The following is a 221,613-nucleotide window of genomic DNA, read 5'->3' on the forward strand; positions in this document are numbered from 1 at the left end:
TTACGCGATGATCGTTGCGACGACGCCGGCGCCGACGGTACGGCCGCCTTCACGGATGGCGAAGCGGAGCTTCTCTTCCATCGCGATCGGGACGATCAGGTGCACTTCCATGGCGATGTTGTCGCCAGGCATCACCATCTCCGTGCCCTCGGGCAGGTGCACCACGCCGGTCACGTCCGTCGTGCGGAAGTAGAACTGCGGGCGGTAGTTGGTGAAGAACGGGGTGTGGCGACCGCCCTCCTCCTTCGTCAGGATGTACGCCTCGGCCTTGAACTTCGTGTGCGGCTTCACCGAACCCGGCTTGCACAGGATCTGGCCGCGCTCGACGTCCTCGCGCTTCGTGCCGCGCAGCAGCGCGCCGATGTTGTCGCCGGCCTGGCCCTGGTCGAGCAGCTTGCGGAACATCTCGACGCCCGTGACGGTCGTCTTCACGGTGTCCTTCAGGCCGACGATCTCGATTTCCTCGCCGACCTTGACGATGCCGCGCTCGACGCGACCCGTCACCACCGTGCCGCGACCCGAGATCGAGAACACGTCCTCGACCGGCATCAGGAAGGGCTGGTCGATCGGGCGCTCGGGCTGCGGGATGTAGTCGTCCACCGTCTGCATCAGCGCGACCACCGCGTCATGGCCGATGGCCTTGTCGCCGTTGTCCAGCGCGACCTTGGCCGAGCCCTTGGTGATCGGGATGTCGTCGCCCGGGAAGTCGTACTTCGACAGGAGCTCACGGATCTCCATCTCGACCAGCTCGAGCAGCTCGGCGTCGTCGACGAGATCGACCTTGTTCATGAACACCACCAGCGCCGGGACGCCGACCTGGCGCGCCAGCAGGATGTGCTCGCGGGTCTGCGGCATCGGGCCGTCGGCAGCCGACACCACCAGGATCGCGCCGTCCATCTGCGCGGCGCCCGTGATCATGTTCTTCACATAGTCGGCGTGGCCGGGGCAGTCGACGTGGGCGTAGTGACGCGCAGCCGTCTCGTACTCGACGTGAGCCGTCGAGATCGTGATGCCGCGGGCCTTCTCCTCGGGAGCCTTGTCGATCTGGTCATACGCCGTGAACGAAGCCCCGCCCGTCTCGGCCAGGACCTTCGTGATCGCAGCCGTCAGCGACGTCTTGCCATGGTCGACGTGACCAATCGTACCAATGTTGCAATGCGGCTTCGTGCGAGCAAATTTCTCTTTGGCCATNCGTGATCGCAGCCGTCAGCGACGTCTTGCCATGGTCGACGTGACCAATCGTACCAATGTTGCAATGCGGCTTCGTGCGAGCAAATTTCTCTTTGGCCATGACACCCTTGTCCTCGAAGGCGGCCCTTCGGGCCCTTGAACGCGGGTCGCATAGGGGTTTTCCGCGGGAAGTGCAAGGGAAGCGACATGGCAGGCGCCGGCCGCCTCCGGGCGCATTGCCCGGGCCACATGATCGAACTGTCCGAAAGCGGTTTCGCGCGGCGCGGCATGCGATTAGGTTGCGCGCGCCTTAGAACATTTCCACCCAGGGAAGAAACGAATGCCTCGCCTGAGATCCGCCACCTCCACCCACGGCCGCAACATGGCCGGCGCCCGCGGCCTCTGGCGCGCCACCGGCATGAAGGATGGCGATTTCGGCAAGCCGATCGTCGCCGTGGTGAACTCCTTCACCCAGTTCGTGCCCGGCCATGTCCATCTGCAGGACCTCGGCCAGCTCGTCGCGCGCGAGATCGAGAAGGCCGGCGGCGTCGCCAAGGAGTTCAACACCATCGCGGTCGATGACGGCATCGCCATGGGCCATGACGGCATGCTCTACAGCCTGCCCTCACGTGAGCTCATCGCCGACAGCGTCGAATACATGGTCAACGCCCATTGCGCTGACGCGATGGTCTGCATCTCGAACTGCGACAAGATCACGCCCGGCATGCTGATGGCCGCGATGCGCCTCAACATCCCGACCGTCTTCGTCTCGGGCGGGCCGATGGAGGCCGGCAAGTACATCGCCGATGGCGTGCTGAAGAAGGTCGACCTCGTCGACGCCATGGTTGCGGCCGCCGACGACAAGCTTTCCGACAGCGAGGTCGACGCGATCGAGCGTTCCGCCTGCCCGACCTGCGGCTCCTGCTCGGGCATGTTCACCGCCAACTCGATGAACTGCCTGACCGAGGCGCTGGGCCTCGCCCTCCCCGGCAACGGCTCGACTCTCGCGACCCATGCCGACCGCAAGCGCCTCTTCGTCGAGGCCGGCCACCTGATCGTCGACATCGCCCGCCGCTATTACGACCAGAACGACGAAAGCGTGCTGCCGCGCAATGTCGGCTCGTTCAAGGCCTTCGAGAACGCGATGACGCTCGACATCGCCATGGGCGGCTCGACCAACACCGTGCTGCATCTGCTGGCGGCGGCGCATGAGGCCGAGATCGACTTCACCATGGCCGACATCGACCGGCTGTCGCGCGGCGTGCCGGTGCTGTGCAAGGTCGCGCCTGCCGTCGCCAACGTTCATATGGAGGATATCCATCGCGCCGGCGGCATCATGGCGATCCTCGGCGAGCTCGATCGCGCCGGGCTGATCGACACCTCCCTGCCGACGGTCCACAGTGCCACGATGGCCGATGCGCTTGCGCGCTGGGACATCAAGCAGACGTCCAGCGAATCCGTGCGAACCTTCTACAGCGCGGCCCCCGGCGGCGTGTCGACGCAGACTGCGTTCAGCCAGAGCCGGCGCTATGAGGAACTCGACCTCGACCGCGAGGCCGGCGTGGTCCGCAGCGCCGAACATGCCTATTCGAAGGATGGCGGGCTCGCCGTGCTCTTCGGCAACATCGCGCTCGACGGCTGCATCGTGAAGACCGCCGGCGTCGACGCCTCGATCCTGACCTTCTCGGGCAAGGCCGTGATCTTCGAGAGCCAGGACGCCGCCGTCGAGGGCATCCTCAACAACAAGGTCAAGCCCGGCGAGATCGTGCTGATCCGCTATGAGGGCCCGCGCGGTGGTCCCGGCATGCAGGAGATGCTCTATCCGACGAGCTATCTGAAGTCCAAGGGCCTCGGCAAGGCCTGCGCCCTGATTACGGACGGGCGCTTCTCGGGCGGCTCGTCGGGCCTCTCGATCGGCCATGTCTCGCCGGAAGCAGCCGAGGGCGGCGCGATTGGCCTCGTCGAGAGCGGCGACGTCATCACCATCGACATCCCGAACCGGGGCATCACCCTCGAAGTCTCGGACGAGGAGCTGGCGCGCCGCCGCACCGCGATGGAGGCGAAGGGCAAGGACGCCTGGAAGCCGGCCGCGCCGCGCAAGCGCAAGGTCTCGACCGCCCTCAAGGCCTATGCCGCGATGGCGACCAGCGCCGCGAAGGGCGCCGTCCGCCAGGTCGACTGACAAATCGCAGCAAATATCAATATCTTGGCGCGAGCTTCGGATTCAGTTTCCGAGCTCTCGCCGAGCTTGCTGGATCAGTGCAGCGAAACCGCGACCGCTCTCTCCTCCCGCAGGAAAAGTCCTCGCGGAGGCGGCACGACGCCGAGGGCGAAGAAGAGGCCGATCAGGAGCAGCCGCCGGCGCCATGTCGGACGCTGCTCCTCATAGGGCATGGCTGCGAGGATGGCGCGTGCCTCCTCCGCCAGGCTGGACGGCACTGACAGCGAGACGCCTTGCAGCGCATGCCCGTATTGCAGCGCGACCGACATCATCTGCCGCGTCTGTGCGGTCACGACGATATCCGCAGCCTCCAGCGCCGCGACCGCGAGCGCGGTTTCCGGCACGCCATATCCCCAGCCGACGACCGTCGAGTCCGACGGCCTCATCGTGCCGCCCCGCCGGCCCCGCCGAACACCCTGCGATAGCGTTCGACCGTCTCGGCATCGCCCGAGACCTTCTCCGGATTGTCCGACAGCTTCACCGCCGGGCGCCCGTTTGCCTTGGTGACCTTGCAGACCAGCGACATCGGGTCGAGCGCGCGCGAGCCGTCCGGGGAGCAGCCGACGAGATCGTTGGTCAAATCTGTGCCCCAGCCGAAGGCCATCCGGACCTTGCCGTCGAAATGGCGGTAGACGCGCTCGATCGCATCGACGTCGAGCCCGTCCGAAAAGACCAGCAGCTTCTCCCGCGGATCGCGCCCGCGCTCGCGCCACCACGCCATGATCTCCTCGCCGGCGGGGACGGGCGGCGCCGAATCGGGCCGGAACCCCGTCCAGTCCGCGACCCAGTCCGGCGCGTTGCGCAGGAAGCCGGTGGTGCCGAAGGCATCCGGCAGCGCGATCAGGAGGTTGCCGCCATAGACCTGGCGCCACTCGTCGAGCACACGATAGGGCGCGCGCTGCAGTTCCGCGTCGCTCTCGGCCAGCGCTGCCAGCACCATCGGCAGCTCATGGGCGTTGGTGCCGATCGCCTCGACGTCGTTGTCCATCGCCAGCAGCACGTTGGACGAGCCGCTGAAGGCCGGGCCGAGCCCCTCCTTCAGCGCCTCGACGCACCAGCGCTGCCAGAGATGGCCGTGGCGCCGGCGCGTGCCGAAATCCGACAGGCGCAGATTGGGCAGCTTCTGCAGTCGCTCGACCTTGTTCCACATCTTGGCCTTGGCGCGGGCATAAAGCACATCGAGCGAGAAGCGCTTCTGGCCGACCATGACACGGCGCGCGCGCAGCTCGTTGATGATCGCGAGGGCCGGCACCTCCCACATGGTGGTGTGGGTCCAGGGCCCCTCGAAATGCAGCTCGTACTGCCCGTCGACCCGGCGTAGGTCGTATTCCGGCAGCTGGAAATCGGCGAGCCAGGCGATGAAATCCGGCGAGAACATCTGCGTCTTGCCGTAGAACGAGTTGCCCGCTAGCCAGATCAGCTCCTTCTTCGAGAAGCGCACGGAGCGGGCATGGTCGAGCTGCGCCCGCAGCTCCGCCTCGTCGACGATATCGGCGAGCCGGATATGCTTCGAACGGTTGATCAGCGAGAAGGTGACCTCGACCTGCGGGTGGAAGGCCCGGATCATCTGCAGCATCAGCAGCTTGTAGAAATCCGTATCGAGCAGGCTGCGAATGATCGGGTCGAGCCGCCAGCCGTGATTATAGGTCCGCGTCGCGATATCGGTGACGGTCATGCTGGCGTCCTGTCGGCCGGTCCTGTCTCAACGGCGCGCATCAGAACAGCGCCTTGAGCGCAAGAGCAAGCGATGACGAGGCAAGCGACGGCCAGGCAGCAGCCCCCAGCGAAAGCACGGCGAGCGCTGCGAGCAGGACGCCGAGCAGCGGCAGCACGGCCCGGAACACGGCGCCGGGCGGGACGCGGGTGATGCCGCTGACGACATAGACCAGAATGCCCAGCGGCGGCGTCAGCCCGTGGATCATCAGATTGACCACCAGGATGACGCCAAACTGGATCGGATCGAGCCCGGCCGCGACCGCGACCGGCAGCAGCAGCGGCGCCAGCAGCAGGATCGCGGCGCCGATGTCGAGGAAAAGCCCGGCGACCAGCAGCACGCAGTTCGCCAGCAGCATCACGGCATAGGGCCCGCCCCCCAGCGCCGTCACCAGCCCGGCCATCCGGTCCGAGACGCCGTCCAGCGCCAGCAGGAAGGCGAAGGGCGCCGAGGCGCCGATCAGCAACCCGATGGCCGCCGTTTCCGTCGCCGTGCTGCGCAACGCGGCGAGGACGCCACGACCGTTCAGGCTGCGCAGCAGCAGGCAGGTCACGAGCGCATAGGCCACCGCGAGCGCCGACGCCTCCGTCACCGTGACCACGCCGAACCGGATGCCGGCGACCACGACGATGCCGAGCCCTATCGCGGGCAGCGCGCCGACGAAGCTCGCAGCGCGCTCGCGGCCGCTCGCCTTCGGCGCCGCATCGACGACATGCCTCACTGTCAGGTGGATGCCGATCGCGAGCGCGATCGCCAGGACGCCGCCCGCCACGAAGCCGCCGACGAGCAGCGAACCGACCGAGAGATTGGTCGCCGTCGCCAGCAGCAGGAAGGCGATCGAGGGCGGGATGATGTTGTCGAGCATCGAGACGCCGGCGACGATCCCCGCCGCATGGGCCGGCGGATAGCCGCGCGCCACCAGCGTCGGCGCCATCACCTTCGCGCCGAAGGCGGCATTCGCGACCGACGAGCCCGACGCCCCCGAAAACAACACGCTCGACACCAGCGACGTCTGGGCGAGCCCCGCGCGCCAGTGCCCGACGAGAGAAGCGGCGAAGCGCACCAGTCGCTCGGCGAGACCGCCCGAGGTCAGGAGCTCGCCGGCGAGAAGGAAGAACGGGATCGCCAGCAGCAGGAATTTCGAGACGCCCGCAACCGTGTTCTGGACGATCGCCGGCTCCGGCATCAGGCCACCGAAAGCGCCCGCAATCGAGGCGCCCGCCAACAAGGCGAGTGGCAGCGGCACGCCAAGCAGCAAGCCGGTTGCCGCGAGCAGCGCAGCGCCGAGGCTCGGCGTCGTGAGGATCAGGCCCGAGGGAAGCTGCGCCAGCTCGTAGAAGGCAAGGCCGAGCGTGAGCGACGCCAGCGCACCGCCCCAGCCCCGGTCGAGCGCCGTGCGCAGCGTCAGGACGAGCACCATCAGCCCGCCGCCCAGCGCGAAGGCGGCGAAGCGCAAGGATTCCGGCAACCCAAGCACCGTCGACGTGCCGCCCACCAGCATCGCGACGCCGGTGCCGCCGAAGGCGAGCAGCAGCGCTCCCTGGACCGCAATGCCTCCGGCGAGCACATCCGCTACCCGGCGCCATGCAGGCGGAAGCAGGCGCACCAGAACGTCGAGCCGCATCGACAGGACGCCCGTCATGGCGAGCGGCGCGCCGACCGCGATCAGCGCGACATGAAGCCAGATCGCCAGCTCGTCCGACCAGACGAAACCGCCGCCGAACACATAGCGCCGGACGACCGCAGCCATCACCACCAGGAACAGAGTCGCCAGGATCGCGGCCCCGAGCCAGCCGAGCGTGGCTTCCAGCGCGGCCAGCAGGCGCGCCGCCGGGGCGCGGCTCGAGGCCGGGGCGGGCCCGCGATCATCCATCCTGCCCTGCCCGGCCAATGCTCGGTTCCCGCCTCTGCCAGCCCCGCCGCGGCGAAGCGCGATTCCCGGCGACGCCGGGGATATACCAGCATGTTTCGCACCCGGCGCAACTCGGTCCAGGCGGAGCTGCGCCGCGTTGACAGGTCGCCCGGACTCGGCGAGGACCACGGCCGCCCGCTCGCCGGGCTTGCCTCCGCGACCGTCTTCAAGGCCTGATGGCGACATGAGCGAAACTGAGCCGACTTACGACCTCGCCGTCATCGGCGGCGGCATCAATGGCTGCGGCATTGCCCGCGATGCGGCCGGCCGCGGCGCCTCCGTCGTCCTGTTCGAGAAGGACGATCTCGCCAGCGCCACCTCCTCCGCCTCGACCAAGCTGATCCATGGCGGGCTGCGCTATCTCGAGCATTACGAGTTCCGGCTGGTGCGCGAGGCGCTGATGGAGCGCGAGCGGCTCTGGGCGATCGCGCCTCACATCATCTGGCCGCTGCGCTTCGTGCTGCCGCACCACAAGGGCCTGCGCCCGGCCTGGCTGCTGCGGCTCGGCCTGTTCCTCTACGACCATATCGGCGGCCGCAGGAAGTTGCCTGCGACGCGCGCGCTCGACCTGGCGCAGGACCCCGCCGGCCGGCCGCTCAAGGACGACCGCGCCAAAGCCTTCGAATATTCCGATTGCTGGGTCGAGGATTCGCGGCTCGTCGTGCTGAACGCCATGGATGCAGCGGCGCGAGGCGCTTCGATCCACACCCGCACGCGCGTCGTCGCGGCCGACCGCGAGAACGGCTTCTGGCGGATCACCGCCGAGAGCGACGGCAAGCGGACAAGCGTGCGGGCGAAGGCTCTGGTCAATGCCGCCGGCCCCTGGGTCGGCGAGGTGCTGGGCGGCGTCGTCCGTTCCAACACCAGGGCGGCCGTCCGCATGGTCCAGGGCAGCCATATCGTCGTGCCGAAGCTCTATGAGCACGACCGCTGCTACATCTTCCAGAACGCCGATGGCCGCATCGTCTTCGCCATCCCCTATGAGCGCGACTTCACCCTGATCGGCACGACCGACAGCGACTTCCGGGGCGACCCGACCGGCGTCGCGGCGACGCCTCGGGACATCGACTATCTCTGCGCCGCGGCGAGCGAGTATTTCCGTTCGCCCGTGACGCCGCAATCCGTGGTCTGGACCTATTCCGGCGTGCGCCCGCTCTATGATGACGGCGCCTCGAAGGCGCAGGAGGCGACGCGCGACTATGTCCTGACGCTCGACGCTCCGCAGGGTGAAGCGCCGCTGCTCTCGGTCTTCGGCGGCAAGATCACGACCTATCGCCGGCTGGCCGAATCGGCCCTGGCGAAGCTCGCGCCACATGCCGGCTGGGCTGGGCGCGCCACCTGGACCGTGAGCGGCACCCTGCCCGGCGGCGACTTCGCAACCGATGGCTTCGAGGCGCAGGTGGATGGCATCGCCGCGATCCATCCCTGGCTCGCCCGCACCACTGCGACGCGGCTGGTGCGCGCCTACGGCACGAAGGCCCGCGACATCCTCGACCGCGCCGACAGCATGGCCGATCTCGGCCGGCATTTCGGCGCCGACCTCTACGAGCGCGAGGTCCGCTATCTGATGCGGACGGAATGGGCGAGGCACGCCGCCGACGTGCTCTGGCGGCGTAGCAAGCTCGGCCTTCGGTTGACCGAGGCCGAGCGGGACGCGCTCGAACGCTTCATGGTGGAGCAGGCGGCGCCAGGCTGAAGCGCTTCACCGTCATCGCTGGATCGGCTGAGCGATAAAGCGCGTCAGGCCATCCTTTTCGCCGCGACGGCGGTGATCTCGATGTCGTGGCCGGGCGAGGCGAGCTTGGCCTCCACGGTGGCGCGGGCCGGTGCCGTTCCGGTGGGAACCCAGGCATCCCAGACCTTGTTCATCTCGGCGATCTTCGAGATGTCGGTGAGGAATATCTGTACGCTGAGGATGCGCGTCTTGTCGCTGCCGGCAGCCTCCAGCGTCTCCTCCAGCAGCGCCAGAACCTCTTCGGTCTGCTCGCCCAGCGGCCGGCCCTCGGTCTTCTCGGCGACATGACCGGCGAGGAAGACGATGCCGTTGAAGATCGCGGCGTCGCACCAGCGCTGCGTCACTCCGATGCGTTCGATATCCATGGTCGATCTCCTTCGGTCGTTGGTCGTCGGGCTCCTGCTCAGGGGCCTGCGCAGGGAAGCGCGAAAGAGCCGCGCCACCCCCAACTAACCGAGGAGGCCGGCGCCGTCAGCCACCGATGATCACCTTCGGCAGGCCGTCACGGCAGCGACACGGCAGCGACACGGAGAAGATTTGCGCCGAGAACGGCACGCTGCCGCCTGTGGCAGCAGAAAATGACAGGGAGGGATTGGAGCGGGTACCGGGAATCGAACCCGGGTATTCAGCTTGGAAGGCTGCTGCTCTACCATTGAGCTACACCCGCGCTTCCCCCGAAATTCCCCAGCGGCGGCCGGAAGTCAAGCCACCGCGCGCAACCGGCCGCGGGTTTCTGGCCGGGCGCGGGCGGCTAGCAGAGAAGACGCGCCTTCCCCAGCCGGAATTTCACGCCGCAACGGCGCGCGCCTGCCCGGCCCGATGGGCATGGGCCGCGAGCGGCGGGCGGAAGCGCTTCAGCCGCAACGCGTTGGCGACGACGCTGACGCTGGAGAGCGCCATGGCGAGCCCAGCGAACATCGGCGACATCAGGATCCCGTAGGCGGGATAGAGCACGCCCGCCGCCACCGGGATCAGCACCGCATTGTAGCCGAACGCCCAGAACAGGTTCTCGGCGATGTTGCGGAGCGTCGCGCGCGACAGCGCCACCGCGTTCGGCACATTGCGCAGATCGCCCGACATCAGCACGACATCGGCGCTTTCGATCGCGATGTCGGTGCCGGTGCCGATGGCGAGGCCGACATCGGCCTGGGCGAGCGCCGGTGCATCGTTGATGCCGTCGCCGACGAAGGCGACCTTCGCGCCGCCCTCCTGCAGGCGCCGGATCACCTCGACCTTGCCGGCGGGCAGGACCTCGGCCGCGACCTCGTCGATGGGCAGGCCGCGCGCGACGGCCTCGGCCGTGCGGCGGTTGTCGCCGGTGATCATGACGATCCGCAGGCCGAGCGCCCGCAGCGCCTCAAGCGCCTCGAGGCTCGTATCCTTGAGCGTATCGGCCACGGCGAACACGGCCGCGAGCTTGCCGTCGATCGCGGCATAGAGCGGCGATCTGCCCTGTTCGCCGAGCCGCGTCGCGACCGCCGCGAAGGGCGACACGTCGAGACCGCGCGCCGCCATCAGTCTGTCGGCCCCGACCAGCAGCGCCCGCCCCTCGACGATCGCGGAGACGCCGAAACCGGGCTCGGCCGCAAATCCGTTCGCTTCCGGAACGGCAAGGCCGCGCCGCCGCGACGCCGCGACGATGGCCTCCGCAATCGGATGCTCGGATGCTGCCTCCGCCGCGGCGGCGAGGCGCAGGACCTCATCCTCTTCAAAGCCCTCGGCCATCACGATGTCGGAGAGCTCCGGATGGCCCTTGGTGATGGTGCCGGTCTTGTCGAGCGCGACCACGCTCACGTCCCGCAGCACCTGCAGCGCTTCGCCGCGCCGGAACAGCACGCCCATCTCGGCTGCCTTGCCGGTGCCGACCATGATCGATGTCGGCGTCGCCAGCCCCATGGCGCAGGGGCAGGCGATGATCAGGACCGCGACCGCATTCACGATCGCCAGCGACAGCGCCGGGCTCGGCCCGAAGATCATCCAGATGGCGAAGGTGAGCGCCGCCGCGGCGATCACCGCCGGCACGAACCACATCGTCACCTTGTCGACGACCGCCTGGATAGGCAGCTTGGAGCCCTGCGCCGCCTCCATCGTCCGCACGATCTGGGCGAGCAGCGTATCCGCGCCGACCTTGGTCGCGCGGAAGCGGAACGAGCCCGTCTTGTTGACGGTGGCGCCGACGACCTCCGCGCCGCGCTCCTTCTGCACGGGAATCGGCTCGCCGGTGATCATCGACTCGTCGACGAAGGACGAGCCTTCGACCACCTCGCCATCGACCGGAAGGCGCTCGCCCGGCCGCACCACCACGATGTCGCCGGTCCTGACCGACGCCACGGACACGTCCTGCTCGCGCCCCTCGCGCAGCACCCTGGCGGTCTTGGCCTGGAGCGTCAGAAGCTTGCGGATCGCATCGCCGGTGCGCCCCTTGGCGCGGGTCTCGGCATAACGGCCGAACAGCACCAGCGTGACGATGACGGCGCCCGCCTCGAAATAGGTGTAGTCGAGCCCGGCCGGAAGCAGCGCGGGCAGGAAGGTCGAGACGACAGAATAGAGATAGGCCGTCGTCGTCCCCAGCATGACCAGCGAGTTCATGTCGGGCGCGCCGCGCAGCAGGGCGGGCCCGCCCTTGCGGTAGAACTGCAGGCCCGGGCCGAACTGGACGATGCTCGCCAGCAGGAAAGCCATGTAGCGGACATTCTCGGCCCCGACAGAACCGGCGAGCCAATGATGCAGGTCGTCGAACAGATGCCCCCCCATCTCGACCACGACGATCGGGACGGTCGCCAGCGCGGCGATGATCAAATTGCGGCGCAGCCCGGCGAGCTCCGCCTCGCGCGCCTCGCTATCGCGGTCGGTCTGCGCAGCTGCATCCGTGACGGGCTCGGCCGGGTAGCCGGCTTTCGCCAACGCAGCGGCCATGGCAGAAACGGTGTCGGCACCGCCGACATAGCGGGCACGCGCCCGGCCGGTCGCGAGGTTGACCGTACCGTCGAGCACGCCGGGCACGTCCTTCAGAGCCTTCTCGACGCGGCCGACGCAGGAGGCGCAGCTCATGCCCTCGACCGCGAGTTCGAGCGTTTCTTCGCGCGGCTCGTAGCCGGCCACCCGGATCGCATCCAGCACCGGCGCGACCGCCCCGTTTTCGCCGAGCGAGATGGTCGCGCGGTTGGTTGCGAGATTGACCGTGGCAGCCTCGACGCCCGGCACCGCCAGGACAGCCTTTTCGACACGCCCGACACAGGAGGCGCAGCTCATCCCGTCCACGGGGATGGCGATCCTGTTCGTCTGTGGGCTCCGCCGGACGATGTCGTCCGCTCTCGTCTCGCTGATGGTCATCTCGCCTTCCAAACCGGTTCTCGGCAGTTGGCGGCAAGATGGAGCTTCCCATCATGGGAAGGTCAAGGGGTAATCGGGGCGGTTCGTCAGAGGCTCGCCGAAAGCTCCCAGCCCTCATCCTTCGAGACGCACCTGCGGCGCTCCTCAGGATGAGGCTCGAATGATGGGGCTCTCGGAACTGGACGCGGAGCGCTCAGGTGATACGCCGCACGCTGGCGGCGATTTCCTCGGGCTCGAACAGGCGTTTCCAATCCGGCTTCAGGATCGTGTCCTTGCCGAAGACGATCGCCTTGTTGCAGGCGTCGGAGAAGACGCCCTGCACCTCCTCGAAGATGACGGCCGCCAGGATGTTCATGTGCCCGAGCAGGAAGTCGCGGGCCGCCTCGCGCGGCACGCCGCGTGCGACCGCCTCCTCCATCGCCTCGCGCATCGCGTCGAGCAGCGTGGCGCAGACGGTCTCCGACAGGCCCGGTTCGAGGATCGCCATCTGCTCGACCGTAACCCGGTGCGAGCGCATCACCGGCGCCCAGATCGCGCGTGCGACCTCCTCGCCCAGCGCATAATGCGCCTCCGGCCCCTGCATCAGCGCATTGACGATGTGCTGCTTCGCCGCGATGCCGCCGAAATGATCGGCCTTCGCCGCCGGCTCGGTCTCGTCGTTGAAGATCGGCGGATGGCAGGGATGCGTCACGAAATAGGTGATGTCGGCCCGCTCCGGCAGGTGGCCGGCATGGGGCGCAGCGGCATCGAGGATCACGACGATCGTGCCGGTGGCAAGCTTCGGCAGCAGCGTGCTAGCAACCGCGCCGACGGCCGTGTCCGGCACGGCCAGCACGACCACATCCGCGCCGTCGATCGCGACATCGGCATCGACGCAATCGACACCGAAAGCCTCCCGCACGCGCTCCTGGCCGGCCGGGCTGACCTCGACATGGCGGGCGGTGAAGCGCGATCTGGCGAGGTTGCGCCCAAGGCGCATCCCCATCTTTCCACCGGCTCCGAACAGCGCGACCACCGTCATGCTTCATCTCCCCGCCAGGCGGCGATTTGTGCGAAAGTTCCGGCCTGATGCCCTCGTCAGCGCAGCGGCGGAGCGTAGAGAACGCCACCCATGTTCCAGAGTTGGTTCAGGCCCCGCGGAATGCCGAGCTTGGAGCCCGCGCCGAGATTGCGCTCATAGATCTCGGCGTAGCTGCCGGTCGCCTTGACCGCCTTCACCGCCCAGTCGGCATCGAGGCCGAGCCCCTTGCCGAAGCCGCCCTCGGCGCCGGTGAAGCGGCGCACATCCGGCTTCTGCGACTTCAGCGCGTCATCGATCGTGCTCGAGGAAATGCCGAGCTCCTCGGCGTTGATCAGGGCGAAATTGACCCACTTCACCACGGTGAACCAGGGAAAATCATCGCTGCGCACCACCGGCCCCAGCGGCTCCTTGGAGATCACGTCCGGCAGCACGATCGCCTCCGAGGGCTTCGCCAGCCGCAGCCGCTCGCCATGCAGCGCCGACTGGTCGCGGGTCAGCACATCGCACTGGCCCGACTGGAAGGCCGCGAACGCTTCGGCGGCGCTGGGGAAGGTCTTCTCCTCATAGGTCATCGAATTCGCGCGGAAGAAGTCGGCGAGGTTGAACTGGGTGGTGGTGCCGGCTTCGACGCAGACCTTCGCCTTGTCGAGTTTGAGCGCATCCTCGACGCCGAGCGCGCGCTTGGCCAGGAAACCCTGCCCGTCGTGATAGGTGATGCCGGCGAAGGCGAGACCCAGCTCCGCCTCCCGCCCGAGCGTCCAGCTCGAATTGCGCGAGAGCAGATCGACCTTGCCCGCTTTCAGCACCTCGAAGCGCTGACCCGCCGAAAGCGGCGTGAAGCTCACCTTCTGCGGATCGCCAAGCACGGCGGCAGCGACCGCGCGGCAGAAATCGACGTCAAATCCGACCCAGTTGCCCTGTGGATCCTTGTCGGAGAAGCCGTTCAGCCCTTCGCTCACGCCGCAGTTCAGCGTACCGCGCTGCTTGACGGCCTCGAGCGTTCCGGCTCCGGCCGGTGCCGACAGGCCGATAGCCATTGCAGCAGCCGCGACGAGTCCGGCATAGCGCCGGTGGATCCTTGATGCCTTCGACATGCCTGTATCCCCCGATCCTGGCGAGCCGTCCTGACGGCGCCGGTTACAGCGTGGCCTTGTGGCGGATGATCACCTTGGTCCCGACCGGCACCCGCTCGTAAAGATCGGCGACATCGCCGTTGGCGAGACGGAAGCAGCCCGACGAGATCGCCTGGCCGATCGTCTCGGGCTGGTTGGTGCCGTGGATGCGGAAGACCGTCGAGCCGAGATAGAGGGCCCTTGCCCCCATCGGGTTGCCGGGGCCGCCGGCCATGAAGCGCGGCAGATAGGGCTGGCGCTGCAGCATATCCGGCGGCGGGCGCCAATCGGGCCATTCCGCCTTGCGGCTGATCTGCACCTGCCCGGACCACTGGAAGCCCTCGCGGCCGACGCCGATGCCGTAGCGCAACGCCTTGCCGTTGCCCTGCACGACATAGAGGAATCGCTCGGCCGACTGGATGACGACGGTTCCCGGCGCCTCGTTGGAGCGGAACAGCACCATCTGGCGGGCATAAGGCCCTTCCGTGATGGAGACCTCCTCCGTCGAGACCCGGCCCGGCTCATCGCCGATATCCATGGTCTCCTGGATCGCCGCCGGCGGTCGCTGCTGGGCGAGGGTGGGCTGCGCCAGCGCAAGGCTCGCGACCAGTGCGGCTCCGACCAGGCCGGCCGAGGCCGGAAGCGTTGTCGATCTTGTCATGTTCCCTCCTCCCGCTCAGCGGCAGCGCACATAGATGAAGGTACCGTAGCGGCGATGGGCGTCCGGATCGACGAAGCGCATCACCAGCATCGAATCCGTCGCGGACAGAATCTCGCGATCCTGCGGATCGCCGGCCGGTGCCTCGAAGCCGAGGAAGGTCCGGCCGCCCGCGCCACCCTTGAGCCTGAGCTCGTAGAGCTTGGCATCGTCGGCGACGTGCATCATCACGCCGTCGTCGGGCCCCTTCTTGATGACATAGGGCTGGTTGCAGCCGGCCTTCGCCTGCGCCTCGGTGCGCTTGCGGTCCTTCTCGGTGTGGAAGGAGGCGATGCCCCAGCTGCCTATAAGTTTGTCCAGCGCGATATTGGCCGGCATGACGGCCGCGACCTGCGTCGCGCGAGGCTCGTCGCCCCCGGAAAGACAGCCGCCGAGCGTGAGCGCCACGCCGAGGACGAGGAACGGCACGATGGCCGGCCTCCGAGCATCATGCTTGTTTCCGCTGACCACCATCCACCCCCTTACGCGCTTACGTCATGCGAGCTCGATCGACAGACGGCGAAATAGGGCATGGTTTCGGCGAGAGGGCAATCGCCGCCTGCGACGCCGGCAGGGCTGTCGCATTTAGACCCTCAGCCCTCATCCTGAGGAGCGATCCGTCAGGATCGCGTCTCGAAGGATGGTTCAGATGGCGCTGACGGCGAAAACGGGAGCATCCTTCGAGACGCAGGCTGACGCCTGCTCCTCAGGATGAGGGCTCAAAAAACCAAATGCGACTTCCCTGGCCACTCCGTAGTGCCGAGCGCGGCCCGGTGTGGGATCGGGGTCGAATTTCGACGATAAATCAGGCGCCTGGAAAAGGATGGTGGGGGAAGCAGATGACCCATTCGTTCTCTACTGCAACGTTTTAGCGCAGGGTGCGGGCAAATCGGCTCCCGTTGACTTGAAAGGGAAATTTCACTCCCTCCCCGCACCGCTAGTTACGTGCTCGCCGCGATCCGCTTTCGCCTTCTTGGTTGGAGGCCCGGCCGGAGAGAGATAGTTCAGTGATTGCGATGCGTTTGCCAAATAGCTAACGCCCAGTTGTTCCCCACCCATTCCCATTTTGCCACCCAACGTCAGCCTAAGGAGGCGGTACTAAGGTGCCGTCGCGCTTGTCTCGCGTTCCCCTTAGATTTCCCCTGCAGGCGAGAGCAAAACCGGATCACATTCGGCTTGGCACTCGGATCGGGTCCACGTGCTAGCCACCCGAAACTGCAGCCTTCGACAAAGACACATTTCCGGAGAGCGCGCTCGGTCCGCCATAAGACCCGCAGTTGGAGGCTGGCTTTGCCCAAATAATGGCAATCCCATTTTAATGAGTACGCTCCTCTTCATCAACCTCCAAAAAGTCGTCGGGTAAATCAAGATCGGTGATATCCCACTCCGCAAACAATTCCTTTAGCTGAGCGCCGACAGACTCAACAAGGTTGCGCTCAATAATGCGAACTACGCGCGCATCCGCGACTGTAAAGCGATACACCGGCTTTCCACCAGCCTCGCTTTGCGAAGTTCCACTTTGAATAACAAGACCTGCATCTTGCCAAACTTTGATTTTATTACGAGCCCCCTGCCCCCCAATCTTGAATGCAAACTGAACATCGCTGTTAACAAAATTCACCTGCCCAAGGCGAAGAACTTGCTGCAAGTATTTTGGATTGAACCACTTCCCGATTGTTTCGACCGAATACTTATCAAGACCGGCATCCAAGGATGCTCTGTCAATTAGGTCACTGGCATCATCCCCTCGGGCATCATGCTCACGAATGATGGTATCAAGAAGCTTAATAAGTTCACGAGGCGAATTAAGGGAGATCTTACATATTTCTGAGAAAGTCGCCTCCGTATCGAGATCGTTAGCGAGGAAATCCTTGAATTCAAGTTTTCGCTCCGAAAAGAATCTAATTCGCGCATCAATCATTTCGCGCAGGCTTTGAACCTTCCAACTGATAGTGGCATGCGCAATCTTATCTAGGCGAACTGGATGCTTTGCTTCGAAATGGTCCTTAACTTTTACCCACAGAAAAAAGATAAATGAGAAATTAGCCACCTCTAGCAACTGAATCTGCGCGAGAAGCGGATGTATCAGCGAAGCGGTCGCCTCAGATGAATTTGCGGTAGACTGGATTTCGTCGATTTTATCTACGAGAACCACTACTCCAGTGAACCCAAATGCGCCTACGAACTCGACGAGCTTCGATAGGATGGCCCGAGGCGCATTTGGCGAGTCACCCACTAATGACTTTAGCAACGCTTCCGCAGGCGCCGTGATATCGACATCGATTCCGAGCTGCCTCTTGGACAAGCTGCTAACCACAGCAGCCACGACCTTCGCCGCCGCCGCCCATCGCTGCGACGCCCACACCCGCCCTTTGGTTGTCCAAGCGCTGTCTAGAATCCGCAGCGCTTCGGCCGTAGACAGTTCACGATCTGCCTCGTTTACAGATAAATAGAAGCCTTTTAGCAGTGCTAGTATAAGGGTCCGCTCAGAGTCATCTAGACCCTCGGTAAAAACTTCACGATCCTCGGGCGTCAGCGACGACAACCATACCAGAACCTGCTCAACAACACAGTACCCGACGAGTGAAACTATATCCCGGTCGGTGAGGCGACCTTTCTTAAATTGCGCCTCAATTCGTGAATAATCTGTTAAATTAACAACAAATGGCAAGCGTTTACTGTCTTTATTGTCAACATATACTTTCCATATCTCGTTAAATACAGTAATTCTAGTGGCGCTCTTGCCTGCCCCTCTGTCGCCGAACAATATGAATGTCGAAAGACCGTGCGCTCTTTCTGAGATGGCCTGCAGATAGGGCGGACGGATCGCGTAATCAGCAATATGGGGCTCGGTCTCGGCCGTATAATGCTCGAATGGATTGCCTACCAGGCCTAGTCTAGAAACGAAACTATTCATCCTGTCGATCGCCCGTTTGCGGTTGGTGGCGGCTAATAGAATCGTCGATAGTCACTTATGCGTACCGAATCCGAGCCGAGCAAGCTCCAGACGCCTCGTTGACACACACTGGCGGACAGGGCGGGATTAGCACCAGTTCGTTTATGCCCATTTCATTGAGGTTTCATGCCGTATCGTTAGACGAATTGTTGCACGTTCTGTTGTACGAAAACGGACCTCACCCCGGCCGCCAGTCACGCGCCAGGAGAGGATGAAGACGAAGCCGGCGAGCATGCCGATGGCAGTGACAAGCAGGCTGTCCGATTTCAGCCGTCGCTCGAACGGGCCCGGCTCGTCCATGGCGAACGCCGCTCAGAACCGGGCTTCACGCGTCCGGCCGCGAGCCTCGAATTCCTTGCGGAGCTTACGGGTGTAGGGCACGGTCCTGTCGCCACAGGTCGGGCAGCGGTAGCTTTTCATCGACGCGATCAGCGTCAGCACGATCCAGACGATCAGCCAGACGCCAAGGGTCACCAGCGTCAGCAGCAGATGCAGCACATGCGCCGGCTTCTGCTTCGTCGCCAGCACCGGCGCCTCGCATGTCCGGCAATAGGCCCGTTCGGTCTTCTCGCCCATGATTCCCCCGCCTATTTGTCCGAGTCACCGCCGACGCGTTTTCGCTTTTCTCGGCGTGAGGGCTCGGCCGGCAGCATGTCCTCCTTGCCGCCATCGATCAAGGTGAGGCCGGACATACTGGGCGGCAGGTCGGGCGGGCCGGGCCGATACAGGTCCGGACAATAGCCGCCGCACTTCATCCCGTACTTTTGCGGCTTGCGAGCCGGGTTGCTTGCCGACCACCAGCAGCCGGCGATGAACTGGCTTTCGAGCCAACCCAGTGAAGCGTTCGGGCCGTGAGCCGCGGCGAGCACCGCTAGCCGGACATTGGCGGCGCGCCTGCACACCATGCAGGCGAAGCGGACAACCACATAGGGATATGCGCGCAGCAGCGTGTCTCGATCCGGCGTTTCACGGCCGCTCACGGTTCTTCGTCGGGTGCCGGCGGCCGCGCACCATATGAGAACAGCCCGCGCAGGAAGCCGCGCGACACCGAGCGATCGGCATCTGCCAGCAGGACCGTCATGTCATGCAGCAGCGCACGGATCGCAGCGCGCTCCGAGCCATGCTCGGCGATCAGATCGTCGATCTCGCACTCGATTTCCGTCTGCGGATCGGTGTCCTCCAGGCGTTCGGCCGTCATCGCTTGCGTCCTCGAAATTGAGAACGTAATGAGAACAAACCAACTCGGAGAGTCAAGCCATGGCGAGCGTCGACACCTTCTTCCTTCAGCCCTTCAAGACGCATCGGAAGCGTCTGGTTCCAGGCCAGCGCGTGCCCGCCAAGACGAAGCAACACGCCCTCAATGAAGGCGAGCGGCTGGGCCGCACGGCCGAGGGTGTCGCGGTGATCCACGTCACCGCCGACGATGAAACCGGCGAGGTCAGCGCGCTCGACGTGCTGGCGCGTCATGGCGCGATCCCGGAGGAGTTCGAGGAGCAGATCCGGGCGCTATAACGCCGAACGCGCGCAAGTCGGGGGCGTGGGCTAGTTGGGAGCGAATGGCGATGCTATGCGGACGCCCTCGCTCCTATGACCGAAAGGGACGTCGGTGGATCAAGATAGCCTTGCGACGCTGGACCGTTATCTGACCGAACAGTATGTCAATGTAGAGGGATGGTGCTGGGAATATAACTGGCAACCCATTCAGTTCCTAGCACAACGACAATCTGAGCTTTCTCAGCACATAGGGCCGGTTGCAGAGATCGGCGTTTTTCACGGCAAATTCTTCATCGGCCTAAACCTCCTCAAGGCGAAGAGTCGATTTACGCACACTGTAATCGATGTGTTTGACATGCAACAATTCTCCATGTCTGGAGAAGGAAAACGAATTCGTGTTCCTAAAAATATAAGCGATCAGCAACTCGATAAATTTAAGTTTAATGCTGTTTCCGCCGGCATAGATGTTGATGCTTTATGCATTATCAAGTCCGATAGCACAAATCTACTTAGTCGCGAGATTGAAGCTGCCATAAATAATTACTCTAAATTCTCTTTTTTCAGCGTCGATGGGTGCCACGAATTTACGCACGCATACAGCGACTTAAATCTTGCGATGGAGATGACGGACCATAACGGCATCATATTTATGGACGATTATTTGCACGCTCGATGGCCAGGTGTTCATGAGGCCGTCGCCAAGATGATGTTCTGCGGCGCGCCCCGCTTCGTACCCCTGTACTACGTGCACAACAAGCTGGCGATGTGCCACGTCAACCTTCACAATGACTATCTGGAAGGCCTATTCAGGTTCCTTACAGAGAGGCACCCGGCGACAACAGTCCGAAGGGTGACGCGATATGGCTGGCCCACTCTCACAATCGAGCCAAAATCCGGATCGCCCGTCCTGGCCCTATAGGCCGTCTGCATTTGGCGATCGAAGTCGTCGATCAGCAAGAGATTACGGACGCCGCGTATGAGACGCTAGCCAAGGCGCAGCAGCGCCAGATTTCGGGCAAAAGAGACAGCCTCTCAGGTCGGCTTGGCACTCCGCTAGCAGCATGTTAGCGCAGAGTTCACACTGCCTGAGGGGGAATAGATGCGCATCCAGATACCTTCGCGTCCGGGACGCGAAATGCCTGCACTCTCGACGCTCGATCTGAGAGAGGCCAATTGGAGCGCAATCGTCAGAATGATGAGAGACACAGGCCTTTCCGGTTATGAGCCGGAAACGATGGCCGCGGCCTGCGCAGTGATCGATCGCCTGGGCGCTCGCGACATCTTGGACATCGGCGCCAACATTGGCATCTTTTCGCTGGTCCTGAAGGCAATCTATGGCGATAAAATCGCGGTCACCGCGTTTGAGCCGACACCGGAGATTGCGCTCAAGGCGGAGAGAATCGCTGCGAGCAACAACCTGAATATCGGTTTGCATAAGGCTGCTGTGGGAGCCGAGGAAGGCACCGCGACGCTCTACCTTTCCAACGCCTCCGACGCTTCTAACTCACTGAATTCGGAGTTCAGGAAGCCAATTGGCACGGTTGACGTGCCCCTGACGACGATTGACGCAATCACTTCGTCAATTCCGGCACCGCAGCTGATCAAGATCGACACGGAGACGACGGAGCCTGACGTTCTTGCCGGCGGCCTGACCTTCATCAGGAACACGCGCCCCTGGATAATCTGCGAGGTGCTTTACAGCGTGACTGAGGAGCAAATCCGATCGGTGATCGAATCGATCGGATACTATCCCTACGCGTTGCGCGGAGTTGCACTGCAGGAACCTGACGCGATCCTAGGCGACAAGGAGAACAGGTTCCGGGATTACCTATTTGCTCCCGAGAAGCCAGACGCTGCTTTCAACGAAGCCTATCTCGACTGGGTAGCCGCTTTCAGCAAGGCTGGTCTGGCTCCGGCGACCTAGCTTCAAGCTTCTGCTAGGGCCGCAGCTTCAGATCATCTTTACCAAGCACGAAGAAATTGTGGCTTGAGATGCCGCGCCATGCGAGTTCGGGGATGCCCAGATCCCGGAGCTCGTCGGCGGTGGCGAGTTGATCAAGATCCGTCACCGCAAGCGGAAAGAGCATACCGATCGTCCGCTCAATGTCCTCGCGCCCGAACCGGCGGACGTGATCGTTCTGGAAGAACCGCTTCTCACGCTCCGTCGGCGTAAGACGGCCTAGATCCGACTCGTAGTATCCATGATGGATCGGGACGCAAAACACATGGAAGCCGGTCGGCTTAATGGCGCGATGCAGATGGTACAGTACCGCCGTCTCATTACACGGCAGGTGCTCCATCACATGTGAATGCAGAACCAGATCATAGGCTTCGCCCGGCAAGCCCTCGACATCTGTCACCAGGTCCATGCGGCGGACGTCAAGATCCGCTGCATACCGCGACGGATCGATATCATAGCTCTCGTAACCGTCGCCCACCGTAGCCTTGAGATAGCGCCCGATTCCCGTCTCAGGCGCGAGGTGCATGACGCGCATACCCGCTCGAACCAAACCCTTGGCGTCGAGGATCAACTTCAGAGCTCGCGTTCGCTCCACTGAGCCGCAATCCACACACATGGCGAGAGCACGGCCGTTGAAGTCCTTAAAGCTGTGCGAGCCGCAGAGATTGCAAATGCTCATAAAGACAAATTCCCAAGTAAAGACAGCCGGCTCGGCGACCGTTTAAGGACGTACATTAGTGCGATGACTCAATCCAAATGACGCGCTACAAGGCGCTCAATCTCGGCCCGATGTCCAGTATCGGTGATCGATGCGATCTCGTTAGCCAAACGATCGGTAAAATCGGCAGGGCCGAATTTAGCAGCCAAGGCCCGGCATCTCCACATATCGTCCCATCGCTTGTTCGAATGGTAGAAATTGGAGATTTCCCAGTAACGCCTCGGCACATACTCGTCGAAAATGCCCCGCGACTGCATTTCGTGCCCGTACGTGTTGCGCATAAAGTCAAAGCTTTCCTCGACTTTTTTACCGTCACGTTGTGTTGAGAAGTGATATTGCACCGCCGGCTCATCTGCATCCGTTGAAACCAGCATGCGCTCGCTGGAAAGAAGATACCGGAGCAGCCAGTCGGTATCCTCCGAGCGGTGCAGAGCCTCATTAAACGGGCCGACTTCTCGATAGGAGGCCGTCGCTGTCATTGACGCCCATAGGTACGCCCGGAATTCGCCAGTCAGGATATGCTTGATCGGATCCTTGAAATATTTCGAGAAATCATAGCGCTTCCTATCGATCCACACGGGCGCGAAGGTCATCAGATAGGTGTCGCCGGGGTAAGTCTTATTGATCATGTGCCAGACCAATAGGTACTGGTATTGTCTGTCCAGCTTGTCTGGTCGATAGTAATCGTCGGCATCCAGCCAAGTCAGGTGATCAAATCGAGCATTTGCGACGATGACATTGCGCGCCGCCGCAACACCACCGTTGGGGACCCGGATAAGGCGAACGATATCGGGATGCATCAACTGGTAGCTGAGAGCGATGTTTGCGGTTGTATCGTCACTGCCGTCATCGACCACTATGATCTCGAACGGCAGCTTGATCGTCTGCGAGAGAGCGCTGTCAATGGCGCGCTCAAGGGTCCTGCGCGCATTGAATGCAGGCAAGCCAATTGTGACGCCGTTCAGCATGCGAGCCCCTCAGATCGAGCGCGAGCAATTTCTTTCGCCCATTGATCATAAACATGGCGTGGAGCGAAACGCTCGACGGACTGGCGCCCGGCTTCTCCGAGTTTTTGGCGTAGAGCGGGATCAGACGCAAGCTGGTCAATGGCGACGGCCAGAGCATTGACGCTGCGCTCGACCAGAGTGCCGTTCTCGCCAGAGGTGAGCAGCCAGTTGACCCCCGGACAATCCTCGAAGCCAATTGCGGGAAGACCGGCAGCCATCGCCTCGGTCAGCGCCAATCCCCAGCCCTCATAGAATGAAGGAATCACGAAGACGTCTGCATCCTCTAACTCAATGTCCGGATTATCCGTTTGGCCACGCAGAAACACCTGCCGTTGGGCCATCAAGCGTCGCACCAATCGAAGCAGCGCCTCCTCTTCCGGGCCAGATCCAAAGATGTGTAGATCCCAGCCTTCCTTGTAAGCCTGCGACGCGCAGAAGGCTTCGATCAACAGCGAGAAGCCTTTCTGTGGAACCAAGCGGCCCAGGCCGATGATCTTCCTGCGGCAGCTCCGCGGGCGCGAGGGCGTCTTGAGTGGTACGGCATTCGGAATGACCACGGATTTCTGACGGACGAATTCAGGCATCCTTTCAGGGAAAGCCGGCATCAGGAAATGGACAGTCCTTGCCCGCCTCAGGAGTTCGATCCTGAGATGTCGATCGACCTCGTCGCTGCCGTGCTTCCCAGAGTAATAATCGATCTCCGGGTCGTTCTGATTCGTGACAATGATGGGATACTCATATCCCAGCTCGTAGAGCAAAAACGTCGCCGTGTGCGGCATGAAGGTGAGGATGACGTCCGGATTGATCGCTCGGATGCTATGGCCCCACTTCTTTCGCAGCGAACGATTCGCTTTCGCCCAGGCGCGAATGCCAGGGTCGGGCTCGATCTCGCCGAGAAGGTCCGCGCCGACGTTGGTGCCGTCGACGGGACACACGATCTTGACCGACTGGCTGACCGGGAATGCCGGTGTCTCGCCGTGCTTTGTCTCCGAGAGAATATATACCTGATGGCCCGCGGTAATGAGCCAATTGGCCATATCGCTCATATTTCGCTCGGCGCCGCCGGAGAGCCCGAGAAAATGCTTGTTCGCGAGAACAACCCTCACGATGCGAAATCCTCTTTGAAGCTGTCGATATACCCCTGAACGGACACCCTGACCGCGTCCGGATCGACGCCGGCCTCCGTGTAGGCCTCGAGGTGCTTGTCGATCACGGCCATCATGCAGGAGCGAACGACGTCTGCATCCCGCCCACCCCGGGCGAAGTTGAAAATGGCCAATGGCGGGCTTGGCAGAAATTCGATCCACCCGCCCAACCGGAAGAAACGGATCAAATAATCCCAATCCTGCGCCCTCTTTAGCGCTGGATCGAAATCACCGATCTGTCGCTTGAAGGCCGTTTGCATGATGGCGAGCTGCGAAATCGGTGTGTTATCGCCCTTGAGCACGCGCGCAAGCCCATAGCCGGCCTCGCCGTAGCCGACGTAGAAATTCTTGACTCGTTCCGTGCCCTTGTCGAGATCGACGTGGTGGATGTTTCCACAAACCATCAGCTTTGAGACATCGCGTCCGGCTTCGCGCAGGGAGGTGATGCGATCGAACTGACGCTGAAGCTTGTCCGGATACCACTCGTCGTCGGCATCGAGCATCGCATACCATTCGCCTCGGGCGTTTGCCGACAGGGTGCTCCGAGCAGCGGGCCGGCCCAGATTTCTTTCATGCTGGATCAGCCGGACTTGCGGATAGCGCTCAGTCAGCCTCCGCACGGCATCCGGCGTCCCGTCTGTGGAGCCATCGTCCACGACCAGAATCTCATACGGTCCTGACCATGACTGGTTGAGAACAGAGGCGATGGCCCGGTGGATTGCGGAACGTTCGTTGTAAACAGGAATACCAATCGTCAGCTCGAGCATTCGCACCTCGCCTCCCGCGCGGGACGCGGTATACCGGGTTTGATGAAAATTGGAACAGCTACGACATCCCAAAGACGTGCGCAGATTTCAGCCCGCCAGATTCAGACGGAAATTACGGATCGTGGAACAGAAAGGTCCGGGTTGGGGCGAGGGCTCGCCATAGATTCCTAGTTTAAGAAAAGGCGGAGACTCGTCATTGAAGGCGTTCGGCCCGCTGCGGCGACCAACAAGCTTGCCGTCTTTGAAAGCCTCGGCCTCACCTGACCCATCGAGCGCGAGCCGATATCGAAGGTGGAACGCAATCCATTTTGACGCCTCGGCCCCTTGCCCGCGGAAGACGCGATATCCCTGAATTGAGGAGCCCGGTCCGATGCAGCCATTGGCAGCTGGCTTTGAAATGCTGTTAGGATCAAAGGCGCCGCCAAGATCCATCGCATCTCCGGGGAGCGAGCGCAGCGCTGCCATTGGACAGCGCCACTGCTCTCCGGCATCCGGTCGCGAATGGATCTGGAACAGGATAACAGCCGCCGTTGGATTGGCGGCCGCCTCGTTCAGCTTCAATTCGAAGCGCAAGTCGAGAAACCTCTGCCTGATGTCAGGGCCGGTGAGATAGACTTCGCAGCGCCTGACTTCCTTGGTCATCTCTCGTACGCAGAGCGTAACCGAGTTGTCCGATGCGTTTCGTTGAATCGTGCCGCGATCACAGTCTGTCTTGACGGTCCAACCAGGGAGCAATTCTCCGCCGGGCAAGGGACTCTCAGCACGGGGAGCCAACGGCCAGAGCAGCATCGCAAGCAGAACACCGACGATCAACATCACCCCAGCCCTCGCCGAACAAAAAATGCCCGCCACCCCAACTGGAGCGGCGGGCACAGCATAGAATATCAACGGCCTGAAGACAGCAGCCCGCCAGGAGTTATCAGGACTGCGAAGCGTCCGATCGCGGCGGATAGAAGGGCGGCGGCGGCCCGTCGCGCCAGCGCCGCGCCCATCGGATCAGCGCGTCGCAGATCGTCATGCCGACCAGCCCCAGCGAGAAGCCGAGCGAGCCCTCGATGTCGCCATAGGGATAGCTCCACAAGTCGAGCCATTTGCGGGCGATCGGCGCCGCCAGCGGCGTCCCGTAGCCGGCAACGGCGGCGCCGACGACGGCGGAGCTGATGCGCTGCGTCCAGGAGAAGCCATGCGATACGAGGCCCCGGACGAGGCCGCCGAAGACGCCGGCGACGGCATGGGCCGACTTCACTCCGATCAGGGCATGCAGCCAGTCGGCAGGGGGAGGCAGGTCGGCCATCAGCGGGCACTCCATCCGCAGGCGCCGACGCCTCGCGCGTTGTGCTGGTCGATCTGCGTCCGCGTCTCGGCCGTGTCGCCGCTCGAGCCGTGGATCGCACGGAAGATCCGGCAGCCGTCAGTCGCGGTCGAACTGACGCACCCGGCTGCGATCAGCGCCACCGCGCAGGCGATCGACTTCCCTCTGAGCCGCATTGGCGGCCTCCTTCTGCTGGTGTTCGAATTCGAGGCGCACAGCCGCCTCGCCCTGGCGGCGCTGGTCGCAGCCATAGAGCCCGATGCCGAGGGCGAGCGCCGCCACGGCCCAGGCCTGCCAGGGCAAGGAGCGAACGGCAGTTAGAAGCGCGAGAACCGTGCTCACGCCGGCACCGCGACGTCGAGCGCGTCGGCCAGCGCCGCCGCCTTCCGCTGCGCCAGCAGGCGCCAGACGATGCCGCCGATCGTGACGATCGCGCCGGTGACGACCAGCGCCGCGACGACGTTCGCGATGACGGGGCTGCCGCCGGCGAGCGGCGCCAGCGCGTCCTGCGCCTGCTGCAGCGCGCCGCCGAGGCCGCCCGTCGCGAGACCGCCTCCGATCGCCGCATCGCCGCCAGCCGGCGAGGCCGGAAGCTTCGCCTGGTCGAGCGTCGCCTTGGCGTTGCCGCCCTGGCAGAAGACCGGCTCCGGGCCGACGCTGCCGCAGGCCCAGGCCTGCCCGGTCGCCTCGACGCCGGCGACCCGACGCGACCAGCCACGGCCGAAGTCGGTCCAGGTCCGCAGCGCCCGTAGGAAGGTCATGCGGCGGGCGCAGATCGCAGCGATCAGCGCATCATGGTCGGGATAGGCTGCCACGGCCGCCAGCGTCGCCTCGCCGATCTGGCCATCGACACGCACGGTCCCGAGCGCCCGCTGCAGCCACTTGACGCTTTGCGCCGGCCCGGAATTGACCGCGCCGTCGAAGACGACATAGTCGACGCCGGCCGGCAGATCATCGCCGCGGATCACGTCCCAGTACTGCACGCGGTAGATCTCGTCGCGCTCGGCCGGCTCCATCAGGAACACGTCGCGCCGCGGCCGGCCCTTGCGGCTGCGATAGCCGTCATAGACGCGCTGGATAACCCCCTGGTTGGTGCGCCCGCCGGGGTCGCGGGGATGATCGACCTTGCCGCCCTCATGGACGAGGACATGCTTCAGCGCCTTCGCGTAGAGATGCGACGTCATGGATTACTCCGGGCATGAAAAAGCCCGCGCTAGGCGGGCGGGGTACGGCGTAACGGCAGGCTATGCTCACCCAGCCGTAAGCAACCGGGCATCGAGCCGGAACCGCGCCAAATGGCCGGCATCGCCGAGATGCAAATCGTCGCTTGCCAGAGGATCGGTGCCGGCAAGATCGCCAGCCTTCAGTTCCGCGTTAAAATCCACAAAGGCAAAGCCCTTTCGGGCACACATCGCGCCAAGAGCGCGCGAAACCTCGGAGGCGGTGAAGTAGTATGTGGCCGAACCACCCTGCTCGCTGTTGGCTCGCGCAATAGGCGGCGAGTAGACGACAGGCTGGATGCCTTCTCGATTGGCCAACAGCCAGGTCACGATCGATTCGACATTATCGGCAACCTTGCTTGGCTGACGCGGCGAGCTCGTCGCACTCCGGTCGTTCGTCCCGAGCATGATCATCGCGTGGGTGGCGCCCGCCGGGACGGCGCCAGACAGCAACGCGCCGCCCGAGAGCCACTGGCCTGACGCCGTACCGATGAGGCCCTGATTGAGGACCTCGACGGATCGATAATGCTCGATCGCCTCCAGCCGCAGCGCGATCGACGTCGAATTATTGATGATCCGGACATCGTGGCGGCCAAAGTCAACCTCCACAAGCTCGGAAAACCCAAAGGCTGCGGGCGATTGATAATGCGAGATATCTTCAGACACTGGGACACCATCGACGACGACATCGAAAGTGCCCGCCGGATCAACGTTGAGCTTGGCGAAGCGGATGGCGAACTTGTCGCCCACGAAGGAAAAGCGCAGCTCCTGGCTCGGCTGGATGTTGATCTCCTTCGCCAACGCAGACCCGCTATTTCCCGGGTCAGAAGCGGACGGCGAGGTGACCTTTACACCGCTCGCAGTGAGATAGACGCCGAAGGCAGGATGGCGGATCGGATCGACCAGCACCGGATCGACATAGCGGCCTGAGCCGGCCTGCGGCTCAGTAAGGCCGTTACCTGTAACCCAGCCACTTGCGCAGCAGGTTGGCCCAGCTTGCGCTRCTGAGATTGTCCCTCACGTCGGAYAGAGCATGGCCGCGCGGCTCGGTCGTGCTGTTGCCAGTCGCTGACATGCCCCAGGTATTCGAATCCCCGATGAGGACGAGAAGGATACTGCGAAGATCGTCCTGCAGAGCGCTACGGAGATCGTCGATAGCGTTGTTGTTGGCGACGACCTGAAGCATGTCGACGTCGCCACGCAACTCGTCGACCATCTGGGCGAGTTGAAACGAGCGCCGTGGACGAACGCAATGACGCCAGTTCGGATAGCCCGTGCGCTCGACCGTAATCGCGCTGCGGCTCCACGAGGCCCAGAAGCCGGTGAGATAGAAATTGCTGGTGCGGGCGCCGGCATCGTTGATGCCGAAGTCGATGCGCACGATTTGCTTGCCGGCGGTTACGGGGGCGGCGGCATGATATCGGCGGACATTGGTCGCGACGACCTCAAAGGCGCCAGGGGCCGCACTGAGCTGCACCTGCTGGCTGGTGCCGTCGAGGAATCGAAGAAAGGCGTGCAGGGCGCCCGCACTCGTACCGAACGTCCAGCCACCATCGGATGATTTCACCAGCACCGAGAGAAAGACATAGCCGCCGGCCGCAAGTGGCGAGACCTCGGCCACGACAAGGTTGCCCGACCCGCCATCCGCCGCAAGGACAGAGAGCGCCGTCGCGCAGCCAAGCGCGTTGAGATAGGCGTCCACGATCTGCGTGAACCGCGCTCGATAGCTCGCCGTCGAGGCATAATCCGGGACGAAAAGCTTGACGTCCTTGGCGCCCTCTGCGAGCGAGCCGTTCTCGTATAGATTGGCCAGCGTCGAGCCGACCGCCGTGTTGTTCGCCTCGGCGATCGCACTATTCAACTTGCCGCGCGACAGCGGCCCCTCCTCGGTGGCACCGAGTGGATCAATAGCCATGGCGATGTCCTGTGGTTGGGAAGTCTAGAAGCTCTCGACGAGCGTCAGGCTCGGATTGCCGAACCTGCCGAGATCGAGGGAGAGGTCACCGTCGCCGAGATCCTGAAGGACGCAGCGCAGGCGGAGGTTCTTGAAATCGGCGATAGCRCCGCCCGAAACGGCCGAACGCAACGGTGGCATGATCTTGACCTGCCATGATCCCGCCSGGCGGCTGGTCATCGTCCATGGCGACTGGCCCGCGCTCAAGGCGAGGTCGGGTCGGGCAGCCAGGGCGAACCGACATCGTCATCACCCGGCTCGTCCACCACCTCCGTGATGAGATGCAGCCGGTCGCCGCCGAGCGAGAAATGATATCCCGGCGCGATGGTGACGCCGCCGGCGAAGAGGTTGATCGTGGTCGCCCGCAGCGCCGTGGCATCGGCGATCGTGACGGAGGAGCCGACAGCCAGAGCACCTGGCGCCCGGTACATGTCACACAGAGCGAAGATCATCTCCTCGCCCTGGCGCAGCCGGGCGAGCATCGCACGATAGGCCGCKGCCTTCTCGCGCGTGTTGACGACGAGACCGGTCAGCGGAACATGCCAGAACCCGGCATCACCGATGACACGCTGCTCACGGCCGGTCGGCGAGCGCCCTCCCGTACCTCCGTGATGAGATGCAGCCGGTCGCCGCCGAGCGAGAAATGATATCCCGGCGCGATGGTGACGCCGCCGGCGAAGAGGTTGATCGTGGTCGCCCGCGGCGCCGTGGCATCGGCGATCGTGACGGAGGAGCCGACAGCCAGAGCACCTGGCGCCCGGTACATGTCGCACAGAGCGAAGATCATCTCCTCGCCCTGGCGCAGCCGGGCGAGCATCGCACGATAGGCCGCGGCCTTCTCGCGCGTGTTGACGACGAGACCGGTCAGCGGAACATGCCAGAACCCGGCATCACCGATGACACGCTGCTCACGGCCGGTCGGCGAGCGCCCTCCCGTKGCAGCCAGATTGCGCAGCACCGGCTCACCCGCGCGGGCGCGCAGGGCTGAATTCCATGTGATCGTCATGCCGAGGTCAGCTCACCGTCGCGGAGATCGGGCCCGTCGTGCTCGATGCGTCACCCAGCCCGGAGCGATTCAGGGCGCGGGCCCAATAGTCGTATGTTCCAGCAGAGAGGCCGCTATCGACCATGTCATAGGCTTGGTTCGGCGACAGGTTCACCGTTGCCACAATGGAGGCCGAGCCAAAGCCGGCGCCTGAAGTCGCGCGGTAGAGCCGAACAGCGCCGAGGTTGGGGCTGCCCGGGGCCGTCCAGGCCAGCAAGACCTGGCCGGTGCCGCCATTGGCGACGAAGCCCAGAGGCTGCCCGGTCAGAAGATCATCGGCAACAGCCGTGAGCGGTCCGGCCGGCGTCCAGTCCGAGACGGCGCCCCCCACCGCAAAGCGCACCTGGAACTCATATGACGCGCCGTCGCTGAGCAGCGGCGTCCAGGCTTTGAGGCCATCTGCGTCGAGCGCCATCGGCGCCCAGTCGCCAAGCCCCGCGCGGGCATACTGAGCCTCGGCCACGACATCGGCACGCGACGACGCATCCCAAGACAGCCCGAGGCGAACACCGACCTGGCCCGCGATATTCGGGCGGTCGAAATGCGTGATGAGGCCAGTCGGGGCGGCGATAGCTTGGATCTGGCCGATCGGCGCCGGCGCAATCGGCTTCGGCGGCTCCTCAACCGCCGCGTTCCAGCTCCATGCGCTCTGTGGCATCGCGCGGAAGCCGAGATCGCAGCCGGAGACATCGCCGCGCAGGGTGAAGGCCTCAATCTCGCAAGGCGCGTTCATCAGCGGGTTGAGCCCATCGCCCAGCGGATCATAGGTGATGTCGACCGCCTTCTCGCCCAGGACGTCGAGCGGCATCAGGTCGGTGGCGATCGAGCCCTTCCAGAGCGGGTTGTCGCGCGCCATCATGATCTTGGCGAGCCGAGCAGCCTGGGTATATTCCGGCACCATCACCAGATCGCGGACTTCCTCGATCACGCCGATTGCTGCCTGGGAAGGGAGATCGTCGCGCGGCGCCAGTTCGGTCGGCTGGTAGTAGTTGTTCGGCTCGGTGTAGCTGACCTTCAGCCGGTTGTAGCTGTCGAGCTTGTCATTACCCTGCGTCAGTGCCGCGCCGGTGATGTGCTGCGACGGGATGTTGATCAGCGGACCCGTCCATGCGCCGTCGCGGATGCCGATCTTGCCGGATGGCCCCTGATAGAGCGTCGCGTCGCAGGTCGAACACAGCCGCGCCAGCGCAGCCTGCGGCTCCTCGTCGAAGCCGATCGTGCCCCAGGTGCGATATCGCGCGACCGGCGTGCCGTCCTTACGCGGCACGTTCTCCGAGCAGCGCAGATGAAACGCCTGGAAGCTCGGCACATCGATCTGACTGAGATGGCGGCGATAGCCGTCCGGGCTGCGCAGATAATCGAGGATGACGGCGCCCGAGTTGTCGTTCCAGAGCCATGTTCCGGGGTTCTCGGGATCCTGACCCGGCGCGGTCACGTCCCAGATTTTCTTCCCGCGGACAGTGAAACGCAGATTGGTGTAGGCGCCCTGCGGATAGACCAGCTGGCGGTCCTTCTCCTTAACGCCCTTGAAGACGACGCAGACATGGGCGATGCCACGCAGCCGATGATCGGCCGTCCATGTCTCGGGGAAATTGGTGGTCAGCAGCAGCGCCGCCGTCTGGCCGGGCGTGCCGAGGTGGCGCTCGAAGAAGACGGTATAGAGCGGATAGTCGATGACGTTGCCGCCGGCCTCGCCGAGGTCCGTGGTCACCTTGCGGTCGCCGATCCAGTATTCGGCGATGCCGTCGATCTCATGCGAGCAGAGCATGAGAGACTGAAACAGCGCTCCATAGCGGGCATCCCAGAAAGCCCGCGTGCCGCCGACCATGGCCTGCCCATAGATGAAGCGCCGCGGCCCCATCGCTTCGTTCAGCGTGGCCTGCTGGCGCTCGCGCAACGGCTTCTGGGCCGACAGCGTCTGCATCGCATAGCTCGCGCCGACCAGCGCGCCGGTGATGACGATCGAACCGACGACATAAGCAGCTGTGGCAGAAGCCGCGAGCGTAGTGGCCCCGACCGTGGTCAGGACAGCCGCCCCAACAGCAACTGGCATTAGATTCTCCAGGCTAGCAGGGGCGTAGCGGGAATAATCGCTAGACCCTCAAGTGATTTCAGCGCCCACTTGTCGCCGAGACAGAGCGCCCCCATCGTTCCGGCGGCCGTATCGATCAGGCCAACATCGCCGAGAACAGGAACCCCGGTTTCCTCCAGCCCAGCGGCGGACATCACCCGTCGAGCCAGAGCCAGAAGCCCGCCTTCGCCCCGTAGAAGGCGGGCACAGGAGAGCTCGTCGCGATAGCGTGCACTCACTCCGACCAAAGGGCTGATCCCGCGTTCGGCCGCGACCCAGGCACAGGGCCAGGCGCAGCAATCCCGCGTGCGCCATACGAAGGGCAAGCGGACGCCGTCCGCCATGAACGCGGCGAGCCGCTCGGACCGTGTCGACATGGTCAGGAGGGCCAGCTGATCGTCTTGCCAGGCAGGCTCGCCACGAACTGGCAGCCGAGATCGCCCGGGTAACGTGCTTGCTGGTCGGCGTCCGTATAATAGCCGTGGGGAGGCTTGCGCCGCCCAGCCCAGATGTTCTCGGCGGTGAGTTCGACCGTGTAGACGCCGTCGGCACCGGCCTTGTAGGTCATCACGTCGAGCGTGCCGCTCCAGGCATGGCGCCGCGGCCCGCGCAGCGTCCAATCCTCATTGAAGAGTTGCACGAAGACCGCGCAGTCACGCCCCTTCACCCGGTCCGACTGCTGCTGCGCAAGCGTCATGATCCGCGGATCGACGCCGGAGAGCGAGAAGCTGACCTGCTGCGACGCCGTGCCCAGCGGCATCGCCAGCCCCGAAATCCCGGTGACGCCGGAAGTGCCTTCCCAGAACTGCCCGTCGGACGTCTGGAGCGGACCAAAGCCGGTCCAGTAGAAGCGCGGGTCGCCGACGAAGTCGAACCAGGCTAGCAGCGCCAGCCGCGCGACCGGGCCCGTGACGGCCGCGGCATCGGCCCCGAGGAAGCTCACGAGCCGGACCGCTGATGCTGCTTGCTGAGCAGGCCCGGCATCTCGGCCTTCAGCATCGCATTGTTCTGCGCCAGAATGGCGCGGAACTGCCCTTCCGACATCTGCGAGCCGCGCGCGTCGATCTGATAGGTCGGGGCCAGGGTGAGGGAGCCGGACGAACGGCCGCCGGCGGCCGAGGGGATACGCGGCAGGATCCTGCCGGCCGTGTTCGGAACGAAGACCTCCGGGCGTTTCTCGCCGACAACATAGGCCTTGCCGGCCGAGACGGGACCGCCCTTTTCGCGGAAGCCGCTGATCAGACCGCCGATAAGGCCGCCGACATTACCGTTGCTTCCCGCCGTCCCGAAGATGCCGGCGAGCGGGCCGGAACCCATCAGCGCTGCCTGCAGCGCCGCCTTGGCGAGCTGCTTGATCAGATTCTTCAGGACGTCCTCTGCCTTCTCGCCGTTCAGGATCAGATCGCTGAGCGAATCCGTGATGGCGTCTCCGAAGAAGCGCTGCGCCTCCTGCGCAGCCTCGAGCGACCTGGTGACCTCCTCGACCCGGACCTTCGCGTTGGCGTAGCCCGTGGCCGCCTGCTCGATCTTCAGACGCATTTCGTCGGTGATCGGGATGTTCGCCTTTTTCGCCGCCGTTTCGAGCTCCAGCGCAGCACGCGCCTTCTCGCGCTCGAAAGTGCTCTTGCCGACCATGTCGGCCTCGAGATGCAGCGCCTTGGTGCGCTTCTCGATCTGGATCAGCTCTTTCTCATAGGCGTCGAGCTTCGCCCTTGAGGAGCCGCCGCCGGCGCCGCCCGTGTCGCCGGGAACCTTGTAATCGGCTAGGCTGATCGGCGGGCGTTTGCGGACCGAGACGGCGAGCGGGGCCGAGCTCGTGCCGCGGCGGGATTCCCGCTCGAGCTCACTCAGCTGGTCGAGACGTGTGATCGCCGCCGCCATAGGAGACAGGCACGGGCTGGCGAACGACGGGCAAGAAGTCCGAGGCCGAGAGCGGGATTCCGTTCTCCTGAGCGTAAGCGAGGAGGATCAGGTGATGCTTTTGGGGGATCAGCCCACCGGTACCGCCCTTGTCGCGGGGATGCTGCCACCGATAGGGTGCCGTGTAGGCTGCCCCGGTGATGGTGCTGACGACCTTCGGGCCGCCGAGACGCTCGATGATTGCTGCCGCCGGTTCCATGGCGGCAATACTTCTGTTTTTCCGAAATCCCTGTCAAGCGAGATTCAGGTTTTTCCCGATAGCAATAGCGTTCTGGAAAACAGAAACTCCGGCTCGATGAACCACGAGCTGATCGCCTGGATAAAGCGCGGACTGATGAACCCCGCGAAGTCGAAGGGAGGCATTGCCGCCGCCCTCGGTCGCTCCGCGTCGACCGTGACCGACATTCTCAAGGGCGAGCGCGCGATCAAGCTCGATGAGATCGGGCGGATAGCCGCTTACCTTGAACTCCCTCCGCCGGCCTTGCCGGGGGTGAGTTTGAGCGTCCCGCCAGAGGTTCAAGCTGCAACGGAAGGCAATCTGTTTCCGGTGACCGTTGCTGGCCCGGTGCAGGCTGGCGCGTTTCTGCCTATCGACGAGTATGATCAGTCGACCCCGGAGACCTTCTTTGAGCCGGTCGATCCTGAATTTCCGCGAGCGCGCCGAACGGCTTTTGATGTCATCGGCGACTCGATGAACCAGCTAGCGCCAATTCCAATCCTGCCCGGCTCGCGCCTGATCGCAGTCAACTATGAGGATATCGGGATTCCATTGCGGGACCGCATGGTTGTCGTCGTGCAGCAGGAGCGCGAAGCCGGTTTCCTGCGAGAGTGGTCGGTGAAGCAGGTCGAGCTGCTCGATGACGAGATCATTTTCCATCCGCGATCGAGCAATCCGCGTCATAAGCCGATCATAGTCAGGCGCGACCTGCAGGCTGATGACGGCAAGACGGTTACCGTCCTGGCTCTGGTGCGCGAGATCAAGAACAGAGTTCCTGTGTTCTGATCAAAGCGCCATTACAGAGATCCTTCACGCCGGTGACGGTCGCGATCGAACTCTCGCAGTCGCTGCATTTGAAGCGCTGGCTGCTCAGGAAATTGCTTTCCAGAAGCTCGTCGATATCCCCGGGGGCGTCATCTGCCTCTGGCGGGCACAGTGTCGTGCCGTAATCCTTCTGGCAGTTTAGGCAACGGACATAGACCTTAAACGCGATACTCACCGGTCACCTCCCAGCGGACTTCTGTTCTCATTGTGTTCACGGCTGGAGGAGAGTCAATTCGCCCCGTCTGACGCCTCCGCGCCTCCTGACAGAATCTGTCACTTCGACTTTACCCTTGACAGATTTCTGAATTCCCGAAATCAATACTCCATCGCAACCCGATGGAGGCCGCGCCTTGCTCTCCGCTCCCAACATCTACGTCCCGCGCCAGACGCACCCGGCCGTCGAGCTCGCCCGCCGCTACCGCCTTCGCCGCACGCTGCAGAGCTGCGCCGAGCTGGTCGCGGTCGGCCTGTTCTGCGGCGGCGTCCTGTCCTGGTCGTGGGTGGCCGAGCAGCATGTCCTGGCTTCCGCCCAGCCGGAGCCTGTCATGCTTGCCCACGCTACGCCCACCGCCCGCCCCGCCCGCAGCTCGGTCGCGGCCGACATGGCGGATTTCATCACCCGCCACACCGCATCGAATGGCGCGGTCACCCGCGACGACCTGCTGCTCGATTTCACTGACAGCCAGATCGACGAGCATCTCGAATCCGCCAAGCGCATCGCCCGCAACGCCGGCAAGGCCCGGCGATGAGCGGCGCCTTCATTGTCCCGGCGAAGCAGGTCCAGCCCGGCACCCAGCTTGTCTGCGATGGCGGCTTCACCTGTCTGGCAGATGGCCAACAGGTCACCGTTCAGGCCAGCCGCGGCGGCTCGCTCTACGTTCCGTGCGACTGCGGTCAGCATGACCTCGAGGGCCAACTCGATATGGCCGGCGAGAATTATATCGGCTTCATGCTGGCAGGTGACGCATGAGCGGCGCCGCGCCGGCCATCTCTGCGGCGCGTCCGGCGCGGGTTCTTCCGCCGGAGCGCCGCCTCACCATGTCGAAGCGCATCGCGCTCGGCTTCCTGCACACCGGCGCGCTCTTCCGCGAGCCGGGCGGCGTCTGGCGCTGCCGCGCCTTCCCGGCCGAGCGCGTGCTCGACAGCACGGCCCGGGCCCTGGAGCAGGACGGCCTCGCCCAGATGCAGGAATACGAGGGGCATCACGGCCAGCGCCGCGCCTGCCTCTCGCTCACTCTGGACGGCATCGCGCTCTATGCCCGCGCCGGCGGGCATCTCGCCGGCCGACGCCCGCCGCCCGTCCAGGCCGAGGGCGTGCTGCGCGAGACCGAACTCGCCCTCGGCGAGATGGCCGAGCAGGAAGCCCGCCTCGCCAAGGCGCTCGCCGCCATCGACTGCGAGGCCCGCGAAACCCGCGCCGCCTCGCAGCGGCTGGACGAGCGCATGGCCGCGATCGAGGCTGCCGCGAAGCGCATCGACCATGAGCGCGCCAGCCTCGCCACCAGCCGGCAGACGCTCGGCGCCTTCACCGTCCAGGCCGCCGAGCGGATTGGGGCGGCGGTATCAGAGGCGCAATCATGCTGACGCGCCGCTTCCTCCTCGCAGCCGCAGCTGTGACCTCTGTCGCCGCCGCGATCCCGAAGCCCGTTGCCGCGGCCATCTCGGGAGAAGCCCCGGCACGACTGCCCGCATGGGTCGTCGGGACACCCGGCGAATACAACTGGGAGATCATCCGAGCACGAACGGAAAGCAGGGCCATAAAGCTCTGGACCGCCGACAACTGCCAGCACGACTACGAGGAAGACGAAGACGGCAATCCCGAGAGCCCGTGCGAGTGCATGGCCTGCGCGTGGGAAGTTGGCGCCAGCCGCGTGCCCGAGTTCGACGAGATCACCCGCCCGACGCCGGGCGACTGGATGCGCGCCGGCCTTGGTCACACATGCAGCCGCTGCGGCGATGAAACTGACCCGCAGAATTCTGGTCACGCCATCGGCGACGAGGCCGTTTGCGATGACTGCCTGACGCCGGAGGAACGCGACTCGATCAGGGAGGCACTGGCGTGACCTATCCCAGCAATTCCGGAGGCGAGATGGACGATCCCGTTGCGGGCGACCAGCTGAAGTCCATCGTCGAGCGCATCGAGCGCCTCGAGGAGGAGAAGAAGACGATCGCGGACGACATCAAGGAGGTCTACGCCGAGGCCAAGGGCAACGGTTACGACACCAAGATCCTCCGCAAGGTCATCGCCATCCGCAAGCGCGACGCCAACGAGCGCGCCGAAGAGGAGGCGATCCTCGATCTCTACCTGCAGGCCGTGGGGGATCGGGCATGACGCGCCCCCTCCACATCCCTCTCACCCCCGGCCTGCCGGATGCCGGCGCCTCCGGCCAGTATCTCGGCCGGGACGCGAATGGCGCGGTCTACATCCTGCGCTGGCACGAGCGCGAGCAGTGCTGGGGCGCGCTCGGCTTCGCCAGCGACTGCGTCAGGCCCTGGGCCCATCTCATCCTGCTGCGCGGCCGCCGCGCCGGCTTCATCGTCGGCCATGCCGAGGGCCCGCCGCTCTCGGCCACGCGCCGCCTGGCCGAACGCTCCGCCATCAGCACGGCCGAGGACGAGCTGGTCAAGCCGCAGGACGCCGCCCCGCTCTGGCAGGGCCTGCTCTGGCCGGTCGGCCCGGCGCTCGGCGCCTTCGCCCTCGCCCTCCTCGCAAGCTGGAGCCTGTCATGACAGCACAGTCCGTCACGCACTCGATCACCGATCTCGCCGAGAGCTTCGGCACGACGCTCCGCGCGCTGCGCTTCTACGAGCAGCGCGGCCTGCTCCAGCCGGCGCGCGATGGCGCCAACCAGCGCATCTATTCCGAGGCCGACCGCGAGCGCGTCGCCGAGATCATGCTGATGCGCAAGCTCGGCTTCACCGTGCGCGAGATCAAGTCCGGCCGCTTCCCGCGCGAGAAATTCGCTGAGCAGCTCGCCCTCGCCCGCCGCCAGCGCGACGAGCTCGACCAGGTCATCGCCGAGCTCGAGCAGAGGGCCGCGGCATGAGCGACCGACCCGCTCTTCTCCAGAAGGAGCTGGATAAGCTCTTGTCGGAGTGCTTCACGCGGACGCAGCTGCACACCATGGCGATAAAGCAGCACATCGAGATGCGCCGCTTCTTCTTCGCCGGCGCCAAGGCGTTCTCCAGCCTCTTGCTGGAGAACGTGTCGGAAGGCGACGACCCCGCCGCCTCCGACATGGCGCTGCTGCAGGCGCTTCAGACCGAACTCGCCAACTTCGGCAAGGATGTCACGGAAGGGCGCGCCTGATGCTCGCGTGCCGCCCGATCAATGAGGCTGTCGGCTGATGCCCCGCACAGCCGCCAAGGTAACGCAGGCAGACATCGCCCGCACCGTCCGTGCGGTGGCGCAGGCGCGCGTACAGGCTGTGATCGAGGTGGCACCAGACGGCACCATCCGCGTCCTCATGGGCTCCTCTGCGCCGGTTGTGGCCGGTCCGGCGAAACAATTTGAGGCCGAGGAAGAGATCGTGATGTGATGGGGGACATGCCCCGCCCTCGCCCGCCCCATCTGCATACGGAGCTGACCCGGCACGGCCGGCGCGTCTGGTATTTTCGGCGCGGCAAGGGCGCGCGCATCCGAATCGACCATGACTATGGCTCTCCGGAGTTCATGGCGGCCTATGAAGCGGCCCTGGCCGGCGAGGCGCCGGCGAAGCCGGGCCGTGCTGCCGCCGGCACGCTGCGCTGGCTCTGGGATCGCTATCGCGAGAGCGCGGCCTGGGCCGAGCTCTCGCTCGCGACCCGCCGCCAGCGAGAGAACATCATGCGCGGCGTGCTTGATACGGCCGGCGACAAGCCCTTTGCCAAGATCACCCGCAAGACGATCGTCGCCGGGAAGGACCGCCGCAAGGCGACGCCGGCCATGGCCCGGCATTTCGTCGAAACGCAACGCGGATTGTTCCGCTGGGCGGTCGAGGCCGACTATGTGACCGAAGATCCGACGCGTGATGTGAAAATCGGCAAGGCGAAGACCGAGGGGCACCATACCTGGACGGATGATGAGTGCGACAGGTTCGAGGCGCGCTGGCCGCTCGGCACGCGTGAACGCCTCGCCTTCGACATCCTGCTCTATACCGGCTTCCGGCGCGGCGATGCCGCAATTTTTGGCAAGCAGCATGTCCGCAACGGCGTCATCTCGCTGCGCACCGAGAAGAGCCAGGGCGCCGTGCAGGTCGTCCTGCCCCTCCTCCCGCCCTTGGCCGAATCGATCGCCGCCACGAAGACCGGCGACCTGACCTTCATCGCCGATAAGAAGGGCCGCGGCCTTTCCAAGGAAGGCTTCGGAAACTGGTTCGCAGAGGCCTGTGTGGCAGCAGAGGTGCCTGGCCGTGCTCACGGCCTGCGCAAGGCCGGCGCGACGCGCGCCGCGAACAACGGCGCCAGCGAGTCGGAGCTGGAAGCGATCTTCGGTTGGCGCGGCGGCGGTATGGCCTCGCTCTACACGCGAAAAGCCAACCGGGAAAAGCTCGCCCGCAAGGCGGCGAATCTGCTGATGCCGGAACCAAAATCGAACGTCTATTCCCGCACCTCATCATCCGGTGCGGGAACCAAGCCGAATTCTGATGATAATTCAGGCGCCTAGAAAAAGGATGGTGGGGGAAGCAGGACTCGAACCTGCGAAGGCATAGCCAGCGGATTTACAGTCCGCCCCCTTTGCCGCTCGGGACATTCCCCCGCCTGCTCCAAACCGGCGCCAGGGCCGGGATCGACCGGTATGTCACTTTCGCGACGACCGGCAGGCGCGGCCGGACTTATGGTGACCGGGCCGCGCCATGTCAACGGCAAAAAGGCCGGGCTTGCTCATTCTCCCCGCTGCATTGGCGGGGCCAGCCCGAGATGCCCCATCACGAACGCGACCCGCGCCTCGACGCTGGCGCACGGCAGCTCGACGAGCTCATAGCCCTGCTCGGCGTAGGCGTTAGCGACCATTCGGCACGTCCGCTCCGCCTCGTCGAAATCCTGCCGCCGTTCCGCATCCTGGCCGAAGATGGCCTGCCATGGCGGTGCAAGCAGGACTTTGCGCGCATAGCGGCACCGCCCCATGGCCCGGCAGAGACGTTCGGGCACCGGCAGGCCGCAGAGCCCGAGATAGCCTGCAATGTCGGGAATGCCGCGGTCGAAGATCACCGGGCCTTGTCGTTCCTGCGCGTCGCGATGGGATTTGAGGTCGGCGGTCAACATCAGTTCCGCAAACAGCGCGCGATCCGCCCATGGCAGGCCGTTGCCTCCGGCCGCGCTTTGCGCCTGGATGACGGCGCGCCCGGCCTCGGGCATCGTCGCGAGGCCGCGCCCGGCCAAGGCTGCGATCAGCGTGGTCTTGCCGGCCCCCGGCCCGCCCGTCACGACGATGAATGCGTCGGAGCATGCGCTCATCTGGTTATTCTCCCCGTGATTGGTGAAAGCGAGGCGCGTGCGGGCTGGTCAAGACGGCGCCGTCATGGCACGGCAGGCGCCTGTCGCCGCAGGAGAAGCAGATGCCCGCGCCGTTCCGCCCCAAGCCGGCCCGAGCCGGCGCGCATTTCGCTGGCCGCGCCCGCCGCCCGGACGGGCCGCCGCCGCATCGTCCCGGCGACATCGACGAGGCCGTGCTCTATGGCGTGCACCCCGTCATCGAGGCGTTGCGCAATCCCAGGCGCCGCCATCGCCGGCTGCTTGCCACCGAGAACGGCCTGAAGCGCCTGCAGGACGAGATCGGCGAGCTGCCGCTCCAGCCCGAGATCGTGCGTCCGTCCGAGATCGACCGGCTGCTGACGCCCGATTCGGTCCACCAGGGACTCTATCTGGTCTGCGACCCGCTGCCTTCGCCCAGCCTCGACAGCCTGCCGGACGATGCCGTGGTGCTGGCGCTCGACCAGATCACCGATCCGCACAATGTCGGCGCGATCCTGCGCTCCGCCGCGGCCTTCGCCGCCGCGGCCGTGATCGTCACCATCCGCCACTCCCCGGCCGCGACGGGCGTCCTTGCGAAATCGGCATCCGGTGCGCTCGAGCATGTGCCGCTGATCGCGGTGCGCAATCTCGGCGACGCGCTGCAGGAACTGGGCAAGCGCGGCTTCCAGCGAATCGGTTTCGATTCCGACGGTGAGGTCGCCTTCGACGACGTCGTGCTCACCCGTCCGCTCGTGATGGTGATGGGCGCCGAGGGCAAGGGGCTGCGCCAGCGCTCCCGCGAGCTCTGCGACCACGTCGCGCGACTGGAGGTGCCGGGCACCATCACCAGCCTCAACGTCTCGAACGCGACCGCAATCGCCCTCTACGCCGCCAGCCGGCGGCGCTGACGGCCTCAGCGACCGGGCACCACCAGCAACAGCGCGCCGGTCTCGGCATGGGCGAAGCGGCTGCGCTTGCCCTGCTGCGAATCCGCTCCCGCGATCCGGATGACGCGCGTCACCGGCCGGTCGGGCCTGCCTTCGAGCCGATAGGTCGTCGGCTCCGGCGTCGGCTCGCGCACGATTCCCGCCCGTACCGGCATATTCTCGAACGAGTTGCGATCGATCCAGCGGGGCGAGGTTTCGATCTCGACCGATGGCGATGACGCCGGCATTGCGCCCGCCGGCCAGCCCCAGGGGTAACCAAAGGAGGTGAACAACGCTCTCCCCCGCCCCCGCCGGTCATGCAGGCCATGATCGCCGCGCAGCCGCGCCTGCTGCCGGATGGCGCCATAGCGCGATCCGGCAGGCAAGGCTCGCGGGAACTGGGTGGAGACGACTGCCCTCCCGGGCGTGGCGAGGAAGCCCCCGCCCCGGCCCTCGGCGGCACCGGTCTCGACAGCGGAAAGACCCAGCGCCGCAAGCAGCAGGCCACAGCGAACCGTCGTGATGCGCGACATCTGCAGCCCCCTCCCGATCCGTCTTCGGCCCTTCCGGGAGCTGATTATAAACGGATCGTTAACCTTGAGAAGCCGGCGCGCCACCGCTGCGACCGTCTCCGAAGGATAGGGCCGACTGTGATGCCGCAGACGCCGTCGGCGCCGGCAATTCGACGACATACTCGCTCCTTCCCTTAGACGAAGTGCTTGATTGCACAGTCATCCCCTCGCGCGCATTGCTTTGCGTCAGACCGGTTTCGCTGGGCCTGCGGGCTCGGAAACCGGCATGGAGGCATCGCGTCGACAGAAGGCGAGCCACGCCAACACGGGCAGCGCGGATCGTCCCGCTGCCGGGGAAACTTCAGGGGAGACAACGCCATGAGCATGGCAGCAAATGCAGCGGGGGCGAAGACGACGCCGCGCCCCATGACCAAGGAAGAAAAGCGCGTCATCCTGGCATCGTCGCTCGGCACGGTGTTCGAGTGGTACGACTTCTACCTCTACGGCTCGCTCGCCGTGATGATCGGCGCGCACTTCTTCTCGGCCTTCGACCCGAACACCCGCGCCATCTTCGCCCTGCTCGCCTTCGCCGCCGGCTTCCTTGTCCGTCCGTTCGGCGCGCTGTTCTTCGGCCGCCTGGGTGACCTGATCGGCCGCAAATACACCTTCCTCGTCACCATCGTGATCATGGGCGCCTCGACCTTCCTGGTCGGCCTCTTGCCCAGCTACAACACCATCGGCTGGATTGCCCCGGTCATCCTCATCATCCTGCGCATGCTCCAGGGCCTGGCCCTAGGCGGCGAGTACGGCGGCGCGGCGGTCTATGTCGCTGAGCACGCTCCCGTCGGCCGTCGCGGCTTCTACACCTCCTGGATCCAGACGACCGCGACGCTCGGCCTGCTGCTCTCGCTGATCGTCATCCTGGTCATCCGCGTCAACATGGGCGAGGCCGACTTCGCCGCATGGGGCTGGCGCATTCCCTTCCTGCTCTCGATCTTCCTCCTCGCGATCTCGGTCTGGATTCGTCTCCAGATGCAGGAATCGCCGGCCTTCAAGAAGATGAAGGAAGAGGGCACGGGCTCCAAGGCGCCGCTTTCCGAGGCCTTCGGCCAGTGGAAGAACGCCAAGATCGCGCTGATCGCGCTGTTCGGCCTCACCATGGGCCAGGCCGTCGTCTGGTACACCGGGCAGTTCTACGCGCTGTTCTTCATCCAGAGCATCCTGAAGGTGGACCTCTATTCGGCCAACGTGTTGATCGCCTGGGCGCTCATCATCGGCACCGGCGGCTTCATCTTCTTCGGCTCGCTGTCGGACCGGATCGGCCGCAAGCCGATCATCCTGGCCGGCTGCCTGATCGCTGCGCTGACCTACTTCCCGCTGTTCGGTGCGCTGACGAAGGCGGCCAATCCGGGCCTCGCCGCGGCGCATGAGAACGTCAAGGTCGCCGTCGTCGCCGATCCCGCGACCTGCGGTTCGGTGTTCGATCCGGTCGGCGTGCGCACCTTCACCGCACCCTGCGACGTCGCCCGCCGTACGCTCGCCACGCAGGCCATCGTCTATACGATGCAGCCCGCCCCGGCCGGCACCGCCGCCAAGGTCACCGTCAACGGCAAGGACGTCGCCATCGACGCGGGCTTCGCCAAGGCGATCGCGACCGAGGCGACCGCCGCCGGCTATCCCGCACCGGGCGATGCCCGCATCGTCAAGACCGGGTTCTTCGGCGCGCTCTTCGGCGGCCAGTCACTGACCGTGATCGGCATCCTGACCATTCTGATCATCTACGTCACGATGGTCTACGGGCCGATCGCGGCGGCGCTGGTCGAACTGTTCCCGACGCGCATCCGCTACACCGGCATGTCGCTGCCCTACCACATTGGCAACGGCTGGTTCGGCGGCCTTCTCCCGGCGACCTCGTTCGCCATGGTGGCCGGCACCGGCGACATCTTCTACGGCCTCTGGTACCCGATCATCTTCGCTCTCGCGACATTCGTCATCGGCCTGCTCTTCGTGCCGGAGACCAAGGATCGCGACATCATGACCTACGACAACTGAGCACAAGCCCGGTTCAGTTCTGACCGACGATACCGGACCCCGCCTTCTCGAAGGCGGGGTTCTTTCGTTCCGATCGTCCGTATTGTCCCGGCACAAGCTCCCGACCAGCCGCCGGCAGGGCCGAGGCTCGTTCTCCATCTTGCTCTGGCGGTGTCCGACTGGTAACGGCTGCAGGCGGACGCCGGGTCGAACCCGGCGCCTGCCGATACCAAGCTAGCCTCGCCCGCAGGGAGAGGCCTATCGGCGCCGGCGTAGCACAGCGGTAGTGCAGCGGTTTTGTAAACCGAAGGTCGGGAGTTCAATCCTCTCCGCCGGCACCATTTTTAAGATGGCTTCGACAACGAGCGAAGCGTTCGATCGGTCGGATCGTCAACCGCTGCCGATAATCTTGCCCATTTTTTGCAAAACGGGCTTTGACGGAGCAGTCGTTGCCGTCAGGCCATTCCCGATGATCTTGCCATCGTCAACTTGAGGCAGCGCGCCGACATCGGTTCCCTGGATGCCGACATCGGTCCCCTGGATAGAGAGGGAAGCAGCAACATTCGCCGAGAGCAGGGGCGAAAGCGTGGGCGAGGCGTAGGGCTTGGTCATGACGCCCTCCTTGAGAACCCCAGCGGCATAACCTACCAGAACCTCCAGGCCGCAAAAAGACCCGGCCCCGCGCGAACGAGGCCAGGCCCATTTTCGTCCGACAATCCCATGCCGCGCTGGGCATCTCGTCGGTAATGTCGGGTAACGCGACAAGCCGGGAAAGGTTTCATGGCCGGCGCGCAAAAATCGCCCGGCCCATCGAGGCGCCGACGATGACGGACTCAGCCACCGTCTTGCCTGTCAGGCGGCGAAGTGGTTCAGCTCTCCGCGCCGCAATGCGAAGCGATCATGGACAGACCCGAAAACCTCCTTGCCCTGGCCGATCGCTGCGAGGGCACAGCCAAGCCGGACCGAGCCCTCGATGCCGACATCTACGAGGCCCTGGGCTACAACGTCCGGCGCAAGCCGAAGCATCTCGTCAGCCGGAACGCGCCGATGGGCGGGATCTATCAGCAGGGCGAGCTGTGGAAGGCGCTCGGCGCCGTCAGCGCCAATATCGACGTCGCGGCGAGGTTGCTGCGCCAGAAGGCGCCCGGCTGGAGTTGGAGCTTGCAATGCGTCGCGGGCGATGAGGAGGCCGGCTTCCAGGCGCTGGTCGCCGAATGCTCCGGCAATGGCGCGATCGGCTCGCTGGCGCTCTGCGCGGCGATGCTGCGCGCCTTCGCCCGCAGCGACCTCGCATGCCGCGCCGGTGCCCTGCTGAAGCAGAAGTGACGTTCGCGCCCGCAACCTCACGAAAACTTGACTGTTTTCCGTGCAGCCGGTGAAGCTGCGGCGATTGAACCGGCTGCGCCGCCGGCTAGGGTCTCGCCCGGGCTCCGCCCGAGCCCTGGGGAGAGCAACATGACTCAATTCGACCTGACGCGCCGAGGCGCGCTCGCAGGCGCCGGTGCTCTGGCCGTTGCCGCCACACTCGATCTGCCCGGGCTCGGCCCGGCCCATGCGCAAGGAGTTCCCGTGAACCAGGCCCCCGGCTTCTACCGTTACAAGATCGGCGACATCACGATCACCGCCATCAATGACGGCTTCGGTCGGCGCCCGCTCGAGGGCTTCGTCCGCAATGCCGAACTCGCCGACGTGAAGAAGGCCATGGAGCAGGCCTTCCTGCCGCAGGACGCGCTGAACATCACCTTCACCACGCTGGCGATCCAGCACGGCGGCAAGCTCACGCTGATCGATACCGGCAACGGCGATTCGGGTGCGCCGACCTCCGGTGCCTGGGCTGGCAACTTCAAGGCGGCCGGCTTCGACCCCAAGGACGTCTCCACCGTCGTCTTCAGCCATTTCCATGGCGACCACATCAACGGCTTCCGCCTCAAGGACGGCACCGCGGTGTTTCCCAATGCCGAGGTCATGGTGCCTTCGGCCGAATGGGCCTTCTGGATGGACGATGCCAAGGCGAGCGCGGCGCCCGAGGCCATGAAGGGTGCTTTCGCCGGCGTCCGCCGCGTTTTTGGCCCTGTCGCCAAGGATGTGAAGCAGTTCGAGGCGGGCAAGGAGATCCTGCCGGGCATCACCGCCGTCGCCGCACCGGGCCATACGCCGGGCCACACCGTCTTCGCCGTGGCCTCGGGCTCCGGCAAGCTGATGGTGATGTCGGACACGACGAACCACCCTGCCCTGTTCGTCCGCAATCCCGACTGGTCGGCGGTGTTCGACATGGACGGCCCGCAGGCTGCCGCAACCCGGCGCAAGCTGCTCGACATGGTCGCGGCTGAGCGCATGCAGGTCGCCTTCTACCACGCCCCCTTCCCGGCCACCGGCCATATCGCCAAGGCCGGCAACGGCTTCGAGCTCGTGCCGGTGCAGTGGAGCACCGCACTCTGACACGCCGCCGGCGAAGCTGACGAAAGCGAGGCCGGGGGCAACCCCGGCTTTTTCATGCCCTCTCGCCATCCGGCCCTTTTTCTGGTCCCCTGCTCGCGATCCTTCCCGAGCCCGTGCTAAGGCACGCCTGCGCCAGGACCGCGCCCCGCTTCAGGACTGCCGATGACCGATCGCTTCCAGGCCATCTCCTTCGTCGCCAGCGAGACGCAGGAGGCGCAGGCCGCATTGGCCAAGTTGACCGAGCGCTACGGCCAGGCGGAACCCGATACCGCCGACGTCATCGTCGCGCTCGGCGGCGACGGGTTGATGCTGCAGACGCTGCATCGCTTCATCGGCACCGGCAAGCCGATCTACGGCATGAATCGCGGCTCGGTCGGTTTCCTGATGAACGAGTTCCGCGAGCGCGGCCTGCGCAAGAAGCTCACTGATGCGGAACGCAGCGTCGTCCACCCGCTGTCGATGACCGCCTTCGACATGGACGGTACGGTGGTGCGGGCCGAGGCGATCAATGAGGTATCGCTGCTCAGGCGCTCCTACCAGGCGGCCAAGCTGCAGATCTCGGTCGACGGACAGGTGCGGCTCAGCGAACTCGTCGCCGACGGCGTGCTTCTGGCGACCCCGGCCGGCTCCACCGCCTACAACCTCTCCGCCAACGGCCCGATCCTGCCGCTCGACGCGCCGCTGCTGGCGCTGACGCCGATCTCGGCCTTCCGTCCGCGGCGCTGGCGCGGCGCGCTCCTGCCCGACCATGCGCGGGTGACGATCGACGTGCTCGAGGCAGAGAAGCGCCCGGTCAGCGCCGTCGCCGACCATACCCAGATCGACAACGTCGTGCGGGTGGAGATCGAGATCGACCATTCGATCGATCTCGTCATGCTGCACGACCCCGGTCACAGCCTGGACGAGCGCATCCTGCGCGAGCAGTTCGGCTACTGAAGTCTCGACCGCGACCCCGTCACCACCGGCTCGCCGGAGCGACTCAGGCGGCCTGCCGCAGATCCCCGATCTCGAGCTCGACCAGCAGCGCCGGGTCGGTTTCGACGAGATAGGCCAGCGCCGCATCATCCGCGAGCGAATCGGCCAGGGCCCTGGCCTCCTCGCGGGCGGCCTCCGCATCCATGCGGCGCAGCAACCCCATCAATGCGCTGCCTTCCGCATTGCCTTGCGTCTCGCAGGCGATCAGCACCTCGCGCAGTAACGCGCGATCGATCCCTCGCCCCGATCCGCCGGCATCGAAGCCGCGTACATTCAGGGCGGCAATCGTCGCCGTGAAGGCGGGCTGGAGAGCATCGGGGAGCCCGGCCTTGCGGTAGAGCGCCTTCAGGCCGGCTCCGCGCCGGTCCCGCAGCAGCGCAGCGACACGCCTCTCCGGCAGATCGGACAGCACAACGAAGGCGGCCTCGGCCAGCGCCGGCTCGCCGCTGAGCAGGGAGCGCAGCATCAGCCCCGGCGTCAGGCGCCCGGTGTCCCGCAGCACCTCGACGATGGCCGGCGCATCGCTCGCCTGGCCGCCGGCGGCAAGCGCGACCGCGACGCGCTCGGTCGCCTCGCGTGCGAGCCTGGCGCTGCGCTCCGGCGTCAGCCAGCCGCAGCCCGAGACGAAGCTCGCAAGCGCATCGGAAACCCGCGCCGCGATGGCCTGCCGCAAACCGGCGGGAAGGTCGTCGCGTGACAGCAGCGCCTCGCGCAGCGCACCGCATTCGCCCTCGCGCTCGATCATGCGCTCCAGCGAGAAATCGGGAATGTCGGCGGTACGGTTGCCCGCCAGCGTCACCAGCGCCTCCTCGCAGCCGACCTCGGCCAGCGCCGCGCAGACGCCCACCGGCAGATGCGGCCGCTGCGCGATCGCGCGCTGGGCCAGCCTGTCGCCGACCGCGGCGGCATCGACCAGATCGGCCTCCGTCAGCACGGGCGAATGCGCCAGCACAAGCGCCGTCACCTCGCTCTGATCCGCGATCAGCCCGAGGACGAGGTTGCGCGGCGCGCGCGCCGACGAGGCGACCTCCTCGGCGATGGCACGGCGCACCCGCGGCGAGGGATCGTCGATCAGCGCGATTAGCGCGGTCTCGGCCTCGACGCGATCCTCCTCCGCCATCCCTGAGCGCAGATAGGCTCCCGCCAGCGCGGCAGCGCCATTGGCACGTTCTTCGGCAGTGGCGGTGCGGGCCCAGAGCAGGAAGCGGCGGACGATCATGAGCCGTTCCGCTGGACCATGAAGGAAGAGAGATCGAGCGGAGCCCGGCGGGTTCGGCCCGCGGCGCGCTCCTGCACGGCGACGGTCGGCTGGGTAAGCTCGACGGGCCGCGACGGCGGCAGCGGCGCAGTGACCGGGCTTGCCGCGGCGACGTTTGCGGCATTGGCAGCGGCGGCATCCGCAGCGGTCGGGGCTGTCATGGTCGCATCGCTCGTCGTGCGGCGCGGGAAATAGCGGTCAGCGGCATCGAGCGCGGCCGTCCGCGTGCCATCGGCGCGCGGGGTGGCCCAGAGATTGGCGACGGCCCTGGAAACCGGCTGGCGCGAGCCTTCGGTCGAGAAAAGGCCGATCAGCCCCTTGGCACGCTCCGGGGACAGCGCGGCTGCGATTTCGGCCGGCTTGTCGGCGCCCTGCCCGGCAGCAGCTTGGGCGGGCGCGGTCGTGGCGGCGAGCTGCGTGTTGGCGTGGCTTGCGGCAAGCACGCCATAGACCTCCTGCACGCTGCGCGCCCGGCCGCCCTTGTCGAAGAAGATGCCGCGATTGGCGGCGGCGGCTTCCGGAAAATCCTTCGCGGCGCTGCGCGCCGGATCGCTCGTCGCCGCGCGGATCAGGTCGGATGCACCGCGCGCACCCAGCACATGCGCCATGTAGAGCTCGCCCGCATGCGGCTGGCGGCCGAGCGAACCGGCGAGCTGCTCGCGGTTCTTCTGGGTCAGCGCCCCGGCCATCACGGCCGCGACCTGCGGATCCTTGCGAAGCTCGAGAATCCTTTCACGGGCTGCGGGATCGGCGACCGTCAGGCGCCCGCCCGTCTCGCTGATCGCATCGGCATAGCTGGAGAGCCCCTGCTTCGGCCCTTCCTGCTTGACCATGGCAAGCCAGGTCTGCTCGATGAACTGGAACAGGCCGGTCGCGCTCGATGTCCGGGCCTTGGCATCCGGCTCCAGGGAGGATTCCCGCTGCGCCGTCTTCAACAGGTAGTCGAAACCGGCGCCGGTCTTCGCCGCACCATCGCGGATGGCGCTGACGACGGGGTTGGCCGGCTGGGTTTCGCGCGTCTGCGGCGTGGTGAACAGGAACATCGAAGATCTCGGGCGCGAACCTGCCGCCGGTGCCTGCCACATGTCGCGGCATGCGATGTGGAGACTGCCCCAATTATGGTAAGCGAACGGTTAATCGGCCTGAATCGCTGGGGTTCCCGGCGGCCGGGCCCGCGACATGGAGGATGTCGATGCCAGAACTGAAGCGCCACAAGCGTGGCGGGATCTATTTCGAGGATTTCGCCATCGGCGCCGTCATCGAGCATGGGCTGACCCGAACGGTCACGCAGATGGACAACATGCTCTTCTCGAACCTGACCCTCAACCCGCAACCCCTTCATATCGATGCGCATTTTTGCGCGACCGAAACCGAATGGGGCAAGCCGCTGATGAACTCCCTGTTCACGCTCGGGCTGATGATCGGCATCTCGGTCAACGACACAACGCTCGGCACGACGATCGGCAATCTCGGCATGACCGACGTCACCTTCCCGGCCCCGCTCTTCGAGGGGGACACCGTCAACGTCACCACCGAAATCGTCGCGAAGCGCGAATCGCGCTCGCGGCCGGATGCCGGCATCGTCGAATTTCAGCACCGCGCCTACAAGCAGGACGGCACGCTGGTCGCGCAATGCCGCCGCCAGGCCTTCATGCGCAAGCACCCCGCCCCAACCACCACCGTCGCGGTCTGACCGGCATGCGCTCGCTCCTCTTCGTTCCCGGCGACAGCACCCGCAAGCAGCAGAAGGGCCTTACCAGCGGCGCCGATGCGCTAATCCTCGACCTCGAGGATTCGGTCGCGCTCGACGCCAAGTCGCAGGCCCGCGAAATCACCCGCGCCTTCCTGGAGGAAACCCGCACGCTTCCGCGCCGCCCGCGCCTGATCGTTCGCGTCAACGCGCTCTCGACGGGGCTGACCGAGGCCGATCTCGACGTGGTGATGCCGGGCGCCCCGGATGCGATCATGCTGCCGAAATCGGAAGGCGGCGTCGATGTCAGCCATCTCGCCGCCAAGATCGCCGTGCGCGAGGCCGAAAGCGACCTCCCCGACGGCGGGACCCGGATCATCCCGATCGCCACCGAAACCGGCAAGGGCATCTTCGGCCTCGGCAGCTATGCCGGCGCGACGCATCGCCTCGCAGGCCTGACCTGGGGGGCGGAGGACCTTTCCGCCGATCTCGGCGCCGAGACCAACCGGCTCACCGACGGCTCCTATGCCGATCCCTATCGGCTCGCCCGCGCACTGACGCTCTTCGCGGCTTCCGCCGCGCAGGTTGATGCGATCGACACCGTCTTCACGGCGTTCCGTGACACGGACGCCTTCCGCACCGAATGCCTCGCAGCCCGGCGCGACGGCTTCACCGGCAAGATGGCGATCCACCCGGACCAGGTCGCGCCGATCAACGAGATCTTCGCGCCCTCGCCGGAAGCACTGGCGCGAGCGGAGGCGATCATCGCGCTGTTCGAGGCAAATCCCGGCGTCGGCGTGATCGGGCTCGATGGCGAAATGCTCGATCGTCCCCATTTGATCAGGGCGCAGCGCATCAAGGCGCGCGCTGACAAACTGGCTGAATGAACCGCTGGAGGCGATTCGAATGACTCAGGTTTTCGAGGTTTCGGGCATGCATTGCGGCGGCTGCCTGTCGCGCGTCCAGCAGGCCGCGAGCAAGCTCGCGCCGGGCACGACCGTCACGCTCGATCCGCCGCGGCTGACGCTTCCGGAAGGCGCGGCGCTCGACGCGGGCGCCATCAATGCAGCGCTCGCCCCTCTCGGCGATTACCGTGTGAAACCTGCGCAGGCCGGCTGAGCCGGCGCCCCGGCCTCAGCCGCCCGGCGGGCGCTGGAGCGAGAACAGGTGGTCGACCTCGGCATAATCGGCATAGCCGCAGCGCGCGACCGGATGCGCCGCGACCGTGTCGAAGCGGCCATCGCGGATGAAAGCCTCGTCCATGAAGATGCCGACGACCTGCCCCAGCACCAGCCAGCGCTCGACCTGGTTGCCGTCGAGATCGGTGAGCTGCTGCACGGACAGCGTCTTGCACTCCAGCGCGGCCGGGCTCCCCGCCACGCGCGGTGGCCTGACGAATTTCGAGTCCGCCATCTCCAGCCCGGCATGACCGTATTCGCTCGTGCCCCGCGGCAGCGGCGCAGAGGTCTGGTTCATCTGCTGGACCAGCGCCTTCGTCACCAGCGAGCAGGTGAACTCGCCGGTCTCCTCGACGAAGGCGATCGCATCCTTCTTGCCCTCGGAAGAGAACATCACGATGTGCGGCCGCGTCGAGACGGCGTTGAAGAAGCTGTAGGGCGAGAGATTGACCTCGCCCTGCGCGCTCATCGCCGTGATCCAGCCGATCGGCCGCGGCGTGACGATCGCCTTGAACGGGTCGTGCGAGAGGCCGTGATCCTGAAGCGCCGGCGAATAGATCATGAATCCGCCCCGTAGTGGCTGACGATCTGCGAGAGGGCGGGCCTGTCGCGGTCGGACGGCACCGACCCCGGCGTGCCGAGATGGATGAAGCCGGCCATGCGCTCGGTTTCCGAAAGGCCGAAGGTCGTGAGCACGCTGCGGTCGAAGGAGAACCAGTTCGTCAGCCAGGATGCGCCGAAGCCCATCGCCTGGGCTGCAACGAGCATGTTCATGCAGACCGCGCCGGCGGAAAGCTCCTGCTCCCACTCCGGGATCTTCACATGCGGCGCGGCGCGCGAGACCACGCCGACGATCACCGGGGCGTGCAGCAGCCTCGCGCGCTCGAACTCGACCTGCTCGGGCTTCGCCTCGGGATTACGATTGCGGAACGCCTGCGCCACCACCTCGGCGGCCTTGATGCGGCCCTCCCCCGAGAACACGATGAAGCGCCAGGGCACCAGCTTGCCGTGGTCCGGCACGCGCGCCGCGATGGTCAGGAGCTCTTCGAGCTGGCCGGCATCTGGGCCTGGCGCAGAGAGGAACTGCGGCGGCACGGACCGGCGCAGCTTGAGCAGGGAAAGCGTATCGGTCATGAAGCATCCGGTTGCGAAATCTCGCTCCAGACCTAGTGGCTCGCCATGATCAGGACAAGCGAAGCTGCTCAGACATGGACGCAAGGGTATCAAGGGTTGTGAGCATGTTTGAACTGGACGGCTTCGAGAGAGGCGGCCTTGGCGTCGTCGCGCTGCTCGCGGCCATGCTCGCTTTCGCATCAGCGCCGGCCTCGGCTCAGGCCCAGCCCGCCGTTACGGCACCGAATCCCGGCGACACGATGTCCGCGCCGGTCGAGCCCGTACAGGCTCCGCCCGGGGTAACCGCGCCACTCAGCCTGTCCGCGCAGTTCGCCGGCGAGCGCAAGCCGATCCGCTCCGGCCTGGTCTGGCGCGTGCTGAGCGAGACCGCCGACGGCTCGCCGCCGCGCATCGTCGCCCGCTCCGCCGAGGCCGAACCCGTCTTCGCGCTCGAGCCCGGCACCTATCTGCTGCACGCCGCCTATGGTTTTGCCAGCGGCACCAAGCGGCTTTCGCTTGGCCCGCAAGGCCTGCGCGACCAGATCTCGATCAGCGCCGGCGCCCTATCCCTCGCGGGCTCGATCGGCGACGCTCCGATCGCGCCCGCCCAGCTCAGCTTCCAGGTCTTCGTGCCGCTGCAGGGCAACTCCGAAGGCCGCCTGGTGGTCGGCAATGCCAAGGGCGGCGAACTCATCCGCCTGCCCGAGGGCACCTATCATGTCGTCTCGACCTATGGCGATTCGAACGCCATCCAGCGCGCCGACGTGAAGGTCGAATCCGGGAAGGTCACGGATGCGACGCTGCATCACCGCGCCGCCCGGGTGACCTTGAAGCTCGTCGCCGCCGCCGGCGGCGAAGCCTTCGCCGGCACTGCCTTCAGCGTGCTGACGCCCGGCGGCGACGTCATCCGCGAGGCGATCGGCGCCTTTCCGCAGGTCATCCTGGCCGAAGGCGACTATGTCCTGATCGCCCGCCAGGAGGGCCAGGTGCATTCGCGGGATTTCAAGGTGGAATCGGGGCTCGACCGCGACATCGAGGTGTTGGCGCAGTAAGTCCTGGCTCAGTAGCGCTGCCGGCGCTCAGTCGGTCCGCCGTGGGAAGACCGCGATCTCCGGCTTCGGGCCGGTCACGGCTGCGACGATGCCATCGGCGATGCGGATGCCGAGGCAGCGATAGCCGGCATCGACCACATGCATCCCGTCCATGCCGACCAGTTCCTCGGCGCTGAAGCGCTTCGTGCGGGCCCAGTCCCGCATGATGCCGTAGCGCGGAAACACCGAAACGCCATTGCCGTCGGCCGTCTTCTTCAGCACGGCACGGTAGTCGTCATATTGCGGGTACCGGCTCTCGCGCTGCAGCCAGGGCAGGTCCATCATCACCATGTCGATGCCGGCGGCCTGGACCTTGCGGATGCCCTTGCGCAGGATCTTGGCAAACTTCTCCTCGCCGGCATTGCCGATCGCCTCGGTGACGCCTGTCTGCCAGATCACCAGCGAGGGCTTGAGCTCGATCACGTCGCTGTCCATGCGCATCAGCATGTCGAAAGCCGACTGCCCGCCGACGCCCTTGTTGACGACGCTCACCTCGATATTCGGCAGGCGCCGGCGGAGCTCCGCCTGGACCACGGCGGGGTAGCTCATATCCTCGGCGCTGGCGCCGGCGCCGGCCGTGGTCGAGGAGCCGATCGCGACGATGGTGAGCTTTCCGGTTTCGCGCAGCGCCGCACGGGCATTCGGCAGGACCGGCTGGAAGGGCGTCTGGGCGGCTCCGGCGCGGCAGCGCAGATCGTTTGCCGCTGCGGACGGCATCGGGCCGACAAAAGCGGCCACCATCCCCGCGAGAAGGGTCAGTGCAGTTGCGCCGAGGCTCGCCGCGAGGGCGCCGGGGCGTCTTTCGCTCCGGGTAGCGTGATCGACTGGTACCACGTCAAAAACATCCCTAGCCCGATCAGCAATGTAACGCCGGTCAGGCAAACCAGCAACTGAGGCACCAAGGCGAAGCCGGTCTCGGCCATGACGATCTGGCCGATGATCGCCAAAACTGTGCCCGCGCAGAACACGTCGAGCGAGTGACGGCCGACGACGGCCAAGGTCCTGCCGGCAGCGTGGCTCAACAGCCCCGCCCCCGCCGGCAGCCAGCGGATCGCGAGCCACGCCAGCGCCACGACATGGAAGACGCGGCTCCAGGCGAGATTGGTCTTGTCGGAGCCGAGCTGGACCAGATCGAGCCAGTCGCTGAGGAACCAGACGCCGAATGGGTTGCCGGTCGATGTCTTTGCGATGACGCCAAAGGCGATGAAGGCGAAGGCGAGCGCGTCGAGCCAGAGCAGGCGCGGCGCCGTGATTCCGTTGCGCGCGGCCTGGCCGATGATCACGCCGAGTACGAAGACGACCTGCCAGGCGAAGGGATTGAAGAACCAGCCGGCGGCATGGACATTGGTCAGGTTCAGGCCGAACCAGACGGCCGTCTGCCAGATCGTCAGCGAGATCAGCAGCGCTCCAGCGGGACTGATGCGGACGGCGAGGTAGACCAGCGGAAAGGCGGCGAGCAGGACGATGTAGAGCGGCAGGATGTCGAGATAGGACGGCTGGTAGCGCAGCATGAGCGCATCGACCAGCGCCTCGAACGTATCCGAGAAGAACGGCTGGATGTTGATCGCCTCGACATAGAGCGGGTTCTGCGTCCGCGTCACCGCGGCCGCCACGACGCCGCAGACGATGATGAACACCGCGAGATGGGCGATGTAGAGCGTCCAGACGCGCGCTCCGATCTTCAGCGCGCCGACACCGAGGCCACGGCGCTCGATCAGCCCGCCATAAGCCAGCGTGGCCGAGACGCCTGCGAGCAGGACGAAGATGTCGGCCGCATCGGAGAAGCCGAAATTATGCGGCATATAGGCCGAGACGACGTTTCCCGGCATGTGGTTGATGAAGATGATCAGCAGCGCCAGCCCGCGGATGACGTCGATCCGCGCATCCCGCTCCACGCTCGACGGCGCGCTGCCCGGGCGACGACCCAGGAAAAAGAAGCGGGAAAGGGAAGCGGTCTGCGTCACCAGCGGCGTCCGGCTAGGAAGAGCGTGTCACGAGGAACGCGCCAGGCGGCGCTGCGTTCCCCAACATGAACGTCCGCCAACGGATTCGTTCATCTGGCGTTCATAAAACTCGGACGTGCCCGCGTCACCCGGTAATGCTTCACAAGCCTGTGTAGATGGCGTCGCACCCGCGCAGACGGAGAAGCAATGACCGGGAAAGACGGCGAGATTCCGTCGCAATGCGGCCGCGCCCGAGAATGCTTATTTTGGATGCCACCGCTCCGCCTTTCCGGGGCTTCGCGTCAGCGAAGAGCCCGAAACCCAGACCGATGCCGTTTCCGCAAGGAGCCTGCGCTCTCCACGAGCTTAGCGATGAAGCGCATCGGCTCTGGGTTCCGGGCTCAGGCCTGCAGCCTGTCCCGGAATGACCGAGCCCAGCACGCACTAATAAGGCGGCTCGGCATAGACCAGCTTGCCGTCGATCAGCAGCCGCTTGATCGCCGCCTCGCCGGAAGCGGAGATGGCCGCGACCACCTCGATCCGGGCGCGCTCGGTCGTCTCGATTGCGCGCCCCTTCCCCTGCGGCACGAAATAGCTCTCCAGCCCATAGGCTATGCGCAGACGCCGTCGCCCGGAAGCGCAGTCGGAACGCCCGTCCTCGTTGAGGGCGCAGGCGCCGGTTGACTGCACCCGGCCCGCGATCACGAGTTCGCCCGCCGCCACGGACGGGCGCATCTTCGCCACGCCGCGGGCTGTCGCGAAACCGTCCGCATCCCGCGCGAGCGTGACGAAGACGGCATCGCCGCGCCGGAAGCCGTCTTCGCCGCCGGCCGGGCCTTCGACGGTGCTGATCGGATAGGCTAGGATGACATAGTCGCCGCGGAACAGGTCGCGCGGATCGACCGGAACCGTCCTGAGCCTGACCTCCGTGCCGCTGCGCAGGATGCCGGCGCGGCTCTCGACCAGCGCGAGCAGGCCGCCGCACAGCAGCAGCATCGCCGCCAACGTGCGCCAGAGCAGCGGGACACGGCCGATCAGGGCCTGGGCAGAGGGCAGCCGCATCACAGTGCCTTCTCCGCCGGGCGTACCAGCCGCGCGAACAGGCGCCGCGCCGCGCCGGCCAGGACCAGCAGGATCATCCCCGCCGCGAGGAAGAACAGCGACTGGTCGAGCAGCGTCCCGATCGTCTGCCAGAGCAGGATTAGGATCGCCACGCCGAACAGCGCCGAGCCTGCGAGCGTAAGGCGCCGCACCCCGCCCGTGACGCCGGCCACGACCAGCGCGATCGCGATTGCCAGGACGAGCCCCGCGACGAAGGCCTTGCCCGGCAGCCCAACCACGCCGCCGCTCCAGAACACCGCCGGCACCAGCAGGGCCAGCACAAGGCCAGCCGCCAGCGGCCAGGCGAAACGCCGCTCGCGCGCCAACGCGGCGAAGCCTGCGATCAGCACGAGCGCCACCGCATAGGAGGCATAATTCAGCCAGATCGCGGTGCCGGCCTTCGATTCATCGGCATCGAGAATGCGGATCAATTCGACATTGAGCACCAGCACCAGCCCAAGTAGTCCCCAGGGCAGGCAGCAGGTCAGGAGCGAAGGCCCGCCGCGATCCAGCGCCCAGCCTCCAAGTACGACATAGGCCGAGGACACGGCGAGCGCATAGGCGAGCAGCCCGTAGTCGAAGCGCAGCTCGATCCAGTTGCCCGGCAGTTGTGCCAGCCAGAAGCCGAGCGCCAATACGGCGAGATGATGAACCAGCCGGTTGCGCGCCGAAAGGGCGAGCCACAGCGCCGGCAGGTAGAGCAGGAGGAAGGCGGCATGGAACTGGCCCCCGCCCTCCTCCCAACGCCCGCCGCTCCAGGCGCAGAGCGCGACGAAGACAACGGCGAGGGCGCCGTTCGAGCGCAGCAGCAGCGCCACTGCCAGTGCGCCCAGCGCAACCAGCAACGCGCCCGCAGGCCAGTCCGCCGGCAGGTGGTACATCTGGCCGATCAGGGCGATCCCGGCCCCGAAGAGCAACACGGCGCAGGTCGCAGCCGCATCGCCGCCGGCAGGCGAGCCCTTGCCTTCCAGCCGCGCCGCGACGCCGAGCGCCGCGACCACCGCACCGAGGATCATGGCGAGCTTGACGAGCCGCGGTATCTCCTCCCAGTTCGCGGCGACGAAGGCGGCGACGCTGGAAGCGATAAGCAGGCCGCCGAACAGCCCGAGCAGCGCCGGCAGGCGAAAGCCGCCCTCCGCCGCGACCTGGTGGCGGATCGCGCCGGCGGAATCTGCGCTGAGCAGCCCCTCACCGACCCAGCGTGTCAGATCGGCATCGAGCCGCTTGCGATAGGACCCCGTCAGCATGGCGCGCAATCTGGCATGGCGAGCACGGACTTTGCTAGGGCGCCACCGTCATGCTCACCCTCGTGGCGAGCATCCACGTCTCGAACCCGGCCCTTCATGAAGGAAGGCGTGGATGGTCGGGACAAGCCCGACCATGACGCGAGAGACGATTAGCGCGCCGCACGCACCGCCTTGACCCGCTTGAGATCCGGCGGCGTCGCCTCGCCGACCATCGCCTCCAGCATCGCGTCGAGCGACATCACCGTCTGCGCCTGGCTGCCGAGGCGGCGCACCGTGACTGTCCGCTCCTCCGCCTCGCGCTTGCCGACAGCGAGAATGACCGGGACCTTGGCCAGCGAATGCTCGCGGACCTTGTACGAGATCTTCTCGTTGCGCAGGTCGGCCCGTGCCCGCAGGCCGGCCGAAAGGCAGGCCATGGTGACGTCCTCGGCATAGGCGTCGGCGTCCGAGGTGATCGGGCAGACCAGGATCTGCTCCGGCGCGAGCCAGAGCGGGAAATGCCCGGCATGATGCTCGATCAGGATGCCGGTGAAACGCTCGAGCGAGCCGCAGATCGCGCGATGGACCATCACCGGCTGCTTCTTCTCGCCGTCCGAGCCGATATAGAAGGCGCCGAAGCGCTCCGGCAGGTTGAAATCGACCTGCGTCGTGCCGCACTGCCAGTCGCGACCGATGGCGTCGCGCAGCACATATTCGAACTTCGGCCCGTAGAAGGCGCCCTCGCCCGGGTTGATCTCGGTCTTGATCCGGTTGCCGGACTGCACCGCGATCGTCTCGAGCACCTTGGTCATCACCTCCTCGGCATGGTCCCAGACCTCGTCGGAACCGACGCGCTTCTCCGGCCGCGTCGAGAGCTTGATGACGAGTTCCTCGGTGAAGCCGAAATCCTCGTAGACCGAGAGGATGAGCTCGTTGATCTTCAGGCACTCGGCCGCGAGCTGGTCCTCCGTACAGAAGATATGCGCGTCGTCCTGCGTGAAGCCGCGCACGCGCATCAGCCCGTGCAGGGCGCCGGACGGCTCGTAGCGGTGGACATTGCCGAACTCGGCCAGCCGGATCGGCAGGTCGCGATAGCTCTTCAGACCGTGCTTGAAGATCTGCACATGGCCGGGGCAGTTCATGGGTTTAAGCGCGAAGACCTTCTGGTCCTTGGTCGCGTCGTTCGGATTCTCGAAGGCCGAAGCGGACTTCACCGCGAACATGTTGTCCTGGTACCAGCCCCAATGGCCCGAGGTCTCCCAGAGCGACTTGTCGAGGATCTGCGGCGCGTTGACCTCCTCGTAATCGGCGGCGAGGCGCCGGCGCATATAGGTCAGGATTTCCTGGAACAGCCGCCAGCCCTTGGAGTGCCAGAACACGACGCCCGGCCCCTCCTCCTGGAAGTGGAACAGGTCCATCTCGCGGCCGAGCTTGCGGTGGTCGCGCTTCTCGGCCTCCTCGATCTGCGTCAGATGCGCGTCGAGTTCCTCCTGCTTCGCGAAGGCGGTGCCGTAGATGCGCGAGAGCATCGCGTTGTTGCTGTCACCGCGCCAATAGGCGCCGGCTACCTTCATCAGCTTGAAGGCGCTGCCGACCTTGCCCACCGAGGTCATGTGCGGGCCGCGGCAGAGATCGATCCAGTCGCCTTGCGCATACATCTTCAGCGACTGGTCGGCCGGGATCGCATCGACCAGCTCGACCTTGTAGCCCTCGCCCTTGGCGGCAAAGAATTCCTTGGCCTTGTCGCGACTCCAGACCTCCTTGGTGAAGGGCTTGTCGCGCGCGATGATCTCCCGCATCTTCTTCTCGATGGCGGGGAAATCCTCCGGCGTGAACGGCTCGTTGCGCGCGAAGTCGTAATAGAATCCGCCCTCGATCACGGGGCCGATCGTCACCTGGGTACCCGGGAAGAGCTCCTGGACCGCTTCGGCGAGGACGTGGGCGCAGTCATGCCGGATCAGTTCCAGCGCGCGCGGGTCCTCGCGGTTGAGCAGTTCGATCTTCGCATCGGCGGTGATCGGATCGGCCAGGTCGACGACGGTGCCGTCGAGAGCCATGGCGACGGTGCGCTTGAGCAGCGAGGGCGAGATGCCCTTGGCGATCTCGGCACCGGTGATGCCGGAGGGGAATTCGCGCTTCGCGCCGTCGGGAAATGTCAGGGAGATCGTCATCGATCGGATGTCCTGCTCACTCGGGGATACGAGCCCCGTAAGACAAGGCCGGATACATGGCTGGGCAAGTACTCGGCTGAGCTTGCGCGAGGATGCCCGTATCCGGGTGAAGGCACCACCGAGTCGCCCCGCCTATACGAGCCGCGCCGCCGAGGCAATGGCGGCGCTCCATCCCGTCCTGGAGGAGTTTCGCCGATGATCCGCCTTCTCGCCGCCGGCCTGCTGATCGTCCTTCCCGCCGCGCCTCTTCTCGCCCAGCCGGCCGCCCTGCAGGCGGTCTGCGCGAAGGATGCCACCGCGCTCTGCCCCGGGGTGAAGCCGGGCGGCGGGCGCATCCTGGCGTGCTTCAAGCAGAAGAGCGACCAGCTCTCCGCAGGCTGCCGCTCCGCCCTGCTTCAGGCGCGCGCCCTGCGCTAAAGCTCAGTCGAGTTCGATCTTCGGCGTGTTGGTGCCGCGCCAAAGGCCATAGGCCCAGGGCCGGTACCAGCGTGCATCGGGCGGAAGTTCCTCGCAGACGAGATCGATCCCGCTCGTGCCGAACGGCGTGCAGCGGCAGATCCGGGCTGCGCCGACCCAGCCGCCACGCCAGAGGCCATAACGCTGGATCGCCTCGTCGGTATAGCTCGAACAGCTCGGCCAATGGCGGCATTGGCGGCCGATCAGCATCGACAGGCTGAGCTGGTAGCCGCGAATGACGACATGGGCGGCACGCCGCGGCAGCAGTCTCAGATGCCGCACCTGTGCGAAAAGGCGTGACAAGCCGCGCTGCGATGCCATTTCATCGCCCTCGTCATCAGTGTCGAGATTCGCCATGCACCGTTCCGTACCGACCCCGCTTCGCCATGGCGCCGCTGCACTGTGCCTGGCGGCGGGGCTCCTGCTCCTGCCAGGCGCCGCGACCGCCCAGCATCGCACCAACCTGCTCTGGCTCGAGCCCGGCAAGATCGAGATCGCCAAGATCGTCGGCCTGCCGCCCGCGATGAACTCGCCGGAGCAGAGGGCAGAGTTCGAGGAGGTGTTGCAGATCACGCTCAACCGCACGCCGGAGCGCGAGAAGGCGGCCATCGCCGACCAGTACCAGACGCTCGCCCGCTTCCTCGAAGGCGCCGGCATCCCTTTCGCCGGTAACGAGCATCGCGAGGTCCGCCTGCTGTTCCGCGAGGCCCAGGTCGAGCTCGGCCTCGTGCTGCTCAGCGTCCGCCGCATGACCAACCGGACGCGGCCCTTCGGCGTCTGGAACAAGGTCCGGGTCAAGCCCTGCCCCGGCGCACGGCCCGACGGCACCTCCTTCCCGGCCGGCCATGCCGCGACCGCGGCACTCTACGCCGAATTGCTCGACGAGGCCGCGCCCGAACTCGCCGCCAAGTTCGAAGAACGGGTCAAGGACTATCAGGAGAGCCGGCTGGTCTGCGGATTCCATTATCGCAGCGATCTCGCCGCCGGCGACAGGGCCGGCCGTGCGGTGGCCAAGGCGCTGCTCGCCGACCGCGCCTTCCGCGCCCGCTTCGACGAGACGAAGCCGGAGATGCGGCTGGCGCTCGGGCTGAAATAGCCTCCGCGAAATCCTCACGCGACCGCTTGCCGGCCGCGCTTCTGCTCGATCTGCCCGATCGCGTCGAGCACGGCATCGAAGGTCAGCATCGTCGAGGCGTGGCGCGCCTTGTAGTCGCGCACAGGCACCAACACGGCGAGATCCGCCCATTTGCCTTCGGGCGGTTCGGCGTTGTCCTTGAGGATCGCGCGGGCCTGCTCGCGCACCTCGCGCAATTCCTCGGCCGTCGAGCCGACGACATGGCGCGCCATGATCGAGGACGAGGCTTGGCCGAGCGCGCAGGCCTTCACCTCATGGCCGAAGCCGGTGACGACATCGCCGTCCATGGCGAGGTCCACAGTCACCGTCGAGCCGCAGAGCCGCGAATGGGCGCGGGCGGTGGCGTCCGGAGCGGACAGGCGCTCCAGAAGCGGAATGTTGGCCGCGAGTTCGAGGATGCGCTTGTTGTAGACGTCGCTCAGCATGTCGTGCTCTCCAACGGCCCTGGAGCATTGCGCGAAAAGTGGGAACCGGTTTTTCGCAGAAGCAATGCTCTGACAGCCTCTAGAGTGACCGGCGTTCGACACCAATATAGGATGGAAGATCGGATGGCGGGAGAGCCAACCAACCGGGCCCTGCCCCGAACGACGAACCTGTCCCGAGCGTCCAAGCTGCATCTGGTAAAGCGAGGCACCACATGAACCCTGTGGTCAAACCCTTGTCCGTCGACCGGGCCATCGGCCCCTTGGTAGACAAGCTTCCGGTCAAGCGGCCGACGCAGGAGCAAGCCGAGGACGCCATCCGCACCCTCATCCTTTGGGCGGGCGACGACCCGTCGCGCGAGGGGCTGCGGGGAACGCCGCGCCGCGTCGCCAAGGCCTATCGCGAATTCTACAAGGGCTATGGCGACGATCCCGACCACATCCTCGACCGCGTTTTCGAGGAGGTCGAGAGCTATCAGGACATGGTCCTGGTCCGCGACATCCCGTTCTATTCGCATTGCGAGCACCACATGGTGCCCTTCGTCGGCAAGGCGCATATCGGCTATTACCCGTCGAAGGGGGTGGTGGGCTTGTCGAAGCTCGCCCGCATCGTCGATGTCTATGCCCGCCGCCTGCAGACACAGGAGACGATGACGGCGCAGATCGCCCAGACGATCGACCGCGCCCTCAAGCCGCGCGGGGTTGCCGTCCTGGTCGAGGCCGAGCACATGTGCATGTCGATGCGCGGCGTGCAGAAGCAGGGCTCGTCGACGATGACGACGCAATATACCGGCCGCTTCAGCGACCCCGCCGAACAGGTCCGCTTCTTCACCATGGTCAAGTCGCCGGGTCTCTGATCGGCGTCACGCAGCAATCACGAGCCGGAGTTCCATGCCCGCCTTCCCTTCCGCCCCCGACAAGACCGCGCTCGAGGAGAGCATGGTCCTCGCCCCCCGCTTCGATGCCAACGGCCTCGTCACCTGCGTCACGACAGACGCCGCGACCGGCGAGCTCCTGATGGTCGCTCATATGAACGCCGAGGCGCTGGCGCGCTCGATCGAGACCGGCGAGGCCTGGTACTGGTCGCGCTCGCGCGGCGAGCTCTGGCACAAGGGCGCGACCTCGGGGCAGATCCAGACCATCGTCGAGATGCGGGTGGATTGCGACCAGGACGCGCTCTGGCTGAAGGTCGACGTCGCGGGCGACGGCGGCTGCTGCCACACCGGCCGCCGCTCCTGCTTCTACCGGCTGAAGCCGCTCCGGGAAGATGCCGACAAGCCCCTCACGATCGCTTGAGAAGCCGGCGCTCACGGGGATTTGCAGCGCGCCTTCACGCTCCCGTCAAACGCGGCCCCTATCGCCGGGAATAGAGCGGCAGTGACGAATTGCTCACCGATCTGCGCGATGCTGCGCCTTCCCCTGGGAGGAACCGGACGATGTTCTGGGATGGAGCCGTGCGGCATGCCGTTGGACCTGCCGGAAGTGGAACGCCGATGAACGAGACGATGACCGGAACGCCGGAGCGCAACGGCCGGCCGAAGATCGGGCTCGCGCTGGGCGGCGGCGCCGCCCGCGGCTGGGCCCATATCGGCGTCCTCGAGGTGCTGACCGAAGCCGGCTACCGGCCCGACGTGATCGCCGGGACCTCGATCGGCGCGGTCATCGGCGGCTGCTTCGCCGCCGGCAAGCTGGGCGCGATCACCGACTTCGCCGGCAGCCTGACCAAGCGCCGCGTAGTCGGGCTGATGGATTTCCACATTGGCGGATCGGGGCTGATCGGCGGCGGCCGGCTGAAACGCCTGCTCGAGCGCGACCTCGAGGGGGAGCGCATCGAGACGCTGCCGATGCGCTTCGCCGCGATCGCGACCGAACTCGGCACCGGCCACGAGATCTGGCTGACCCGCGGCCCGCTGGTCGAGGCGCTGCGCGCATCCTACGCGCTGCCGGGCATCTTCGACCCGGTCAAGCTCGGCGGGCGCTGGCTGATGGATGGCGCTCTGGTCAATCCCGTGCCTGTCACGGCCGCACGGGCGCTGGGCGCCGATATCGTGATCTGCGTCAATCTCAACAGCGACCTGATGGGGCGCGGCACCACGATCCAGAACCATATCTCCGAGCCGGACCCCGAGGTCGTGCCCGAGATCGACCTGCGCCCGACTTCGCGCTGGCTCGATGGCATCACCGGCGCGGCGCGGCGGGTACGCAGCCTCGTCGGCGGGCCGAGCGAAGAGCGGCCGGGCCTCGCGGGGGTGATGATCGACGCCTTCAACATCACCCAGGACCGGATTTCGCGATCGCGCCTCGCCGGCGACCCGCCGGACGTCATGATCGGCCCCAAGCTCGCCCGCATGGGGCTGTTCGACTTCCACCGCGCGGAGGAGACCATCGAACTCGGGCGACAGGCGACGCGGCGCATGCTCGAGGACATCGAGGCCGCCATTGCCAGCAGCCGGATCGCCGTCTGACTGTCCCGTTTTTTCTGGGGAACCGCACCGTCATCCCGGAGATGCGCTGCTGCGCAGTTCGTCCGGGCCGGAGCGTGCCGGATCTTTGACGGAACCACGCCGTCTTTCCCGGGCGTCGCGTCAGCGAAGAAGACCGCTGCCGTTTCCGTAAAAGGCGCATGCTGTCGCTGAGCTTATGCGATGAAGCGGCATCGGTTCTGGGTTCCGGGCTCAGGCCTGCGGCCTGCCCCGGAATGACTGCGTTTTCGTGGAAATCAAGCCATCGCGATATAGTCGCGCATCGCGCGGCTTTCGGCCTCGATCGCCGCAACCCGGTGCTTCACCACATCGCCGATCGAGACGAGGCCCGTGACGCGGCCGTTCTCGACCACCGGCACATGGCGGAATCGCCCCGAGGTCATGATCTCCATCAGCTCGTCGACGCTGGTCTGGGGCCGACAGGTCACGACCTTCGAGGTCATCGCGCGCGAGACCGGCAGTTCCAATGCGCCGGCGCCGGTCTCGCCCAATGTGCGGATGATGTCGCGCTCGGACAGGATGCCGACCAGTTTTCCGTCCTCGCCCATCACCACCACCGCACCGATGCGCCGTTCGCTCAGCGTGCGGATCACCTCACCCAGCGTGCGGTGCGGCTGCACGGAGACCACGTCATGGCCCTTGTCGGCCAGAAGCTGCTCGACATTCATCGCGTCTTCCTCCTTGCGGTGGCGCCGTCGCCCCGGCGCGCAGGACTTGTCTGTCCCTGCGGCCGCCGACGGGAATCACGTGCCGGGAAGGCCGCGGGAACGCTGCGAATGATGCAAGTGTGGGGGAAGAGGACGAAGCAGGCAAGCAGTCCTGCGCCTGCCGCGCCAGCGCCTTCAGCGGCGCAGCGCGCCCTTGTCGAGCAATGGGAACAGCATCAGCCCGACGAGGAACCCGCCGATATGGGCCTCCCAGGCGATGCTGGTCTCCTCGCCCAGGATCGGCACCAGCCCGGCCCCGAACAGGATATTGGTGATGAACCAGATCGCGATGAACAGAAGCGCGCGCGAGTTCCGCCAAAGCTGCCCCATCGGCTCTGCCGGGATCGCCCGCACGACGGCATCGTCGGCGAGCGAGCCGAACCGCAGCCCCGGCGCGAAGACGAAGCGGATCGCCGCCGCGGTCGCGCCCGAGACAGCCGCGGAAGCGCCGACGAGCGGCAGCACGTCGAGCTCGCGCGACCACCAGTGCAGCAGCGCCCCACCGATGGTCGAGAGCCCCATCAGGGTGAGGAAGGAGCCGGTGCCGAGCCGGCGCGCCACAGGGCTGCCGAAGGCCGCGAGCCAGACGAGGTTCGTCACCAGATGCAGCCAGGAGCCGTGCAGCAGTCCGTAGCTGAGAAGCGTCCACAGCCGCGGACCGCCATCGGCCAGCAGCAGCCTAACCAGTTGCAACCGGTCAGCCAGGTCCTGCCCCTGCACCGCACCGGCCATGGCGGCGACGAGGTCATCGATCCGGTCCGGCGCCAGCCACAGGCTCAGGCGCGCCGGGACGAAGGCCAGCCACGACATCAGCACGTAGTCGTCATAGGCAGAGAGCAGCTCCCGGCCGCCCTGAATCAGGACGAGCAGCAGCGACAGCCAGACGATCGCTGTCGGCAGGTTGAGGGCGGGTTCGCGCTGGCTGGACGGGGGCGCGGCGGGAGGGGTGTGGGACATGCGCGGCAACCTTGCCGAAGCCGGCGCCGGTGGCAAGCGAGCGCCGCCGCCGGCGCGTGAAAAAGGGGGAGCAGCCATGAGGCGCCCCCCCTTCCCCCGGCTGTGCGGGCGCTCCCTTTTTTGTGACGCGGGCGCCTCTGCACCTCCCCCCACCGGCTCGTCTGGCTTCAGGCTCCAACGTCCGACCAATGCGGACAATTTGATAAGCATTTTAAGCAGTTATCCACAATCTAAACGCTTCGTTAACCCTAACGCCGCGTTTACCCGAAAAGCCACGGGCTAGCATGGCAAGACGGCATGCCGCCTGCGACCTTCGCTGCACGAAGGACTGATTCGTCCCTCCGCCGGACGTTTCTGCACCATCGCGGGACGCCGGGTAGGCGAAAGCCTGGAGCCGGCAGCATTGGGAAGCGGAATGAAGAATACGAGCACCCGCCTGGTTTTCGAATACTGGGACGTCCTGCGGGGCGAACGGGCTGCACCGGAGCGCGGCGAGATCGAACCTGGCGCCTTGCGCCATGCCCTCGCCGACACCTTCGTGCTGGAGAACGAACCGATCGGCCCCGTCTTCAGGCTTGCGGGAACGCGGCTCTGTGCCCTGCTTGGCCACGAACTGCGCGGCCGGCCCTTCACCGCGCTGTGGCCGGATGTCGAGTCGCAGGCGGAAATGCGTCGTCTGACCCAGACCGTGATGGACGAGACTGCCGGTGCCGTCGCAGGGCTCGCCGGCGAGACGCGGGCCGGTTCGCCGGTCTATCTGGAACTGCTTCTGCTGCCGCTGCGCTATCGCGGCCGCACCCATGCGCGCATGCTCGGCGCGCTCTCGGCCACGGCGGCACCGGAATGGCTGGGCCTCGACACCCTGGACTCGATGCGGATGATCTCGCTGCGCATGCTCTGGCCCGGCGTCGGCCTGCGCCCGCAGCCGCAGCCGCCCGTCCGCTCCTACCCGCCGAAATTGATGGTTTTGCCGGGCGGCCGCGCCTGACTGGCTAACGATACGTTAACCCCCGCCCTTATAGGATCGGCTGAAATCAGGCTGATCTTTGATGTTGAGCGCCCTTCAAACGCCCCGCGCGGCCACACGCACTGCCGAGCGCAGGCGCCATCATCGCATGAAGGTCGTCCTGCTGGGCCGCTACATGCTGCCCAACCGCATGGAATATCCCTGCCAGACGATCGACATCTCGCCGGGCGGCCTCCATCTCGCCGCGCCCGCCCGCGCCAATCCCGGCGACCGCGTCATCGTCTATCTCGAGCATCTCGGCCGCATCGAAGGCTCTTGCGTGCGCACGACGATGGAAGGCTTCGCGATGACCATCACCGCGACCAGCCGCAAACGCGAAAAATTCACCGCCCAGCTGACCTGGCTCGCCAATCGCGAGGAACTCGGCCTCCCCGAGGATCGCCGCCATGAGCGGATCGTCCCGCGCAACCCGCGCTCTGTCGTGACGATGGACGACGGCACGGAGCACGTCGTCCGCATCATCGACATCTCGCTCTCCGGCACGGCGTTCACCACCGATCTCGACCTGCCGATCAACACGCCGGTTCGCATCGGCTCGACGCCGGCCAAGGTGCTGCGCCGTTTCGACGGCGGCTACGCCGCCGAATTCCGCTTCCCGCTCTCGGCCGACCTGCTCGACGAGAACCTGGAACTCTGAGGCTCGCCGCGGCAGGGAGGCGAAGCCGGTCCTCGCGCTTGCGCAACCCGGCAGCACCGGCGATAGCCGTCGGCGATTCCAAACCGCTGAAACGCCGGCCATGCCGTATAAGCTGATCATCTTCGATTTCGACGGGACGCTCGCCGACACCTTTCCCTGGTTCGCGACTGTGCTGAACGGCGTGGCAGACCGCTACCGCTTCCGGCGGATCCAGCCGGACGAGGTCGAGACGCTGCGTGGCCAGAGCGCCCGGCATCTCGTCGCGCATCTCGGCGTCGCACGCTGGAAGCTGCCCTTCATCGCGAGCCATATGCGCCGGCTGGCGGCAAGGGATAGCCACGGCATCGCGCTTTTTCCGGGTGTCGAGGCCATGCTGCGCCAGCTCCGGCAGGACGGTTTCGTGCTCGCGATCGCCAGTTCCAACTCGGAGAGCAACATCCGCCGGGCGCTCGGCCCCGAGCTCGCGGCGACGTTCACGCATTTTGCCTGTGGCGCCGGGCTGTTCGGCAAGGCGGCAAAATTCCGGCAGCTCGCGAAGCAGGCCGGAATCGCGCATCGCGACAGCCTCTGCATCGGCGACGAGATCAGGGATTTCGAGGCCGCAGGCGACGCCGGCATGGCCTTCGGAGCCGTCAGCTGGGGCTTTACCAGCGCCGCGGCCCTACAGGCACTCGGGCCAACCTTCATGTTCTCGCATCCCGAGGAGATCGAGGCGCGATTACGGGCTGATGGCGCCGCGGACTCGGCCTGACCCTCCGCGCTTAGAGGCCGTATGGAAACGCCAGCTCTCATCCTGAAGTCTGGCCTAAGATCCGTTGTGTGATCTCAAGCGCCTAACCACGCTCATTCCCTGGCCGTCACTCCGTGCCAGCGGCGCAGACCCGGAATGACGGCCAGGGGCAAACGAGGGCTCTTGTAAGCGCTCGTTTCAGTCCCGGCCATGCTCCTCATCATTGCGGCTCATAGGCCTGCGCGAGCCTCCGCCAGCCCGACGCAGGGTTAATCAATTGAAATTATCGGCCGGCCCGCTATAATTAACGAACTCTGAAACCAGCGCTCAAATTTGTTACCACCGCGTTTTCGGGGGATTTATATTAAGATTTTTTCGCGGTATATCCCCGCGAATTCAATAGAATTGTCTGTATTCGCTTCAAACCAAATCCATGCGCTGACGGCATCGTCCACCCCAGGGACAGAAAGGGGACGACATGCTTCTCAATCATCGCAATTTCTTCGGTTCGGCTCTGGCTATTCTTGTGGCCGTCGGCAGCGCAACGATAGCCCAGGCCCAGCAGGGCAGCGCGGGAATTCCCATCGCCAGCCTTCCGGCCGATGCCTCGGGCGATGCCCGGGCGCCCTATGCCTGGAACGACTTCTGCAAGCGCAGCCCGGCCGAATGCCGCGTCAATCCCAACGAGCCCGAGCGCGTCGAGATGACGCCCAAGCTCTGGAAGGCGATCATTTCGATGAACCTGCGCGTCAACCGCGAGATCGAAGCCATCACCGACGAGGAACACTGGGGCGTCGTCGATCGCTGGGACCTCGCCGAGGACGGCAAGGGCGACTGCGAGGAATTCGCTTTGGTCAAGCGCAAGCGCCTAGCCGAGGCCGGCGTGCCGCGCCGGGCCATGCTCGTGACTGTCGTCATCGACGAGGAGAATGCCGGCCACGCCGTGCTGATGATCCGCACCGATCGCGGCGACTTCATCCTCGACAACAAGCGCAACGCCGTCCTGCCCTGGAGCCAGACCGGCTACATCTACGTCAAGCGCGAGTCGCAGCTGCGTACCGGCTGGACCTCGCTCGGCGGCGCGCAGACCGCGACCGTCGCATCGGTTCGCCGGAACTGACGGGAGTTCGGCCGCCGCCGGCTTGCCGCGGCGACCGTCAAAACGAGATCGGAGGGGCGCCTGCCTCTCCGGATGGATGGCGAGACTTGGTCACGTCCCCACCCACCCGTCCCTAAGGCCGGGTTTCGCCACAGGGCCGGCCCCCTCCCCGGGGCCGGCCTGCCGCTTTTCGGTCTCTTTTCAGTCCAGCCGCACCAGGCCGGCGGCGAACTGCTTCCAGCGCGCGGCATAGCCGCGAGCCGTGGCGGCAATACCGGCGGCTGCCGCCTCGTCCAGCGTGCGGATCGCACGGGCCGGCGAGCCGACGATCAGCGAGTTGTCCGGGAATTCCTTGCCTTCGGTGACGAGCGCATTGGCGCCGACCAGGCTGTTGCGGCCGATCCGGGCGCCGTTCAGCACGGTCGCGCCCATCCCGACCAGACTGTTCTCGCCGATGATGCAGCCATGCAGGATGGCACGGTGGCCGATGGTGCAGCCTTCCCCGACCACCAACGGATAGCCCATGTCGGTATGCATCACGCAGCCTTCCTGGACGTTGCTGCCGGCACGGATCTCGATCCACTCGTTGTCGCCGCGCAGCACGCTGCCGAACCAGATGCCGACATCGGCGCCAACACGGATCTTGCCGATGAGATGCGCATCCGGAGCCAGCCACCATTCTCCGGCCGGCGGCGTTTCGGGCTTCAGTCCATCGAGCGAGTAGAGCGGCATGTCAGGCATCCTTCAGGCACGGGCGGCCCCGACAGGAGTGGCCGGCTCACGCCGTTGCCGTCAAGTACCGACCAGATGAAGCAGGTCGAGCACGACACGCCCGCTGGCGATGCTCCAGATCGAGGCGACCATCCCGGCCAGCATCACGAACATGAAGGGCCGCCCCTCGCCCCGCCGGCTGCGCGCCGTGTTGCGCAGGATCAGGAAGGGCGCGCAGAAGACCACCACCGGAACGCTCGCCACCGCCGCCAGCCCGCCCGACCGGAGCAGTTCGAAATCGACGCGCTGCGCCGTGAACAGCTCGAAGGCGCTGGCCAGCAAGCCCGCGAAGGCAAGACCGATGAACAGCGATTGAAGCGCTTCGTGCGCAACGGGGTCGATCGACACGGGCGCAGATCCCCAAGGGTGATGGCCCGGAGCCTGCCGTATGGTTTATGAAGTGTGAAGAAGAGCCTTGAGCAATGGTTAACGTCGCGGCCGGCATGGTTTACGGGGCATTAACGCGCTGATGCTTGACTGGCGGAGCATCTCCCCAAGGCGCCGCCCGTGACCGCATATCACCCGCAAGACCTGATTCAGGACTCTGTCTACGACCCGGCCGCGCAGCAGAGCCTGCGCGCCCAGCACGGGGCCGGGCTGGCGCATATGGTCCGCTCGCGCCTGAAGCGCCCGCGGCCGCCGCTGCCTCGGGCGGACGGCGCGCTGCTCAAGGCGACGGCTGCGATCATGCTGGCGGGTGCGCTGATGACCGGGCTCGCCCACCATCTCACGCAACGCGGCGCGGCGACCGAGCCTGTCGTGCAGCCGGCCCGGATCGGCGAGGTTTCGTTGATGGTGCCGCAGAATTTGACCGGCGCCGCGGAAGACGATGCCAGCCAGCTCGTCGGCATGGTGCGCTTGCGGCTGGATTGGCCGAGCCTCGGCCCCGCGCAACCTCAGAACCGCCAGCGGCTGCTCGTGACGCTCAGCCCCCCGGACAAGGTCAACGAGCCGCAGACGCAATTATCCGTCTATGCCCGCTTCCTCACCCCGACGGTCTGGTCCAATCCCGGCGGGCTCGTGGTGCGCGGCTTCCGCAAAGGCTCGCCCTATCAGGGCGACGAGCTCTATGTCTCGGTGCCGGACGGGCGCGGTTTCGCGGCACGCTGCCCGCTCGAGAACGGCCGGCTCGATCTCGACGAGCTCTGCCGCGTCACCTTCCGGCATCGCGGCATGGATGTGAACATCCGTTTTCCGCGCGCGATCATCGCCGACTGGGAGCTGATGCTCGGCGGCGTCCGCCGCACCATCGACGTCATGATGCGCTGAGGCCCCGCCAGCAGCGGGAGCGCACCAGGCAGGCGGCCGAATCGGGCGCCCGCCTGCGCAAAATCCCTCAATCCTCGAGGTCGACGTCGAGGATCGCCATGGTGAAGTTGAACGAGCGGTCGCCGTCCTCGTCATCGACATGGATGATGCCGATGAACTCCTCGCCGAGATAGACCTCGGCCGAATCCGTCTTCTTCATCCGCGCGCGCACGCTGATGGCGTGGTTGGCGAAAGTGCGCCGCAGGTAGCCTTCGAGCTTGGCGAGTTCTGTCTTGTCCATGGTCTCTCGTCCTTATCGGTTGGCGGGAGCGATGCCATGATGGGGCCGGGAGGGCAAGCAAAAGGCTGTTCGGCCCCTGCCCCGCCGCCCGTTCCCGCGTCGCGCCTGGCCCGCATGGCGAGGGCCGCCGCACCGCACTGCCGCGCGCGGCATGATCGTGCCATCTTGCGCGCACCCGCGACCGCCGATGACGGATACCCTCATGACGCCCTGGCTTCCCGCTGCCCTGAACTATGTCTCGAGCTGGCTTGCCTACCAGCTTCGCCACCACGGCCAGCCAGGCTGCTCGGTGGCGATCGCCAGCGGCCAGGAGGTCGTGCTGGAAGCGGCCTTCGGCAGCGCCGATCTGGCCACGGGCGAGCCGCTGACGCCGCGTCACGGCTTCCGAATCGCATCCCATTCCAAGACCTTCACGTCGGTCGGCATCCTGCGCCTCGCCGAAACCGGAAGGCTGCGGCTCGACGATGCCGTCGGGACCTATGTGAGTGGGCTGCATCCCGAGGTCGCGGCGCTCACCCTGACGCAGCTCCTCTCCAACAGCGGCGGGCTGACCCGGGACGGCGCCGACAACGGCCAGTTCCGTGACCGCAAGCCCTTCCTCCGCAAGGCCGAACTGCTGGCCGACCTCGCCTTGCCGCCCGTCCTGCCGTCCTCGCAGCGCTTCAAATACTCCAATCACGGCTTCGGCCTGCTCGGCCTGGTCATCGCTTCCGTCACCGGCGAGAGCTATGACGACTGGATCTCCGAGAATGTCGTCGCCGCTGCCGGCCTGACCGAGGCCGAGCCGGACATCGACCGCTGGGCGCCGCGGCCGCGCGCCAAGGGCCATAGCGGCCAGCTGCCGCTCGGGCGCCGCATCGTCATTCCGGCCGACAGCCCCGGCAACGACATGGCTTCAGCCACCGGCTTCGTCGGCACCGCGGCCGATGTCGTGCGCTTCTTTTCGCAGCTCTCGCCCAAGGCCGAGCGCAGCATCCTGTCCCCGCAAAGCCGCCGCGAGATGAGCCGCCGCCTCTGGCCGGACTCGGAGAGCGAGCTCGGCCGCCATTACGGCCTGGGCACGATCTCCGGCGGCGACGGCGACTGGGCCTGGTTCGGCCATTCCGGCGGCTTCCAGGGCGTCATCACCCGCACGGCCATCCTGACCGAACAGGGCCTGACGATCTCGGTGCTGACCAATGCCGTCGACGGCCTCGCCCATCCCTGGCTCGACGGCATCATCCACATCCTGAAGCGCTTCTCGAAGCTCGGCGCCCCCACGCCGGCGACGGAAGCCTGGTCGGGCCGCTGGTGGTCGCTCTGGGGCGTCATCGATCTCGTGCCCTTCGCCGACAAGGTGCTCTGTGCCAATCCGGCGCTGTTTGCGCCCTTCTTCGATGCCCCCGAGATCAAGCTCGAGGGGCCCGATCTCGGGCGGATCGCGAAGGCTTCCGGGTTCAGCAGCCCCGGAGAGACCTGCCGCCTCGTCCGCGGCACCGACGGCAAGGTCGCCTCCGTCCAGATCGCCGGGGGGCATCTGCTAACCGAGGCGGAGCTCCAGGCCGAGATGACCGAGCGCTACGGCCAGCAGGCTTCCGCCTAGGCGCCAGCCGCCACACCGACGATGCCACGCATTCGCCGCCTTCGCCCCCGATCTTCTCGGCGAGGGCCAGCGGATGCGTGTCGTCGCCTCGATCGCCATGGCAGGTCTTGTCGCCTTGGGAGCCTCGCAGCCGCGCGCCCATCAGGCTCCGATGGGCTGGGACTATCCATATCACTGCTGCTCTGGCGCCGACTGCGCCCAGATCGAGGCCGAGGCCGTGCGGGAAAGCCCTTATGGCTTCGTCGTCACGATCCTCCCCGGCGAGCATCCGATGTGGCCAACCGAGCGGCGCAAGAGCCTCACCGTTTACGTCCCCTATGATAAGGCGACCGCCTCCCCCGACGGGCGCTGGCACCTCTGCATCAACGATGCGGGCGATCTGCTCTGCTTCTTCGCACCGAGCGGCGATTCGTAATGCGAGACCGCCGGGCCGCTGTCCGAAATTTTGTTCGGTATCTGCTCCCGCCTTGGGTTATCCATAGGTAACCTTCCAGCGAACCAGCCTCCCAGCGCATCGAGAAGCAGGCACCGGCCATGAGCCCCATCGAAGTCGGCGGCATCGCCTTCCTGTGCGTCTTCGGCGCCGCGTCGATCGGGATCCTGCTGCGGGCACGCGTGCCCGACCATCACCTGAGCGCCGACTCGCGCGACGCGATCAAGCTCGCCATCGCGGTGATCGGCACGCTGTCGGCGCTGGCGCTCGGCCTGCTGATCGCCTCGGCGAAGCGCTCCTTCGACGAGGCCGGCCAGGAATTGCGGACGACCGCGGCGCATATCGTCCTGCTCGACCGGGTGCTGGCGCATTACGGGTCGGACATCGCCGCGACACGCACCACGCTGCGAGTCCTGCTCGAGGGTCGTCTCCGCGAAGGCCGCGCCGAGGACCAGCGCGTGGTGAGCGACGGAATGGACATCGAGCCGGTGCAGGATGCGCTGCGCGGCCTTGCTCCCCAGACCGACGCCCAGCGCTGGCTCCAGATCCGGGCGCTCAATCTGACCGCCCAGATCGCCGAGGCACGCTGGATGCGCACGGAAACGGAAGTGTCCGGCTTCCCATCGGCCTTCCTCGCCTTCCTGATCGTCTGGCTGACCCTGCTCTTCGGCTCGTTCGGCCTGCTGGCGCCACCCAACGCCACGGTCATCGCGATCTTCCTGGTCTGCGCGCTCGCGATCACCGGAGGGCTCGTCCTGATCATCGACATGGATCATCCCTATCTCGGCATGATCCAGGTCTCCGACGCGCCGCTGCACCGGGCGCTGGAACGGCTCGGCCGCCCTTAGAGCGGTGCGCGCGCCCGACAGGTCACCGCATGTAATGCAGCTCCCGGAAGCGCGAGCGGAATGCGGTCACGTCGGCCGCGACCGCCGCGGCCGGCCGCGAACCGTTCAGGCCTTCGGCGATGTAGCGGGCCAGTTCCGGCATGTCGGCCGGCGCCATGCCGAAGCGCACGATCTCCGGCGTCCCGAGCCTGAGACCGTTCACGTCGCCGGCAACCTCGGCCAGCGGCAGGCCGATGCCGCAGCTCAGGATGTTGACCTGCCGCAGGCGCTTCGCCGCCGCCTGCCCGCCGCCATAGGGCGCCGCCTCGATGGCGAACTGGTGCGAGGCGGTGATGCCGCGGTCGCGCGCGAACACCGGGATCTGGTGCTCGACCAGGGCCTGCGCCAACGCCTGCGCCGTCTGCGCCATCATCGCGGCGTAAGCCCGCCCATGTGCCTTCCAGTCGAGCAGCGTGATCGCCAGCGAGGCCGACTTCGCCGCATCGAAATTGGCTGTCAGGCCGGGATAGGCCACCGCATCGAGCCGGCGCGCGATCTCGGCGTCATTGGTGACGATCAGCCCCGATGGCGGCCCGCCCAGGCTCTTGTAGGTGCTCATCGTCATGAGGTGAGCGCCCTCTTCCAGCGGCTGCTGCCAGCCCTGGCCGGCGATCATGCCCGACATATGCGCCGCATCGAACAGCACCAGCGCACCGACCTCGTCGGCGATGGCGCGGATCTCGCGGATCGGATGCGCGAAGAGATTGAGGCTGCCGCCGATGCTGATCAGCTTGGGCTGCAGCCGCAACGCATCCTCCCGCAGCCGCGCGATGTCGACCGTATAGTTCACTGGATCAACCGGGGCGGGATGCGTGACGATGCCGTAGAGCCCGGCCGCGCCGGCGCCGTGATGGGTGACATGCCCGCCGATCTCGCCCGGCGGCGCGATGATGCAGTCGCCCGGCTTGGCCGCGACCATGAAGGCATAGAGATTGGCGATCGCGCCGGAGGGCACGCGGATCTCGGCATATTTCGCGCCGAAGACCTCGGCCGCGAGTTCGGCGGCGATGACCTCGATCTGCTCGATCGCCTCCAGCCCCATCTCGTATTTGTCGCCCGGATAGCCGAGCGACGGCCTCGCGCCCAGCCCGGCGGCCAGCGCCGCCTCCGCCTTCGGGTTCATCACATTGGTGGCGGGGTTCAGGTTGACGCAGTCACGCTCGTGGATCGCCCGGTTCTCCACCGTCAGCGCGCCGATCCGCGCCTCGATCGCATCCAGCGACAGGCCCGCGACGCCGGCGGCGACCTCCAGAACATAGTCCTCGCTCGGTTGCGGAACCCAGTCGCGCCTGCCCAGAGCCGTCATCGTCATCTCTCCCGAAAGAACGCGTGATCGCGTTCTCGATCAATCGTTTAGAGGCGCATTCACCGATCAGGTCGCTTCAACCTGATCGGATCCGGCTCCAGGCGCGAAAACCCTTCCACAATCCACCGCATCAGAGCGGTTTGCGCAGCGTCGCGCAAACGAGTAATCCTCGCTCCGAGGCCGAGAAATTCTCACCCTTTTCGCCGGACTTGCCCCATGCCCGTCAAGCCGCCGCGGCCGCGCCTGCCGTCCCTCAACGCGCTGCGCGCCTTCGAGGCGGCGGCGCGCTGCGAAAGCTTCGTCAAGGCGGCCGAGGAGCTCGGCGTCACCGCCGGCGCCGTGACCCAGCAGATCCGGCAGCTCGAGGCTTGGCTCGGCTTTCCGCTGTTCCGGCGGCTGGCGCAGGGCGTCGTGCCGACCGAGGCCGCGCTCTCTGCTCTGCCCCGGCTGACGCGCGGCTTCGACACGCTGGCGCAGGCGGTCCAGGGGCTGCGCGACAGCGATACGGGCCGCGCCTTCAGCATCGCCGCCCTGCCCTGCATCGCCCAGCTCTGGCTGTCGCCGCGCCTCGCCGATCTGCAGCGCAACTGGCCGCAGCTGCATGTCTCGATTTCGGCGATGGAGGAGCCGCCCGATCCCCGGCGCGACCCGCACGACCTGGCGATCTTCTACCGCGAACCGGGCACGATCCCCGGCGCCGTCTGCCTGCCCGACGAAGACACGATCCTGCCCGTCTGCAGCCCGGGCCTCGCCAGCAAGATCCGGCTGCCTGGCGATCTCGCCGGGCAGACCCTGCTGCATGATGCGGTCTGGCGCTCGGACTGGGCCCGCTGGCTCGCCTTCGCGGGCGGCGCCGCCGATGTCGATGCCGGTCGCGGCCCGCGCTTCTCGCTCTACAGCCTCGCGCTCGATGCGGCGCTGTCCGGCTCGGGCGTGCTGATGGGACGGAGCAGCCTGATCGTCGGCCATCTTCGCGACGGCCGGCTGGTCGCACCCTTCGCGACGGCGATGCCGCTGCGCGAGCGGCTGACCTTCACCGCCTCGACGCAGGGCCGCCCGGATTCGCGGCAGGCGGAGATCGCCGCCTGGCTTGCCGCCTCGACGTAAGAGTTGTCTGCCCCCCTCAGCCCTCATCCTGAGGAGCGCCGTAGGCGCGTCTCGAAGGATGCTCCAGTTGTCTCCGGAACCTCCTGGAGCATCCTTCGAGACGCCGCTCCGCGGCTCCTCAGGATGAGGGCTGGAGTTCTAAAGCGGACTTTGAGGGCCCCCCTCAGATATGGGCGCCGCAGTCGCCTTCCAGGATCTGGTCCATCGAGCGCGAGGGCTCGGCACAGCCGGCCTCGCCGACGACCTTCGCCGGAACCCCTGCCACGGTCATGTTGCGCGGCACCGGCGCGAGCACGACGGAACCGGCCGCGACGCGGCTGCACTGGCCGATCTCGATATTGCCGAGAATCTTGGCACCGGCGCCGATCAGCACGCCCTTGCGGATCTTGGGGTGGCGGTCGCCGCCCTGCTTGCCCGTGCCGCCCAGCGTCACGCTGTGGAGCAGCGAGACATCGTCCTCGATCACCGCCGTCTCACCGACGACGAGTCCGGTGGCATGGTCGAGGAAGACGCCCTTGCCGATGCGCGCCGCGGGGTTGATGTCGGTTTGGAAGACCTCCGACGAACGGCTCTGCAGATAGAGCGCGAAATCCCGCCGGTCCCGCCGCCACAGCCAATGCGCCAGCCGGTGGCACTGCAGGGCGTGGAAGCCTTTGAAAAACAGCAGCGGCTCGAGGACGCGATAGCAGGCCGGGTCGCGGTCGAGCACCGCCACCACGTCGGCGCGCATGCCCTGGCCGATCGTCTCGTCCGCGGCGAGCGCCTCGGTAAAGGCCTGCTCGATCAGGTCCGCGGTCACGGCCGGGTGGCTGAGCCTGGCCGCGACGCGATGGCCGACCGCCGCCTCGAAGCTCGGCTGGTTCAGCACGGACGCGACAATCAGGCTGCCCAGAGACGGCTCGGCGGCGATGGCGAGCTCTGCCTCGCGCCGCAGCCTGGACCAGATCGGATCGACGCGGTCGAGGCCGGTCGCAAGATCCCGCGCTTCCGCGGCGGAACGCCCTGACGGCATCATCGTTCTCCAAAAAAACCGTTCGGCGATGGCAATACTAGCACTGGATGGGACGCTCGCGCCAAAGATGATTTGCCGGCCACCATTGAATCAATCTGCGAAGCAGCGGATTCAAATTGTCAGCGGATACCCGCAAGGCCTTGGTAAATCCAAGTTTTTTCGCGAAACCGCCACGCAAAACCTCGTTTCTCACAAGCGCGACAGGAATGCCAGCACTGCCTGCTTGTGGCTCTTGTCGCCGACCGCGAGGTTGTGGTCGCGCCCCTCGATGTCGAACGCCTCGGCGTCCGGGATCAGCGCAGCCAGTTCCCGCCCGGGGCCGGCGACATCGTCCGCCGTTCCGACGCTGACGAGGGTCGGGACCGCGATGCGGCCGACCTCCTCGACGCTCAGAACCTGCCGCGAGCCCCGAATACAGGCAGCCAGGGCCTTGAGGTCGGACTTCGTCGCCTCGGCGAAGGCGCGGAACATGCGCTGCATCGGGTCGGTCAGCCCATCGAGCGACGGCGCCTCCATCGCGTCGGCGATGCCGAGCGGCAGACCGACGCCCTCGACGAGATGGATGCCGAGGCCGCCGAGCAGCAGCCCCTTCACCCGCTGGGGATGCGCCAGCGCCAGATGCGCCGAGATCCGCGCCCCCATCGAATAGCCCATCACGAAGGCGCGGGGTATGTCGAGATGGTCCATCAGCCGGCGCACATCCTCGGCCATGACCTGGGAGGAATAGGCGGCGGGGTCGTAAAGCTTCTCGCTCTCGCCATGGCCGCGATTGTCCAGCGCGACGACGCGGTAGCCCGCATGGGTCAGGGTCTTCGTCCACTGGGTGTTGACCCAGTTGACCATATGGCTGGAGCCGAAGCCGTGGACGAGCACGATCGTTTCGTGCCGCGGCTGGTCGCCAGTGGGCGCGAGATCGATAAAGGCGAGATTGACCCCGTCTGACGAGAAGCTTTGCATGGCGAACCGTGGTGATCGGCGTTGAACGTCGCCCTTCACCTGCCATGCCGGAAGCGCTTTGGGTAGCGGCCTCGACGCAGCTTGCCTATGAAGGCGGCCATGAGCGACGCGTCCGCCCTTGCCGGCCTGCCCCCTTCCCGCTCGCGCTTCGACATTGTCGACCTCGCGCGCGGCCTCGCATTGCTGGCGATGTTCGTCTTCCACTTCGCCTATGACCTATCCTCGCTCCGGCTGATCGATTTCGACGTCCAGTCCGAGCCCGGCTGGCGCTGGTTCGCGCGGCTGATCGCCGGGAGCTTCCTTACCCTGGTCGGCGTCAGCCTGGTGCTGGCGACCCGCAACAGCCTGAACCGGCACGCCTATCTGAAGCGCCTCGTCATGGTCGCGGCCGCAGCGGGGGCGGTGACGCTGGCGACCTTCTTCTTCATGCCGCAGAGCTTCATCTTCTTCGGCATCCTGCATCAGATCGCGCTGGCGAGCGTGCTGGCCCTGCCGTTCCTGCGCCTGCCGACGCTGGCCGTCGCCGTCGCGGCGCTGATCGTCTTCGCCATGCCCGCGCTCGTCGCGCATCCGGTTCTCGACCAGCCGGCGCTGCTCTGGCTCGGCCTGTCGCGCGTTCCCGTCGTGACGGCCGACTACGTCCCGGTCTTTCCCTGGTTCGGCTGCGTGCTTTTGGGCATCGTGCTGGCGCGGCTGGCCCTGCCGCGGCTGGAATCGTCACGCCTCGCGACCTGGCGTCCCCGGGGCCTTCCCGCGCGGATCATGGTCTGGGGCGGCCGGCACAGCCTCCTGGTCTATCTTGTCCACCAGCCCGTCTTCATCGCCACGCTTTCGCTGGTGGCGTTTCTGGTGCCGGCGCCCGTCAAGGAGGGCAACGCCTTCCAGATCATGTGCGAACGCAGCTGCACCGCGCAGGCGGCCGCCGATTTCTGCGCCAGGGCCTGCGCCTGCACCGTCGAAACATTGAAGCGTGAGCAATTGCTCAGCCGCGCCGTCGGCAATGCGCTGACACCGTCCGAGACGCAGCGCCTCAGCGAGATCGCGCGGAGCTGTTCCCCGGCCCGGTAGGTTTACCGGCAGCGACAAGCGCGCGCTGGCATCCTGCGGCCGGACGCGTTAAGTCTCCGCGCAGAGATAACCCTGCAGGGCACGATCATGGCCGATCACGGCATTCCGCATTTCCACAACGACGCCGGCGTCGCCGTCATCCATGTCAGCGCGCATGAGTTCATGTGCATCGGCGCCAAGCCGCCCTTCGACCATCCGCATGTCTATCTCGACATGGGCTCGGACCACGAGATCGTCTGCCCCTATTGCTCAACGCTGTTCAAATACGACGCCTCGCTGAAGGCCGGCACCTGCTCGCCGCCGGAATGCGCGCATCAGGAAGCGGCCAAGGCTGCCTGAACCGAGGCCGCTCCTGCGACACGGGTTCTGAGGGGCACCCGCGTCACCCCAAATCGACTGCTGAAGGCGTTTCGCTGTGTCCGCTCCTCATTTTGCCATCGCCGGCGCTGGCATCGGCGGGCTGACGATGGCCCTGTCGCTGGCGCGTCGCGGCATCGCCGCCACCGTCATCGAGAAGCGCACCGGCTTCGGCGAGCTCGGCGCCGGCCTGCAGATCTCCCCCAATTCCGGGCGCGTGCTCGATGCGCTTGACCTCGCGCTGCCGCTGAAGCGGGTCGCCGTCAGCTCGCACGGTCTCAGGATCCGGCGCTGGCGGGATGGCCGCGAGCTGCTCGAGATGCCCACTCATGCCGAGCGGCTGCCGACGCCGTTCCGGATGCTGAAGCGCAACGACCTGCATACGGTGCTGCTCGATGCGGCCCGCGCGATGCCGAATATCCGCCTCATGGTCGGGCGTGCCGTCCAGGGCGTCGCCCAGGATGAGGAGGGCGTCTCGGTCAGGCTCGAGGGCCAGAACGGCGGCGGCGAGAGCATCCGGGCGCTCGGGCTGATCGGCGCCGACGGCCTGTGGTCGCGCGTCAGGGAGCTGACGGGAGACACCTCTCCCCCCGTTTTCACCGGCTACGAGGCCTGGCGTGCGCTCGCGCCCGGCGCCAGGACCGACAAGCCGCGCGTCGGCCTCCATCTCGGCTCCGGCCGTCACGCCGTGCATTACCCGGTCGCAGGCGGCCGCGAGAGCAATCTCGTCGTGATCCGGCAGACCGGGGAAGCCCGCGAAGGCTGGTCGCATGACGGCGACCCTCAGGTCCTGACAGAGCATGTCGCCAACGGCTCGCAGGCCCTGCGCGAACTCGTCGATTCGGCGCGCGGCTGGCAGGTCTGGTCGCTGTTCGATCGAAAGCCGGCGGCCATGGCCAAGGGGAGGATCGCCCTTTTGGGCGACGCCGCGCATCCCGTCCTGCCCTTCCTCGCCCAGGGGGCTTCGCTCGCGATCGAGGATGCCGCCGTGCTGGCGCGCCTGCTGGCCGAACATCTCGAGGCCGACGGCGAGCAGGCCGTGCCAGCGGCGATGGCGGCCTATGCGTCGGCACGCTCGGCCCGGGTGGCGCGCGTCCAGGAGGCCAGCCGCGGCAATGGCCGCACCTATCATCTCGGCTGGCCCTTGAGCATGGGGCGGGACTTCGCGCTCCGGCGTCTCGGGCCGAACGGGCTGCAGCGCCGCTACGACTGGCTCTACGATTGGCACGACGGCTGACCTGCGGCACGAAACCTCGCAGGCGCATCTAGCGTTCGCCGCATTTCGTACCTAGCTTTCCGCTTCACCCAACAGGACGAAAGGCGACATGATCCGCGTTAATCTCTACGAGCAGCTCGGTGGCCGCACCGCCCGCATGCCCCGCTGGGCCGCCTGGCTGGCTATGGCGGCGAGCCTCGTCGTCGGCATCGTGCTGTTCCTGGTCGCCGCGAGCCTCGCCCTCATCCTGATCCCGGTCGTCGCGATTGCCGGAGCGATCGCCATCTGGCGCCTGCGCCGCAGGATGAAGGCCGCCGGCATCGACCCCTCGGCCCCCTTCCCGCAGCAGCGGCGCCAGCCGGGGCATGGTGAGATCGTCGACGCGGAATACCGCATCATCGACCAGGGCGAGCCGCCGCGACGCTGAACCTCGGACCGAAAAGGGGATCCACTTTTCGGGAAAATCCAATGTCACGACAATAAGATAGATCGACACGCGGCGCCCGATCGGACGCGCGGCGATCCGATCCTCAGGCCGCAAGACGCGTCAGCACGAGTCCCGCCGCCGCGCAGGCCGCGAGCGTCGGGATCATCCCGAGCTTGAAGCGCAGCATCGCGAGCATCGCCGCCGCCGACAGCAGCGCCGCGCGCCAGTCGAGCGAGGTCAGGACCGGCCAGTCCGGCGACAGCCCGAGAAACGCGGCCGGCCGCACCTCCCTGAACATGACATGCAGGCCGAACCAGAGCGCCAGGTTCATGATCACGCCGACGACGGCCGCCGTGATCGCGCCGAGCGCCGCCGAAAGCGCTTGGTTGCCCCGCAGCGCCTCGACATAGGGTGCGCCGAGGAAAATCCACAGGAAGCATGGCGCGAAAGTGACCCATACCGTCAGCATGGCGCCGAGGCTGCCGGCCAGCAGCGGCGCGAGCTCGCCCGGCGCGCGATAGCCGGCCAGGAAGCCGACGAACTGCAGCACCAGGATCAACGGGCCGGGCGTGGTTTCGGCGAGGCCGAGCCCATCGATCATCTCGCCCGCGAGCAGCCAGCCATGGGTATCGACCGCCGCCTGCGCGACATAGGCCAGCACCGCATAGGCGCCGCCGAAGGTCACCACCGCCATCGTGCTGAAGAAGCTGCCGAGCTGCGTCCAGACGCTGTCCCAGCCGGTCCAGAGCCAGAGCAGCAGCACCGGGCCGAGCCAGAGCGCAAGCCAGCTCGCGAGCACGCGCAGTGCCCGCCCGGCCGAGGGCCTGACATGGTAGAGCCGGCCTTGCGCCAGCAGCGCATCGACCAGCCCCTCATCCTGCACTGCCGTATCGCTACGGCCGGTGCCGCCGCCGAACATGCCCGGCCGGACGCGATGACCGAGCCAGCCAAGCAAACCGGCCCCCAGCACGATCGCAGGAAACGGCACCTTGAACAGGAAGATCGCGACGAAGGCCGCGAAGGCGATCATCACCATCGCCCGGTTGCGTAGCGCGCGCCGGCTGATCCTGATGCCGGCCTCGATCACCACGGCTAGCACCGCTGCCTTGATCCCGAAGAACAGCCCCTCGACCAGCGGCGCGTCGCGATAGAGCACATAGAGGATGCTGAGCCCCAGCATCACGGCCGCGCCGGGCAGGATGAACAGCAGCCCGGCGATCAGCCCGCCGAGGGTGCGGTGCATCAGCCAGCCGATATAGACCGCGAGCTGCTGCGCCTCGGGGCCCGGCAGCAGCATGCAGTAGTTGAGTGCATGCAGGAAGCGCTCCTCGCCGATCCAGCGCCGCTCCTCGACCAGTTCCTTGTGCATCAGCGCGATCTGCCCCGCCGGCCCGCCGAAGGAGAGCAGCCCGATGCGCGCCCAGACCCGCGTCGCCTCGGCCAGTGTCGGCAGGGCACGGGGAGCATCCAGCCCCCTGTCCGTCGTCACGCTCGTCATGTCAGCGGCCCTGCGCCCGAATGCGGCCCGCAGGCCAGTTATGGGTTTCTTCGGTTGCATCCCGGCACCAGCGATAGAACGCGTCATAAAGCAGCATGCCGGCGTTCAACTGCTCGAGATCATCCCTGAACATGCGCGACAGGCCCAATGACGCGGCCAGCAGCCCTGCGGCCTGCGGTGACTGATCGAGCGTCGCGGTGTCGGCAGCACGCACGATCAAAGCCAGTCGGTCGAGAGCCGGTGTGGAGAGGCCGAATTCCTCGACCATCACGTCGAAACTGCAGAGAGCGCCGCGATGGCTCCAGAACACGCCTTCGACATCGAAGGGCGTCGCTCCGAAGCGCTCCGCGACCCCCTCCACCTCGGAAGGCGAGACGAACAGGAAGACCGCGGCCGGATCGACAAAACGCCGGATCAGCCAGGGACAGGCGATGCGGTCGACCTTGGGCCGCGTGCGGGTCACCCAGATCGTGCGGCCGGCCGCATCCCGCTGCGGCACCTGCGCGGCCGGGATCAGCGGCAGGCCGGCATCACGCCAGGCTTCGAATCCGCCGGCAAGGATCTCGGCCTCGCTTCCCTGATGGCGCAGCCAGGCGGCGACGCCCTCGCTCAGCTTCAGGCCACGCTGACACGACACCACGACGCGGCGCCCGACATAGGCAGCGGCCCATGACGGAACCGCGGCATGGCCCAACCTCACTGAGGCGGGAAGCAGCCTCGGATCGGCCGCGAAATCCTCGTCGTCGCGGACGTCGACGAGGGCTGGGCCATCGGGCAGGCCGAGCAGCCGCCCGAGCTGGGAAACAGTGATCTCGATGTTGGAAGACATGGCGTCCATCCCTTCAATTGAGGACCATGGACGCGAACCTTGGGCCGAAGCCTCACGGGGTCGTCGCGATAAACCCCTTGTCGGGATTACACCATGGCGCGACGACGCCCGTCAACGGCGAGAGCCGGATCAATCGATCCGGCTGACCAGGATCTTGTCGATCCGGCGGCCGTCGAGATCGACGACCTCAAAGCGCCAATGGCCCTTCTCGAAGACCTCGCCGACATTGGGCAGATGGTTGAGCTCGGCCAGCACGAAGCCGGCGACCGTCTGGAAGTCGGCATCCCGCGGCATGTGGACGCCGAGCTCATGCGAAAACTCGTCGACCTGCATCCAGCCCGCGACGAGCCAGGAGCCGTCCTCGCGCTGAACGATCGGCGGCTCGCTGGTCTCCTCCTCCTGGAAGGCGCCGATGATCGCTTCCAGCACGTCGCCGGGCGTGATGATACCCTCGAAATGCCCGTATTCGTCGAAGACCAGCGCCATATGGACCCGCGAGGCCCGGATCTCGCGCAGCACATGCAGCGCGCCGGTCGTGTCCATCACCACCGGTGCCTCGCTGACGAGGCTGCGCAGGTCGTGCTTCTCGCCCTTGGAGAGGAAGTCGATCAGCTCCTTGACCACGACGACGCCGACGATCGAATCCGCCTCGCCGTCCTGGACCGGCAGGCGCGAGCGGCGCGTGGCGCGCAGCTGTTCGCGGATTTCGTCGGCGCTGTCGGTCAGATCGATGACCTCGACCTCGCGGCGCGGCGTCATCAGCGCCCGTGCCGAGCGGTCGGCGAGGCGCATCACGCCCGAGATCATCTCGCGCTCGTCGCGCTCCAACACGCCAGCGGTCTCCGCCTCGGCGATGATGGTGCGAACTTCCTCTTCGGTGACGCGCTCCTCCGACTCGCCCTTGTGGCCGAGCAGCGCGAGCACGGCCTTGCCCGAGACGTCGAGCAGGAAGACCAGCGGCGCGCCGATCGTGGCGAGCAGCCGCATGGCCGGGGCGACGCGAGCCGCCACCCGCTCGGGATCGCGCAGCGCGATCTGCTTGGGAACGAGTTCGCCGATGATCAGCGACAGATAGGTGATGGCGACGACCACGAGGCCGACGCCCAGGCCGTCCGAGACCGCGGGGGTGAAACCCTGCGTCATCAACCATTCCGACAGGCGTGCACCCAGCGTCGCGCCCGAAAAGGCGCCGGACAGAACACCGACCAGCGTGATGCCGATCTGTACGGTCGACAGAAAGCGTCCGGGATTGTCGGCAAGGCGCATCGCGGCGGACGCACCTTTGTTGCCTTGATCGCTGAGTACCTTGAGACGGGCCGGGCGGGATGAGACGACAGCGAGCTCAGACATGGCAAGAAGACCGTTGATCACGGTCAGGGCCACGACGATCAATATCTCGGTTAACAAAGCAGTCCGTGCCATGCGAGGCCGCACTGTTGGCGGGTCGCTTCGAGCCTCCTTATAGCGGATGTTCCCATTATGGCGATGGGGCAGGCGAAAGATTTGGGAAACGACATATGAAGGCCGCTCCGCCCTCCCCCTGGCAACCGACCGGCGCCGCAGCCGCCGACCCCCGCCTGCGCGCTCCCGCGGCCGCTCGCAACCGTGACGCGATCCTTGCGGTGCTGCGCGAGGCGCTGCCGGCGACAGGGCTCGTGCTCGAGATCGCCAGCGGCTCAGGCGAGCATGCCGTGCACTTCGCTCGCGCCTTCCCCGAACTGACCTTCCAGCCGAGTGACCCCAGCCCGGAAGCGCTGCGAAGCATCGAAGCCTGGATCGCCGAAAGCGGCGCCCGCAACATCAGCCAGCCCTTGCTGATCGACGCCGCAGCCCCGTCCTGGCCGGCGCTCGACCCTGCGGCGATCCTGTGCATCAACATGATCCACATCGCGCCCTGGTCCGCCGCGCAGGGCCTGTTCCGTCAGGCCGGCCGGCTGCTGCCTCCGGAAGCGCCGCTGATCCTCTACGGCCCCTTCCGGCGCTCCGGCCGGGAACTCGAGCCGAGCAACGCCGCATTCGACGCGAGCCTGCGCGAGCGCAATCCGGCCTGGGGCCTGCGCGACCTCGGCGATGTCACCGCGCTGGCGACGGAAGCCGGCTTCGGTGAGCCGGAGGTGATCGAGATGCCGGCGAACAATCTGAGCGTGGTGTTCAGGCGGCGGGCAGAGCGCTGACGCATCGGACCGAAAAGTGAGAATACACGTTTCGGGAAGATCAGATGCCAAGACAAGGAGATAGATCGACACTTCGAATCCGACCGGACGCGCCGATTCCCGCTTTGATGTCGCGCCGCTGCAGGAAATCGGCGTAGTCCTCTGCCGTGCTCGGTTGCAGTGCCGAAGCCAGGGGTATTCCGCCGGCCTGCGTCCTCTCGTCGTGGAAGAAAAACGTCGAAATCCCGCCGGGCACGAACGCATTCAGCGTATCGAGGAACTCCTGCCAGGATGCCTCGCCGAGCAGCGGGGCATCAGGTCGGTCAGCCGGCGCTCCGCCGCCATGCTTCCCCATCCAGCCCCCGCATATCCCGCCCCCGCCATACCGCGCCCGCTGCGATCCTCCCGAATTCACCCGTTCGGGGGATGCGCGCCGCCGGCTCGCAGGTTTGTCTAACGACGCTTCAACGAGGAACTCCCCATGCGTCTCATTCCTTTCCTGCGCGCGGCTGCGCTCGGCGTCGGTCTCGCAATGCCCGTTCTGGGCCTGCCCTTCCCCGGCTTCGTCTCCGATGCCGAAGCGCAGATCGTGCTCCGCCAGGAGCGCACGTGGTCGCCCAGTTCGCAGCAGGACAGCGCGAGGCTCCGCGAATCGAACAGGATCTACCAGCAAAGAGACCAGGCCCGGCGCGAGGCTCTGCGCCGGAACGCCGAGGACAACCGACGCCGCTGGGCGGAGGTTCAGCGCTTCCAGCGTGAAAACTCCTTCGATCGGCAGCGTGAGCGTGCGCGAAATGCCGGCCCGAGCACCAGGCAGCGATCGTCCGGCGCACCGCGCTGACGCGTAGCCGATGCGTTCTTCGTGGCTCGCGAGGTGACAGGAGCTTGACGCCGGCAGGTCCCGCATCGGCCCGGCGTATCTGGTGCGGACGGCGGGGATCGAACCCGCATAGCCTTGCGGCTGAGAGATTTTAAGTCTCTTGCGTCTACCAGTTTCGCCACGTCCGCCTGATGAGAGCGGTAGCGGCGCGACGGCCGACACGCAAGCGCCGCAGAGGCTTATCCGCGAAAGCTCAATGGCGCCGGGCCGGCTTGTACCATTCGACGCCATCGGGATCGACATAGAGGCCGGGCGCCACGTCGGAGCCGATCGCCTTCTGCTGCATAGGCACCCGCACGGTGTCGTCGCGGTCGCCGCGCTTCACGTAAGGGCCGCCCTGCTGGGCACCATGCCCCTGCCCGCCGCGCGAGGCCGCCTGCCCGACCGTGCCCTGCCGGCCGGCCACCTTGTCCTGCAGTTCCGTGACGGGCCGCCCGGCAAAGGCGATGCGCCCGCCGCCCTCGACCACCGGCAAAGCACGCCGCGTAACCCCGTCGCCCGTCACACGAACGCCGGTGAAGCGTGGCACATAGGTCGCGCCGCCCTTGCCGAAGCTGTCCCAGCCGCGGGTTGAGATCATCTGGGCACCACAGCGCTTGTGGCTGCGCTCGCACAGCGCCCGCGATGCATAGCGCGGCGCCTTCTGCTCGAACTCGGCCCGGGCGTTCCGATAGGCGAACTCGCATTGCTGCGCCGTCAGCAGCCCACCCGCGATGCACTCGTCGCGCCGCTCATAGACCACGCCCTGAGCCGCTCGCTCCGCCTGGGCGATCGAATCGGACGGGGCGGCGAAGAACAGCGCAGGTGCGAGCGCGGCGGCGCGTAAGGCCGCCGCGAGCGAGATGGCGGAGAGTGTCATCATGCGGTGCAACATACGCATGATTGTGGCCTCACAGCAGCGAGCGCCGCGATGCAGCCAGCTCCCGCGTCGCGCCGTAGTCGATCTTGCCGCTGCCGAGCACGGGGATCGAATGCGTCACCAGGATGGCGCGCGGCACCCAGAGCTCTGGAAAGCCCTGCGCCTGGGCGGCTTCCTGCAAGACGCCGCGCTCGGCATCCGGCTTTTCGGTGACGAGCACGAGCTGTTCGCCCTTGCGCGCATCCGGCAGCGCCACGACGACATGGTTCTGGTCGGGCCACAGCCCGGACACCATCGATTCGACCGCCGCCAGCGAGATCATCTCGCCGCCGAGCTTGGCGAAGCGCTTGGCGCGCCCGCGGATGACCACGAAGCCTTCCTCCAGCGCAACGATGTCGCCGGTGTCGTGCCAGCCATCCTCCGGCGGCACGATCCGGCCCGGTTCATCGGCGCTGAGATAGCCCGCCATGACGTTCGGCCCACGCACGCAGAGCCGGCCGCCTTCGGTGATGCCCTCGATCGGATGGAGCTGCGCCTCGATGCCGGGCAGGAGCTGCCCGACGCTGCCCTCGCGCATCGCCTTCGGCGTGTTCACGGCGATCACCGGCGAGCACTCCGTGCAGCCATAGCCTTCCAGGATCGTCGTGCCGTAGGGCCCCCACATCCGGCGCGTCTCCGCCTTGACCCGCTCGGCCCCCGCCACGACATAGCGCACGCTCTTGAGGTCGTCCGCGTCCGCAGCGCGCGCATATCCCTGGAGGAACGTGTCGGTCGCGAGCAGGAAGGTGGCGCCGGTCTCGGCGATCAGCTTCGGCACCTGCTTGTAATGCAGCGGGCTCGGATAGAGCACGCACTTCATGCCGTGCAGCAGCGGCACCATCAGCCCGGCCGTCAGCCCGAAGGAATGGAAAGCCGGCAGCGGGTTCATGAAGACGTCCCGCTCCGAGATCGCCCCGGCCGCATGCGCAAAGACCTGTCGCGCATTCGAGACCAGGTTGGCATGGCTCAGCACCACGCCCTTCGGCTTGCCCTCGGTACCGGAGGTGAAGAGGATCACGGCCGGGGCGTCCGGCGCAGCCTCATGGGAGCGGTGCACCAGCCCCGGCGCAAGGCTCGCCAGCGCGCCGAGCGCCTTGTCGAGGCTCGTGATCTGCTTCCGGACATCCTCGAGATAGACGATCCGCCTGCCCTCACCGAGCGCCTCCAGTTCGTCGTCGAGCTTGCCCTGGTCGACGAAGCGCCGCGAGGTTACGATCGTCTTCAGCTCCGCGAGCTCCGCGGCGGCCCGCAGATTCTTCACACCCGCCGTGAAGTTCAGCAGCGCCGGCACGCGCCCATAGGCGGTGAGCCCGAACAGCGTCACCGCCATGGCCTGCATGTTCGGCAGCAGCACGCCGACATGCTCCTTCGCGCTGGTAAGGGCGGCAAGCTTGCGTCCCAGCACCAGCGCGCCGAGCACGAGATTGCCGTAGCTCAGTGGCTTGCGCTCGGGGTCCTCCAGCGCGATCCGCGCCTTGCCGTGGCGGGAGACGGACTGAAGCAGCCCCCTGAACAAGGTGATCCGCGCGCCTGCGGCATCGAATGGCGGCGGGGTCCTGTCGGCTTCGGCCATGCTTGGTTTCGCTCCGGCTGGCGGGTCGTCTGCACCTCTAACTAAGCCCTGGCGGCCCGGTTGCAATGAAACGCCTGTCGCGCGGAGGCGACGGGCCGACGCAGGGAGCTCCGCCGCGCCTCAGCCCTTGTGGTCCTTGGCGATCGGCTCGACATAGGACAGGCCCATGTCCCAGGGGAAATAGATCCAGGTGTCCTGGCTGACCTCTGTGACGAAGGTGTCGATCGTCGGCACGCCGGCCGGCTTGGCATAGACGGTGGCGAAATGGGCGTTGGGCAGCATCTCGCGCACCACGCGGGCGGTCTTGCCGGTATCGGTCAGGTCGTCGACGACGAGGACGCCCTTGCCCTTGCCGTCGCCGATCGCCTTGATCGAGGGCGCGACGTCCTTCAGCACCCGAAGCTCGGACTGGTTCTTGTAGTCGTGATAGCTCGCGACGCAGACCGTCTCGATCAGCCGCAGGCCGAGCTCGCGGCAGATGACCGCGGCCGGAACCAACCCGCCGCGGGTGATGCAGACGATCGCCTCGAAGGGCCCCTTCTCCGCCAGGCGCCAGGCGAGCGCACGCGCATCGCGATGGAACTGGTCCCACGAAACGGGAAAGGCCTTGTTGGACGTCGGTTCGGCCATGGCGCTGGGCTCCGGGCTGAGATGGCGGCGCAAACGCGCCCTGCCCAGTCGGAAACCCTATCGGCGCGCCGCTGGCAAGAGGCGATGCGGCAGCCATCCCCAGAAGCGGCGCCGCTTCTGCTTTATCAAAACGCGGTCCAGCCGGACGCACTGCCCCCGACGACGAAACGCTTGGTCCTGTAGCTCGGCGTGCCGGTTGCCGAAGCCTGCCGTTCCATGCGTGGCTCGGCCTGCGGTGCCACTTGCCCGCCAAGTCTGTACGCCGCAACCATGCCGTTCAGCGTCGCTGTGTCCCGCAGTAGGTCCTGCGCGACCTTGGCGCTCTGATCGGCGAACAGCGCATTCTGCTGGGTCAGCTCGTCCATATGCGCGACCGTGCGCGCCATCTCGTCAATGCCGTTGGACTGCTCGGTCGTCGCCTCGGCGATCTCGCCGACCGTCGCCGCAACCCTCGAGGCCGCCTCGACGATCTCGCCCAGGGTCGTGCCGGCATCCTTGACCAGCCCAGCGCCGACCTGGACCTGCCTGGTGGAGTTCGCGATCAGTGCCTTGACCCCGTTGGCGGAGTCGCCGCAGCGCTTGGCCAGCGCTCGCACCTCCGACGCCACGACCGCGAAGCCGCGCCCGGCATCGCCCGCCCGCGCCGCCTCGACCGCCGCGTTGAGCGCGAGCAGATTGGTCTGGAAGGCGATCTCGTCGATCATCGCGATGATCTCGGAGATGCCCGAGGAGGCCTGTTCGATGCGCTCCATCGCGCCGACGGCTTCCTTGACGATCGCGCCGCCGCGCGCCGCGACGCCGCTGGCCTCGTTCCCGAGCGCGACCGCCATGCGCGAATTGCCGGCGCTGTGCTTGACCGACGCCGCGAGTTCCTCGGTCGTGGCTGCGGTCTGCTGCAGGCTCGCGGCATTCGCCTCGGTGCGCTCCGCCAACTGGGCACCGTCGGCGGAGATTCGGGCCGAGGCCGCATCGATCCGGCCCGATATGTCGCGCACCGCGCCGACCATGCCGGCCATCGTTTCGATGAGGTCGTTGACCCCGGCGCAGAGCGCCGCGACGTCGCCGGCCTTGCCTTCGAGCCCGACCCGGCCGGTCAGGTCCTTGTCCTTGGCGCGGGCGATGACCTCGCCGGTCTCGCGCACCGCGGCCTCGAGCTGCTGGCCCTTGTAGCTCGCGGTGATGTCGGAGGCGAACTTGACCACCTTGTAGGGCCTGCCGCGCGCATCGATCACCGGGTTGTAGCTCGCCTGGATCCAGATCTCGCCCCCGCTCTTGCCGATGCGGCGATACTGGCCAGCATCGTATTCGCCGCGGCCGAGGCGTTCCCAGAACGCCTTATAGTCCGCCGTCTCGCGCTCGGTCGGGTCGACGAACATGCGGTGATGCTGGCCGACGATCTCCGGCAGCGCATAGCCCAGCACCGCCAGGAAATTCTCGTTGGCGTGCAGCACCTTGCCGGTGAGATCGAACTCGATGACCGCCTGCGCCTTGTCGATCGCCCGGCGCTGGCTCTCCAGATCGGCCAGGCGATTCTTCTGCTCGGTCACGTCTGCGGCGTATTTCACGACGCTGACCGGCCTGCCGCCGGCGCCGAGGATCGGGTTGTAGCTCGCCTGAATCCAGACTTCCCGGCCGCCCTTGCCGACGCGGAGAAACTGCCCGCTGCGGAACTCACCCCTGGCGAGATCGGCCCAGAACTGCTTGTAGGCCGCGCCCTCACGCTCGTCGGCCGGCATGAACATGCCGTGATGCTGACCCTTGACCTCGGCGAGCGCGTATCCTGTCACCGACAGGAAATTCTCGTTGGCATCGAGGATGCGGCCGGTGAGGTCGAATTCGATCACGGCCTGGGAGCGGTTGATGGCGATGACCTGCCGCGCCGCGGCGCCGCCCGAAAAGCGCTTCGAAAACAGCGACATGCGTCCCCTCTCGTCGAAGGCGGCGCCCTGCGCCGCCCTTGCAGGCCGCCCGTCCGCACCGCACCCGCAGGGCTGCAGAATCGAAGGGATCGCGGGACACCCACGCGACGCGTGAAATTTGCACGCGAAAATTGAAGAACTCTTTAGAAGCGCACCAATCTGGAATAATCGCCGCAGCAGAATAAAGAATTCACCCGTCGAATACGACGACGCAGATAAATTGATCAAAATCAAGAACGAAAACGATTAGTACTGACCACAAGGCGGAATAAACTAAGATTAAGTTCATCGCATGCCCCAAGGACATCAGCTCAATTTTGCCTGCTCAGCGGCGAGCATGTCTTTGATAGCGTCCATCGCCCGGCGCAGCTTCTCCGGATCGCGCGAGCGCGCCACGACGTTTGTGTCAGGCCCGGCGTCCGAGAAGAACGGATAGGAGCCGATCGAGACATCCGGATGCATCCTGGCGACCTCAGCCAGCGCCGTCCCGATATCCCCCTCGCGCAAGCCCGCCCGGACGGTGTCCGACAGGATCTTCACCCCCGTCGTCAAGGTCGGCGCGACAACGTCGAGCATCGCCTGCATGATCGAGGGCACGCCCGCCATCACATAGACATTGCCGATATTGAAGCCCGGCGCCTTCGAGACCGAATTGGCGATGAGCTCGGCGCCCACGGGAATGCGTGCCATGCGCAGCCGCGCCTCGTTGAGCTGGTCGGCCGGGAAGCGTTCGGACAGCATGGCGACCGCCCGCGGATCGAGCTCGATCGGGACCCCGAAGGCCGCCGCGACCGAATCCGCGGTGATGTCGTCATGGGTCGGGCCGATACCTCCCGTCGTGAAGACATAGCCGTAGCGGGAACGCAGCCCGTTCAGGGCGGAGACGATCTCCTCCTGGACATCCGCGACGATGCGGACCTCGCGAAGCTCGATGCCGATATTGGTGAGATACTCGGCGATATAGCCGATATTCTTGTCCTTCGTCCGTCCGGACAGGATCTCGTCGCCGATGACAAGGATCGCGGCCGTGACGATCGCCGGGGTAGAACTCGCATCGCTCGCAGTCATGGCCGGCTCCTGGCTTCGGCGGCACGCGATCGTTTCGCCGCACCGCTTCGGCTTCTAGAGCTAGGGGTTTGCCGGCAGCGGCTCAAGCGCCCCGACTGCACGCCGTCATGCACGCAGGGACCGGGCGGCGACGCGGCCTAGCTGGAAGCTTGCCAAGACCGGCCTCGATCCGGCAGGCGCCGTCGGCGGTCAGCGAGCCGTCACCGTCGGCACCAGCGGGACGAAGCCCAACACTACCCGGTCACTCAGCCATCATTCGATGAGTTGAGCTCATCGGGCTTCATCCCCTCGTCCGGCGAGGACACCTTGGCGACGTGCCGCAGCGCATCGTTGATCCGATCCTGCCAGCCCGGGCCACCGTCCTGGAAATAGGCGAGCACCTCGCTGTCGATCCGCAGCGTGACCATTTCCCGGGTCCCCGGGAGGGGCCTCGCCTTCGCCGGTGGCGCCGCCGGCTTTGGCGCGGCCGGCTTGAACAGCTGCTCCGCCCGGTCTCGGGCACTGGTAGGACGGCGGGTTCGATCGTTGTTCATGGCGTCGCTACCTTGCGCTCGTAGACGAGATTGAGACGCGTCTGGGCCAGCAACGCATAGCCGCTACGCTCGAGCAGGGCAGGAAGGTCGCTCTGCCAGCGCTGGCGCGAATCCTCGACGATGATGAAGCCCGGCCAAAGGCTTTCCGGCGCATCGCGCAGGAACGGCTCGAGGATCAGGTCCTCCGCGCCCTCGACATCGAGCTTGATCGCGTCGAGCCGCTCATAACCCTCGTTCTGGACGAGCGAGAGCAGCGTCATCGCCGGCACCCGCACCGTGCTGCCGGCGCTGGAACGCAGGATGCGAACGCTCGATTCGCCGCGATTGGTCGGGTCGATGAACAGCGTCAGCTCGCCCGGCTTGTCGGCCAGCGCGCAGGCGACCGCCTTGACCGTCCCGAACGGGTTCTGGGCGATGTTGAAGGAAAGCCGCGCGAAAACCTCCGGCTGGGGCTCGACCGCCAGGATCCGCGCGCTCGGCCCGGCCTTGGCCGCGACGAAGAGCGAATAGGCGCCGATATTGGCCCCGATATCGATGAAGCGGAAGCCGTCGCGCAGGCGCTCCGCCAGGAGCTTTCGCTCCGGCGAGTCGAAATATTGCGGCGTAAAAAGGACGCGCTTCTCGCAGACATTGCCGTCGGGATAGAGCCGCATCTTCGCGCCCAGCGATTCGATGTCGACGGGCCTGCCGTCGAGCGAACGCACGCCGAGGCGGCGCAGCGCATAGGCGATCTTGCGCCCGAGGAAGTTGTCGGACGCGCTGCGCGTCCAGGCGATGATGCGCGAGAGACCGCGGCGCGGCGCGAAGGTGCCGTACGGCTTGTCCTCCGCCTGGGACTGTTCGATGATGGCCATTGCGCCAGCCTGATACACCCGGCCGCGCTCCGGCGCCAGCCGGACGAGCAGTCGCCGGTGCCGCGCGATCCGGCCGGCTCCCGGCCACCGGGCGGGATGCGGCTTGCGCCTGCGGCCAAAGCCAATAGATATGGTCGGCGAGGAGCTGTCCGGCGAAATGACCTTCGAAGAAACATTGGGGCGAGGCCGCATGCGTGAGCCCGCCATCAAGATTCATGGCCCCGAGGCTTTCGCCGCGATGCATAAGGCCGGCCGCCTGACCGCGGCGGGCCTCGACATGCTCATCGACCACGTCAAGCCGGGCGTGACGACCCAGCGCCTCGACGACCTCGCCTATCAGTTCGCCATGGACAACGGTGCTTATCCGGCGACCCTGTTCTACCGCGGCTACACCAAGTCGATCTGCACCTCTATCAACCACGTCGTCTGCCATGGCATTCCCGACGACAAGCCCCTGCGCGAGGGCGACGTCCTGAACATCGACTACACCCTGATCGTCGATGGCTGGCACGGCGATTCCAGCCGGATGTATGGGGTCGGCGAGATTCCCCGCAAGGCGGAGCGGCTGGTCGAGATCACCTATGAATGCCTGCTGCGCGGCATAAAGGCGGTACGCGCCGGCAATACGACCGGCGATATCGGCTACGCCATCCAGCGCTTCGCGGAAGCCGAACGCTGTTCGGTGGTGCGCGACTTCTGCGGCCACGGCATCGGCCAGCTCTTCCACGACACGCCGAACATCCTGCACTATGGCAGCCCCGGCGAAGGCATCGAGCTGAAGCCCGGCATGGTCTTCACCATCGAGCCGATGATTAATCTCGGCAAGCCGGGGGTGAAGGTGCTGTCCGACGGCTGGACGGCCGTGACACGGGACCGCTCGCTCTCGGCCCAGTTCGAGCATCAGATCGGCGTCACCGAAACCGGCTGCGAGATCTTCACGCTCTCGCCCGCCGGGCGCGACAATCCGCTCGCCCGGCAATGACCGAGCAGGCGGGGGACGGCATGAGCCGCAAGGCAGCGCCCGCCCCGCCCGCGGCAGACGCCGCCGCTCCCGCCCCTCACTATCACGGCCATCGCGAGCGCCTGCGCGACCGCTTCCAGGAGGCTGGGGCGGATGCCCTGCCCGATTACGAACTGCTCGAACTGCTGCTGTTCCGCTCGATCCCGCAGCGCGACGTCAAGCCGCTCGCCAAGGAGCTGATCCGGCGCTTCGGTTCCTTCGCCGAGGTACTGGGGGCGCCGGCCTCGCGGCTGACCGAGATCAAGGGCGTCGGCCAGGGCGTGGCGCTCGACCTCAAGATCGTCGAGGCCGCCCTGCACCGCATGGCCAAAGGCGCCGTCGCCAAGCGCACGGTGCTGTCGTCCTGGTCCGCCGTGCTCGACTATTGCCGCACCACCATGGCCTTCGCCGAGCGCGAGCAGTTCCGCATCCTCTTCCTCGACAAGAAGAATGCCGTGATCGCCGACGAGGTCCAGCAGACCGGCACCGTCGATCATACCCCGGTCTATCCGCGCGAGGTGGTGCGCCGAGCCCTCGAACTCTCGGCCTCGGCGGTGATTCTCGCGCATAATCACCCCTCGGGCGACCCGACACCGTCCGGCGCCGACATGCGGATGACCCGCGAACTGGTCGACATAGCCAAACCGCTCGGCATCGAAATCCATGACCACGTCATCGTCGGCCGCGACGGCCATGTCAGCTTCCGTGGCCTCGGCCTGATATGACGCGGCCCGATCTGGCCCGGCTCTCGGTCAAGCGGATCTACGAGCCGCGGTCGGAGACGGACGGCGCCCGCATCCTGGTCGACCGTCTGTGGCCCCGCGGCATCGCGAAATCCGCGATCGATGTCTGGCTGAAGGATCTCGCGCCGAGCGACGATCTGCGCCGCCAGTTCCACGGCCGGCCAGACCGGTGGGACGAGTTCCGCGCCGCCTATGCGGCCGAGCTTGGCGGCACGAAGGCGCAGGCGGCGCTGGACATCCTCGGCCAGAGGTTGGCGCAGGGCCCGGTGACGCTGCTCTACGCCGCGCGCGACGAGGATCACAACAACGCCATAGCGCTGAAGCTCTGGCTCGAAATCGCGAAATGATCTCTGCTCAACCATGAGGCAGGTCCCGCCGCACGGCTGACCAATGTCCCCCTTCCCGTAGCCTTGCGAATGCGCATAGGCTGCTCGAAACGGGGGAAGACGCCTGCATGGCCGCATTCGACGAGATGACCGGATCGGGAGCCGAACTGAGGCCGGCCTATGACGCACTCGACCGCTGGCTGAAAGAAGCGCCGCCGGAGATGCTCGCGCTGCGACGCAGCCAGGCGGAGCTGTTCTTCCGCCGCATCGGCATCACCTTCGCCGTCTATGGCGACGAGGAATCGACCGAGCGGCTGATCCCCTTCGACATCATCCCGCGCGTCCTGACCAAGCCGGAATGGACCAGACTGGAGGCAGGCCTGCGCCAGCGCGTCACCGCACTCAACATGTTCCTGGCGGATGTCTACGGGCCGAAGGAATGCCTCAAGGCCGGCATCATCCCGCCCGATCTGGTGTATCGGAACGCCTGCTACCAGCTCGACATGGTCGATTTCGCCGTGCCGCACGGCATCTACTGCCACATCGCCGGCATCGACATCGTGCGCGTCGATGCCGATACCTTCTATGTGCTGGAGGACAATGCCCGCACCCCGTCCGGCGTTTCCTACATGATGGAGAATCGCGAGGTGATGCTGCGGCTCTTCCCGGAGCTCTTCGCCACGCACCGCGTCGCACCGGTCGACAACTACCCGGACCAGCTGCTGGCGACGCTGCGTTCGGTCGCGCCGCGCACCGCCTCCTCCGATCCCACTATCTGCCTGCTGACGCCGGGCCAGTTCAATTCTGCCTTCTACGAGCACTCCTTCCTGGCCGACAAGCTCGGCGTCGAGCTGGTCGAAGGCTCCGACCTGCTGGTCAAGGACGACGTGGTCTACATGCGGACCACGCAGGGGCCGAAGCGCGTCGACGTGATCTACCGCCGCATCGACGACGACTTCATCGACCCGCTCGTCTTCCGCGGCGATTCCGTGCTGGGCGTGCCCGGGCTGATCGGCGCCTACAAGGCCGGCAACGTCACCTTGGCCAACGCCGTCGGCACCGGCGTCGCCGACGACAAGGCGGTCTACAGCTACATGCCGGAGATCGTGAAGTTCTTCACCGGCGAGGAGCCGATCCTGAAGAACGTGCCGACATGGCGCTGCCGCGAGCCCGACGCCAACGCCTATGTGCTCGACAACCTCGAGAAGCTCGTCGTCAAGGAGGTCAACGGCTCGGGCGGCTACGGCATGCTCGTCGGGCCCCACGCCAACAAGGCGCAGATCGAGACCTTCCGCCGCAAGCTCAAGGCGCAGCCGGAAGGCTTCATCGCCCAGCCGACGCTGGCGCTCTCGACCTGCCCGACCTTCGTCGCCTCGGGTGTCGCGCCGCGCCATGTCGACCTCAGGCCCTATGTGCTCTCGGGCGCCAACGGCATCTCCTGCGTGCCGGGCGGATTGACGCGCGTCGCGCTGAAGGAAGGCTCGCTCGTCGTCAATTCGAGCCAGGGCGGCGGCACCAAGGACACCTGGGTGCTCGATGCATGATACCCGCCGCCCGTCGGATACGTCCCGCCTCGTCGCGAAAAGGCCCGAACTGACTATGCTCTCGCGCACAGCCGACAGCCTCTACTGGGTCTCCCGCTATGTCGAGCGGGCCGAGTATCTCGCTCGCATCCTCGACGCCACGATGCGGCTCTCCAACCTGCCCTCCTCCTATGGCGGCGCCGGCAGCGAATGGCAGAGCGCGGTCGCCACCGCCGGCTGCGAGGACACCTTTGCGAAAGCCTATGGCGAGGCCAATGAACGCAATGTCTGCGACTTCCTGACCTTCAACCCCGACAACCCGTCATCGATCCGCAACTGCCTCGCGCTCGCCCGCTCCAATGCCCGCGGCGTCCGCACCGCGCTGACCTCCGAGATGTGGGACGCGCTGAACGGCGCCTGGCTCGAGCTTCAGCGTTTCGAGAAGAAGCGCATGGACCGCGAGGAATTCGCCCGCTTTCTCGACTGGGTGAAGAACGTGTCGCTGGTCTTCGACGGCTCGGCCTACCGCACCATGCTGCGCGACGACGGCTACTGGTTCTCCAGGCTCGGCGTCTATATCGAGCGCGCCGACAACACCGCCCGCATCCTCGACGTGAAGTACCATGTCCTGCTGCCGGCGAACGAGCAGGTCGGCGGCTCGCTCGATTACTTCCAGTGGACGACGGTGCTGCGCGAAGTCTCGGCATTGACCGCCTATCACTGGGTCTATCGCGAAGCGGTGAAGCCGATCCTGATCGCCGACCTGCTGATCCTGAACCGGCGCATGCCGCGCTCGCTCGCAGCCTGCTACGAGAACATCTCGCGCTTTCTCGACCAGCTCGGCGATTCCTATGGCCGGCACGGCCCGGCCCAGCGCCAGGCCCGCAAGACGCTCGCCAATCTCTCGAACACGAGCATCGACGACATCTTCCAGCACGGGCTGCACGAGTTCATCGAGGACTTCATCACCGAGAACAACCGCCTCGGCGGCACCATCTTCGAGCAGTATCTGCAATAAACCAGCGTCGCGGGCTCGCTTCATGCGGCAGCGGCGGTTAAGAGACAAAAGCGAAACGGGGCAGCCCCTCACAACCTGGCAGCCATGCGGATCCGGATATCCCACTCGATCGCCTACGCCTATGCCGAGCCCGCCCGGCATATCACGCAGATCCTGCGGCTAACCCCGCGGGACCATGACGGCCAGCACGTCATGTCCTGGCGCATCGAGCCGACTGTCGACGGCCGCCTGCGCGCGACGCAGGACGCGTTCGGAAACATCGTGCACAGCTTCTCGGCCGACGGGCCGATCGCGGAAATGGCGATCAAGGTCGATGGCCTGATCGAGACGAGCGATCTCGCCGGCGTCCTGCGCGGCACGGCCGAGCGCGTCCCCGTCGACGTCTTCCGGCGCGAGACCCTTCTCACTGCTCCCGACGAGGCGCTGCGCAGGTTCTCAGCCGAGGCCACCCACGCGGCTGGAACCCCGCTCTCGCAGATGCACGCGCTGATGGAAGCCCTGCATGCCGGGGTGGCCTGCATCGAGACGGACGAGCGCACCGGCGTCGGCGCGGCCGCCGCCTTCGCCGCGAGCGAGGGCATCGCGCAGGACGTCGCGCATATCTTCATCGCCTGCGCGCGCCATCTCGGGATGCCGGCGCGCTATGTCTCGGGCTATGTCGCGCAATCCGAGAGCTTGCGCCACGCCAACGGCGCCCATGCCTGGGCCGAGATCCATCTCGACGACTACGGCTGGATCGGCTTCGACGCCGCCAACAACCTGTGCCCGACCGACACGCATGTCCGTGTCGCCACGGGGCTCGATTTCTCCGGTGCCGCTCCCGCACGCGGTGCCCGCGCCGGCGGCGACGGCGAGGCGCTGGCCGTCCGGATCAGCGCCCGCGAGGACGGCTCTCGCCTCACCGAGCAGTGAGGCTTGCCAGCGGGTGGCACGGCGTCGCACCGGGTGGCCGCGCCCCGCACGATGTGCGAGACACCGCGCGATAACGGGACGCGAAAGCAGGAACAGTGCCTTGACCTATTGCGCCGGACTTCTCGTCCAGGACGGGCTTGTGATGATCGCTGACACCCGTACTAATGCCGGGCTCGACGACATCTCGACCTTCCGCAAGCTGCATGTCTTCTCATGGCCCGGCGACCGGACCTTCGGCCTGATGACGGCGGGAAACCTCTCCATCAGCCAGTCGGTCGTCAGCATCCTGCATGAGGGACTGCCGAACGCCGAAACCGGCGAGATCGACACGCTGCGGAGCGCGGGGTCGATGTTCCGCGCGGCGCAGCTGGTCGGCCGCGCGATCCGCCACGTCCATGCGGAAGACGGGGACGCCTTGCGGGAGGCTGGCGTCAAGTTCGATGTCTCGATGCTGTTCGGCGGCCAGATCAAGGGCCAGGCGATGCGGCTCTTCATGGTCTACGGCGCCGGCAACTTCATCGAGTGCGGCGTCGATGCGCCCTTCCTCCAGATCGGCGAGCACAAATACGGAAAGCCAATTCTCGACCGGGCGATCACCTACCAGACCCATCTCTACGATGCGCTGAAGATCGGCCTGATCTCGATGGATTCGACCATGCGCTCCAATATCGGCGTCGGCCTGCCGATCGACCTGATGGTGCTGCGCCGCGATGCGGACGAGCCGGAGCTCATCCGCCGTATCGAGGCCGGGGAGCCCTATTTCCACGACCTGCGCGAGCGCTGGTCGGCGGCGCTACGCGCTGCCCACACCGCCATACCAAGGCCGCCCTACGCGCCGAAGTCAGCCTGAGAAAAGCTCCGGCTGCGTAACTGCGTCAACGGGATATCAAGATTCCCTTGCGATGTTCCGCGTCCATGAGGCCCCTTTGGGACTGCTGATGCCGTCGCCGTTCGTCGCGAAGTTGACCAACGCGGATGCTTCCGCGCGGATGCTGAAGAGCTCTGTCGCGACCCTCGGCTGCGCCTTCCTCATGGTTCTGGCCGCCGCGGCGGCGGTCATCATCGCGATCACGAGCGATGCCAATCGGCTTGAATCCGTGCGCCAGCGTGAGCGTATCGATGCGGCGATCGAAAGCCAGATCCGCCTACGCGAACTGCGTTTCCGAAGCCTGACCGCCGGCAGCAGTCTGGACAGTTCCTTTGCCGGCCCGGCCCCGTTGGCGGCGTTGCAATCGGCCTTCTCCCGCCTCGGCAGCCTTTTCCTCGAATTCGACGGGGCCTATGTCGTCTCGCCCTCCGGCGTCGTCTTCGCCGGCATCGAGGGCGACGCCCCCGCGGGCCAGGCAGGCTATGACGGTCTCAAGCACATCATCTCGTCGCTTCCCGGCACGATGGACCGCGCCGCATCGCCGATGCGGGAACTGTCCGATGCCCGCGGCGGTCCGGGCACCGCCTCATGGGCCATCGCTCATGACGGATTCGAAGCGATCAGCCTGATCGTGATGGACGTGCCCCCGCGCGCCGGATCGCTGGTCGCGCAACTGCTCGGGCCTCTGAAGATCGTCGGCTATCGCCGCTTGTCCGACACGGCGCTGGCCGACCTGTCCGAGCGCTACCGCGTCGCGAACATCCGCATCGTCGGCGAGATGCCGGCCGACCCACTCTCCAGGCGAGCCCTGCCCTCCGCCGACGGCACGACCCGGGCCTGGCTGACCTGGTCGCCCGACAGGCCGGGCGATGCCATGCTGCGCCAGTTCGTCTGGGCCCTGCTCGGCGTCGGCCTGCTGTTCGCCGCGATCTTCGCCTTCGTCGTCCACCGCCTGCGCAGCGCCGCGCATCAGATCGCCATCCGCGAAAGCCAGATTCAGCGGCTGGCCGGGCAGGACGAGCTGTCGCTGCTGCCGAACCGGCGCACCTTCGACGTGAGGCTCGACCAGGCCCTGGCGCAGCTCGACCGTTCCGGCGCGGGCCTCGCCGTCATGCTGATCGATCTCGATCGTTTCAAAGCCGTCAACGATACCTATGGCCACACGGCCGGCGACGAGCTGATCCGCCAGGTCGCGCAACGGCTGTCGAAGGTCGTGCGCAGCGGCGACACCGTCGCCCGCATCGGCGGCGACGAATTCGGCATCATCCAGACGCATGGGCATTTCCCGGCAGGCTGCGTCGCGCTGGGCGAGCGCATCCTCGCGAGCCTGACCGAACCTTTCGTCATCATGGGCGTCACGACCACGATCGGCTGCTCGATCGGCATCGCGCTCGCCCCGCAGGACGCGACCGAGCGCGAGGACCTGCTGCGGCTGGCCGACACGGCGCTCTATCAATCGAAAAATGGCGGCCGCAATCGCTATTCCTTCTTCGAGCCGCAGATGAATCGCTCGCTGGCCCTGAAGCGGATGGTCGAGGACGATCTGCGCCGCGCCATCGCCCAGGACGAACTCGTGCTGCACTACCAGCCGCAGGTCTCGGTCGACGGCGCAACGATCGTCGGCGTCGAGGCGCTGGTGCGCTGGAACCATCCGCAGCACGGCATGGTACCGCCGGCCGAGTTCATCGACATCGCCGAGGAGCGCGGCCTGATCGTGCCGCTGAGCGAATGGGTGCTGCGGCGCGCCTGCATGGAGGCCCAGCGCTGGCCCGGCCTGCGGCTCGCGGTCAACGTCTCGCCGATCCAGTTCCGCCACAAGGACTTCGTCGCCAACGTCATCCGCATCATCGACGAAACCGGTTTCGATCCGGCGCAGCTCGAGCTCGAGCTGACCGAGGGCGTGGTCGTGGACGATGCCGATGCGGCCGAGGTGGCCATGATGGACCTGCGCGCCCATGGCGTCGGCCTGGCGCTGGACGATTTCGGCACCGGCTATTCGAGCCTTATCTATCTGCGACGCTTCGCCTTCGACAAAATCAAGATCGACCGCTCCTTCCTGGAATACATGGAGACCACGGGCGAATCCGCGATCCTTGTCCATTCCATCGCCCATCTCGGACGGGCGCTCGGCCTGCGCGTCTGCGCCGAGGGCGTCGAGACGGCCGAGCAGCACCGCTTCCTGCAGGCGATCGGCTGCCACGAGCTGCAGGGCTTCCTGTTCTCTAAGGCAGTTCCTGCCGATGAGATCGACCGGCTCCTGACGCTCGAAAGCCCCTTCGCCGAGGCGCTCGAGGCCGCCTGACGGCTTGCGTCAGAAGAACAGGCCGTGGATTCCGCTGAAGATGGCGTAGGCGAAGCCAGCGCTGAGGGCGAGGCCGAGCACGCCGACGGCGGCCCCGGCGATGATCAGCACCCCGTCGCGCTCCACCAGTCCAAGGCCGACCAGGCAGACCGCGACGCCGAGCGGGATCTGCCCGATGAAGGGCGCGGCCACCACGAGCCCAAGCGCCAGCACGAGGATCACCACGCCGAGCACGGGAATGGCAGAGGCGCTGCCGAGCATCGTCAGCCGCGGCCGCGAGAAGCGTTCCAGCCGGATCAGCACCGGCACCGCCCGCGCAACGGCGCGAGACAGGTCCTTCTTGGCGATGCTGCGCGCGAGCAGCGCCTGCGGCAGCCAGGGCACGGCCCGCCCGGCCAGCATCTGCACGGCCACCGAGGCGAGCACGAGGCCGCAGACGAGCGGGATCGGCGGCGGCATCGGCAGGCAGTTCGGCAGGCCGAGCAGGACGACGAGCAGCGCGTAGGCGCGGTCCTTCAGCGCGGCGATGATCGAGCCTACCGCGATGCGCTCTCCCGGCAGCGCCGCCAGCGCGATGAGGAGACCGGACGTGCGCAGGGGTGATGACACGGGATCAAGCCGGCCCGGAGGGGAGCACGCGCCTCAAGCATCGGATCGAGAAGCGGAACGCGCTCTTCAAAAAAATCCGACGCTAAGACAAGGAGATAGATCGACACTTAGCATCCGAAAGGATGCGTCGATCTAGCATGCGCCGGTTGCGGCCAACAACCCGCGCCAATGCGGGGGCGCGGCGCCAAAAACGACGGGTCGCCGGACGGGAGCCGGAGTCAATGCAGCGTCAGCACGCCGTTGACGTTGACGAACTCGGCCGGCCGGATCAGCCGCGAATGCGCGATCGTCACCGAATGCAGCGGGCCATCGAGCTCGCGCTTCCAGAAGTCGAGGAAACCGTGCAGCAGGGGAAAGCGCGGCGCGAGGTCGTATTGCTGCCAGATATAGCTTTGCAGGACGGCAGGGTGATCCGGCATGCGATAGAGGATCGTTGCCGTCGTCAGACCATATCCAGCCAGTTGCCTGAGGAAGTCGGAGTCGGCCATGGCCCTCTCCCGTCGTCGGCATATGGTGAAAGCTTAGCATCTTCTCGGAAAAGCTGCGCGCTTCTGGTTAACAAAAGCTTGCAAGCATCGCCGCGCCCTGCTGCAATCCGGCCCGACAGCGGCCTGCCGGGACGCTGTGCGCTGGGGGGCGTGCGTGGCGTATGGGCGTGTGATCGCTGGAGCGAGGCTCGCGGCCGTCGCGGCGGTGGCGTTCGCACCGCCCGCCCTCGCTAATGGCGAGGAGAGCGAAGAGCGTCTGCCACTCTCGACCGTTCTGTTCGCCTCGCTCGAAGCCGGCCCGGCCAAGACCTTCGCCGCAATCGGGATGAAGAAGGCGCTGACCGGCGGCCTCGCCGACAGCGGCTTTCGGCTCATGGTCAAGGTCGGCGTCTCGCAGGAAGAGACGCAAGCGCGGCGACCGCACGGCACCACCTACAAGGGCGAGGCGCAGTCCCTGCTTGGCTATGAATGGCGGATCGGCAGCACCTTTCTCGCGCTGTATGGCGGCACCGACTATGAAGGCGAGCAGCACGAGGCCGCTGCCGGCTCCGTTCTCCTGAACCGCTACGGAGCGCGCCTTCACGGCGACCTCTGGATGACGCCGCTCACCGGCACGATGCTGCAGGCCAGCTTCTACGTCTCGACGATCAACGGCCGCCTCTGGGGCCGCGTCGCGCCCGGTTGGCTGCTGCCCCGGGACATGGGTGTGGGGGATCTCTACCTCGGACCAGAGATCGAAGCCTTTCGCGAGCGCGAATACGGCAAGCTTCGCCTCGGCCTTCACCTGACCGGATTGCGGCTGTTCGGCCTGAGCTGGCGCCTCTCGGGCGGCTGGCAGAGCACCAGCGACCGCCCCTCGGAAGCCTACGCCACGCTCGGCCTCCACTGGCAGCGCTGAGGCACTAACCTTTCACCGCCGCCAGGGCCTCCGGCGTATCGATGTCCAGCGCGATGGCGGGGTCATCGAGCGGCACCTCCATCAGCGCCTCGCCCGCCGCATCGAGCAAGCGTCGCGCGCCCTGGTCTCCGTCCAGCTTCGCGACTTCGGCGAAGAGCGCGCGCGACAGCAGCACGGGGTTGCCACGCTGCCCGAGCAATGTCGGCACCACCGCAAGGGCCTCCGCGCTCTCGGCAAAAACCTGCGCGAGACGGTCGATCACTGCGCTGGTGACATTGGGCATGTCGCCCAGCGAGACGACGACGCCGGTTGCCGTCTCCGGCAGGGCCGCGAGCCCGGCCTTGACCGAGCCGGCGAGGCCGCTGGCGAAATCGGGATTGTGCACGAGCTGGACCTCGAGCCCGTCCAGTGCCTGCGCGACCGCCTCACGCTGATGGCCCGTCACCACGATCACCGGCCTTGCGCAGGAGGCGAGTTGCGCCTCGACCGCATGGCGAAGCATCGGCTTGCCGCGCACGGTTTGCAGCAGCTTGTTGGCCTCGCCCATGCGCGTTGAGCGGCCGGCCGCCAGCACCAATCCCGCCACCGGTGCGGCTTCCAGATGCGCCGGGGCGCGCGGCTGCGGCCGCGAGACGATCTCCATCAGCAGTCCGCCCACCCCCATCGCCTGGATGTCGTCGCGCGTCACCGGGATGCCTGCGAGGAAGCGCTGCAGCACCCAGTCGAAACCGTTCTCCTTGGGCGAGCGGGCGCAGCCCGGCGCGCCGAGCACCGGCTTCCCCGCGAGTTCGCCGATCAGCAACAGGTTGCCCGGATCGACCGGCATGCCGAGATGCTCGATGCGCCCGCCCGCCGCCAGCAAGGCCTGCGGGATCACGTCGCGCCGGTCGGTGATGGCGGAGGCGCCGAAGACCACGACCATGTCCGCGGTCTTTGCCTGCGCAGCGATCGCCTCGGCCAGCGGAGCCTCCTGATGCGGCACGCGCAGATCCGCCGCGACCCTGGCCTCGGCGGGTGCCAGGCGCTCGGCCATCACCCGTAGCGTCTTGTCGACGACCGAAGGCTTGAGCCCCGGCAGCAGCGTCGAGATCACCCCGACCGCCAGCGGCCGATAGGCCGAGACCGCGACCGGCTTCGCCGCGCGAAGACCCGCGAGCGCATCCTCGACCAGCGTCGCCGGCAGGCCATAGGGAATGATCTTGACAGTGCCGACCATCTCGCCTGCGACGACCGGCTTCATCAGCGGCAGCGTCGCGGCCGTGATCGCCTCGTCGACCCGGTTGAGCCGGTCGATGGCGTCGGCATCGATGGTCAGCACGCCCGGCGTCGCCGCGAAGAGATTGACGCGGCCGGTGAAGGCCGCTTCCGTCACGACCCCGCGCCCGGCCAGCGCAGCCGCGAGCCGTGTCGCGGCCTCGTTCTCGCCGATGTCCCCGGCCTCCAGCCGCACAGCGACGACTTCCGAGAGCCCGGCCTCCCGCAACCGGGCGACATCGGCAGGCGTGATCGCAGCGCCCTTCTTCACGATCGCCGCGCCGGCGCGCACCGTATGAGCAGCGATGCAGCCGGCCGCCTCCGCGACGGGAACGGGCCCGAACTTCATGCCGGCTTCCGGCGCGGTCCGCGCAGCGTGGAGACGATCTCGCCGAGGATCGCGAGCGCGATCTCGGCCGGCGATACCGCGCCGATGTCGAGGCCGATCGGGGCATGGATGCGGGCGGTGTCGGCCTCGCCGAAGCCTGCGGCCGAAAGCCGTTCGAGGCGCCGACCATGCGTCTTCCGGCTGCCGAGCGCGCCGATGTAGAAGCAGTCCGAGCGCAGCGCCGCCTCGAGCCCCGGATCGTCGATCTTGGGGTCGTGCGTCAGCGCAACGAAGGCCGTGTAGGCATCCAGCCCAAGCGTCGCGATCGCCTCGTCCGGCCACTCCGCCAGCAACCTTACATCCGGAAAGCGCTCCGCCGTGGCGAAGGCCGTGCGCGGATCGACGATGACCAGGTCGAGGTCCAGCAGCTTCGCCATCGGCGCCATGGCCTGCGAGATATGCACGGCGCCGGTGACGATCACGCGCGGATGCGGCGCCTGCACGGTGAGGAACCAGGACCTGCCATCCGCCTCGACCATGCCGCTCTTGGCCATGCGCAGCTGCCGGTCCAGTGCCTCGGCCAGCGGGTCGGCAGCCATGTCGCCGGTCTTCACCAGCCTCTGCACGCCGCTCGCGACATCGGTCACCAGGATCGTGGCGCGGCGCGCGGTCCGTTCGGCATTGAGCGCGGCAAGAACCCCCAGTTCCATCGGCTCAGCCTTTGTCGACGGCGAGCTTGAGGCCGAGCCCGATCATCATCGAGCCGCCGATCCAGCGCCCGAAGGCGAAGCCCGAGCGCGTCTTCTTCATCAACCTCATCACGGTCGAAGCGCCGAAGACGGTGACGACATCGGCGGAGGAGAAGGCGAAGTTGACGACGGTGCCGAGGATCAGGAACTGCACCCAGACCGGCAGCGCCGCCGCCGGATCGACGAACTGCGGCAGCAGCGCGATGAAGAACAGCGCGACCTTCGGGTTCAGGATCTCGACGATGAAGGAATCGAGCAACGCCCGCTTCACCGTCTTCGGCGGCGTGATCGGGGCGTGCGCAGCCGCGAGCTGCGAGCGGATCATGTTGATGCCGAGCCAGACCAGATAGATCGCGCCGGCGATCTTCACCGCGAAATAGAGCTCCGGCACATGCTTGAACACCGCCGAAAGGCCGAAGGCCGCGGCCATGACATGCACGTAGCAGCCGAGATGGATGCCGAGCACCGCCATGAAACCGGCGCGCCGGCCATGGGAAATGGTCTGCGCCGCCGTGTAGAGCAGCGCCGGGCCGGGGAAATAGGCGACGAGCAGCGTCACCGTCGCGAAGGCGAGAAGCGTTTCCCCGGAGGCCATCAGCTCACCTTTTCGACATAGACTTTGATGCTGCCGCCGCAGGACAGGCCGACCTTCCAGGCGGTTTCGTCGGCAACGCCGAATTCGAGCGTACGCGCCCGGCCGTCGGCGATCACCTCGGCCGCCTCCTCGACCACCGCTCCTTCGACGCAACCGCCGGAGACGGAGCCGAGGAAGTTGCCCTCCCCGTCGATGACGAGATGCGAGCCGACCGGCCGAGGCGCCGAGCCCCAGGTCTCGACCACGGTCGCGAGCGCGACGGAGCGGCCGGCCTTCGCCCAGGTCTCGGCCGTCGAGAGGATGTCGCTGTCTGTGCTGATCATGTCCGATTCTTCCGGTCCGACCCCGGTGCCCCATCTTAGCTGCGGATTGCTTTAGAAGTGCATCAACTTAAGCATAGCAGACGCAGCTTGCGAGCATGCGAAGCGCCGTTGCGTCACAAGCCTCGACGCCGGGCGAGGAGGCCGCTATCGCTCGCCGGTATCAGGACCGGAAAAGTCGAGTCGGACACGTGGACGGCATCGTTCTCCTGCATGGCATCGCGCGTCGCTCCAACTCGCTGGCGGAGCTCGAACGCGCACTCCAGGCCGATGGATATCGGACGCTCAACCTCGACTACCCGGCCCGCGACCACTGCATCGAGGATATCGTCGCCGCCCTGCGCGAGCCGATCGCGCGGTTCTGCGACGCGCCCGACAGCCGGCTGCATTTCGTCACCCACTCCATGGGCGGCCTCGTCGCCCGCGCCTTCATCAACCGCCATCGGCCGGAACGCCTCGGTCATGTGGTGATGCTGGCGCCGCCCAACGAAGGCAGCGAGATCGCCGACCTGCTGCGGAACAACGCGCTCTACCGCGCCTTCTTCGGCCCTGCCGGCGCCGAACTCGTGACGGCGCGGCCCGATGCGCTCTGCCGGATCCTCGGGCCTGTCGACTATCCGCTCGGCGTCATCGCCGGCGATCGCTCGCTCTATCCGATCTCGTCGCTGCTGCTGCCCTGGCCCAATGACGGCCGCGTCTCCGTCGCGCGGACCCAGGTCGCGGGGATGGCCGACCACATCACGATCCACAGCACCCACCCGCTGATCATGCGCAACCGCGAGGCGATCGCGCAGACGCTGCACTTCCTGAAGCACGGCCGCTTCGAGCGGCTGGAAGCCTGAACCGAGCCCCCACTGAATGCGCCCGCAACAAACGGCCATTCCGGGGCGCCCCGGAACGACGGCCCGGTTCCGACTTCAATCAGCCGCCTACCCGGCCCTCTTGAGCCAGAGACGCGGATCGCTCCGCGCTTCCGCGGCCGGCGACAGCGCCGCGCAGAGATCGGCCATCGCCGCGAGATTATGGATCGGCCGGAACGAATCGACATGCGGCAGCATCGCCCGGATGCCGCTGGCGCGGGCCTCGAACTGCTCGAAGCGCAGCAGCGGGTTGAGCCAGGTCAGCTGCCGGCAGGACCGGTGCAGCCGGTCCATCTCGAACGACAATTCGCAGTCGAGATGACGCTCCAGCCCATCCGTGAACAACAGCACCAACGCGCCGCCAGACAGCACGCGCCGCGACCAGATGCGGTTGAAGCTGTGTAGTGCCGTCGAGATCCGCGTCCCGCCTTCCCAGTCCGGCGCAGCCTTGCCGGCCAGGGCCAGCGCCTCGTCCGGGTCACGCGCCCGCAGCGAGCGGGTGATGTTGGTCAGCCGCGTTCCGAAGACGAAGGAATGCACGCGCCGACGCTGCTCGGTGACCGTGTGCAGGAAATGCAGGAAGATGCGCGAGTACTCGGCCATCGAGCCCGAGATATCGACCAGCGCCACGATCGGCGGGTGGATCGCGGCCCGCTCGCGAAAGGCGAGATCGATCGAGCCGCCGCCGCCCCGCAGCGAGCGGCGGAAGGTCCGGCGCGGATCGATCCGCCGGCCGCCATGCGCCGGCTGGAAGCGCCGCGTCACCACCAGATCGGATGGCAGACGCAGCTCGGAGACGAGCTGATTGGCGCGCGCGATCTCGGCCGCGCTCATCTGGGCGAAGTCGCGGGATTTCAGCGTCTCGCGGTCGGAGACCGTCAGCCGCGCGGTGAGCTCTGTCAGTTCGACCGGCGCCTCTTCCTCGCGCCGCGGCGGCGCGAAGGCCTCGGCCACCCGCAGCGCGCCGGCCTCCTCCTTCTGCGGCGCGGCGTCGGCACCGGGCGAGACGGGAGACATCTGCGCCATGATCTTCTCGATCAGGTTGCGCCGCCGCCAGAACAGCCGGAACGCCTGGTCGTAGATCGCGCTGTCCTCATGCCGCTTCACGAAGATCGCATGCAGCGCCCAGTAGACATCCTCGCGGCCGCCGAGCGCGCCGTCGGCCAGGGCCTCTACCGCCTCGACCACGGCGCCCGGCCCGACTCGCAGGCCGGCGATGCGCAAGGCGCGGGCGAAATAGGCGACGTTCTCGGGTAGCTTTCCGGTCATGACTGGCGTCGGCACCCTCTTCCCTTCTCCCGGATGGGAGAAGGTCGCCCGGAGCGCCGGATGAGGGCCTGCCGGTACCCCATCAAGCCGCGGCGGTCCCTCATCCCTGCCCTTCTCCCACACGGGAGAAGGGTTTCCCGCGCCCTTCGATCAGGCACCGTCAAGCTCACGGCCCGGTCTCGGTCATGTAGACCTTCTGCACCACCTGCCATTTGCTATCGACCTTCAGGAAGGAAAGCAGGTCGGTAAAATAGCGCGGCGGCATCTGGCATTTCACTTTCACCAGCGCCAGCGTCGGCCCGACGAGGTCGATCGTCAGGATATGGTCGCCGCGCGCCATGCCGGTGGCCTTCGGCGCCGGGCGGGCCGCGACCGCCGCCAGCCACGCGTCGCGCGGAACGATGCTGATCGTGCCATCCTCCTGCGCCGTCGTCAGCGCGCTGGTCGGATGGAAGACATGGGCGAGCTTCGTGACATCGCCCTCATACAGGCCATCGAGATAGGTCGTCGTCGCGGCCTCGACCGCCCTGAGATCATTGTACATCCTGACTCCTTCCGCCTGTCCCCGGAGAAGAATGGCCGCCCCGGCTTGCACTGTCCTTGACCTGCCGCATTTCGCTACGTCAGCCGCGCGTCTCGGCCTTGGCCTGGTCGAGCAGCTCCTTGACCTTGGAGCCCTGCATCGCCTGGATATCGTCCTGATACTTCAGCAGCGCCCCCAGCGTGTCCGAGACGAGGGCGGGGTCGAGCGCGACGGCGTCGAGCTCCACCAGCGCGGTCGCCCAGTCGAGGGTCTCGGCGACGCCCGGCGCCTTGAACAGCTCTTCCCTGCGGATCGCCTGGACGAAGGCGACGACCTGTTTCGCCAACTTCGCGGGAGCGTGCGGGGCGCGCGCCTTCAGGATCGCGAGCTCGCGGGGGGCGTCCGGATAGCCGACCCAGTGATAGAGGCAGCGCCGCTTCAACGCGTCATGGATCTCGCGGGTGCGGTTCGAGGTCAGGATCACGATGGGGGGCTCGGCCGCCTTGAAGGTGCCAAGCTCCGGGATCGTGACCTGCGAATCCGCCAGAACCTCGAGCAGGAAGGCCTCGAAGGCCTCGTCCGTACGGTCGAGTTCGTCGATCAGCAGGATCGGCGCACCGCCCTCATGCGGCTCCAGCGCCTGCAGCAAGGGCCGCTTCATCAGATATCTCTGCGAGAAGATCTCGCCTTCCAGCCGCTCCCGATCCGCACCGCCGCCGCCCGCCTCGGCGAGACGGATGGCCATCATCTGCCGCGCATAGTCCCATTCATAGACGGCGGAGGCGAGGTCGAGCCCCTCATAGCATTGCAGCCGGATCAGCTTGCGGCCCAGCGCCGTGGCGAGCGTCTTGGCTATCTCGGTCTTGCCGGTGCCGGCCTCACCCTCCAGCAGCAGCGGCCGCTTCATCCTGAGCGCGAGGAACAGCACCGTCGCCAGCGCGCGGTCCGCGACATAGCCCTGCGACTGCAGGAGGCTCAGCGTGGCATCAATGGAGGCGGGCAAGGCGGACATCTCGGACATCGCAATCAGCATCCAGTCACAAAACTCGTCACCGCCGGAAGCAGCCGGCGCCCGCTTCGCCCGGCCGCCCCGCGCTCAACCCGACGATCACGCGAACCAGATCGCGACAGCCGCCATCCCGACCGCGGCACTACGACGGATCGCACGCTCGCGGGCCGGATGGAAGAGCAGCGAGCGCGCAGCGCTCGCCCCAAGCACCAGCGCGGCATGGATCGCGGTGGCGATCGCGACGAATGTGCCGGTCAGCAGCAGAAGCTGCTCGCGCTCGGGCGGTACCGGCAGAAACAAAGGCATCACCGCGACATAGAACACCGCGGCCTTCGGGTTGATCAGGTTCGTCGTCAAGCCTCGCCGGAACGACAAAGCGATATCCTCGCCCATCGTGGAGGATGGCTCGCGCCAGGCATCGAACGCCAGCCAGAGCAGATAGGCGACGCCTGCGACGCGCAGCACCGCGGCTGCAAAGGGATATTGCGCACTGACGAAAGCGAAGCCGAGCGCCGTCAGCAATCCGAGCGCCGCGAGGCCGACAGCGACGCCGGCAACCGCCGCCATTCCGGCGCGCCAACCTCTCGCGAGGCTGAGCGCGACGAGATAGCCCATATTCGGCCCGGGCGTCAGTTCGGCGATGACGGCGGTCAGGGCGAATTCCCAGAACCGCACGTGCCAAGGCCGGCCGGCGGCACTACTTCCCGGTGGCCTGCGCCACCGCCTGCCGGGTCATCACCCCGATCAGATGGGCCCGGTACTCGGCATCGGCATGGATGTCGCCATTGATGCCGTCGGCACTATGCTTGAGTCCCTCCAGCGACTTCGGCGCGAAGCGCGCCTTCAGCGCCTCCTCGGCTTCCGGCCAGCGGAACACGCCGCCCTCGCCCGCCCCCGTCACCGCGACGCGGATGTCGCTGCCGCGCTTGGCGACGAAGACGCCGACCAGCGCGTAGCGCGAGGCCGGATTGCGGAACTTGGCGTAACCCGCCTTCGAGACCAGCGGGAACACCACCTTGGTGATGATCTCGCCCTCCTCCAACGCCGTCTCGTAGAGGCCGGTGAAGAAGTCGTCGGCGGTGATCTTGCGCTGGTTCGTGACGATGGTCGCACCCAGCGCCAGGCAGGCCGCCGGATAATCCGCGGCCGGATCGTTGTTGGCGACGGAGCCGCCGATGGTGCCGCGATGGCGCACATGCGGATCACCGATATGCGAGGCGAGATAGGCGAGCGCCGGAATCGCCTCCTGCACATCGGCCGAGGCCGCGACCTCGGCATGGGTCGACATCGCGCCGATGACGACGGTGCGGCCCTTGCGCGCGATGCCCTTGAGGTCGGCACAGGCGCCGAGATCGATCAGCGCGCTCGGCGCTGCGAGCCGCTGCTTCATCGTCGGCAGCAGGGTGTGGCCGCCGGCGAGGATCTTGGCTTCCTCCTTCTTGGCGAGCAGGCCCGCAGCCTGACGCGCCGAGGCCGGACGGTGATAGGTGAAAGCGTACATGATCAGTCTCCGCTTCGTTCTGGGGCCGTCATGCTCGGGCCTGCCCCGAGCATCTCTTCGAAGGAAAGCGCCAGCGGCGCCTCACCTTCACGAGATGGCCGGGTCGAGCCCGACCATGACGCAAATTCATTCCGCCGCCATTCTCGTGACGCTCTTCTGCGCCGCGCGCCAGACCGCCTGGGGCGTCGCCGGCATGGCGATGTCCTCATGGCCCAGCGCGTCGGTGATGGCATTGATGACGGCCGGCGGCGCGGCGATGGCGCCGGCCTCGCCGCAGCCCTTGATGCCGAGCGGGTTGGAGGGGCACGGCGTCACCGTCATGCCGACCTCGAAGGACGGCAGGTCGTCGGCGCGCGGCATGCAGTAATCCATGAAGCTCGCGGTCAGCAGTTGCCCGTCGGCATTGTAGCGCGCGCCTTCGAGCAGCGCCTGGCCGACGCCTTGGGCGATGCCGCCATGCACCTGCCCCTCGACGATCATCGGGTTGATGACGTTGCCGAAATCGTCCACCGCCGCCCAGCGCTCGATCTTCGTCACGCCCGTCTGCGGATCGATCTCGACCTCGCAGATATGGACGCCGGCCGGGAAGGTGAAGTTGGTCGGGTCGTAGAAGGCCCCCTCCTTCAGCCCCGGCTCCAGATCCTGCCCGTTGAACTTGTGCGCGATATAGGCCTGCAGCGCGCAGGAGCCGAAATCGAGTTTGCGGTCGGTGCCCTTCACCGCGAAATGCCCGTCGGCGAAGTCGATATCGGCCTCGTCGGCCTCGAGCACATAGGCCGCGACCTTCTTGCCCTTGGCGATCACCTTGTCGACGGCCCTGACGATGGCGGACATGCCGACCGCGCCCGAGCGCGAGCCATAGGTGCCCATGCCCATCTGCACCTTGTCGGTATCGCCATGGATGATCGAGACATTGTCGATGGGGATGCCGAGCCTGTCGGAGACGAGCTGGGCGAAGGTCGTCTCATGGCCCTGGCCGTGGCTGTGCGAGCCGGTCAACACCTCCACCGTCCCGATCGGGTTCACGCGGACCTCGGCGGATTCCCACAGGCCCACGCCCGCACCGAGCGAACCGACGGCCGCCGAAGGCGCGATGCCACAGGCTTCGATATACGAGGAAAAGCCGATGCCGCGCAGCTTGCCGTTTCGGGCGGAGTCGCGCTTGCGCTTGCCAATGCCCTTGTAGTCGATGATCTCGAGCGCCTTCTTCATCGAGGCGGCGTAGTTGCCGGCGTCGTACATCATGATGACCGGCGTCTGGTGCGGGAACTTCTTGACGTAGTTCTGCATCCGGAACTTGGCCGGGTCCTTGCCGAGCTCGCGCGCCGCCACCTCGACCAGCCGCTCGACGACGAAGGTCGCCTCCGGCCGTCCCGCCCCGCGATAGGCATCGACAGGCGCGGTGTTGGTGTAGACCGCATCCACCTCGCAATAGATCGCCGGGATGTCGTATTGCCCCGAGAGCAGCGGCGCGTAGAGATAGGTCGGCACAGAAGACGAGAAGGTCGAGAGATAGGCGCCGAGATTGGCCGTCGTCTTGACCCGCAGCCCGGTGATCTTGCCCTCCGCATCGGTCGCGAGCTCGGCATGGCTGACATGGTCGCGCCCATGCGCGTCGGAGAGGAAGGCCTCGGTGCGGTCAGAATTCCACTTCACCGGCCGGCCGACCTTCTTCGCCGCCCAGACGCAGACCGTCTCCTCGGCGTAGATGAAGATCTTCGAGCCGAAACCGCCGCCGACATCCGGCGCAACGACCCTCAGCTTGTTCTCCGGCGCAATGCCGATGAAGGCCGAGAGCACGAGCCGGGCGACATGCGGGTTCTGGCTCGTCGTATAAAGCGTGAAGACGCCGTCGCCGTCATCGTAGTCGCCCACGGCGGCACGCGGCTCCATGGGGTTCGGCACGAGGCGGTTGTTGACGAGGTCGATCCGGGTGACGTGCTTCGCGGCCCTGAAGGCGGCCTCGGTCTCGTCCTTATTGCCGAGATGCCAGTTGAACACCGTGTTGTCCGGCGCTTCCGCATGCACCACCGTCTTGGCACCGGCGGCGCTCGCCGTGTCGACCACCGCCGGCAACACGCCGTAATCCACCTCGATCGTCTCGGCTGCGTCGCGCGCCTGCGCCAACGTCTCGGCGACGACGACCGCGACATGGTCGCCGACATAGCGGACCTTGCCCAGCGCCAGCGCAGGATGCGGCCCCGCCCGCATCGGCGAACCGTCCTTGTTGTGGATCATCCAGCCGCAGATCAGCCCGCCGACCTTGTCGGCGGCGAGATCGTCGCCGGTGAAGATGCCGAGCACGCCGGGCATGCCGGAGGCGGCCGTGATGTCGATCGCCTTGATCGTGGCATGGGCGTGGGGCGAGCGCAGGAAATAGGCGTGCGCCTGGCCGGGCCGGTTGATGTCGTCGGTGTAGCGCCCCTGCCCGGTGATGAAGCGATGATCTTCCTTGCGGCGGACTGGCGCGCCGATTCCGGTTGCCGACATGGTGTTTCCCTCCTCAGCGCGCCTCTGGCGGGCACGTCATGACCTCAAGAAATAACCCGAACGGATGGGTGCGGGCCCCGGCATCTCACTCGGCAGCCTGGCGCGGCGGCTCCTTCGTCTCCATGCCATGGCCGGCCATGGCCTCGGCCCCGGCGGCGACAGCCTTGACGATGTTGTGGTAGCCCGTGCAGCGGCAGATGTTGCCATCGAGATCCTCGCGGATCGTCTTCTCGTCGAGCGCGTGCCCGCGCCGGTTCACGATATCGACCGCGGACATGATCATGCCGGGCGTGCAGAAGCCGCATTGCAGGCCGTGATGCTCGCGGAAGGCTTCCTGCATCGGGTGCAGCGTGCCGTTGACGGCCAGCCCCTCGATTGTCGTCACCGAGGCGCCCTCGAGCGAGACCGCCAGCGTCGTGCAGGCCTTCACCGCCTTGCCGTCGACATGGACGACGCAGGCACCGCATTGGCTGGTATCGCAGCCGACATGCGTGCCCGTCAGCCGCAGATTCTCGCGCAGGAACTGCACGAGCAGCGTCCGCGGATCGAGCGTCGCGGTGACGGGTTTGCCGTTCACCGTCATGGAGAGAGTGGCCATCGGTGATCCTCCTGTGACCCGGGTCTGGCGCCCGGCTCCTGATATCGCTGAGCGGCGGCACGCATTTCCCTCGCCCGGCTTTGAGACGGGGTAAGGTAGCCCTTCCTTGGAATAGCTCGAAACGGACTGTGGACCTGGGTTTTTGCGCGGTCAAGCCGGAGGCAGCCCGACAAGGCAGGCTGTTTCGTACCGTTTCGCTGAGAATTCATTGCGCTCGGCCATGGCTCGGTCGAAATCCGCGAGATCGCATGTGCGTGTCGCATTGCCGGAATTTTAACCGGGACCATTCACCCTGAGCTGGCTCATTGGAGCGCTTTTGCCGGCGGCACGGGGGCCGATCTTGACGTCGATTTCCGAACAGGTCGAGCGCCGCCTGCGCTCGACGGGCTACGACGAGCATTCACGCATCGCGCTGCGGAGCTACCGCAAGCACGTCGACCTCGTTATCGAAGAGATCGTCGCCAAGGCGTTCTCTTACGGTCGCCAGATCCATCCCGGACTGAAAGACGACATCACGCCGCTGACCGAGAACCTCTACGCAATTACGGAGCAGCATTTCAGGCTGATCTTCGAAGGCGATTTCGACGAGCGCTACCACAACTCGATGGAGCGCATGTGCATGCTGGAGCGGGCCGTCAAGGTCGGCACCCGTTCCCGCGTGTCGATCGCAGGCGCCCTCTTCAGGGCCATCGCGACGAAGCGGCGCCTGGCCTCGCTGCTGTCTCCCGGCCGTTTCGCGAGAGACTTGGAGATCATCGAGAACGTCCTGGTCATGGACATCAATACGGCGATCACGCTGGATCATGCCCTCGAAGCCGCGGAGGCCCGGCATCGTGGTGACGCGCTCGACACTGCAGCGCATATGCTGAAGTCGCGCATCGGCACGCTCGATTCCACCATCAGCAGCGCCGTAGAGCAGTTCGTCGCTGCCGCCGACGAGACCACGCGAGCGACCGCGTTCATTCGGACGCAGGTTCTGGATGTCACGCGCGCCGCGGAAATGATGCGAGACCGCGCCCGCCAGACAGCAGCCGCGACCGAGGAAATGTCGGCCAATATCGGCGAGATCGGCCATCGCGCCCGCCAGAGCGTCGCCATCGCCACCCGCGCCGTCGAGGATGCGGAGGCGATGAACGACGCGATCGCGCAATTGCGTGAATCGACGACTAGCATCGGCTCGGTTCTCGGCCTGATCGCGGAGATCGCCGCGCAGACCAATCTGCTCGCGCTCAACGCCACCATCGAAGCCGCGCGCGCCGGAGAAGCCGGGCGCGGCTTCGCCGTCGTTGCTTCGGAGGTGAAGTCGCTGGCGACGCAGACGGCCAATGCGACGCGCGAAATCTCTCGCCAGATCACCGAATTCTCGGCAAGCGCCGCGGCCTGCGGCCAGCATGCCGCTTCGATCAGCACGACGATCGGCGAAATCCGGGGCGATTCCGAAGCGATATCGGACTCGGTCGCCCAGCAGAGCCTTGCCACCTCCGGCATCGCCCGGGACGCCGCGGACGTGGCCGGGTGCTCGGAAGGCACGATCGCCAGCGCCCAGGCCGTCGGCGACAGCCTGGAAACGACGACGAGGGCGATCGAGCGCGCCACCCTCGTCGCTTCGCAGATAGCGCTTCAGGTCGGCGCCGCGGAGGACACCGTCAGCGAGGCCCTGACGGCGCTGAGGCAGGCATCCTGACGCGGCTCAACCTTCGCTGACGGCCTTGGCGAAATTGGCGAAAAATTCGTCCGCCAGCTTCTTCGAGACCGAATCGATCAGCCGCGAACCGAGTTGCATCAGCTTTCCGCCGACCTGGGCCTCGACCTCGTAGGCGAGCAGCGTCTGGCCCTCCTCGGCATCGCTCAGCGTCACCTTCGCCCCGCCCTTGGCGAAGCCCGCGATCCCGCCCTCGCCCTCGCCCTGGATGCGGTAGCCGTTCGGCGGGTCGAGGTCGACGAGCTCGACCTTGCCCTTGAAGGTCGCCTTCACCGGCCCGAGCTTCACCTTCACCACCGCGGAGAAATGCGTGTCGTCGTCCTTGTTGAGCTGCTCGCAGCCGGGAATGCAGGCCTTCAGCACCTCGGCATCGTTCAGCTTGGCCCAGACCACGTCCTTGGCGGCCGGCAACGTCACCTCGCCCGTCATCGTCATCGCCATGGCACTACTCCCTCGCTTGCCGCCGTCCGGCTCCTGTTGCAGCCGGCCCCGCCCCGGAGCTATCCAGAGCCTTCGCGCCTATCCATGAGCAAAAACCGGCGGGAGGCACAAGCCATGACGCGCAGGCCGGCCACGACGGGGACAGCGCAGGCATGAGCGCCAATGGTTGAGCTGACGCCGCAGCAGCGCGCCGTCGCTGCCGGCGCCGCGGGTGCAGGCGCGGCGATGGCGTTGCGGATCGTCGCCGAGGCGGCGCGGCTGATGGGGGCGCCACGGCTCATCCCGATCGCCTCCGCCCATATCGACGGCGCCCTCTATCACGGCGATTCCGGCACGTTGTTCGCGGAGAGGCTGGTCGCCGACGGCGCTCATGTCGCGGTGCGGGCGACGCTGAATGTCGGCGCCTTGTCTCCGGCGGGCTGCGCGGCCGTCCGCCTGCCGCCGCATGAGCGCGACATGGCGGCCAGGATGATGCGCGCCTATGAGGCGATGGGCTGCGAGCCCTCCTGGACCTGCGCGCCCTATCAGGCCGGCCATCGGCCCGCCCTCGGAGCGGACGTCGCCTGGGGCGAGTCGAACGCGGTCGTCTTCTGCAATTCCGTGCTCGGCGCCCGCACCAACCGCTATGGCGATTTCCTCGACATCGCCTGCGCCATTGCCGGCGTCGCGCCCGATTACGGGCTTCACAGGCCGGAGAACCGCATCGCGACCATGCTGATGGACGCAACGGGCCTGAGCCCCGCCCTGCGCCGCTCCGACGTGTTCTACCCCGTGCTCGGAACCATCGTGGGGCGTGAGGCGGGCGCGGCCGTCGCGGTGATCGAGGGGCTGCAGGGCTGCACCACGGAAGACCGGCTCAAGGCGCTCGGCGCCGCCGCGGCCTCCGCCGGCGGCGTCGGTCTCTTCCATGTCGCGGGCGTCACGCCGGAGGCCCCGGATACCGACACCGCGCTCGGGCACCAGCCGCCGCGCGAGACGCTCATCCTTACGCCGCAGCTGCTGGACGAGGCGCTGGCGCGCCTCTCGACCGTGACGGGCGGCGAGCGCATCGATGCGGTGGCGATCGGCTCGCCCCATCTCTCCGCCGCGGAGGTCGACGCGCTGGAGCGCCTCATCGCCGGGCGTAGGCTCGCGATCCCGCTCTACGCCAATACCGGCCGCCATGTGCTGCATCCCTTGGAGGCGCAGGGTCGCCGCGCCGCGCTCGAGGCCGCAGGCGTGATCTTCGTCGTCGACACCTGCGTGGTGGTGACGCCGATCCTGCCGGATATCGCGGGCGCCGTGCTGATGACCAATTCCGGCAAGTTCGCGCATTACGCGCCCGGGAACACCGGCTATGCCGTGGTCTACGGCTCGCTCGGCGAATGCGTCGAGAGCGCCGTCGCCGGCCGCCTGATCAGGGAGCCGCGCGCATGGAGCTGAGCGCGGACATCCTGCTGCCCGGCCCCGGCACCGCCGGCCGCTGCCTCGCTCTCACCGCCCCGATCAGCTTCTGGGGCGGCGTCGATCCGCGCAGCGGCGCCATCATCGATGCACGCCATCCCCAGCGCGGCCAATGCATCGCCGGCACGGTGCTGGCATTGCCCGGCACCATCGGCTCATCCTCGGCCTCGGCGGTGCTGCTGGAGCTGGTCCATGCCGGCAGGGCTCCAGCCGCGCTGCTGATGAACGAGCCCGACGCCATCCTGCTACTCGGACTGGTGGTGGCGCGCGAGATGGGCTGGCCGACGCCGCCAGCGCTGCGCCTGCCCGCCTCGCAGCAGAAGGCGCTCGACGGCCGCTGGCTTCTGCTCTCTCAGGACGGCAGGATCACCGTCCGATAATCGCAAAGCCAGGTCAGGGAGACGATTTCGATGCCGATCGAGACCATCCGCGGTGAGCCGTTCAACATCCGCTTCGACGGGCCCGCCGAGGCCCCTGTGCTGATGCTGTCGAACTCGCTCGGCACCAACCTTTCGATGTGGGACCCGCAAATCACGGAATGGTCCAGGCGCTTCCGTGTCCTGCGCTACGATTCGCGCGGGCACGGCCAGTCCGTCGCCACGGACCGCGCGCTATCGATGGCCGATCTCGGCCAGGACGCGCTCGCCATCCTCGACCATTTCGGGATCGAGAAGGCGCATTGGTGCGGTGTCTCGAAAGGCGGCATGGTCGGCCAGTGGCTCGCCACCCATGCCGGGCCGCGCATGGGCCGTCTCGTACTGGCCAACACCGCCGCCCATATGGGTCCGCCCGAGCTCTGGACCGGCCGGATCGAAACCGTGCGCAGCCAGGGCATGGAGCCGCTGGTGAAGCCGACGCTGGAACGCTGGTTCAGCCCGCGCTTCCGCGAAAGCGACCCCGCAACCGTCGCCAAGGTCAGCGCGATGCTCACGACCACGCCGCCGGTCGGCTACGCCACCTGCTGCGCCGCGATTCGCGATATGGATCAGCGGGAGACGATACGCAGCGTCTCGAACCCGGTTCTCGTCGTCATCGGCACGCTCGACCCGGCCACCCCGCCCGTGGCCGGCCGGCTGATTGCGGAAGCGATCTCCGGCTCGCGCATCGTCGAGCTCGATGCGGCCCATCTCTCCAATCTCGAGCAGCCGGAGGCCTTCACCCGCGCCGTGGGCGATTTCCTGACGGAATGACGGGAATGGCGAAACCGCCGACTTCCGTCATTGCAAGCGCAGCGGAGCAATCCAGGAGGGCGTAGACCGCTGCCGCCCCTGGACTGCTTCGTCGCTTCGCTCCTCGCAATGACGGAGAGCACGTTCGAACCGCGCGAAAACGGTCAAATCGCCTCGAAACGTCGGCCGCGGTAGATCAGGCTCGTCGGGTCGGCGGCAGCGCGCCCGGCGCCGCCGAGCCCCACCACTTCGCCGATCAGGACGCGATGGGTGGCGATGTCGTGGACGGCGACCAGCCGGCAGTCGAAGGCGGCGACCGCATCGAGCAGCACCGGCGAACCCGTCACCAGCCTGCCCCAGGGCCGGGTTTCGAAGCGAGCCTCGCCTTCGATGGCGCGGCGGCTGGCGAAAATCTCGGCGAGATCCTCGGCGCCGCCGGGCAGCGTGTTGACGCAGAACACGCCGCTAGCCTCGATCACGGCAAGCGTCCGGCTCGGCCGCGCCACGCTGACCAGCACGGTCGGTGGCGTGTCCGACACCGAGGCGACGGCCGTCGCTGTCAGGCCGATCCGCCCCTGCGGGCCTATCGTGGTGACGACATGCACCGCGCTTGCGACCCGCGCCATCGCGTCGCGATAGAGCGGTGCTTCGAGCGCGGCCCGACGCACGGGCTCTACGGGGTCTGTCATCGGGCTCAAGGCTGGCACAACGGGCGGGGTTCGCCGGTCATGTAGAGACTGGCGCGCCGAAAAGCCAGACGAAGGCCGCCCGGCTAGTCCCGCGCGAGCGTCGCCAGCAGGCCGGCGCGCAGATGCAGCATGAGCGCATCGCTCGCCGCCATCGCCGCATCAGGGTCCGCCGTCGCCAGCGCCTGCGCGAAGACCATGTGATGGGCGGCCGCCGGCAAAAGATCGTCGCGCCGCTCGAAATGGTACCAGGCGCGCCGGATCAGCGCCTGCAAAGGCTCGACGGCGCGCGTCGCATAGGGGCTTCGCGCAGCGGCGGCCACGGCGGTATCGAGTTCCTTGTCGAGCCGCATATAGGCGTTCGCGTCGCCATCAGTCGCCGCGTCCCGCATCGCCCTGGCCGTCTCGATGATCTCGATCCGCTCGCTGGGGCTCGCCCGCTTCGCCGCATCGGAGGCGATCAGGCGCTCCAGCACCTCGCGCGCATCGAGCGCCGCCATGATGTCGATGGCGTTGATGCCGGCGACCAGCACGCCCTTGCGCGGCAGGATCTCGACCATGCCCTGCTGCGCCAGCCGGATCAGCGCTTCCCGCACCGGCGTCCGCCCGACGCCGACCATGTCGATCAGCTGCGCCTCGGTCAGCACCGCGCCCGGCCGCATCGACAGCGTGACGATCGCCTCTTCGAGCCTGCGATAGGCGATCTCGGTCAGGCTCGGCGCGGGCTGCGGCACCGGCACGATCTCCCTCGGGGCAGTGATATCCGACGCCGACTGCAGGCTCATGCATCCACCCTCCGCAGGCATCCGGATTGACGTGTAAAACGCCACTGATATATCAAGAACAGGATCGCACCCGGCACTGTTCCTGCAACCTGCAAGCGCAACGCAATCAGAAAGCGAAACGGGCCGGCGCGCAAGGAGCATTCTGCCATGCCCGGGCGAAGCGGCGGGGCACCCCGCCGAGACCTCGATCTCGCGGCAGCGCCGAGGCAAAACGAGACGCGCGGCGCGGCGTTCGGCGTCCTCGAGGAACGGTTCCTGCCATGAAGATCGCCATTGTCGGAGCAGGCATCGTCGGCGCGGCCATTGCACATTCGCTGCTCGACGAGGGCCACGAGGTTCTGATCCTCGACAAGGAGGGGCCGGGCTTCGGCCCGTCGGCCGGCAATGCCGGCTGGATCGCCCATACCGACATCCTGCCGATCGCGAGCCCCAAGAACCTGCGGCAGGTGCCCAGATTTCTGCTGGACCCGCTGGGCCCGCTGGCCATCCGCCCCGCCTATTTCCCGAAGCTTCTGCCCTGGCTGCTCCGCTTTCTGCTCGCCGCGCGACCCGAAGCCTTCGAGCGCTCGATCCAGGGAATCGGCACGCTCCAGCGCCGCGCCCTGCCGGCCTGGCTCGACCGCGCCGGGAAGGCCGGGCTCGAAATCCATATCCACCGGAAGGGCGGGCTCTACGCCTTCACCGATGCGAGCGCCTTCACTGAGGCGCGCCATATTGCCAACCGACAGGCAGAGTTCGGGATCAAGGTCGATGCGATCGGCCCGGAGGAGCTGCGCCAGCTCGAACCGGCGCTGAAGGACCGGTTCGTCGGCGCGACCTTCCATCCCGATGCGGCCCATATCAGCGATCCACTGCAGCTGACGCTGGCGCTGTTCGAGGCGGCGCTGGCGCGCGGCGCGGTCTTCGAGAAGGCCGAGATCACCAACATTTCGACCGGCGAGCGCCCTGCCCTGATCGGCCGCGACGGCTTCCAGCGCGTGGTCGACCGGGCCGTGATCGCAGCCGGCGCCTGGTCGAGGCCCCTGGCGGCGGCGCTCGGCGACAAGGTCCCGCTCGACACCGAGCGCGGCTACAATGTCAGTTTCCCGGGCATGACCGGCCTGACGAGCCGGCCGGTCGGCTTCGAGGGCCATGGCTTCGTCGTGACGCCTCTCGAAAGCGGCCTCCGAATCGGGGGAGCGGTCGAGTTCGGCGGGCTGGAAGCCCCGCCCAATCACGCCCGCACCAGGATCCTCTACGACAAGGCCGGCCAGTTCGTAGACGGGCTGCCGGCATTCGAGAGCGGCACATTGTGGATGGGCTTCCGCCCGTCCCTGCCCGATTCCCTTCCCGTCATCGGCACCGCCAGCCGCAACGCCCATGTGGTCTACGCCTTCGGCCACGGCCATTACGGCATGACGCAATCGACCGCGACGGGCGAGCTCGTCGCGGATCTGATAGCCGACCGCAAGCCGGCCATCGACCTTTCCCTCTTCGACCCGCGGCGTTTCTGATCCAAGAATGGCGGAGCGCGCGCCTACGACCCGCATCCTCGCCGAGCGCCATCGCGCCGCGGCGGAATCGGATTCTCAGCCAGCAAGGCCAAACCCATGAGCACTCACACTTTCTTCTGCGTCGACGGACATACCTGCGGCAATCCGGTGCGGATGGTCGCCGGCGGCGCGCCCCCGCTCAAGGGCGCCAACATGATCGAGAAGCGGGCCCATTTCCTGGCCGAATACGACTGGATCCGCACTGGCCTGATGTTCGAGCCGCGCGGCCATGACGTCATGTCGGGCTCGATCCTCTACCCGCCGACGCGCGACGACGCCGACATCGCCTTCCTCTTCATCGAGACCTCGGGCTGCCTGCCGATGTGCGGCCACGGCACCATCGGCACGGTGACCATGGCGCTCGAGCGCGGGCTGGTGACGCCGCGCGAGGAAGGCGTCCTGCGCATCGACACGCCCGCCGGCCTCGTCACCGCCCGCTACACCCGCAATGGCGACCATGTCGACGCCGTCCGCATCACCAACATCGCCTCCTACCTCCATGCCACCGGCCTGACGGCCGAGATCGAGGAACTCGGCGAAGTCACGGTTGACGTCGCCTATGGCGGCAACTTCTACGCGATCGTCGATCCCCAGAAGACCTTCACGGACATCGCCGACATCAACCCGTCGGACATCCAGCGCTGGAGCCCGAAGCTGCGGGCCGCGCTCAACGCGAAATACCAGTTCGTCCACCCGGAGAACCCGGCGATCAACGGCCTGAGCCATATCCTCTGGACCGGCGCGCCGACGAAGCCCGAGGCCCATGCCCGCAATGCCGTCTTCTACGGCGACAAGGCGATCGACCGCTCACCCTGCGGCACCGGCACCTCCTCGCGCATGGCGCAGTGGGCCGCGCAGGGCAAGCTCAAGGTCGGCGACGACTTCGTCCATGAGAGCATCATCGGCACGATGTTCCGCGGCCGCGTCGAGGCCGCCGCCAAGGTCGGCCCGCATGATGCGATCATCCCCTCGATCGAGGGCTGGGCCCGCATGACCGGCTACAACACGATCTTCATCGACGACCGCGACCCGCTCGCCCACGGCTTCCTGGTCACCGACAAGGCCTGAGCCGCCGTCGGGCCAAGGGCTTTCGTCAAAGATCGCGCTCGCATGCGCTGCCCGTCATTGCGAGGAGCGCCAGCGACGAAGCAATCCGGAGGCGGCAGCGCTCTACGCCTCCCTGGATTGCTTCGCTGCGCTCGCAATGACGCAGGCGACGCCGTCGAAGGCCTCCCGACGACTGTCGGCGGGCTCAGCCGCATCCCGTCTCCAACCTTCCCCGAAGCCCCGAAACGACACCAGAACGCGCCGTCGACTGCCCATTCCCTAGGCAGAAAGACGTAGATTGGTTTTGACAGATCGCGGGGCCGGCGCGATTGTCGAAAGCGCGAGGGGTTGCTAGCTCTGCGCATCGAACGCATCCAGCATGCGTCGGCGTCATGCCGACACAACGATAAGCCGGAGCGGACCAGAGGGGTAAAGCGTCGGCATGGAAGTGTTCCTCCAGCAGCTGATCAACGGGCTGACGCTCGGCTCGATCTACGGCCTCATCGCCATCGGCTACACGATGGTCTTCGGCATCATCGGCATGGTGAATTTCTCGCATGGCGATGTCTTCATGCTCTCGGCCTTCATCGCGCTGATCTTCTTCATGCTGATCGCCTCCTTCTTCGGGGCGGCCATGATCGTGCTGGCCCTGATTTTCGTCCTGGTGCTGGCGATGTTCTTCACGGCGCTCTGGGGCTGGACCATCGAACGCCTGGCGTACCGGCCGCTCAGGGGCTCGTTCCGCCTAGCGCCGCTGATCTCGGCGATCGGCATGTCGATCTTCCTGATGAACTTCGTCCAGCTCGTGCAGGGTCCGCGCAACAAGTCGACGCCGCCGATGCTGAACAAGTCGATCACGCTGATCGAGAGCGCGACCTACTCCGTCCAGATTTCCTACAAGCAGATCGTCATCATCGTCACCACCGCCGTGCTGCTGGCGGCCTTCTGGTATCTCGTCCAGAAGACGCCGCTCGGCCGCGCCCAGCGCGCCTGCGAGCAGGACCGCAAGATGGCCGCCCTCCTCGGCGTCGATGTCGACCGCACCATCTCGATCACCTTCATCATGGGCGCCGCGCTCGCGGCCGTCGCCGGCGTGATGTACCTCGTGCTCTACGGCGTGGTCAGCTTCCACGACGGCTTCGTGCCGGGCGTGAAGGCTTTCACCGCAGCGGTTCTCGGCGGCATCGGCTCGCTGCCCGGCGCCGTGCTCGGCGGGCTCCTGATCGGACTGATCGAGGTGATGTGGTCGGGCTATTTCTCGATCGACTACAAGGACGTCGCGGCCTTCTGCATCCTGGCGATCGTGCTGGTCTTCATGCCCTCGGGCATTCTCGGCCGCCCCGAAGTCGAGAAGGTCTAGCGGCATGACGGCGCCCGCATCTACGCCCGCCGCCCGCGAACGCGATCTCAAGGCCGCCCTCAAGGAGGCGGCCTTCGCAGCCCTCATCACCTTCGGCCTGTGCATCCCGATCATCGCCTGGGGCACGCGCCAGAACATGGACAACGTCCTGGTGCTCGATCCACGCTGGGATGCGGTGGCCTGGGCCGTCGCCATCGTCTTCGTCGGCCGCTTCCTGGTGGCGCTGCGGCAGCAGACCAAGGACAAGCGCAAGCCGATGGTACGCCTGCTGCCGCACGGCACGGTCGGCTTCTTCCAGCGCCATTCGCGGCTGTTCTCGCTGTTCGGGCTGGGCTTCCTCGTCACCTTCCCGATCATTGCGATCAATCTGGCGGGCTGGAGCGGCGCGCTGAAATGGATCGACAATTTCGGCGTTCAGATCCTGATCTACGTCATGCTCGGCTGGGGGCTGAACATCGTCGTCGGGCTCGCTGGCCTGCTCGATCTCGGCTATGTCGCCTTCTACGCGGTCGGCGCCTATTCCTACGCGCTGCTGGCCAAGAATTTCGGCCTGTCCTTCTGGATCCTGCTACCGCTCTCCGGCATTCTCGCTGCCTTCTGGGGCATGCTGCTCGGCTTCCCGGTGCTGCGGCTGCGCGGCGACTATCTCGCGATCGTGACGCTTGCCTTCGGCGAGATCATCCGCCTCGTCCTGATCAACTGGGTCGATTTCTCCGGCGGCTATGCCGGCATCTCCGGCATCCCGCGCCCAACCTTCTTCGGCACCCCCTTCAACGCCAGCGACACCGGCTTCGCGGCGAAATTCGGCTTCGAGTTCTCGCCGCTGCACCGGACGATCTTCCTGTATTACGTGATCCTGGCGCTGGCGCTGATCACCGCCTTCGTGACGCTGCGCCTGCGCCGGCTGCCAGTCGGGCGCGCCTGGGAGGCCCTGCGCGAGGACGAGATCGCCTGCCGCTCGCTCGGCATCAACACCACGAACACCAAGCTCACCGCCTTTTCCATCGGCGCCATGTTCGGCGGCTTCGCCGGTTCCTTCTTCGCCGCGCGCCAGGGCTTCATCTCGCCTGAATCCTTCGTCTTCATGGAATCGGCGACGATCCTCGCCATCGTCGTGCTCGGCGGCATGGGCTCGCTCTGGGGCTGCGCCATCGCAGCGATCGTGATGGTCGGCGGCACCGAGCTTCTGCGCGAGCTCGATTGGCTGAAGCAGGTCTTCGGCAACGAGTTCGACCCGACGAAGTACCGCATGCTGCTCTTCGGCTTTGCCATGGTCGTGATCATGATCTGGAAGCCGCGCGGCCTGATCTCGACGCGCGAACCGACGGCCTATCTCAAGGAGAAGAAGGCGATCTCGGCCGACATGGTGCAGGAGGGGCACGGCTGATGGTCACCGCCTCCCCCGCACCGCTGCTCCAGGTCGAGCACGTCACCATGCGCTTCGGCGGTCTGACCGCCGTCAACGACCTTTCCTTCGAGGCGCATAAGGGCCAGATCACCGCGCTGATCGGCCCCAACGGCGCCGGCAAGACCACCGTGTTCAACTGCATCACCGGCTTCTACAAGCCGACCGAGGGCATGATCACGCTGACGCAGGAGAGCGGCGACAACTTCCTGCTCGAGCGCATGCCCGATTTCAGGATCAGCTGGAAGGCGAAGGTCGCCCGCACCTTCCAGAATATCCGCCTCTTCGGCGGCATGACCGTGCTGGAGAACCTGCTGGTGGCGCAGCACAACCCGCTGATGATCGCATCCGGCTTCACCTTCCTCGGCGTTCTCGGCATCGGCGGCTACAGGGCCCGCGAGAAGGAGGCGATCGAGAAGGCACGGTTCTGGCTGGAGAAGATCAACCTGATCCATCGCGCTGACGATCCCGCCGCCGACCTGCCCTATGGCGACCAGCGCCGGCTCGAGATCGCGCGTGCGATGTGCACCGATCCCGTCCTGCTCTGCCTCGACGAGCCGGCCGCCGGCCTCAACCCGCGCGAGAGCCATGATCTCAACACCCTGTTGCTCTCGATCCGCAAGGATCTCGGCACCGCCCTGCTGCTGATCGAACACGACATGTCGGTGGTGATGGAAATCTCCGACCATGTCGTAGTGCTCGACTACGGCACCAAGATCGCCGACGGTACGCCGGCCGAGGTCCAGGCCGACCAGAAGGTCATCGCCGCTTATCTCGGCGTCGACGACGAAGAGGTAGAGGCAGTCGAAGCGGAGGTCGGGATCACGTGACCACCACACAGCCGCTTCTCGCCGTCCGAGGCGTCAAGACCTACTACGGCAAGATCATCGCGCTGAAGGGCATCGACATGGATGTCCATGAGGGCGAGATCGTCACCATGATCGGCGCCAACGGTGCCGGCAAATCGACCCTGATGATGACGATCTTCGGCGACCCGCAGGCGCGCGAGGGCACGGTCACCTATGAGGGCCGCGACATCACCCGGCTGCCGAGCCACCAGATCGCGCGCCTTGGAATAGCCCAGTCCCCCGAGGGAAGACGCATCTTCCCGCGCATGACGGTATTCGAGAATCTCCAGATGGGCGCGGCGCTGCGCGACCTCTCCCATTTCGACGAGGACCTCGAGAAGATCTGCACCCTCTTCCCGCGCATCCGCGAGCGCCTTCAGCAGCGCGGCGGCACGCTTTCGGGCGGCGAGCAGCAGATGGTGGCGATCGCGCGCGCCCTGATGGCGCGGCCGCGGCTCCTGCTGCTGGACGAACCCTCGCTCGGCCTTGCCCCCCTGATCGTCAAACAGATCTTCGAGGCGATCAAGGAACTGAACCGGACGCAAGGCTTGACGGTCTTCCTGGTCGAGCAGAACGCCTTCCACGCGCTCAAGCTCGCCCATCGCGGCTATGTCATGGTCAACGGCCTCATCACCATGAGCGGCTCGGGGAAGGAACTCCTCGCCGACCCGCAGGTGCGCGCGGCTTATCTCGAAGGCGGGAGGCACTGACATGCAGGGCGTCCTCTACGAAGAACCGAGCGCCTGGCTCTTCCTGCTCGTCACCGTGGTGATGGGCGGCTGGCTCGCCTGGATGACCGGGCGTGCCATCGCGCTGACCTGGCGGCCGCACTACCAGCTGGTGCTCTACGTGCTCGTCCTCGGCTGCGTCGTGCGCTTCATTCATTTCGCGCTTTTCCACGCGACGCTGCTGAGCCCGCACTACTATCTCGTCGACACCGTCATCCTGATGGCATTCGCCTTCGCCGGCTGGCGCTACAACCGCGCGAGGCAGATGACGCGGCAATATCGTTGGCTGTTCGAGCGCACCGGCCCCTTCGGCTGGAAGCCGCGCGAAGGCGTCGAAATCAAGCCCGAACTACGCTGAAAGGGTAACGAGCTTGTCGCGTGACAGACTGTGGAAAAAGCGCAAGACTGCTCTCCACGGCGGCAAAACGCGCCGAGACGGGCGGTCCGTCCAGCCCGTTCAAAGTCATAATGCAGGGGAGTCTCATCTCATGAAGAAACTGCTGTTGGGCGGCATCGCACTTGGCGCCGTCCTCGCTTTTTCGGGCATCGCCAACGCTCAGATCAAGATCGGCGTCGGCGGCCCTATCACCGGCGCGAACGCGACCTTCGGCGCGCAGATCAAGAACGGCGCGGAGCAGGCCGCCGCCGACATCAACGCAGCCGGCGGCATCAACGGCCAGAAGATCGAGATCGTCCTCGGTGACGACGTCTCCGATCCGAAGCAGGGCGTGTCGGTGGCGAACAAGTTCGTCGGCGACGGCGTCAAGTACGTCGTCGGCCACTTCAACTCCGGCGTCACCATGCCGGCCTCCGAGGTCTATGCCGAGAACGGAGTCCTCATGCTGACGCCGGCCTCGACGAACCCGCAGGTCACCGAGCGCGGCCTCTGGAACACCTTCCGCATCTGCGGTCGCGACGACCAGCAGGGCATCGTCGCCGCCGACTACATCGCCAAGAACTTCAAGGACAAGAAGATTGCGGTCGTCCACGACAAGACGACCTATGGCAAGGGCCTTGCCGACGAGACGCTGAAGGGCCTGCAGAAGGCCGGCATCAAGGAAGTCCTCTACGAGGGCATCAACCAGGGCGAGAAGGACCTCTCGGCCCTCGTCTCCAAGATCAAGGCCACCGGCGCCGACTATGTCTACTGGGGCGGCCTGCACACCGAAGGCGGGCTGATCGTCCGTCAGATGCGCGACCAGGGCGTCAAGAGCGTGCTGATCTCGGGTGACGGCATCACCACCGACGAGTTCGCCACGATCGGCGGCCCCGGCGTCGAGGGTACGCTGATGACCTTCGCGCCCGACCCGCAGAAGCGCACCGAGGCGGCCGAGGTGATCAAGCGGTTCGAGGCCAAGAACTTCAAGCCCGAGGCCTACACGCTCTACGCCTATGCCGGCGTGCAGCTGATCGCCGATGCCGCCAAGCGCTCCAACTCGACCGATCCCAAGAAGATGGCCGAGGCGCTGAAGAGCGGCACCCCGACCAAGACCGTTCTGGGCGATCTCGCCTTCGACAAGAAGGGCGACATCACCCGTATCGACTACACCGTCTACACCTGGAAGAAGCAGCCCGACGGCAAGATCACCTATGTCGAGAATTGATCCCGACACCTGATCGCAAGGCTTCAATGAGAACCGCCCCGGAGCGATCCGGGGCGGTTTTTCTTCGGAACGATCGCAAACCGGGCATGCGCCGTAGCAAGCGCCCTGCCCTGACTGGGACGCGGCGCCGCCGGACGATACGAGACCGGCATCACGATGGCGTCGAACCAACGCTGCTCGCTCGGCCGCATCGATGTGGCAATCCGATCACAGGAGGTCGAGTAAGGATTTCTTCAACTTCACAGCGTTAGTTACATGTGCAACGATCAGGTCGCTGCACCGCTATCGTAGGAGGATCTCATGCGCCTTGGCCTTGTATCCACTGCCGTCCTAGCGACATTCCTGGCTACCAACAGCTACGCGGCGGACCTTCCGGCCCGCCAAGTCCAAGCCCCGATCATCTATGCGCCTGCCTTTACCTGGGCCGGTCTCTATGTCGGCCTCAACGCCGGTGTCGGCTGGGCCGACTCGCGTAACGTCGTCGTCACCGGACCGACGGGCGCCACCTCCGCAGTTCTCTCCGGCGGCGGAAGCGACGGAACCTTCGTCGGCGGCGGACAGATCGGCTATAACTGGCAATCCGGCGCGATCGTCTACGGCGTCGAAGCCGATATCCAATATGTCGATACCGGCGGCAGCGTAGACTGGGGTGCCTACAACTGGTGGGCCAGAAGGGGTGGCAACGACGGAGGCTATTTCGGAACCGTCCGCGCCAGGGTCGGCTACGCGATCGACCGCACCTTGCTCTATATCACGGGCGGCCTCGCCTATGGCGGCATGAACACCAACCCGCTGACGGGCAACAGCACCAGCAACACGGGCTGGGCCATCGGTGGCGGCATCGAATACGCCTTCACCAACAACTGGATCTTCAGGGTCGAGGGCCTCTATGTCGACCTGAGCGAGGGCCGGAAGTCACAAGCCTTCATCAATCCGCCGGGCGGCGTCCTCCCGGCCGGGGTCTATACGGCGACCACCGATAAAGGCAACGGCGCCGGCCTTCTGCGCGTCGGAGTCAACTACAAGTTCTGAGTCGGCCCGAAACGCGTAAGGACAGATAGCTGGAACGTTTCCGCGCTCGGAGAAGCGCGAAACGTTCCAGGCTTTCAATGTTACGAACAACCCGTCGCTCTCTGCCGCGCCGCTCGTTCAGCGAAGCGCGGAGCCGCCTCAGCCCTGAATCGGTTTCAGCGGAACCGCCGTCAAGCTCCTGAGAAAGCCGGCGAACCGCAAAAGGCCGTCCGGCCACGGGCCATGTCCGGACTCGCTGTTGATGTGGCCGCTCTCGCCCGCATCGACGAATTCGGAGCCCCAGGCCTGCGCCAGTTCCTGCGCTTCCTCGGGCGTACAATAGGGATCGTTGCTGCTCGCGATCAGGACGCTGCGGAACGGCAGAATCTCGCGCCGATGCGGAATGAAATCCGCCCCCATGCCGGGGATCGCTCCCTTGGCCCGCTCGGAAGCCGGAGCGACCAGGAAGGCCCCCACCACCTCGCCCGGATGCAGATGCTCCGCCGCATGCGCGACGGCGCTGACGCCGGCCGAATGGGCGACGAGCACCACCGGCCGGCTCGCCGCCCGTACGGCCTGCACGATGCGCTCGGCCCAGAGGTGGCGCGAGGGCTTGTACCAGTCGTCCTGCTCGACCAGGCGCGCCGTGGTGAGCTTCGCCACCCAGCGGCTCTGCCAGTGATCGGGCCCGGAACCGGACCAGCCGGGAATAATCAGGATGTCGGTGTCGGAGGTTTTCATGAGGCGTAGATAGGCCTGCGACGCCCTATGTCCAACCTGTCAGCTTTCGCCGAAGACCCGCGCGAAGATCGTGTCGACATGCTTGAAGTGATAACCCTCGTCGAACATCGCCTCGAGCTGGGCATTCGACAGCTTCGCCGCGACGTCGCCGTCCTTCTTCAGGTTGGTCAGGAAGTCCTCGCCATGTTCCCAGGTCCGCATCGCGTTGCGCTGGACCATGGCATAGCTCTCCTCGCGGCTGGCGCCGGCCTGCGTCAGCGCCAGCAGCACGCGCTGCGAATTGTGCAGGCCGCCGAGCCGATCGAGGTTGCGGCGCATGTTCTGCGGATAGATCAGCAGCTTGTCGACGACCCCGGTCAACCGCGCCAGCGCGAAGTCGAGCGTCACGGTCGCATCGGGGCCGATCATCCGCTCGACCGAGGAGTGCGAGATATCGCGCTCGTGCCAGAGCGCGACGTTCTCCATCGCCGGCATGGCCATGCCGCGCACCAGGCGGGCGAGCCCGGTCAGGTTCTCGGTCAGCACGGGGTTGCGCTTGTGCGGCATCGCCGAGGAGCCCTTCTGGCCCGGCGAGAAGAACTCCTCGGCCTCGTAGACCTCGGTGCGCTGGAGATGGCGGATCTCGGTGGCGAGGCGCTCGACCGAGGAGGCGACGACGCCGAGCGTCGCGAAATACATCGCATGCCGGTCGCGCGGGATGACCTGGGTCGAGACCGGCTCGACCGTCAACCCCATCTTCTCCGCGACATAGGCCTCAACGCTCGGATCGATATTGGCGAAGGTGCCGACGGCACCCGAGATCGCGCAGGTCGCGATCTCGGCGCGGGCGGCCACGAGCCGGGCCCGGCAGCGATCGAACTCGGCATAGGCCTGGGCGAGCTTCAGCCCGAAGGTCACCGGCTCGGCATGGATGCCGTGCGAGCGGCCGATGGTCGGCGTCAGCTTGTGCTCGAAGGCGCGCCGCCTGATCGCGGCCAGCAGCGCGTCGACATCGGCGATCAGGATGTCGGTGGCCCGCGCGAGCTGCACCGAGAGCGTGGTGTCGAGGATGTCCGACGAGGTCATGCCCTGGTGGACGAAGCGCGCCTCGGGCCCGACGATCTCGGCCAGATGCGTCAGGAAGGCGATGACGTCATGCTTGGTGACGCGCTCGATCTCGTCGATGCGGGCGACGTCGAAGGTGGCATCCTTGGCCTTGGCCCAGATCGTCGCGGCCGCTTCCTTCGGCACCACGCCGAGTTCGGCCAGCTTGTCGGTGGCATGGGCCTCGATCTCGAACCAGATCCGGAACCGCGTCTGCGGCTCCCAGATCGCGACCATCTCGGGGCGGGAATAGCGCGGGATCATGTTCGTCTCAGCCTCTGCACCGCCGTCATGCTCGCCCTTGTGGCGAGCATCCACGACTTGAACACCGACCTCGACCAGCGGAGACGTGGATGGTCGGCACAAGGCCGACCATGACGATCAGCGCCGGGGATCGGCAAATCTCAAACCCACGCCCCGCGCGCGGCCTCGGCCGCCTTGCGGATTGCGGAAATATTGCCGGCATAGGCCGAAGGCCCGCCCTTGAACACGGCCGAACCGGCGACCAGCGTATCGGCGCCGGCCTTCGCGACAAGCGGCGCGGTCTCGGGCGTAACCCCGCCATCGATCTCGATCGCTATCGGCCGGTCGCCGATCAGCGCCTTCACCTGCGCGACCTTCTCGACCACGGAATGAATGAAGCTCTGCCCGCCGAAGCCGGGATTGACCGTCATCAGCAGGATGAGGTCGACATCCCCGATCAGCGCCTCGGCTGCGCTCGCCGGCGTGCCGGGGTTGAGCACGATGCCCGCCTGCTTGCCCTGGGCCTTGATCGACTGCAGCGTGCGGTGCGGATGCGGGCCCGCCTCGACATGGAAGGAGATCAGGTCGGCGCCGGCCTTGGCGAAAGCCTCGATATACGGGTCGACGGGCGCGATCATCAGGTGCACGTCGAAGAACTTCTTCGTATGCGGGCGGATCGCCTTCAGAACATCGGGGCCGAAGGTGATGTTCGGCACGAAATGCCCATCCATCACGTCGCAATGGATCCAGTCGGCCCCGGCCTCGTCGATCGCGCGAACCTCTTCGCCAAGCCTGGCGAAATCGGCGGAGAGGATTGACGGGGCGATGCGGATGGGAGCGCTCATGACGCGCGCTTTAAAGCATCGCGTGGTCACATGGGAACTGGTTTTCCTTGAAAAGCGATGTCGCGAACAGAAAAGCGGCGCCAGCCGGTCTGCGCCTCAGGCGGAGCGCGCCCTGACCGGGAAGGAGAGCCGCCTGTCGGCCTCGGCCATTTCGGCCGCTGCCGTCGCGAAGGCGGGGCGTTGCCTCAGCCGGTCATACCAGCGCGCCAGCCCCTCGAAACCGTCGAGCGAAGGCCCACCGAGCCGCAGCGCGTACAGGACCGACATGAACAGCGCGATATCGGCAGCCGACAGCAGGCCGCCGAAGAAGTCGCGGCCGGCCAGCCTTTCATCCAGCACCGCGTAATGAGCGGAGAGCTGGCCCTCGCCGATCAGCGCGTCGGCTTCCTGCGCAGCGCGGCGCATCGCATCCGAGGCCGGCGGCTCGGTCCGGTGCATCAGCAGCCGCAGGCTCGCGAACATGATCTCGTCGGCATAGAGTTCGTCGAGCCGACAGCGCGCCCGATCGACCGGGCTTTCCGGATAGAGAGGCGGCTCCGGATAGGCCTCTTCGAGATATTCGAGGATAATGGTCGAATCGTAGAGCACGAGCCCGCAATCGCTGAGGATCGGCACCTGCTTCTTCGGATTGAGCGCGACGACCTCCGGATGCCTGGGATCGTATCCGGTCGTCTGGTTGAACGGCACCACGATCCGGTCGAAGGGCAGCCCCTTCTCCCGCAGCGCGATCTCGACCTTGCGCGAGAACAGGCTCAGCGGCCCCGAATACAGCGTGATCATGGCGCGGCTCCAACTTGCGACGAAGCGATCCTCGCAAGTCCCGCGGTCAGCTGCCGTCAGCAGCCGCCTCCTGGCAGCGGATCCGAGATGCCATGCGGTTGAGCAGCCAGGGCAGCAGGTAGATCGGGAACTGCGCCAGCGCGAAGAACAGGAAGGTCGTGGGCGGCACGCCCGCCCCCAGTGCCGCGACGATCATGCCCATATTGCGCTGGCCCGCGCCGTAGCCGACCATGAAGCGCTCCGAGCGCCGCAGGAAGCGCAGGGTAAAATAGCTTGTCACAAGCCCGATCAGCGAAACCGCGAAAGCGCAGGCGAGGAAGCCGGCGACCCGCCCCGGGCTTTCCAGCGCGGCCCGCGTGACGCCGTCCATCGCGGCGACCGCGAAGAGGAAATACATCAGCACGCCGAAGCCATCGAGATTGGCCTTCATGCCCTTGATGCGGGCCATGCCGAGCCAGAAGCGCAGGATGGCGGCGCAGACCATGCCGCCGCCCACGAACATCAGCAGCCGCAGCGTCAGGACCCAGCGATCGAGCGGCACCGCGCCGCCGGCCAGAAGCTCGACCAGCACCGGCGCGATCAGCGGGCTCGCGACCGTGGTGACGATGACGCCCGCGATGATCAGCGAGGGCTCGAACCCGTAGATGATCGCAACCGCGGGCGAGGACATGATCGGCGGCGCGGCCGCCAGGATCGCGAGGCCGAGCAGCAGGCCGGGGTCGAGGGCGTCACGCCCGATCAGCAGGAAGGCGCCCCCGATCACGACGACCGGCGCCGCGACGAGCCACAGGCAGGTCAGAATCAATTTGCCCGGCTGCCGCAGAAGCCCGGCGATGATGCCGAGATCGGCCCGCATGAAGACGATCGTGGTGAAGCAGAAGATCGTCACCGGCAGCAGCGGCCGCGCCGCTGCCGAAAATTGCGGCAGCGCAAGCCCGAGGAAGATCGAGAGCGCAAATCCCTGCGTGCCGTAACGCCCGAGCCAGGCAAGGCCCGCGGCCAGTGAAACGGCGATACGCGTGAGCATGGAGGTCCGACTCGATCCCGACAGGAGGCCGACACTCGCCGATTTCGCGCGGTTTCGTCACCCGCCTTGGCCACAGCCCCGCCCTGCGTCGCAGAAAATTGTGCGCGGCGCCTCAACTCATTGGCTTCCACACGATAGGGCGGCCCTGATGGCGCAGTTCTTGCGAAACTTTCTTCAAATGACGCAAAAATGCACCGAACCGCTGACATGGCTGCGCAAACGGCTATTTTCGCAGGATTGCACTCTCAGGAGCGGGTTATGCGGACGGATACGATTGTTCTCGGCGCGGGTATCGTCGGTATTTCCGTGGCGCTGCACCTGCAGAAGGCGGGGCGCTCGGTCCTGCTGGTCGACAGGCGCGGCCCCGGCGAGGAGACGAGCTATGGCAATGCCGGGCTGATCCAGCGCGAGGGCGTCTACCCCTACGGCTTCCCGCATGATTTCGGCGCGCTCCTCCGCTATGCGCGCAACAACACCATCGACGCCTATTACCACTGGAGCGCGATCCCGAAGCTCGCGCCGTTCCTGTGGTCCTACTGGCTGCATTCGCGCGCCTCGCAGCACGAGGCGATCGCCCACAAATACGCCAAGCTGATCGAGCATTGCGTCACCGAGCACGACGTCCTCGCGCAGGAAGCCGGCGCGACCGCGCTGCTGCGCCGCAAGGGCTGGATGAAGGTCTTCCGCACCGCCGCCCAACAGGACGAGCGCCTGGCCGAGGCCGAGCGCTGGAACCGCGAATTCGGCCTGAACTACAAAGCGCTCGGCATCCCGGCACTGCGCGCCGAGGAGCCGCATCTCGACCACGGCAACCTGATCGGCGGCCTGCACTGGACCGATCCGGTCACCGTGATCGATCCGCTCGGCCTGTCGAAGGCCTATGTCGCGCTGTTCGAGAAGCTCGGCGGCAAGCTGGCCCTCGGCGATGCCGCGACCCTCCTGCAGGAGGGCAGCGAATGGAGCGTAACCCTCGCCGACGGCACCAAGGCGATGGCGCATGACGTCGTCGTCGCGCTCGGCCCCTGGGCCGACGTGCTGACGCGCAAGCTCGGCTACAACCTGCCGCTGGCGGTGAAGCGCGGCTACCACATGCATTACAAGGCGCAGGGCAACGCCGTGCTGAACCACCCGGTGCTCGACACCGAGCGCGGCTATTTCCTCGCGCCGATGCAGCAGGGCATCCGGCTCACCACCGGCGCCGAATTCGCCGAGCGCGACGCCCCGAAGACCCCGGTGCAGCTCGAGCGGGCCGAGCCGATCGCGCGCGCGCTGTTCCCGCTGGGTGAGCGGCTCGATCCCGAGCCCTGGCTCGGCCGCCGCCCCTGCACGCCGGACATGATGCCGATCATCGGCCCGGCGCCGAAGCATAAGGGCCTCTGGCTGTCGATCGGCCACGCCCATCACGGCCTGACGCTGGCCGCCGTCACCGGCCGCATGGTCGCCGAAATGGTCACCGGCCAGAAGGTCTTCGTCGATCCGAAGCCCTTCGCGCCGGCGCGGTTCGTCTGACGCGTCATCCCGTGCGCGCCGCAGCGTGGAACGCTGCTGCGCATTGCGGCGCGTGCGGGATGACACCCCTGCGTCTCGCCCCCTCGCCTCGCCTGCGCTCATTTGCGACGATCGCCGCCCCCGATTCTCAACCGAGACCTCGCCATGGCCATTGCCAATCCGCCCGTTCAGGACAACGCCTATGCGGCTGCCCTTGCTTTGCTGGACCGCGCCCCGCTGATCGACGGCCATAACGACCTGCCCTACGTCATCAGGCAGCACCGCGAGGCCAGGGGCGATGTTGGCGCCTACGACCTGACCAGGGTTCATGCCGAGGGCGACACCGACATCCCGCGCATGACGGCGGGCAAGCTCGCGGCCCAGTTCTTCGCGGCCTATGTCCCGCCGAAGCAGAAGGGGCCGGCCGGCTTCGCGCTCGCCCAGATCGCGCTGATGCGCGACATCCTCAAGCGCCATGCGGACGTCTTCCGCCCCGGCCTGAGCGCAGACGACGTGCTCGCCGCCAAGGCCGAAGGGCGCATCGCGCTGATCATGACGATCGAGAACGGCACCGCGCTCGACAGCCAGCTCGACGCGCTCGACGCCTATTTCGATCTCGGCGTCCGGCTGATGACGCTGTGCCACAACGACAGCCATGACTGGTGCGATTCCGCCACCGACGCCCCCCGGCATGACGGCCTCAGCGCCTTCGGCAAGGACGTGATCCGCCGCATGAACCGGCTCGGCATGGTCGTCGACCTCGCTCATGTCTCGCCGAAGGTGATGCACGACACGCTCGACGTGACCAGCGCCCCCGTCGTCTGGTCGCACTCCAACGCGTTTTCGCTCTGCGACCACCCGCGCAACGTCCCCGACGACGTGCTCGACCGCGTCGCCGGCAATGGCGGCGTCGTGATGGCGACCTTCGTGCCGGACTTCATCAGCCAGGCTTCGCGCGACTGGCACCGCCCCGCCAAGGACCAGTACGGCAAGACGCCGGAAGGGACCGACTCCGCGAAGGCCGAGGCCGAGATCACGCGCAGCGCCGGACCGCGCCCGAAGGCGACGCTCGCCCAGTATTGCGACCATCTCGACTATCTGGCCCAGCGCATCGGCCATGACCATGTCGGCATCGGCTCGGACTATTTCGGCTGGATCAATCCCGACGGGCTCGAGGACGCCAGCACCTTCCCGGCGCTGATCGCCGAGCTGATCCGGCGCGGCTGGTCCGAGGATAACCTCGAGAAGCTCGCGGGCGGCAACACCTTGCGGGTGATGCGGGCAGTGGAAGCGGCGGCGGGCTGAGGCCTCGCCGTCATCGCCGGGCTTGACCCGGCGATCTCTTTCCGGCCTGAGATTGCCGGGTCTGCGCTTCGCTCCGCCCGGGAATGACGCGCGAGGCGTTTCGCGCAACAACAGCATCGATCCCCATGACCGGCTCCGGCACCGACCGCACCCGCCCGCCCGTCGCGGGCCCTGCCCCCATCATCATCCTGGTCGAGCCGCAGATGGCCGAGAACATCGGGATGTGCGCCCGCGCCATGGCGAATTTCGGGCTGTCCGAAATGCGCCTCGTCGCGCCGCGGGACGGCTGGCCGACCGGCGGCGGTCTGAAGAAGGGCGCGACCTCCGCGGCCTCGGGCGCGACCCATATCCTCGAGAACGCCCGCCTCTTTCCGAGCGCGGCCGAGGCCATCGCAGACCTCAACCACGTCCTTGCCACGACAGCCCGCGAGCGCGGCCAGATGAAGCGCGTGGTGACGCCGGCCGAGGCGATGCCACCGATCGCGGAGCGCGTCACTGCGGGCGAGCGCGTCGGCATCCTGTTCGGGCGCGAACGCATTGGCCTGACCAATGAGGAGATCAGCTTCGCCGACGCAATCCTGACCTTTCCGGTCAACCCGGCCTTCGCCTCGCTGAATCTCGCCCAGGCGGTGCTGCTCGCTGGCTATGAATGGTTCAAGGCGACGGGCGGCGAGCCGCCCTTCCGCGAGAATAACCCCTCCCCGCCGGCGACCCGCGCCACGGTGCTGTCGATGTTCGACTATGTCGAGACGGAGCTGGACAATTGCGGCTTCTTCCCGCCGGGCAAGAAGCACGTCATGACCGCCAATCTCCGCGACATCCTGCATCGCCTGAGCATGACGGAGCAGGAGGCGCGGACGCTGCGCGGTGTCTTCAAGTCGCTGACCGAAGGCCCGCGCCGGCTGCGCGTGCCCAAGCCGGCCAACGGCGAATAGACCGCGCCGGCGGCCAAAACTTCGCCCGCATCGGGTGGTTGCCTGCGCTGCAAGCCGAATGGCGAAGAAGAGGCGGAGATGGACAAGAGCCCGGCGACGGAAGATCTCTCGGCTTCGCGACGGATCGATGCGCGGATCGCGGAACTCGCCGACTGGCGCGGCAGCGCCCTGGCCAAGGTCCGGGAGCTGATCCGCCAGGCCGATCCCGACATCGTGGAGGAGTGGAAATGGCGGGGCGTCCCGGTCTGGTCCCACCACGGCATCATCTGCACCGGCGAGACCTACAGGAAGGCCGTCAAGCTGACCTTTGCCAAGGGCGCGTCGCTCGCCGATCCCTCCGGCCTGTTCAACGCCAGCCTCGACGGCAATACCCGGCGCGCCATCGATCTCCACGAGGGCGACGAGCTCGAGCCTGACGCGTTCATTGCTCTCATCCGCGTGGCCATCGCCAAGAACCGGGCCCCCCGGTAACCGATCCGGCAACGCCGATCGGCCTGTCGCGTCATGCCGACTGCCGAGTGAACGAAAAAGGCCGGCCTCGAAGGGCCGGCCTGCAGGTCGGGTCTCGAAACCGCCCTGTCAGAACTGGTACTTCAGCGTCGCCTTCACCGTGCGGCCCGGCTCCGAGTAGTAGTCCCGCGCCTGCGCGAGAGCGCCGGTGGGCACGTTCACCGCATCCCAGTACTTGCGGTCGAAGATGTTGTAGACGCCGAGCTGGAGCTCGAGATCGGCGACCTGCGGCATAGGCTTCCACCAGGCCGAAGCGTTGAAGATGGCGTAGCCCGGGGCCCGGAAGCCCTGGCCGGTCCCGGTCGTCGCGGCGACGTTGTCGCGCGGCGCGGCCAGCTTGGTCGAAACCTCCGCGCCCCAACGATCCGTGCCATAGGCGACCGCGACGATGCCCTGCATTGGCGGGATCGAGTTTAGGTAGGTATTCGTGTCCTTGTTGATGCCGCGGTAGTAGGCGAACGACCCGCGCACCAGCCAATTGGCCGCGAAGGCATATTGCCCGTTGATCTCGACGCCCTGGATCTCGGCCTTGGCAACGTTCCGCGGGCCCTGGATGCCGCCCTGCGGATAGAACCTGTCGGGCGGCGCGATCTGCACCGTCTCGATGAAGTTTCGGTAGTTGGTGTGGAAATAGGTGATCGAGCCGCCGAGCGCCCTGTCGCCGAAGCGCACGCCGAGATCGATGCCGTTGCTCGTCTCGGGCCGCAGATAGGGATCGCCGATGCGCAGATAGGTTCCCGGGCCGCCGAAGCGGCCATAGAGCTCGCTGGCTGTCGGGGCGCGGAAGCCCTTCGACCACTGCGCGAAGGCGGTGATGTCCTTCACAAAGGGTGCGTTCTTGACGATGTCGTATTCGAGCCGGATACGCGGCGACCAGGCGGAGTCGCTGGAGGACGGCGGCAGGCCGACCGGCGCCGAGCCGCCATTGGTATAGGCCGGCGTGTTCTGCGGCGCTTCCTCATACCAGTCGAAGCGCACGCCGGGCGTGATCCGCAGCCGGTTGTCCAGCATGCCGATCTCGTCCTGCACGAAGATGCCGACCATGCGGCCGTCGACCTTCGGCTGGTCTGCCTGGTTGGTGTGCAGGTTGGCGCATGCCGAACCGGTCGGATAGGGCGGGCTCGGCGGGCAGGAATCGACACCGCTCGAGTACTGCTTCAGCTCGGTCGCCTGCAGTTCCGTGCCGATCATGACCCTGTGCGTGAAGGCGCCGGTGCTGAAGTTCTTGATAATGTGACCGTTGAAGCCGAAGGCGTCCTGCTCGGACTCGTTGTCGCGGCTGTACCATCCCAGCGGCCCGGTGCCGCGGGGGGTGGCCACGCGGTTGCCCCAGGCGAGAGCGTTCCGCTTGATGTTCTGCCAGTAGAGATTCGCCGACGCCTCGTCGATGAAGCCGCCCGGCAGCTTGTAGTCATAGCTCAGCGAGACGCGCTTGCGCTCGACGTCCTCGCCCGTGCGGTAACCCGGCCGGAACGCCGTCGTCGTCGCGACCGTGGCGTCGAGAGGCCTCACCCGGTCGTCGCGCTTGAAGAGTTCGCCCGTCAGGCCGAAGCGGTGCACGTCATCGATATAGTGATGGACCTTGGCCAGGAAGCCGTACTGCGTGAAGTCGGCCGGATTCGGCGCGGTGCGGGCCGCCGTTCCCACCGACTTGTTGCTGCCCTTGTTGTCCGTTTCGTGCCCGTCACGGAAGCTGCCCTGCAACAGGAAGTAAGTGTTCTGCAGCCGCGAGGCGACGGCGGCGCTGCCGAACCAGGCCTCGTCGGTGCTGTCATAGCCGGTCTTCGCCAGGGCGCCGAAGCTCTTGCCCTCGCGGATCAGGTCCTTCGGGTCGAGCGTCCGCACGGCCAGCGCGCCGCCGAGCGCGCCGCTGCCGAGCGTCGCGGCGCCGCTACCGCCGCGCAGCAGGTCGAGCGTCGACAGCGCATCGAAATCGAAGGCGTTGGTCGAGCTGCGGTTGATGCGCGTGTCGGTGAGGAAAGGCTGGCGGATGCCGTCGATCGTGGTCAGCACGCGCGCGCCGTCGAGGCCGCGGATGTTGATGCTGTTGGTCTGCCGGTTGAAGCTGATGCCGGCCTCGACGCGGTTGGCAAGGTCGCTGATGCTCTGGACCTGCTGGCGGTCGAGTTCCTGGCGCGTCGTGCGGGTCGTGGTCGGGCCGGCGACCAGCGCGCCTCCCGCCTGGCTTTCGCCCTCGACGGTGATCTGATCGAGCACGACAGGCCCGCCTGCCGCCTCGACGGCTGGCGCCGGCTGGCTGCGGCTCTGCTGCGCCAGAGCCGGCGATGCCAGCAGAACCATCGTCAAAGCTCCGAATGCGACACCCTCGCGCAGCCTGCCGGAATGCATCCCCATAGTCTTAGCCCATCCTGATCTGCAGGGCCGCACCGCGTGCAGCTATCGATAGTTTAAAATGAATACAAACAAGGCCTTATCTGAATTCGTAAGGCATTTGTCGGTTATTTGGCGACTCGATGACTGTCAATCGACATAAGACGGAATTCATAACACTGGGTCGTTTACACCACATCTTGTATTTTTACTTATTCTAAAGACCGGAAAATCGCATGCCCCTCCTCCGCCCAGGACGGCGAGCCGCCAAGCTCCCGATCTCGTGATCGCGCGACGTCTCCATGCCGCCATCTTCCTGTTGCCAGGGGCAGGGACGGCGCCAACATGAGCGCCTGACGGGATCTGACCCATGCTCGACCGCCGCACTATCTTGAGAGGCTCGGGCGCCTCCGCGGCCTCGCTGGCGCTCGGCGGGCGCGCCGCTCTGGCGGCGGATGCCGACGTCGTCGTCGTCGGCGCCGGCGCGGCCGGCATCGCCGCCGCCCATGATCTGAAGGCGGCCGGTCGCCGCGCCATCGTGATGGAGGCACGCGACCGGATCGGCGGGCGCGCCTTCACCGATGCGTCGCTCGGCCCGGCCTATGACGCGGGGGCGATGTTCATCCATTGGGCCGAGCGCAACCCTTGGGTCCAGATCGCCCGCGAGCTCGGTATCGCAACGGCGGCCGAACCCTGGGGCGGCGGCTTTCGCGTCTTCGCCGACGGCAAGCCCATGTCGGACAGCGAGCGGCAGAAACGGCGCGGCGCCTTCGGCCAGATCGATCGCCGGCTCGATGCGGCAGACCTTGCCCGGCGCGATCTTTCGATCCGCGACCTGCTCGGCCAGCTCGATCCCGCCATGTCGCGGATCGCCTCCTCGGGCCTGCTCCTCTCAATCGGGGAGGAAGCGGACAGGATTTCGGCGCGCGACTACCAGCGCCTCTGGGCGGGTGACGACCTGGTCGTCCCCTCGGGTTACGGCAACCTCGTCGCGCGCCATGGCGCAGGGCTCGACATTCGCCTGAACCAGCCTGTCAGCGAGATCCGCTGGGACGGGCCCGGTGTCGCAGTCACCACGCCGTCCGGCACGCTGCGCGCCAGCGCCTGCATCCTCACCGTGCCCGTCGGCGTGCTCAAGGCCGACGCAATCCGCTTCTCGCCGGCCCTGCCCGCGCGTCACCGCGATGCGCTGGGCGGCATCGGCATGGGCGCGTTGACCAAGATCGCGCTCAAGGTCGAGGGCGAGCGCTTCGGCATCACGCCGGGCGCGAGCTTCCTGGAGGCCGGCTCCCCCGAGCGGCTGATGAATCTCGACCTGTTCCCCGAGGGCAAGGACCTCGTCATCGCCTATTGCGGCGGCAATTATGCGCGCGAACTCTCGCGGGCCGGCCGAGCCGAGGCACGCGCACATGTCACCGAGCTTCTGACCAAGATCGTCGGCGCAGACATCCGCAAGGCGGTGACCGGCATCTCCTTCCCCGCCTGGTGGACAGATCCGTTTTCGCGCGGCTCCTATTCGGTCTGCCTGCCCGGCAGCGACGCCGCACGCGACCGGTTGGCGGAGCCGATCGGCGGCCGCATCTTCATCGCCGGCGAGGCCACGGCGGGCGGCGGCGCCATGACGGTGGGCGGCGCAACGCTCGCCGGGCGAGCAGCGGCAGCAGCCGTGACACGGCTGAAGGCGTGACCGTCAGCGCCGGCGCGGCGAAGCCATAACGCTCACAATTGCAGCTCCCAGTACTGTCCGACCAGGTCCTGCCCGAAGGAATAGTGCTTCTCCTCCGCCATCAGTCTGAACCCCTCGGCGACATAGATGCCACGGGCGGCATGCAAGATGTCGTTGGTCCAGAGCACCATGCGGCGATAGCCGGCGGAGCGGGCGAAGCCTATCGCCTCGCGTACCAGGGCCTTGCCGAGGCCCAGCCCCCTGCCCGGCCGATCGACGATCACCATGCGCAGCTTCGCGACCTCCTCCGTCTCGTGCATGACGAAGGCCGAGCCGACCGGGCGGCCTTCGAGTTCCGCGATCAGGCAGCATTCCAGGCCCGACCGGAAATCGCGCAGGAAGCCGGCCGCGATCTCGGCCACGAAAGCCTCGAAACCGGTGTCCCAGCCATAATCCTCAGCATAGAGCCGGCCATGCGCGGAGATCACCCAGCCGATATCGCCGGGACGATGCCGGCGGATGATCGCGCGCGGCCCGGCAGCCGCCCGCCCTCCTGAAAGAAGCGCCTCGGCCTCGGCCAGCACGGCGACCAACCGGTCGCGGCCGGCCGCATCCAGCCTTTGCAGGACAGCTGCCGCCTCCTTGCGGGAAGCCTCGTCGAGCGGTCGGAACACCTCCCGACCCGCCGCGGTCAGGCGCAGATGCGAGGCACGGCCATCCTCCAGGGAGCGCTTGCGCTCGAGCCAGCCCGATGCCGAAAAGCGTTTCAGGATGCGCGACAGATAGGCGGCGTCCAGCCCGATCTCACGCGCGAGTTCGCCCGCGAGCCAATCCTCCCGCTGCGCCAGCTCGTAAAGCACCCGCGCCTCGGTGAGCGAAAAACCCGAGCCATGGAGGCTTCCTCCGAGAGCACCGGCGAACCGCGTATGGAAGCGGTTGAAGCGGCGCAGCGACGCCACCGCGTGATCGATCGTCGACATGAGACATCTCCCTGTCGCCGATGCTGCGGCATAATAATGGACTGCGTCAATTAAATATGAGACGCCTGCTTCACCCCGTCTTGACGGACCCTTAACCCGCCTCTGGCGGAATCCTCTCTTCGTCACGCTGGCAGGCTCAGGGGCATGCAGGTCGATCTTCTGGCCGGAACGGCACACCGGGTCGCGGCACTGCCGCGCCCGACGCCGACGATTCTCGTCTTCGACTCCGGGTTGGGAGGCCTCACCGTGCTATCGCATGTGGCCGAGTCCCATGCCGGAGCCCATCTCGTCTATGCCGCCGACGATGCCGGCTTTCCCTATGGCCGGCTGAGTGAAGAAGAATTGGTGGCGCGCGTCCTTTCCGTGATGGAGCGCCTCGTCGCACGCTTCCATCCCGACCTGGCCGTCATCGCCTGCAACACCGCCTCGACGCTGGTCCTGCCGGCCTTGCGCGCCCGCTTCGCCATCCCCTTCGTCGGCACCGTGCCCGCTATCAAGCCCGCAGCCGCCCTGACGCGCTCGGGCCTCGTGAGCGTCCTGGCGACGCCCGGCACCGTCGCGCGCGACTACACGCGCGGGCTGATCCAGACCTATGCGGGCGACTGCAGGGTCACGCTGGTGGGCTCGACGCGCCTCGCAGGCCTCGCCGAAGCGGCCCTCAAGGGCGAACCGGTCGACGACGCCGCCATCGCCGCCGAGATCGCGCCGTGCTTCGTCGCACGCGACGGCGCCCGTACCGATGTCGTCACTCTTTCCTGCACGCATTACCCGCTACTGCTCGAACGGATGCGGCGCCTGGCGCCCTGGCCGGTCGAATGGATCGACCCCGCCCCTGCCATCGCCCGGCGCGTGACGCAGCTGCTCGGGCCGGACCGGTCCGCCGGCCGGAGCGGAGCGGGCGAAGCCATCGCCGTCTTCACAGCGGGTGCTGGTCTCACCGGCCCGCTGCGCATCGCGCTGGCCGGCTATGGGCTGGCGGAGATCACCATCGAACCTCTGCCGCTCGGCAACTGAGCGCGAACGACAGGGCGAGGCCTCACCGTCATGCTCGCCCTTGTGGCGAGCATCCAGGCCTTGAACACTGCGCTATCCGAAGGGGACATGGAGGGTCGGGAAAAGCCCCACCATGACCGCTTCGATGCGGGTTGCGCCCGAGAACGGCGCTTTCCGGTTTGACAAAAGTCGTCACAAATGGTTGTAAGCCGGCGTCGCGCGGCTCCTCACGGGGCCGCGTGGCTTTTTCCGCACCCGTGATCCGCTCTCCTTCGGGAGCCGGATCTGTCGCCCCGGCCACTTCGCCTGGGAGCAGGAGGGCGCGGTCCTCAACTCGCGAACCACAGAGGACACGCGATATGTCGAAGCGTCATGAGGCGAAATACAAGATTGACCGCCGCCTCGGTCAGAACATCTGGGGCCGTCCGAAGTCCCCGGTCAACCGCCGCGAATACGGTCCCGGTCAGCACGGCCAGCGCCGCAAGGGCAAGCCGTCCGACTTCGGTACGCAGCTGCGCGCCAAGCAGAAGCTGAAGGGCTATTACGGCTCGATCTCCGAGAAGCAGTTCCGCCGCTATTACGCCGAGGCGATCCGCCTGAAGGGCGATTCGGGCGAGAACCTGATCGGCCTGCTCGAGCGCCGCCTGGACGCCGTGATCTATCGTGCCAAGTTCGTCCCGACGGTCTTCGCCGCCCGTCAGTTCGTCAACCACGGCCATGTCACGGTCAACGGCAAGCGCGTCAACATCGCGTCCTACCAGGTCAAGCCGGGCGACGTGATCGCGATCAAGGAGAGCTCGCGCCAGCTCGCCATCGTCATCGAGTCGGCTCAGCTCGCCGAGCGCGACGTGCCTGATTATCTCGACGCCGACCACAACAAGTCGACCGCCACCTTCACCCGCACGCCGACCCTGACGGACGTGCCCTATGCGGTGCAGATGGAACCCAACCTGGTCATCGAGTTCTACTCGCGCTGATCGGGCACGCGCAGCCTTCGCGCTGCGACTGGATACGGAAAAGGCGGCTCTCGCGAGCCGCCTTTTTTGTTGCGCCGGGGCGCTCGTGCCTGCCCTCACCACCCTGCAAGGGCGCGGCCGGCGAGCGTCATCGCGAACAGGCCGAGAAGCAGGGCCGAGGCGCGGGGGATCAGGCGTTGCACCCTCGCCCCGCCCGTCGCGGCGAGCGCGCGCCCTCCGGCGAACCACGCGGCTCCCGCAAGAGGGACCAGCAGCGACATCGCCAGCAGGTGCCGGGCAGCGACCTCGGCCTCGGCGCTCCAGCCTTCCGGCATCAGCACGAAGGCGATGATCAGCGTCTTGGGATTGAGCAGCGTCGTCGTGGCGACAAGGATCGGCCGAACTTCGCCCGCGCCGGACGGATCCGGGCGGCTGCGCCACATCCGGCCGGCGACCCAGGAGAGATAGAGCGCCGCGGCGGCCTGCATCCAGGGGCGCAAATTCTCGACGCCGGCTCCGAGCGCAGCTGCAATCGCTCCCAGAACGATGACAGCCGCAAGATAAGCCGAAAGCTCGGCAATCAGCAGCGGCGCCGCGCGCGGACGGGCTGTCGCCCCCGCAAGCGCAAGCAGGGTGTTGGTTGGGCCGGGCGTGGCAAGCAGAAGCACGAGCCCGATCAGGAAGCTGCCGGAGACCATAAGCTCCGGCTACACGCCTCCGGCCCCGCGCGCCTTGCGCGGGATCAACGCGGCTGCGGGCCCGTGCCCCACCTCAGGCGCGAGGCTGCATCCTCACAGATGCGAGCCGACCTCGTTGCGGAAATAATAGCAGCCGAGACCCAGGCAGCCGATCAGGATCGACAGCGCATAGGGTCCAAAGAGACTGAGGAGAAAGACGAGGCCGATGAAGCCGCGCATACCCCACATCAACCATGTCGCCTTCATGGCCCACCTTTGCTTCGTAATGACTGCCGAACCGTAAACGCCAACACATGAATCGAAGTTGAACAGTCAGGGTAAACCGACGTTCCTCGTTATTTCGCAAGACGTTAGTCCTTGGGGCGGAATCAAGGCGGAAAGCCGCGAAAATGCCGCTTGCCGCCTGCGCAGGCAGAGCTAAGCCTTGAGTTCCCAACCACGGGAATCAGCAGCCATGACAAAGACCCTGATCGCCGCCCTCGCGCTGACCTGCGTTTCGACCTTCGCCCACGCCCAGAGCTGTACCTTGCAGGCGGGCGACAAGAAGCTCGCCGGAGCGGCCAAGACCAGCTTCCTGACCAAATGCGAGAAAGACGCAGGAGCGGCCTGCGACAAGCAGGCGGCCGACAAGAAGCTGTCGGGCGCCGCCAAGACCAGCTTCACCAAGAAATGCGTCACCGACGCTGTCGGCAGCTGAAGGCATCCGGGCAAAGTCATGCGAAGCCTTCGGCCTGCGCGCCGCATGACAAAAGGGCGGCTCCTCCGAGCCGCCCTTGATCTCTCCGGAGTGCCTGTCCCGGTCAGTCGCGACGCTCTCGCCGCTCATCTTGCCAGCGGCGCGGGCCGCGATCGTCGTTGTCGCGGTCGTAACGGTCCCGCCCGCGGCGCTCATCCATGCGTTCGCGCATTTGCTCCATACGCTCGCGGCCTTCTGCCATCGCCTGGCGCACGGCCCGGCGCGCTACCGTCTTCTGCTCGTCGCTGAGAGTTCCCCAGAGCGGGCGAACGGCATCCGCCAGCTCCTTCGAGCGTGCGGCCCGCTCGCCCTGGCGTTGCGCCCGCATGTCGAGCTTTTCCATGATGTCCGCGTCGCGGAACATCTCGCGCTGCTCCCGCCACGCCGTCCAGCTCTTGCGGCGCTCCTCGGGCTGCTTCTTCACGACGGCCTCGACAGCGTCGAACAGCGGCACCTGCTCGGGCTTCAACTTCATGTCGCTGCGCAGCCGGGAAAGGCGCTCCTCGAGGCGGGCCTGCATGCGCTCTGCGCGCTGCTCGCGCCATTCGGCCCGGCGCTGCTCGCGGCTCTCCGAGCGGTCTCGACGTTCAAAGCCATCTTGGCGGTCGGACTGGTCCCGACGCTCGGTGCGGTCCTGGCGCATGCCTCCGGGCTCCGAGCCGGCCTGAGGGATCGGCTGCGGCTGGGCGATCGCGAGGCTCGCGGCCAGCGCAGCGGCGGAGGTTGCTGCGATCAATGCGATACGTTTCATGCGTGATCTCCCATGGAAGCAGTCGATCTGGTCGCTCACCGGACGGTTTCGCTACCGGTTCTCAAGATCGCCAGCTTGGCCGTGCGGCAGTGGCCGCTCGATGGCGCGAAGATGAAAACATCGTAATGTAACACGCACCGCTCGCGGGCGTTCCATGCTCCCGCCAACGCGACAGGTTCGGCGGCTGACGCAGCGCCCCGCTCGTGATAGACGCAGCGCCATGTCCACAGACGATTTCCTCGCCCGCTTCGGCGCCGCCGGCCAGCGCCAGCCCGACCCTGTCGCCGCGGCCCAATCCGCGATGCGCAACGCCCTGCCGAAACGCTTCTACGAGGCCGCCGGCGTCGTCGAGCGCGAGGGACTGTTCCACGTCGCGCTCGACGGGCGCACCGCCCGCACCCCGGCGCGCAATCCTCTCGCCGTCACCTCGCAGCCCGTCGCGGAAGCGCTCGCCGTCGAATGGCAGGCGCAGGCCGAGCGCATCGATCCCGCCCGCATGCCGCTGACGCGCCTGGTCAACTCGGCGCTCGACGGCGTCTCCGACCAGCAGGATGCCGTGCGCGCCGAGATCGTCCGCTATGCCGGCAGCGACGCGCTCTGCTACCGCGCCGCCGAGCCGGAAGCGCTGGTCGATCTGCAAAACGAAACCTGGGAGCCGATCCGCCGCGCCGTCGAGGCGAAGATCGGCGCACGCTTCCTCCTGGCCGAGGGCATCGTCTTCGCGCAGCAGCCAGCCGAGACGCTGGCGGCCGTCACCCGCCATGTCGGCGACATCCCGGCCCCGCTCGCGCTCGCCGGCGCCCACAATGTGGTGACGCTGACCGGATCGACCATCCTGACGCTCGCCCTCGGCTTCGGCCTGCTCGATGCCGATGCGGTCTGGGCCGCCGCCCATCTCGACGAGGATTACCAGATCGGCATCTGGGGCCAGGACGAGGAAGCGGCCGAGCGCCGCGCCATCCGCCGCACGGAGTTCGACGCCGCCGTGCTGCTGCTGACGCGGGGCTAAGTCCTCGCGATGGCGATGGGACCGCCCGCAGCCTCTCCCGACGCCTATGTCGAGGCGCTGTCCGGCTGGCAGCGAGCGCTCGTCGAGCAGCTGCGCCAAGCGGTGCTGACGGCAGCCGAGCTGGACGAGCGCATCAAGTGGACCAATCTGGTCTATTTTTCCGACGGCCCCGTCCTGCTGATCCGGGCCGAAGCGGAACGCGTGCTCCTCGGCTTCTGGCGCGGCAAGAGATTGCGCGATATCGAGCCGAGGCTGAAGCCCAGCGGCAAGTTCGAGCTCGCCAACATCGTGCTGCGGGAGGGCGACGGCATCGCCCCTGACCTCGTTGACCGGCTCGTCAGCGACGCTGTGGCGCTCAACCGGGAACTCGGCGATCCGACCAGGCCGGGCGCCTGAGCCCAGCCCGCCTTGCACGAAAGCCGCAAGGCCCCGCCATGGACAGCGCGCCGCGTGCCGCTTAATCCGGAAGGCCAATCCGTTCGTCGGCTCCGGGACGTCCATCATGAAAGACATTCTCGACCAGCTCGAGGCTCGCCGTGAAGGCGCGCGCAAAGGGGGCGGCGAGCGCCGCATCGAGGCCCAGCACAAGCGCGGCAAGCTCTCGGCGCGCGAGCGCATCGAACTCCTCCTCGACAAGGACTCCTTCGAAGAGTTCGACATGTTCGTGCAGCATCGCTGCGTCGATTTCGGCATGGACAAGGCCGAGAAGATCCCCGGCGACGGCGTCGTCACCGGCTGGGGCACGGTCAATGGCCGCACCGTGTTCGTCTTCTCGAAGGACTTTACCGTCTTCGGCGGCTCGCTCTCGGAGACGCACGCCCAGAAGATCATCAAGATCCAGGACATGGCGCTGAAGATGCGCGCGCCCATCGTCGGCCTGTTCGACGCTGGCGGCGCCCGCATCCAGGAGGGCGTCGCCGCACTCGGCGGCTATGGCGAGGTCTTCAAGCGCAATGTCGCGGCCTCCGGCGTCATCCCGCAGATCTCGGTGATCATGGGCCCCTGCGCCGGCGGCGACGTCTATTCGCCGGCGATGACCGACTTCATCTTCATGGTCCGCGACACCAGCTACATGTTCGTGACCGGCCCGGAGGTGGTGAAGACCGTCACCAACGAGACGGTGACCTCCGAGGAGCTTGGCGGCGCCAAGGTCCACACCTCGAAATCCTCGGTGGCCGACGGCTCCTTCGAGAACGATGTCGAGGCGCTGCTGCAGGTGCGCCGCCTGCTCGATTTCCTGCCCGCCAACAACACAGTCGGCGTGCCGGAATGGCCGTCCTTCGACGTGCCGGACCGGGTCGATATGAGCCTCGACACGCTGGTCCCGGACAATCCGAACAAGCCCTACGATATTAAGGAATTGATCCTGAAGACGGTCGACGAGGCCGACTTCTTCGAGATCCAGGCGGCCTATGCCGGCAACATCGTCACCGGCTTCGGCCGCATCGAAGGCCGCACCGTCGGCATCGTCGCCAACCAGCCTATGGTGCTGGCCGGCGTGCTCGATTCGGATGCCAGCCGCAAGGCCGCGCGCTTCGTGCGCTATTGCGACGCCTTCGAGATTCCGATCGTCACCTTCGTCGATGTCCCTGGCTTTCTGCCCGGTACGGCGCAGGAATATGGCGGGCTAATCAAGCACGGCGCAAAACTGCTCTTCGCCTATAGCGAATGCACGGTCCCGCTCGTCACGATCATCACCCGCAAGGCCTTCGGCGGCGCCTATGACGTCATGGCCTCCAAGCATGTCGGTGCGGATGTGAACTATGCCTGGCCCTCCGCCCAGATCGCGGTGATGGGCGCCAAGGGCGCGGTCGAGATCATCTTCCGCGGCATGGATTCGGATGGCATCGCGGCCAAGACGAAGGAATACGAGGACCGCTTCATGTCCCCCTTCGTCGCGGCCGAGCGCGGCTATGTCGACGAGGTGATCATGCCGCACTCGACCCGCCGCCGCATCGCCCGCGCGCTCGCCATGCTGCGCACCAAAAGCGTCGAGCGCCCCTGGCGCAAGCACGACAACATCCCGCTGTGATGCCGGCCCGGCGGGACCGGCCGGCCGCGACCTTATACACCTGAAGGGCGACCACCCCTTAAGGCGGTCCGCGGCGCGGCGATTCTCCGCGCCGCGCCTGCGCCGGCGGCAGGCGTTCCATCGCCCCTTTACGCAGCTGCCGGCCGCGGCGCTGACGCTACCGGAAGCTTGCCGGGGGACGGCGAATAATAGGCCCTCCAACCCGATTGTTCCCTTGCTGCTCCCCCGCTATAAGGCGCCAAATCGGCGGCCCTCCCACGGCAGAGTCGGTGGGCGCTGCGGGAACGAACAACTCAGAGAGTGCGCCTATGTCGAAGCAGATCATTCTCGACGCGGACTACAAACCCTCCGACGACGAGCCGTTCATGAACGATCGGCAGCGCGAGTATTTCCGAGGCAAGCTCCTGTCCTGGAAGGACGAGATCCTGAGGGAAGCGCGGGAAACCCTCGTCACGCTGCAGAGCGAGAGCGAGAACCACCCCGACATCGCCGACCGGGCCTCTTCCGAGACGGACCGGGCGATCGAACTGCGCGCGCGCGACCGCCAGCGCAAGCTCATCGCCAAGATCGAGGCCGCGATCGCCCGCATCGACGAGGGCAATTACGGCTATTGCGAGGAGACCGGCGAGCCGATCTCGCTGAAGCGCCTGGAAGCCCGGCCGATCGCGACGCTCTCGCTCGAGGCCCAGGAGCGCCATGAGCGCAACGAGCGCGTCTTCCGGGACGACTGATCGTCCGACGGGCCGCCATACCACACGAGATCAGAGGCCCCGCCCCGGCATGGAGCGGGGCCTCTCTTGCTTATGCGGCTGAGCTGGTCGGCGCTCACCGCCTAGAGCTCGCTCCGGCGGAGCGCCGTGCCCGAAACTCGAGCGAGGCGCGATAGACCTCCGCTCCTTTGTCGTTTTCCACCTTTGCGGCGAAGACCGATCCCGGATCGACGGGCATGTTGTCCCTGACCGCATCGGAGAGCCACACCTGGATATCGTCGGCGGCCACCTTCTCGTTCGGAAACTCGATCGTCTCCTTGGTCACATCGCCGTCGATGATCGTGGTCACACGGAATTTTGGCATCGTTCATCCCCCTCAAACGGCCTGAAAACGCCGGACCTTCGCGTCGGGTTCCGTCCACGCTTCGACAATCGTCGGATCGGCGGCTGATGACAGAGCGCAGCAGCTTCCCGAAAATCGCTCGATTCATTTCACGGCCGGCGAAGACGCGCCAAATCCCCGCCCACGCTTGCGCGCGACGGCTCGAGATGAGGGGCAGCGGAGCGCCGCGAGGCGCGGGGGTATCGGGCCACTTCCATTGAGCCAGGACGCGGCGCGGAGGGATTGAGCCACCCTCCGCACGCCCCGTGGCGCTCCGCTTCCGGCGATTTGAAAACTGCGGGCCGCGCTTCTCGGCCGGTCGCTTCCGGTTCCCGCTTCCCTCGACGCCAGTTCGGCTATGCGCCTCGTCGCGTCCCAGGTCGCGAAAGCCCTCCGCGCCCGAACCTCCCAGCGAGCTCCTCGCACAGGGACCGTAGTATCCCCAGAGCGGTTCCCGCAGCCTCCCGGGACCGGGGTGCAAACCCGGCCGCAGGCGCCGCCCTCGCCTCCGCCACTGGCTTGCCTTCCGGATGGCTGCCCCTCGGGAGTGAGGTGGTGAGAGGATAAGTGCAGTGGGGGGCGCGGGGATAAATCCGACCGGAGATGTGCTCGCCGCGAATGGGCTGCACGATCGGAACCACGATTCCGCTTTCGGCCCATTGCAGCCCCTACGATGTCCATCAGCACCAGCAGGCTCAAGGTTTGGGTCGTCGGTTCGTCGGCCGTCGTGAGACCGACTGCAGCGTTGCGAGCACTTCCGAACGGGCGTATTCTCAGCCCCGATATGAATCAGCCTCTCGCGCGCCCGTGAGGCACTGATAGAACGCCTCAAACGAGCCGCCCATGCGAGGGACTAGGCCGTAGGGGATGGGCGCATGTCTCCGAAAGCTGCCATGATCATGGCCGGGCTGATCACCGGTTTGACACCTCCAGTCGGGGCTCACGATATCTACCGACATCTGAGGGACAGAGACGGCAAGAGCTGTTGCAGTAAGATGGACTGTCAACCCGCGCCCTATAGACTGACGGCAGGCGGGGTGAAAATGCTCGTGGAAGGGCGCTGGATCGATATTCCAAGCGACCGGATACAATACCGCGCTCTACTGGGCGACACAGGCGAATCCGGCGGTGGACATTGGTGCGGCTCTGGCCCCGAACCGGGCGGCTATGACCCTTACGTGCCGTATGAAACGATCTGCGCGGTTCTGCCGCCTCAGGCTGGGGAGGCTTGGCCCGACCCATCACATCGACGTGACGTTGACTTTGCGACTCGGTGGTCGCCCTGAGGTCCGCTGTCGACCCGTTGCTGACATCGGTTGCCCCCCACGGTATTCTTCGCGCATTCGTCGGGAGATGCTGCAGTGGCTGGCGGGTATTGGCAGTTCGACGGTAACGGTCCGGAGCTCTATGAGCGCTATCTGGTGCCCTCGATCACCATCAAATGGGCTGAGGATCTCGTCGATCGAGCGCAGCCTCGCACCGACGACATAGTCCTAGACATTGCCTGTGGCACCGGGGTCGTCGCACGTGTGGCGGCTGAGAGAGCGAGACAAAGTCAGGTCACGGGCCTGGACTTGAATGCCGAGATGCTCGCCGTTGCCCGCAACGTGACGGAGACGGGAACATCGATCCGCTGGGTACGAGGGAGTGCTCAGGACTTGCCATTTCCGCAAGGCAGCTTCGACCTTGTCTTGTGTCAGCTCGGATTGCAGTTCTTTCCGGATCAGGGCCGAGCTCTTGGAGAGATGCGGCGAGTTCTGAAGGACACCGGCCGCGCCGCAATCAGTGTCTACAGCCCAATCGAACGAACGCCGGGCGCGCATGCGTTCGTTCGTGCGCTGGACGAAGTGCTTGGCACGAACGCCTCCAGGGTTAAGCGGAGCGAACATTCATTCGAAAGTCCGACCCAACTTGAGATCCTGTTGAAGCGCTCCGGCTTTCAGACGGTGGATGTGCAGATCGTCGAACAGTCGATCGTATTCCCCTCGGTGCTGGACTATGTGCGCTTTCAGCTCATTGCGACGCCGATGACCGTCCTGCTGAAGGAGAGGACCGAGTCCAAACGCGATGCCATTATTGCTTCTATCGCCTCCAGCACCGCGAGTTTCTCCACACTAGCCTCGCTAGCAAATGACACGTTTTCCTTTCCGCAGGAGGCATATGTCGCAACGGCCAGCCGCTAGGTGCTTCGAGGACGTTCTGCCCAATTGAGCTGGGCCCCCGCGCAAATGGTCAGGTTCCAGCAACTACCGCAACCGACCCGTACCAGCCATTCTGCGTCTCGGTCCTCCCGTCCTGTTCCCCAAGGCAAAAGCCCCGCGTCGGGAGAACGCGGGGCTTCTTTTCCGGCCGCCTGCCCGAAAGCTTGGGGAGCGTAGCGGGCGGCCGGGCGTTTCGGCGGCTCGGGAGAGACCGCCGGCCGGTTCGGCGCGGGGAGAGCGGGGAGCGTTCCGCGCCGGCCGGATTTCGGGAAGGGCGCGGGGGCTAGAACGGCAGCAGGATGTCCATCACCTGCTGGCCGTAGCGCGGCTGCTGGACATCGGTGATCTGGCCGCGGCCGCCATAGGCGATGCGCGCCTGGGCGATCTTGGCGGAGTCGATGGTGTTGTCGGATTCGATGTCCTCGGGCCTGATCACGCCGGCGACGATCAGCTCGCGCACCTCGAAATTGACGCGGATCTCCTGCTTGCCCTCGATCACGAGGTTGCCGTTCGGCAGGGTCTGGGTGACCACGGCCGCGACACTGGTGGTGAGCGTCTCGGAGCGGTTGACCGAGCCCGCTCCCTCGCTGGAGGCGGCCGAGTCGAGCTTCAGCAACGAGCCAGAGCTCGCGCCGTCGGGCAGGAACTTGTCGAGCTTGTTCTCGAAGCCGAAGGCGTTGTCGGCGCCGACATCCTCGCCGTTCTTGCGGCTGCGCTTGGTGCTGTTGTTGAGCTGGGCCCGGTCGGTGACCTTGACCTTGACGGTGACGAGATCGCCGACCTGCCGGGCGCGCTGATCCTTGAAGAAGGCGCGCGAGCCGGTGCGCCACAGCGAGTTCGGCGCGAAGGAGGCGTGCTCCATCTGCGGCATCGGCATCTGCACGGGCTTGTAGCCCTTGGTCGCGGTCGGATCCTCGATCGGTGAGAGCACCGGCGCCTGGCCGACATTGGCGAGCCGGTCGGCGGCCCCGCAGGCGCCGAGCACGGCGCCGAGGACGAGAACGCCCGACAACTTGAGCGCACCGGAGAGCTTGAGAGCGGTCATCTTGGTCATGGCCTGGGTTCCGTGACTCGGGATTATCGGGCGCTGGCGATGCGGCCGGCCGAATTGGCCTGGACGGAAATCCGCCCGGGGCCGCTGACCGTGCCCTGCAGCGCGCGCTTGGATTGGGGATTGGTGGCGGTGACGACGTCGCCCATGGCGCCGGCATCGTTGGCCCGGCCGCGCATGGAGATCGTCAGCCCGCGCGATTCGTAGACGATGGTGACGAGGTCGCCCTTGGCGACGATCTCCTCGCGCTGGACGTCGCTGGCCCGCAGCGGCAGCCCCGCGATCAGCGCCCGGCGCGCCACCTTATCGATCGCGGTGCGCGGATCGACGAGAAGGTCGCCGAGCTGGCCGTCGCGCGGGCGACGCTCGATCTTGACATCGTCCTTGCCCAGCGTCTCGCCGCGGGCGATGGCGCGCTTCGGCACCACAACCTCGACCGTTTCGACCAGTTGGCCGCCGAAGCGCACCGGCTTCAGCTGCATCGCCGTGCTGCCCGGCACGGAGATCCGGGCCTGCAGGCGGCGGCTACGGGCATCGAAGCTCAGATCGGTGACAGCGACGGCGCCGGAGAGCTCGGGCTCGACCGCGATCGCCGGGGCGCCGCCGTCGATGGATAGAGCGAAGGCGCGGGCGTCGATGCCGTAGCGCTCCTGCAGCGCGAGCCTGACCGCAGCCTCGATGTCGGAAGCGAGGATGCGCCGCGCTTCGCGGGTCACGACGACCTGCATCGCGCCGTCGCTGTCGATTTCGCTGGCGTTGCTGATGATGCCCGCGGCGCGGGCGGCTTCGACGATTCGCGCGACCTGGATCGTGCCGGTCTCGCCGAGCGCGGGCGCCCGGAAGGCCGGGGTCGCGGCGGCTTCAGCGGAGAGCCCGTCGATCAGGTCGCCGAAGGAGACGAGATCGCGGCTGAGCCGGAGCTCGGTGCGCAGCTGCTTGCGGAGCGGCTGCCGCGCCGCAGCGGGCTGGCCGGCCGAGACGGCCGCGATCGCCACAGTGCGCTCGGCGGCGAGCGGCTGCGGGCCGATCATCGCGGGGGTGAAAAGCAGGAGCGCGGCCAGGGAAAGGCTCGAACGGATCATGAAGCTGCCTCCCCTTAGCCGCGGAACATCTGGGTGGTCGCCGACATCATCTGGTCGGCCGCAGTGATGACCTTGGAGTTCATCTCGTAGGCGCGCTGCGCCGCGATCAGCGAGGACAGCTCCGTCACCGCCTGCACGTTGCCCTCTTCGAGATAGTTCTGCTGCATCGTGCCGAAGCCCTCGCCGCCGGCGAAGCCCTCGATCGGCTGGCCAGAGGCCGCGGTCTCGATGAAAAGGTTGTCGCCGATCGATTCGAGGCCGACCTTGTTGATGAAGCGCACGAGCTGGATCTGGCCGAGCTGCTGCGGAGCGGTCTGCCCGGGGACCATGGCCTCGACCGTCCCCTGGGCGTTGATGCTGACGCTCGTCGCATTGTTCGGAATCGTGATCCCGGGCTCGACCTGGTAGCCGTCGCGGGTGACGAGCTGGCCCTGCGAATCGAGATCGAACGAGCCGTCGCGCGAATAGGTGGTGCGGCCGTCGGGGAGGCGGACCCGGAAGAAGCCCTCGCCGCGGATCGCGACGTCGTACTGCTTCTCGGTGGGCGTGATGTTGCCCTGGGTCATGACGCGGCCGGTCGAGACCGTCTTCACGCCCGCGCCGACGAAGGTGCCGGCGGGCACCTGCGTGTTCTGGTCCGAGGTCGCGGAACCGGCGCGCCGGTGGTTCTCGTAGAGCAGGTCCTGGAAGTGGATGGTCTGGCGCTTGTAGCCGGTGGTCCGGACGTTGGCGATGTTGTTGGAGATGACCTGGACGTTCATCTCCTGGGCCATCATGCCGGTCGCGGCGGTCTGAAGGGCGCGCATGGCTTAGCTCCTTTTGGCCGTTCAGGCTTGCTGGTCGGCGAGGCGGGCGATCGCCTTGCCGCGCAGCTCGTCGGTCTTGGCCAACATGTTGGCGGTGCTCTGATAGGAGCGCTGGACCTCGATCAGGCGCGTCATCTCGACGATCGCCTTGACGTTCGAGCCCTCGATCGCTCCCGGCTCGACGCGGGCTTCCGGCCCGGCCGGCAACGCCGGGGCCTGCGACGAGAACAGATTGGTGCCCTCGTTCGCCAGGGCGCGCGGATTGGCGAAGCGCACGAGCCGCAGCTTGCCGCGATCGCCCTGGTCGGTGGAAACGGTGCCGTCGGCGGCGATCCGGGGGTTGCTCTCGTTCGCACCGAAGGTGATCGCCCCGCCATTGCCAAGAACAGCCTGGCCGGACTGCGTCACGAGCTGCCCCTGGGCATTGATACCGAGAGAGCCCGCACGGGTGTAGCGCTCGCCATTGGCGGTCTGGACGACGAGGAAGTTGTCGGCGCGCAGCGCCACATCCAGCGGGTTGCCGGTGCGCGAGATCGCACCCTGCGACAGGTCGAGCGGGGTGCCCTTGTCGACGACATAGGAGAGCGGCCGGTCGCGCGCCACGAAGCTCTCGGCGCTGGCGACCGGCATGATGAATTCGTTGAAGCGCGCCGAGCGCGCCTTGAAGCCGTTGGTGCCGACATTCGCCATGTTGTTGGCGATGACATCCAGCTCGCGCGCCAGAGCCATCTGACGCGACAGGCCGACGAGAAGCGCGTTCTCCACGGCAGGTCTCCCGATTCCGTTCCGCGACCGCTTCGACGCTCCCCAGCGCAGCAGCCACGTAAACCATCCCGCAAGCGCCATGCCAGCATGGTTAATCCCGCTAACATGCTGTTTTTACTTTGAGAACACTCAGATCAAAGCCCGCGACGGAGCCGGCAGAGCCTGTCTGCCGGGCAAGATCGACCCGGCAAAAATTGCCCTCCTTAACGAGGCGTTAACCGTGGCTGCCCAGTGTGTCCCGACGATCCGCGCAGCCGCGCAGGTCGGGGAACCAGGCTGCAGGCGATGGCGAAGAAGCCCCGTACGGATCAGGACGACGCCTCCGGCGAGCAGCAGCCGCGCAGCGGCAAGAGAAAGCTGATCATGATCGGCGGCGCCGTCGCGCTGCTGGCGGTCGCCGGCGGAGGCTGGTTCATGTTCAAGAAGCCCTCGGCCGAGCAGATCGCAGCAGACGAAGCCGCCAAGAACGCCAAGAAGCCGGTCGCCTTCCTCGAGATGAAGGACATGATGATCGGCATCACGGGCAGCAGCCAGTCGGAGCGCCAGCCCATCATCAAGATCAAGGTCGTGCTGGAGACCGCGGACGCCAAGATCTCCGACGAGATCAAGCCGCTTCTGCCGCGTATCGAGGACGCCTTCCAGGTCTTCATGCGCGAGCTGCGTCCCTCCGACCTCGAAGGTTCGGCCGGCATGTATCGGCTGAAGGAGGAACTGCTGCGCCGCGTCAACGTCACGGTCTACCCGGCCAAGGTCGACGCCGTGCTGTTCAAGGAATTGCTGGTTCAATGAACCGGCAGCTAGCGACTTAAGGCAGGCCAATGAGCAGCAACGACCGCGACACCGTGGACGCCCGGAACGAGCCGCTGAGCCCGGAGAGCATGGCGGCCGAATGGGCTTCCGTGCCCGCGGTGGTCGAGGAGGACGGCGAGCCGGAGGGCGGTACCGACCGCCTGATGAGCCAGGACGAAATCGACACGATGCTCGGTTTCTCCCTCGGCGACGACAAGGATGGCCGCAACGGCATCCAGGCGATCGTCGATTCTGGCTCGGTCTCCTATGAACGCCTGCCGATGCTCGAGATCATCTTCGAGCGTCTGGTCCGCCTGCTCTCCACCAGCCTGCGCAACTTCTTCACCGACAATGTCGAGGTCACGCTGGAGAGCATCCGCTCGGTGCGCTTCGGCGACTACATGAACTCGATCTCGCAGCCCGCCCTGCTCTCAGTCTTCAAAGCCGAGGAATGGGATAATTTCGGGCTGATCACGATCGAATCCTCGCTCACCTATTCGGTGCTCGACACGATGTTCGGCGGCAAGCGCGGCCAGCCCGCCCCGCGCATCGACGGCCGCCCCTTCACCTCGATCGAGATCCGCATGATCCGCCGCGTGATCGAGCTGATCCTGGGCGACGCCGAAGCCGCCTTCAAGCCGCTCTCGCCGGTCAACTTCACGATCGACCGCATCGAGTCGAACCCGCGCTTCGTCTCGATCTCCCGCCCCGCGAACGCTGCCATCCGCGTCGAGCTCAAGTTCGACATGGAGGGGCGCGGCGGCTCGCTTCACATCCTGCTGCCCTATGCCACGATCGAGCCGATCCGCGATCTGCTGCTCGAAAGCTTCATGGGCGAGAAGCTCGGGCGCGATCCGATCTGGGAGAACCATCTCGCGACGGAGGTCTGGCAGACCGAGGTCCCGGTCACCTGCGTGCTCCACGAGACCCAGATGCCGCTGAAGCGGATGATGAACCTCGAGATCGGCGACACTTTGATGTTCGACGCCCGCCCGGATTCGAGCGTCTCGCTGCGCTGCGGCGACTTCATCGTCAGCGATGGGCGCATCGGCCGGGTCGACGACAAGATCGCCGTCCAGATCGTCAGCCCGCTGCGGCGCTCCAAGACGACCATCGCGGCGTTCGACACCAACAGCCTCGGCCACTCCTCCTGACGACAAGGCGCCCCAGATGACGATCACCCTCATCGCCGATGTGCTGGTAGGCTGCCTGCTCGTCGCCACCATCATCACCTGCTTCGTCCTGACCAAGCGGATCGAGCGCCTGAAAGCGGACGAGGCTGGCATGCGCCAGACCGTCGGGGCGCTGATCGCCGCGACCGATACCGCCGAGCGTGCCATCGCCGGGTTGAAGACCACGCTGGGCGACTGCGACCGCACCCTGGCCGAGCGCCTCCAGACCGCGGAGCGCTATGCCGCCGATCTCGCCGCCCAGATCGAGGCCGGCCAGGTCGTGATGGACCGTATCGGCCAGATCGTCAGCGCAGCCACCCTCGTCGCGCCCAAGGCCGTCGAGGAGAAGGCACTCATGCCGGGGGCGGCAAACGAGGCGACCCCGATCTCGCGCCTCGCCAGCGCCGCCCAGTCCGCCGCCGCGATCCGCGCCCGTGCCGCCCGGCGCCTCGAAGGACAGGCTGCGTGATCGAGCGGCCCCGCCTGCTTCCGGCCGTCATCCTCGGCGCCATGGGTCTCCTGGCGCTGAAGATGCTTGCCTGGACGGCGGAGCCCTATCCGGGCACGATTCCGGTCTCGGGCCCGGCCTTCGCGGCCGGAACGAAGCCGGAAAAGGAAGTCTGGGCGATGGCGAAGACGATCGCCCATGCCCATTCCCCCGACCCCGCGCTGTTCGACCCCATGACCACTGGCTCGATCGACAAGCCCGATCCCCAGAAGGAGAAGGCGGAAGCCGAGGCCAAGGCGGACGCAGCCCGTGCCGCCAACCCGCTGAACAAGGCCGGCGTCCTCAACGGCGTCGCCGCTCCGGTCTCCCCGGCCGAGCGCGCCCTGCTCGAACGCCTTGGCGAAAGGCGTGAGGAGATCGAGGCGCGGATGCGCGAGCTCGAGATGCGCGAGCGCCTGCTCGACACCGCCGAGAAGAAGCTCGACAGCCGCGTCGGCGACCTGAAGGAGCTCGAGACAAAAGCCTCCGGCCCTGCCAAGGCGGCCGCCGACGAGGCCAAGGCGATCAAGAACCTCGTCATCATGTACGAGGCGATGAAGCCGAAGGACGCTGCCCGCGTCTTCGATCGCCTAGGCCTCGACATCCTGGTGCCGGTCGTCCAGCAGATGAACCCGCGCAAGATGTCGGAGGTGCTGGCGGCAATGGCACCCGAGCGCGCCGAAAAGCTCACCGTCGCGCTCGCCACCTCCGGCCGCAGCCCCGACATCGGCCGCGTCGCGGCCGATGTCAACGCCCTGCCCGGTAACGAACTGCCCGCGATCGCGCCTGCCCCGCGGCGCTGAGCCTGTAGGCCCTTGGCCTTAACTCCCCATTATCCTTGACGCGCTAGCGTCGCGACGTTGGGGCCGGCTTGCCGGTTTCCGGCAGTGTCGCGTTGCGTGAGTATCCGGCTTTGCGTCTCCCGCGTTCCCTTGCTTTCGGCATCGGGCTCTCAGCCCTCATCATCGCCGCCGAGCTCGGCGCGCCGGCACTTGCCGCAAGCGCGACGCTGCGCGGCGAGGCGATGCCGCCGGGCTTCGGCCGCCTCGCGCTCACCTTCGACGAGCCGACCACCACGCGCATCCGCGTCTCGAACGGCGTGCTGGTCGTCGCGTTCGACAACAGCGTCAACGTCGACGTCGCCAAGATCGCCCGCGAACTCCCGGCCTATATCGCCATCGCCCGCGCCGATCCGGACGGGCGCGGCCTGCGCTTCGCCCTCGCCAGGACCTATCGCGCCAATTTGATCGAGGCCGGCGACAAGGCCTTCATCGACCTGCTGCCGGAGACCTGGAGAGGCATGCTGCCCGGGCCACCGCCCGAGGTCATCGCGGAGATGACCGAGCGCCTGCGTCTGGCCGACATCCGCGCCCGCGAAGCGGCGCGCCAGGAGCCGGAACCGCCCCCCGTGCTCGGGCTGCGCACCGCGACCCTGCCGACGCTGGAACGCCTGATCTTCGACGCACCGCCGCAGACCGCCCTGAAGCCGGAGCTTGCGGACGGCACCCTGGCCCTGACCTTCGACCGGCCGATGGTGGTCATGCCCGCGGCGATCAGGACCGCGCTGCCGGAAGGCGTGTCGCTGACCTCCCACGAGGCCGGCAAGGCGGCGACCAGGCTCGCGCTCACCCTGCCCAAGGACTGGCAGGTCCGCAGCTTCCGCGACGAGAGCGGGCTCGTGCTCGACCTGCTCAAGCCGGTGAAGATCCCGGCCGCGACGCTGGCCGACCAGGCCGTCACGACGCCGGTGGCAGCAGCCGGGCCGACCGAGAAACCAGCCCCTGCTCCTGCCCCTCCTGCCGCTCCCGCGGCCGCCGGCGAAGCGACGCCCCCGCGCGCCACCGCCGCATCGGCGCCCGCTCAGGCCGCCGCGCCCGCCGTCGACCCCGCGCCTCAGGCGGTGAAGATCGCCGCGTCCGGCACGCGGCTCGACTTCCCCTTTCCTCGGCTGACCGGAGCAGCGGCTTTCGTAGAGGCTGGAATCGCGACCCTCGTCTTCGATACGCGCGACACGATCGACCCCACCCATCTCAAGGGTCTGCTACCGCAGTTGATTGAGGATGCGACGGTGACCCGCGAAGGCAGGGTCACGCTGGTGCGCCTGCGGCTCGCCGGCCAGCCTCTGGCGCGCCTCTTCGACGACGGCACGACCTGGTCGCTGGGCTTCGGCGAGCAGGGCGGCACGCCCGCCGAGCCGCTGACGCCCACCCGCACGATGGACGAGCAGGGCCAGCCCATCGTCGCCGTGCCGCTGCGCGGCATGACCGGCGTGCATTGGCTGGAAGCCGGACCTTCAGGCCTGCCCATCGCCGTCGCGACCGCGACCGGCCCGGTAAAGCTAGCCGCCAAGCCATACCGCTTCGTCGAGTTCGGCCTGCTGCCGACGGCGCATGGCCTCGCCGTCGTCCCGCAATCTGACGATGTCGTCGTCCGCGCCGGCACCGAGCAGGTCCGTATCGGCCGCCCTGGCGGGCTGACCATGTCGCTCGATCTCCCGGAACAGGAGAAGAGCCGCGTGTCGGCGGCAGCCCAGGCGCAGGCGCCATTGCTCGACCCCGAGCAGTGGAGCAGGCTCGCCGTGTCGACGGTGCGCGAACACGAGCGCACGCTCCAGCGCGAGGTCACCGGCGCCTCACGCGCCCGCAAATCCGAGACCCGTCTCGCCTTGGCCCGCTTCTACGCCGCCAACGGGCTGATGGCAGAAGCCAAGGGCCCGTTGGCGGCGCTGATGGCCGAAGACCCGGCGATGCGCGAGAACCGCGAGGCCCTGTTCCTCAAGGGCCTGATCGCGACCCAGATGCATCGGCACCGCGAGGCCACCGCCGCCTTCGACGCGGCTCCGATCAAGGACGATCCCGAGACGGGGCTGTGGCGCGCCCTCGTCGATCAGCGGCTCAATCGCGACGCCCAGTCGCTGCTCGGCTTCCGCCGCGCGGATGCGATTCTTGACCGCTACCCGCCCGAACTGCAGGGCGAGCTGCGCGCCGCCAAGGCCCGCGCCGCGCTCGCAATGAAGGACATCACCACCGCCGAGCGCGAGATCGACGCTCTGGACGCGCTGCCGGGCGGCACCGTCGACAATGAGAACCTCGCCTTGCTCCGGGCGATACTGGACGATGTCGGCGGCCGGCCGGACGATGCGCTGGCGGGCTACAAGCCGCTCTTCGAGGCGCGCAGCCGGCCCGTCGCGGCGGAGGCGCAGCTGCGTGCGGTGCGGCTCGTCCAGGCAGAGAAGCGCTCCGACATCTCGCCCGACGAGGCCATGGCACGGCTGGAGACGGTCTCGATCATCTGGCGCGGTGGCGACCTCGAGATCGAGGCGCTGGGCGAGCTCGGTCGGCTCTATGCCGACCAGCAGCGCTGGCGCGATGCCTTCATGGTCGCCCGTCGCGCCACCGAGAACTTTCCCGAGCACGCGCTGACGCGGCGCCTGCAGGACGAAACGGCGCAGCGTTTCGCCGAGCTTTTCGGCGGCGCCGGGCTCGACCAGCTGCCGCGCATCGAAACGCTCGCCCTGTTCTACGACTTCAAGGAGTTCCTGCCGATCGGCCGGCGCGGCGACGAGATCACGCGTCTCCTGGCCGACCGTCTCGTCGGGCTCGACCTGCTCGACCAGGCCAGCGACATCCTGCGCTACCAGATGGAAAGGCGTCTGACCGGCGCGGCGCGCTCGACGGTAGCGGCCCGCCTTGCCATGGTCGACCTGATGAACAACAAGCCGGCCGATGCGCTTCGCGCCCTGAACGCGACGCGGCTCGCCGAACTGCCTGCGGATGTGAAGCGCGCCCGCCTGCTGCTCGAGTCTAAGGCCCTCTCCGACCTGTCGCGTACCGACCAGGCGCTCGACATGCTCGAAGGCGAGCGTGGCCCGGAGATCGACCGCCTGCGCGCCGACATCTTCTGGACCGGACGGCGCTGGCGCGAGGCGGGCGAGGCGCATGAACGCATCCTCGGCGACGCCTGGCGCGGGCAGGATGCGCTCGGCGACGGCGCCCGCTCCGACGCGATGCGCGCCGCGATCTCCTATGTGATGGCCGATGAGGGGCTGGCGCTGGATCGGCTGCGGAGCAAGTTCGCAACCAAGATGGCTCAGAGCAGCGATGCCCGCACCTTCGCCTTCGTCACCGGCGCCAACCGCACCAGGACAGCCGACATCCGCGAGATGGCGCGCGCCGCCGCCGCGGCCGGCGCCGACTCCCTCTCCGACTTCATGACGGCCTATCGCGAGCGCTACCCGGCCTACTCAGCCGCGATGCGCGAGAAGAAGGCGCCCGAAGCGGCCGCGCCACCGGCCGCCGAGCCCCCCGCCGCTGCGCCAGCCGCTACGCCGGCAGCGACGGGCGCGGCCTCCGAGGGCGCTGCGCCGGCTACCGCTGGGCGCAGCTAGATCATTTGCCGATCGGGTCGGATCGGCAGCTTCCGTCATTGCGAGCGCTGCGAAGCAATCCAGGAGGGCGTAGAGCGCTGCCGGCCCCTGGATTGCTTCGTCGCTTCGCTCCTCGCAAAGACGGGATCGGCGTTGCAGCTCGATCCAAAGTGCGCTGAGGCGCGACCGCCTGCGCCGCCTCTCAGACGCCGTAACTCTTGACCAGCGACCCGGCCACCAGCCCCCAGCCGTCGACCAGCACGAAGAAGATCAGCTTGAACGGCAGCGCCACCGTCACCGGCGGCAGCATCATCATGCCCACCGACATCAGGATCGAAGCCACCACGAGGTCGATGATCAGGAAGGGCACGAACAGCAGGAAGCCGATCTCGAAGGCGCGGCGCAGCTCCGAGATCATGAAGGCCGGCACCAGCACATGGATCTGCACCTCCTGCGGCGTCGCGGGCGGCGGCTCGCGCGACATCTCCATGAACAGCGCGAGATCCTTCTCCCGCACATGCCGCAGCATGAACGTCTTGAACGGCACGACGCCGCGGTTATAGGCCTCCGCCGGCTGGATCTCGCCGGCGACGAGCGGTGCGATCGCCGTGGCATAGGCCTCCCGCAGCGTCGGCGCCATGACGAAGCCGGTTAGGAACAGCGAAAGCCCGATGATCACGGCGTTCGGAGGCGCCGTCTGCGTGCCCAGCGCCGAGCGCAGCAGCGACAGCACCACCGCGATGCGGGTGAACGACGTCACCATGATCAGGATAGACGGTGCGAGCGAGAGCACCGTGATGACGGCGATGAGCTGCAAGGCGCGCTCGGCCACCCCGCCGCCCTGCCCGAGGTCGAGCGACAAAGTCTGCGCCAGCGCCGGCACGCCGAGCAACGCCACCCAGGGCAGCAGGCAGATCGCGACGAGACAGGTTCGCCGCAGGCGGCGCCATCTCGCGGGAGTGCTGGTCATGGTCACGCGCACGGCCGTCATAGCGCCCGACTCAGGCGATCGGGCCGTGCAACGCTAAGGCTGGGATTCGCCCAGCGGCAACCGGCATGGCGGCATCAAAGCGCCGCGCAGGCCGGAATCCTGTTGATCGCTCCGATCAGGAGCCCGACTTCGGATCGCGCCCGAGCAGCCGCGCGAACTCGGCCTCGATGGCATCCACCGAGAACGGGTCGATCTGCTTGGGCTCCGCCTCAGGCTCGGGCTTCGATTCGGACGTCGCTTGGGCCTTGGGCTCGGGTGCGACCTCCTCGGCCTCCGGCGCAGCAGCTTTCTCGGCGGCCGGCTCCGGCTCGTCCACCTGCTTGCCGGCGGCCGGCACAGTGGGCTTGACCTCGGCAAGTTGCGGCTCGGCTTCGGGCTTTGGCTCAGGCTCGGGCGCCGCTTCCTTCGCGACGGGTTCGGGAGCCTTGCTCGGCTTCGTCTCGGCCGGCGGCACCGGCTCGAACGGCTTCGGCGCGGTATAGGCCGAGGGCGCGAAGCTCGCCGGCTTGGGGCTGATCCGCTCGGGCTTGAGGCCGAGCGCCATTTCCAGCTCGGCCTCGACATCCGCGGGCACGGCACGCGCTGCGGACGATGGCGGAGCCGCAGCCGGGATGGCGGCCGGAGCCGGTTTCACCGGCGGCTGGGCGCGATGATCGGCGGGCTTGGGAGCGGCAACCGGCTCGGCCGGCGCATCGATGGGGGTCTTCGCCGGGCGCACCGCCGAGAAGGGCCGCTTCAGCGCCTCGTCGAGCTGCCGCGCCATATCGTCGAGCTCTCCGGCGCTGACGGTCGGCGCCGGCTCGCGCGTGAACTGCGGCGGTTGCACGCTCGGCGCGGGCGGGAGTGGCGTGGGCAGAGGCGGCGCGGGCTGAGCTCGCGAGGCTGCGGCACCGGCCAGCGCAGCGCCGACGCCCGCCACCGTGGCCGCGGCAAGAGCCGAATCGGCGTGCGGCGGCTGGACGGGCCGCGGAGCCGGCTGGAGCGGGCGCTGCGGCGACAAAAGCTCGCCGCCCGACGAGGCAACCGCGACAGGAGCCGGCGGCGGCGCGCGACGCAGGTCCTCGGCAGGATCGGGGCGCAGCGCGTCCGGCGGCACCAGCGTGTCGAAGGGCAATGGCCGGTCCGGCATGCCGAGGTCGGCCTGCACAGGCAGCGCCGCGCGTCCGCCGCTGCGCACGATATTGGTCTCGACCACGACATCGGACGCGCCGCCGATCATGACGAGATGCTCGACATTGTCGCGCCGGATGAGCACGAGCTGGCGCTGGCGGTCGAGGTCGTGGATGTCGACCACGCCGAGCCGCGGCTGCCGCGCCCGGCCGCCGCCCTGCCCCCTGATCCGAAGCCGGCCGTCCTTGATCTGTCGTGCGAACAGCCCGAGCAGCACCAGCAGTATCAGGATGACGCCAAAAGCGATGACCCACTTTTGCGCGGTCGAAAGATCGAAGCCAAACAAGCTCTGCAAGGTCTGCCTCATATGCGACGGCGGGGGCCACCCCCGGCGGCGGACAACTCCGCCTGATGTTGAACACGCTGGCTATAGCATAGCGCCCGCGCTTTCAGGAAACATGGTGAATGCGTGGTTAACGCCATCTTGCAAAGCAACGGGCATTAACCCGGCATTAACCACGCGCTCGGCAATATTTACCCAGTGAACCGGGGCGCCGCGCCGGCTGAACGAGGGATCGACGGCTATGGCGGGAACTGCCCTGGGCACAGGCGGGAACCTGATGCAGGCGCTGAAGACGCGCATGCATTTTCACCAGACCCGTCAAAAGGTTTTGGCCGAGAACGTCGCCAATGCCGACAGCCCCGGCTTCCGCCCGATGGACGTCAAGGCGCCCGCGATCGGGCCCGGGCAGGCGAATATCGGCCTCGCCCGGACCAGCGAAGGCCATATGGGGCTGACGGGCCGGCGCGCCGGCTTCGACAGCGCCCGCGCCCAGCGCTTCGAGGTCACGCCGAACGGCAACGCGGTCACGCTCGAAGACGAGATGACCAAGGTCGCCCAGAATCAGTCCGATTATCAGCTCGCCGCCTCGCTCTACAGCAAGGGCCTTGGCCTGATGAAGATCGCGATCGGCAAGGGTCGCTGAGGGCTCGCTGACGGATCAGGCAGCAGGAAACAGGCACGATGGACCTTCTCAAGAGCATCTCGGTGGCGACCTCCGGCCTGCGCAGCCAGTCCGGCCGCATGCGCGTCATCGCCGAGAACATCGCCAACGCCGATTCGGGGCCCGAACGGGCAGGCGCCGACCCCTATCGCCGCAAGATCACGACCTTCCAGCGCCGCTTCGACCGCGAGCTCGAGGCGCAGGTCGTCGATGTGGGCCGCGTCCAGCGCGACCAGAGCGCCTTCCGCACCAAGTTCGAGCCGGGCAACCCGACGGCCGATGCCGCCGGCAATGTCCAGATGCCGAACGTCAACTCGCTGATCGAGACGATGGACATGCGCGAGGCCCAGCGCAGCTACGAGGCCAACCTCAACCTGATCACGTCGACGCGCCGGATGATCCAGCGCACCATCGACATCCTGCGCGCCTGAAGGACCAGCCCGCCATGGCCACGCCCGGTTTCGCCGCAGGCGCCTATGCCTCGATCCAGGGGATGGGCGCAGGCAACCTGCTCCGCAAGCCCCTCGCCTCCACCGGGGCCGGAACGGGCAGCGCCGACTTCTCCGCCATGGTCGGCAAGGCGCTCGAAGCCACCGCCGATGCGGGCCGCAAGGCCGACGCCCAGACCGCCTCGGTCGCGATGGGTCGCTCCGACATCGTCGACGTCGTCACCGCTGTCGCCGAGAGCGAGGCCGCGATCGAGACGCTCGTCGCCGTGCGCGACCGCGTCATCGCGGCCTATGAAGAAATCATGCGGATGCCGGTCTGACGCGGCGTATCGGGACAAGATCATGACATCCGGAGCCATCCTCGACGTCGCCCGCGACGGCATCATCGTCTTCCTCAAGGCCGGCGGGCCGCTGATGATGGTCGCGCTCATCGTCGGCCTTGCCGTCTCGCTGGTCCAGGCGCTGACCCAGATCCAGGAGCAGACGCTGGTCTACGTCCCGAAGATCCTCTCGGTCTTCGCCGCCCTGATGCTGTTTCTTCCGTTCATGGGCGACGCTTTGGCGGGTTATATGGGGCGGGTCGCCGTCCGAATCGCCACGGGCGAATGAGCCTGCCGCAACTGCGCCTTGCCATGGTCCATGGCCCGGCACCGCGGCGCCCCGACTGGCGACGAGGTGCCGACGGCACGATGCAGATTGCGATTCTGCCCGAGATCAGCGCCGTCTTCGTGCTCGTCTTCGCGCGAGTCGGCACGCTCGTCATGCTCATGCCGGGCATCGGCGAGCGCTTCATCTTCTCGCGCGCCCGGCTCTCGCTCGCCTTCTTCGTCGCCCTGATGCTCGTTCCGATGGCGCGCCCGTTGCTGCGGCTGCCGCCGGACATGCCGGGTGTCGTCGGCCTGCTCGTCAGCGAGATCCTGATCGGCCTCGTCATCGGCGTCTGCGCCCGCTTCGTCATGGCCTGCCTGCAGACGGCCGGGACGATCGTCGCCCAGAGCATGGGGCTCGGCTTCGCGATGACGGTCGACCCGGCCGGCGGCACGCAGAATCCCTCGGTCGGCAATCTTCTGACCATGCTCGGCATCACCCTGGTCCTGACGAGCGATCTGCATCATGTCGCCCTCGCCGCGATCCATGAGAGCTACCACCTGCTGCCGCCGGGCGGCATGCCCGACGTCAACGACGTGCTGGCGCTGGCGGTCCGCGCCGCATCGCAGGGCTTTGCGCTGGCCGTACAGATCTCGGCGCCGTTCATCGTCTTCGGCCTGCTCTTCAATCTCGGCCTCGGCGTACTGGCGCGCCTGATGCCGCAGCTGCAGGTCTTCTTCCTGGCGATACCGGCCTCGATCCTCGGCGGCATGCTGGTGCTGCTGGCCGTCGTCGGCGTGATGATGAGCGTCTTCCTCAACGACCTCGGCGCCTTCCTGCGCCAGTTCACGGGGGGCTGACGCACAATGTCAGAGGATGCCGACAAGGAAGACAGGACAGAGGACCCGACCCAGCGAAAGCTGGATCAGGCCGCCGAGAAAGGCGACGTCCCCAGATCGCAGGAAATCGGGACCTTCTTCGTCCTCTGCGGCTTCACGCTCTCGCTCGTGGTCGCGGCAGGCTGGTCGGCCCGTGATGCCGCGCTCTCGCTGCGCGGCTTCCTGATGAACGCCCATCAGGTGCCCTCGGACGGCGCGGCCTTCACCCATGTCGCCACGCAGGGGATCCTGACCGGCTTCGCGGCACTGGGCCTGCCCTTCGCGTTCATCCTTTGCGCCGGGCTCGTCGGCGCGCTGATCCAGCACAAGCCGCTCTGGACCCTGGATCCGCTGATGCCGAAGTTCAGCCGCCTCTCGCCGATGGCCGGCGCAAAGCGGATGTTCGGCAAGGAGGCCCTGGTCAATTTCGCCAAAGGCCTGGCCAAGGTCGGGCTCGTCGGCGCCGTCGTCTGGACGACGCTCTGGAACGAGCATGACCGGCTCGAGGCCTTCGCCCAGATGAGCGTCTCGGCGCTGCTGCCGGCGACCCTCGTCCTCGCCGTCAAGCTGATGGCCGGCGCTCTGGCATTGTTCGCCGTGATCGCGATCGGCGATTTCGGCTATCAGCGCTTCACCTGGTACCAGCGCCAGCGCATGACCAAGCAGGAGATGAAGGACGAGTACAAGAACTCGGAAGGCAATCCCGAGGTCAAGGCGAAGCTCCGGCAACTGCGCACGCAGCGGGTCCGCAAGCGCATGATGGCATCCGTGCCAAAGGCGACCGTGATCATCACCAACCCGACGCACTATGCGGTCGCCCTGCAATACGAGCCCGGCATGGCGGCGCCGCTCTGCCTCGCCAAGGGCGTCGATGCCGTCGCGCTCAAGATCCGCGAGGTGGCCGGCGAGCACAACGTGCCGATCGTCGAGAACGTGCCGCTGGCGCGGGCGCTCCATGCCAGCGTCGACATCGACGAAGAAATTCCTGTCGAACACTACCAGGCCGTAGCCGAAGTGATCGGATACGTCTTGCGCCTGAAGGGCCGCCGCGCCTAACTCGCTTGAGCTTGATGCCGAAAAGTGGGAACCGGTTTTCGGACCACATCATGCACCAGACGACGCGCGCAGCCATCGGGCGGCCTGCAAGCCATGGGACGGACCACACCGCAATGGGCGGAACCACGACTGCGATCGATCGCTCCGACAAGCCCGGCCATATCGGCATCATCCTGCTCGTCGCGGGTGTGCTCGTGGGAGCTGCGGTCGCGCTCGGCTTCATCGCCAATGAATGGGCCCAGCCGCTGATCCTGGGCCTGCTGGCGCTCCTGTCGGTGATCGGGGTCTTCGGCCTCTTCGCCTTCGCGATCGGGCTGATCCAGTTCACCGGCCGCGCCGCCCGCAACGATCTCACCAAGACGGTCGTCGACCATGCCGACGAGGGCATCGTCGTCACCGAGGGCGAGAACGGCATCGTCTATGCGAACGAGGCCTATCTCGCGCTGGCGGGAGCCAAGGGCGCCAGCGACCTGCGCCCTGTCGGCAGCCTGTTCACCGGCCGCGCCGAGGTTTCCGAGGCGATCTATCGCCTGGCCGCCGCCGCACGCGAAAACCGCCGCCTCGCCGAGGAGATCAGGCTGGAGCCCGCGCTCAACGGCCGCGACGCCGTCGGCTGGTACCGGATCAAGGTCGCGCCCGTGCGCCGCGACGGCAGGCCCGCGACGCTCTGGGCGGTCGCGGAGGTGACGCCCGAGCGCGAGCGCCAGGAGAACGCCTTCCAGGAACTCCAGCACGCCATCGACTATCTCGACCACGCCCCTGCCGGCTTCGTCTCGATCGACGCCGATGGCGAGGTCTCCTATCTCAACGCGACGCTCTCGGGCTGGCTCGATTTCGACCTCGCCCGCTTCGGCTCCGGCGGCCTGCATCTCGACGACATCGCGACGCCGGGCACGGCCGCCCTGATCCAGGCGATTCGCGGCCAGCCGGGCGATGTCCGCATCGAGGTCCTCGACGTCGACCTGAAGCGCCGCAACGGCGCGCCCGTCCCGGTCCGGCTGCATCATCAGGTCGCCTTCGGCAGCGACGGCCGCGCCGGCCCCTCGCGCACGCTGGTGCTCAACCGCAAGCAGGGCGAGGCCAGCCTCGACGGCGACAGCGAGGCCGAGATCCGCTTCGCGCGCTTCTTCCATTCGACGCCGATGGCGATCGCGACGGTCGATCGCGCCGGCGCGATCCTGCGCTCCAACGCCGCCTTCGCCCGACTGACGCAGGCCGGGCCGCAGCCGGCGACGATCCACGATCTCGTCACCGCCGATGGCGGGCTCGAACGCGCGCTGGCCGAGACAATGGAGGGCCGGACCGACACAGCGCCGCTCGATCTGACGCTGGCCGCCGACGACACGCGCTCGGCCAGGCTCTATCTCGCCCCGGTCACGGCCGCGGAAGCCAGCGATGGCGAAAGCGCGATCGTCTACGCGCTCGAGACCACCGCAGAGCGCAAGCTACGCGACAACATGGACCAGGCCGGCAAGATGCAGGCCGTCGGCACGCTGGCCGGCGGCATCGCGCACGACTTCAACAACGTGCTGCAGGTCATCATCAACGCTTCCGAGTTCCTGCTGGCGAGCCACCGCCCGACGGATCCGTCCTTCCCCGACATCATGCAGATCAAGCAGAACGCCTACCGCGCCGCGGCGCTGGTGCGGCAGCTGCTCGCCTTCTCGCGCCGCCAGACGCTGCGCCCGCAGGTGCTCGAGCTCGGCGACGTGCTCTCCGATCTCTCGCTGATGCTGAAGCGCGTGGTGGCCGACAAGGTCACGCTCGACGTGCGCCAGGGCCGCGACCTCTGGCCGGTCAAGGCCGATCTCGGCCAGCTCGAGCAAGTCATCGTCAACCTCGCCGTCAATGCCCGCGACGCCATGGCCGATGGCGGCAAGCTGACGGTGCGGACACGCAATATCGCCCGCGAGGAATGCGCCGGCTTCGGCCATGCGGCGCTGCCTGCGGACGACTATGTCCTGCTCGAAGTGGAGGACAGCGGCACCGGCATCTCGCCGGAGCATCTCGACAAGATCTTCGAGCCCTTCTTCACCACCAAGGAGGTCGGCAAGGGCACCGGGCTCGGCCTCTCCATGGTCTACGGCATCGTCAAGCAGACCGGCGGCTTCGTCTTCTGCGATTCGGTCATCGGCCGCGGCACGATCTTCCGCATCTTCCTGCCGCGCCATGTGCCGAGCGAGGAGGAGATCGCCGCCGAAGCCGCGATCAAGGAAGCGCCGAAGAAGCTCGCGGCCGACCATACCGGCGCCGGCGTCATCCTCCTGGTCGAGGACGAGGACGCGGTGCGCGCGCTCAATGCCCGCATGCTGGTCTCGCGCGGTTACACGGTCCATGAGGCCGCCTCCGGCGTCGAGGCGCTCGACGTCTTCCTCCAGCATGACGGCAGGATCGACCTCGTCGTCTCGGACGTGGTCATGCCCGAGATGGACGGCCCGACGCTGCTGGGCGAACTGCGCCAGCGCAACCCGGCCACCAAGGTCGTCTTCGTTTCCGGCTATGCGGAAGAGGCCTTCCGCAAGAACCTGCCGGAGGGCGAGGATTTCCAGTTCCTGCCAAAACCCTTCACGATGAAGCAGCTGGTCGAGACGGTGAAGGCGGCGATGGCGTGAAGGTCGCCATTCGGCGGGCGGTTCGGGAGGCATGTTGGCCGCGATGTCGGACCGCTATCTGCGCCGCTACGCAATGCTGCTCGCAGCGCAGACCGCCTGCGCGAGCGTTGTTCTCGCCAACATCCATGCGGTCTTCCGCATCCTGATCGAGAACATCGGCACGCCGAACGCCTCCGCGCCCATGACCGTACTCCAGATCCTCGCCGCTGCCGCGCTCGGCCAGGCCTGCTACTGGTATCGCCTGCGCAAGGTGCCGATCCCGACGGGCTACCGGAACATCGTACTCGGACACCTGCTCGCCTTCGCCAGCCGGCTCGGCTTCATCTTCGGTGGCGCACTGTTCTCGCTCTATTTCCTGCGCCATGCGCCCATGCTGACGCTCGCCCCGCTCGACATCGCCTGGCGCGGCGCCTTGCTGATCGCGGTGCTGTTCGCGCTCTACTGCTACACGCTCGAGCTCGAACGGCTCGGCGGCGCCCTGCAGCTGCCGCCGAAGCCCTGATCTTTGGCCCGCCTCAGCGCGCCGCCGCCGCGGAGCCCGGCGCCTCGCCCTCGACCGGCCGGCCCATCGCCAGCAGCGCGATAATCGTCAGCACCGACGCCGCCGACAGATAATAGCCGACATGGCCGAGGCCGTAATTCGTCGCCAGCCAGGTCGCGATATAGGGCGCGAGCGAGGCGCCGACGATGCCGCCGAGATTGAAGGTCAGCGACGCGCCGGTATAGCGCACCGCCGTCGGGAAGATCTCCGCCAGCGCCGTGCCGAGCGGCCCATAGGTAAAGCCCATCAGTCCGAAGCCGAGCACCGAGAACAGCAGCACCCCGGCAAGGCTGTCGGCCACGAAGAGCGGCGCCACCAGGAAGCCGAACAGCGCGATCGCGACGCTCGTCCAGATCAGCGCGCGCCGCCGCCCGAAGCGATCGGCAAGCACCGCCGAGACCGGGATCATCAGCCCGAAGAACACGACGCCGGCCATCTGCACCGGCAGGAAGACGCTGCGGCTGTAGCCCAGCTTCGTCGTCGCCCAGCTCAGCGAGAACACCGTCATGATGTAGAACAGCACGAAGGTGGCGAGTGCCGCGACCGTGCCGATCAGCAGCGGCAGCTTGTGCCGCGCGAAGACGCTGACCAGCGGCACGGCGACCCGCTCCTGCTTCTCGATCGCCTTGCGGAAGGCCGGCGTCTCGGAGAGCCGCAGCCGCACCCACAGCCCGACGAAGACGAGCAGCGCGCTCGCGATGAAGGGAATCCGCCAGCCGAAGGAGAAAAAGGCCTCGTCGCTCAGGATATCGCCCAACAGCAGGAAGGAGCCGGTGGCCAGGATGAAGCCGATCGGCGCGCCGAGCTGCGGGAACATGCCGTACCAGGCTTCCTTGCCGGGAGGGGCGTTCTCGGTCGCGAGCAGCACCGCCCCGCCCCACTCGCCGCCGAGGCCGAGCCCCTGCCCCAGCCGGCACAGCGCCAGCAGCAGCGGCGCCACGACGCCGACCTGCGCATAGGTCGGCAGCAGCCCGATCGCGACCGTGGACAGACCCATCGTCATCAGCGCCGCGACCAGCGTCGCCTTGCGCCCGACCTTGTCGCCGAAATGGCCGAACAGCGCCGCCCCGATCGGGCGCGCGAAGAAGGCGATGGCGAAGGTGGCGAAGGACTGCAGCAGCGCCGAGGTCGGATCCCCGGCAGCGAAGAACAGCTTCGGGAACACGATCACCGCCGCGGTCGCGTAGATGTAGAAGTCGAAGAACTCGATCGTCGTGCCGATGAGGCTGGCGAAGAGCACCCTGCGCGGGGAATTGTCCGGCGCGGCGGCGGTGGATGATGCGGACACGGGGAAACTTTCGAAACGTCGATCGGTGAAGGCGCGCAATTAACAGAATGTGGAACGCCGTCACAACGAAATGCAGCCATGACGATATGCATTCAACGCATGTTGAGGCTGGATTAATTCCAGTCGACAGCCTTCACCGCATATCCAGGCACCCTCCTGCCATATCCTGTCAGCGACCCCGCAATGAGAACATAAAAAGAACTTGCGGACCGGAACAAACCATGACCATTGTCGCACCACCGGCGCGGATTGAGATGTCCCCGCGCCCCTGTCATAAGGAGCGCGACTCGTGAGTCAGGCAAATCTCAAGCTGGTGGAAGGCTCCTCGATGGACAAGGCCAAGGCGCTGGATGCGGCGCTCTCGCAGATCGAGCGCGCCTTCGGCAAGGGCTCGATCATGCGCCTGGGCAAGAACCAGCAGGCGATCGAGATCGAGACGGTCTCGACCGGCTCGCTCGGCCTCGACATCGCGCTCGGCGTCGGCGGCCTCCCGCGCGGCCGCGTCATCGAGATCTACGGCCCCGAATCCTCCGGCAAGACGACGCTGGCGCTCCACACCATCGCCGAAGCCCAGAAGAAGGGCGGCGTCTGCGCCTTCGTCGATGCCGAGCACGCGCTCGATCCGGTCTATGCCCGCAAGCTCGGCGTCAATCTCGACGACCTGCTGATCTCGCAGCCCGACACCGGCGAGCAGGCGCTCGAGATCACCGACACGCTCGTCCGCTCCGGCGCGATCGACGTGCTCGTCGTCGACTCGGTCGCGGCGCTGACCCCGCGTGCCGAAATCGAGGGCGAGATGGGCGACGTCCAGCCGGGCCTGCAGGCCCGCCTGATGAGCCAGGCCCTGCGCAAGCTGACCGCCTCGATCTCGCGCTCGAACTGCATGGTCATCTTCATCAACCAGATTCGCATGAAGATCGGCGTGATGTATGGCAGCCCCGAAACCACCACCGGCGGCAATGCGCTGAAGTTCTACGCCTCGGTGCGTCTCGACATCCGCCGCGTCTCGACGCTGAAGGATCGCGACGAGGCCACCGGCAACCAGGTCCGCGTCAAGGTCGTCAAGAACAAGGTCGCGCCGCCCTTCAAGCAGGTCGAGTTCGACATCATGTTCGGCGAGGGCATCTCCAAGGTCGGCGAGCTCATCGACCTTGGCGTCAAGGCCGGCATGGTCGAGAAGGCCGGCGCCTGGTTCTCCTTCGACAGCCAGCGCCTCGGCCAGGGCCGCGAGAACGCCAAGACCTTCCTCAAGGCCAACCCCGAGATCGCGGCCAAGATCGAGGCGACGATCCGGCAGAATTCCGGCCTCGTCGCCGACCGCATCCTCGACCAGGCGACGCCGACCGATGACGATCTCGACGAGGGCGAGGCCTGAGTCGGGCGCCGGCCCCGACCTCCGGTTCGGACGCGATATGCGAGGGCGGTCTTCGGACCGCCCTTTTTCGTATTCCGGCGCCCGCCGCGAGCGGGTTTTCTGGACAGGCGCAGGCGCCCTGACTAGAAGCGGTCTTTCCCGCCGGCTCGGCCGGCCTTCTGCCCCAGACCAGAGCGCAAACAGCGATGAGCGGCGTCAACGATATCCGGTCCACCTTCCTCGACTACTTCAAGGGCCAGGGCCATGAGGTGGTGCCGTCGAGCCCGCTCGTGCCGCGCAACGACCCGACGCTGATGTTCGCCAATTCGGGCATGGTGCAGTTCAAGAACGTCTTCACCGGGCAGGAGAAGCGGCCTTACGTTCGCGCCACTACGGCGCAGAAATGCGTCCGCGCCGGCGGCAAGCACAATGATCTCGACAATGTCGGCTACACGGCGCGCCACCACACCTTCTTCGAGATGCTGGGGAACTTCTCCTTCGGCGACTATTTCAAGGAACAGGCGATCACGCACGCCTGGACGCTGGTCACGCGCGAATACGGCCTGCCCAAGGAAAAGCTGACCGTCACGGTCTATTCCGAGGATGACGAGGCGCACGCGCTCTGGAAGAAGATCGCCGGCCTCTCCGACAGCAAGATCATCCGCATTCCGACCTCGGACAATTTCTGGCGCATGGGCGATACCGGCCCCTGCGGCCCCTGCTCCGAGATCTTCTACGACCATGGCGACCACATCCCTGGCGGCCCGCCCGGCTCGCCCGACGAGGACGGCGACCGCTTCATCGAGATCTGGAATCTCGTCTTCATGCAGTACGAGGAGGCGGCCGGCGGCATCCGAACCGATCTGCCGCGCCCCTCGATCGACACCGGCATGGGCCTCGAGCGCATCGCCGCCGTGCTCCAGGGCACGCATGACAACTACGCGATCGACCTCTTCGCCGCGCTGATCTCCGCGATCGCCGACATGACCTCGGTCGCCTCCGACGGCCCGATGAAGGCGAGCCATCGCGTCATCGCCGACCATCTGCGCTGCTCGGCCTTCCTGATCGCCGACGGTGTACTGCCCTCGAACGAGGGCCGCGGCTATGTGCTGCGCCGGATCATGCGCCGCGGCATGCGCCATGCCCAGTTGCTCGGCGCGAAGGAGCCGCTGCTGCACCGGCTGGTTCCGGTGCTGACGCGCGAGATGGGCCGGGCCTATCCCGAGCTGCTGCGGGCCGAGGCCCTGATCACCGAGACGCTGCAGCTTGAGGAAACCCGCTTCCGCACCACGCTGGCGCGCGGCCTCACCCTGCTTGACGACGCCTCGAAGGATCTGGTCTCCGGCCAGAGCCTGAAGGGCGACGTCGCCTTCACCCTCTACGACACCTATGGCTTCCCGCTCGACCTGACGCAGGATGCGCTACGCGCCCGCAACATCGGCGTCGATACCGAAGGCTTCGACGCCGCCATGCAGCAGCAGAAGGCCAAGGCGCGCGCGGCCTGGGCCGGCACCGGCGAGGCGGCGACCGAGAAGCTCTGGTTCCCGCTGAAGGAACGCGTCGGCGCGACCGAGTTCCTCGGCTACGACACCGAGACCGCCGAGGGCGTGGTCACCGCCCTGATCCGCGACAACGCCGAGGTCGAGACGCTCAAGGAGGGCGAGAGCGGCTTCGTCATCGTCAACCAGACGCCCTTCTACGGCGAATCCGGCGGCCAGATCGGCGACGCCGGCACGATTCGCGCGGCGGGCACGGTCGTCGCGGTCAGCGACGTCCAGAAGAAGCTCGGCGACGTCTTCGCCCATGCCGTCACGGTCAAGCAGGGCGAGTTGAAGCGCGGCGCGGCGGTCGAGCTTTCGGTCGATCACGACCGCCGCAGCGCGATCCGTGCCAACCATTCGGCGACGCATCTGCTGCACGAGGCGCTGCGTCTCGTGCTCGGCGATCATGTCGCGCAGAAGGGCTCGCTGGTCTCGCCAGACCGCCTGCGCTTCGACTTCTCGCATCCCAAGCCGATCACGGACGAGGAACTGCGCGAGGTCGAGGAGATCGCCAACGCGATCGTGCTCAGGAACGAGCCGGTGGCGACCCGCCTGATGAGCGTCGACGAGGCGATCGCCTCCGGCGCCCGCGCGCTCTTTGGGGAGAAATACGGCGACGAGGTTCGCGTCGTCTCGATGGGGACCAATCCGGCGGGCAAGACCTTCTCGGTCGAGCTCTGCGGCGGCACCCATGCGTCGCGCACCGGCGATATCGGTCTCGTCAGCGTGCTCGGCGAGGGCGCGGTCGCGGCCGGCGTGCGCCGGCTCGAGGCAATGACCGGCAACGGCGCCCGCCTGCGCCTCAACCAGGAGTCGCGCCTGCTCGACGGGCTGGCGAGCCTGCTCAAGGTTCCCGCAGCCGAGGCCGGCAACCGCCTGACCGCGCTGCTCGACGAGCGCCGCAAGCTCGAGCGCGAGCTCAGCGACGCGCGCAAGAAGCTCGCCATGGGCGGCGGTGGCGCGGCCGAGGAGCCGATCCAGGACATCGCCGGCGCAAAACTGCTCGCCCGCGCCGTCACCGGCATCGAGATGAAGGACCTGAAGAGCCTCGCCGACGAGGCCAAGGCCCGCGTCGGCTCCGGCGTCGTCGCCATCGTCAGCGTCGCCGAGGATGGCAAGGCCGGCGTGGTGGTCGGCGTCACGCCGGACCTGACCGAGCGCTTCGATGCGGTCACGCTGGTGCGTGCGGCCTCCGAGCAGCTCGGCGGCAAGGGCGGCGGCGGCCGCCGCGACATGGCCCAGGCCGGCGGGCCGGACGGCAGCAAGGCGCAGGCCGCGCTCGACGCCGTCGCGGCCGCGATGGGCTGATGGCGACCGGCGGGAAACGCCTCAGCGGCGCCCTCTCCCGTCGCGCCCTGCTTCTCGCAGCCGGGCTCGCGCCGGCGCTGGCTGTGGCGCAACCGAAGAAGCCGCCGGCGCCTCGCAGCGAGGGGCCGGCTCTCTCGACGGCGCGCAGCATCGTCGCCGGCGCCCCGCTCAGCGTCTTCCTCACCCGCGCGCCGGCCGGATCGCGGCTGGCCATTGCGCGCCCCGACGACCCGCCTCACACCGCCATCGTCGTCGTCGAGGCGCGGACTTCGGTCGCATCCCTCCCAACGCCCGGCGTTGCCGGCGCCTACGAGCTGCGCCTGACGGTCGAGAAGGACGGCGCCCCCGCCATCCTGCTGCGCCAGCCGCTGGAAACGACCGAGCCAAGCGCGACGCTGGCAGCGCCGGAGCGCGTCGGCCGCGGCCAGGCGCTGCCAGTCCGTGGGATCGGCCCTAATGGCGAGCAGGACCGCGTGGTGCTGCTAGCGCCGGACGCACCGCTCGATGCCGAAGGACCGCGCTTCTTTCCGGCCGAGAATGCGGAGGCGACGCTGGAGGCGCCCGAGGCGCCCGGCCTTTACGAATTGCGCTATGTTCTGAACGCTCCGGTCAGCGGCCTGCGCATCATCGCGCGCCGCCCCTTGCGGGTAGAGTGAGGCGCAAGCCCGCCCTCGCCGAACCATCGGCCCGAAAAGCGGCATGCGGTTTTCGGGCAGAGCCGATGCGAGATCATCGGGTTGCTTGCCTCCCGAGGCAGCCGCAATAGTGCCGGGCCGGATCGAGCCGGCCAGGAGACAGTTGCCCATGCCTTTCGAATGTACGGTCCCCGCCGTCGCCACGCTGCTCACCGAAGACGCGAAGGCCAAGATCACGCGCTGGGATTTCGAGCCCGGCGCGACGACGGGCTGGCACGAGCACGGCATGGACTATGCAGTCGTGATCATGAGCGATGCGCGCATGGCCTACGAGGTCGACGGTGTCGTCACCGAGACCGAGGTCAAGACCGGCCAGAGCTATATCCGCCCGGCCGGCGTGAAGCACGACGTGAAGAACGCCGGCGACACGCATCTGACCTTCATCGAGATCGAGATGAAGCGCTGAGCGGGCCAGCACAAGGCGCGAGGACCCCCTCTCCTGTGAGGAGAGGTGTAGGGGTGAGGTGTCGGCCGTTCGCCCAGTAGGCCGCCCCCTCCGGTTTGGTTGCGCAGCGACCGCCTCACGGCAAATTCGGTAAGCGGCCTACCCCTCACCTTGCCCTCTCCCTCCGGGAGAGGGTTCCCCGCGCTGCCCGAGCTCCCCCAGCGACCTGCCACGAAAAAGCCCGGCCTTTCGGCCGGGCTTCCGCATTCATCGCAACGCCGGAACGCCTGAAATCAGGCGGCCATCGCCTTGCGCATGTTCTCGCTGACCTTCTCGAGGAAGCCCGTGGTCGAGAGCCACTTCTGGTCGGCGCCGACCAGCAAGGCGAGGTCCTTGGTCATGTCGCCGGCCTCGACCGTGTCGACCGTGACCTTCTCGAGCAGCGCGGCGAACTTGGCGAGCTCCTCGTTGCCGTCGAGCTTGGCGCGGTGGCTGAGGCCACGGGTCCAGGCGAAGATCGAGGCGATCGAGTTGGTCGAGGTCTCCTTGCCCTTCTGGTGTTCGCGATAGTGGCGGGTCACCGTGCCGTGCGCGGCCTCGGCCTCGACGGTCTTGCCGTCCGGCGTCATCAGCACCGAGGTCATCAGGCCGAGCGAGCCAAAACCCTGCGCCACGGTGTCGGACTGCACGTCGCCATCGTAGTTCTTGCAGGCCCAGACATAGCCGCCGGACCACTTCATGGCGGACGCGACCATATCGTCGATCAGGCGGTGCTCATAGGTGATGCCGAGCTTGTCGAACTCGGCCTTGAACTCGGCCTGGTAGATCTCCTCGAAGATGTCCTTGAAGCGCCCGTCATAGGTCTTGAGGATGGTATTCTTGGTCGAGAGATAGACCGGGTACTTGCGGATCAGGCCGTAGTTCAGCGAGGCGCGGGCGAAGTCGCGGATCGAGTCGTCGAGGTTGTACATCGCCATGGCGACGCCGGCCTCGGGAGCCTTGAAGACCTCCTTCTCGATGACGTTGCCGTCCTCGCCGACGAACTTGATCGAGAGCGTGCCCTTGCCGGGGAACTTGAAGTCGGTGGCGCGATACTGGTCGCCATAGGCGTGGCGGCCGATCACGATCGGCTGGGTCCAGCCCGGCACGAGGCGCGGGACGTTCTTGCAGATGATCGGCTCGCGGAAGATGACGCCGCCGAGGATGTTGCGGATCGTGCCGTTCGGCGACTTCCACATCGACTTGAGGTTGAACTCCTTCACGCGGCCCTCGTCCGGCGTGATGGTGGCGCACTTCACGGCGACGCCGTGCTTCTTCGTCGCGTTGGCGGCATCGATGGTGACCTGGTCGTCGGTCGCGTCGCGGTTCTCGACCGAGAGATCGTAATAGTCGAGCTCGAGGTCGAGATAGGGGAAGATCAGCGTGTCCTTGATCTTCTGCCAGATGATGCGGGTCATCTCGTCGCCGTCCATATCGACGACCGGGTTGGCGACCTTGATCTTGCTCATGTGAACGACCCCTGCTGACAGATTGGAACGTTTCCGGCCTGCAGCGCAGCGGCCGCAGGCGGTTGCGCGCTTCCTAGAGCATAGGGCCGAAAAGTGGAATGCACTTTTCGGATCAATTCGATGCTGAAGCCGCCGCGAAGGACGGGCAGCTTTCGGGCAAAGAGCATAGGCGCGACGCAGATGTCTGTTGCAGTGCCGCAAAAAGGTCAGCTTCCCGGTGCATCCTGCATCGCTCGCCGCCGTCGCAACGGGACGACCGCCTTGCCTTACCTTCATCCGCCATCCGTCTCACGCCCCCTCGGGCGGGCCGGGCTCATCCTGATGCTTCTTGCCGGCTCTCCGGCGAGCGCGCGAGCCGAACAGGCCTTGCCTGCCAGGGCGGACGACGCGGCCGCCTTCGACGACAGCGAAACCCGGCTCTTCGCGCCAATTCCACGCTGGGAGGCCCCGCCGCCGCCCGTCGACGCCGTCCTCGCGACGCCGAGCTTCCTCGCCCCCACGCTCGACAAGCAGGGCGCGGCCCGCAGCCGGGCGGTCCAGAACGGCCTGGCCCGGCCCGCCATCAACGCCACGCCCATCCGCCGTGGCCTCGCCTCAACGCCATCGCGACTGCCCTCGGCCAGCGAACGTGCCGTCGGCATGCGGCTCGGTGCCGAGCAGCTTTCGCTCTCGACCGCGATCGTCACCGGCCAGGGCGGCTGGCAGCGCAACGACACGCGCCTCGACTGGAACGTCGCGCGCGGAGCGACCTCCGACAGCGACCTCCGCTGGAGCGCCGGCACAGGCGGCAATGTCCAGGCTTCCGGATCGGCTGAGCAGAATGCGCAGGCCGTGTTGGGTTATCGGCTGCAACCGCTCGACATCGTCACCCTGACCACCGAGATCGCGCTGGCCGGCACCTACAACTTCGCGGCCGATAACGGGCTCTCCTCCAGCATGACGCCGCGTGTGAAAGTGGTCGCCGACCTGACGCAGCCGCTCTCGACTCCGTGGCGCACCACCCTCGACCTCGGTGTCGGCCGGGAGGTCTCGCTCTCCGGCAACAGCCTCCACACCAACGCCTCGGCCCTGCTGCGTCTGGAACTGCCGACGCCCTGACGGCACCTCCCTTCCCGTCGCTGCGGCGCGCCGGTATGGTCGCGCCATGACTGAAGCCTCTTCCAAATTCGCCCTCGTCACCGGTGGCACCCGCGGCATCGGCCAAGGCGCCGCCCTCGCGCTCGCAGCGGCCGGCTACGACGTTCTCGCCACCGGGCTGACGGTGGAGGAGGTCGCGGCCTCCCCGCCCCATCCCGCGATTCGCCATGCGAGGCTCGACGTTACGCGCGATGACGAGGTTGCGGCGATCGTCACGACATGCCCGCGGCTGGATGCGCTGGTGAATTGCGCCGGCATGATCCAGCGCGGCGGCAAGGAATTCGAGATCGACGCCTTTCGGCTGACCATCGAGGTCAATCTCAACGGCACCATGCGGATGTGCCTCGCCGCCAGGGACAAGCTCGCCGCCAATGGCGACGCCAAGTCCGGCGGCGCGATCGTCAACATCGCGTCGATGCTGACCTTCCATGGCTCGCCCTTCGCGCCCGGCTATGCCGCCTCGAAGGGGGCGATCGGCCAGCTGACGAAATCCCTCGCTGCCGCCTGGGCGCCGGAGGGCATCCGCGTCAACGCCGTGGCGCCGGGTTGGATCGCGACGGAGCTGACGCGGCCTCTGGTCGAGGATGCGCAGCGCTCGGCGCCGATCCTCGCCCGCACGCCGATGGGCCGCTGGGGCGAGCCCGGCGATGTCGGCGGCGCCATCGCCTTCCTGCTCTCGGACGCTGCAGCCTTCATCACGGGCACGATCCTGCCGGTCGACGGCGGTTATCTCGCCGTCTGAAATGGCACGTTCGACCAATGACTTGGCGATGTTTTCGGAATCACCCCCGCAAGCCGCCCAGCCGTCATTGCGAGCGCAGCGAAGCAATCCAGAAGGGCTTGCTCGACGGCCCCTAGATTGCTTCGCTGCGCTCGCAATACGGACGCATCGACCAGACAAGAATCGTGAGGAAATGCCATGAGCACCACCAGCCCGATGCCGGTCGAGGCGACGCAGGAGGAGCGCTGGACGCCCTACCGCCACCCGCAGCCGCAGCACTCGCCGCCGGAGCTTGTGGTGCCAAACGTCATCCCCGAGGACGACCGCGTCTGGGTGCCGGTCGACGACAATGTCTGGTTCCGCCCCCTGCTCTTCTGCGTGACGCGCGGCTACTGGATGAACCTGCTCAAGGTGCGCAAGTCCGGCGTGCTCTCGCGCCATCGCCACCCCCTGCCCGTCCATGGCTATGTGCTGAAGGGCAAGTGGCGCTATCTCGAGCATGACTGGGTCGCGACCGAGGGCGCCTATGTCTACGAAGCGCCGGGCGAGACCCATACGCTGGTGGTCGATCCCGATGTCGAGGAGATGATCACCATGTTCCAGGTCAACGGCGCGATGATCTATGTCGATCCGGACGGCAAATGCCTGGGCTATGACGACGTCTTCACCCGGCTGGAGAAATGCCGCGCGCATTATGCCGGAAACGGGCTCGGTGCCGATTATGTCGAACAGTTCATTCGCTGATCAGACCGGGTGCCTCGCATTCCATCGGGCCGCGTATTCCTCGCAGGCGCGATAGGCGATCTCCCGATCCGTCATGCCGGCCGGGTTACGGCGTGACGGGAGAAACGCCTGGAACGGCGCATATCCCTGATGCGCCAGTCGCCAGAGCCTGCGAAGCTCACGAAGTGGCTCCGCATGATCGTCGACGCGCAGATCGAACGATGCGATCGGCCCTTCGGACCAGATCCGGATTGCGCAGGATTGGCGACCGCGCTTGTCGCCACCCGCTCGTTCCCCTGCATCCAGTGCGGCAAGCAGGCGCTCGTCGAAATCCAGCGCCGACGCCTCCTGATAGGCGGCCAGGGTGGCCTCCACGACCTCGGGACCGGCTAGCATGTTCCCGGCGACAGAAGCGTCTGCGCCACTCACTGAACCCGACCAGGCAAGACAAGCCGAACCCGTGAAGCAACCTGTTTCGCCGTTGCGGTCGATGATGTGCAGTTGCCGGTAATCCCGCCCTGCGTCCATTTCCGTCAGGTTCGCGATCGTTTCGGCGACGGAGCACCCTTCCCGCAGCAAGTTCAGGCCATCGATGCCATAAAATGGATTGGCGAAAGCCTGCGTGGCGATCGCCCCGACGCGCCCGGCCCCATGAGGTACGATCGATCCGACGGCGAGAGCCCGGGAAGCACAAGCGATTCCCATCGATCCCGATGCGGAGTCTCGTGCGATGATCGACCAAGTCATATGCGACGCCTCTGGCGGCAGCCTTTTCAGGCCCGATCGATACCCGTCTAAGGCAAGCCAGATCAGGAGAGAATAGCCATCATCCCAGTGAACGTCAGGCGCATTCTCAACGCCCCAGTTTGGCAAGTTCCACAGCCGCCCGCAGCTCGATATGCGCGAGCACATCGTCGAGGCGCGGATCATCTGTCGTCTCGCGGCGCAGCGACAGCGTGTCCTTGAGTCGCTGCAGCTCCGAGACCTGCACGGAGCCCGAGAGCAGCGCCGCCTTGAGCCGGTCGAGACCGTCGAGCAGGTCATGCCCGCGCCTGGCCTGGCGCTTCTTGCGCTCCTGTGGCTCCTCATAGGCCTGCACCGCCAGCAGGGTGTCGAGCGGGCCCGAGGCACTGACGCCGGCGCTGCGCGCGCTCGTCGCACTGTCCTTGCCCGGCAGTGTAAAACCGGCGCTCCCCGCGCGCTTCGCGGAACCTGCCGCACCGGCATTGGCGATGGGAGCGCGTTGGTCGATCCGGATCATGGCCGCCTCGCGAAATCGTTGCCCGGACCCTCGGCCCGGCATGGTTAACAGTTGGTAAACCACCCGGCAGAAACTGCCGCGCCGGCATTATTCGCAGTGGTGCGATGCTGTTCCCCACGCTGCCGGAATTTCGCAAACAACTGATAAATCTCGCTTTTCAATTTCTCGCCATCTGGCACGGGGATCGCAGGGGATGCGTGATCGATTGCTCCAGCCGGTGAGACCATGTTCCGCAAAGCCGCCCTGAAGTCCCTGGTGATGCCGCTGGCTGCGCTGCTCGCGTTCGGCCTCGCCATGGCGGCCGGCCCGGCACAGGCGCTGTCACGCATCAAGGACCTCGCCTCCGTCGAGGGCGTGCGCTCGAACCAGATCCTCGGCTACGGCATCGTGGTCGGCCTCAACGGCACCGGCGACACGCTCAACAACGCGCCCTTCACCAAGCAGTCGCTGACCGCGATGCTGGAGCGCCTCGGCGTCAACACGCGCGGCGCCAACATGCGTACCGCCAACGTCGCCGCCGTGATGGTGACGGCGAACCTGCCGCCCTTCGCGACTCAAGGGACGCGGCTCGACGTCACGGTCTCGGCGCTCGGCGACGCCAAGTCGCTGCAGGGCGGCACGCTGCTGGTGACGCCGCTTCTTGGCGCCGATGGCGAGGTCTATGCGGTCTCGCAGGGCCCGGTCGCGATCGCAGGCTTCTCCGCCGAGGGCGACGCCAGCAGGATCACGCGCGGCGTGCCCACCGTCGGCCGCATCGCCAATGGCGGCTTGGTCGAGCGCGAGATCGAATTCGCGCTGAACAAGCTGACGACGCTGCGGCTGGCGCTGCGCAACCCCGATCTGACCACGGCACGCCGCATGGCGGCCGCGATCAACGACTTCCTCGGCGGCGACGCGGCCGAGCCGACCGACCCCTCGACGGTCGTGCTGCAGATCCCGCCCCGCTTCAAGGGCAACATGATCCGCATGCTCACCGATATCGAGCAGCTGCGGGTCGAGCCCGACCAGCTCGCCCGCATCGTCATCGACGAGCGCTCCGGCATCATCGTCATGGGCAAGGATGTGCGCGTCTCCACGGTCGCGGTGGCGCAGGGCAACCTCACCGTCACGATCACCGAGGACCCGCAGGTCAGCCAGCCGAACGAGTTCGCCCGGGGCCAGACCGTCGTGACGCCGCGAACCAATGTGAAAGTCGACACCGAAGGCGGCAACAAGCTCGCGCTCGTCAGGGAAGGCGTGACGCTCGCCGAGCTCGTCGACGGGCTGAACGCGCTCGGCATCGGCCCGCGCGACCTGATCTCCATTCTCCAGGCCATCAAGGCGTCCGGCGCCCTGCAGGCCGAAATCGAGGTGATGTGATGAGCGCAACCCTTGCACTACCGGCTGCGAAACTGGCCATCGGCGTCGCCGGCAGCCTGGTCAGCGGCGTAGCCAATGCGCTCGACCCCGCCAAGGCCAAGGCGAAGAAGCAGGCCGAAGACTTCGAGACGATGTTTCTCGAGCAGGTCACCCAGCAGCTGATGACGACGCAGCCCGGCAGCGAGGGGCCACTCGGCGAGAACGGCATCGGCGGCGACATCTACAAGTCGCAGCTCACGCAGGAATACGCCAAGCAGATCCAGAAGGCCGGCGGCATCGGCCTGTCGGACCAGATCATGCGTGATCTGCTGCGGGTTCAGGAGCAGGCCGGCAACACGAACACGGCCCAGGCCGGCGGAGCCCCGCATGCTGGCTAACAGGCGCGTCGTCGACGAGCGGCCGCGTATCGCCAGCGCGCCGGAAGCCAGGGCGCTGATCGATGGCGTTCTGGAGGCGCTCGCGGCGCTGTCGCATCTTGTGGGCGAGGAAACCGAACTCGTGCGTGGCGGGCGCCTGCCCGAGGCGATGGCCCGCGAACCGCGCAAGACCGAACTCGCCGGCCTCTACATGCGCGGCGTCGAGCAGGTGAAGCTCAATGCCGTCGCGCTCGCCCGCTTCGTGCCCGACCAGATCCAGCGCCTGAAGGCGGCCCATCTCTCGTTCCAGGCGTTGATCGAGACCAACCAGATCGTGCTGGCGACGGCCCGCGCCGTCTCGGAAGCGATCATCCGCGATCTCGCCACCGACGCCAACCGCCCGACGCGGGCAGCGGGCTATGGGCCGGCTGCGACGGTCGGCGCCGGCGCCTTCGCCCGCCCGAATGCGGGACCGCTGATGGTATCCCGGCGCCTGTGAGCCGCCGGGATCACCACAAATCAATATTTACCTAATTCCCTTACGTAATATTCAATCATTTCTGCGATCGTCGATATTGCCGACGTGGGGAAGCGCCTGTCCCCGCGGCCGACGTTGAGCCGTGCGCTGGCGCGGCATCGAACTCCAGAAGGGAGTGAGCGATGGATTTTGGCAACCCGGGCAGGACCATGCCGGCTGCCGGCACACCAGCAATTTCCCGTGCCGACATACTCACGCCGCGCGACGGCTCCATGGTCGAATTGTCGCCCGAGAAGACCGTGCGCTCCGCAGAAGCCGGCGATGCGGTACGGATCGACATCCGGGCCCAGGAGCGCGATGCCCAGGCGCGCCGGGACGGAGAGCAGCGCAATCACGCAGCCGAGCACAATATGCGGCAGGCGCGGCACAGCCTCGACGACGTCGTCGAGCGGCGCACGATCATCGATCCGCAAACGCGCGCCGTCGTCACGCAAAAACGGAACACCGAGACCGGAGAGACCGTCTCGCAGCTACCGGACGAGACGCTGCTGAAGCTGCGCGCCTATTCCCGCGCCCTCTCCGAAAAGGCGCAGGCACAAGAGGACGAGCCACCGCCTCAACACATCGAGCGAACAGCGTGATCAGCCTTCCGACGCCCGCCTCGTGCGGGCGTTTTTCATATCGGTTCCCTGCCCTCGCCCCGGTAATCTCCGCTTAACCACACCGTGAGCGCGGCCTGATCGACCTCAATCCGAGCATCAAAATTTACCTCTTGTTACAGGCCTCCGAATGAATGTTGCCCACGTCGAGGGCAGAACGCTCCGGCGCCAGAAGGCATCATACCAGAAGGTATCCTAAAATGGCCGTTTCGCTCTCCGCCGGTGTCCGCAGCAACCTGCTGACCCTCCAGAACACAGCCGCCCAGGCTAACGGAATCCAGAACCGTCTCGCCACTGGCAAGAAGGTCAATTCCGCCGTCGACAACCCCGTCAATTTCTTCACCAGCCAGTCGCTCAACAACCGCGCCAGCCAGCTGACCGGCCTGCTCGACGGCATGTCGAACGGCATCCAGACCATCCAGACCGCCTCGAAGGGCATCGACGGCATCACCAAGCTCGTCAACTCGATGCAGTCGACGATCAAGCAGGCCCAGGCCGACGCCGCGCAGAACCGCCCGACGGTCACCGGCACCGGCACCACGCTCGCCTCCGCCACCGAGGCTGCCGTGACCAGCAAGAGCCTCAAGGACATCGCCCTCGACAAGCGCCTCGGCGCCGCCGGCACCCCTGCGGAGGTCGGGCCGCCGGCCGTACCCTACGCCCCCAACACTGCGACCGCCGCCACGGCAGCCTCGGCCGGTGACCTCGGCTTCGACCTGACCGGCACCGATGGCGACTCCACCGCCGCCAAGATGGTCATCCAGCTCGGCCGCGGCGACACGCCGACCGTCGCCAACGGCCGCCTGACCGAGATCGAGCTCGATGTCGACGCGAACACCACCGTCCGCGACGTCGTCAACGCGATCAACAATTCGGGCGTCGCCACCGCCTTCGTCGACGAGAAGGGCCTGCTGAACGTCAAGGGCACCGGCTCCGAGACGCTGCGGGTCGGCATCGGCCTCGGCGCCGGCGAGGCCGATGCCGCCGCCACCCCGCCCGTGACCGACGAGGAAGCTGCCCTGACGGCCGCTCGCGCCGCGGCCGTCGGCGGCACCACCAACGCGCTGTTCGGCCTTGCGACCGACGATCGTGTCGATGGCGCGGCCTCGTCGAACGTCACCTCGTCCACCCGCTCGAACCTGATCCAGCAGTTCAACGACCTGCGCACGCAGATCGACGAGCTCGCCAAGGACTCCGGCTTCAACGGCGTGAACCTGCTCGCCGGCGACCAGGTCTCCCTCGTCTTCAACGAGAAGACCGGCTCGAACCAGAGCAAGATGACGATCCAGGGCTCGACCCTGTCCGCCGACAACCTGGGCGTTTTGCAGGCCGGCAACACTCAGCTCGGGACGCAGTTCAACTTCCAGAACGACCTCGACCTGGAGAAGGCCACCGAGGCCCTGACCGGCGCGCTGACCTCGCTGAAGTCCCTCTCCTCGACCTTCGGCTCGCAGCTCTCGGTCGCGCAGACCCGCCAGGACTTCACCAAGGAAATGGCGAACACCCTCAAGATCGGCGCCGACAATCTCGTCAACGCCGACGCCAACGAGGAAGCCGCGGCCCTGCTCACCCTGCAGACCCGCCAGCAGCTTTCGCAGACCGCGCTCTCGCTGGCCTCGCAGGCCGACCAGGCCGTCCTGCGTCTGTTCTGATCCTTCGTCCGCAGAAGCGGGCAGCCCGCAGAAGGCGGGCCGAAGACTAAAAGAACGGCGGAGCTTCGGCTCCGCCGTTTTTTTACGTCATTTTCATGGTTTCCGCGCCGGTAACCTTACCGGCGAGAGTCGTCGATTAACGGTTTGTTATAGCTAAGGAGTGATGATCGGCCATCACCGTACAGGCGCAGAAGCGCTTCAGGAACCTGACGATGGCCAACACGATTCTCTCGAGCGGCGTCCGCAACAACCTGCTCACGCTGCAGAAGACAGCAGCGGAACAGTCGGTGCTGCAGAACCGCCTCGCCACCGGCCGCAAGGTCAACTCGGCGATCGACAACCCGGTGAACTACTTCACGGCGATGTCGCTCAACGATCGCTCGAGCCAGCTCACCGGCCTGCTCGACGGCATCTCGAACGGCATTCAGACCATTCAGTCCGCGTCCAAGGGTATCGACAGCATCACCAAGCTCGTCGGCTCCATGCAATCGACCATCAAGCAGGCACAGGCCGACGCAGCCCAGAACCGCCCGACCATCACCGGTTCGGGCACCATGCTCGCCTCGGCCACCGAGGCGGCGGTGACCAGCAAGAGCCTCAAGGACATCGCCCTCGACAAGCGCATCGGCGCCGCTGGCGATGTGGGCCCTCCCTACGTCACCAACACCGCGACCGCTGCCACCGCCAGCTCGGCCGGCGACCTCGGCTTCGACCTGAACGGACCCACCGGCGCCGCGACCGCGCGGACGATGCTGATCCAGATCGGCCGCGGCGAGACGCCGGTGCCTTCGCTCGCGAATGGCCAGCTCACCGAGATCCAGGTCAGCCTCGACGCGAACACCACGGTCCGCGACGTCGTCAACGCGATCAACAGTTCCGGCGTCGCCACCGCCTTCGTCGACGAAAAGGGCCAGCTCAACGTCAAGGGCACCGGCTCGGAGACGCTGAGCGTCGGCATCGGCCTCGGCGCCTCCGCGGCTGTCGCCGGCCCGCCGGCCCAGACCAATGCCGAAGCCGCCTTGGCGGCCGCCCGCACTTCAGCCGCCGGTGGTACCAGCAACTCGCTGTTCGGCCTGACCACTGCCAACCGCACCGACGGCGTCGATTCCTCGAACGTGACCTCGGCCACCCGCTCGAACCTGATCCAGCAGTTCAACGACCTGCGCAAGCAGATCGACGAACTCGCCAAGGATGCCAGCTTCAACGGCATCAATCTCCTCGCCGGCGACCAGCTGACCATCGCCTTCAACGAGAAGACCGGCGCCAACCGCACCAAGCTCGACATCCAGGGCACCAACCTGACCGCCGACAATCTCGGCATCTCGCAGGCGGTGAACACCCAGCTAGACGGCTTCTTCAACTTCCAGAACGACCTCGACCTCGACAAGGCGACGAGCGCCCTCACCGGCGCCCTTACCTCGCTGAAGTCGCTGGCCTCGACCTTCGGCTCGCAGCTCTCGGTCGCGCAGACCCGCCAGGACTTCACCAAGGAAATGTCGAACACGCTAACGATCGGCGCCGACAACCTCGTGCTCGCCGACTCCAACGAGGAAGGCGCCAAGCTGCTCTCGCTCAACACGCGCCAGCAGCTCTCGCAGACCGCGCTCTCGCTGGCCTCGCAGGCGGACCAGAGCGTCCTGCGTCTCTTCGGCTGACGCGGCGGGAGGGCGCGAGCCCTCCCCCTTCCCGGAAGGCAGCACGGACATGGCACTCAAGGTCGAACTCAAGCCGCGCGAGCGCATCATCGTCGGGCAGGTCGTCATCCGCAACGACGAGCAGCGCACGCGCTTCTTCATCGAAGGCGACGCACCGATCCTGCGCGAGAAGGACATCCTCACCGCAGCCACCGCCGATAGCCCTGCCAAGAAAATCTACCTGGCGATCCAGCTGATGTATCTGGCCCAGGACCCCACGCATCAGCACGAAGCCTATTTCGAGCTGGTGCGCGACTTCCTCACCGCTGCACCCAGTTCTCTGCCGCATGTTCACGAAATCAATAATCGCATCTTAAGCGGCGATCTCTACCAGGCACTGAAGGCAGCGAAGAAGCTCATAGCCTACGAAGCGGAACTCATCGATCATGCAAAGCGGGTTTAACGCTTACGCCGCCGCCGCCAAGTCGGCGCAGTCCACCGTCTCGCCTCGCGAACTCGAAGCCAATCTGCTGATGAAGGCGGCTACCCGCCTGCAGATCGTTGCGGAGGACTGGCAGAACCGCGCGAGCGAGCTGGACGAGGTCCTGACCTACAACCGCCGTCTCTGGACGCTGCTGGTCTCCGCCGTGATCGCGGAAGACAATCCGCTGCCGGTCGGGATCAAGACCAACATCATCTCGCTGGCGAACTTCGTCTTCAACCACACCTTCAGGATCTCCGCCGACCCGCAGCCGCAGCGTCTCGAGGTGCTCGTCAGCATCAACCGCGACATCGCCGCCGGCCTTCGCGGCCGCTGAAGACAAACGCACCACCGAAACGAAAAGGGCGTCGCCGCAGCACGGTGGCGCCCTTTGTCGTTGAGTGAGGGAAGGCAGGTACCGCACTCCGGCTTTTCCAGGATACGGGCCGTCACCCGGGGACAAGCTGCGAAGCAGCATATCCGGGATCCATCGCAGAGTTCCGGAGCCTTCAGATGGGTCCCGGGACAAGCCCGGAACGACGGCGCGTTTCCGAGAAATCCCTTACAGCCACTGAGAAAAGGCCTGGATGGTCACGCCGCGCGGCGGCGATTACGACCGCGCGTCGACCTATCGGAGGTAATTCGTCAGCGTAAGCTGCGACAGGATCGCAGTGGTCTGGTAGCTCGCCTGCAGCTGGGTCTGGAGCGCCAGGAGCTGCACCGCGACCTCCTCCGTCGTGATGTTCTCGACATCGGCCAGTGCCGTGGTCAGATAGGTCTTGGTGCTGTCGTGGCGCTCCTTGGCCCGCGACAGCGCCGTCTGCGCCGATCCGAGCTCGGTGATGATCTCGGTCGGCTTCTGGACGTCGCCGCCGAAACCGAGCTTTTCGCTGACCCGCACCGTCATTGCCTCGTAGCCAGCCTGCGAATTCGCATCGCCGGCGGGAAAGGTCTCGAGCGCCATCACGGCGAACTGCGCGAGGCCGACGGCAAAGGCCTCCTCGCTGGCCCGCGCCCCCGTCCCGACGATCTGGCCCTTGTCGACCTGGACCGTCGCAGTCTCGCGCGCGCGCAGATCGCCGCTTTCGCCCTTGTACCAGAACACCGTGCCGGCCGGTGTCGCCGGCTCCATGGGGTCCAGCAGCGAGGCCGGCACGCGATGCGGCTGCCGGTTGGCCGACACCGGGTCGTTGGCGTAGTTGAAGAAATCGTCGGCCGTCCAGGAAGCCGAGGCGGCGCGCAGGGTGGTCGCGGCCTCCTTGCCGATGGCGGCGCCGATCGCGTTGCGCAGGCTGTCGGCCGTCGCATCGATATCCGCCCCGATCTCGAACGATGTCGTCGGATCGCCGGTCGTGCCGGGGGCCCGGGCCGTCAGCACAACCTCCTCGGTCGTGCCGTCGGGCAGGGAAAGCGTGAATCGCAAGGTATCGCCGACCGCCGGCTGTGCCAGCACCTCGACGGAGAAGCCGTCGGGAGCGGCGAGCGGCGTGACAGCCATCGCAGCCGAGCTGCTCACAGCGGGTGGCGTCGACAGCGCGAAACCATAGGCGTCGTTGACGTCCTCGCGGGTGACCGTGGCGATCGCCGCCGTGCCGCCCGTGGTGAGGCGGCCCGTCCCGCCGACGCCGTCGGCAGCCTGCCGTTCGGCGATGAGCGTCTTCAGCCCGGCGCGCACGCCGTCGCCGTTCATGATGGCGTCGAAGCTCTCCACAGGCTGCACGTCAAAGGCCTTACCCGAAAACAGGTAGCGCCCGTTGACCGCGGAGTTCAGCAGGTCGAGCGTCTGCTTGAACTTCTCCTCGGCCAGGACCTGCGGCGCGGTTCGCCCGGTCGAAGTCTCGACATAGGTGTTGGAACGCGTGTCGTTGAGCGTCTCCGCGGTCATCTTCGCGAAGTTCTCGACCGCCTGCGTCGAGAGCTTGAGATTCACGTCGGCGAGCTTGATGCCGCTCAGCCAGGAATCGAGCGTCGCGACCTTGGCGTTGAGGTCGAGGCTGGTGCGCCGGTCCATGCCGAGATCGCCATAGCTCTCGGCCCGCTTCTGCGTGGCGAGTTGGCGCTCGAGATCGGAGAGCTGGCCGCGGCTCGTGGCGAAGCTGTTCGGCGTGGCGGAACGATAGGCGCCGGTGCCGTAGGCGGTGATGGTCATGGCGCGCTCACACTCTCATCAGGACGTCCATCATCTCCTTGACGGTGGAGATGATGCGGGCATTGGCGGCGTAGGCGTTCTGAAGCTCGATCAGCGTTGCCATCTCCTGGTCGACATTGACCTGCGAGGCCTGCTGGAAGCGGCTCTGGACCGCGGCGAGCGCCACCTGCTGGCCTTCGTCGAGGCGTCGCGCGGTTTCCACCGCCTGCCCCTGCGAGGACACGACACGCAGCACGAAGCTCGAGACTGTGGCGCTGGTCGTGGCGGTCGAGCCGTCGAGGCCGGTGTGGTTGGTGATGCTGCGCTGGCTCTGGGTCAGCCGCTCGAGCATCAGCTGCGGACGGGTCTGATCGCCCTGCGGCGTCGTCGCGTCGAAGGCGACAAGCTTGGAGCGGTCGGCGATCAGCGCCGGGTTGACCTTGATCCGCGCCGCAAAGCCGACGGCCTGCGAGCCACCCTCATAGGAGCCGGTGAAGGCGGCATTGCCCGAGCCGTCGACGAAGAAGGGCAGTTCGGCGCTGCCGCCGGAGAGCCCTGTCGCCGTCGGCCGTGCGGTGAGAGCCTTGACGTCGCGGGTGCCGGCCGCGCCGTCATCGACGATGGTCAGTACCGAGCCGGTGTTAGAGACGGTGAAGCCGCCGCCTATCGCCGCCTGCATCTGCGCCGCGACCGAGGCGGGCCCGCCGGAGAAGTCGATGCCGATGACGCGGTTGTTGGCGTCGCCGCTGGCCGAGGCCGGAAGCGGCAGCGAAGCCGCCGACTCGACGCGTACGAAGGTGAAGCGCTGCGTCGCGCCGCCCGGCGTCACCGCATAGTCGAGCGTGATGCTGTTGCCTGCCTTCAGGTCGGCCATATCGACCTCGAACCCGGTCGCCGTGCCGGTATCCACCGCCGTGCCGGCGATCTCGCGGTCCGAAAGCGCACGCGCCATCTGCGCTGCGATCTCGTCCAGCTGGGCCTGCGCCTGGACCAGCGTCTTGTCCCGCATCTCGACGAGCGCCGCGATCTCGCCCGAGCGAAAGGTCTTGTTGGCGATGGCGTCCATCACGCCACCGGAGCTGGTGGTCATCGTGATGGTGCCGACGCCGCGCCGGGCGGGATCGGTGCTCCACTGGTCGTCCGGCCCGGGCGAGGAGTGCTCGTCGAAGCCGAAAGTGACCGCGGGGCGGCCGTCGAAGATCTGCGTGCCCGAGCCGGTGACGACGCTGATCGAGCCGCGCGCGTCCTCGCTCGTCTTGATGTCCATGTACTGGGACAGCTCGGACAGGATCAGGTCGCGCTGGTCCTTGAGCCCGGCCACCCCCGCATCGTTCGGGCTGCCGACGATCCGGGCATTCACGTTCGTCAGTGCGCCGAGCAGATTGTTGACCTGCGTGACGGCGTTGGCGATGCCGCTTTCGGCCTGTCCCCGCAGCGCCTGCACGCCGTCCGACAGGGTGTTGAGCCGGGAGGCGAGCAGGCTCGCCGAATCCAGCACGGAGGTGCGCAGGTTGTAGTTGGATGGGTCGTTCTGCAGCGCCTGCAGCGCGCTGGTGAAACCGTTGTAGATCGTGTCCAGCGCCGTCGCGCTGCCGGGCGCGCCATAGAGCTTGTCGACGCTGGAGAGCATGTCGGCGCGGGTCGAGGTGTAGGCGGCCCCCGCCGATTCCTGCCAGAGCTGGTGCTGGACGATCTTGTCGAGCATGCGCTGGACCTGCGTGCTCTGCGTCCCGACCGTCAGGCCACTCAGGCTGTCGGCGGTGGAGACGGTGCGCCGGACATAGCCCGTTGTCCCGGCATTGGCGATGTTCTGCGAGACGACGCCGATGCCGATCTGCGTGGTGTTCAGCCCCGCGATCGCCGTATTGAGAGACGTGCTGAGACCCATCGCAAGCTCCTGTCGCGACTAGCGGCCCTTCTGGGCCGCGCCAAACCCTGCTTCGAAGACCTCAGCGGATGATGCTGAAGACGTCGCGCAGCATTTCCTGCGCCGTGGTGATCACCTTGGTGTTGGCCGAGTAGGCCTGTTGGGTGACGATCATCTTCGAGAATTCGTCGGCAATGTCGGTGTTGGACTGCTCGACATTGCCGCCGATGAGCTGCGATGTGCCAAGCCCGATGATCGGCGGGCCGGATTCGATCGTCTCCTCGAAGGCGCCGCCGTCGAGGCGCTTCAGGGCGTTGTCGGCGTTGAAGCGCGCGACGGAGAGCTGCGCCAGCGCGACCACCTGTCCGTTGCTGAAGGTGCCGATGACCTGGCCGTCTGCGGAGACCGACGTCCTGTCGAGCGTGCCGGCGGTATAGCCGTCCTGCCGGATCGAGCGCGCATCGATCTGGCCGCTGACGTCGCCGTTCTGGGTCAGGCCGTTGCTGCCCACCGTGAGGTTGATCGGGTTGGCCGCCGTGCTGATCATCGTGCCGGCGATCATCATCTCCGGCAGCGTGATGTTGCCGGTGCCCGGATTGACCATCTGCCCCGTCGCGTCAAAGGTGACCGCCGTGGGCGCCTTCACATAAGCCGTTGCAGTACCGGTCGCGGAGGTGTCCTGGGCGACGAAAAGGCTCCAGGTATCGGCCGTGGCGGGCGAGCCAGCGATCGGCGGAACCGCAGTCGGATCCGCTGGGACCGCAGGCGCTGCGTTGGTGGTTTTCCCCCAGCGCAGTTCGACGCTGGTCGCCTTGCCGAGCGAGTCGTAGACCGTGACCGACCCGCCGGGAATGGTGCTGGACAGGAAGTTCGTGATATTGGCGCCCTGCACCGTGTCGTAGACGGCGGGCGCGACCGCAGCCGTCACGCTCGCGCCGTCCAGAAGATGGCTTCCGCCGTTCGAGGCATTCGTCGTGCCTGGGACCGCCGGAATATTGGCGCGATACTCGATCGAGCTCGTTGCCTTGGCCGGGAACTGCTCCTTGGTGATGCGCAGGACCTCGGGCTGGGTGCCGATCAGCGAGCCCGTCACCGTGTCGATCTTCAGGCCCTTGAGATAGTAGCCAGCGCCATTGACCAGATAGCCGTTGGCGTCGAAGTCGAAATCGCCGCGCCGCGTGTAGAGATTGCTGTTCGCGAACTGCATGTTGCTGCCGACGCCGTTCAGGCGCTGGTCGACGACGAAGAAGCCATCGCCGTTGATCGCCGCATTGGTCTCGATGCGGGTCGCGTTCAGATCGCCCTGGATCGAATTCGTCGCCTGGCTGAAGGCGGCAACCGAACCCGCGATCTGCCGGTTCAGCGCCGAATCCGGCACCAGGTCCGCAAAGGTCGTGTCGACTCGCTTGAAGCCGGCCGTGCGGGAATTGGCGATGTTGCCGGAGATGTTTTCTAGCGCATAGGACTGCGCCTGCATCCCCGAAACCGCTGTCGTCAACGCGCTGAAGACACCCATGAAACCCTCACCTCGACAGGCGCCCCCCGAGGGCAGCCATAAATCCGAGTGAACGGTTGCACGGCCCGTGCCATGTGCGGGATGCTGGTTTTTCAGTAGCTTGCTTGGTTTCCGAAGCGTTTCGGCGGCGGTTTCGACCGGGCAAGATCGGCTATGGACGGCAGATTCTGCCTAGCGGCATGCCGGGTCCGGACGGACGGCAACATCATTCCCGGTTCGAACCTGCGGCCTGTTCAGGCACGCCCCCCCAGGAGGTCAGGTCGCCCGCGACATCGGCCAGCGTCGGCGGCGTCGCCTCGATGAAGGGCAGCGGCCGGCAGACCGCGAGCGCCGCGAGCCCGATCCGGGCGGTGAGCATGCCGTTGATCACGCCTTCGCCGAGCTTGGCCGAGAGGCGCGCCGCCAGCCCCTGCCCGACCACCTGCTGGATCACGGCGTCGCCGGCCGCGATGCCGCCGGTCAGGACGAGATGGTTGAGCACCTGCCGGGCCAGCCTGAGCAGGCCGAGCGTGCCGGGCCTGCCGGCATAGATACCGGCGATCGCGCGCAGCAGCCGCGCGCAGGCGACCAGCACGAAGACGACGTCGACCAGCGCCCTCGGGCTCACCGCCGTGACCAGCGAGACGCGCCGCGCGGCGATCGCGATCTGCGCCTGCGCCTGCGCGTCGAGCGGCACGAGCAGGCTGCGCTCGGTGACCGCGAGCACGTCGCGCGGCGCGAACAGCTGCGGCAGCGCCTCTTCCAGCCCGGCCCTGCCCTTCGCGGTCTGCGCGCGCCCCTTGTAGAGCCCGAGGAGGTCTCCCGCGAGCGCCTTCGCTTGGTCGAGCGTGCCGCCGGCGAGCAGCTCCGTGGCGCGCAGTCGCAGCGCCTCCACCTTCCGCTCCCGCAGGATGTCGCGCAGCACGCGTGCGAGCATCGCGAGGAGCGCCACCGCCGCCACAGCCGCGCAAGCCAGCGCCGCATAGCCGAGCGCCGGGTTCTGCCGCATCAGTTCGGTGATGGTATTCTCGACCCAGACACCCGCGGCCAGCGCCAGGAAGCCGGAGAGCCCAGCGACGAAGAGCGAACCCCAGGAGAAGCGGCGCCTGGCCACCGGCACGACCGCCGGTTCGAGCGCGTCGATCGGCTCGCTTTCCGGCAGGATCGCGACGCCGCCGCCCCGGACGACCTCCTCCATGGCAGTGTCGGGATTGGCCGGATCGAGCCTGATCGCGCGCGGAGCCTTGCTCATGCCAGCCGGTCCCCGATCAGGAATTCGAGTGCCCGGTCGAGCCGGATCTGCGGCGGCGGTCGGGTCCGCCCGCCGGCATCGGCTACCACCAATGGCGGGCGGAATCGCGGCGCCCGGATCTGCCAACGCGCCTGTGGATCGAACACGGCCTCGGGCTTCTCCGGAAGCTCGCCCGGAAAGATCGCAGCTTCCGCAACCCCGTCGAAGACCTCGCCGTCGATCGTCTCGCCCGCTTCCGGAACACCGGCGATGGCCGGCAGCTCGTCGCGCCCCTGCTTGATCCTCACCTCGCGGGTCGCCCGCACGGCGGCAAGCGCCATCGCCTCCACCCGTGCGCCGGCGCCCTGCGCACGGGCAGCGGCGCGGGAAACGAGATGCGACATCACCGCCGCAAGGCGATCATGGCTGGTGTGGTGGACATGGTCGGCCTTGGTCGCGGCGAAGAGCACGCGCTCGATGCGCGGCGAAAACAGGCTCGACAGCCACGAGTTGCGCCCGACTTCGAAGGCAGCGAGCGCCTGGCCGAGCGCCGTCTCCAGATCTGCCAGGGCCGGCGCCCCGGCATCCAGCGCTGCCAGCACGTCGACGAGGACGATTTGCCGGTCGAGCCGGGCGAAATGGTCGCGGAAGAACGGCGCCACGACGACGCGCTTATAGGCCTCGAAACGCTCGGCCATCAGCCCGCCCAGCGTGCCGGGCTGCGGCTCGGAATCATGGCCGAGATCGAGCGGCGCGAAGGTCAGCGCCGGCGAGCCTTCGAGGTCGCCCGGCATCAGGAAGCGCCCGGGCGGCGTCACCGCCACCGCTTCGGGATCGGCCCGCAGCCGCGCGAGATAGGCCTTGAACAGATCGCTCGCCGCTTCTGCCGCCAATTCGTCGGGTGGCCCGGCAGGGTCGCGCCGCGGCAGGTCGGCGAGCCAATCGGATGCGGCCGCCAGCCGATGCGCCTTGCGCGCATCGCCGACGGCCTGGCGCGACCACATCTTGTAGTCCTGCCCGATCAGGGCGAGGTCGAGCAGCCATTCGCCGGGATAGTCGACGATGTCGAGCGTCAGCGTCGCCGGCCCCTTGAACCAGCCGGCGGCGCGCTCGTAGTCGATCTCGACGCGCAGCTCCGCGATCCGCCGCGTCGATTCCGGCCAGCGCCGCTCCGGCCCGCCAAGGGCCGCGCGATGCGCCTCGTAGGGGAAGCGCGGCACGTCCGGGTCCGGCTGCGGCACGAGGCGCACCCGCGAGATCCGCCCCTCGCTCGCCGCCTTCAACACCGGCAGCTTCGCGCCCTCGATCAGGTTCTCGATCAGCGCCGTGGTGAAGACCGTCTTGCCCGAGCGTGACAGGCCGGTAACGCCGAGCCGAAGCCGCGGCTTGGCCATGCCGAGCAGGCTGTCGCCGAAGGCCAGCGCGGCATTGCGGGCCTCGTCCAGATAGGAGCGCTCGCTCACGAGACCGCGGGCCTCACTCGTCGGGGCCTTCGCCGAGCGAGGCTGGCGTCACGAAACGGTCGAGCCGGCCGCCGCGCGGGCCGAGATCGCGCCAATCTTCGACCGCGAAATCGAGGACGGCAAGGCCGCAGGTCGGATATTTCTGGCTCATCCGCGCCGCGGCATAGCGGTCGCCATGGCCGGCCAGCAGCGCCGCCAGATCCTCGAAACCGGGATTGTGGCCGATCATCAGCAGCGTCCGCACCGTGCCTTCCGTCTCCCGGACGACGTCGAGGAGCCGATGCGCCTTGGCCTCGTAAATGCGCGGCTCATTCTGGCTGGCGGGCTTCTCGGGCAGCATCGGCGCGACAAGATCCCAGGTTTCCTGGGTCCGGCGTGCCGGCGAGACCAGTACGAGGTCGGGCAGCAGCAATTCATCCGCCAGATAGCGCCCCATCACGGGGGCGGCCTCGCGGCCGCGCGCCGCGAGCGGGCGGTCGCGGTCAGCCGTCCCGGCGGGCCAGTTCGATTTCGCGTGGCGGAGAAGCATCAGGCGGCGCATGCGTCGAACCTAGTGATAAGGAGGCCGATTTGCGAGGGGCGGTTCTCGCCCCTTCCTGCCAAAGCTTCTCGGGACGCCGCTGACGCGCCGCCCGAGAATGACGCCCCTGTTCTCGCCCTCAGCGGCTCTCGCGCCGGACCATGAAGGCGAGCTTCTCGAACAGCGAGACGTCCTGCTCGTTCTTGAGCAGCGCACCATGCAGCGGCGGGATCAGCTTGCGCGGGTCGCGCTCGCGCAGCACTTCGGGGCCGATATCCTCGGCGACGAGCAGCTTCAGCCAGTCGAGCAGTTCCGACGTCGAGGGCTTCTTCTTGATGCCGGGCACGTCGCGGACCTCGAAGAACAGCTTCAGCGCCTCCTCTATCAGCCGCTTCTTGATGCCGGGGAAATGCACCTCGACGATGGCCTGCATTGTCTCGGCATCGGGAAAGCGGATGTAGTGGAAGAAGCAGCGGCGCAGGAAGGCGTCCGGCAGCTCCTTCTCGTTGTTGGAGGTGATGATCATCACCGGCCGCCGCGCCGCACGAACCGTCTCGCCGGTCTCGTAGACATGGAACTCCATGCGGTCGAGCTCGAGCAGCAGGTCGTTGGGAAACTCGATATCGGCCTTGTCGATCTCGTCGATCAGCAGCACCGGGCGCTCGGGCGCGGCAAAGGCCTCCCAGAGCTTGCCGCGCTTGATGTAATTGCCGATGTCGGAGACGCGCGGATCGCCGAGCTGGCTGTCGCGCAGGCGGCTGACGGCATCGTATTCGTAGAGCCCCTGCTGCGCCTTGGTTGTCGACTTGACGTGCCAGGTGATCAGCGGGGCCTTCAGCGCCGCCGCGATCTCCTCGGCCAGCACGGTCTTGCCGGTGCCCGGCTCGCCCTTCACGAGCAGCGGCCGCTCCAGCCGGATGGCGGCATTGACCGCAACGGTGAGGTCATCGGTGGCGACGTAATTCTCGGTACCGGCAAAACGCATGCGGAAGCTTTCTGAGGGATGGCGCTCAAGGCTAGCCCAGGAAGCTCCGAACTGGAAACCTCCCCCGCGCCGGGCCTGCGCGAGCCGGTCGGCCTAAGGCCTCGGATCGAAACGCGAATTTCGGCGGATCGCAGACGTTACGACGGTTGTCTTGCCACGATTCCGAACGCACAGTCGGCAGGCTGCCTTCCCGCGCCGAACCGCAAGGTGCTCCCTTGGCCGGAACCATCGATCCTTCGGTCTACAAGGACGCGGCCGTCGTGCTCGCGACGGCAGGCGTGATCGTGCCGATCGCCAAGAGCTTCCGGATCAACACCGTCGTCGCCTTCATGGCCTGCGGCGCGCTGCTGGGCCCCTTCGGCCTCGGCGGCCTGGTTTCCTCCATGCCGCTGCTCAGCACCATCACGGTGTCCAGCCCCGAGGCCCTGGCCGGGCCGGCCGAACTGGGGGTCGCCTTCCTGCTCTTCGTGATCGGGCTCGAGCTCTCCTTCGAACGGCTGATGACGATGCGCCGGCTGGTCTTCGGCCTGGGGCTGGGCCAGATCGCACTCTCGGCCGCCATCATCGGGACAGCCGCCTATGCGCTCGGCCAGCCGGCTGCGGCCTCGCTGATCATCGGCTTCGGACTGGCGCTATCCTCGACCGCGATGGTGGTCGAGCTGCTCTCCGCCAAGCGTCGCATGATGTCGTCCGCCGGCCGCGCCAGCTTCGCCGTGCTGATCTGCCAGGACATCGCGGTGGTGCCGCTGCTCTTCCTGGTCAGCGTTCTGGGCGCGCAGAACGGCGGCGGCTCGCTGCTGGCGGGCTTTGCCCAGGCGTTGCTGCAGGCCTTCGCCGCCATCGCGATCATCGTCCTGGTGGGCCGCCGCGCACTCAGGCCTCTCCTGCGGCTCGTCGCCTCCGCCGAATCGCCCGAGAGCTTCATGGCGGCGACACTGCTCATCGCCATCGGGACCGGGATGATCGCCGCGGCTGCAGGGCTCTCGATGGGGCTAGGGGCCTTCATCGCCGGCCTGCTGCTGGCCGAAACCGAATACCGGCGCGCCATCGAGGTCACGATCGACCCGTTCAAGTCGCTGTTGATCGGCGTCTTCTTCCTCACCGTCGGCATGGGGGTGAACCCGGCCCAGATCGCCACCCACCCCGTCGCCATCGGCGGCATCGCCATCGGCCTTTTCGCCACGAAGTCGCTGCTCGTCTTCGGTCTCGGCCGCCTCTTCCGTCTCTCGAAGGCGACGGCGCTGGAAACGGCGATCATGGTCGGCCCGGGCGGCGAATTCGCCTTCGTGCTGCTGAGCGGCGCCGTCGCCGCCAATCTCCTGGACGAAGAGCCGGCGAGCCTCGTCCTGGCCGGCGTGTCGCTGACCATGGTCTCGCTGCCCCTGCTGGCGCGCCTCGCGCGGGCGCTGGCCGCGAAGCTGGCCGTGCCCGTCGTCCTGCCCGAGGAGGCCAAGATCCTGCCGCCCGGCGATCATCCGGCCCGCGCCATCGTCGTCGGCTCCGGACGCGTCGGCCAGCTCGTCGGCAGTATGCTCGAAGAACACGGCAGGCCCTATATCGTCGTCGATTCCGACGCGACATTGATCACGACCCAGCGCCGTGCCGGCCGCCCCGCCTATTATGGCGACGCGACAAAACCCGACTTCCTGCGCCTCTGCGGCCTGGAAACCGCGCCCGCCCTGATCGTGACGATCGACAACGCCCGCGCCGTCGACGGCATCGTGCAGGCAGCGCGCGTGCTCAGGCCCGATCTGGTGATCGTCGCGCGCGCCCGCGACGCCAGCCATGCGCGGCATCTCTACGAGATCGGCGTCAACGACGTGGTTCCGGAGACGATCGAGGCCAGCCTTCAGCTGTCGGAAGCAGCGCTCGTCGGGCTCGGCGTCCCGATGGGGCTCGTCATCGCCTCGGTGCATGAAAGGCGGGACGCCTTCCGCGCCCAGCTCAAGCCGGCTGGCGCTTCGGCCCCGCCCGTTCCGCGGCACGCGCGCTCGCGGAGGTTGTGACGCCCTGCACCGGGCTCGCCGCACCGCGCGAGAGGTGCCCGGCCGCCTGCGCGGCCTGCCGGATATGGCCGTAGAACTGCGCCGCGCTGCGCTGCCAGCTATGCTCCGCGGCAAGAGCAAGGCAGGTCTCGCGCGGGATGCGAAGCGCCTGCAGCGCGGCCGAACGCAGATCCTCGTTCAGCACCGCGGCCCCGCTGCCGGCGAAGACATCGCTCGGCCCCTGCACCGGGAAGGCCGCGACCGGCAGCCCGCTCGCCGCCGCCTCCAGCAGCACGATGCCGAAGGTGTCGGTCAGGCTCGGGAAGACGAAGACGTCCGAGGAGGCGTAGATCGCCGCCAGCTCCTCGCCCTCGCGCACGCCGAGGAAGGTGGCGTCGGGAAAGGCTCGCTGGAGCTCGGCGCGCGCCGGTCCGTCCCCGACCACGACCTTGCTCCCCGGCAGCCGCAGCGACAGGAAGGCATCGAGGTTCTTCTCGACAGCGACGCGCCCGACGCTGAGGAAGATCGGGCGCGGCAGGTCGAGCACGCTCTGCGGCCGCGGATGGAACAGTTCGAGATCGACGCCGCGGCCCCAGCGCGCCAGATTGGAGAAGCCATGCCGGCGCAGCTCCGCCTCGACCGTGGTCGTGGAGACCATCACCGCCGCGGCGGGCCCATGAAAGCGGCGCAGGAAGCTGTAGCTCCAGCTCTCCGGGACCGGCCAGCGCGCCGCGACATATTGCGGGAAACGGGTGTGATAGCTCGTGGTAAAGGGCCGCTTCTGGGCGAGGCAGACCGCCCGCGTCAGCCAGCCGATCGGCCCTTCGGTCGCGATATGAATATGATCCGGCCCGAAATCGCCGATCCGCTCGGCCACGGCACGCTGTGTCGCGAGCGCGATCCGGATATCGGGGTAACTCGGCAGCCCGACCTGCCGGAAGCCTTCCGGCGTCAGCATCCGCGGCGTGACGCCGAAATCCGGCCCCGCCGCGGCCATGCGTTCCAGCGAGCGCACGACGCCGTTGATCTGGGGACGCCAGGCGTCCGTCGCGATCAGCAGGCGCATCAGGCGGCCTCGACCAGCGTCGGCACGGGCCGCGTCGGTGCGATGACCGCTACCGGTTCCTGGCCCTTGAGACGGCCCTGCGGCCAGCGGATCAGCTCGAAGCGGCCATCGTGATGCTCGACGAAGGCCGTGCAGCTCTCCACCCAGTCGCCGGTGTTGATATAGGTCAGCCCCTCGATCTCGCGATGGGCGGCGTGATGGATATGGCCGCAGATCACGCCGTCGGCGTCGTGCCGGCGCGCTTCCGCGGCGAGGCAGGTCTCGAATTCGCCGATATAGTTGACCGCGTTCTTGACCTTGAGCTTGGCCCAGGCCGAGAGCGACCAATGCGGCAGCTGCAGCCAGCGCTGCACCTTGTTCAGCGTCATGTTGAGCGCCAGCGCGAGCGTGTAGGCCCAGTCGCCGAGCAGGGCGAGCCATTTGGCGTTGCGCACGACGAGGTCGAACAGGTCGCCATGGATGACCAGCATGCGCTTGCCGTCGGCGGTCTCGTGGATGGCCTCGTCGACGAGCGTGATGCCGCCGAACTGCAGCCCCGCGAAATCCCGCAGGAAGTCGTCGTGGTTGCCGGTGACGTAGATTAGCTTCGAGCCCTTGCGCACCTTGCGCAGCAGCTTCTGCACGACGTCGTTATGCGTCTGCGGGAAATACCAGCCGTTCTTCAGCCGCCAGCCGTCGATGATGTCGCCGACGAGATAGATCTGCGGCGCGTCATAGGCCCGCAGGAATTCGAGGACGAGGTCGGCCTGCGCCCCGCGCGTGCCGAGATGCAGATCCGAGATGAAGATGCTGCGAACCTGCTTCGCGTCGTGGTCGTCGCCCATGTCAGCCGGCCCGTCTCGTTGCGATGCGTCCGGCATGTGTCCGATTTGCGTTGCGCTTTGATGACGGCGGCCGCGATCCGTGGTCTGTCCTTGGCGCAGGGCACGAAGCCTATGGAGAAACGGAATGGATCTTGGAATTTCCGGCCGCACGGCCATTGTCTGCGCCTCCAGCAAGGGCCTCGGCCGCGGCTGCGCGCAAGCGCTGGCCGAGGCCGGCTGCACCGTCGTCATCAATGGCCGCGACGGCACGACACTCGAGGCGACCGCCAGCCAGATTCGTGCCAGCACCGGCGCGACGGTGATTCCCGTCGTGGCCGACGTATCGACCCGCGCCGGCCAGGACGCGCTGCTTGCCGCCGCGCCGAAGCCCGACATCCTCGTCAACAACAATGGCGGCCCGCCGCCGAAGCCGTTCCGCGACGTGTCCCGCGAGGGGCTGCTGGAGGGCGTCGTCCAGAACATGGCGACGCCGCTGGAGCTGGTGCAGCGCGTCATCGACGGCATGATCGAACGTCGCTTCGGGCGCATCGTCAACATCACCTCGGCCAGCGTGCTGACGCCGCTCAGCGGGCTCGACGTCTCCTCGGCCGCCCGCGCCGGGCTCACCGCCTTCCTCTCCGGCGTGGCCCGCGAGGTCGCCCATGCCAATGTCACGATCAACAACATCCTGCCCGGCATGTTCGACACCGACCGGCTGAAGAGCGGCCTGACGAAGGCCGCCGAGACCAGCGGTGCCGCGCTCGAGGACATCGCCAAGCAGCGGCGCGCCAGCGTTCCCGCGGGCCGCTTCGGCGAGGCCGAGGAGTTCGGGAAGCTCTGCGCCTTCCTGGCCAGCGCCCATGCCGGCTACATCACCGGGCAGAACGTCCTGATCGACGGCGGCGCTTTCCGCGGCAATTTCTAAAAACAGAGCACTCTGTTTCTCCGAACCGCACCGTCTACCGGGTTTGATCCGGGATCCATCGGAGGGCTCCGGAGCTCCACGATGGGTCCCGGATCGGCGCTGCTTCGCAGCTCGTCCGGGACAACACCGTGCTTCCGCGAGTAATCGTCAGGCTCTCCCAGGGGCCCGGCGTGCGGTGTGCCTCCCCGCCGCACGCCTGTCGGGGTTGCAGGCATCACGCTTTGAGGCGCTGGCTGGACATGTTCTAACGACCCGGCTCCTTTTCCCGGCGCCCCGCCCTTCCTCCCCCATTGTGCCGGTCCATTGTCCCCTCTTCTTGGCATCAGCCTGAAACTGATCTCGGCGCTCGCCTTCACGCTGATGTCGGCCGGCATCAAGGCGGCCGCCTCGCGCTACCCGACGGGCGAGCTCGTCTTCGTCCGTTCCTTCTTCGCGCTGATTCCGCTGCTGATCTGGCTGGCATGGCGCTCCGAGCTGCCGCATGCCCTCAAGACGAAGAACCTCCGCGGCCACATGAAGCGCGGCGTGATCGGCTCGACCGGGATGTTCTGCGGCTTCGCCGCGCTGCAGTTCCTGCCACTCTCGGACGCGGTGGCGCTGAGCTATGCCGCGCCGCTCGGCGTCGTCGTGCTCGCGGCGCTCGTGCTGAAGGAGCGCGTGCGGATCTATCGCTGGAGCGCGGTGGCGATCGGCTTCATCGGCGTGCTGATCATGCTCTCGCCGCATCTTTCGGGAAGCACGTTGTCCCATGGCCTGCAAGCCGGGCCTGCGCTCGGCGCGGCGCTGGGCCTCGCCGGTGCCTTCTGCTCGGCCTTCGCCTCGATCGAGGTTCGCCTCCTGACGCGGACCGAGCCGACCGGCGCGATCGTCTTCTACTTCATGCTCATGACCAGCGTGCTCGGCCTCCTGACCATCTTCTTCGGCTGGCGCATGCCGGACCTTCAGGACGCAGTGCTGATGGTCGCGATCGGCATCCTCGGCGGGCTCGGCCAGATCCTGCTCGTCCAGGCCTACCGCTTCGGCGACGCCTCGCTGATCGCCCCCTTCGAGTATTCGACGATGATCTGGGCCGTCCTCATCGGCTGGTTCATTTTCGGCGAATGGCCGGTCAGCACCATCCTGATCGGCGCCGCGATCGTCATCGCCTCGGGCATCTACGTGATTTTCCGCGAGCAGCGCCTTGGCCTGATGAACCGCAAGCAGCGCGAGGTCGGCTCGACCCGCAGCACCTGACGCCGTCGCCTCTCGCCGCGGCGGGCTGGGAACCGCCTGAAATCAAGCACTTGCCGCATCGTCAGCGGCACTGCTGTCGGCGCTTTCTTCGGCGAGGCGGCCCCTGATTGCTTGCTCCGGCAGCGGCAAAGAGGCATTGTCCGCTCAGACAAACGATCGTTCGCTTGCGCAAACGATCCAGCATGCGGGGCAGCCGGACGACATGGGCATCGAGACGAAGGAACGCGGCGGACGCGAGCTCGAATCCGGGGCCCAGGTCATTTCCGGCCAGCTCGGCAAGACGATCCAGCGCCTGCGCAAGGCCTACAACTTCTCGCTCTCGGACCTCGCCGAACAGTCCGGCGTCGCCAAGTCGATCATCAGCCAGATCGAGCGCAACGAGACAAACCCGACGCTCGCGACGATCTGGCGGCTCTCCCAGGCGCTCGACATCTCGATCGAGCGCGTGCTCTCCAGCGGCGAAGAAGAGCCCTTCATCGAGAAGACGGCCCGCGCCGACACGCCGATCCTGGTCTCCGAGGACGGCAAGCTGCGCCTCGCCATCATCGGCTGGATCAAGACGGTCGAATGGCTGCAATGGTATGAGGTGACCTCCGAGCCCGGCGGCGAGCTCGACTCCGAAGGCCACCAGCGCGGCTCGATCGAATCGCTCTCCGTGACCTCCGGCGAATTCGAAGTCGAGGTCGGCGACATCATCCAGCGCGCCAAGGCCGGCGAGACGCTGCGCTATCGCTGCGACCGCCGCCATGTCGTCCGCTGCGTCGGGACCGAGCCCGGCACTGCGCTGATGGTGTGCATCCTCAAGGCTGCGGTGATGGAGTGAGATAGCCCCGTTGACGGGCACGACGGCTTGCGTCCGCAACGCAAGGGATCATACTGCCGCCTAGCTGCAATCGATATGAACCGCCGGCTATTGCTGGGCTCTGCAATGCGCGCACTCGTTGTCGCCGCTCTCGCCGCAGTTTCGGCCACCTCTGCCGACGCCCTGGAGCTGATCGGCCAGGCCGGTGTGCTCGGAGAATGGGAGCTGACCGGCAATCTCGCCGCAACCGGCGCCAGGCAGGAATTCGGCGGCCCCATCGTTCTCAAGCACACCGGAATCTGCTCGGCGGATGGGCCGGAAACGCGCGCTGGCGAGATTAGACTTCAACTGCTGGGGACCTCACGGGTCAGGGCGACTCTGACCATCGACGGTACCGCCTGCACGTTCAGGGGCAGGAAGTCGGATGCCTATGTCGGCATGATGAGTTGCTACGATCGGCGCGATGCGCCGCTCCGGTTCTGGATCAAATAGCGAATGGCCGAAGCTCGCCGGCCATTCGCCTTTCTCGCGTAGCCAGCTACCGCAGAGGTGCCGCGGAGGCGGATCTGCCGGCCCGCAGTTCGATCAGTTCCGGCCGCTGCGTGTCGGCGTCCCTGGTCAGCACCATCACCTTGGCGACGTACTGCTTGGCCTTGGCGCTGTTGCCGAGCTTGCTGGCCGCCTTCGCCGCACCGGCATAGGTCGCGAGCCGGTTAGGTTCCTTCACCAGCACAGCCTCATAAGCAACAAGCGCCTCCGTCGTCATCCCGCGGTCGAGCAGCATCGCTGCATAAAGCTCGCGCGCCGGAGCCAGCGGGCCCGGCGTCACCGGGTGCTTTTCGGTCTTGTCTTCGGCATCGGCGGCGGCGCTCAGGGCCTTCAGCGCCTCGTCATGCCGGCCTTCGGCGTAAAGCACCCAGGCGCCGGCAACCTGCTGCTGGATGGCGACGATCTCGGACCAATAGGCGTCCTTCGCGTCCTTGAGCTTGGCGCTGAGCTCGCCGAGCTTGTCGACATCCGCCTTGGCGGCCGCCGGATCGCCGGAGCGCGCCGCGCCGAGCGCACGCGCGAAATGCGTGACCGCATCCGCGTAGAGATATCGGGTCTGCCGGGGCTGGAGTGCGGCCGCAGCCTTCCAGTCGCCGCGTTCGACCACATAGCGCGCATTGCTCGCCGCCACTCCATACGGCCCGGCAAAGCGGTCGATCTTGAAGTCGATCGCATTCATTTCGTTGACGATGGCCGCGGCCTTCTTGTCCTGCGCCAGTTGGAGATGCGCATAGACCAGATAGTCCATGCCATGCGCCTGATCGTGCTGCTCGCCGTCGAGCTTGGCGACGCGCGCGGATTCGGCATTGGCGGCAATCGAATCCTTCCAATGGCCGACGCGCGTGAAGATGTGGGACGGCATGTGCTGGGCGTGCGGCGCAGCCGGCGCGATCTTGGCGTAACGCTTCGCGGCGTTCAGGCCCTTATCGGCGATCGGCGGATAGTCGTAGAGATGGATCAGATAATGCGCGACGCCGGGATGCTGAGGCTGCTGCTTGTAGATCGGCTCGAGCAAGGCTGCGCCCTTGAGCTGGTTGGCGTAGGTCTTGTCAGTCGGTGAAGCTGCGACGTTGAGAGTGATCGCGTAGCCGATCTGCGCCTCGATGTCCTTCGGATATGTCTGCGCGACCTGCTCTTGCGCCTTGAGGTAATTCTGCACCCGGGTGCGGTGGTCTATCCTATCGTAATCGACATACATCGCGCCCAGCGCATCGATGTAATCGCGTTCGCGCTGGGTCTTCGCGTTCAGCGCCTTGGCCTTCTGGATCGCGGCCAGCCCGAGCGGAAGGTTCGCGGGAGGCGGTGGCGCATGCGGATTGTAGAGAAGGCTCAGGGCGATGCCCCACTGCGCGATCGCGCATTGCGGGTCGGCCTTGAGTGCGTCTTCGAACGATCTGTTCGAGGCGCGGTACCAGAACGAATGCTGATACAGCATGCCCTGGTTGAACAGCTTCTGCGCGGCCGGTGTGCAAGACGTCTCGAAATGAACCTTGCCGAGCTGCTTGTTGGCGTTGGCTGAGATCGCGGGGCCGCAGTACAGCGCCGCCACGGCTGTGGCGGCGACCAATAGCTTTCTCATGGTGCCCTCCGTTCCGCTTCCCTCCGAACGGACCATTCGCACGCATGGTCTGGACGGATGTGCCGATCGATGAGCCCCCCTCGCTTGCCCTAAGGAAAGCTGCTCCCCGCGATTTGCGTTGTCAACGCGGGTCGAGCCTGTCTGGCGTCGCTTTCAGCCATCCCGAAGCCCTCGCTCCATCGGGCAGGTGGTCCTTTCACCCGCCGGCCTGCGGCGTCTTCGGCCCCTCGAGAGGCGGCAGCGACTTCAGGTATTCCGCCATCGCCAGCCGGTCGGCATCGGGCAGTTGCGCGGTGTTGCGCACCACCGCGGCCATCGTCCCGCCCACGCTGTCGAAATCCGGCGTGAAGCCGCTCTTGAGGAGTTCGGCGATCTCCTCCTTCGACCACTTTCCGAGCGCGTCGGGATGCTGGGTGATGCTCGGCACCCAGCCCTTGCCTTCCGGGTCCGGCCCGCCGGCGAAGCGCGTCGCCTGGACGATCGCGCCGAGCGCATTGCGGCTGGAGTGGCATTCGGCGCAATGGCCGGGGCCGTTCACCAGGAAGGCGCCACGGTTCCATTCCGCACTTTTCGACGGATCGGGCTCGAACGCCGCCCCCTGGAAGAACAGCAGTTTCCAGCCGCCGACGACGCGGCGGATGTTGAACGGGAACGGCAGTTCATGCGCCGGGGCGCGCCCTTCGACGGGGGCGAGCGTGCGGATATAGGCGAAGAGGTCGGCCAGCGCCTTCGGCGGCATCAGCCGGTAGGAGGTGTAGGGGAAGGACGGGTAGTAGTGCTGCCCCTGCGGCGAGACGCCTGCGGCCATCGCATCGACGAAGTCCTGCACGCCCCAATTGCCGATGCCGTCTCGCGTATGCGGCGAGATGTTCGGCACATGGAATTTGCCGAAGGCGGAGGCGAGCACATGTCCGCCGCCGAGCCTGAGCTTGTCGTCCTGCCCCGGCGTGGCATGGCAGGAGGCGCAGCCGCCCGCAGCGAAGAGCAGCCGGCCGTTCTCGAGATCGGGCGCCGATAGAGCGCCGATCTCCGGCGAGGGCGAGACCACGCGCGGGTCGGTCAGCACATAGAAGCCGCCGAGCCCGATAGCCGCCAGCAGGACGAGGGTGACCAGCAGACGGCGCAGGCGCAGCATCTCGCTTCTCCGGAAACGTTTCAGGCCGGGCCGGCGTCACCGCCGACCCGCGGATCATAGCGCGAAGGCGCACGACAGCTCCAGCCCGGGCGCATGAGCGGCGTGGCGCGCGCCCCGCCACTCCCGCATGGGGGTCAGCAAGGCCACCCCCTCACTTCTTGATGCGATAGACCTCGTGGCAGGCGCCGCAGTTCTTGGTCGCGTTGCCGAAAGCGGCGCGGAACCCGTCGAGATCGGCGGCGGCGCCGACCGTGTTGGCGGCCGTATCGAACCTGGCGAAGGCCTCCTTGAAGCCGGCCTGGTCCTCCCAGATCTTCGGCGAGGCGGTGGTGTCTCCGCCGGTCTTCGACGTCTCCGGATACAGGCCCGGAACCTTCTTCGCCGCGTCGGAATAGACCTTGGCGATCGCCTTGGCCTTGCCGGTATCGAAGGCTGCCTCGCCTTTCGCCATCGCCGCGCCGTCACGTGTCGCGGCCCCGACCGCCTTCATGGTGTTGCGGCGCTCAGTAATCGGATCGGACTGCGCGACGACAGCAGTCAGGCCCAGCCCGATGCAGGCGACGACGAGAGCGGTACGGATCATGGAGGCTTTTCCTCGGATGCTGCGGTCGCCGGAATGGCACCGTTTGGAACCATTCCAGATCAAACGATCACAGCGCCGCAGCCAAGTGCCATTTTCGTGAGTCATCCTGCAAGAATGCAAGCAAGCGCTTGCATCAAAGCGGATACCCGGCCTCCTTCAGCGCGTTGAAGACCTTGAGCGGCGTCGCCGGCATGTCGATCGCCTTGATACCCACCGCCCGATCGAGCGCATCGACCATCGCGTTCATCACCGCAGGGCAGGCCCCGATCGCGCCGGCCTCGCCCGCCCCCTTCACGCCGAGCGCATTGGTGACACAGCGGACGTTGCGCGTCTCGAAATGGAAGTTCGGCACGTCGATGGCCCGCGGCAGCGCGTAGTCCATGAAGGTCGCGGTCAGCATCTGGCCTTCCGGGTCGAAGCGGATTTCCTCCATCAGGGCCTGGCCGATGCCCTGGGCTGCGCCACCATGGACCTGCCCTTGCAGCATGATCGGATTCAGCGTCATGCCGAAATCATCGACCACGACATAATTCACGATCTCGGTGCCCCCGGTCTGCGGGTCGATCTCGAGTTCGCAGACATGGGTGCCGTTCGGATAGGTCGCCTCCGGCGGCTCCCAGCTCTGGTGCACCTTCAGCATCGCCTGTGTCGCGCCCGGCAGCGCCGCGATGGCGGCAAGGTCCAGCGCCTTGTCGGTGCCGACGACGCGCACCGCGCCCTCCGCGATTTCGAGGTCGCCGATGCCCGCCTCGAGCTTCTCGGAAGCGAGCTGCTTGAGGTTGTCGGAGAGGATCGCGGTCGCCTTGTCGAGCGCCGCGCCGCCGACGGGAATCGAGCGCGAGCCGCCCGTGCCGGAGCCGGTCTCGACCCGGTCGGTATCGCCCTGGACAACCCGGATGCGGTCCATCGGGATGTCGAGATGCTGGGAGACGAGCTGCGAATAGGCCGTCTCATGGCCCTGCCCGTTCGACTGCGTGCCGATCAGCACGGTGACCATCCCGTCCTTTTCCAGAATCACGGTCGAGCTCTCGGGGCCGCCGCCGCCGCAGGCCTCGATATAGCTCGCCATGCCGATGCCGCGGATCTTGCCGGCCTTGGCTGCGGCCTTGTGCCGAGCCTTGAAGCCCTTCCAGTCCGCGACATCCATGGCGCGGCGCATATGGCCCTCGAACTCACCGGAATCGTAGACCGGGCCGGTCTGGGTCTTGTGCGGCATCTCGCTCGGCTTGACGAAGTTGAGCGCCCGCACCGCATCCGGCGTCTTGCCGGTCTCGCGCGCGACCGCATCGACCAACCGTTCGATCAGATAGGCGGCCTCGGGCCGCCCGGCGCCGCGATAGGCGTCGACCGCCATGGTGTTGGTCAGCACGCCGCGGAAGCGCACATGCACCGCCGGGATGCTGTAGCAGCCCGGTGTCATCGTGGTGCCGACCCAGGGGATGAAGGGTCCGTATTGCGAGAGATAGGCGCCCATCTCGGCGGCGAGATCGACCTTCAGGCCGATGAATTTGCCGCGCTTGTCGAGCGCCATCGTCGCGGTGGAGAGGTTGGCACGGCCATGGGTGTCGGCGAGGAAGTGCTCGGTGCGGTCCGCCACCCAGCGCACTGGACGCTTCAGCTTCTCGGCCGCGACCATGGTCAGCGGGTATTCGCGATACATGAAGATCTTGGTACCGAAGCCGCCGCCGACATCCGGCGTCACCACGCGGATACGCGACTGGTCGACCTTGAGGATGTAGTCGGCAAGGATTTCGCGGGTGCCGTGGCTGCCCTGGCTGCCCAGCGTCAGCGTCCAGCGCTTCGTCGCCTTGTCGTATTCGGCGATGCAGGCCCGCGTCTCCATGTAGTTGGAGGCGAGCCGGTTGTTGACGATGGTGACGGAGACGGTGCGGTCGGCCTTGGCGAAGGCGGCATCGGCCTTGGCCCTGTCTCCCTGCTCGGCCTCGAAGGCGACGTTGCCCGGCCGGTCCGGCCAGATCTGCGGCGCCTTAGGGTCCAACGCCGCCTCGATGCCCGTCACGGACGGCAGCGACGTCCATTCGATGTCGATCGCCTCGGCCGCATCGCGGGCCTGGGCCAGCGTCTCGGCGACGACGAAGGCCACCGCCTCGCCGAGATGGCGGACGGTATCGGTCGGCAGCACCGGCACGGGCAGCGGCTTCACCATCTCGCCCGAGACCGTCGCGATCACGCCCTTGCAGGGCAGGTCGCCGAGATGGGCGACATCCGCGCCGGTCAGGATCAGCTTCACGCCCTTCATCGCGCGGGCGGCGTCCTTGTCGCGGATCCTGAAGGTCGCATGGGCATATTGCGAGCGCAGCACGAAGCCGTGCAGCGCGCCTTCGACCGCGGTGTCGTCGGTATAGCGGCCGGAACCCGTGGTGAGGCGCTGATCCTCGACACGGCGCACCGGCTGTCCGAATCCGAATTTCATGGGACGCATGGGCGTGTTCCTTCAGATAAGTCGAATGAAAGACTGGCTCAGGAGCGCGCCGAGGTCAGCCCCCGCCGAACGACCGGTCGCGATGCGCTCCATGCAAGCCCCGTGGCAGGACCCGTGTCTGGCCTCGCGCCTCAACGCGACATGCGGATCGCGGTCTGCGATGACGAGACCATCATATTATAGGAGCTCACCAGCCGGTTCGCATCGTTGGCCGCGCCGCGCCTGACGTCGCCCTTGCTCTTGCCGAGCTTCTCACGGAAGTCGCGCACCCGGCCGAGCCAGGAGCTCGCCTGGCTCTCGAGCATCGGCACGCCCTTGGGCTCGCTCTCCTTGAAGCGGTCCATCTCGCGCACCGCGCCGGCATAGTCCGCCACCGCCGCATCGAAAGCCTTGAGGTCGACGATCGGGTTCTCGTTGCTCGGCATCATATCTATGACCGCCCGCGCCTGGATCATGATGTTGCGGACCTGCCAGCGCGCCGAGCGGCCCTCCAGCTTCTCGACCGCCGCGAGTTCGCGCGCATCGAGCCCCTTCTTATAGACCCGCATCTGCGAATCGAGCGTCGCCCGCTCGGCGAGGAAGGTCTTGGCCGCCGGCACCATGGCCACGTGCAGCTTCTGCCCCTCGGCGGCGTTGTCGTCGCGGTAGTCCTTGCGCTCGTAATAGCGCTCGGCCCGGGTGATCAGCGGCGCCAGTTCCTGATAGGCCTTGGTGTAGCGTCTGACCGTGTCGTCGATTTCCGGCAGCGCCGGCTCGCTGGCCGCGGCCTCCTCGGCCTTCTTGATCTCGCCGGCCACGTCATAGAGGCTGTACATGCCGTAGCCGATCAAGCGCTCCTTGCCGGTCGGCCCCTTCTTCAAGTCGACCCAACTGACATAGCGATCCCAGGACTGGATCGCCCGCAGCGTCCGGTTCATCAGAGCGGTATAGGCGTTCGACTTGGCGATGGCGGCCTGGAGGTCGCCCTCCTCCGCCGTGGCGGCCGCCGGACGGCCCGCCTGAACGGGCTGCGCCAGCGCGGAGCCCGGCGGCACGAGCAGCAGCGTCGCCGCGCAGAGCGCGTTGCGGAGAAGGGTAGGCATCGTCATCTCATGGCTCCTGTCGCGCCCGAGGCAGGCTTTGGTGGGCGTCGGTAAGATTGGCGCCGCCGGCTCAGCGCTCGACCGGCTCGCCCTGCATGACCCAGTCGCGGAAGCCGCCGAGATAATGGCTGTCGACGTCGAGCCCGGCCGATTGCGCGAATTCCAGCGCGCGCAGCGAGCGCACGCCGGCGGCGCAGGACATAACCAGCCGCTTGCCCGGCTCGTTGGGCAGGTCGGCGGGGTCGAAACGCGAGAGCGGGCGCGAGTGCGAGCCGGGGATATGCCCTGCCGCGAACTCATGCGGCTCGCGCACATCCACGATCAGAATGGAGCCGTCTGCCAGGCCGGCCTTGACGGCGTCGATATCCAGCTCGTTCACGACCACTTCGGCATCTCCGTCGTCATTCCAGCAGCTTCACGAGATAGAGCGTGAGCGCCGGAAATGCCACCACGATGCCGAGCCGGATGATGTCGGACAGCACGAAGGGCAGCACGCCGCGATAGATCCGCGTGATCGGCACGTCGCGGGCCTGCGACGACACGACGAAGACGTTGAGCCCGATCGGCGGACAGGTCATGCCGATGCCGACGACCATCAGCACCAGGATACCGAACCAGATCGCGATATCGTCGGGCGACATGCCGAAATCGAGCGCGGTCACGATCGGGAAGAACACCGGCAGCGTCAGCAGGATCATGGCGAGCTCATCCATGACGCCGCCGAGCACGATGTAGAACGCCAGCAGGCCGACCAGCACGGTGTAGGGCGCCCAGCCCGATGAGGCGATCATTTCGGCGGCCGCTGTCGGCACCTGCGTCAGCGCCAGGAAGGCGTTGAACACCTCCGCGCCGAGCAGGATGGCGAAGATCATCGCCGAGGTCTCTGCCGTCTGGAGGATGGCCTCGCCGATGCCCGAAAGGCTGAGCGTGCCCCGCAGCACGCCGACCAGCAGCATCACGAAGGCCCCGACCGAGGCGCCCTCCGTCGGCGTGAACACCCCGCCATAGATGCCGCCGACCACGACGAAGGCGATCGCCAGTGCCGGGATGATCCCAAGCAGCGGCCGCACGCGATCCGGCCAGGCGACGCGCGGCTGGGCCGGTCCGAGCTCGGGATTGCGCCGCGTCATCAGCGCGATGGTGATGCAGTAGAACACCGACGCCATCAGGCCGGGGATCAACGCCGCCTTGAACAGCTTGGCGATGTTCTGCTCGGTCGAGATCGCATAGACGACCAGGATGACCGAGGGCGGGATCAGGATGCCGAGCGTCCCGCCGACCGCGACCACGCCGCAGGAGAAGCCTGGATCATAGCGGTAGTGCCGCAGCTGCG

The 221,613-nt window shown here is 66.8% G+C and carries 230 protein-coding genes, 4 tRNA genes and 2 pseudogenes (1 of these 236 only partly in view); 115 read left to right on the forward strand and 121 right to left on the reverse strand.

Going from position 1 to position 221,613, the window contains the following annotated elements; genetic code table 11:
- Together tuf and ASE63_RS28130 are read right to left on the reverse strand one after the other, a co-directional pair.
- Positions 1 to 1,191, reverse strand: a complete 1,191-nt coding sequence (tuf, locus tag ASE63_RS21350) for an elongation factor Tu (RefSeq protein ID WP_056806340.1) — start codon at positions 1,189 to 1,191, stop codon at positions 1 to 3.
- Between the two features lies 1 nt (position 1,192).
- Positions 1,193 to 1,291, reverse strand: a pseudogene (locus ASE63_RS28130) (GTP-binding protein); the annotation flags it as partial.
- Positions 1,292 to 1,510: 219 nt separating this feature from the next.
- On the opposite strand from ASE63_RS28130, the gene ilvD reads away from it, so the two are divergent.
- The gene (gene ilvD, locus ASE63_RS21355; RefSeq protein ID WP_056806343.1) at positions 1,511 to 3,352 is read left to right on the forward strand and encodes a dihydroxy-acid dehydratase; all 1,842 of its coding nucleotides are present in this window, start codon (positions 1,511 to 1,513) and stop codon (positions 3,350 to 3,352) included.
- A 74-nt stretch (positions 3,353 to 3,426) separates the two neighbouring features.
- Here ilvD and ASE63_RS21360 read toward each other — a convergent pair whose 3' ends face one another.
- The 3 genes from ASE63_RS21360 to ASE63_RS21370 are packed head-to-tail and all read right to left on the reverse strand — an operon-like array spanning position 3,427 to position 6,978.
- Positions 3,427 to 3,777 (reverse strand): hypothetical protein, encoded by a 351-nt coding sequence (locus ASE63_RS21360; RefSeq protein ID WP_056806347.1) that lies wholly within the window; start codon positions 3,775 to 3,777, stop codon positions 3,427 to 3,429.
- Entirely contained in the window at positions 3,774 to 5,066 is a 1,293-nt protein-coding gene (pncB, locus tag ASE63_RS21365) for a nicotinate phosphoribosyltransferase (RefSeq protein WP_056806350.1), read from the reverse strand. Before pncB ends, ASE63_RS21360 begins: the two co-directional genes overlap by 4 nt.
- A 40-nt stretch (positions 5,067 to 5,106) precedes the next feature.
- Positions 5,107 to 6,978, reverse strand: coding sequence for a TRAP transporter large permease subunit (locus ASE63_RS21370; RefSeq protein WP_056806353.1), 1,872 nt, complete (start codon positions 6,976 to 6,978; stop codon positions 5,107 to 5,109).
- Positions 6,979 to 7,068: 90 nt separating this feature from the next.
- On the opposite strand from ASE63_RS21370, the gene ASE63_RS28770 reads away from it, so the two are divergent.
- Positions 7,069 to 7,194 (forward strand): hypothetical protein, encoded by a 126-nt coding sequence (locus ASE63_RS28770; protein WP_280137460.1) that lies wholly within the window; start codon positions 7,069 to 7,071, stop codon positions 7,192 to 7,194.
- Between the two features lie 7 nt (positions 7,195 to 7,201).
- Positions 7,202 to 8,713 carry a glycerol-3-phosphate dehydrogenase gene (gene glpD, locus ASE63_RS21375; protein WP_056806356.1) on the forward strand — a complete coding sequence of 504 codons (1,512 nt, stop codon included), beginning with the start codon at positions 7,202 to 7,204 and terminating at the stop codon, positions 8,711 to 8,713.
- 44 nt (positions 8,714 to 8,757) lie between these two features.
- On the opposite strand, the gene ASE63_RS21380 is transcribed toward glpD, so the two are convergent.
- The 11 genes from ASE63_RS21380 to ASE63_RS21430 all read right to left on the reverse strand — a co-directional run bounded on the left by ASE63_RS21380 (position 8,758) and on the right by ASE63_RS21430 (position 19,069).
- On the reverse strand, positions 8,758 to 9,117 hold the full coding sequence (locus tag ASE63_RS21380) for a RidA family protein (RefSeq protein ID WP_056806360.1): 360 nt from the start codon (positions 9,115 to 9,117) through the stop codon (positions 8,758 to 8,760).
- A gap of 228 nt (positions 9,118 to 9,345) precedes the next feature.
- Positions 9,346 to 9,419: transfer RNA gene (locus tag ASE63_RS21385), tRNA-Gly, on the reverse strand.
- Between the two features lie 119 nt (positions 9,420 to 9,538).
- Positions 9,539 to 12,085 carry a heavy metal translocating P-type ATPase gene (locus ASE63_RS21390; RefSeq protein ID WP_056807405.1) on the reverse strand — a complete coding sequence of 849 codons (2,547 nt, stop codon included), beginning with the start codon at positions 12,083 to 12,085 and terminating at the stop codon, positions 9,539 to 9,541.
- 193 nt (positions 12,086 to 12,278) lie between these two features.
- Positions 12,279 to 13,106 carry a phosphogluconate dehydrogenase C-terminal domain-containing protein gene (locus ASE63_RS21395; RefSeq protein WP_056806363.1) on the reverse strand — a complete coding sequence of 276 codons (828 nt, stop codon included), beginning with the start codon at positions 13,104 to 13,106 and terminating at the stop codon, positions 12,279 to 12,281.
- 56 nt (positions 13,107 to 13,162) lie between these two features.
- The gene (locus ASE63_RS21400; RefSeq protein ID WP_082610181.1) at positions 13,163 to 14,200 is read right to left on the reverse strand and encodes an amino acid ABC transporter substrate-binding protein; all 1,038 of its coding nucleotides are present in this window, start codon (positions 14,198 to 14,200) and stop codon (positions 13,163 to 13,165) included.
- A 43-nt stretch (positions 14,201 to 14,243) separates the two neighbouring features.
- The gene (locus tag ASE63_RS21405; RefSeq protein WP_056806368.1) at positions 14,244 to 14,879 is read right to left on the reverse strand and encodes a L,D-transpeptidase; all 636 of its coding nucleotides are present in this window, start codon (positions 14,877 to 14,879) and stop codon (positions 14,244 to 14,246) included.
- A gap of 15 nt (positions 14,880 to 14,894) precedes the next feature.
- Entirely contained in the window at positions 14,895 to 15,344 is a 450-nt protein-coding gene (locus tag ASE63_RS21410) for a hypothetical protein (protein ID WP_244491523.1), read from the reverse strand.
- Positions 15,345 to 16,230: 886 nt separating this feature from the next.
- Positions 16,231 to 17,832, reverse strand: a complete 1,602-nt coding sequence (locus ASE63_RS21415) for a hypothetical protein (protein WP_200962607.1) — start codon at positions 17,830 to 17,832, stop codon at positions 16,231 to 16,233.
- A 351-nt stretch (positions 17,833 to 18,183) separates the two neighbouring features.
- Positions 18,184 to 18,447 (reverse strand): hypothetical protein, encoded by a 264-nt coding sequence (locus ASE63_RS21420; RefSeq protein WP_056806375.1) that lies wholly within the window; start codon positions 18,445 to 18,447, stop codon positions 18,184 to 18,186.
- 11 nt (positions 18,448 to 18,458) lie between these two features.
- Positions 18,459 to 18,851: a hypothetical protein gene (locus ASE63_RS21425; RefSeq protein WP_056806378.1), complete on the reverse strand. Its 393-nt coding sequence runs from the start codon at positions 18,849 to 18,851 to the stop codon at positions 18,459 to 18,461.
- Positions 18,848 to 19,069 (reverse strand): hypothetical protein, encoded by a 222-nt coding sequence (locus ASE63_RS21430; protein WP_056806381.1) that lies wholly within the window; start codon positions 19,067 to 19,069, stop codon positions 18,848 to 18,850. Before ASE63_RS21430 ends, ASE63_RS21425 begins: the two co-directional genes overlap by 4 nt.
- A gap of 59 nt (positions 19,070 to 19,128) precedes the next feature.
- Here ASE63_RS21430 and ASE63_RS21435 point away from each other — a divergent pair, with 59 nt between their 5' ends.
- The 3 genes from ASE63_RS21435 to ASE63_RS21445 all read left to right on the forward strand — a co-directional run bounded on the left by ASE63_RS21435 (position 19,129) and on the right by ASE63_RS21445 (position 21,289).
- A complete protein-coding gene (locus tag ASE63_RS21435; RefSeq protein WP_056806384.1) occupies positions 19,129 to 19,383 on the forward strand; it encodes a hypothetical protein in 255 nt (84 codons plus the stop codon).
- Between the two features lie 94 nt (positions 19,384 to 19,477).
- Positions 19,478 to 20,284, forward strand: coding sequence for a class I SAM-dependent methyltransferase (locus tag ASE63_RS26970; protein WP_082610182.1), 807 nt, complete (start codon positions 19,478 to 19,480; stop codon positions 20,282 to 20,284).
- Positions 20,285 to 20,464: 180 nt separating this feature from the next.
- A complete protein-coding gene (locus tag ASE63_RS21445) occupies positions 20,465 to 21,289 on the forward strand; it encodes an FkbM family methyltransferase (protein ID WP_082610183.1) in 825 nt (274 codons plus the stop codon).
- Positions 21,290 to 21,302: 13 nt separating this feature from the next.
- On the opposite strand, the gene ASE63_RS21450 is transcribed toward ASE63_RS21445, so the two are convergent.
- The 16 genes from ASE63_RS21450 to ASE63_RS21525 form a co-directional block, all read right to left on the reverse strand.
- Entirely contained in the window at positions 21,303 to 21,896 is a 594-nt protein-coding gene (locus ASE63_RS21450) for a methyltransferase domain-containing protein (RefSeq protein WP_162261817.1), read from the reverse strand.
- Positions 21,897 to 22,072: 176 nt separating this feature from the next.
- Positions 22,073 to 23,011 carry a glycosyltransferase family A protein gene (locus tag ASE63_RS21455; protein WP_056806394.1) on the reverse strand — a complete coding sequence of 313 codons (939 nt, stop codon included), beginning with the start codon at positions 23,009 to 23,011 and terminating at the stop codon, positions 22,073 to 22,075.
- Complete coding sequence (locus ASE63_RS21460) at positions 23,005 to 24,156, reverse strand: glycosyltransferase (protein WP_056806396.1); 1,152 nt, start codon at positions 24,154 to 24,156, stop codon at positions 23,005 to 23,007. Before ASE63_RS21460 ends, ASE63_RS21455 begins: the two co-directional genes overlap by 7 nt.
- Positions 24,153 to 24,962, reverse strand: a complete 810-nt coding sequence (locus tag ASE63_RS21465; protein WP_156410529.1) for a glycosyltransferase family 2 protein — start codon at positions 24,960 to 24,962, stop codon at positions 24,153 to 24,155. Before ASE63_RS21465 ends, ASE63_RS21460 begins: the two co-directional genes overlap by 4 nt.
- Positions 24,963 to 25,049: 87 nt before the next feature.
- Positions 25,050 to 25,778 carry a heparin lyase I family protein gene (locus ASE63_RS26975; RefSeq protein ID WP_082610185.1) on the reverse strand — a complete coding sequence of 243 codons (729 nt, stop codon included), beginning with the start codon at positions 25,776 to 25,778 and terminating at the stop codon, positions 25,050 to 25,052.
- Between the two features lie 103 nt (positions 25,779 to 25,881).
- Positions 25,882 to 26,256: a hypothetical protein gene (locus ASE63_RS21470; RefSeq protein WP_156410530.1), complete on the reverse strand. Its 375-nt coding sequence runs from the start codon at positions 26,254 to 26,256 to the stop codon at positions 25,882 to 25,884.
- 117 nt (positions 26,257 to 26,373) lie between these two features.
- Positions 26,374 to 26,616, reverse strand: coding sequence for a hypothetical protein (locus ASE63_RS21475; RefSeq protein WP_156410531.1), 243 nt, complete (start codon positions 26,614 to 26,616; stop codon positions 26,374 to 26,376).
- Positions 26,613 to 27,458 carry a glycoside hydrolase family 108 protein gene (locus tag ASE63_RS21480; protein ID WP_056806407.1) on the reverse strand — a complete coding sequence of 282 codons (846 nt, stop codon included), beginning with the start codon at positions 27,456 to 27,458 and terminating at the stop codon, positions 26,613 to 26,615. Before ASE63_RS21480 ends, ASE63_RS21475 begins: the two co-directional genes overlap by 4 nt.
- A gap of 66 nt (positions 27,459 to 27,524) precedes the next feature.
- Positions 27,525 to 28,403, reverse strand: coding sequence for a GDSL-type esterase/lipase family protein (locus tag ASE63_RS21485; protein ID WP_162261818.1), 879 nt, complete (start codon positions 28,401 to 28,403; stop codon positions 27,525 to 27,527).
- 46 nt (positions 28,404 to 28,449) lie between these two features.
- Positions 28,450 to 29,409 (reverse strand): hypothetical protein, encoded by a 960-nt coding sequence (locus ASE63_RS21490; protein WP_056806411.1) that lies wholly within the window; start codon positions 29,407 to 29,409, stop codon positions 28,450 to 28,452.
- Between the two features lie 24 nt (positions 29,410 to 29,433).
- Complete coding sequence (locus ASE63_RS21495) at positions 29,434 to 29,589, reverse strand: hypothetical protein (RefSeq protein WP_156410532.1); 156 nt, start codon at positions 29,587 to 29,589, stop codon at positions 29,434 to 29,436.
- A 62-nt stretch (positions 29,590 to 29,651) separates the two neighbouring features.
- Complete coding sequence (locus ASE63_RS21500; protein WP_056806418.1) at positions 29,652 to 29,930, reverse strand: hypothetical protein; 279 nt, start codon at positions 29,928 to 29,930, stop codon at positions 29,652 to 29,654.
- A 47-nt stretch (positions 29,931 to 29,977) separates the two neighbouring features.
- On the reverse strand, positions 29,978 to 30,454 hold the full coding sequence (locus ASE63_RS21505; RefSeq protein ID WP_056806421.1) for a hypothetical protein: 477 nt from the start codon (positions 30,452 to 30,454) through the stop codon (positions 29,978 to 29,980).
- A gap of 7 nt (positions 30,455 to 30,461) precedes the next feature.
- Positions 30,462 to 32,546: a phage tail protein gene (locus ASE63_RS21510; protein ID WP_056806424.1), complete on the reverse strand. Its 2,085-nt coding sequence runs from the start codon at positions 32,544 to 32,546 to the stop codon at positions 30,462 to 30,464.
- 397 nt (positions 32,547 to 32,943) lie between these two features.
- Positions 32,944 to 33,507, reverse strand: a complete 564-nt coding sequence (locus ASE63_RS21520) for a hypothetical protein (protein WP_056806430.1) — start codon at positions 33,505 to 33,507, stop codon at positions 32,944 to 32,946.
- Positions 33,504 to 34,445 (reverse strand): hypothetical protein, encoded by a 942-nt coding sequence (locus tag ASE63_RS21525; RefSeq protein WP_056806433.1) that lies wholly within the window; start codon positions 34,443 to 34,445, stop codon positions 33,504 to 33,506. Before ASE63_RS21525 ends, ASE63_RS21520 begins: the two co-directional genes overlap by 4 nt.
- Positions 34,446 to 34,539: 94 nt before the next feature.
- Here ASE63_RS21525 and ASE63_RS21535 point away from each other — a divergent pair, with 94 nt between their 5' ends.
- On the forward strand, positions 34,540 to 35,487 hold the full coding sequence (locus ASE63_RS21535) for a hypothetical protein (RefSeq protein ID WP_156410533.1): 948 nt from the start codon (positions 34,540 to 34,542) through the stop codon (positions 35,485 to 35,487).
- Here ASE63_RS21535 and ASE63_RS27550 read toward each other — a convergent pair.
- The gene (locus tag ASE63_RS27550) at positions 35,462 to 35,701 is read right to left on the reverse strand and encodes a hypothetical protein (RefSeq protein WP_156410534.1); all 240 of its coding nucleotides are present in this window, start codon (positions 35,699 to 35,701) and stop codon (positions 35,462 to 35,464) included. The two genes, ASE63_RS21535 and ASE63_RS27550, sit on opposite strands and share 26 nt — an antisense overlap.
- Positions 35,702 to 35,876: 175 nt before the next feature.
- Here ASE63_RS27550 and ASE63_RS21540 point away from each other — a divergent pair, with 175 nt between their 5' ends.
- From ASE63_RS21540 to ASE63_RS21585, 10 genes are all read left to right on the forward strand, one after another.
- Entirely contained in the window at positions 35,877 to 36,275 is a 399-nt protein-coding gene (locus ASE63_RS21540) for a hypothetical protein (RefSeq protein ID WP_056806438.1), read from the forward strand.
- On the forward strand, positions 36,272 to 36,496 hold the full coding sequence (locus ASE63_RS21545; RefSeq protein ID WP_056806441.1) for a hypothetical protein: 225 nt from the start codon (positions 36,272 to 36,274) through the stop codon (positions 36,494 to 36,496). The genes ASE63_RS21540 and ASE63_RS21545 overlap by 4 nt, the downstream gene beginning before the upstream one ends.
- Before the next feature lie 68 nt (positions 36,497 to 36,564).
- Positions 36,565 to 37,110 (forward strand): hypothetical protein, encoded by a 546-nt coding sequence (locus ASE63_RS21550; protein WP_156410535.1) that lies wholly within the window; start codon positions 36,565 to 36,567, stop codon positions 37,108 to 37,110.
- Positions 37,104 to 37,589, forward strand: coding sequence for a hypothetical protein (locus ASE63_RS21555; RefSeq protein ID WP_056806447.1), 486 nt, complete (start codon positions 37,104 to 37,106; stop codon positions 37,587 to 37,589). The genes ASE63_RS21550 and ASE63_RS21555 overlap by 7 nt, the downstream gene beginning before the upstream one ends.
- Before the next feature lie 26 nt (positions 37,590 to 37,615).
- Positions 37,616 to 37,858, forward strand: coding sequence for a DUF2312 domain-containing protein (locus ASE63_RS21560; protein WP_056807407.1), 243 nt, complete (start codon positions 37,616 to 37,618; stop codon positions 37,856 to 37,858).
- Positions 37,855 to 38,256 (forward strand): hypothetical protein, encoded by a 402-nt coding sequence (locus tag ASE63_RS21565; protein WP_056806450.1) that lies wholly within the window; start codon positions 37,855 to 37,857, stop codon positions 38,254 to 38,256. Before ASE63_RS21560 ends, ASE63_RS21565 begins: the two co-directional genes overlap by 4 nt.
- Positions 38,253 to 38,573 (forward strand): MerR family transcriptional regulator, encoded by a 321-nt coding sequence (locus ASE63_RS21570; RefSeq protein WP_056806453.1) that lies wholly within the window; start codon positions 38,253 to 38,255, stop codon positions 38,571 to 38,573. The genes ASE63_RS21565 and ASE63_RS21570 overlap by 4 nt, the downstream gene beginning before the upstream one ends.
- The gene (locus ASE63_RS21575; RefSeq protein ID WP_056806456.1) at positions 38,570 to 38,836 is read left to right on the forward strand and encodes a hypothetical protein; all 267 of its coding nucleotides are present in this window, start codon (positions 38,570 to 38,572) and stop codon (positions 38,834 to 38,836) included. Before ASE63_RS21570 ends, ASE63_RS21575 begins: the two co-directional genes overlap by 4 nt.
- Positions 38,837 to 38,873: 37 nt before the next feature.
- Positions 38,874 to 39,065: a hypothetical protein gene (locus tag ASE63_RS21580; protein ID WP_056806458.1), complete on the forward strand. Its 192-nt coding sequence runs from the start codon at positions 38,874 to 38,876 to the stop codon at positions 39,063 to 39,065.
- An 8-nt stretch (positions 39,066 to 39,073) separates the two neighbouring features.
- The gene (locus tag ASE63_RS21585; RefSeq protein WP_056807410.1) at positions 39,074 to 40,171 is read left to right on the forward strand and encodes a tyrosine-type recombinase/integrase; all 1,098 of its coding nucleotides are present in this window, start codon (positions 39,074 to 39,076) and stop codon (positions 40,169 to 40,171) included.
- Between the two features lie 8 nt (positions 40,172 to 40,179).
- Here the strand turns inward: ASE63_RS21585 and ASE63_RS21590 are convergent.
- Both ASE63_RS21590 and ASE63_RS21595 read right to left on the reverse strand, forming a co-directional pair.
- Positions 40,180 to 40,264, reverse strand: a tRNA-Tyr gene (locus ASE63_RS21590).
- 125 nt (positions 40,265 to 40,389) lie between these two features.
- A complete protein-coding gene (locus ASE63_RS21595; protein WP_056806462.1) occupies positions 40,390 to 40,962 on the reverse strand; it encodes an AAA family ATPase in 573 nt (190 codons plus the stop codon).
- A 101-nt stretch (positions 40,963 to 41,063) separates the two neighbouring features.
- On the opposite strand from ASE63_RS21595, the gene rlmB reads away from it, so the two are divergent.
- Entirely contained in the window at positions 41,064 to 41,867 is an 804-nt protein-coding gene (gene rlmB, locus ASE63_RS21600; RefSeq protein ID WP_056806466.1) for a 23S rRNA (guanosine(2251)-2'-O)-methyltransferase RlmB, read from the forward strand.
- Between the two features lie 5 nt (positions 41,868 to 41,872).
- Here the strand turns inward: rlmB and ASE63_RS21605 are convergent, their stop codons facing one another.
- Positions 41,873 to 42,418: a hypothetical protein gene (locus tag ASE63_RS21605; RefSeq protein WP_056806469.1), complete on the reverse strand. Its 546-nt coding sequence runs from the start codon at positions 42,416 to 42,418 to the stop codon at positions 41,873 to 41,875.
- 405 nt (positions 42,419 to 42,823) lie between these two features.
- On the opposite strand from ASE63_RS21605, the gene ASE63_RS21610 reads away from it, so the two are divergent.
- Both ASE63_RS21610 and ASE63_RS21615 read left to right on the forward strand, forming a co-directional pair.
- Complete coding sequence (locus ASE63_RS21610; protein WP_056807413.1) at positions 42,824 to 44,449, forward strand: MFS transporter; 1,626 nt, start codon at positions 42,824 to 42,826, stop codon at positions 44,447 to 44,449.
- A 245-nt stretch (positions 44,450 to 44,694) separates the two neighbouring features.
- Positions 44,695 to 44,769 (forward strand) — tRNA-Thr (locus ASE63_RS21615).
- A 49-nt stretch (positions 44,770 to 44,818) separates the two neighbouring features.
- Here the strand turns inward: ASE63_RS21615 and ASE63_RS21620 are convergent.
- On the reverse strand, positions 44,819 to 45,040 hold the full coding sequence (locus ASE63_RS21620) for a hypothetical protein (RefSeq protein ID WP_056806472.1): 222 nt from the start codon (positions 45,038 to 45,040) through the stop codon (positions 44,819 to 44,821).
- Between the two features lie 288 nt (positions 45,041 to 45,328).
- Here ASE63_RS21620 and ASE63_RS21625 point away from each other — a divergent pair, with 288 nt between their 5' ends.
- The 3 genes from ASE63_RS21625 to ASE63_RS21635 all read left to right on the forward strand — a co-directional run bounded on the left by ASE63_RS21625 (position 45,329) and on the right by ASE63_RS21635 (position 47,803).
- Complete coding sequence (locus tag ASE63_RS21625; protein WP_156410536.1) at positions 45,329 to 45,754, forward strand: hypothetical protein; 426 nt, start codon at positions 45,329 to 45,331, stop codon at positions 45,752 to 45,754.
- A gap of 129 nt (positions 45,755 to 45,883) precedes the next feature.
- The gene (locus ASE63_RS21630) at positions 45,884 to 46,867 is read left to right on the forward strand and encodes an MBL fold metallo-hydrolase (RefSeq protein WP_056806477.1); all 984 of its coding nucleotides are present in this window, start codon (positions 45,884 to 45,886) and stop codon (positions 46,865 to 46,867) included.
- A gap of 162 nt (positions 46,868 to 47,029) precedes the next feature.
- Entirely contained in the window at positions 47,030 to 47,803 is a 774-nt protein-coding gene (locus tag ASE63_RS21635; protein WP_056806480.1) for an NAD kinase, read from the forward strand.
- 43 nt (positions 47,804 to 47,846) lie between these two features.
- Here ASE63_RS21635 and ASE63_RS21640 read toward each other — a convergent pair whose 3' ends face one another.
- Positions 47,847 to 49,061, reverse strand: a complete 1,215-nt coding sequence (locus ASE63_RS21640; RefSeq protein ID WP_056806483.1) for a DUF2336 domain-containing protein — start codon at positions 49,059 to 49,061, stop codon at positions 47,847 to 47,849.
- Positions 49,058 to 50,143, reverse strand: a complete 1,086-nt coding sequence (locus ASE63_RS21645; protein WP_082610187.1) for a hypothetical protein — start codon at positions 50,141 to 50,143, stop codon at positions 49,058 to 49,060. Before ASE63_RS21645 ends, ASE63_RS21640 begins: the two co-directional genes overlap by 4 nt.
- A gap of 149 nt (positions 50,144 to 50,292) precedes the next feature.
- On the opposite strand from ASE63_RS21645, the gene ASE63_RS21650 reads away from it, so the two are divergent.
- The 3 genes from ASE63_RS21650 to ASE63_RS21660 are packed head-to-tail and all read left to right on the forward strand — an operon-like array spanning position 50,293 to position 51,909.
- Positions 50,293 to 50,793, forward strand: coding sequence for a MaoC family dehydratase (locus ASE63_RS21650; protein WP_156410537.1), 501 nt, complete (start codon positions 50,293 to 50,295; stop codon positions 50,791 to 50,793).
- Positions 50,794 to 50,798: 5 nt separating this feature from the next.
- Positions 50,799 to 51,677 (forward strand): CoA ester lyase, encoded by an 879-nt coding sequence (locus ASE63_RS21655; protein ID WP_056806490.1) that lies wholly within the window; start codon positions 50,799 to 50,801, stop codon positions 51,675 to 51,677.
- A 19-nt stretch (positions 51,678 to 51,696) separates the two neighbouring features.
- Positions 51,697 to 51,909 (forward strand): heavy-metal-associated domain-containing protein, encoded by a 213-nt coding sequence (locus ASE63_RS21660; RefSeq protein ID WP_056806492.1) that lies wholly within the window; start codon positions 51,697 to 51,699, stop codon positions 51,907 to 51,909.
- A gap of 15 nt (positions 51,910 to 51,924) precedes the next feature.
- On the opposite strand, the gene ASE63_RS21665 is transcribed toward ASE63_RS21660, so the two are convergent.
- Entirely contained in the window at positions 51,925 to 52,530 is a 606-nt protein-coding gene (locus ASE63_RS21665) for a flavin reductase family protein (protein WP_056806495.1), read from the reverse strand.
- Complete coding sequence (locus ASE63_RS21670; protein WP_056806498.1) at positions 52,527 to 53,102, reverse strand: nitroreductase; 576 nt, start codon at positions 53,100 to 53,102, stop codon at positions 52,527 to 52,529. Before ASE63_RS21670 ends, ASE63_RS21665 begins: the two co-directional genes overlap by 4 nt.
- 104 nt (positions 53,103 to 53,206) lie before the next feature.
- On the opposite strand from ASE63_RS21670, the gene ASE63_RS21675 reads away from it, so the two are divergent.
- Entirely contained in the window at positions 53,207 to 54,133 is a 927-nt protein-coding gene (locus ASE63_RS21675; protein ID WP_056806501.1) for a hypothetical protein, read from the forward strand.
- Between the two features lie 27 nt (positions 54,134 to 54,160).
- Here ASE63_RS21675 and ASE63_RS21680 read toward each other — a convergent pair whose 3' ends face one another.
- From ASE63_RS21680 to thrS, 5 genes are all read right to left on the reverse strand, one after another.
- A complete protein-coding gene (locus ASE63_RS21680; protein ID WP_162261819.1) occupies positions 54,161 to 54,910 on the reverse strand; it encodes a GDSL-type esterase/lipase family protein in 750 nt (249 codons plus the stop codon).
- 17 nt (positions 54,911 to 54,927) lie between these two features.
- Positions 54,928 to 56,136, reverse strand: a complete 1,209-nt coding sequence (locus ASE63_RS21685; protein ID WP_162261820.1) for an OpgC domain-containing protein — start codon at positions 56,134 to 56,136, stop codon at positions 54,928 to 54,930.
- Between the two features lie 423 nt (positions 56,137 to 56,559).
- Positions 56,560 to 57,177 carry a GDYXXLXY domain-containing protein gene (locus tag ASE63_RS21690; RefSeq protein ID WP_056806512.1) on the reverse strand — a complete coding sequence of 206 codons (618 nt, stop codon included), beginning with the start codon at positions 57,175 to 57,177 and terminating at the stop codon, positions 56,560 to 56,562.
- A complete protein-coding gene (locus ASE63_RS21695; RefSeq protein WP_056806515.1) occupies positions 57,177 to 58,463 on the reverse strand; it encodes a DUF2157 domain-containing protein in 1,287 nt (428 codons plus the stop codon). Before ASE63_RS21695 ends, ASE63_RS21690 begins: the two co-directional genes overlap by 1 nt.
- A gap of 149 nt (positions 58,464 to 58,612) precedes the next feature.
- The gene (thrS, locus tag ASE63_RS21700; protein WP_082610189.1) at positions 58,613 to 60,613 is read right to left on the reverse strand and encodes a threonine--tRNA ligase; all 2,001 of its coding nucleotides are present in this window, start codon (positions 60,611 to 60,613) and stop codon (positions 58,613 to 58,615) included.
- Positions 60,614 to 60,808: 195 nt separating this feature from the next.
- Here thrS and ASE63_RS21705 point away from each other — a divergent pair, with 195 nt between their 5' ends.
- Entirely contained in the window at positions 60,809 to 61,030 is a 222-nt protein-coding gene (locus ASE63_RS21705) for a hypothetical protein (protein WP_056806522.1), read from the forward strand.
- A gap of 3 nt (positions 61,031 to 61,033) precedes the next feature.
- Here ASE63_RS21705 and yidD read toward each other — a convergent pair whose 3' ends face one another.
- Positions 61,034 to 61,390: a membrane protein insertion efficiency factor YidD gene (gene yidD, locus ASE63_RS21710; RefSeq protein WP_056807416.1), complete on the reverse strand. Its 357-nt coding sequence runs from the start codon at positions 61,388 to 61,390 to the stop codon at positions 61,034 to 61,036.
- A gap of 34 nt (positions 61,391 to 61,424) precedes the next feature.
- On the opposite strand from yidD, the gene ASE63_RS21715 reads away from it, so the two are divergent.
- Positions 61,425 to 62,165, forward strand: a complete 741-nt coding sequence (locus ASE63_RS21715) for a hypothetical protein (RefSeq protein WP_056806525.1) — start codon at positions 61,425 to 61,427, stop codon at positions 62,163 to 62,165.
- Between the two features lie 14 nt (positions 62,166 to 62,179).
- Here ASE63_RS21715 and ASE63_RS21720 read toward each other — a convergent pair whose 3' ends face one another.
- Positions 62,180 to 62,629 (reverse strand): iron-sulfur cluster assembly scaffold protein, encoded by a 450-nt coding sequence (locus ASE63_RS21720; protein ID WP_056806528.1) that lies wholly within the window; start codon positions 62,627 to 62,629, stop codon positions 62,180 to 62,182.
- Positions 62,630 to 62,841: 212 nt separating this feature from the next.
- Here ASE63_RS21720 and folE point away from each other — a divergent pair, with 212 nt between their 5' ends.
- The 3 genes from folE (at position 62,842) to ASE63_RS21735 (ending at position 65,091) form a co-directional block, all read left to right on the forward strand.
- Positions 62,842 to 63,483 (forward strand): GTP cyclohydrolase I FolE, encoded by a 642-nt coding sequence (gene folE, locus ASE63_RS21725; RefSeq protein ID WP_056806532.1) that lies wholly within the window; start codon positions 62,842 to 62,844, stop codon positions 63,481 to 63,483.
- 34 nt (positions 63,484 to 63,517) lie between these two features.
- Positions 63,518 to 63,922, forward strand: a complete 405-nt coding sequence (gene hisI / locus ASE63_RS21730; protein WP_056806536.1) for a phosphoribosyl-AMP cyclohydrolase — start codon at positions 63,518 to 63,520, stop codon at positions 63,920 to 63,922.
- Positions 63,923 to 64,119: 197 nt separating this feature from the next.
- A complete protein-coding gene (locus ASE63_RS21735; RefSeq protein WP_244491525.1) occupies positions 64,120 to 65,091 on the forward strand; it encodes a patatin-like phospholipase family protein in 972 nt (323 codons plus the stop codon).
- Positions 65,092 to 65,345: 254 nt separating this feature from the next.
- On the opposite strand, the gene ASE63_RS21740 is transcribed toward ASE63_RS21735, so the two are convergent.
- Complete coding sequence (locus ASE63_RS21740) at positions 65,346 to 65,777, reverse strand: CBS domain-containing protein (protein ID WP_056806542.1); 432 nt, start codon at positions 65,775 to 65,777, stop codon at positions 65,346 to 65,348.
- Positions 65,778 to 65,951: 174 nt separating this feature from the next.
- Positions 65,952 to 66,773, reverse strand: a complete 822-nt coding sequence (locus tag ASE63_RS21745) for a rhomboid family intramembrane serine protease (RefSeq protein ID WP_056806545.1) — start codon at positions 66,771 to 66,773, stop codon at positions 65,952 to 65,954.
- Between the two features lie 415 nt (positions 66,774 to 67,188).
- Between ASE63_RS21745 and ASE63_RS21750 the strand changes: the two genes are divergently transcribed.
- From ASE63_RS21750 to ASE63_RS21765, 4 genes are all read left to right on the forward strand, one after another.
- Positions 67,189 to 67,761, forward strand: a complete 573-nt coding sequence (locus ASE63_RS21750; protein WP_056806548.1) for a PAS domain-containing protein — start codon at positions 67,189 to 67,191, stop codon at positions 67,759 to 67,761.
- 61 nt (positions 67,762 to 67,822) lie between these two features.
- Complete coding sequence (locus tag ASE63_RS21755) at positions 67,823 to 68,437, forward strand: PilZ domain-containing protein (RefSeq protein ID WP_056806551.1); 615 nt, start codon at positions 67,823 to 67,825, stop codon at positions 68,435 to 68,437.
- A 100-nt stretch (positions 68,438 to 68,537) separates the two neighbouring features.
- Positions 68,538 to 69,188 carry an HAD hydrolase-like protein gene (locus tag ASE63_RS21760; protein WP_056806554.1) on the forward strand — a complete coding sequence of 217 codons (651 nt, stop codon included), beginning with the start codon at positions 68,538 to 68,540 and terminating at the stop codon, positions 69,186 to 69,188.
- Positions 69,189 to 69,645: 457 nt separating this feature from the next.
- Positions 69,646 to 70,287 (forward strand): transglutaminase-like cysteine peptidase, encoded by a 642-nt coding sequence (locus ASE63_RS21765; protein ID WP_056806557.1) that lies wholly within the window; start codon positions 69,646 to 69,648, stop codon positions 70,285 to 70,287.
- Between the two features lie 180 nt (positions 70,288 to 70,467).
- Here ASE63_RS21765 and ASE63_RS21770 read toward each other — a convergent pair whose 3' ends face one another.
- Positions 70,468 to 70,998, reverse strand: coding sequence for a gamma carbonic anhydrase family protein (locus tag ASE63_RS21770; protein ID WP_056806561.1), 531 nt, complete (start codon positions 70,996 to 70,998; stop codon positions 70,468 to 70,470).
- 60 nt (positions 70,999 to 71,058) lie between these two features.
- Complete coding sequence (locus tag ASE63_RS21775; RefSeq protein WP_056806563.1) at positions 71,059 to 71,385, reverse strand: hypothetical protein; 327 nt, start codon at positions 71,383 to 71,385, stop codon at positions 71,059 to 71,061.
- Between the two features lie 159 nt (positions 71,386 to 71,544).
- Between ASE63_RS21775 and ASE63_RS21780 the strand changes: the two genes are divergently transcribed.
- Positions 71,545 to 72,306, forward strand: coding sequence for a hypothetical protein (locus ASE63_RS21780; RefSeq protein WP_056806567.1), 762 nt, complete (start codon positions 71,545 to 71,547; stop codon positions 72,304 to 72,306).
- 67 nt (positions 72,307 to 72,373) lie between these two features.
- Here ASE63_RS21780 and ASE63_RS21785 read toward each other — a convergent pair whose 3' ends face one another.
- Positions 72,374 to 72,586 (reverse strand): DUF3126 family protein, encoded by a 213-nt coding sequence (locus ASE63_RS21785; protein ID WP_056806570.1) that lies wholly within the window; start codon positions 72,584 to 72,586, stop codon positions 72,374 to 72,376.
- Positions 72,587 to 72,773: 187 nt separating this feature from the next.
- On the opposite strand from ASE63_RS21785, the gene ASE63_RS21790 reads away from it, so the two are divergent.
- The 3 genes from ASE63_RS21790 to ASE63_RS21800 all read left to right on the forward strand — a co-directional run bounded on the left by ASE63_RS21790 (position 72,774) and on the right by ASE63_RS21800 (position 75,449).
- A complete protein-coding gene (locus ASE63_RS21790) occupies positions 72,774 to 74,168 on the forward strand; it encodes a serine hydrolase domain-containing protein (protein WP_244491526.1) in 1,395 nt (464 codons plus the stop codon).
- Positions 74,169 to 74,241: 73 nt separating this feature from the next.
- A complete protein-coding gene (locus tag ASE63_RS21795; RefSeq protein ID WP_056806573.1) occupies positions 74,242 to 74,583 on the forward strand; it encodes a hypothetical protein in 342 nt (113 codons plus the stop codon).
- A gap of 119 nt (positions 74,584 to 74,702) precedes the next feature.
- Entirely contained in the window at positions 74,703 to 75,449 is a 747-nt protein-coding gene (locus ASE63_RS21800; protein ID WP_056806575.1) for a DUF4239 domain-containing protein, read from the forward strand.
- A gap of 22 nt (positions 75,450 to 75,471) precedes the next feature.
- Here ASE63_RS21800 and ASE63_RS21805 read toward each other — a convergent pair whose 3' ends face one another.
- Positions 75,472 to 76,794, reverse strand: coding sequence for an aminotransferase class I/II-fold pyridoxal phosphate-dependent enzyme (locus tag ASE63_RS21805; protein WP_056807424.1), 1,323 nt, complete (start codon positions 76,792 to 76,794; stop codon positions 75,472 to 75,474).
- A 216-nt stretch (positions 76,795 to 77,010) separates the two neighbouring features.
- Here ASE63_RS21805 and ASE63_RS21810 point away from each other — a divergent pair, with 216 nt between their 5' ends.
- Complete coding sequence (locus ASE63_RS21810) at positions 77,011 to 77,901, forward strand: LysR family transcriptional regulator (RefSeq protein WP_056806578.1); 891 nt, start codon at positions 77,011 to 77,013, stop codon at positions 77,899 to 77,901.
- Between the two features lie 163 nt (positions 77,902 to 78,064).
- Here the strand turns inward: ASE63_RS21810 and cysE are convergent, their stop codons facing one another.
- Complete coding sequence (gene cysE, locus ASE63_RS21815; RefSeq protein ID WP_056807426.1) at positions 78,065 to 78,913, reverse strand: serine O-acetyltransferase; 849 nt, start codon at positions 78,911 to 78,913, stop codon at positions 78,065 to 78,067.
- Positions 78,914 to 79,102: 189 nt separating this feature from the next.
- Positions 79,103 to 79,870 carry an alpha/beta hydrolase gene (locus ASE63_RS21820; RefSeq protein WP_056806581.1) on the reverse strand — a complete coding sequence of 256 codons (768 nt, stop codon included), beginning with the start codon at positions 79,868 to 79,870 and terminating at the stop codon, positions 79,103 to 79,105.
- Positions 79,871 to 79,969: 99 nt separating this feature from the next.
- Between ASE63_RS21820 and ASE63_RS21825 the strand changes: the two genes are divergently transcribed.
- The 4 genes from ASE63_RS21825 to ASE63_RS21840 all read left to right on the forward strand — a co-directional run bounded on the left by ASE63_RS21825 (position 79,970) and on the right by ASE63_RS21840 (position 82,938).
- Positions 79,970 to 80,938, forward strand: a complete 969-nt coding sequence (locus ASE63_RS21825) for a heparan-alpha-glucosaminide N-acetyltransferase (protein WP_162261821.1) — start codon at positions 79,970 to 79,972, stop codon at positions 80,936 to 80,938.
- Positions 80,939 to 81,025: 87 nt separating this feature from the next.
- The gene (locus ASE63_RS21830) at positions 81,026 to 81,277 is read left to right on the forward strand and encodes a zinc-finger domain-containing protein (RefSeq protein ID WP_056806587.1); all 252 of its coding nucleotides are present in this window, start codon (positions 81,026 to 81,028) and stop codon (positions 81,275 to 81,277) included.
- Between the two features lie 76 nt (positions 81,278 to 81,353).
- Positions 81,354 to 82,532 carry an FAD-dependent monooxygenase gene (locus ASE63_RS21835; RefSeq protein ID WP_244491528.1) on the forward strand — a complete coding sequence of 393 codons (1,179 nt, stop codon included), beginning with the start codon at positions 81,354 to 81,356 and terminating at the stop codon, positions 82,530 to 82,532.
- Between the two features lie 88 nt (positions 82,533 to 82,620).
- Entirely contained in the window at positions 82,621 to 82,938 is a 318-nt protein-coding gene (locus tag ASE63_RS21840; protein WP_056806590.1) for a hypothetical protein, read from the forward strand.
- A 103-nt stretch (positions 82,939 to 83,041) separates the two neighbouring features.
- Here the strand turns inward: ASE63_RS21840 and chrA are convergent, their stop codons facing one another.
- The 3 genes from chrA to ASE63_RS21855 all read right to left on the reverse strand — a co-directional run bounded on the left by chrA (position 83,042) and on the right by ASE63_RS21855 (position 86,657).
- Positions 83,042 to 84,436 (reverse strand): chromate efflux transporter, encoded by a 1,395-nt coding sequence (gene chrA / locus ASE63_RS21845; RefSeq protein WP_056806596.1) that lies wholly within the window; start codon positions 84,434 to 84,436, stop codon positions 83,042 to 83,044.
- A 1-nt stretch (position 84,437) separates the two neighbouring features.
- A complete protein-coding gene (locus ASE63_RS21850; RefSeq protein ID WP_056807430.1) occupies positions 84,438 to 85,265 on the reverse strand; it encodes a sulfurtransferase/chromate resistance protein in 828 nt (275 codons plus the stop codon).
- 129 nt (positions 85,266 to 85,394) lie between these two features.
- Positions 85,395 to 86,657: a hemolysin family protein gene (locus tag ASE63_RS21855; RefSeq protein ID WP_056806598.1), complete on the reverse strand. Its 1,263-nt coding sequence runs from the start codon at positions 86,655 to 86,657 to the stop codon at positions 85,395 to 85,397.
- Between the two features lie 125 nt (positions 86,658 to 86,782).
- Here ASE63_RS21855 and ASE63_RS21860 point away from each other — a divergent pair, with 125 nt between their 5' ends.
- Positions 86,783 to 87,439, forward strand: coding sequence for a DUF938 domain-containing protein (locus ASE63_RS21860; protein WP_056806600.1), 657 nt, complete (start codon positions 86,783 to 86,785; stop codon positions 87,437 to 87,439).
- Positions 87,440 to 87,479: 40 nt separating this feature from the next.
- Here the strand turns inward: ASE63_RS21860 and ASE63_RS27555 are convergent, their stop codons facing one another.
- The 9 genes from ASE63_RS27555 to ASE63_RS21910 form a co-directional block, all read right to left on the reverse strand.
- Positions 87,480 to 88,325: a hypothetical protein gene (locus ASE63_RS27555; RefSeq protein ID WP_156410539.1), complete on the reverse strand. Its 846-nt coding sequence runs from the start codon at positions 88,323 to 88,325 to the stop codon at positions 87,480 to 87,482.
- 14 nt (positions 88,326 to 88,339) lie between these two features.
- Positions 88,340 to 88,426, reverse strand: a tRNA-Leu gene (locus tag ASE63_RS21875).
- Between the two features lie 65 nt (positions 88,427 to 88,491).
- Positions 88,492 to 89,178: a DUF1190 domain-containing protein gene (locus tag ASE63_RS21880; protein WP_082610191.1), complete on the reverse strand. Its 687-nt coding sequence runs from the start codon at positions 89,176 to 89,178 to the stop codon at positions 88,492 to 88,494.
- Between the two features lie 10 nt (positions 89,179 to 89,188).
- Complete coding sequence (locus ASE63_RS21885) at positions 89,189 to 90,769, reverse strand: AMP-binding protein (protein WP_056806612.1); 1,581 nt, start codon at positions 90,767 to 90,769, stop codon at positions 89,189 to 89,191.
- Between the two features lie 120 nt (positions 90,770 to 90,889).
- A complete protein-coding gene (gene gpt, locus ASE63_RS21890) occupies positions 90,890 to 91,399 on the reverse strand; it encodes a xanthine phosphoribosyltransferase (RefSeq protein ID WP_056806614.1) in 510 nt (169 codons plus the stop codon).
- Between the two features lie 125 nt (positions 91,400 to 91,524).
- Positions 91,525 to 93,318, reverse strand: a complete 1,794-nt coding sequence (locus tag ASE63_RS21895) for a methyl-accepting chemotaxis protein (RefSeq protein ID WP_056806617.1) — start codon at positions 93,316 to 93,318, stop codon at positions 91,525 to 91,527.
- A 306-nt stretch (positions 93,319 to 93,624) separates the two neighbouring features.
- A complete protein-coding gene (locus ASE63_RS21900) occupies positions 93,625 to 94,386 on the reverse strand; it encodes a competence/damage-inducible protein A (protein ID WP_056806620.1) in 762 nt (253 codons plus the stop codon).
- 245 nt (positions 94,387 to 94,631) lie between these two features.
- Positions 94,632 to 94,919 carry a BrnA antitoxin family protein gene (locus tag ASE63_RS21905; protein WP_056806623.1) on the reverse strand — a complete coding sequence of 96 codons (288 nt, stop codon included), beginning with the start codon at positions 94,917 to 94,919 and terminating at the stop codon, positions 94,632 to 94,634.
- A complete protein-coding gene (locus ASE63_RS21910) occupies positions 94,916 to 95,773 on the reverse strand; it encodes an FkbM family methyltransferase (protein ID WP_056806626.1) in 858 nt (285 codons plus the stop codon). Before ASE63_RS21910 ends, ASE63_RS21905 begins: the two co-directional genes overlap by 4 nt.
- 190 nt (positions 95,774 to 95,963) lie before the next feature.
- Here ASE63_RS21910 and map point away from each other — a divergent pair, with 190 nt between their 5' ends.
- The 8 genes from map (at position 95,964) to ASE63_RS21950 (ending at position 104,465) form a co-directional block, all read left to right on the forward strand.
- The gene (gene map, locus ASE63_RS21915) at positions 95,964 to 96,755 is read left to right on the forward strand and encodes a type I methionyl aminopeptidase (protein WP_348271373.1); all 792 of its coding nucleotides are present in this window, start codon (positions 95,964 to 95,966) and stop codon (positions 96,753 to 96,755) included.
- A 20-nt stretch (positions 96,756 to 96,775) separates the two neighbouring features.
- Positions 96,776 to 97,498: a DNA repair protein RadC gene (radC, locus tag ASE63_RS21920; RefSeq protein WP_056807436.1), complete on the forward strand. Its 723-nt coding sequence runs from the start codon at positions 96,776 to 96,778 to the stop codon at positions 97,496 to 97,498.
- Positions 97,495 to 97,863 (forward strand): DUF488 family protein, encoded by a 369-nt coding sequence (locus tag ASE63_RS21925; RefSeq protein WP_244491533.1) that lies wholly within the window; start codon positions 97,495 to 97,497, stop codon positions 97,861 to 97,863. Before radC ends, ASE63_RS21925 begins: the two co-directional genes overlap by 4 nt.
- Before the next feature lie 107 nt (positions 97,864 to 97,970).
- Complete coding sequence (locus ASE63_RS21930; protein WP_056806632.1) at positions 97,971 to 99,386, forward strand: circularly permuted type 2 ATP-grasp protein; 1,416 nt, start codon at positions 97,971 to 97,973, stop codon at positions 99,384 to 99,386.
- A gap of 55 nt (positions 99,387 to 99,441) precedes the next feature.
- The gene (locus ASE63_RS21935; protein WP_056806634.1) at positions 99,442 to 100,383 is read left to right on the forward strand and encodes an alpha-E domain-containing protein; all 942 of its coding nucleotides are present in this window, start codon (positions 99,442 to 99,444) and stop codon (positions 100,381 to 100,383) included.
- A gap of 84 nt (positions 100,384 to 100,467) precedes the next feature.
- Positions 100,468 to 101,295 carry a transglutaminase family protein gene (locus ASE63_RS21940; protein ID WP_056806637.1) on the forward strand — a complete coding sequence of 276 codons (828 nt, stop codon included), beginning with the start codon at positions 100,468 to 100,470 and terminating at the stop codon, positions 101,293 to 101,295.
- 100 nt (positions 101,296 to 101,395) lie between these two features.
- The gene (locus ASE63_RS21945) at positions 101,396 to 102,145 is read left to right on the forward strand and encodes a hypothetical protein (protein WP_056806640.1); all 750 of its coding nucleotides are present in this window, start codon (positions 101,396 to 101,398) and stop codon (positions 102,143 to 102,145) included.
- 139 nt (positions 102,146 to 102,284) lie between these two features.
- On the forward strand, positions 102,285 to 104,465 hold the full coding sequence (locus tag ASE63_RS21950) for an EAL domain-containing protein (protein WP_156410540.1): 2,181 nt from the start codon (positions 102,285 to 102,287) through the stop codon (positions 104,463 to 104,465).
- A 9-nt stretch (positions 104,466 to 104,474) separates the two neighbouring features.
- Here ASE63_RS21950 and ASE63_RS21955 read toward each other — a convergent pair whose 3' ends face one another.
- Together ASE63_RS21955 and ASE63_RS21960 are read right to left on the reverse strand one after the other, a co-directional pair.
- Positions 104,475 to 105,074, reverse strand: a complete 600-nt coding sequence (locus ASE63_RS21955) for an exopolysaccharide biosynthesis protein (protein WP_056806646.1) — start codon at positions 105,072 to 105,074, stop codon at positions 104,475 to 104,477.
- A gap of 218 nt (positions 105,075 to 105,292) precedes the next feature.
- Positions 105,293 to 105,562 (reverse strand): usg protein, encoded by a 270-nt coding sequence (locus tag ASE63_RS21960; protein ID WP_056806649.1) that lies wholly within the window; start codon positions 105,560 to 105,562, stop codon positions 105,293 to 105,295.
- 154 nt (positions 105,563 to 105,716) lie between these two features.
- Here ASE63_RS21960 and bcsS point away from each other — a divergent pair, with 154 nt between their 5' ends.
- Entirely contained in the window at positions 105,717 to 106,460 is a 744-nt protein-coding gene (gene bcsS, locus ASE63_RS21965) for a cellulose biosynthesis protein BcsS (protein ID WP_156410541.1), read from the forward strand.
- A gap of 4 nt (positions 106,461 to 106,464) precedes the next feature.
- Here the strand turns inward: bcsS and ASE63_RS21970 are convergent, their stop codons facing one another.
- Genes ASE63_RS21970 through ASE63_RS21985 form a run of 4 tightly spaced genes read right to left on the reverse strand, consistent with a single transcriptional unit; the run spans position 106,465 to position 109,709 of the window.
- Entirely contained in the window at positions 106,465 to 108,063 is a 1,599-nt protein-coding gene (locus tag ASE63_RS21970) for a molybdopterin-binding/glycosyltransferase family 2 protein (protein WP_056806656.1), read from the reverse strand.
- Entirely contained in the window at positions 108,060 to 108,752 is a 693-nt protein-coding gene (locus ASE63_RS21975; protein ID WP_056806660.1) for an XdhC family protein, read from the reverse strand. Before ASE63_RS21975 ends, ASE63_RS21970 begins: the two co-directional genes overlap by 4 nt.
- A gap of 4 nt (positions 108,753 to 108,756) precedes the next feature.
- Entirely contained in the window at positions 108,757 to 109,386 is a 630-nt protein-coding gene (locus ASE63_RS21980; RefSeq protein ID WP_056806662.1) for a LysE family translocator, read from the reverse strand.
- On the reverse strand, positions 109,386 to 109,709 hold the full coding sequence (locus ASE63_RS21985) for an XdhC family protein (protein WP_056806665.1): 324 nt from the start codon (positions 109,707 to 109,709) through the stop codon (positions 109,386 to 109,388). The genes ASE63_RS21980 and ASE63_RS21985 overlap by 1 nt, the downstream gene beginning before the upstream one ends.
- Before the next feature lie 188 nt (positions 109,710 to 109,897).
- Here ASE63_RS21985 and ASE63_RS21990 point away from each other — a divergent pair, with 188 nt between their 5' ends.
- Complete coding sequence (locus tag ASE63_RS21990) at positions 109,898 to 110,548, forward strand: alpha/beta fold hydrolase (protein ID WP_056806668.1); 651 nt, start codon at positions 109,898 to 109,900, stop codon at positions 110,546 to 110,548.
- A gap of 87 nt (positions 110,549 to 110,635) precedes the next feature.
- Here ASE63_RS21990 and ASE63_RS21995 read toward each other — a convergent pair whose 3' ends face one another.
- From ASE63_RS21995 to ASE63_RS22025, 7 genes are all read right to left on the reverse strand, one after another.
- Entirely contained in the window at positions 110,636 to 111,835 is a 1,200-nt protein-coding gene (locus ASE63_RS21995; RefSeq protein ID WP_056806672.1) for a VWA domain-containing protein, read from the reverse strand.
- A gap of 166 nt (positions 111,836 to 112,001) precedes the next feature.
- Positions 112,002 to 112,379, reverse strand: coding sequence for a nuclear transport factor 2 family protein (locus ASE63_RS22000; protein ID WP_056806674.1), 378 nt, complete (start codon positions 112,377 to 112,379; stop codon positions 112,002 to 112,004).
- A 79-nt stretch (positions 112,380 to 112,458) separates the two neighbouring features.
- Complete coding sequence (locus ASE63_RS22005) at positions 112,459 to 113,370, reverse strand: MoxR family ATPase (RefSeq protein WP_056807442.1); 912 nt, start codon at positions 113,368 to 113,370, stop codon at positions 112,459 to 112,461.
- A 96-nt stretch (positions 113,371 to 113,466) separates the two neighbouring features.
- Positions 113,467 to 114,042 (reverse strand): LysE family translocator, encoded by a 576-nt coding sequence (locus ASE63_RS22010; protein ID WP_056806677.1) that lies wholly within the window; start codon positions 114,040 to 114,042, stop codon positions 113,467 to 113,469.
- A gap of 22 nt (positions 114,043 to 114,064) precedes the next feature.
- Positions 114,065 to 114,868, reverse strand: a complete 804-nt coding sequence (locus tag ASE63_RS22015) for a xanthine dehydrogenase family protein subunit M (protein WP_056806680.1) — start codon at positions 114,866 to 114,868, stop codon at positions 114,065 to 114,067.
- A gap of 126 nt (positions 114,869 to 114,994) precedes the next feature.
- Positions 114,995 to 117,358: a xanthine dehydrogenase family protein molybdopterin-binding subunit gene (locus ASE63_RS22020; protein WP_056806683.1), complete on the reverse strand. Its 2,364-nt coding sequence runs from the start codon at positions 117,356 to 117,358 to the stop codon at positions 114,995 to 114,997.
- A gap of 85 nt (positions 117,359 to 117,443) precedes the next feature.
- Positions 117,444 to 117,956, reverse strand: a complete 513-nt coding sequence (locus ASE63_RS22025) for a (2Fe-2S)-binding protein (protein WP_056806686.1) — start codon at positions 117,954 to 117,956, stop codon at positions 117,444 to 117,446.
- Between the two features lie 340 nt (positions 117,957 to 118,296).
- On the opposite strand from ASE63_RS22025, the gene ASE63_RS22030 reads away from it, so the two are divergent.
- Positions 118,297 to 119,640: a methyl-accepting chemotaxis protein gene (locus ASE63_RS22030; protein ID WP_156410542.1), complete on the forward strand. Its 1,344-nt coding sequence runs from the start codon at positions 118,297 to 118,299 to the stop codon at positions 119,638 to 119,640.
- 6 nt (positions 119,641 to 119,646) lie between these two features.
- On the opposite strand, the gene ASE63_RS22035 is transcribed toward ASE63_RS22030, so the two are convergent.
- The gene (locus ASE63_RS22035; protein ID WP_056806694.1) at positions 119,647 to 120,099 is read right to left on the reverse strand and encodes a carbon monoxide dehydrogenase subunit G; all 453 of its coding nucleotides are present in this window, start codon (positions 120,097 to 120,099) and stop codon (positions 119,647 to 119,649) included.
- Between the two features lie 162 nt (positions 120,100 to 120,261).
- Between ASE63_RS22035 and ASE63_RS22040 the strand changes: the two genes are divergently transcribed.
- Genes ASE63_RS22040 through pcaD form a run of 3 tightly spaced genes read left to right on the forward strand, consistent with a single transcriptional unit; the run spans position 120,262 to position 122,732 of the window.
- Positions 120,262 to 121,521, forward strand: a complete 1,260-nt coding sequence (locus ASE63_RS22040; RefSeq protein ID WP_082610193.1) for an aconitase X catalytic domain-containing protein — start codon at positions 120,262 to 120,264, stop codon at positions 121,519 to 121,521.
- Positions 121,512 to 121,922 carry a DUF126 domain-containing protein gene (locus tag ASE63_RS22045; protein ID WP_056806696.1) on the forward strand — a complete coding sequence of 137 codons (411 nt, stop codon included), beginning with the start codon at positions 121,512 to 121,514 and terminating at the stop codon, positions 121,920 to 121,922. Before ASE63_RS22040 ends, ASE63_RS22045 begins: the two co-directional genes overlap by 10 nt.
- 30 nt (positions 121,923 to 121,952) lie before the next feature.
- Positions 121,953 to 122,732 (forward strand): 3-oxoadipate enol-lactonase, encoded by a 780-nt coding sequence (gene pcaD, locus ASE63_RS22050; protein ID WP_056806701.1) that lies wholly within the window; start codon positions 121,953 to 121,955, stop codon positions 122,730 to 122,732.
- 143 nt (positions 122,733 to 122,875) lie between these two features.
- On the opposite strand, the gene ASE63_RS22055 is transcribed toward pcaD, so the two are convergent.
- Entirely contained in the window at positions 122,876 to 123,400 is a 525-nt protein-coding gene (locus ASE63_RS22055; RefSeq protein WP_056806704.1) for a flavin reductase, read from the reverse strand.
- 83 nt (positions 123,401 to 123,483) lie between these two features.
- Entirely contained in the window at positions 123,484 to 124,182 is a 699-nt protein-coding gene (locus ASE63_RS22060) for a GntR family transcriptional regulator (RefSeq protein ID WP_056806706.1), read from the reverse strand.
- Between the two features lie 260 nt (positions 124,183 to 124,442).
- Between ASE63_RS22060 and ASE63_RS22065 the strand changes: the two genes are divergently transcribed.
- The 9 genes and pseudogenes from ASE63_RS22065 to ASE63_RS22105 all read left to right on the forward strand — a co-directional run bounded on the left by ASE63_RS22065 (position 124,443) and on the right by ASE63_RS22105 (position 133,738).
- Positions 124,443 to 125,675: an FAD-dependent oxidoreductase gene (locus tag ASE63_RS22065; RefSeq protein WP_056806709.1), complete on the forward strand. Its 1,233-nt coding sequence runs from the start codon at positions 124,443 to 124,445 to the stop codon at positions 125,673 to 125,675.
- 96 nt (positions 125,676 to 125,771) lie between these two features.
- A complete protein-coding gene (locus tag ASE63_RS22070) occupies positions 125,772 to 126,782 on the forward strand; it encodes a 4-hydroxyproline epimerase (protein ID WP_056806712.1) in 1,011 nt (336 codons plus the stop codon).
- Between the two features lie 421 nt (positions 126,783 to 127,203).
- On the forward strand, positions 127,204 to 128,121 hold the full coding sequence (locus ASE63_RS22075; RefSeq protein ID WP_056806715.1) for a branched-chain amino acid ABC transporter permease: 918 nt from the start codon (positions 127,204 to 127,206) through the stop codon (positions 128,119 to 128,121).
- A 4-nt stretch (positions 128,122 to 128,125) separates the two neighbouring features.
- On the forward strand, positions 128,126 to 129,508 hold the full coding sequence (livM, locus tag ASE63_RS22080) for a high-affinity branched-chain amino acid ABC transporter permease LivM (RefSeq protein WP_056806717.1): 1,383 nt from the start codon (positions 128,126 to 128,128) through the stop codon (positions 129,506 to 129,508).
- Positions 129,508 to 130,323, forward strand: a pseudogene (locus ASE63_RS22085) (ABC transporter ATP-binding protein); the annotation flags it as partial. The gene livM and the pseudogene ASE63_RS22085, both read left to right, overlap by 1 nt.
- A 29-nt stretch (positions 130,324 to 130,352) precedes the next feature.
- Positions 130,353 to 131,084 (forward strand): ABC transporter ATP-binding protein, encoded by a 732-nt coding sequence (locus ASE63_RS22090; RefSeq protein ID WP_056806726.1) that lies wholly within the window; start codon positions 130,353 to 130,355, stop codon positions 131,082 to 131,084.
- A gap of 1 nt (position 131,085) precedes the next feature.
- Complete coding sequence (locus tag ASE63_RS22095) at positions 131,086 to 131,460, forward strand: DUF6867 family protein (RefSeq protein WP_056806729.1); 375 nt, start codon at positions 131,086 to 131,088, stop codon at positions 131,458 to 131,460.
- A gap of 130 nt (positions 131,461 to 131,590) precedes the next feature.
- Positions 131,591 to 132,706 (forward strand): branched-chain amino acid ABC transporter substrate-binding protein, encoded by a 1,116-nt coding sequence (locus ASE63_RS22100; RefSeq protein WP_056806732.1) that lies wholly within the window; start codon positions 131,591 to 131,593, stop codon positions 132,704 to 132,706.
- 300 nt (positions 132,707 to 133,006) lie between these two features.
- Complete coding sequence (locus tag ASE63_RS22105; RefSeq protein ID WP_056806735.1) at positions 133,007 to 133,738, forward strand: outer membrane beta-barrel protein; 732 nt, start codon at positions 133,007 to 133,009, stop codon at positions 133,736 to 133,738.
- A gap of 138 nt (positions 133,739 to 133,876) precedes the next feature.
- Here ASE63_RS22105 and ASE63_RS22110 read toward each other — a convergent pair whose 3' ends face one another.
- The 5 genes from ASE63_RS22110 to ASE63_RS22130 all read right to left on the reverse strand — a co-directional run bounded on the left by ASE63_RS22110 (position 133,877) and on the right by ASE63_RS22130 (position 138,436).
- Positions 133,877 to 134,458 carry an alpha/beta hydrolase gene (locus tag ASE63_RS22110; protein WP_056806739.1) on the reverse strand — a complete coding sequence of 194 codons (582 nt, stop codon included), beginning with the start codon at positions 134,456 to 134,458 and terminating at the stop codon, positions 133,877 to 133,879.
- A 39-nt stretch (positions 134,459 to 134,497) separates the two neighbouring features.
- The gene (purB, locus tag ASE63_RS22115) at positions 134,498 to 135,805 is read right to left on the reverse strand and encodes an adenylosuccinate lyase (protein ID WP_056807448.1); all 1,308 of its coding nucleotides are present in this window, start codon (positions 135,803 to 135,805) and stop codon (positions 134,498 to 134,500) included.
- Positions 135,806 to 135,945: 140 nt separating this feature from the next.
- The gene (rpe, locus tag ASE63_RS22120; RefSeq protein ID WP_056806741.1) at positions 135,946 to 136,629 is read right to left on the reverse strand and encodes a ribulose-phosphate 3-epimerase; all 684 of its coding nucleotides are present in this window, start codon (positions 136,627 to 136,629) and stop codon (positions 135,946 to 135,948) included.
- A 96-nt stretch (positions 136,630 to 136,725) separates the two neighbouring features.
- A complete protein-coding gene (locus ASE63_RS22125) occupies positions 136,726 to 137,409 on the reverse strand; it encodes a glutathione S-transferase family protein (RefSeq protein ID WP_244491535.1) in 684 nt (227 codons plus the stop codon).
- Positions 137,410 to 137,455: 46 nt separating this feature from the next.
- Positions 137,456 to 138,436 carry a hypothetical protein gene (locus ASE63_RS22130; RefSeq protein ID WP_056806744.1) on the reverse strand — a complete coding sequence of 327 codons (981 nt, stop codon included), beginning with the start codon at positions 138,434 to 138,436 and terminating at the stop codon, positions 137,456 to 137,458.
- Positions 138,437 to 138,694: 258 nt separating this feature from the next.
- Between ASE63_RS22130 and ASE63_RS22135 the strand changes: the two genes are divergently transcribed.
- The 4 genes from ASE63_RS22135 to ASE63_RS22150 all read left to right on the forward strand — a co-directional run bounded on the left by ASE63_RS22135 (position 138,695) and on the right by ASE63_RS22150 (position 142,635).
- Positions 138,695 to 139,945, forward strand: a complete 1,251-nt coding sequence (locus tag ASE63_RS22135; protein WP_056806748.1) for an FAD-binding oxidoreductase — start codon at positions 138,695 to 138,697, stop codon at positions 139,943 to 139,945.
- Positions 139,946 to 140,089: 144 nt separating this feature from the next.
- Entirely contained in the window at positions 140,090 to 141,229 is a 1,140-nt protein-coding gene (locus ASE63_RS22140) for a dipeptidase (protein ID WP_082610195.1), read from the forward strand.
- A gap of 125 nt (positions 141,230 to 141,354) precedes the next feature.
- Positions 141,355 to 142,164: an RNA methyltransferase gene (locus tag ASE63_RS22145; protein WP_056806751.1), complete on the forward strand. Its 810-nt coding sequence runs from the start codon at positions 141,355 to 141,357 to the stop codon at positions 142,162 to 142,164.
- A 78-nt stretch (positions 142,165 to 142,242) separates the two neighbouring features.
- Positions 142,243 to 142,635 (forward strand): DUF1801 domain-containing protein, encoded by a 393-nt coding sequence (locus ASE63_RS22150; RefSeq protein ID WP_056806754.1) that lies wholly within the window; start codon positions 142,243 to 142,245, stop codon positions 142,633 to 142,635.
- A 108-nt stretch (positions 142,636 to 142,743) separates the two neighbouring features.
- Here the strand turns inward: ASE63_RS22150 and ASE63_RS22155 are convergent, their stop codons facing one another.
- Positions 142,744 to 144,975 (reverse strand): TonB-dependent hemoglobin/transferrin/lactoferrin family receptor, encoded by a 2,232-nt coding sequence (locus ASE63_RS22155; protein WP_162261822.1) that lies wholly within the window; start codon positions 144,973 to 144,975, stop codon positions 142,744 to 142,746.
- Between the two features lie 400 nt (positions 144,976 to 145,375).
- Between ASE63_RS22155 and ASE63_RS22160 the strand changes: the two genes are divergently transcribed.
- Positions 145,376 to 146,692 carry an NAD(P)/FAD-dependent oxidoreductase gene (locus ASE63_RS22160; protein ID WP_056806761.1) on the forward strand — a complete coding sequence of 439 codons (1,317 nt, stop codon included), beginning with the start codon at positions 145,376 to 145,378 and terminating at the stop codon, positions 146,690 to 146,692.
- A gap of 32 nt (positions 146,693 to 146,724) precedes the next feature.
- Here ASE63_RS22160 and ASE63_RS22165 read toward each other — a convergent pair whose 3' ends face one another.
- Positions 146,725 to 147,651, reverse strand: a complete 927-nt coding sequence (locus ASE63_RS22165) for a helix-turn-helix domain-containing GNAT family N-acetyltransferase (protein ID WP_056806765.1) — start codon at positions 147,649 to 147,651, stop codon at positions 146,725 to 146,727.
- 144 nt (positions 147,652 to 147,795) lie between these two features.
- Here ASE63_RS22165 and murI point away from each other — a divergent pair, with 144 nt between their 5' ends.
- Complete coding sequence (murI, locus tag ASE63_RS22170; RefSeq protein WP_056806768.1) at positions 147,796 to 148,665, forward strand: glutamate racemase; 870 nt, start codon at positions 147,796 to 147,798, stop codon at positions 148,663 to 148,665.
- Between the two features lie 338 nt (positions 148,666 to 149,003).
- Positions 149,004 to 149,621 (forward strand): 30S ribosomal protein S4, encoded by a 618-nt coding sequence (gene rpsD / locus ASE63_RS22175; RefSeq protein WP_056806772.1) that lies wholly within the window; start codon positions 149,004 to 149,006, stop codon positions 149,619 to 149,621.
- Between the two features lie 95 nt (positions 149,622 to 149,716).
- On the opposite strand, the gene ASE63_RS22180 is transcribed toward rpsD, so the two are convergent.
- Together ASE63_RS22180 and ASE63_RS27560 are read right to left on the reverse strand one after the other, a co-directional pair.
- Complete coding sequence (locus ASE63_RS22180; RefSeq protein ID WP_056806775.1) at positions 149,717 to 150,298, reverse strand: hypothetical protein; 582 nt, start codon at positions 150,296 to 150,298, stop codon at positions 149,717 to 149,719.
- A 93-nt stretch (positions 150,299 to 150,391) separates the two neighbouring features.
- Positions 150,392 to 150,544 carry a hypothetical protein gene (locus tag ASE63_RS27560; RefSeq protein WP_156410543.1) on the reverse strand — a complete coding sequence of 51 codons (153 nt, stop codon included), beginning with the start codon at positions 150,542 to 150,544 and terminating at the stop codon, positions 150,392 to 150,394.
- Positions 150,545 to 150,752: 208 nt separating this feature from the next.
- Between ASE63_RS27560 and ASE63_RS22185 the strand changes: the two genes are divergently transcribed.
- Positions 150,753 to 150,995, forward strand: a complete 243-nt coding sequence (locus tag ASE63_RS22185; RefSeq protein WP_056806778.1) for a hypothetical protein — start codon at positions 150,753 to 150,755, stop codon at positions 150,993 to 150,995.
- A 103-nt stretch (positions 150,996 to 151,098) separates the two neighbouring features.
- Here ASE63_RS22185 and ASE63_RS22190 read toward each other — a convergent pair whose 3' ends face one another.
- The gene (locus tag ASE63_RS22190) at positions 151,099 to 151,824 is read right to left on the reverse strand and encodes a Spy/CpxP family protein refolding chaperone (protein WP_156410544.1); all 726 of its coding nucleotides are present in this window, start codon (positions 151,822 to 151,824) and stop codon (positions 151,099 to 151,101) included.
- Between the two features lie 181 nt (positions 151,825 to 152,005).
- On the opposite strand from ASE63_RS22190, the gene ASE63_RS22195 reads away from it, so the two are divergent.
- The 4 genes from ASE63_RS22195 (at position 152,006) to dksA (ending at position 155,557) form a co-directional block, all read left to right on the forward strand.
- Positions 152,006 to 152,794, forward strand: coding sequence for an ATP12 family protein (locus ASE63_RS22195; protein WP_056806785.1), 789 nt, complete (start codon positions 152,006 to 152,008; stop codon positions 152,792 to 152,794).
- Between the two features lie 15 nt (positions 152,795 to 152,809).
- Positions 152,810 to 153,190 carry a DUF1801 domain-containing protein gene (locus ASE63_RS22200; protein ID WP_082610196.1) on the forward strand — a complete coding sequence of 127 codons (381 nt, stop codon included), beginning with the start codon at positions 152,810 to 152,812 and terminating at the stop codon, positions 153,188 to 153,190.
- Between the two features lie 106 nt (positions 153,191 to 153,296).
- Positions 153,297 to 154,826 carry an acyl-CoA carboxylase subunit beta gene (locus ASE63_RS22205; RefSeq protein WP_056806791.1) on the forward strand — a complete coding sequence of 510 codons (1,530 nt, stop codon included), beginning with the start codon at positions 153,297 to 153,299 and terminating at the stop codon, positions 154,824 to 154,826.
- A gap of 308 nt (positions 154,827 to 155,134) precedes the next feature.
- Entirely contained in the window at positions 155,135 to 155,557 is a 423-nt protein-coding gene (gene dksA / locus ASE63_RS22210) for an RNA polymerase-binding protein DksA (protein ID WP_056806795.1), read from the forward strand.
- Between the two features lie 94 nt (positions 155,558 to 155,651).
- Here dksA and ASE63_RS22215 read toward each other — a convergent pair whose 3' ends face one another.
- Positions 155,652 to 155,885, reverse strand: coding sequence for a hypothetical protein (locus ASE63_RS22215; protein WP_156410545.1), 234 nt, complete (start codon positions 155,883 to 155,885; stop codon positions 155,652 to 155,654).
- Positions 155,886 to 157,279: 1,394 nt separating this feature from the next.
- Here ASE63_RS22215 and ASE63_RS22220 point away from each other — a divergent pair.
- The gene (locus ASE63_RS22220) at positions 157,280 to 158,101 is read left to right on the forward strand and encodes a methyltransferase domain-containing protein (RefSeq protein WP_056806800.1); all 822 of its coding nucleotides are present in this window, start codon (positions 157,280 to 157,282) and stop codon (positions 158,099 to 158,101) included.
- A gap of 301 nt (positions 158,102 to 158,402) precedes the next feature.
- Here the strand turns inward: ASE63_RS22220 and flgH are convergent, their stop codons facing one another.
- The 4 genes from flgH to flgF are packed head-to-tail and all read right to left on the reverse strand — an operon-like array spanning position 158,403 to position 161,823.
- Entirely contained in the window at positions 158,403 to 159,164 is a 762-nt protein-coding gene (gene flgH, locus ASE63_RS22225; protein ID WP_056807454.1) for a flagellar basal body L-ring protein FlgH, read from the reverse strand.
- 32 nt (positions 159,165 to 159,196) lie between these two features.
- Entirely contained in the window at positions 159,197 to 160,252 is a 1,056-nt protein-coding gene (gene flgA, locus ASE63_RS22230; RefSeq protein WP_056806803.1) for a flagellar basal body P-ring formation chaperone FlgA, read from the reverse strand.
- 14 nt (positions 160,253 to 160,266) lie between these two features.
- The gene (gene flgG / locus ASE63_RS22235) at positions 160,267 to 161,058 is read right to left on the reverse strand and encodes a flagellar basal-body rod protein FlgG (RefSeq protein ID WP_056806806.1); all 792 of its coding nucleotides are present in this window, start codon (positions 161,056 to 161,058) and stop codon (positions 160,267 to 160,269) included.
- 21 nt (positions 161,059 to 161,079) lie between these two features.
- Complete coding sequence (flgF, locus tag ASE63_RS22240) at positions 161,080 to 161,823, reverse strand: flagellar basal-body rod protein FlgF (RefSeq protein ID WP_056806809.1); 744 nt, start codon at positions 161,821 to 161,823, stop codon at positions 161,080 to 161,082.
- Positions 161,824 to 162,108: 285 nt separating this feature from the next.
- On the opposite strand from flgF, the gene fliL reads away from it, so the two are divergent.
- The 5 genes from fliL to ASE63_RS22265 all read left to right on the forward strand — a co-directional run bounded on the left by fliL (position 162,109) and on the right by ASE63_RS22265 (position 168,658).
- Positions 162,109 to 162,612: a flagellar basal body-associated protein FliL gene (gene fliL, locus ASE63_RS22245; RefSeq protein ID WP_056806812.1), complete on the forward strand. Its 504-nt coding sequence runs from the start codon at positions 162,109 to 162,111 to the stop codon at positions 162,610 to 162,612.
- A 29-nt stretch (positions 162,613 to 162,641) separates the two neighbouring features.
- A complete protein-coding gene (gene fliM, locus ASE63_RS22250; protein ID WP_056806814.1) occupies positions 162,642 to 163,766 on the forward strand; it encodes a flagellar motor switch protein FliM in 1,125 nt (374 codons plus the stop codon).
- A gap of 16 nt (positions 163,767 to 163,782) precedes the next feature.
- Positions 163,783 to 164,253 carry a DUF6468 domain-containing protein gene (locus ASE63_RS22255; RefSeq protein WP_056806817.1) on the forward strand — a complete coding sequence of 157 codons (471 nt, stop codon included), beginning with the start codon at positions 163,783 to 163,785 and terminating at the stop codon, positions 164,251 to 164,253.
- Entirely contained in the window at positions 164,250 to 165,074 is an 825-nt protein-coding gene (locus ASE63_RS22260; protein WP_056806820.1) for a hypothetical protein, read from the forward strand. Before ASE63_RS22255 ends, ASE63_RS22260 begins: the two co-directional genes overlap by 4 nt.
- Before the next feature lie 110 nt (positions 165,075 to 165,184).
- Positions 165,185 to 168,658, forward strand: a complete 3,474-nt coding sequence (locus ASE63_RS22265) for a hypothetical protein (RefSeq protein WP_056806823.1) — start codon at positions 165,185 to 165,187, stop codon at positions 168,656 to 168,658.
- A gap of 181 nt (positions 168,659 to 168,839) precedes the next feature.
- Here the strand turns inward: ASE63_RS22265 and fliP are convergent, their stop codons facing one another.
- Both fliP and ASE63_RS22275 read right to left on the reverse strand, forming a co-directional pair.
- Entirely contained in the window at positions 168,840 to 169,607 is a 768-nt protein-coding gene (gene fliP / locus ASE63_RS22270; RefSeq protein WP_056807457.1) for a flagellar type III secretion system pore protein FliP, read from the reverse strand.
- A 136-nt stretch (positions 169,608 to 169,743) separates the two neighbouring features.
- Positions 169,744 to 171,093 carry a hypothetical protein gene (locus ASE63_RS22275; protein WP_156410547.1) on the reverse strand — a complete coding sequence of 450 codons (1,350 nt, stop codon included), beginning with the start codon at positions 171,091 to 171,093 and terminating at the stop codon, positions 169,744 to 169,746.
- Between the two features lie 229 nt (positions 171,094 to 171,322).
- Between ASE63_RS22275 and flgB the strand changes: the two genes are divergently transcribed.
- From flgB to ASE63_RS22315, 8 genes are all read left to right on the forward strand, one after another.
- The gene (gene flgB, locus ASE63_RS22280; protein ID WP_056806829.1) at positions 171,323 to 171,724 is read left to right on the forward strand and encodes a flagellar basal body rod protein FlgB; all 402 of its coding nucleotides are present in this window, start codon (positions 171,323 to 171,325) and stop codon (positions 171,722 to 171,724) included.
- Between the two features lie 38 nt (positions 171,725 to 171,762).
- Positions 171,763 to 172,173, forward strand: a complete 411-nt coding sequence (flgC, locus tag ASE63_RS22285) for a flagellar basal body rod protein FlgC (protein ID WP_056806832.1) — start codon at positions 171,763 to 171,765, stop codon at positions 172,171 to 172,173.
- Between the two features lie 14 nt (positions 172,174 to 172,187).
- Positions 172,188 to 172,511 (forward strand): flagellar hook-basal body complex protein FliE, encoded by a 324-nt coding sequence (locus ASE63_RS22290; RefSeq protein WP_056806835.1) that lies wholly within the window; start codon positions 172,188 to 172,190, stop codon positions 172,509 to 172,511.
- Between the two features lie 22 nt (positions 172,512 to 172,533).
- Positions 172,534 to 172,800 carry a flagellar biosynthesis protein FliQ gene (gene fliQ, locus ASE63_RS22295; protein WP_056806838.1) on the forward strand — a complete coding sequence of 89 codons (267 nt, stop codon included), beginning with the start codon at positions 172,534 to 172,536 and terminating at the stop codon, positions 172,798 to 172,800.
- Positions 172,801 to 172,880: 80 nt separating this feature from the next.
- Complete coding sequence (gene fliR / locus ASE63_RS22300; RefSeq protein WP_056807460.1) at positions 172,881 to 173,639, forward strand: flagellar biosynthetic protein FliR; 759 nt, start codon at positions 172,881 to 172,883, stop codon at positions 173,637 to 173,639.
- A gap of 6 nt (positions 173,640 to 173,645) precedes the next feature.
- A complete protein-coding gene (flhB, locus tag ASE63_RS22305) occupies positions 173,646 to 174,713 on the forward strand; it encodes a flagellar biosynthesis protein FlhB (RefSeq protein WP_056806841.1) in 1,068 nt (355 codons plus the stop codon).
- Positions 174,714 to 174,826: 113 nt separating this feature from the next.
- Positions 174,827 to 177,325 carry a response regulator gene (locus ASE63_RS22310; protein ID WP_056806844.1) on the forward strand — a complete coding sequence of 833 codons (2,499 nt, stop codon included), beginning with the start codon at positions 174,827 to 174,829 and terminating at the stop codon, positions 177,323 to 177,325.
- A 34-nt stretch (positions 177,326 to 177,359) separates the two neighbouring features.
- Entirely contained in the window at positions 177,360 to 177,827 is a 468-nt protein-coding gene (locus ASE63_RS22315; protein ID WP_162261823.1) for a hypothetical protein, read from the forward strand.
- Positions 177,828 to 177,840: 13 nt separating this feature from the next.
- On the opposite strand, the gene ASE63_RS22320 is transcribed toward ASE63_RS22315, so the two are convergent.
- The gene (locus ASE63_RS22320; protein ID WP_056807461.1) at positions 177,841 to 179,154 is read right to left on the reverse strand and encodes an MFS transporter; all 1,314 of its coding nucleotides are present in this window, start codon (positions 179,152 to 179,154) and stop codon (positions 177,841 to 177,843) included.
- Between the two features lie 289 nt (positions 179,155 to 179,443).
- Between ASE63_RS22320 and recA the strand changes: the two genes are divergently transcribed.
- The 4 genes from recA (at position 179,444) to ASE63_RS22340 (ending at position 184,458) form a co-directional block, all read left to right on the forward strand.
- Complete coding sequence (gene recA, locus ASE63_RS22325; RefSeq protein WP_056806850.1) at positions 179,444 to 180,529, forward strand: recombinase RecA; 1,086 nt, start codon at positions 179,444 to 179,446, stop codon at positions 180,527 to 180,529.
- A 185-nt stretch (positions 180,530 to 180,714) separates the two neighbouring features.
- Positions 180,715 to 183,357: an alanine--tRNA ligase gene (alaS, locus tag ASE63_RS22330; RefSeq protein WP_056806854.1), complete on the forward strand. Its 2,643-nt coding sequence runs from the start codon at positions 180,715 to 180,717 to the stop codon at positions 183,355 to 183,357.
- A complete protein-coding gene (locus ASE63_RS22335) occupies positions 183,357 to 184,013 on the forward strand; it encodes a hypothetical protein (protein ID WP_056806857.1) in 657 nt (218 codons plus the stop codon). The genes alaS and ASE63_RS22335 overlap by 1 nt, the downstream gene beginning before the upstream one ends.
- Positions 184,014 to 184,161: 148 nt before the next feature.
- Positions 184,162 to 184,458, forward strand: a complete 297-nt coding sequence (locus ASE63_RS22340) for a cupin domain-containing protein (protein ID WP_056806859.1) — start codon at positions 184,162 to 184,164, stop codon at positions 184,456 to 184,458.
- Positions 184,459 to 184,730: 272 nt separating this feature from the next.
- Here ASE63_RS22340 and ASE63_RS22345 read toward each other — a convergent pair whose 3' ends face one another.
- Positions 184,731 to 185,945: an NADP-dependent isocitrate dehydrogenase gene (locus ASE63_RS22345; protein WP_056806863.1), complete on the reverse strand. Its 1,215-nt coding sequence runs from the start codon at positions 185,943 to 185,945 to the stop codon at positions 184,731 to 184,733.
- Positions 185,946 to 186,206: 261 nt separating this feature from the next.
- On the opposite strand from ASE63_RS22345, the gene ASE63_RS22350 reads away from it, so the two are divergent.
- The 3 genes from ASE63_RS22350 to ASE63_RS22360 all read left to right on the forward strand — a co-directional run bounded on the left by ASE63_RS22350 (position 186,207) and on the right by ASE63_RS22360 (position 188,547).
- Entirely contained in the window at positions 186,207 to 187,043 is an 837-nt protein-coding gene (locus tag ASE63_RS22350) for a hypothetical protein (RefSeq protein WP_156410548.1), read from the forward strand.
- Positions 187,044 to 187,089: 46 nt separating this feature from the next.
- A complete protein-coding gene (locus tag ASE63_RS22355; RefSeq protein ID WP_056806869.1) occupies positions 187,090 to 187,824 on the forward strand; it encodes an SDR family oxidoreductase in 735 nt (244 codons plus the stop codon).
- A 177-nt stretch (positions 187,825 to 188,001) separates the two neighbouring features.
- Positions 188,002 to 188,547, forward strand: coding sequence for a 2,4'-dihydroxyacetophenone dioxygenase family protein (locus ASE63_RS22360; protein ID WP_056806872.1), 546 nt, complete (start codon positions 188,002 to 188,004; stop codon positions 188,545 to 188,547).
- Here the strand turns inward: ASE63_RS22360 and ASE63_RS22365 are convergent, their stop codons facing one another.
- Complete coding sequence (locus ASE63_RS22365) at positions 188,548 to 189,456, reverse strand: DUF1028 domain-containing protein (RefSeq protein WP_244491537.1); 909 nt, start codon at positions 189,454 to 189,456, stop codon at positions 188,548 to 188,550.
- A complete protein-coding gene (locus tag ASE63_RS22370) occupies positions 189,380 to 189,787 on the reverse strand; it encodes a flagellar assembly protein FliX (RefSeq protein ID WP_244491539.1) in 408 nt (135 codons plus the stop codon). Before ASE63_RS22370 ends, ASE63_RS22365 begins: the two co-directional genes overlap by 77 nt.
- A 258-nt stretch (positions 189,788 to 190,045) precedes the next feature.
- Here ASE63_RS22370 and ASE63_RS22375 point away from each other — a divergent pair, with 258 nt between their 5' ends.
- The 8 genes from ASE63_RS22375 (at position 190,046) to flaF (ending at position 196,743) form a co-directional block, all read left to right on the forward strand.
- The gene (locus tag ASE63_RS22375; protein ID WP_244491553.1) at positions 190,046 to 191,146 is read left to right on the forward strand and encodes a flagellar basal body P-ring protein FlgI; all 1,101 of its coding nucleotides are present in this window, start codon (positions 190,046 to 190,048) and stop codon (positions 191,144 to 191,146) included.
- Positions 191,146 to 191,523, forward strand: coding sequence for a rod-binding protein (locus ASE63_RS22380; RefSeq protein WP_056806880.1), 378 nt, complete (start codon positions 191,146 to 191,148; stop codon positions 191,521 to 191,523). The genes ASE63_RS22375 and ASE63_RS22380 overlap by 1 nt, the downstream gene beginning before the upstream one ends.
- Entirely contained in the window at positions 191,513 to 192,001 is a 489-nt protein-coding gene (locus ASE63_RS22385; protein WP_056806884.1) for a hypothetical protein, read from the forward strand. The genes ASE63_RS22380 and ASE63_RS22385 overlap by 11 nt, the downstream gene beginning before the upstream one ends.
- A gap of 161 nt (positions 192,002 to 192,162) precedes the next feature.
- Positions 192,163 to 192,621: a hypothetical protein gene (locus ASE63_RS22390; RefSeq protein WP_156410549.1), complete on the forward strand. Its 459-nt coding sequence runs from the start codon at positions 192,163 to 192,165 to the stop codon at positions 192,619 to 192,621.
- A gap of 218 nt (positions 192,622 to 192,839) precedes the next feature.
- The gene (locus ASE63_RS22395; protein WP_056806890.1) at positions 192,840 to 194,291 is read left to right on the forward strand and encodes a flagellin; all 1,452 of its coding nucleotides are present in this window, start codon (positions 192,840 to 192,842) and stop codon (positions 194,289 to 194,291) included.
- Positions 194,292 to 194,503: 212 nt separating this feature from the next.
- On the forward strand, positions 194,504 to 195,946 hold the full coding sequence (locus tag ASE63_RS22400) for a flagellin hook IN motif-containing protein (RefSeq protein WP_056806891.1): 1,443 nt from the start codon (positions 194,504 to 194,506) through the stop codon (positions 195,944 to 195,946).
- 49 nt (positions 195,947 to 195,995) lie between these two features.
- A complete protein-coding gene (gene flbT, locus ASE63_RS22405) occupies positions 195,996 to 196,388 on the forward strand; it encodes a flagellar biosynthesis repressor FlbT (RefSeq protein ID WP_056806894.1) in 393 nt (130 codons plus the stop codon).
- The gene (gene flaF / locus ASE63_RS22410) at positions 196,372 to 196,743 is read left to right on the forward strand and encodes a flagellar biosynthesis regulator FlaF (RefSeq protein ID WP_082610197.1); all 372 of its coding nucleotides are present in this window, start codon (positions 196,372 to 196,374) and stop codon (positions 196,741 to 196,743) included. The genes flbT and flaF overlap by 17 nt, the downstream gene beginning before the upstream one ends.
- A gap of 291 nt (positions 196,744 to 197,034) precedes the next feature.
- Here the strand turns inward: flaF and ASE63_RS22415 are convergent, their stop codons facing one another.
- The 7 genes from ASE63_RS22415 to ASE63_RS22445 form a co-directional block, all read right to left on the reverse strand.
- Positions 197,035 to 198,555 carry a flagellin gene (locus ASE63_RS22415; protein WP_056806898.1) on the reverse strand — a complete coding sequence of 507 codons (1,521 nt, stop codon included), beginning with the start codon at positions 198,553 to 198,555 and terminating at the stop codon, positions 197,035 to 197,037.
- A 7-nt stretch (positions 198,556 to 198,562) separates the two neighbouring features.
- On the reverse strand, positions 198,563 to 200,422 hold the full coding sequence (flgK, locus tag ASE63_RS22420; RefSeq protein ID WP_056806900.1) for a flagellar hook-associated protein FlgK: 1,860 nt from the start codon (positions 200,420 to 200,422) through the stop codon (positions 198,563 to 198,565).
- Positions 200,423 to 200,483: 61 nt separating this feature from the next.
- Positions 200,484 to 201,917, reverse strand: coding sequence for a flagellar hook-basal body complex protein (locus ASE63_RS22425; RefSeq protein WP_082610198.1), 1,434 nt, complete (start codon positions 201,915 to 201,917; stop codon positions 200,484 to 200,486).
- Between the two features lie 205 nt (positions 201,918 to 202,122).
- Positions 202,123 to 203,148, reverse strand: a complete 1,026-nt coding sequence (locus tag ASE63_RS22430; protein WP_056806907.1) for a TIGR01620 family protein — start codon at positions 203,146 to 203,148, stop codon at positions 202,123 to 202,125.
- Positions 203,145 to 204,572, reverse strand: coding sequence for a YcjX family protein (locus ASE63_RS22435; RefSeq protein ID WP_244491555.1), 1,428 nt, complete (start codon positions 204,570 to 204,572; stop codon positions 203,145 to 203,147). Before ASE63_RS22435 ends, ASE63_RS22430 begins: the two co-directional genes overlap by 4 nt.
- A gap of 31 nt (positions 204,573 to 204,603) precedes the next feature.
- Entirely contained in the window at positions 204,604 to 205,131 is a 528-nt protein-coding gene (locus ASE63_RS22440) for a histidine phosphatase family protein (RefSeq protein WP_056806912.1), read from the reverse strand.
- A 118-nt stretch (positions 205,132 to 205,249) separates the two neighbouring features.
- The gene (locus tag ASE63_RS22445; protein ID WP_056806914.1) at positions 205,250 to 206,095 is read right to left on the reverse strand and encodes a MoxR family ATPase; all 846 of its coding nucleotides are present in this window, start codon (positions 206,093 to 206,095) and stop codon (positions 205,250 to 205,252) included.
- Between the two features lie 215 nt (positions 206,096 to 206,310).
- On the opposite strand from ASE63_RS22445, the gene ASE63_RS22450 reads away from it, so the two are divergent.
- Positions 206,311 to 208,101 (forward strand): cation:proton antiporter, encoded by a 1,791-nt coding sequence (locus ASE63_RS22450; protein WP_056806917.1) that lies wholly within the window; start codon positions 206,311 to 206,313, stop codon positions 208,099 to 208,101.
- On the opposite strand, the gene ASE63_RS22455 is transcribed toward ASE63_RS22450, so the two are convergent.
- Both ASE63_RS22455 and ASE63_RS22460 read right to left on the reverse strand, forming a co-directional pair.
- Complete coding sequence (locus ASE63_RS22455; RefSeq protein ID WP_082610199.1) at positions 208,040 to 209,146, reverse strand: glycosyltransferase family 1 protein; 1,107 nt, start codon at positions 209,144 to 209,146, stop codon at positions 208,040 to 208,042. The two genes, ASE63_RS22450 and ASE63_RS22455, sit on opposite strands and share 62 nt — an antisense overlap.
- Entirely contained in the window at positions 209,146 to 209,970 is an 825-nt protein-coding gene (locus ASE63_RS22460; RefSeq protein WP_056806919.1) for a UDP-2,3-diacylglucosamine diphosphatase, read from the reverse strand. Before ASE63_RS22460 ends, ASE63_RS22455 begins: the two co-directional genes overlap by 1 nt.
- A 124-nt stretch (positions 209,971 to 210,094) precedes the next feature.
- Between ASE63_RS22460 and ASE63_RS22465 the strand changes: the two genes are divergently transcribed.
- The 4 genes from ASE63_RS22465 to ASE63_RS22480 all read left to right on the forward strand — a co-directional run bounded on the left by ASE63_RS22465 (position 210,095) and on the right by ASE63_RS22480 (position 213,401).
- Complete coding sequence (locus tag ASE63_RS22465; RefSeq protein WP_056806922.1) at positions 210,095 to 210,874, forward strand: SDR family oxidoreductase; 780 nt, start codon at positions 210,095 to 210,097, stop codon at positions 210,872 to 210,874.
- A gap of 303 nt (positions 210,875 to 211,177) precedes the next feature.
- Entirely contained in the window at positions 211,178 to 212,107 is a 930-nt protein-coding gene (locus ASE63_RS22470; protein WP_056806925.1) for a DMT family transporter, read from the forward strand.
- Positions 212,108 to 212,309: 202 nt separating this feature from the next.
- Positions 212,310 to 212,930, forward strand: coding sequence for an XRE family transcriptional regulator (locus ASE63_RS22475; RefSeq protein WP_056806928.1), 621 nt, complete (start codon positions 212,310 to 212,312; stop codon positions 212,928 to 212,930).
- Positions 212,931 to 213,005: 75 nt separating this feature from the next.
- Complete coding sequence (locus ASE63_RS22480; RefSeq protein WP_156410550.1) at positions 213,006 to 213,401, forward strand: hypothetical protein; 396 nt, start codon at positions 213,006 to 213,008, stop codon at positions 213,399 to 213,401.
- Between the two features lie 46 nt (positions 213,402 to 213,447).
- Here ASE63_RS22480 and ASE63_RS22485 read toward each other — a convergent pair whose 3' ends face one another.
- From ASE63_RS22485 to ASE63_RS22515, 7 genes are all read right to left on the reverse strand, one after another.
- Positions 213,448 to 215,037, reverse strand: a complete 1,590-nt coding sequence (locus tag ASE63_RS22485) for a hypothetical protein (protein WP_056807468.1) — start codon at positions 215,035 to 215,037, stop codon at positions 213,448 to 213,450.
- Positions 215,038 to 215,233: 196 nt separating this feature from the next.
- On the reverse strand, positions 215,234 to 216,172 hold the full coding sequence (locus ASE63_RS22490; protein WP_156410551.1) for a cytochrome c: 939 nt from the start codon (positions 216,170 to 216,172) through the stop codon (positions 215,234 to 215,236).
- 151 nt (positions 216,173 to 216,323) lie between these two features.
- Positions 216,324 to 216,755: a cytochrome c gene (locus ASE63_RS22495; protein ID WP_056806935.1), complete on the reverse strand. Its 432-nt coding sequence runs from the start codon at positions 216,753 to 216,755 to the stop codon at positions 216,324 to 216,326.
- Positions 216,756 to 216,888: 133 nt separating this feature from the next.
- Entirely contained in the window at positions 216,889 to 219,198 is a 2,310-nt protein-coding gene (locus ASE63_RS22500) for a xanthine dehydrogenase family protein molybdopterin-binding subunit (RefSeq protein ID WP_056806938.1), read from the reverse strand.
- A gap of 131 nt (positions 219,199 to 219,329) precedes the next feature.
- Positions 219,330 to 220,280 (reverse strand): YiiG family protein, encoded by a 951-nt coding sequence (locus tag ASE63_RS22505; protein ID WP_082610200.1) that lies wholly within the window; start codon positions 220,278 to 220,280, stop codon positions 219,330 to 219,332.
- Between the two features lie 70 nt (positions 220,281 to 220,350).
- The gene (locus tag ASE63_RS22510) at positions 220,351 to 220,665 is read right to left on the reverse strand and encodes a rhodanese-like domain-containing protein (RefSeq protein ID WP_056806941.1); all 315 of its coding nucleotides are present in this window, start codon (positions 220,663 to 220,665) and stop codon (positions 220,351 to 220,353) included.
- A gap of 16 nt (positions 220,666 to 220,681) precedes the next feature.
- Positions 220,682 to 221,613: the 3' portion of a TRAP transporter large permease gene (locus ASE63_RS22515; RefSeq protein WP_244491541.1), read on the reverse strand. 388 nt of this gene lie beyond the right edge of the window; the window shows 932 of its 1,320 coding nt (coding positions 389-1,320); its start codon lies beyond the right edge, outside the window — the gene reads right to left on this strand; the stop codon is at positions 220,682 to 220,684.

Source organism: Allobosea sp. Root381 (genome assembly GCF_001429395.1).
In the GTDB taxonomy this organism is placed as follows: Bacteria; Pseudomonadota; Alphaproteobacteria; order Rhizobiales; family Beijerinckiaceae; genus Allobosea.

Coding starts and splice junctions, on each gene's coding strand:
- tuf (WP_056806340.1), bottom strand. CDS start 1,191: ATGGCCAAAGAGAAATTTGCTCGCACGAAGCCGCATTGCAACATTGGT.
- ilvD (WP_056806343.1), top strand. CDS start 1,511: ATGCCTCGCCTGAGATCCGCCACCTCCACCCACGGCCGCAACATGGCC.
- ASE63_RS21360 (WP_056806347.1), bottom strand. CDS start 3,777: ATGAGGCCGTCGGACTCGACGGTCGTCGGCTGGGGATATGGCGTGCCG.
- pncB (WP_056806350.1), bottom strand. CDS start 5,066: ATGACCGTCACCGATATCGCGACGCGGACCTATAATCACGGCTGGCGG.
- ASE63_RS21370 (WP_056806353.1), bottom strand. CDS start 6,978: ATGGATGATCGCGGGCCCGCCCCGGCCTCGAGCCGCGCCCCGGCGGCG.
- ASE63_RS28770 (WP_280137460.1), top strand. CDS start 7,069: ATGTTTCGCACCCGGCGCAACTCGGTCCAGGCGGAGCTGCGCCGCGTT.
- glpD (WP_056806356.1), top strand. CDS start 7,202: ATGAGCGAAACTGAGCCGACTTACGACCTCGCCGTCATCGGCGGCGGC.
- ASE63_RS21380 (WP_056806360.1), bottom strand. CDS start 9,117: ATGGATATCGAACGCATCGGAGTGACGCAGCGCTGGTGCGACGCCGCG.
- ASE63_RS21390 (WP_056807405.1), bottom strand. CDS start 12,085: ATGACCATCAGCGAGACGAGAGCGGACGACATCGTCCGGCGGAGCCCA.
- ASE63_RS21395 (WP_056806363.1), bottom strand. CDS start 13,106: ATGACGGTGGTCGCGCTGTTCGGAGCCGGTGGAAAGATGGGGATGCGC.
- ASE63_RS21400 (WP_082610181.1), bottom strand. CDS start 14,200: ATGTCGAAGGCATCAAGGATCCACCGGCGCTATGCCGGACTCGTCGCG.
- ASE63_RS21405 (WP_056806368.1), bottom strand. CDS start 14,879: ATGACAAGATCGACAACGCTTCCGGCCTCGGCCGGCCTGGTCGGAGCC.
- ASE63_RS21415 (WP_200962607.1), bottom strand. CDS start 17,832: ATGAATAGTTTCGTTTCTAGACTAGGCCTGGTAGGCAATCCATTCGAG.
- ASE63_RS21420 (WP_056806375.1), bottom strand. CDS start 18,447: ATGGGCGAGAAGACCGAACGGGCCTATTGCCGGACATGCGAGGCGCCG.
- ASE63_RS21430 (WP_056806381.1), bottom strand. CDS start 19,069: ATGACGGCCGAACGCCTGGAGGACACCGATCCGCAGACGGAAATCGAG.
- ASE63_RS21435 (WP_056806384.1), top strand. CDS start 19,129: ATGGCGAGCGTCGACACCTTCTTCCTTCAGCCCTTCAAGACGCATCGG.
- ASE63_RS21445 (WP_082610183.1), top strand. CDS start 20,465: ATGCGCATCCAGATACCTTCGCGTCCGGGACGCGAAATGCCTGCACTC.
- ASE63_RS21455 (WP_056806394.1), bottom strand. CDS start 23,011: ATGCTGAACGGCGTCACAATTGGCTTGCCTGCATTCAATGCGCGCAGG.
- ASE63_RS21465 (WP_156410529.1), bottom strand. CDS start 24,962: ATGCTCGAGCTGACGATTGGTATTCCTGTTTACAACGAACGTTCCGCA.
- ASE63_RS26975 (WP_082610185.1), bottom strand. CDS start 25,778: ATGTTGATCGTCGGTGTTCTGCTTGCGATGCTGCTCTGGCCGTTGGCT.
- ASE63_RS21470 (WP_156410530.1), bottom strand. CDS start 26,256: ATGGCCGACCTGCCTCCCCCTGCCGACTGGCTGCATGCCCTGATCGGA.
- ASE63_RS21480 (WP_056806407.1), bottom strand. CDS start 27,458: ATGACGTCGCATCTCTACGCGAAGGCGCTGAAGCATGTCCTCGTCCAT.
- ASE63_RS21500 (WP_056806418.1), bottom strand. CDS start 29,930: ATGCTCGCCCGGCTGCGCCAGGGCGAGGAGATGATCTTCGCTCTGTGT.
- ASE63_RS21510 (WP_056806424.1), bottom strand. CDS start 32,546: ATGCCAGTTGCTGTTGGGGCGGCTGTCCTGACCACGGTCGGGGCCACT.
- ASE63_RS21525 (WP_056806433.1), bottom strand. CDS start 34,445: ATGGCGGCGGCGATCACACGTCTCGACCAGCTGAGTGAGCTCGAGCGG.
- ASE63_RS21535 (WP_156410533.1), top strand. CDS start 34,540: ATGCTTTTGGGGGATCAGCCCACCGGTACCGCCCTTGTCGCGGGGATG.
- ASE63_RS21545 (WP_056806441.1), top strand. CDS start 36,272: ATGAGCGGCGCCTTCATTGTCCCGGCGAAGCAGGTCCAGCCCGGCACC.
- ASE63_RS21550 (WP_156410535.1), top strand. CDS start 36,565: ATGTCGAAGCGCATCGCGCTCGGCTTCCTGCACACCGGCGCGCTCTTC.
- ASE63_RS21555 (WP_056806447.1), top strand. CDS start 37,104: ATGCTGACGCGCCGCTTCCTCCTCGCAGCCGCAGCTGTGACCTCTGTC.
- ASE63_RS21560 (WP_056807407.1), top strand. CDS start 37,616: ATGGACGATCCCGTTGCGGGCGACCAGCTGAAGTCCATCGTCGAGCGC.
- ASE63_RS21565 (WP_056806450.1), top strand. CDS start 37,855: ATGACGCGCCCCCTCCACATCCCTCTCACCCCCGGCCTGCCGGATGCC.
- ASE63_RS21570 (WP_056806453.1), top strand. CDS start 38,253: ATGACAGCACAGTCCGTCACGCACTCGATCACCGATCTCGCCGAGAGC.
- ASE63_RS21575 (WP_056806456.1), top strand. CDS start 38,570: ATGAGCGACCGACCCGCTCTTCTCCAGAAGGAGCTGGATAAGCTCTTG.
- ASE63_RS21580 (WP_056806458.1), top strand. CDS start 38,874: ATGCCCCGCACAGCCGCCAAGGTAACGCAGGCAGACATCGCCCGCACC.
- ASE63_RS21585 (WP_056807410.1), top strand. CDS start 39,074: ATGCCCCGCCCTCGCCCGCCCCATCTGCATACGGAGCTGACCCGGCAC.
- ASE63_RS21595 (WP_056806462.1), bottom strand. CDS start 40,962: ATGAGCGCATGCTCCGACGCATTCATCGTCGTGACGGGCGGGCCGGGG.
- rlmB (WP_056806466.1), top strand. CDS start 41,064: ATGCCCGCGCCGTTCCGCCCCAAGCCGGCCCGAGCCGGCGCGCATTTC.
- ASE63_RS21605 (WP_056806469.1), bottom strand. CDS start 42,418: ATGTCGCGCATCACGACGGTTCGCTGTGGCCTGCTGCTTGCGGCGCTG.
- ASE63_RS21610 (WP_056807413.1), top strand. CDS start 42,824: ATGACCAAGGAAGAAAAGCGCGTCATCCTGGCATCGTCGCTCGGCACG.
- ASE63_RS21620 (WP_056806472.1), bottom strand. CDS start 45,040: ATGACCAAGCCCTACGCCTCGCCCACGCTTTCGCCCCTGCTCTCGGCG.
- ASE63_RS21625 (WP_156410536.1), top strand. CDS start 45,329: ATGGACAGACCCGAAAACCTCCTTGCCCTGGCCGATCGCTGCGAGGGC.
- ASE63_RS21630 (WP_056806477.1), top strand. CDS start 45,884: ATGACTCAATTCGACCTGACGCGCCGAGGCGCGCTCGCAGGCGCCGGT.
- ASE63_RS21635 (WP_056806480.1), top strand. CDS start 47,030: ATGACCGATCGCTTCCAGGCCATCTCCTTCGTCGCCAGCGAGACGCAG.
- ASE63_RS21640 (WP_056806483.1), bottom strand. CDS start 49,061: ATGATCGTCCGCCGCTTCCTGCTCTGGGCCCGCACCGCCACTGCCGAA.
- ASE63_RS21645 (WP_082610187.1), bottom strand. CDS start 50,143: ATGTTCCTGTTCACCACGCCGCAGACGCGCGAAACCCAGCCGGCCAAC.
- ASE63_RS21650 (WP_156410537.1), top strand. CDS start 50,293: ATGCCAGAACTGAAGCGCCACAAGCGTGGCGGGATCTATTTCGAGGAT.
- ASE63_RS21655 (WP_056806490.1), top strand. CDS start 50,799: ATGCGCTCGCTCCTCTTCGTTCCCGGCGACAGCACCCGCAAGCAGCAG.
- ASE63_RS21660 (WP_056806492.1), top strand. CDS start 51,697: ATGACTCAGGTTTTCGAGGTTTCGGGCATGCATTGCGGCGGCTGCCTG.
- ASE63_RS21665 (WP_056806495.1), bottom strand. CDS start 52,530: ATGATCTATTCGCCGGCGCTTCAGGATCACGGCCTCTCGCACGACCCG.
- ASE63_RS21670 (WP_056806498.1), bottom strand. CDS start 53,102: ATGACCGATACGCTTTCCCTGCTCAAGCTGCGCCGGTCCGTGCCGCCG.
- ASE63_RS21675 (WP_056806501.1), top strand. CDS start 53,207: ATGTTTGAACTGGACGGCTTCGAGAGAGGCGGCCTTGGCGTCGTCGCG.
- ASE63_RS21690 (WP_056806512.1), bottom strand. CDS start 57,177: ATGCGGCTGCCCTCTGCCCAGGCCCTGATCGGCCGTGTCCCGCTGCTC.
- ASE63_RS21695 (WP_056806515.1), bottom strand. CDS start 58,463: ATGCTGACGGGGTCCTATCGCAAGCGGCTCGATGCCGATCTGACACGC.
- thrS (WP_082610189.1), bottom strand. CDS start 60,613: ATGACGATCTCCCTGACATTTCCCGACGGCGCGAAGCGCGAATTCCCC.
- ASE63_RS21705 (WP_056806522.1), top strand. CDS start 60,809: ATGATCCGCCTTCTCGCCGCCGGCCTGCTGATCGTCCTTCCCGCCGCG.
- yidD (WP_056807416.1), bottom strand. CDS start 61,390: ATGGCATCGCAGCGCGGCTTGTCACGCCTTTTCGCACAGGTGCGGCAT.
- ASE63_RS21715 (WP_056806525.1), top strand. CDS start 61,425: ATGCACCGTTCCGTACCGACCCCGCTTCGCCATGGCGCCGCTGCACTG.
- ASE63_RS21720 (WP_056806528.1), bottom strand. CDS start 62,629: ATGCTGAGCGACGTCTACAACAAGCGCATCCTCGAACTCGCGGCCAAC.
- folE (WP_056806532.1), top strand. CDS start 62,842: ATGAACCCTGTGGTCAAACCCTTGTCCGTCGACCGGGCCATCGGCCCC.
- hisI (WP_056806536.1), top strand. CDS start 63,518: ATGCCCGCCTTCCCTTCCGCCCCCGACAAGACCGCGCTCGAGGAGAGC.
- ASE63_RS21735 (WP_244491525.1), top strand. CDS start 64,120: ATGAACGAGACGATGACCGGAACGCCGGAGCGCAACGGCCGGCCGAAG.
- ASE63_RS21740 (WP_056806542.1), bottom strand. CDS start 65,777: ATGAATGTCGAGCAGCTTCTGGCCGACAAGGGCCATGACGTGGTCTCC.
- ASE63_RS21745 (WP_056806545.1), bottom strand. CDS start 66,773: ATGTCCCACACCCCTCCCGCCGCGCCCCCGTCCAGCCAGCGCGAACCC.
- ASE63_RS21750 (WP_056806548.1), top strand. CDS start 67,189: ATGAAGAATACGAGCACCCGCCTGGTTTTCGAATACTGGGACGTCCTG.
- ASE63_RS21755 (WP_056806551.1), top strand. CDS start 67,823: ATGTTGAGCGCCCTTCAAACGCCCCGCGCGGCCACACGCACTGCCGAG.
- ASE63_RS21760 (WP_056806554.1), top strand. CDS start 68,538: ATGCCGTATAAGCTGATCATCTTCGATTTCGACGGGACGCTCGCCGAC.
- ASE63_RS21765 (WP_056806557.1), top strand. CDS start 69,646: ATGCTTCTCAATCATCGCAATTTCTTCGGTTCGGCTCTGGCTATTCTT.
- ASE63_RS21770 (WP_056806561.1), bottom strand. CDS start 70,998: ATGCCGCTCTACTCGCTCGATGGACTGAAGCCCGAAACGCCGCCGGCC.
- ASE63_RS21785 (WP_056806570.1), bottom strand. CDS start 72,586: ATGGACAAGACAGAACTCGCCAAGCTCGAAGGCTACCTGCGGCGCACT.
- ASE63_RS21790 (WP_244491526.1), top strand. CDS start 72,774: ATGACGGATACCCTCATGACGCCCTGGCTTCCCGCTGCCCTGAACTAT.
- ASE63_RS21795 (WP_056806573.1), top strand. CDS start 74,242: ATGCGTGTCGTCGCCTCGATCGCCATGGCAGGTCTTGTCGCCTTGGGA.
- ASE63_RS21800 (WP_056806575.1), top strand. CDS start 74,703: ATGAGCCCCATCGAAGTCGGCGGCATCGCCTTCCTGTGCGTCTTCGGC.
- ASE63_RS21805 (WP_056807424.1), bottom strand. CDS start 76,794: ATGACGGCTCTGGGCAGGCGCGACTGGGTTCCGCAACCGAGCGAGGAC.
- ASE63_RS21810 (WP_056806578.1), top strand. CDS start 77,011: ATGCCCGTCAAGCCGCCGCGGCCGCGCCTGCCGTCCCTCAACGCGCTG.
- cysE (WP_056807426.1), bottom strand. CDS start 78,913: ATGCCGTCAGGGCGTTCCGCCGCGGAAGCGCGGGATCTTGCGACCGGC.
- ASE63_RS21820 (WP_056806581.1), bottom strand. CDS start 79,870: ATGCAAAGCTTCTCGTCAGACGGGGTCAATCTCGCCTTTATCGATCTC.
- ASE63_RS21825 (WP_162261821.1), top strand. CDS start 79,970: ATGAGCGACGCGTCCGCCCTTGCCGGCCTGCCCCCTTCCCGCTCGCGC.
- ASE63_RS21830 (WP_056806587.1), top strand. CDS start 81,026: ATGGCCGATCACGGCATTCCGCATTTCCACAACGACGCCGGCGTCGCC.
- ASE63_RS21840 (WP_056806590.1), top strand. CDS start 82,621: ATGATCCGCGTTAATCTCTACGAGCAGCTCGGTGGCCGCACCGCCCGC.
- chrA (WP_056806596.1), bottom strand. CDS start 84,436: ATGACGAGCGTGACGACGGACAGGGGGCTGGATGCTCCCCGTGCCCTG.
- ASE63_RS21850 (WP_056807430.1), bottom strand. CDS start 85,265: ATGTCTTCCAACATCGAGATCACTGTTTCCCAGCTCGGGCGGCTGCTC.
- ASE63_RS21860 (WP_056806600.1), top strand. CDS start 86,783: ATGAAGGCCGCTCCGCCCTCCCCCTGGCAACCGACCGGCGCCGCAGCC.
- ASE63_RS27555 (WP_156410539.1), bottom strand. CDS start 88,325: ATGCGGGACCTGCCGGCGTCAAGCTCCTGTCACCTCGCGAGCCACGAA.
- ASE63_RS21880 (WP_082610191.1), bottom strand. CDS start 89,178: ATGCGTATGTTGCACCGCATGATGACACTCTCCGCCATCTCGCTCGCG.
- ASE63_RS21885 (WP_056806612.1), bottom strand. CDS start 90,769: ATGGCCGAAGCCGACAGGACCCCGCCGCCATTCGATGCCGCAGGCGCG.
- gpt (WP_056806614.1), bottom strand. CDS start 91,399: ATGGCCGAACCGACGTCCAACAAGGCCTTTCCCGTTTCGTGGGACCAG.
- ASE63_RS21895 (WP_056806617.1), bottom strand. CDS start 93,318: ATGTCGCTGTTTTCGAAGCGCTTTTCGGGCGGCGCCGCGGCGCGGCAG.
- ASE63_RS21900 (WP_056806620.1), bottom strand. CDS start 94,386: ATGACTGCGAGCGATGCGAGTTCTACCCCGGCGATCGTCACGGCCGCG.
- ASE63_RS21905 (WP_056806623.1), bottom strand. CDS start 94,919: ATGAACAACGATCGAACCCGCCGTCCTACCAGTGCCCGAGACCGGGCG.
- ASE63_RS21910 (WP_056806626.1), bottom strand. CDS start 95,773: ATGGCCATCATCGAACAGTCCCAGGCGGAGGACAAGCCGTACGGCACC.
- map (WP_348271373.1), top strand. CDS start 95,964: ATGCGTGAGCCCGCCATCAAGATTCATGGCCCCGAGGCTTTCGCCGCG.
- radC (WP_056807436.1), top strand. CDS start 96,776: ATGAGCCGCAAGGCAGCGCCCGCCCCGCCCGCGGCAGACGCCGCCGCT.
- ASE63_RS21925 (WP_244491533.1), top strand. CDS start 97,495: ATGACGCGGCCCGATCTGGCCCGGCTCTCGGTCAAGCGGATCTACGAG.
- ASE63_RS21930 (WP_056806632.1), top strand. CDS start 97,971: ATGGCCGCATTCGACGAGATGACCGGATCGGGAGCCGAACTGAGGCCG.
- ASE63_RS21935 (WP_056806634.1), top strand. CDS start 99,442: ATGCTCTCGCGCACAGCCGACAGCCTCTACTGGGTCTCCCGCTATGTC.
- ASE63_RS21940 (WP_056806637.1), top strand. CDS start 100,468: ATGCGGATCCGGATATCCCACTCGATCGCCTACGCCTATGCCGAGCCC.
- ASE63_RS21950 (WP_156410540.1), top strand. CDS start 102,285: ATGCTGAAGAGCTCTGTCGCGACCCTCGGCTGCGCCTTCCTCATGGTT.
- ASE63_RS21960 (WP_056806649.1), bottom strand. CDS start 105,562: ATGGCCGACTCCGACTTCCTCAGGCAACTGGCTGGATATGGTCTGACG.
- ASE63_RS21970 (WP_056806656.1), bottom strand. CDS start 108,063: ATGAAGTTCGGGCCCGTTCCCGTCGCGGAGGCGGCCGGCTGCATCGCT.
- ASE63_RS21975 (WP_056806660.1), bottom strand. CDS start 108,752: ATGGAACTGGGGGTTCTTGCCGCGCTCAATGCCGAACGGACCGCGCGC.
- ASE63_RS21980 (WP_056806662.1), bottom strand. CDS start 109,386: ATGGCCTCCGGGGAAACGCTTCTCGCCTTCGCGACGGTGACGCTGCTC.
- ASE63_RS21985 (WP_056806665.1), bottom strand. CDS start 109,709: ATGATCAGCACAGACAGCGACATCCTCTCGACGGCCGAGACCTGGGCG.
- ASE63_RS21995 (WP_056806672.1), bottom strand. CDS start 111,835: ATGACCGGAAAGCTACCCGAGAACGTCGCCTATTTCGCCCGCGCCTTG.
- ASE63_RS22000 (WP_056806674.1), bottom strand. CDS start 112,379: ATGTACAATGATCTCAGGGCGGTCGAGGCCGCGACGACGACCTATCTC.
- ASE63_RS22005 (WP_056807442.1), bottom strand. CDS start 113,370: ATGTCCGCCTTGCCCGCCTCCATTGATGCCACGCTGAGCCTCCTGCAG.
- ASE63_RS22015 (WP_056806680.1), bottom strand. CDS start 114,868: ATGTACGCTTTCACCTATCACCGTCCGGCCTCGGCGCGTCAGGCTGCG.
- ASE63_RS22020 (WP_056806683.1), bottom strand. CDS start 117,358: ATGTCGGCAACCGGAATCGGCGCGCCAGTCCGCCGCAAGGAAGATCAT.
- ASE63_RS22025 (WP_056806686.1), bottom strand. CDS start 117,956: ATGGCCACTCTCTCCATGACGGTGAACGGCAAACCCGTCACCGCGACG.
- ASE63_RS22035 (WP_056806694.1), bottom strand. CDS start 120,099: ATGGCGATGACGATGACGGGCGAGGTGACGTTGCCGGCCGCCAAGGAC.
- ASE63_RS22040 (WP_082610193.1), top strand. CDS start 120,262: ATGGTTGAGCTGACGCCGCAGCAGCGCGCCGTCGCTGCCGGCGCCGCG.
- ASE63_RS22045 (WP_056806696.1), top strand. CDS start 121,512: ATGGAGCTGAGCGCGGACATCCTGCTGCCCGGCCCCGGCACCGCCGGC.
- pcaD (WP_056806701.1), top strand. CDS start 121,953: ATGCCGATCGAGACCATCCGCGGTGAGCCGTTCAACATCCGCTTCGAC.
- ASE63_RS22055 (WP_056806704.1), bottom strand. CDS start 123,400: ATGACAGACCCCGTAGAGCCCGTGCGTCGGGCCGCGCTCGAAGCACCG.
- ASE63_RS22060 (WP_056806706.1), bottom strand. CDS start 124,182: ATGAGCCTGCAGTCGGCGTCGGATATCACTGCCCCGAGGGAGATCGTG.
- ASE63_RS22065 (WP_056806709.1), top strand. CDS start 124,443: ATGAAGATCGCCATTGTCGGAGCAGGCATCGTCGGCGCGGCCATTGCA.
- ASE63_RS22070 (WP_056806712.1), top strand. CDS start 125,772: ATGAGCACTCACACTTTCTTCTGCGTCGACGGACATACCTGCGGCAAT.
- ASE63_RS22075 (WP_056806715.1), top strand. CDS start 127,204: ATGGAAGTGTTCCTCCAGCAGCTGATCAACGGGCTGACGCTCGGCTCG.
- livM (WP_056806717.1), top strand. CDS start 128,126: ATGACGGCGCCCGCATCTACGCCCGCCGCCCGCGAACGCGATCTCAAG.
- ASE63_RS22095 (WP_056806729.1), top strand. CDS start 131,086: ATGCAGGGCGTCCTCTACGAAGAACCGAGCGCCTGGCTCTTCCTGCTC.
- ASE63_RS22100 (WP_056806732.1), top strand. CDS start 131,591: ATGAAGAAACTGCTGTTGGGCGGCATCGCACTTGGCGCCGTCCTCGCT.
- ASE63_RS22105 (WP_056806735.1), top strand. CDS start 133,007: ATGCGCCTTGGCCTTGTATCCACTGCCGTCCTAGCGACATTCCTGGCT.
- ASE63_RS22110 (WP_056806739.1), bottom strand. CDS start 134,458: ATGAAAACCTCCGACACCGACATCCTGATTATTCCCGGCTGGTCCGGT.
- purB (WP_056807448.1), bottom strand. CDS start 135,805: ATGATCCCGCGCTATTCCCGCCCCGAGATGGTCGCGATCTGGGAGCCG.
- rpe (WP_056806741.1), bottom strand. CDS start 136,629: ATGAGCGCTCCCATCCGCATCGCCCCGTCAATCCTCTCCGCCGATTTC.
- ASE63_RS22125 (WP_244491535.1), bottom strand. CDS start 137,409: ATGATCACGCTGTATTCGGGGCCGCTGAGCCTGTTCTCGCGCAAGGTC.
- ASE63_RS22130 (WP_056806744.1), bottom strand. CDS start 138,436: ATGCTCACGCGTATCGCCGTTTCACTGGCCGCGGGCCTTGCCTGGCTC.
- ASE63_RS22135 (WP_056806748.1), top strand. CDS start 138,695: ATGCGGACGGATACGATTGTTCTCGGCGCGGGTATCGTCGGTATTTCC.
- ASE63_RS22140 (WP_082610195.1), top strand. CDS start 140,090: ATGGCCATTGCCAATCCGCCCGTTCAGGACAACGCCTATGCGGCTGCC.
- ASE63_RS22145 (WP_056806751.1), top strand. CDS start 141,355: ATGACCGGCTCCGGCACCGACCGCACCCGCCCGCCCGTCGCGGGCCCT.
- ASE63_RS22150 (WP_056806754.1), top strand. CDS start 142,243: ATGGACAAGAGCCCGGCGACGGAAGATCTCTCGGCTTCGCGACGGATC.
- ASE63_RS22155 (WP_162261822.1), bottom strand. CDS start 144,975: ATGGTTCTGCTGGCATCGCCGGCTCTGGCGCAGCAGAGCCGCAGCCAG.
- ASE63_RS22160 (WP_056806761.1), top strand. CDS start 145,376: ATGCTCGACCGCCGCACTATCTTGAGAGGCTCGGGCGCCTCCGCGGCC.
- ASE63_RS22165 (WP_056806765.1), bottom strand. CDS start 147,651: ATGTCGACGATCGATCACGCGGTGGCGTCGCTGCGCCGCTTCAACCGC.
- murI (WP_056806768.1), top strand. CDS start 147,796: ATGCAGGTCGATCTTCTGGCCGGAACGGCACACCGGGTCGCGGCACTG.
- rpsD (WP_056806772.1), top strand. CDS start 149,004: ATGTCGAAGCGTCATGAGGCGAAATACAAGATTGACCGCCGCCTCGGT.
- ASE63_RS22180 (WP_056806775.1), bottom strand. CDS start 150,298: ATGGTCTCCGGCAGCTTCCTGATCGGGCTCGTGCTTCTGCTTGCCACG.
- ASE63_RS27560 (WP_156410543.1), bottom strand. CDS start 150,544: ATGAAGGCGACATGGTTGATGTGGGGTATGCGCGGCTTCATCGGCCTC.
- ASE63_RS22185 (WP_056806778.1), top strand. CDS start 150,753: ATGACAAAGACCCTGATCGCCGCCCTCGCGCTGACCTGCGTTTCGACC.
- ASE63_RS22195 (WP_056806785.1), top strand. CDS start 152,006: ATGTCCACAGACGATTTCCTCGCCCGCTTCGGCGCCGCCGGCCAGCGC.
- ASE63_RS22200 (WP_082610196.1), top strand. CDS start 152,810: ATGGGACCGCCCGCAGCCTCTCCCGACGCCTATGTCGAGGCGCTGTCC.
- ASE63_RS22205 (WP_056806791.1), top strand. CDS start 153,297: ATGAAAGACATTCTCGACCAGCTCGAGGCTCGCCGTGAAGGCGCGCGC.
- dksA (WP_056806795.1), top strand. CDS start 155,135: ATGTCGAAGCAGATCATTCTCGACGCGGACTACAAACCCTCCGACGAC.
- flgH (WP_056807454.1), bottom strand. CDS start 159,164: ATGACCGCTCTCAAGCTCTCCGGTGCGCTCAAGTTGTCGGGCGTTCTC.
- flgA (WP_056806803.1), bottom strand. CDS start 160,252: ATGATCCGTTCGAGCCTTTCCCTGGCCGCGCTCCTGCTTTTCACCCCC.
- flgG (WP_056806806.1), bottom strand. CDS start 161,058: ATGCGCGCCCTTCAGACCGCCGCGACCGGCATGATGGCCCAGGAGATG.
- fliL (WP_056806812.1), top strand. CDS start 162,109: ATGGCGAAGAAGCCCCGTACGGATCAGGACGACGCCTCCGGCGAGCAG.
- fliM (WP_056806814.1), top strand. CDS start 162,642: ATGAGCAGCAACGACCGCGACACCGTGGACGCCCGGAACGAGCCGCTG.
- ASE63_RS22255 (WP_056806817.1), top strand. CDS start 163,783: ATGACGATCACCCTCATCGCCGATGTGCTGGTAGGCTGCCTGCTCGTC.
- fliP (WP_056807457.1), bottom strand. CDS start 169,607: ATGACCAGCACTCCCGCGAGATGGCGCCGCCTGCGGCGAACCTGTCTC.
- flgB (WP_056806829.1), top strand. CDS start 171,323: ATGGCGGGAACTGCCCTGGGCACAGGCGGGAACCTGATGCAGGCGCTG.
- flgC (WP_056806832.1), top strand. CDS start 171,763: ATGGACCTTCTCAAGAGCATCTCGGTGGCGACCTCCGGCCTGCGCAGC.
- ASE63_RS22290 (WP_056806835.1), top strand. CDS start 172,188: ATGGCCACGCCCGGTTTCGCCGCAGGCGCCTATGCCTCGATCCAGGGG.
- fliQ (WP_056806838.1), top strand. CDS start 172,534: ATGACATCCGGAGCCATCCTCGACGTCGCCCGCGACGGCATCATCGTC.
- fliR (WP_056807460.1), top strand. CDS start 172,881: ATGCAGATTGCGATTCTGCCCGAGATCAGCGCCGTCTTCGTGCTCGTC.
- flhB (WP_056806841.1), top strand. CDS start 173,646: ATGTCAGAGGATGCCGACAAGGAAGACAGGACAGAGGACCCGACCCAG.
- ASE63_RS22310 (WP_056806844.1), top strand. CDS start 174,827: ATGGGCGGAACCACGACTGCGATCGATCGCTCCGACAAGCCCGGCCAT.
- alaS (WP_056806854.1), top strand. CDS start 180,715: ATGAGCGGCGTCAACGATATCCGGTCCACCTTCCTCGACTACTTCAAG.
- ASE63_RS22335 (WP_056806857.1), top strand. CDS start 183,357: ATGGCGACCGGCGGGAAACGCCTCAGCGGCGCCCTCTCCCGTCGCGCC.
- ASE63_RS22340 (WP_056806859.1), top strand. CDS start 184,162: ATGCCTTTCGAATGTACGGTCCCCGCCGTCGCCACGCTGCTCACCGAA.
- ASE63_RS22345 (WP_056806863.1), bottom strand. CDS start 185,945: ATGAGCAAGATCAAGGTCGCCAACCCGGTCGTCGATATGGACGGCGAC.
- ASE63_RS22355 (WP_056806869.1), top strand. CDS start 187,090: ATGACTGAAGCCTCTTCCAAATTCGCCCTCGTCACCGGTGGCACCCGC.
- ASE63_RS22360 (WP_056806872.1), top strand. CDS start 188,002: ATGAGCACCACCAGCCCGATGCCGGTCGAGGCGACGCAGGAGGAGCGC.
- ASE63_RS22365 (WP_244491537.1), bottom strand. CDS start 189,456: ATGATCCGCGCCTCGACGATGTGCTCGCGCATATCGAGCTGCGGGCGG.
- ASE63_RS22370 (WP_244491539.1), bottom strand. CDS start 189,787: ATGATCCGGATCGACCAACGCGCTCCCATCGCCAATGCCGGTGCGGCA.
- ASE63_RS22375 (WP_244491553.1), top strand. CDS start 190,046: ATGCCGCTGGCTGCGCTGCTCGCGTTCGGCCTCGCCATGGCGGCCGGC.
- ASE63_RS22380 (WP_056806880.1), top strand. CDS start 191,146: ATGAGCGCAACCCTTGCACTACCGGCTGCGAAACTGGCCATCGGCGTC.
- ASE63_RS22385 (WP_056806884.1), top strand. CDS start 191,513: ATGCTGGCTAACAGGCGCGTCGTCGACGAGCGGCCGCGTATCGCCAGC.
- ASE63_RS22390 (WP_156410549.1), top strand. CDS start 192,163: ATGGATTTTGGCAACCCGGGCAGGACCATGCCGGCTGCCGGCACACCA.
- ASE63_RS22395 (WP_056806890.1), top strand. CDS start 192,840: ATGGCCGTTTCGCTCTCCGCCGGTGTCCGCAGCAACCTGCTGACCCTC.
- ASE63_RS22400 (WP_056806891.1), top strand. CDS start 194,504: ATGGCCAACACGATTCTCTCGAGCGGCGTCCGCAACAACCTGCTCACG.
- flbT (WP_056806894.1), top strand. CDS start 195,996: ATGGCACTCAAGGTCGAACTCAAGCCGCGCGAGCGCATCATCGTCGGG.
- flaF (WP_082610197.1), top strand. CDS start 196,372: ATGCAAAGCGGGTTTAACGCTTACGCCGCCGCCGCCAAGTCGGCGCAG.
- ASE63_RS22415 (WP_056806898.1), bottom strand. CDS start 198,555: ATGACCATCACCGCCTACGGCACCGGCGCCTATCGTTCCGCCACGCCG.
- flgK (WP_056806900.1), bottom strand. CDS start 200,422: ATGGGTCTCAGCACGTCTCTCAATACGGCGATCGCGGGGCTGAACACC.
- ASE63_RS22425 (WP_082610198.1), bottom strand. CDS start 201,917: ATGGGTGTCTTCAGCGCGTTGACGACAGCGGTTTCGGGGATGCAGGCG.
- ASE63_RS22430 (WP_056806907.1), bottom strand. CDS start 203,148: ATGAGCAAGGCTCCGCGCGCGATCAGGCTCGATCCGGCCAATCCCGAC.
- ASE63_RS22440 (WP_056806912.1), bottom strand. CDS start 205,131: ATGCGCCGCCTGATGCTTCTCCGCCACGCGAAATCGAACTGGCCCGCC.
- ASE63_RS22445 (WP_056806914.1), bottom strand. CDS start 206,095: ATGCGTTTTGCCGGTACCGAGAATTACGTCGCCACCGATGACCTCACC.
- ASE63_RS22455 (WP_082610199.1), bottom strand. CDS start 209,146: ATGCGCCTGCTGATCGCGACGGACGCCTGGCGTCCCCAGATCAACGGC.
- ASE63_RS22460 (WP_056806919.1), bottom strand. CDS start 209,970: ATGGGCGACGACCACGACGCGAAGCAGGTTCGCAGCATCTTCATCTCG.
- ASE63_RS22465 (WP_056806922.1), top strand. CDS start 210,095: ATGGATCTTGGAATTTCCGGCCGCACGGCCATTGTCTGCGCCTCCAGC.
- ASE63_RS22475 (WP_056806928.1), top strand. CDS start 212,310: ATGGGCATCGAGACGAAGGAACGCGGCGGACGCGAGCTCGAATCCGGG.
- ASE63_RS22480 (WP_156410550.1), top strand. CDS start 213,006: ATGAACCGCCGGCTATTGCTGGGCTCTGCAATGCGCGCACTCGTTGTC.
- ASE63_RS22485 (WP_056807468.1), bottom strand. CDS start 215,037: ATGAGAAAGCTATTGGTCGCCGCCACAGCCGTGGCGGCGCTGTACTGC.
- ASE63_RS22490 (WP_156410551.1), bottom strand. CDS start 216,172: ATGCTGCGCCTGCGCCGTCTGCTGGTCACCCTCGTCCTGCTGGCGGCT.
- ASE63_RS22495 (WP_056806935.1), bottom strand. CDS start 216,755: ATGATCCGTACCGCTCTCGTCGTCGCCTGCATCGGGCTGGGCCTGACT.
- ASE63_RS22500 (WP_056806938.1), bottom strand. CDS start 219,198: ATGCGTCCCATGAAATTCGGATTCGGACAGCCGGTGCGCCGTGTCGAG.
- ASE63_RS22505 (WP_082610200.1), bottom strand. CDS start 220,280: ATGCCTACCCTTCTCCGCAACGCGCTCTGCGCGGCGACGCTGCTGCTC.